Annotated in this window: 162 protein-coding genes and 1 tRNA gene (1 of these 163 running past the window's edge); 75 read left to right on the forward strand and 88 right to left on the reverse strand. The window is 42.9% G+C overall.

Features of this window, described 5'->3' with window-relative positions:
• From NTX44_05535 to NTX44_05570, 8 genes are all read left to right on the forward strand, one after another.
• Positions 1 to 766, forward strand: partial view of a DUF362 domain-containing protein gene (locus NTX44_05535; GenBank protein ID MCX6121061.1) — the 3' portion only. Its footprint begins 158 nt before the window's first position; only the last 766 of its 924 coding nucleotides appear in the window; its start codon lies beyond the left edge, outside the window; the stop codon is at positions 764 to 766.
• 3 nt (positions 767 to 769) lie between these two features.
• Entirely contained in the window at positions 770 to 1,684 is a 915-nt protein-coding gene (locus NTX44_05540) for a hypothetical protein (GenBank protein MCX6121062.1), read from the forward strand.
• Positions 1,685 to 1,834: 150 nt separating this feature from the next.
• On the forward strand, positions 1,835 to 3,352 hold the full coding sequence (locus NTX44_05545; GenBank protein ID MCX6121063.1) for a DUF1846 domain-containing protein: 1,518 nt from the start codon (positions 1,835 to 1,837) through the stop codon (positions 3,350 to 3,352).
• A 2-nt stretch (positions 3,353 to 3,354) separates the two neighbouring features.
• Entirely contained in the window at positions 3,355 to 3,918 is a 564-nt protein-coding gene (locus NTX44_05550; protein MCX6121064.1) for a thioredoxin family protein, read from the forward strand.
• Between the two features lie 21 nt (positions 3,919 to 3,939).
• The gene (gene ygiD, locus NTX44_05555) at positions 3,940 to 4,719 is read left to right on the forward strand and encodes a 4,5-DOPA dioxygenase extradiol (protein MCX6121065.1); all 780 of its coding nucleotides are present in this window, start codon (positions 3,940 to 3,942) and stop codon (positions 4,717 to 4,719) included.
• Between the two features lie 64 nt (positions 4,720 to 4,783).
• Entirely contained in the window at positions 4,784 to 5,113 is a 330-nt protein-coding gene (locus tag NTX44_05560) for a DHCW motif cupin fold protein (protein MCX6121066.1), read from the forward strand.
• A 170-nt stretch (positions 5,114 to 5,283) separates the two neighbouring features.
• Positions 5,284 to 5,706 carry a hypothetical protein gene (locus tag NTX44_05565; GenBank protein ID MCX6121067.1) on the forward strand — a complete coding sequence of 141 codons (423 nt, stop codon included), beginning with the start codon at positions 5,284 to 5,286 and terminating at the stop codon, positions 5,704 to 5,706.
• An 80-nt stretch (positions 5,707 to 5,786) separates the two neighbouring features.
• Positions 5,787 to 8,606 carry an insulinase family protein gene (locus NTX44_05570; protein ID MCX6121068.1) on the forward strand — a complete coding sequence of 940 codons (2,820 nt, stop codon included), beginning with the start codon at positions 5,787 to 5,789 and terminating at the stop codon, positions 8,604 to 8,606.
• A gap of 66 nt (positions 8,607 to 8,672) precedes the next feature.
• Here the strand turns inward: NTX44_05570 and NTX44_05575 are convergent, their stop codons facing one another.
• The 20 genes from NTX44_05575 to NTX44_05670 all read right to left on the reverse strand — a co-directional run bounded on the left by NTX44_05575 (position 8,673) and on the right by NTX44_05670 (position 29,351).
• Positions 8,673 to 9,926: a glutamate-5-semialdehyde dehydrogenase gene (locus NTX44_05575; GenBank protein ID MCX6121069.1), complete on the reverse strand. Its 1,254-nt coding sequence runs from the start codon at positions 9,924 to 9,926 to the stop codon at positions 8,673 to 8,675.
• Positions 9,920 to 11,062, reverse strand: a complete 1,143-nt coding sequence (gene proB, locus NTX44_05580; protein ID MCX6121070.1) for a glutamate 5-kinase — start codon at positions 11,060 to 11,062, stop codon at positions 9,920 to 9,922. Before proB ends, NTX44_05575 begins: the two co-directional genes overlap by 7 nt.
• 262 nt (positions 11,063 to 11,324) lie before the next feature.
• On the reverse strand, positions 11,325 to 11,483 hold the full coding sequence (locus NTX44_05585) for a hypothetical protein (protein MCX6121071.1): 159 nt from the start codon (positions 11,481 to 11,483) through the stop codon (positions 11,325 to 11,327).
• 112 nt (positions 11,484 to 11,595) lie between these two features.
• On the reverse strand, positions 11,596 to 12,372 hold the full coding sequence (locus NTX44_05590; GenBank protein MCX6121072.1) for a phosphatase PAP2 family protein: 777 nt from the start codon (positions 12,370 to 12,372) through the stop codon (positions 11,596 to 11,598).
• Positions 12,373 to 12,452: 80 nt separating this feature from the next.
• The gene (locus NTX44_05595) at positions 12,453 to 13,280 is read right to left on the reverse strand and encodes a phosphatase PAP2 family protein (GenBank protein ID MCX6121073.1); all 828 of its coding nucleotides are present in this window, start codon (positions 13,278 to 13,280) and stop codon (positions 12,453 to 12,455) included.
• An 89-nt stretch (positions 13,281 to 13,369) separates the two neighbouring features.
• A complete protein-coding gene (locus NTX44_05600; GenBank protein ID MCX6121074.1) occupies positions 13,370 to 14,251 on the reverse strand; it encodes a phosphatase PAP2 family protein in 882 nt (293 codons plus the stop codon).
• 122 nt (positions 14,252 to 14,373) lie between these two features.
• Positions 14,374 to 14,961, reverse strand: coding sequence for a CDP-alcohol phosphatidyltransferase family protein (locus tag NTX44_05605; protein ID MCX6121075.1), 588 nt, complete (start codon positions 14,959 to 14,961; stop codon positions 14,374 to 14,376).
• A gap of 57 nt (positions 14,962 to 15,018) precedes the next feature.
• Positions 15,019 to 15,525, reverse strand: a complete 507-nt coding sequence (locus NTX44_05610; GenBank protein ID MCX6121076.1) for a hypothetical protein — start codon at positions 15,523 to 15,525, stop codon at positions 15,019 to 15,021.
• A 204-nt stretch (positions 15,526 to 15,729) separates the two neighbouring features.
• Complete coding sequence (locus tag NTX44_05615; GenBank protein ID MCX6121077.1) at positions 15,730 to 16,614, reverse strand: phosphatase PAP2 family protein; 885 nt, start codon at positions 16,612 to 16,614, stop codon at positions 15,730 to 15,732.
• Between the two features lie 55 nt (positions 16,615 to 16,669).
• Positions 16,670 to 18,265: a DUF3943 domain-containing protein gene (locus tag NTX44_05620; protein MCX6121078.1), complete on the reverse strand. Its 1,596-nt coding sequence runs from the start codon at positions 18,263 to 18,265 to the stop codon at positions 16,670 to 16,672.
• Between the two features lie 183 nt (positions 18,266 to 18,448).
• Positions 18,449 to 20,215 carry a DUF3943 domain-containing protein gene (locus NTX44_05625; GenBank protein ID MCX6121079.1) on the reverse strand — a complete coding sequence of 589 codons (1,767 nt, stop codon included), beginning with the start codon at positions 20,213 to 20,215 and terminating at the stop codon, positions 18,449 to 18,451.
• Positions 20,216 to 20,403: 188 nt separating this feature from the next.
• The gene (locus NTX44_05630; GenBank protein MCX6121080.1) at positions 20,404 to 20,823 is read right to left on the reverse strand and encodes a hypothetical protein; all 420 of its coding nucleotides are present in this window, start codon (positions 20,821 to 20,823) and stop codon (positions 20,404 to 20,406) included.
• A gap of 375 nt (positions 20,824 to 21,198) precedes the next feature.
• A complete protein-coding gene (locus NTX44_05635; protein ID MCX6121081.1) occupies positions 21,199 to 21,420 on the reverse strand; it encodes a hypothetical protein in 222 nt (73 codons plus the stop codon).
• Positions 21,421 to 22,156: 736 nt separating this feature from the next.
• Entirely contained in the window at positions 22,157 to 23,434 is a 1,278-nt protein-coding gene (locus NTX44_05640) for an MFS transporter (protein ID MCX6121082.1), read from the reverse strand.
• Positions 23,435 to 23,451: 17 nt separating this feature from the next.
• Complete coding sequence (locus NTX44_05645) at positions 23,452 to 23,829, reverse strand: GxxExxY protein (protein MCX6121083.1); 378 nt, start codon at positions 23,827 to 23,829, stop codon at positions 23,452 to 23,454.
• 99 nt (positions 23,830 to 23,928) lie between these two features.
• Positions 23,929 to 25,263, reverse strand: a complete 1,335-nt coding sequence (locus tag NTX44_05650) for a SpoIID/LytB domain-containing protein (GenBank protein ID MCX6121084.1) — start codon at positions 25,261 to 25,263, stop codon at positions 23,929 to 23,931.
• Entirely contained in the window at positions 25,260 to 26,261 is a 1,002-nt protein-coding gene (locus tag NTX44_05655; protein ID MCX6121085.1) for a DUF4922 domain-containing protein, read from the reverse strand. The genes NTX44_05650 and NTX44_05655 overlap by 4 nt, the downstream gene beginning before the upstream one ends.
• 15 nt (positions 26,262 to 26,276) lie before the next feature.
• Positions 26,277 to 26,801: a GNAT family N-acetyltransferase gene (locus NTX44_05660; protein MCX6121086.1), complete on the reverse strand. Its 525-nt coding sequence runs from the start codon at positions 26,799 to 26,801 to the stop codon at positions 26,277 to 26,279.
• Positions 26,798 to 28,267, reverse strand: a complete 1,470-nt coding sequence (locus tag NTX44_05665) for a glycosyltransferase family 2 protein (GenBank protein MCX6121087.1) — start codon at positions 28,265 to 28,267, stop codon at positions 26,798 to 26,800. Before NTX44_05665 ends, NTX44_05660 begins: the two co-directional genes overlap by 4 nt.
• An 88-nt stretch (positions 28,268 to 28,355) precedes the next feature.
• Complete coding sequence (locus NTX44_05670; protein ID MCX6121088.1) at positions 28,356 to 29,351, reverse strand: hypothetical protein; 996 nt, start codon at positions 29,349 to 29,351, stop codon at positions 28,356 to 28,358.
• Between the two features lie 234 nt (positions 29,352 to 29,585).
• Between NTX44_05670 and NTX44_05675 the strand changes: the two genes are divergently transcribed.
• The 13 genes from NTX44_05675 to NTX44_05735 all read left to right on the forward strand — a co-directional run bounded on the left by NTX44_05675 (position 29,586) and on the right by NTX44_05735 (position 42,791).
• The gene (locus tag NTX44_05675; protein MCX6121089.1) at positions 29,586 to 30,074 is read left to right on the forward strand and encodes a TlpA disulfide reductase family protein; all 489 of its coding nucleotides are present in this window, start codon (positions 29,586 to 29,588) and stop codon (positions 30,072 to 30,074) included.
• Positions 30,075 to 30,155: 81 nt separating this feature from the next.
• Complete coding sequence (locus NTX44_05680) at positions 30,156 to 31,925, forward strand: thioredoxin family protein (protein ID MCX6121090.1); 1,770 nt, start codon at positions 30,156 to 30,158, stop codon at positions 31,923 to 31,925.
• 34 nt (positions 31,926 to 31,959) lie between these two features.
• Entirely contained in the window at positions 31,960 to 32,379 is a 420-nt protein-coding gene (locus NTX44_05685) for a hypothetical protein (GenBank protein MCX6121091.1), read from the forward strand.
• A 285-nt stretch (positions 32,380 to 32,664) separates the two neighbouring features.
• Positions 32,665 to 32,883 carry a hypothetical protein gene (locus NTX44_05690; GenBank protein ID MCX6121092.1) on the forward strand — a complete coding sequence of 73 codons (219 nt, stop codon included), beginning with the start codon at positions 32,665 to 32,667 and terminating at the stop codon, positions 32,881 to 32,883.
• Between the two features lie 765 nt (positions 32,884 to 33,648).
• Positions 33,649 to 34,263, forward strand: coding sequence for a porin family protein (locus tag NTX44_05695; GenBank protein MCX6121093.1), 615 nt, complete (start codon positions 33,649 to 33,651; stop codon positions 34,261 to 34,263).
• Between the two features lie 56 nt (positions 34,264 to 34,319).
• Positions 34,320 to 37,769: a T9SS type A sorting domain-containing protein gene (locus NTX44_05700; protein ID MCX6121094.1), complete on the forward strand. Its 3,450-nt coding sequence runs from the start codon at positions 34,320 to 34,322 to the stop codon at positions 37,767 to 37,769.
• Between the two features lie 251 nt (positions 37,770 to 38,020).
• Complete coding sequence (locus NTX44_05705) at positions 38,021 to 38,635, forward strand: hypothetical protein (GenBank protein ID MCX6121095.1); 615 nt, start codon at positions 38,021 to 38,023, stop codon at positions 38,633 to 38,635.
• A gap of 17 nt (positions 38,636 to 38,652) precedes the next feature.
• Positions 38,653 to 39,132: a putative metal-dependent hydrolase gene (locus NTX44_05710; protein ID MCX6121096.1), complete on the forward strand. Its 480-nt coding sequence runs from the start codon at positions 38,653 to 38,655 to the stop codon at positions 39,130 to 39,132.
• Between the two features lie 10 nt (positions 39,133 to 39,142).
• Positions 39,143 to 39,493: a PAS domain-containing protein gene (locus tag NTX44_05715; GenBank protein ID MCX6121097.1), complete on the forward strand. Its 351-nt coding sequence runs from the start codon at positions 39,143 to 39,145 to the stop codon at positions 39,491 to 39,493.
• 5 nt (positions 39,494 to 39,498) lie between these two features.
• Positions 39,499 to 39,906 carry a bacteriohemerythrin gene (locus NTX44_05720; GenBank protein ID MCX6121098.1) on the forward strand — a complete coding sequence of 136 codons (408 nt, stop codon included), beginning with the start codon at positions 39,499 to 39,501 and terminating at the stop codon, positions 39,904 to 39,906.
• A 15-nt stretch (positions 39,907 to 39,921) separates the two neighbouring features.
• On the forward strand, positions 39,922 to 40,332 hold the full coding sequence (locus NTX44_05725; GenBank protein ID MCX6121099.1) for a hemerythrin family protein: 411 nt from the start codon (positions 39,922 to 39,924) through the stop codon (positions 40,330 to 40,332).
• Between the two features lie 49 nt (positions 40,333 to 40,381).
• Positions 40,382 to 40,744 (forward strand): carboxymuconolactone decarboxylase family protein, encoded by a 363-nt coding sequence (locus NTX44_05730; protein ID MCX6121100.1) that lies wholly within the window; start codon positions 40,382 to 40,384, stop codon positions 40,742 to 40,744.
• Positions 40,745 to 40,781: 37 nt separating this feature from the next.
• Positions 40,782 to 42,791: a hypothetical protein gene (locus NTX44_05735; GenBank protein ID MCX6121101.1), complete on the forward strand. Its 2,010-nt coding sequence runs from the start codon at positions 40,782 to 40,784 to the stop codon at positions 42,789 to 42,791.
• A 113-nt stretch (positions 42,792 to 42,904) separates the two neighbouring features.
• Here the strand turns inward: NTX44_05735 and NTX44_05740 are convergent, their stop codons facing one another.
• From NTX44_05740 to NTX44_05770, 7 genes are all read right to left on the reverse strand, one after another.
• Positions 42,905 to 45,553 carry a DUF5916 domain-containing protein gene (locus NTX44_05740; GenBank protein ID MCX6121102.1) on the reverse strand — a complete coding sequence of 883 codons (2,649 nt, stop codon included), beginning with the start codon at positions 45,551 to 45,553 and terminating at the stop codon, positions 42,905 to 42,907.
• A gap of 240 nt (positions 45,554 to 45,793) precedes the next feature.
• Positions 45,794 to 47,032 (reverse strand): ATP-binding protein, encoded by a 1,239-nt coding sequence (locus NTX44_05745; GenBank protein MCX6121103.1) that lies wholly within the window; start codon positions 47,030 to 47,032, stop codon positions 45,794 to 45,796.
• Positions 47,033 to 47,044: 12 nt separating this feature from the next.
• Entirely contained in the window at positions 47,045 to 47,545 is a 501-nt protein-coding gene (locus NTX44_05750) for a hypothetical protein (protein ID MCX6121104.1), read from the reverse strand.
• Positions 47,546 to 48,011: 466 nt separating this feature from the next.
• A complete protein-coding gene (locus tag NTX44_05755; protein MCX6121105.1) occupies positions 48,012 to 48,695 on the reverse strand; it encodes a hypothetical protein in 684 nt (227 codons plus the stop codon).
• Between the two features lie 143 nt (positions 48,696 to 48,838).
• On the reverse strand, positions 48,839 to 49,519 hold the full coding sequence (locus NTX44_05760; GenBank protein ID MCX6121106.1) for a hypothetical protein: 681 nt from the start codon (positions 49,517 to 49,519) through the stop codon (positions 48,839 to 48,841).
• Between the two features lie 7 nt (positions 49,520 to 49,526).
• Positions 49,527 to 49,859: a hypothetical protein gene (locus NTX44_05765; GenBank protein ID MCX6121107.1), complete on the reverse strand. Its 333-nt coding sequence runs from the start codon at positions 49,857 to 49,859 to the stop codon at positions 49,527 to 49,529.
• 346 nt (positions 49,860 to 50,205) lie between these two features.
• Positions 50,206 to 50,391, reverse strand: coding sequence for a hypothetical protein (locus NTX44_05770; protein MCX6121108.1), 186 nt, complete (start codon positions 50,389 to 50,391; stop codon positions 50,206 to 50,208).
• A 30-nt stretch (positions 50,392 to 50,421) separates the two neighbouring features.
• Here NTX44_05770 and NTX44_05775 point away from each other — a divergent pair, with 30 nt between their 5' ends.
• Complete coding sequence (locus NTX44_05775; protein ID MCX6121109.1) at positions 50,422 to 50,676, forward strand: hypothetical protein; 255 nt, start codon at positions 50,422 to 50,424, stop codon at positions 50,674 to 50,676.
• A gap of 110 nt (positions 50,677 to 50,786) precedes the next feature.
• Here NTX44_05775 and NTX44_05780 read toward each other — a convergent pair whose 3' ends face one another.
• Positions 50,787 to 51,572: a DUF3800 domain-containing protein gene (locus NTX44_05780; GenBank protein MCX6121110.1), complete on the reverse strand. Its 786-nt coding sequence runs from the start codon at positions 51,570 to 51,572 to the stop codon at positions 50,787 to 50,789.
• Between the two features lie 6 nt (positions 51,573 to 51,578).
• Complete coding sequence (locus NTX44_05785; protein ID MCX6121111.1) at positions 51,579 to 52,088, reverse strand: hypothetical protein; 510 nt, start codon at positions 52,086 to 52,088, stop codon at positions 51,579 to 51,581.
• 584 nt (positions 52,089 to 52,672) lie between these two features.
• Between NTX44_05785 and NTX44_05790 the strand changes: the two genes are divergently transcribed.
• From NTX44_05790 to NTX44_05800, 3 genes are all read left to right on the forward strand, one after another.
• Positions 52,673 to 53,506, forward strand: a complete 834-nt coding sequence (locus NTX44_05790) for an IS1 family transposase (GenBank protein ID MCX6121112.1) — start codon at positions 52,673 to 52,675, stop codon at positions 53,504 to 53,506.
• Between the two features lie 365 nt (positions 53,507 to 53,871).
• The gene (locus NTX44_05795; protein MCX6121113.1) at positions 53,872 to 54,102 is read left to right on the forward strand and encodes a hypothetical protein; all 231 of its coding nucleotides are present in this window, start codon (positions 53,872 to 53,874) and stop codon (positions 54,100 to 54,102) included.
• 414 nt (positions 54,103 to 54,516) lie between these two features.
• Positions 54,517 to 54,600: transfer RNA gene (locus NTX44_05800), tRNA-Leu, on the forward strand.
• A gap of 560 nt (positions 54,601 to 55,160) precedes the next feature.
• Here NTX44_05800 and NTX44_05805 read toward each other — a convergent pair.
• From NTX44_05805 to NTX44_05815, 3 genes are all read right to left on the reverse strand, one after another.
• Positions 55,161 to 57,692: a SpoIIE family protein phosphatase gene (locus NTX44_05805; protein MCX6121114.1), complete on the reverse strand. Its 2,532-nt coding sequence runs from the start codon at positions 57,690 to 57,692 to the stop codon at positions 55,161 to 55,163.
• A 104-nt stretch (positions 57,693 to 57,796) separates the two neighbouring features.
• Positions 57,797 to 60,589, reverse strand: coding sequence for a BamA/TamA family outer membrane protein (locus tag NTX44_05810; GenBank protein MCX6121115.1), 2,793 nt, complete (start codon positions 60,587 to 60,589; stop codon positions 57,797 to 57,799).
• A 322-nt stretch (positions 60,590 to 60,911) separates the two neighbouring features.
• Positions 60,912 to 61,112 (reverse strand): hypothetical protein, encoded by a 201-nt coding sequence (locus tag NTX44_05815; GenBank protein ID MCX6121116.1) that lies wholly within the window; start codon positions 61,110 to 61,112, stop codon positions 60,912 to 60,914.
• 208 nt (positions 61,113 to 61,320) lie between these two features.
• Here NTX44_05815 and NTX44_05820 point away from each other — a divergent pair, with 208 nt between their 5' ends.
• The 5 genes from NTX44_05820 to NTX44_05840 all read left to right on the forward strand — a co-directional run bounded on the left by NTX44_05820 (position 61,321) and on the right by NTX44_05840 (position 64,680).
• Positions 61,321 to 61,779, forward strand: a complete 459-nt coding sequence (locus tag NTX44_05820; protein ID MCX6121117.1) for a thioesterase family protein — start codon at positions 61,321 to 61,323, stop codon at positions 61,777 to 61,779.
• Positions 61,780 to 61,859: 80 nt separating this feature from the next.
• Positions 61,860 to 62,669 carry an AAA family ATPase gene (locus tag NTX44_05825; protein ID MCX6121118.1) on the forward strand — a complete coding sequence of 270 codons (810 nt, stop codon included), beginning with the start codon at positions 61,860 to 61,862 and terminating at the stop codon, positions 62,667 to 62,669.
• 4 nt (positions 62,670 to 62,673) lie between these two features.
• A complete protein-coding gene (locus NTX44_05830) occupies positions 62,674 to 63,582 on the forward strand; it encodes a ParB/RepB/Spo0J family partition protein (protein MCX6121119.1) in 909 nt (302 codons plus the stop codon).
• Between the two features lie 85 nt (positions 63,583 to 63,667).
• Positions 63,668 to 64,057, forward strand: a complete 390-nt coding sequence (locus NTX44_05835; protein ID MCX6121120.1) for a Rid family detoxifying hydrolase — start codon at positions 63,668 to 63,670, stop codon at positions 64,055 to 64,057.
• A gap of 23 nt (positions 64,058 to 64,080) precedes the next feature.
• Positions 64,081 to 64,680, forward strand: coding sequence for a DUF5683 domain-containing protein (locus NTX44_05840; protein MCX6121121.1), 600 nt, complete (start codon positions 64,081 to 64,083; stop codon positions 64,678 to 64,680).
• Here the strand turns inward: NTX44_05840 and NTX44_05845 are convergent.
• On the reverse strand, positions 64,677 to 65,588 hold the full coding sequence (locus NTX44_05845) for a TIGR01777 family oxidoreductase (GenBank protein ID MCX6121122.1): 912 nt from the start codon (positions 65,586 to 65,588) through the stop codon (positions 64,677 to 64,679). The genes NTX44_05840 and NTX44_05845 overlap by 4 nt on opposite strands.
• A 545-nt stretch (positions 65,589 to 66,133) precedes the next feature.
• Here NTX44_05845 and NTX44_05850 point away from each other — a divergent pair.
• From NTX44_05850 to lepB (NTX44_05890), 9 genes are all read left to right on the forward strand, one after another.
• Entirely contained in the window at positions 66,134 to 67,015 is an 882-nt protein-coding gene (locus NTX44_05850; GenBank protein ID MCX6121123.1) for an SRPBCC domain-containing protein, read from the forward strand.
• A gap of 15 nt (positions 67,016 to 67,030) precedes the next feature.
• Positions 67,031 to 67,594: a dihydrofolate reductase family protein gene (locus NTX44_05855; protein MCX6121124.1), complete on the forward strand. Its 564-nt coding sequence runs from the start codon at positions 67,031 to 67,033 to the stop codon at positions 67,592 to 67,594.
• A gap of 84 nt (positions 67,595 to 67,678) precedes the next feature.
• Positions 67,679 to 68,275, forward strand: coding sequence for a GNAT family protein (locus tag NTX44_05860; protein ID MCX6121125.1), 597 nt, complete (start codon positions 67,679 to 67,681; stop codon positions 68,273 to 68,275).
• A 338-nt stretch (positions 68,276 to 68,613) separates the two neighbouring features.
• Positions 68,614 to 70,197: a T9SS type A sorting domain-containing protein gene (locus tag NTX44_05865; protein ID MCX6121126.1), complete on the forward strand. Its 1,584-nt coding sequence runs from the start codon at positions 68,614 to 68,616 to the stop codon at positions 70,195 to 70,197.
• 235 nt (positions 70,198 to 70,432) lie between these two features.
• A complete protein-coding gene (locus NTX44_05870) occupies positions 70,433 to 71,629 on the forward strand; it encodes an SMP-30/gluconolactonase/LRE family protein (GenBank protein MCX6121127.1) in 1,197 nt (398 codons plus the stop codon).
• Positions 71,630 to 71,955: 326 nt separating this feature from the next.
• Positions 71,956 to 73,755: a translation elongation factor 4 gene (lepA, locus tag NTX44_05875; GenBank protein MCX6121128.1), complete on the forward strand. Its 1,800-nt coding sequence runs from the start codon at positions 71,956 to 71,958 to the stop codon at positions 73,753 to 73,755.
• Between the two features lie 130 nt (positions 73,756 to 73,885).
• Entirely contained in the window at positions 73,886 to 74,791 is a 906-nt protein-coding gene (lepB, locus tag NTX44_05880) for a signal peptidase I (protein MCX6121129.1), read from the forward strand.
• A gap of 108 nt (positions 74,792 to 74,899) precedes the next feature.
• Entirely contained in the window at positions 74,900 to 75,730 is an 831-nt protein-coding gene (gene lepB / locus NTX44_05885; protein ID MCX6121130.1) for a signal peptidase I, read from the forward strand.
• Positions 75,727 to 76,653, forward strand: coding sequence for a signal peptidase I (lepB, locus tag NTX44_05890; protein ID MCX6121131.1), 927 nt, complete (start codon positions 75,727 to 75,729; stop codon positions 76,651 to 76,653). The genes lepB (NTX44_05885) and lepB (NTX44_05890) overlap by 4 nt, the downstream gene beginning before the upstream one ends.
• A gap of 138 nt (positions 76,654 to 76,791) precedes the next feature.
• Here lepB (NTX44_05890) and NTX44_05895 read toward each other — a convergent pair whose 3' ends face one another.
• The 16 genes from NTX44_05895 to NTX44_05970 form a co-directional block, all read right to left on the reverse strand.
• On the reverse strand, positions 76,792 to 77,628 hold the full coding sequence (locus NTX44_05895) for a DUF3078 domain-containing protein (protein ID MCX6121132.1): 837 nt from the start codon (positions 77,626 to 77,628) through the stop codon (positions 76,792 to 76,794).
• Between the two features lie 19 nt (positions 77,629 to 77,647).
• Positions 77,648 to 78,070, reverse strand: coding sequence for a large-conductance mechanosensitive channel protein MscL (mscL, locus tag NTX44_05900; GenBank protein ID MCX6121133.1), 423 nt, complete (start codon positions 78,068 to 78,070; stop codon positions 77,648 to 77,650).
• Between the two features lie 159 nt (positions 78,071 to 78,229).
• The gene (locus NTX44_05905; protein MCX6121134.1) at positions 78,230 to 79,492 is read right to left on the reverse strand and encodes an OmpA family protein; all 1,263 of its coding nucleotides are present in this window, start codon (positions 79,490 to 79,492) and stop codon (positions 78,230 to 78,232) included.
• Positions 79,493 to 79,773: 281 nt separating this feature from the next.
• Positions 79,774 to 80,577 carry a rhamnulose-1-phosphate aldolase gene (gene rhaD / locus NTX44_05910; protein MCX6121135.1) on the reverse strand — a complete coding sequence of 268 codons (804 nt, stop codon included), beginning with the start codon at positions 80,575 to 80,577 and terminating at the stop codon, positions 79,774 to 79,776.
• 137 nt (positions 80,578 to 80,714) lie between these two features.
• Positions 80,715 to 81,095: a holo-ACP synthase gene (gene acpS, locus NTX44_05915; GenBank protein ID MCX6121136.1), complete on the reverse strand. Its 381-nt coding sequence runs from the start codon at positions 81,093 to 81,095 to the stop codon at positions 80,715 to 80,717.
• A 2-nt stretch (positions 81,096 to 81,097) separates the two neighbouring features.
• Entirely contained in the window at positions 81,098 to 81,784 is a 687-nt protein-coding gene (locus tag NTX44_05920) for a TIGR02253 family HAD-type hydrolase (protein ID MCX6121137.1), read from the reverse strand.
• A gap of 112 nt (positions 81,785 to 81,896) precedes the next feature.
• On the reverse strand, positions 81,897 to 82,322 hold the full coding sequence (gene aroQ / locus NTX44_05925) for a type II 3-dehydroquinate dehydratase (protein ID MCX6121138.1): 426 nt from the start codon (positions 82,320 to 82,322) through the stop codon (positions 81,897 to 81,899).
• Positions 82,323 to 82,417: 95 nt separating this feature from the next.
• Entirely contained in the window at positions 82,418 to 84,859 is a 2,442-nt protein-coding gene (locus NTX44_05930) for a SpoIIE family protein phosphatase (GenBank protein ID MCX6121139.1), read from the reverse strand.
• A gap of 51 nt (positions 84,860 to 84,910) precedes the next feature.
• The gene (locus NTX44_05935) at positions 84,911 to 85,177 is read right to left on the reverse strand and encodes a hypothetical protein (GenBank protein ID MCX6121140.1); all 267 of its coding nucleotides are present in this window, start codon (positions 85,175 to 85,177) and stop codon (positions 84,911 to 84,913) included.
• 114 nt (positions 85,178 to 85,291) lie between these two features.
• The gene (locus NTX44_05940; GenBank protein MCX6121141.1) at positions 85,292 to 86,221 is read right to left on the reverse strand and encodes a phosphatase PAP2 family protein; all 930 of its coding nucleotides are present in this window, start codon (positions 86,219 to 86,221) and stop codon (positions 85,292 to 85,294) included.
• A gap of 100 nt (positions 86,222 to 86,321) precedes the next feature.
• Positions 86,322 to 88,820, reverse strand: a complete 2,499-nt coding sequence (locus NTX44_05945; protein ID MCX6121142.1) for a hypothetical protein — start codon at positions 88,818 to 88,820, stop codon at positions 86,322 to 86,324.
• Between the two features lie 155 nt (positions 88,821 to 88,975).
• A complete protein-coding gene (locus tag NTX44_05950) occupies positions 88,976 to 89,941 on the reverse strand; it encodes an ROK family protein (protein ID MCX6121143.1) in 966 nt (321 codons plus the stop codon).
• A gap of 49 nt (positions 89,942 to 89,990) precedes the next feature.
• Positions 89,991 to 90,332, reverse strand: a complete 342-nt coding sequence (locus tag NTX44_05955; protein ID MCX6121144.1) for a hypothetical protein — start codon at positions 90,330 to 90,332, stop codon at positions 89,991 to 89,993.
• A 40-nt stretch (positions 90,333 to 90,372) separates the two neighbouring features.
• Entirely contained in the window at positions 90,373 to 91,164 is a 792-nt protein-coding gene (rsmA, locus tag NTX44_05960; GenBank protein MCX6121145.1) for a 16S rRNA (adenine(1518)-N(6)/adenine(1519)-N(6))-dimethyltransferase RsmA, read from the reverse strand.
• Between the two features lie 103 nt (positions 91,165 to 91,267).
• The gene (locus tag NTX44_05965; GenBank protein MCX6121146.1) at positions 91,268 to 91,747 is read right to left on the reverse strand and encodes a hypothetical protein; all 480 of its coding nucleotides are present in this window, start codon (positions 91,745 to 91,747) and stop codon (positions 91,268 to 91,270) included.
• Between the two features lie 101 nt (positions 91,748 to 91,848).
• Positions 91,849 to 93,075 (reverse strand): glycoside hydrolase family 88 protein, encoded by a 1,227-nt coding sequence (locus NTX44_05970; GenBank protein ID MCX6121147.1) that lies wholly within the window; start codon positions 93,073 to 93,075, stop codon positions 91,849 to 91,851.
• Positions 93,076 to 93,604: 529 nt separating this feature from the next.
• Here NTX44_05970 and NTX44_05975 point away from each other — a divergent pair.
• Entirely contained in the window at positions 93,605 to 94,327 is a 723-nt protein-coding gene (locus NTX44_05975) for a DNA alkylation repair protein (protein ID MCX6121148.1), read from the forward strand.
• Positions 94,328 to 94,373: 46 nt separating this feature from the next.
• On the opposite strand, the gene NTX44_05980 is transcribed toward NTX44_05975, so the two are convergent.
• The 9 genes from NTX44_05980 to NTX44_06020 form a co-directional block, all read right to left on the reverse strand.
• A complete protein-coding gene (locus NTX44_05980) occupies positions 94,374 to 95,180 on the reverse strand; it encodes a class I SAM-dependent methyltransferase (GenBank protein MCX6121149.1) in 807 nt (268 codons plus the stop codon).
• A gap of 25 nt (positions 95,181 to 95,205) precedes the next feature.
• Complete coding sequence (gene trpA / locus NTX44_05985; protein ID MCX6121150.1) at positions 95,206 to 95,982, reverse strand: tryptophan synthase subunit alpha; 777 nt, start codon at positions 95,980 to 95,982, stop codon at positions 95,206 to 95,208.
• Positions 95,979 to 97,196 (reverse strand): tryptophan synthase subunit beta, encoded by a 1,218-nt coding sequence (gene trpB / locus NTX44_05990; GenBank protein ID MCX6121151.1) that lies wholly within the window; start codon positions 97,194 to 97,196, stop codon positions 95,979 to 95,981. Before trpB ends, trpA begins: the two co-directional genes overlap by 4 nt.
• Before the next feature lie 281 nt (positions 97,197 to 97,477).
• Positions 97,478 to 98,095: a phosphoribosylanthranilate isomerase gene (locus NTX44_05995; protein ID MCX6121152.1), complete on the reverse strand. Its 618-nt coding sequence runs from the start codon at positions 98,093 to 98,095 to the stop codon at positions 97,478 to 97,480.
• Positions 98,092 to 98,886, reverse strand: a complete 795-nt coding sequence (trpC, locus tag NTX44_06000) for an indole-3-glycerol phosphate synthase TrpC (GenBank protein ID MCX6121153.1) — start codon at positions 98,884 to 98,886, stop codon at positions 98,092 to 98,094. Before trpC ends, NTX44_05995 begins: the two co-directional genes overlap by 4 nt.
• Positions 98,883 to 99,896, reverse strand: coding sequence for an anthranilate phosphoribosyltransferase (trpD, locus tag NTX44_06005; protein ID MCX6121154.1), 1,014 nt, complete (start codon positions 99,894 to 99,896; stop codon positions 98,883 to 98,885). Before trpD ends, trpC begins: the two co-directional genes overlap by 4 nt.
• Complete coding sequence (locus NTX44_06010) at positions 99,893 to 100,468, reverse strand: aminodeoxychorismate/anthranilate synthase component II (GenBank protein ID MCX6121155.1); 576 nt, start codon at positions 100,466 to 100,468, stop codon at positions 99,893 to 99,895. The genes trpD and NTX44_06010 overlap by 4 nt, the downstream gene beginning before the upstream one ends.
• Positions 100,465 to 101,970 (reverse strand): anthranilate synthase component I, encoded by a 1,506-nt coding sequence (trpE, locus tag NTX44_06015; protein MCX6121156.1) that lies wholly within the window; start codon positions 101,968 to 101,970, stop codon positions 100,465 to 100,467. Before trpE ends, NTX44_06010 begins: the two co-directional genes overlap by 4 nt.
• A gap of 254 nt (positions 101,971 to 102,224) precedes the next feature.
• Positions 102,225 to 102,764, reverse strand: coding sequence for a hypothetical protein (locus NTX44_06020; GenBank protein MCX6121157.1), 540 nt, complete (start codon positions 102,762 to 102,764; stop codon positions 102,225 to 102,227).
• A 165-nt stretch (positions 102,765 to 102,929) separates the two neighbouring features.
• On the opposite strand from NTX44_06020, the gene rsgA reads away from it, so the two are divergent.
• The 8 genes from rsgA (at position 102,930) to NTX44_06060 (ending at position 112,576) form a co-directional block, all read left to right on the forward strand.
• Positions 102,930 to 103,997, forward strand: coding sequence for a ribosome small subunit-dependent GTPase A (gene rsgA / locus NTX44_06025; GenBank protein MCX6121158.1), 1,068 nt, complete (start codon positions 102,930 to 102,932; stop codon positions 103,995 to 103,997).
• 14 nt (positions 103,998 to 104,011) lie between these two features.
• Complete coding sequence (locus NTX44_06030) at positions 104,012 to 104,686, forward strand: oxidoreductase (GenBank protein MCX6121159.1); 675 nt, start codon at positions 104,012 to 104,014, stop codon at positions 104,684 to 104,686.
• A gap of 419 nt (positions 104,687 to 105,105) precedes the next feature.
• Positions 105,106 to 105,417 (forward strand): hypothetical protein, encoded by a 312-nt coding sequence (locus tag NTX44_06035; GenBank protein ID MCX6121160.1) that lies wholly within the window; start codon positions 105,106 to 105,108, stop codon positions 105,415 to 105,417.
• 90 nt (positions 105,418 to 105,507) lie between these two features.
• Complete coding sequence (locus NTX44_06040; GenBank protein MCX6121161.1) at positions 105,508 to 108,867, forward strand: CusA/CzcA family heavy metal efflux RND transporter; 3,360 nt, start codon at positions 105,508 to 105,510, stop codon at positions 108,865 to 108,867.
• Between the two features lie 2 nt (positions 108,868 to 108,869).
• Positions 108,870 to 110,180 carry a TolC family protein gene (locus NTX44_06045; GenBank protein MCX6121162.1) on the forward strand — a complete coding sequence of 437 codons (1,311 nt, stop codon included), beginning with the start codon at positions 108,870 to 108,872 and terminating at the stop codon, positions 110,178 to 110,180.
• Positions 110,181 to 110,209: 29 nt separating this feature from the next.
• A complete protein-coding gene (locus NTX44_06050) occupies positions 110,210 to 110,605 on the forward strand; it encodes a hypothetical protein (protein MCX6121163.1) in 396 nt (131 codons plus the stop codon).
• 56 nt (positions 110,606 to 110,661) lie between these two features.
• On the forward strand, positions 110,662 to 111,933 hold the full coding sequence (locus tag NTX44_06055) for an efflux RND transporter periplasmic adaptor subunit (protein MCX6121164.1): 1,272 nt from the start codon (positions 110,662 to 110,664) through the stop codon (positions 111,931 to 111,933).
• 73 nt (positions 111,934 to 112,006) lie between these two features.
• The gene (locus tag NTX44_06060) at positions 112,007 to 112,576 is read left to right on the forward strand and encodes a cytochrome c (protein MCX6121165.1); all 570 of its coding nucleotides are present in this window, start codon (positions 112,007 to 112,009) and stop codon (positions 112,574 to 112,576) included.
• Positions 112,577 to 112,610: 34 nt separating this feature from the next.
• On the opposite strand, the gene NTX44_06065 is transcribed toward NTX44_06060, so the two are convergent.
• Genes NTX44_06065 through NTX44_06075 form a run of 3 tightly spaced genes read right to left on the reverse strand, consistent with a single transcriptional unit; the run spans position 112,611 to position 114,895 of the window.
• Positions 112,611 to 113,279: a PaaI family thioesterase gene (locus NTX44_06065; GenBank protein ID MCX6121166.1), complete on the reverse strand. Its 669-nt coding sequence runs from the start codon at positions 113,277 to 113,279 to the stop codon at positions 112,611 to 112,613.
• A 56-nt stretch (positions 113,280 to 113,335) separates the two neighbouring features.
• Positions 113,336 to 114,247: a dienelactone hydrolase family protein gene (locus tag NTX44_06070; protein ID MCX6121167.1), complete on the reverse strand. Its 912-nt coding sequence runs from the start codon at positions 114,245 to 114,247 to the stop codon at positions 113,336 to 113,338.
• A gap of 48 nt (positions 114,248 to 114,295) precedes the next feature.
• Positions 114,296 to 114,895 (reverse strand): PAS domain-containing protein, encoded by a 600-nt coding sequence (locus tag NTX44_06075; GenBank protein ID MCX6121168.1) that lies wholly within the window; start codon positions 114,893 to 114,895, stop codon positions 114,296 to 114,298.
• Between the two features lie 126 nt (positions 114,896 to 115,021).
• On the opposite strand from NTX44_06075, the gene NTX44_06080 reads away from it, so the two are divergent.
• The 6 genes from NTX44_06080 to NTX44_06105 all read left to right on the forward strand — a co-directional run bounded on the left by NTX44_06080 (position 115,022) and on the right by NTX44_06105 (position 119,672).
• A complete protein-coding gene (locus tag NTX44_06080) occupies positions 115,022 to 116,113 on the forward strand; it encodes a prolyl oligopeptidase family serine peptidase (GenBank protein MCX6121169.1) in 1,092 nt (363 codons plus the stop codon).
• 132 nt (positions 116,114 to 116,245) lie between these two features.
• Positions 116,246 to 116,935: an FKBP-type peptidyl-prolyl cis-trans isomerase gene (locus NTX44_06085; protein MCX6121170.1), complete on the forward strand. Its 690-nt coding sequence runs from the start codon at positions 116,246 to 116,248 to the stop codon at positions 116,933 to 116,935.
• Between the two features lie 41 nt (positions 116,936 to 116,976).
• Positions 116,977 to 117,663, forward strand: a complete 687-nt coding sequence (locus tag NTX44_06090; GenBank protein ID MCX6121171.1) for a DedA family protein — start codon at positions 116,977 to 116,979, stop codon at positions 117,661 to 117,663.
• 459 nt (positions 117,664 to 118,122) lie between these two features.
• A complete protein-coding gene (locus tag NTX44_06095) occupies positions 118,123 to 118,350 on the forward strand; it encodes a hypothetical protein (GenBank protein MCX6121172.1) in 228 nt (75 codons plus the stop codon).
• Between the two features lie 33 nt (positions 118,351 to 118,383).
• Complete coding sequence (locus NTX44_06100; GenBank protein ID MCX6121173.1) at positions 118,384 to 118,845, forward strand: GNAT family N-acetyltransferase; 462 nt, start codon at positions 118,384 to 118,386, stop codon at positions 118,843 to 118,845.
• 176 nt (positions 118,846 to 119,021) lie between these two features.
• The gene (locus NTX44_06105; protein MCX6121174.1) at positions 119,022 to 119,672 is read left to right on the forward strand and encodes an NAD(P)-binding domain-containing protein; all 651 of its coding nucleotides are present in this window, start codon (positions 119,022 to 119,024) and stop codon (positions 119,670 to 119,672) included.
• Here the strand turns inward: NTX44_06105 and NTX44_06110 are convergent.
• Complete coding sequence (locus NTX44_06110) at positions 119,665 to 120,663, reverse strand: Gfo/Idh/MocA family oxidoreductase (GenBank protein MCX6121175.1); 999 nt, start codon at positions 120,661 to 120,663, stop codon at positions 119,665 to 119,667. The genes NTX44_06105 and NTX44_06110 overlap by 8 nt on opposite strands.
• A 284-nt stretch (positions 120,664 to 120,947) precedes the next feature.
• Between NTX44_06110 and NTX44_06115 the strand changes: the two genes are divergently transcribed.
• Both NTX44_06115 and NTX44_06120 read left to right on the forward strand, forming a co-directional pair.
• Positions 120,948 to 122,072, forward strand: coding sequence for a hypothetical protein (locus NTX44_06115; protein ID MCX6121176.1), 1,125 nt, complete (start codon positions 120,948 to 120,950; stop codon positions 122,070 to 122,072).
• A gap of 354 nt (positions 122,073 to 122,426) precedes the next feature.
• Positions 122,427 to 123,584: an ATP-binding protein gene (locus NTX44_06120; protein MCX6121177.1), complete on the forward strand. Its 1,158-nt coding sequence runs from the start codon at positions 122,427 to 122,429 to the stop codon at positions 123,582 to 123,584.
• A 28-nt stretch (positions 123,585 to 123,612) separates the two neighbouring features.
• Here the strand turns inward: NTX44_06120 and NTX44_06125 are convergent, their stop codons facing one another.
• The 6 genes from NTX44_06125 to NTX44_06150 form a co-directional block, all read right to left on the reverse strand.
• The gene (locus NTX44_06125) at positions 123,613 to 125,910 is read right to left on the reverse strand and encodes a fused MFS/spermidine synthase (protein MCX6121178.1); all 2,298 of its coding nucleotides are present in this window, start codon (positions 125,908 to 125,910) and stop codon (positions 123,613 to 123,615) included.
• A 20-nt stretch (positions 125,911 to 125,930) separates the two neighbouring features.
• Entirely contained in the window at positions 125,931 to 126,857 is a 927-nt protein-coding gene (locus NTX44_06130) for a branched-chain amino acid transaminase (protein MCX6121179.1), read from the reverse strand.
• A gap of 124 nt (positions 126,858 to 126,981) precedes the next feature.
• Positions 126,982 to 128,145, reverse strand: a complete 1,164-nt coding sequence (gene amrS, locus NTX44_06135; protein MCX6121180.1) for an AmmeMemoRadiSam system radical SAM enzyme — start codon at positions 128,143 to 128,145, stop codon at positions 126,982 to 126,984.
• 47 nt (positions 128,146 to 128,192) lie between these two features.
• Complete coding sequence (gene tnpA / locus NTX44_06140; GenBank protein ID MCX6121181.1) at positions 128,193 to 128,648, reverse strand: IS200/IS605 family transposase; 456 nt, start codon at positions 128,646 to 128,648, stop codon at positions 128,193 to 128,195.
• Between the two features lie 179 nt (positions 128,649 to 128,827).
• Positions 128,828 to 130,327 (reverse strand): AmmeMemoRadiSam system protein B, encoded by a 1,500-nt coding sequence (gene amrB, locus NTX44_06145; GenBank protein MCX6121182.1) that lies wholly within the window; start codon positions 130,325 to 130,327, stop codon positions 128,828 to 128,830.
• A gap of 128 nt (positions 130,328 to 130,455) precedes the next feature.
• Positions 130,456 to 131,319: a hypothetical protein gene (locus NTX44_06150; protein ID MCX6121183.1), complete on the reverse strand. Its 864-nt coding sequence runs from the start codon at positions 131,317 to 131,319 to the stop codon at positions 130,456 to 130,458.
• A gap of 355 nt (positions 131,320 to 131,674) precedes the next feature.
• On the opposite strand from NTX44_06150, the gene NTX44_06155 reads away from it, so the two are divergent.
• Positions 131,675 to 132,814, forward strand: a complete 1,140-nt coding sequence (locus NTX44_06155) for an alanine racemase (GenBank protein MCX6121184.1) — start codon at positions 131,675 to 131,677, stop codon at positions 132,812 to 132,814.
• A gap of 44 nt (positions 132,815 to 132,858) precedes the next feature.
• Positions 132,859 to 133,632, forward strand: coding sequence for an SDR family oxidoreductase (locus tag NTX44_06160; GenBank protein ID MCX6121185.1), 774 nt, complete (start codon positions 132,859 to 132,861; stop codon positions 133,630 to 133,632).
• Positions 133,633 to 133,735: 103 nt separating this feature from the next.
• Here the strand turns inward: NTX44_06160 and NTX44_06165 are convergent, their stop codons facing one another.
• From NTX44_06165 to NTX44_06180, 4 genes are all read right to left on the reverse strand, one after another.
• Positions 133,736 to 134,365 carry a response regulator transcription factor gene (locus NTX44_06165; GenBank protein MCX6121186.1) on the reverse strand — a complete coding sequence of 210 codons (630 nt, stop codon included), beginning with the start codon at positions 134,363 to 134,365 and terminating at the stop codon, positions 133,736 to 133,738.
• The gene (locus NTX44_06170; GenBank protein ID MCX6121187.1) at positions 134,362 to 135,195 is read right to left on the reverse strand and encodes a sensor histidine kinase; all 834 of its coding nucleotides are present in this window, start codon (positions 135,193 to 135,195) and stop codon (positions 134,362 to 134,364) included. The genes NTX44_06165 and NTX44_06170 overlap by 4 nt, the downstream gene beginning before the upstream one ends.
• Positions 135,174 to 135,719 carry a hypothetical protein gene (locus tag NTX44_06175; protein MCX6121188.1) on the reverse strand — a complete coding sequence of 182 codons (546 nt, stop codon included), beginning with the start codon at positions 135,717 to 135,719 and terminating at the stop codon, positions 135,174 to 135,176. The genes NTX44_06170 and NTX44_06175 overlap by 22 nt, the downstream gene beginning before the upstream one ends.
• Positions 135,720 to 136,719: 1,000 nt before the next feature.
• Positions 136,720 to 137,091 (reverse strand): hypothetical protein, encoded by a 372-nt coding sequence (locus NTX44_06180; protein ID MCX6121189.1) that lies wholly within the window; start codon positions 137,089 to 137,091, stop codon positions 136,720 to 136,722.
• A gap of 865 nt (positions 137,092 to 137,956) precedes the next feature.
• On the opposite strand from NTX44_06180, the gene NTX44_06185 reads away from it, so the two are divergent.
• From NTX44_06185 to NTX44_06225, 9 genes are all read left to right on the forward strand, one after another.
• Positions 137,957 to 138,364 (forward strand): hypothetical protein, encoded by a 408-nt coding sequence (locus tag NTX44_06185; GenBank protein ID MCX6121190.1) that lies wholly within the window; start codon positions 137,957 to 137,959, stop codon positions 138,362 to 138,364.
• 178 nt (positions 138,365 to 138,542) lie between these two features.
• Complete coding sequence (locus tag NTX44_06190; GenBank protein MCX6121191.1) at positions 138,543 to 139,340, forward strand: C1 family peptidase; 798 nt, start codon at positions 138,543 to 138,545, stop codon at positions 139,338 to 139,340.
• Positions 139,341 to 140,001: 661 nt separating this feature from the next.
• Positions 140,002 to 140,865, forward strand: a complete 864-nt coding sequence (locus tag NTX44_06195) for a sugar phosphate nucleotidyltransferase (protein MCX6121192.1) — start codon at positions 140,002 to 140,004, stop codon at positions 140,863 to 140,865.
• 3 nt (positions 140,866 to 140,868) lie between these two features.
• Positions 140,869 to 144,207, forward strand: coding sequence for a UTP--glucose-1-phosphate uridylyltransferase (locus NTX44_06200; GenBank protein ID MCX6121193.1), 3,339 nt, complete (start codon positions 140,869 to 140,871; stop codon positions 144,205 to 144,207).
• A gap of 226 nt (positions 144,208 to 144,433) precedes the next feature.
• A complete protein-coding gene (locus tag NTX44_06205; GenBank protein ID MCX6121194.1) occupies positions 144,434 to 144,898 on the forward strand; it encodes a hypothetical protein in 465 nt (154 codons plus the stop codon).
• Between the two features lie 194 nt (positions 144,899 to 145,092).
• Positions 145,093 to 145,512 (forward strand): hypothetical protein, encoded by a 420-nt coding sequence (locus tag NTX44_06210; GenBank protein ID MCX6121195.1) that lies wholly within the window; start codon positions 145,093 to 145,095, stop codon positions 145,510 to 145,512.
• A gap of 189 nt (positions 145,513 to 145,701) precedes the next feature.
• Complete coding sequence (locus NTX44_06215; protein ID MCX6121196.1) at positions 145,702 to 146,691, forward strand: EamA family transporter; 990 nt, start codon at positions 145,702 to 145,704, stop codon at positions 146,689 to 146,691.
• Between the two features lie 39 nt (positions 146,692 to 146,730).
• Complete coding sequence (locus tag NTX44_06220; GenBank protein ID MCX6121197.1) at positions 146,731 to 147,000, forward strand: hypothetical protein; 270 nt, start codon at positions 146,731 to 146,733, stop codon at positions 146,998 to 147,000.
• 85 nt (positions 147,001 to 147,085) lie between these two features.
• Entirely contained in the window at positions 147,086 to 147,574 is a 489-nt protein-coding gene (locus NTX44_06225; GenBank protein ID MCX6121198.1) for a GNAT family N-acetyltransferase, read from the forward strand.
• A gap of 108 nt (positions 147,575 to 147,682) precedes the next feature.
• On the opposite strand, the gene NTX44_06230 is transcribed toward NTX44_06225, so the two are convergent.
• From NTX44_06230 to NTX44_06270, 9 genes are all read right to left on the reverse strand, one after another.
• Positions 147,683 to 148,513 carry a DUF4249 domain-containing protein gene (locus tag NTX44_06230; protein MCX6121199.1) on the reverse strand — a complete coding sequence of 277 codons (831 nt, stop codon included), beginning with the start codon at positions 148,511 to 148,513 and terminating at the stop codon, positions 147,683 to 147,685.
• Between the two features lie 23 nt (positions 148,514 to 148,536).
• On the reverse strand, positions 148,537 to 150,858 hold the full coding sequence (locus NTX44_06235; protein MCX6121200.1) for a TonB-dependent receptor: 2,322 nt from the start codon (positions 150,856 to 150,858) through the stop codon (positions 148,537 to 148,539).
• 211 nt (positions 150,859 to 151,069) lie between these two features.
• Positions 151,070 to 151,534, reverse strand: a complete 465-nt coding sequence (locus tag NTX44_06240) for a hypothetical protein (GenBank protein ID MCX6121201.1) — start codon at positions 151,532 to 151,534, stop codon at positions 151,070 to 151,072.
• 285 nt (positions 151,535 to 151,819) lie between these two features.
• On the reverse strand, positions 151,820 to 154,612 hold the full coding sequence (locus NTX44_06245; protein MCX6121202.1) for a PD-(D/E)XK nuclease family protein: 2,793 nt from the start codon (positions 154,610 to 154,612) through the stop codon (positions 151,820 to 151,822).
• On the reverse strand, positions 154,609 to 157,830 hold the full coding sequence (locus NTX44_06250; protein ID MCX6121203.1) for a UvrD-helicase domain-containing protein: 3,222 nt from the start codon (positions 157,828 to 157,830) through the stop codon (positions 154,609 to 154,611). Before NTX44_06250 ends, NTX44_06245 begins: the two co-directional genes overlap by 4 nt.
• A gap of 162 nt (positions 157,831 to 157,992) precedes the next feature.
• Positions 157,993 to 160,863 carry a site-specific DNA-methyltransferase gene (locus NTX44_06255; GenBank protein MCX6121204.1) on the reverse strand — a complete coding sequence of 957 codons (2,871 nt, stop codon included), beginning with the start codon at positions 160,861 to 160,863 and terminating at the stop codon, positions 157,993 to 157,995.
• Between the two features lie 107 nt (positions 160,864 to 160,970).
• Positions 160,971 to 161,756 (reverse strand): DUF3800 domain-containing protein, encoded by a 786-nt coding sequence (locus NTX44_06260; GenBank protein MCX6121205.1) that lies wholly within the window; start codon positions 161,754 to 161,756, stop codon positions 160,971 to 160,973.
• Between the two features lie 85 nt (positions 161,757 to 161,841).
• Positions 161,842 to 164,808, reverse strand: coding sequence for a DEAD/DEAH box helicase family protein (locus tag NTX44_06265; protein MCX6121206.1), 2,967 nt, complete (start codon positions 164,806 to 164,808; stop codon positions 161,842 to 161,844).
• Positions 164,809 to 165,107: 299 nt separating this feature from the next.
• Positions 165,108 to 167,135 (reverse strand): M3 family metallopeptidase, encoded by a 2,028-nt coding sequence (locus tag NTX44_06270; GenBank protein ID MCX6121207.1) that lies wholly within the window; start codon positions 167,133 to 167,135, stop codon positions 165,108 to 165,110.
• 271 nt (positions 167,136 to 167,406) lie between these two features.
• On the opposite strand from NTX44_06270, the gene NTX44_06275 reads away from it, so the two are divergent.
• The 3 genes from NTX44_06275 (at position 167,407) to NTX44_06285 (ending at position 169,357) form a co-directional block, all read left to right on the forward strand.
• On the forward strand, positions 167,407 to 167,937 hold the full coding sequence (locus NTX44_06275; GenBank protein ID MCX6121208.1) for an RNA polymerase sigma factor: 531 nt from the start codon (positions 167,407 to 167,409) through the stop codon (positions 167,935 to 167,937).
• A gap of 143 nt (positions 167,938 to 168,080) precedes the next feature.
• On the forward strand, positions 168,081 to 168,536 hold the full coding sequence (locus tag NTX44_06280) for a zf-HC2 domain-containing protein (protein ID MCX6121209.1): 456 nt from the start codon (positions 168,081 to 168,083) through the stop codon (positions 168,534 to 168,536).
• On the forward strand, positions 168,533 to 169,357 hold the full coding sequence (locus tag NTX44_06285) for an energy transducer TonB (protein ID MCX6121210.1): 825 nt from the start codon (positions 168,533 to 168,535) through the stop codon (positions 169,355 to 169,357). Before NTX44_06280 ends, NTX44_06285 begins: the two co-directional genes overlap by 4 nt.
• A 99-nt stretch (positions 169,358 to 169,456) precedes the next feature.
• On the opposite strand, the gene NTX44_06290 is transcribed toward NTX44_06285, so the two are convergent.
• The 5 genes from NTX44_06290 to NTX44_06310 form a co-directional block, all read right to left on the reverse strand.
• The gene (locus NTX44_06290) at positions 169,457 to 170,023 is read right to left on the reverse strand and encodes a hypothetical protein (GenBank protein MCX6121211.1); all 567 of its coding nucleotides are present in this window, start codon (positions 170,021 to 170,023) and stop codon (positions 169,457 to 169,459) included.
• 54 nt (positions 170,024 to 170,077) lie between these two features.
• Positions 170,078 to 173,479 carry a hypothetical protein gene (locus tag NTX44_06295; protein ID MCX6121212.1) on the reverse strand — a complete coding sequence of 1,134 codons (3,402 nt, stop codon included), beginning with the start codon at positions 173,477 to 173,479 and terminating at the stop codon, positions 170,078 to 170,080.
• Positions 173,480 to 173,684: 205 nt separating this feature from the next.
• Complete coding sequence (locus NTX44_06300) at positions 173,685 to 174,467, reverse strand: DUF4159 domain-containing protein (protein ID MCX6121213.1); 783 nt, start codon at positions 174,465 to 174,467, stop codon at positions 173,685 to 173,687.
• 248 nt (positions 174,468 to 174,715) lie between these two features.
• The gene (locus tag NTX44_06305; GenBank protein MCX6121214.1) at positions 174,716 to 175,957 is read right to left on the reverse strand and encodes a DUF1015 family protein; all 1,242 of its coding nucleotides are present in this window, start codon (positions 175,955 to 175,957) and stop codon (positions 174,716 to 174,718) included.
• Between the two features lie 102 nt (positions 175,958 to 176,059).
• Positions 176,060 to 176,983, reverse strand: a complete 924-nt coding sequence (locus NTX44_06310) for a D-2-hydroxyacid dehydrogenase (protein ID MCX6121215.1) — start codon at positions 176,981 to 176,983, stop codon at positions 176,060 to 176,062.
• A gap of 405 nt (positions 176,984 to 177,388) precedes the next feature.
• Here NTX44_06310 and serC point away from each other — a divergent pair, with 405 nt between their 5' ends.
• Positions 177,389 to 178,474 carry a 3-phosphoserine/phosphohydroxythreonine transaminase gene (gene serC / locus NTX44_06315; protein MCX6121216.1) on the forward strand — a complete coding sequence of 362 codons (1,086 nt, stop codon included), beginning with the start codon at positions 177,389 to 177,391 and terminating at the stop codon, positions 178,472 to 178,474.
• A 134-nt stretch (positions 178,475 to 178,608) separates the two neighbouring features.
• Here the strand turns inward: serC and NTX44_06320 are convergent, their stop codons facing one another.
• Both NTX44_06320 and NTX44_06325 read right to left on the reverse strand, forming a co-directional pair.
• Positions 178,609 to 181,905 (reverse strand): T9SS type A sorting domain-containing protein, encoded by a 3,297-nt coding sequence (locus NTX44_06320; protein MCX6121217.1) that lies wholly within the window; start codon positions 181,903 to 181,905, stop codon positions 178,609 to 178,611.
• A 31-nt stretch (positions 181,906 to 181,936) separates the two neighbouring features.
• The gene (locus NTX44_06325) at positions 181,937 to 182,806 is read right to left on the reverse strand and encodes a T9SS type A sorting domain-containing protein (GenBank protein ID MCX6121218.1); all 870 of its coding nucleotides are present in this window, start codon (positions 182,804 to 182,806) and stop codon (positions 181,937 to 181,939) included.
• A gap of 529 nt (positions 182,807 to 183,335) precedes the next feature.
• Between NTX44_06325 and NTX44_06330 the strand changes: the two genes are divergently transcribed.
• From NTX44_06330 to NTX44_06345, 4 genes are all read left to right on the forward strand, one after another.
• A complete protein-coding gene (locus tag NTX44_06330) occupies positions 183,336 to 184,607 on the forward strand; it encodes a cystathionine gamma-synthase family protein (GenBank protein MCX6121219.1) in 1,272 nt (423 codons plus the stop codon).
• A 126-nt stretch (positions 184,608 to 184,733) separates the two neighbouring features.
• Complete coding sequence (locus NTX44_06335; protein MCX6121220.1) at positions 184,734 to 186,230, forward strand: aminotransferase class V-fold PLP-dependent enzyme; 1,497 nt, start codon at positions 184,734 to 184,736, stop codon at positions 186,228 to 186,230.
• A 180-nt stretch (positions 186,231 to 186,410) separates the two neighbouring features.
• Positions 186,411 to 186,566, forward strand: coding sequence for a GIY-YIG nuclease family protein (locus NTX44_06340; protein ID MCX6121221.1), 156 nt, complete (start codon positions 186,411 to 186,413; stop codon positions 186,564 to 186,566).
• A gap of 15 nt (positions 186,567 to 186,581) precedes the next feature.
• Positions 186,582 to 186,728 carry a hypothetical protein gene (locus NTX44_06345; GenBank protein MCX6121222.1) on the forward strand — a complete coding sequence of 49 codons (147 nt, stop codon included), beginning with the start codon at positions 186,582 to 186,584 and terminating at the stop codon, positions 186,726 to 186,728.
• Positions 186,729 to 186,984: the final 256 nt, after the last annotated feature.

Raw genomic sequence — 186,984 nt, forward strand, 5'->3', positions numbered from 1 at the left:
CAGTACTATGAAAGCAGTAGAAATGCTTGGTGGAATGAGCAAGTTCGTTACAAAAGGAAGCAGTGTCGGCCTTCTCATTAATTCTCCCTGGAATAAACCGGGAACATACACGAATCCGGTTATCTCTCTCGCTGTGCTGAAAATGTGCATTGATGCAGGGGCTGGAAAGGTTTACTCAATCGAGAATGCATCCTTGGGATATTGGAAAAGAAGCAGTAATTACGATAAATACAAAAACGAAATAAAATTTGTGCAGTCGAACAGCGAAAAGAAAACAGTACCGATTAAAAATGGAAAATTACTCAAAGAAGCAGAAATTTCTAAAATATTCCTGGACTGTGACGTTTTAGTAAATATCCCCATCGTTAAAAATCATCAGGGAACAAATTTTACCTGCAGCTTAAAGAATGTCATGGGTGCATGTTCGCATCAAACCAATGGATATTTTCATCAAGGCGGAGGCGGAACAGGGTATTACGACACCCCTGATTTCCTTTCGCAGTGCATCGCGGATCTCCAATTAGTACGAACACCCAATCTTTGTATCGTCGATGCATCGGAGTTTGTCCTTACCAACGGGCCGGCAGGTCCGGGTGAATTGAGAAAATCAAATAAAGTCGTTGCAGGCACCAATTGCGTTTCTGTGGATGCCTATTGCTCAACATTACTCGATTTCAAACCCGCTGATATCTCGATGATTCGCTTCGCAAACCAACACGGGTTGGGTGAAATGAATTTAGCAAAGATCTCCATAAAGGAAGTTTAAGGAATGAATAGTGTTAGAAATACCCTGCACATTCTCGCCTTAAGTACGCTCTTTCTTTATACTGGATCTCTTCAAAGCTTGAGCCAGGACATCCATTCTTATCTTCCCAATCCGAATGAACTTGGAATATGGCATGCGGTGGATTCTGTCCGTGTCTTTACCGGAGAAGAGCTTTATACTCTCATTGATGGCGGGGCAGATATGTATCTGGAGTATGGTTTTCAACGGGTCATGACAGCTGAATATGAGAATCCGCAGGAACGATCGATCAAACTCGAGATTTATGAAATGACCGATGCCGCCGCTGCTGCTGGTTTATTTTCATTGAACATAGGTACTCAAGGAAAACCAGTTGCAATTGGCAATGAGGGCAGGCAATACGATTATCACATCATGTTCTGGAAAAATCGATTTCTTGTATTTGTATCTGGTAATGATACACTCAAAGAAACGTCAGTAGGTATCAGAACCATAGCTTCAACAGTGAACGATAAATTAGGTCCGCTGGGGAAAATGCCGGCAATTCTGGAATATCTTCCATCAAAAGATTTAAAAAAGTCGACCTATCTGAGGGGAATACTCAGTCTCTCTTCTCTCTATACATTTGATACTAAAAATATATTTGGAATGAAGGAAGGTGTTCTCGGGAAGTATCCTACACATAGTTGCTTTATCTTTCGCTATTCTTCCGAAAAAGAAGCTGAGGAAGGATACAACAATGCACTTGGAGCATTGAGATCCGGCAGCCGATTCACGGGATGCAACGAGTCTTCAGGACACCTGACGATGATCGATCTGAAGAACTCTCACCTTTGTGTAACGCATGTTCATGACCTGATCGTGATCATCCTGTGCGAACCAAAGAATGACGCAGTTGCCATTTCCGAAGATGTGCTTTCTTATATTCACCAACATTAATGTCTGAAATCTTTTTCTTTACCCCCCTGCTCTTGCAGATAAAGTGAAATCTCTCTACTATTTTAATCAAGATTCTCACTCTTTAAATGCGTCAAAGAATTATCAGTCCTAAATACGAAAACATACTGTTCACTTCCCTGAAAGGAATGCATGTCTCAGGCCATAGGTTTTGATAATGAGAAATATCTTGCTCAACAAAGTCAAGCGATCTTAGAACGCGTCCATAGGTTCGATAACAAGCTGTATCTGGAATTTGGCGGTAAGTTGATGTACGATTACCATGCCTCGCGTGTTTTGCCCGGATATGACCCGAATGTAAAGATGCGCCTTCTCCAAAAGTTAGGCGACCAGTCTGAAGTGATCCTGTGTATTTATGCCGGAGATATTGAACGAAAAAAGATTCGCGCCGATTTCGGAATAACTTATGATGTTGATGCGATGAAACTAATTGATGATTTGCGTGAATGGGACGTGAACGTCACTGCTGTTGTCATTACGAGGTACGACAACCAACCATCGGCAACATTATTCAAAAACAAACTAGAACGCCGCGGCATCCGAATCTATACTCATAAAGCTACAAAAGGATATCCCATAGATGTCGATACAATAGTCAGCGATGAGGGATATGGTGCTAATCCCTACATAGAAACGACAAAACCAATTGTCATTGTGAGCGGACCAGGACCGGGAAGCGGCAAGTTAGCGACCTGCCTTTCGCAATTTTACCATGAATACCGCCGTGGTGTACACGCAGGATATGCAAAGTTTGAAACTTTTCCAATATGGAATCTTCCATTAAAGCATCCGGTGAACGCCGCGTATGAAGCCGCTACCGCTGACCTTCGAGATTTCAACATGATCGATTCTTTTCATCTTGAAGCATACAACAAGAAATCGATCAACTATAATCGTGATATGGAGGCATTTCCGCTGTTGAAACGCATTATCGAAAAGATTACAAATGCGCCTTCGTTCTATAAATCGCCAACCGATATGGGAGTAAATTGTGCAGGATTTGGTATTGTGAATGACAGCGTTGTTCAATCAGCGGCAATACAGGAAGTCATTCGCCGTTACTTTAGGTATGCGTGTGAGTATGCAATCGGTTTTACAGATAAAGAAACAGTTCAGCGTGTCGAACTTTTATTAGATGAATTGAATGTGAAACCCGAAAATCGAAATGTCGTCAATGATGCCCGGCAAGTTGCCGCTACTGCAGAACAGCGCGGCAAAGGTAATAACGGTATGTTCTGCGGTGCTGCAATAGAAATGCCGGACGGTTCTATTGTTACCGGCACAAATTCGACTCTTATGCATGCAGCCTCCGCTCTCGTGCTGAATGCAGTAAAACAGCTTGCTGTATTTCCAGATTCTATTCACCTGCTTCCACCGGACATCATTCAATCACTAACACATTTTAAAAAGGATGTGCTACGAGGAAAAATGGTGAGTTTAGATTTGGAAGAAACGCTCATCGCGCTCAGCATTAGCTCCACGGTCAATCCAGCCGCTAAAACTGCAATTGAAAAACTGAAGGAACTCCGGGGCTGCGAAGTTCACATGACACATATACCAACTCCCGGTGACGAAGCAGGATTTCGAAAGCTTGGCGTGAATCTGACAAGCGACGCGGATTTTTCAACGAAAAGATTATTTGTGAGTTAATCATGAAACGAAAATATATTATACGAAAAACTGTTTTCTTTCTCATCATGCCCATGCTTGTTATGGATTATTCCATGCTTGGGCAAACCATCAAACCGGATTCGGCGCAAATCATTCTTAAAGCCGCTGTGACCGATGCACAATCATCCAACAGGAACGTGTTTCTCATCTTCCACGCTACATGGTGCAAGTGGTGTAAACGATTAGAGGCAGCATTAAATGATCCGGAAATCAAGACACTGATCGACAAAAATTATGTCGTCGTCATGCTGGACGTGCAGGAACGTGGCGATAAGATTCAAACTCATGAGAACCCAGGCGGTCAGAAGTTATTATCCGATTTCGGAGGAAACAATGCCGGACTTCCTTTTGTTGTATTTCTCAATAGAAAAGGTAAGATGATCGCCAACTCCAATGTCATGCCCAAAAAACAGAATATTGGATATCCTGGATCAAAAGAAGAAATTGCTACGTTTACGAAACTTCTTAAGAAGACAGCGCCGCATTTGATAGGCAAACAAGGCGATGTCATACAAAAATATTTCGAGTTACATGCACCGAAATAACGAATGATTGAAGGTAGGAAGATGTCTGATTACAAAACTCCTGTTCTCTTCATTGGTCATGGTTCACCAATGAACATTATCTATAAAAACGAATATACGAAATCTCTCACGAAATTGGGGATTTCTCTTATAAAGCCTGATGCTATACTTGTCATATCTGCACATTGGCTTACCAAAGGAACATTCGTCTGTTCTGCAGATACACCGAAACAAATCTATGATTTTTACGGCTTCCCTGATGAACTCTACGGTGTCAAGTACCATCCTCCCGGAGCGCGAGCAGTTGCCGAGTCCATCACTCAAAAATTAAAGTCCGACAACATCCAATTGGATGCAGAATGGGGAATCGACCATGCCTCATGGGCTGTGCTTACGCATATGTATCCCAAGGCAGACATTCCAATCTTTGAAATGAGTTTAGATGTAACGAAGAATGAAAGAGAACATTACGCTTTGGGTAAAAAGCTTTCATTTCTTCGGAGAAAGAATGTTCTCATTTTGGGCAGCGGAAATATCGTCCATAATCTTCGTCAGATCGATTTCGATGAGAATGCCAAGCCATTCCCGTGGGCAATCGAGTTCGATGAATATATCAAAGACGCACTTGTTCGAAAAGACCATGAGCAATTGGTTCGCTACAAAGAATTGAGTCCTGTCAGCCGACTTGCCGTGCCGACGAACGATCATTATCTGCCGCTCCTCTACAGTGCTGCTCTGCAAGAAGAGGATGAACAGGTTGAATTTGTTCACGAAGGCATCCAAAACGGATCGATGTCGATGAGATGCTTTAAGATTCAATAATTTTTAGGAAGCTTGTTCCGATTCACCGTACTTTCTGTTGTGTGTAAAATGAAGGGAGCACATCGTGATCATCAAAAACATTCCATTTGAAACAACCGATTGGTCAGGAGTAAAATCCGAGCGGCACGAAGGCAAAACAGGGTATGCACTTTGGAAGGTGCGCCAGTGCGGTGATATCCGCGTGCGCGTTGTGGAATACTCCGCGAACTACAAAGCCGATCATTGGTGCGCAAAAGGACACATTTTGTACTGTCTTGAAGGTGAAATGACTACGAACTTGAAAGACGGTCGAGTAGTCGAATTACGTAAAGGCATGTCGTATCAAGTTGAAGATGAAAATTATCCGCATAGCTCATACACAAAGAACGGTGCGGTGTTATTCATTGTAGATTGATATTTATTCCAGCAACCTTGTTCCGATGGTCACCCGTCGGAACAAAACCATTCAGCAGTATGGCAAGAAGTAGATATAACATATTTGACACATCACAACCATATTTTTTAACCTGCACCGTTGTGCAATGGCTAAAGTTATTTGACAATAAAGATTTACGGAAAGTGATCGTGGATTCGCTTAACTTCATTACAAAACATCATCGCTTTCAAATTTATGCCTATGTCATCATGCCAAATCACCTTCACCTTATTGCATTATCCGAGCAGCTTTCAAAAGAAATAGCTTCATTTAAATCTTTTACAGCGCGAAATATAATCGACACACTCAAATCACAGAATGAGAATCGTATCTTACAAATACTTGCAGAATGCAAACTGAAGTTTAAACATGATCGCACATATCAAATATGGCAAGAAGGCAGTCATCCACAGGAAATACAGAACGAGATGATGATGCATCAGAAGATCGAATATATCCATTATAATCCTGTACGTGCCGGGTATATTGAAGAGCCAATGGAATGGACGTACTCGAGCGCGAGAGATTACAATGGCATTAAAGGACCGATCGAAGTGATTACCGATTGGTAATACATAGTTTGTTCCGACGCAGAGCATCGGAACAAGTAACGACATAAACAAAGTTGTACATATATTTTGAAAGGGCTCATATGAAAATAATCATAAAGGTTTTATTTATCATAATCGGAATGTCAATCGTTTTCGTCTTCCTATTTCAAGCACAGCAAACGTTCAAACTGGAGCAAGTTCTTACACCTGATCCGAAAATTCTCGTCGGGAAATTGGATAATGGACTTACGTATTACATCCGTGAGAACCACAAACCAGAGAAACGCGCAGAGCTTCGACTCGCCGTCAAAGCCGGTTCGATTCTCGAAGACGACGACCAGCAAGGACTGGCGCACTTTGATGAACATATGGCATTCAACGGCACAAAGAATTTTCCAAAACAAGACTTGATCAACTTCCTGGAAAAATCCGGTGTTCGATTCGGTCCGGAGTTAAATGCCTATACCAGCTTCGACGAAACGGTCTACATGCTGCAAGTCCCAACCGACTCGCCTGAAGTTATGAAGAAAGGATTTCAGATCCTTGAAGAATGGGGACATGATGTCTCGTATGATGACACTGAAATTGATAAAGAACGTGGCGTTGTGATTGAGGAATGGCGATTGCGCCGGGGTGCGGAAGAACGTGTATCGATGAAGCATCTTCCTACAGAGCTTTACAAATCGCATTACGCCGACCGCATTACTATTGGGAAAAAGGAGATTCTCGAATCTTGTCCGCACGATGCCCTCCGTAAGTTTTATCGGGATTGGTACCGACCCGATCTGATGGCAGTCCTTGCTGTCGGTGATTTCAACAAAGTAGAAATCGAAAAACTCATCAAGGAACATTTTTCACATTTAAAAAATCCCGAGAAAGAACGAGAGCGCATTCAATATCCTGTGCCGGATAATAAAGAAACATTAGTATCTATCGCTACTGATGCGGAACTTACCAGAGCTTCCGTTGATGTGCTATTTAAACGCGATACAAGCAGCCAAAGCACAGCCGCGGACTACAGAAAGGAAATAATCAGCAACCTTTCCAGCTCAATGTTAAATGCACGATATCGGGAACTGCTCCAGAAACCGAATCCGCCATTCATCTATGCCTACAACTACGATGGAAGGTTTATCGGTCCAAAACAAGCATTCTACTTCGCTGCAGGTGTCAAAGAGAACTCCATCCTTGATGGACTTGAAGCGATGCTCACTGAAGCTTTTCGTGTGAAGCAGCACGGGTTCACTGCAACTGAACTTGAGCGGCAGAAGACACAATCGTTACGCGGCATAGAAAAGGCTTATAAAGAACGGGATAAAACCGAATCTCGGCCGTTCATTGATGAATATATTAGAAACTTCCTCCAGCATGAACCAATCCCAGGCATCGAAGTTGAGCTTGCCTTATACAAACAATTTCTTCCCGGCATAACCCTTGAGGAAGTCAATAAACAAACACAGGAGAGGATGACTGAGAGTAACCGCGTTATCACTGTTTCTGCACCTCAAAAGGACAGTGTAAAAATTCCCACGGAAGCCGAAGTGTTATCTCTCATGAACGAAGTAAGTGCAGAGCAACTCACTCCATACGTTGATAAGGTCAACACGGAACCGTTGGTCGACCATCTTCCCACACCGGGAAAAGTCGTGGAAGAAAAAAATATTTCTTCGCTCGGTGTCATAGAATGGAAACTCTCAAACGGTGCGCGCGTCGTCCTTAAACCCACCGATTTCAAGAATGATGAGATTCTGTTTTCCGCGTACAGTAATGGCGGTACATCGTTAGTAGATGATAAGAACTCCCTCTCCGCTGAATTTACATCGGTCATTGTCGGACGATCCTCAGGTGTTGGTACGTTCGATCCTATCGCGTTGCAAAAAAAACTTTCAGGTAAAATAGTGTCCGTTTATCCCACCATCTCCACACTCGCTGAAGGATTCGGCGGCAGTGCATCACCTCAAGATATCGAAACACTTTTTCAACTCGTGTACCTCTATGGAACTTCTCCGCGCAAAGACTCGACTGCATTTTTATCCTTGATTACGCGATATAAGGCATCGCTGCAAAATCGCAGCGTGAGTCCTGAAGCGGCATTTGCAGATACATTGCAAGTCACATTAACCAATTATCATCCACGCATGCGCCCATTGACAACTCCATTATTGGAGGAAGTGAATCTGGACAGGGCTTTTTCCTTTTACAAAGACAGGTTTGCTGATTTCAGCGATTTCATCTTCTTCTTTGTCGGTAGCTTTAAGGTTGATTCTATAAAACCGCTTGTTGAGCAATATCTTGCCGCACTGCCTTCTCTTAACCGAAAAGAAATGTGGAAAGATCTTAACATCGAACCGCCAAGAGGAGTCATCAGTAAACAGGTAAAGAAGGGTATTGAACCGAAAAGCTCTGTCAATCTTACATTCACCGGGCCATTTGAATGGTCTCAGCAAAACAGATATGATTTCAATTCAATGCTCGAAGCGCTCAATATAAAATTGCGGGAGGTACTTCGAGAAGACAAAGGCGGAACCTACGGTGTTGGCGCAGGCGGTTCTCCTTCGCTCTACCCACGACAGGAATACAACATTTCTGTGCGATGGGGCTGCAATCCCGAACGCGTTGACGAATTAGTGAAGGTCGCTTTGCAGCAAATCGACAGCGCAAAACTTAAACCGTTTGATCCATTGTATATAGAAAAAGTGCGCGAAACCCAGCGGCGCGGGTATGAAGTAAATCTGAAACAAAACGGATTCTGGCTGAACAATCTCTACTCGTATTATGCGAACAACGAAAATCCGGAGATGATCCTGAATTATCCAAAGCTTGTGGAGAATTTAAATGCTGCCGCAATTCAGAATGCTGCGAAGAAATATTTTGATATGAATAATTATGTGAAGGTAGTGCTGTATCCGGAAAAGAAGTAAGAAAAAGCGGTCAGTTATCAGAATCAGTTTCGTACCAATCCGACCGCTTAAAGCGATCGGATTGGTTTATTTTCTAATCTGTCCTTTTCCATGAACGACGAACTTAGTACTTGTCAGTTCCACAAGTCCCATCGGTCCTCGTGCGTGAAGTTTTTGAGTGCTGATGCCGATTTCAGCGCCAAGACCAAATTCATAACCATCAGTAAACCGCGTTGAGGCGTTTACATATACTGCGGCTGAATCTATTTCCCGCAGAAATCTTTCGCCGTTTGTCTTCTTGCTGGTAACAATCGCATCGGAATGGTGGGAACCGAAATGATTGATATGACAAATGGCTTCATCTAAACTCTTCACTACTTTAATAGCGATAATGAGATCTAAATACTCTCTGTACCATTCAGCATCCCGAGCGAGTACCGTATTGTTGATAATCGATAACGTTTTTTTATCACCGCGAATTTCAACTCCGGCTTGCCTCAGCCTGTTCACAACGCGCGGTAAGAATTTTTCCGCTATTTTCTCATGCACGAGCAGCTTCTCCGCCGCATTACAGACCGATGGTCTTTGTACTTTTGCGTTAAAAACAATCGCCTCTGCTTTTGCAAGGTCAGCAAAACTGTCAACATAGATATGGCAGTTGCCTTCTCCGTGTGCGATGACAGGCACAACGGAATTCTCCTGAATAAAGCTGATCAGCTTTTGACTCCCGCGCGGAATGATCACATCAAGATATTCCTCCTGCTTCAACATAGTCATCACTGCTTTTCTGTCTGTCGTATCGATAAACTCTACACACCCGGTGGGCAGGTGTACATCGTGCAATGCCTTTTTAATGATATCTACGAGTTTCTTGTTCGTATGTATCGCTTCCGATCCACCCCGCAGCAGCACAGCGTTCCCGGATTTCAAACACAGGACAGAAGCATCGATTGTCACATTCGGCCTCGCTTCATAAATAATACCAATAGCGCCGAGTGGCACTCTCATCTTTTCAATAAGAAGACCGTTTGGCCGTTTTGTCTTCTCAAGAACTCTCCCAACAGGATCAGGAAGTTTGATAACATCCTTCACACCGTCCATCATGTGTTTGATACGCTGTTCAGTGAGAGTCAATCTGTCAAGTAATACTTTTGGCAATCCGGTTTGTTTCGCATTCTTCAAATCTTTTTTGTTGGCATTAAGAATTACCGAGGCTTCACTAAGAAGACGATGGTTGATCGCGTTGAGCAAAGAATTTTTTTTCGCGGTCGTGCAGTTATAAAGAATTCCGCTTGCTTCTTTGACAGACCGCGCCTTCTTGATAATATTGACTTCTAACACGATGATTCTCCGATAAGCACTAAATTGTCACGATGAATCACTTCGTCATGTGATTTGCGGTTGAGAATTTTCTCGATCTCGCCTGTCTTCTTTCCTTTAATTTTACCAAGATCAGTAGAAGAAAATCCAGTGACACCTTTCGCAATCACTTTGCTATTTATATCTAATATAGAAATTGTCTCGTTCGCTTTGAATTCTCCATGCACTTCAACAATTCCGGACGGCAGCAGACTCTTCTGCTTTTTCAATAGTGCAAGTTTGGCCCCGTCATCCACGCGCACATATCCTTTTGCTGAGGACACAAAACCAATCCACTTTTTTCGCATGTTCAATTTGTTTTCTGCCGGCAAAAAGAGCGTGCCCTTAAAAATGCCGGAGAAGATTTCTTCTAATACGCCTGGATTCTTTCCGTTGGCAATGATCATCGCAATCCCTGCAGAGACACATCGCTTTGCTGCCTGAATTTTTGTAATCATTCCGCCGGTACTTAATTCGGTTTTGCTGCTCTTTGCAAGTTTTTCAATTTGCGGCGTAATTTTTTCTACGACAGGAATCAGTTCGGCTTCGCGGTTCTTCGTTGGGTCATCCGAGAAAAGTCCGTCAATGTCACTCAGAATGATAAGCAGGTCCGCCTCAATAAGATTTGCGACCATTGCAGAAAGATTATCGTTATCGCCGAGCTTAATTTCTTCTACAGCAACCGTATCATTTTCGTTGATAATCGGAACAACGCCTTGCTCAAACAGTATAGGAAAAGTGTTCTTTGCATTGAGATACCGTGCCCGATTCACAAAGTCATCTTTGGTGAGCAGGATTTGAGCAATTGTGCAATCCTGTTTTCTGAAGGCATTTTCGTACGCCTCCATCAACAGCGGCTGACCAATAGCTGCCGTTGCTTGTTTTTCTGGAATCGTTTTGGGACGTTCTTTTAACTTGAGTGCGGCTACGCCTGCACCGATTGCTCCAGAGCTGACGATTGCAATATGGTTTCCCATGGCATTCAAACGGGCAACGCTTTGAGCAATCCCGTTAATCCGATCGAGATTGATCCCCTTCACTTTGTCAGCAAGCAGGTTTGTGCCAATCTTGATCACAACCGTGTTTTGTGTACGAAGTATGGATTTAAGGCGATGCATAATGCTTTATTATACTAAATAGTAAGAAGAATTCAAAAAGGGAAACTGCCTGTAGACCAAGGAAGAGGTATGATTACAGAAACGAAAATTTTATCAGGTTGAATTTGATACGCGACTCATTTGATTGAAGCACATCAATTCAAGAACAATAGAACACACAATCACAATGATGTATCTTTAAACATTTGGATAGTATGATGCAGCTACAGAGTTAACCAAAGCATCCGTACGGCAGCTTCCACAATTGAACAACAACGTTGATTTATTTACGCAGCAAGATGAATATTCCAGCGAGTACGGCGAGTATTGCTATGATCACCCTCAGACCATCGAAATACACAGCCGGGACAAGTGCTACCACACCCGAGACTATGAGCCAGATACCCAGTAGTAACATCCCTATATTCTTCGAGAAGTTCATGGAAATATTCCTTTCATTGTGTATAAGTTGTGGATTCGATGGAAGTATAAGTAATGTTGACTCTTACTTTCTGTTTAGTGTTTTTAGCTTAACCATTACTCTATAAGAAACCTTAGTTTACAACAATACTAATATTGATGAGAGGGGTGATTGAAGTACTTTGAAACTCTTTATCCTTTTTCTCATGAGTATCGACAACCCATGTGGCCACAAAATAGCCGAGCGCGCCGCCGAAAACATTATCAGACATCCAGTGCTGGTCCTGGTATACTCGAGAAATTGGTGTGAGTACCGCCGGTAAGTATGCGAGAATTTTCAACCAAGTTGGTCCGGCATTTCTGGAAAGGATGGTTGAGATGACAAATGCAGTGGCTGAATGTCCTCCGGAAAACGAATGGTAATCGTCGCGAAATGAGAATGGGTGATAACTGGATGTACCTTCGTTCATAAACGGTCTTGCTCTACCGAACGCAGTTTTTATTATCAAGGTAATTGCACCCGTATACAATGAAGCCTGTCCGATTTCATAAGCGATCTTCCTTGTCGACATATTATTCGTTATCAAAGAATGTACAGCAAAACCGGCAAAGAACACCACCGGGGAATAGAGTTCCCCATATATTCTGCCCGCCTCAATCGGTACGCTATAAAAATAACTTCTGTCTTTAAGAACTGCATCGCGGATGGGTTGATCAACTTGCATTGTTAAAAATGTTGTTCCACCTATCATCCCGAGTCTGAGCCAATCGTTGCCGTCCCAATTCGACGGTTGTTTGATAAAATCACCAGTCTCGTGTCCGAACTGAGGGAAATCGTATTTGTTTTGTGCGAAGAGAGAAGACTCGCAGATGATCAAAACGATGAGTGATAAGAAAATTTTATGGCTCATAGTGCACTCGTATGCTCTGCGAAAGAGGAAAGTATGTTTTGAATCTTTATGCAATGAAGACCATAGAGTGATCAACCCGCCTAATTGAGAGTAATACTGACGGTGAGTGGAAAGATCGAAGACACGTGCACTCTCGAATCATTCTGTTCATGGATATCGACGACCCAGGTTGCGATAAAGTAGCCAATTGCGCCGCCGAGAATATTATCTGATGTCCAATGCATATCTTGATATACTCGAGAGATGGGAGTGATTATAGCCGGTAAGTACACGAGTACTTTCAACCATGTTGGATGAACATTTCTGGAAAGCACAGTTGAGATGACAAATGCAGTGGCTGTATGTCCTCCAGGAAGTGAATGATAATCATCGCCCATAATTGTGAAAGGGTGATATGTCGCTCTCCCGAGATCGTCATGAGGTCTTGCTCTGCCAATGATAGATTTCAATGTCAGAACAACTGCACCCGTATAGAGTGAAGCCTGTCCGATTTCATAAGCGATTTTCCTTGTCGACATATCGTCCGCTATCAAAGAATGCGCAGCAAAGCCAATAAAGAACACAAATGGAGAATACAGTTCTCCATACATTCTGGCTCCCTCAATTGGTACGCTGTAGAAATATCGTTTGTTGTCTCTCATAACCGCATCGCGGATTGGCTGATCAACTTGCATTGTGAGAAATGTCGCGCCGCCCATCACACCAAGTCTGAGCCAATCGCCGCCGTCCCATTTCGTTGGTTGTTTAATAAAACTCCAAGTCTCGTGTCCGAATTGGGACAAATTGTATTTGTTCCCCAGTACGGTATCCCGTGAAGCGATATCTTGTGCGAAGAGATCTGCGGCTCTGTAGGGAGAGAATCCGCAAATGACAATAAGGAAAAGTGATATAAGAATCCTATGCCGCATGAGGATATCCTTTCTTTTTTTTCGTTGTGTGCTTCATGATTGTTCTTTATGAGAAACATAAAGAAATTCATTTTCAAAAGTAAACATGTCTATTTTAAAAAATCCGGCTGCCATTTTATGGCTATCCCTGTTGCTATGGATGAAGAATACAATCCTAATGAGATGTTTTTGTCCCTGAAACGATGAAGTTCGGGAATAAGGATGCCGCACAATGCCCCTACTCCTATGCCAACTATTATATCGGAAGGAAAATGCCTGAGCGCTTTCACTCTATAATATCCCTCAAGGAGAGGAAGAATTGTCGCTGCACCGTATAAAAGATATTTATTGTCTCCCATTCCAGGATTGTAATCAATGTAGACTTTTGCCATAAAGAAAGTGGATGCCGCGACAACGGCAGTATGGCCGCTGTAGAATGAATTCCGGTTATCGCCTGATTTTCTCTCCCCATAAGTAAGTTGATCATAGTAAGCAAGAGGTCGAACTCTATTTTGAAAATTAACCCCGAGAGGAGTCCATTCATAAATATTAGGTGTGATAGACATTGTTTCCACATACATGAGTAGCACGTCAAGCCAATCCTGCCTGATCTGTTTATCAAACATAAGGAAAACCGGAAGAACAACGGTAGACGCAAGGAGAAAATTTGAATAGTTAGTGAAGGCGTCCCTACTATATGGATCTTGCTTTAAAGCCCAGCTATCGATACTGTTTATAGCACCTTTGTTCAATGCCTGTAGTTCTAATAGAGACATCTCTGGTTTCTGAAATACCCATGCTCCTCCCAGGTAATTTGCCGACAATCCAACACCGATGACAGCCCCTGTTACCCAATAATTTACATGGTACGGATGAAATGTAGTCTCCTTTTCCGGAGACTGCGAATACATCGGTTTCACATTGCAGATAACAGCCAACGAAAAGATTATGACCTTAATAAGAATAAACCGATTCTTTAACTTTTTTATCATGAAAGAAATTCCTATCAAAAGATCAGCCAACCGATGAAGACAACAAGACCAAATGTGAATAATGCGGGAATCCATTCGAACATTTAATAGCATGAAAAAATAGTTCATTTTTGGAGATACGATTATATTTTCTTAAGTCTCAAATCAGAAATCATTGCAATTGCCGAGATGAAATAAAAAATCACAAACCAAACGAGATATTCTTGGACAAAGAAATATCCAAGGAAAGCAATCGTCGAGACTGCTGAAGCGGCTAGAACAGTCGGAATACCTGTGAACCCCTTTTGTTTATATGACGTGAAATACGCCAATCGTATTGATGCTGCGCCGTCATTTAAGAATCCGGCGATGAGCATAGCAGTACCGGTTATCCCTACAAACCAACCAAAAACTACCGAGGCAGCCACTGCCATAAAATCCGTAAAACTATCCAGGTAAACACCCAGCACTCCTCCGCCAATCGCTCTTGCTAACTTTCCATCAAAATAATCTAAGAGGAATTGCAATAGGATAAGAACGTATGCAATTCCTAAAAATCCTTTGAAAGAAAAATAGACTGAAAAAGAAACACACAGAAGACCAAGAAGAGTAAGCATATCCGGCCAACGCAATGCACGAAGCTGTTTAAAAATCACGGTTCTTTTGTGATTGATCCCCCTATCCGCAGGTTGTTCAAAAACATGTATGTTCTTGCTTACCTGCGGATTCAATCTATTTTCCACCATTCCCATGCCAGTACTTGTTTGTCTTGTCTGTTATTTTTGTCATTATTTGTTGCCGCGACCATTCCCTTTATCTTTATTATTACCTTTACCTTTGCCATTACCATTATCATGCTTTTGTTGCTTTACCCAGTTATTGTGCTCGGGGTGGTTTGGATTTACATAATATTTTGGATCACGGGCATCGCGGATTGGCTGCTGATCATGCTGACCTTTATACGAGGCATATTTTCCCTGATACGATGCGTGATTGCGCCACGGTGTTCGCTCATTGATCACTACTTTGTGAGAATTATACAAATCAAAGCCACGATACCGGGAAGGCAAAGATGACCTGCTAACCCAGCGTCCTCTTTCCTGATAGTAATACATATGCTGAGGAACATTGTAGTAAACTTCAATGTCCGGCAGGTAATAATTTTCAGCATGATCGTAACCAGCCGGACCCCAAACTGGTTGACTTCCTATATTGAAGCCGAGATTAATACGTAACTGTGCATCTACAGTGCTCGACAATAACACTGCTGCAATTAATACAAGTACGTAGCGCATAATGCTTCTCCTTCTATTAAATGTGATTGAAATGAACCAGAACCCGATTTGTTGGGAATCCGTTCGTTTGTGAACTATGATTTCTTTATGATGATTGCAGGTTTTTCCTTCAATAAAATTATTCATTATACTAGTACAGACCCAACAGCACGATTACTACTATATTCAAAACACAACAAAATTTATTTTCAAAAGTACAAATGCCTATTTTCCAAAATCAGGCTGCCATTTCAAACTTATTCCAGTTCCTTCATAAGAAGAATATAATCCCACTGAAACGTTCTCAAATTTGATACGATGAATTTCTGGGATTACTATGCCGCATAATGCTCCTACTCCAAGCCCCACTAATATATCGGATGGAAAATGATCAAGTGCTTTCATTCTTAGATATCCCTCGATAAGAGGCGGTATTGCCGCCGCGCCATAGAGAAGATATTTCTTCCATCCTAATTCCGGATAGTAATCACAAACTATCTTTGCGGTAAAGAAAGATGCCGCTGCGGCAGATGCAACATGGCCGCTGTAAAATGAACTCCGGTTCCAGCTTGTCATTCTCGTGCCACTGGTACCGAGCTCATCGTAGTACACAGCAGGACGATATTTATTTTGAAAAAGCGGCCCGAAAGGACTATAAAGATATATGTTGTTGACAATTATTTGGGTCTCCGCATACATCATCGCTATGTCCAACCAATCCTGCCTGATGTTGTGATCGAACAGTGTGAGCGCCGGAAGCATGATTATACCAGCAAGCACATTATCAGAAAAATTTGCATAGTAACTCATTTTCGATGGATCGAGTCTCAAAGCCCAACGGTCAATTGCGGTAAAATTATTTCTGTCTAATGCATCTATTTCTGCATTTGTCAAGGGCGATTTATTCGCTACCAAGGGTGCCCCAATCATTATTAACGGAACTCCCACGATGAAGATACCACCTGTTACCCAGTAATTAACATGGTACGGATGAAATGTAGTATCCCTTACCGGAGACTGCGAATACAGTGGCTTTACCATACCGATAACAGCCAACGAAAAGATGATGACCTTTATAAGAATAAACCGGCTCTTTGACATTTTTATCATAATGATACTTCCTATCGAAAGAGCAGCCAATCAATGATGACAACAAAAAGGGAGTTCATTTTTTCTCTTGTTTAAAATTTTCGAAGTAGTATGTTAATTGGATTCTCTGTTCGGTTCTTACATCGTGAAAATTGCCATAATCACGTGTGTATCGATCACTATAGTACACCAAATGTTCAACTCCAATGCTGAGCTTGTCGAAAAGTCTTACTCCAATGCTGGGTTTGAGAATTCCGATATAATGATCCCCTGCATATCCTACATATGTGCGAATCCAGTAATAAGAACCTAACAATTTAAAGCTTACCCACGACCCAAGCTGAAGAGTACATTCAAGCTTTGATTCAGCCCCTCCTCCAAAGTTATAATCCCTCGCCTGAGAGGTGTCAGAAATTGGAAAGTGTGTACTGTTTCCAGCGAGCGGCACTATGGCGACATGGAAGTTCGTGTAAAGATTGGAATTCGGGCTTACCTTCAACTTCGTTATTATTCCGGGACCGAATGCTATGGTGGCTAATTCGAAGGTCAGATTATCGTAGTAGTCAAAATGTTGAAATCCACCGAGGAGCATATCCAACCAACCATAAGAATGGGAATTACTGCCAAAGAGGAATCCATATCCGATGACATTATCCAATATTTTTCTTCCCGGTCCTTTAGTAATATCCACTCTCACTTTGAAATAATCAAAAGGTTTCCGTGACCTTACTTCAAACGGATTCCCATAATCAAGCATAATATCAAGGAGCCAGTTTGTTGGTCCCGTCAAAAAGTTTGATCCTTCATTGACCTGGCGCCTCCCGAACGTTAACGTAACATTCAGCGGTTCTGTCTGATAGACCTCTTCCGAAGTCACTCTGAACATTTTCCCCTGTGTGAACCTGCTGAAAGCTCTCGTGGGAGAAAGAACGGCAACAGAAAATTCCCGGAAAAATCTATCAAATCCCGTTGTTCGATCATCGAGTATGTCTGAACCTATTCTATACATCACTTCGCCAATGAATACACCGTCGATCGTCGTGTTGACAATATCGTTATATGCCGGCAGGGTGTTTTCCCCAAAGTACTCCCACTCCAAGCTGCCGAGCGCTGCAAATGGTATTGATTCCCAGTAATTGTACCCGCTTGAGCGCGCAGCATTGAAAAAAGTGCTTCCGGAGTACGGATGAACAATAAAGTTCATGCCAAATCTGTCTTGATCCCATTCCCAGCCGGTCTTTATGTTATGGTTCCAGGAATTGAATCCTACACGCGAAAAATCATAGTTGAAGAAATACCTATCAACGAGAAATGTAACAACATTAGCTCCGGTAACCTTCAGAGCAACCGACCACAAGGGATATTGTTTGTTAAATTCTACTTTGTCATTCCGTAAATCACCATACTTATTTTTTACAGTGTCAATGTAAACACTGTCTTTGTATGCAGTGGTTTTGTTTACAGTGTCTTTGTCGGTGTTTTCCAACGAATGTTTCTCGAGATTCAATCCCAGGTAGGAATAAAATCTGGAATCTACTCTGTAGAGTTGATCTTGTTTTCTGATCTTAAGATTTGATTTGGATTGTGCATCAAGCTTTTCACGATACTGTGCTTGAAGTAATCCTGAACAACATAACGAGACAATAAAAATGCATAGTATAATGTTTTTCATTGAATTCCTCATTCGATCGTCTATACTTTGTCGGCGTATTGCATTTGTTGGTCCATTTTCAGTCCCCATATCTTTATTACGTGCATATCGATCACTACAAAATGTTCAATTCCAATACTGAGATTTATGAATTGCCAGGGAGATATGTTTAAAGAACAACACCGGTCCCTGGTAAAAATGAGTTTACTTATTGTGCGCGAAGTCCGCAAAATAAAATGTCAGAAAAAGTCTCTGTTGCGTGTACACCTTGTTCACCGCTGGGAAATCGCGTAAATATAAGTTTTCGTAAATAATCTCATCTTCAAATCCAATCCCAACATTACTGAAGAGGTGGAATTCAATTCTCGGTTTAATAATACCCATATAATTGTTACCTGAAGGACCGACGTACGTACTGATCCAATAATAATAACTCAACAAGGTTGCGCTGAAAATATCGCCGACCTTCAACGTGATATCGCATTTTGTTTGGGCTCCGCCGCTAAAATTATAATCTCTTCCCTCCGATGTATCCGTTATTATCTGAGTAGAGTTGCCTGCAAAAGGTATGACAGCCAAATGAAAATCTATAAACAGAGTCGTCCCCTTCCCGAGCGGCACCATCGTAATGACAGCGCCCCCGAACGACATCGTGCTCAGTTCGAAAGCTTTATTATCCCAATACTCAAAACCTTGAGTTAGTCCAAAGAGCATATTGGCATTCCCCACTTTAGTATTTGTGCCCGCGAGAATACCGTACCCAACGATATTATCGACCCATTTTCTGCCGAGTCCGAAATTCATATCAGCCCGAAGTCGAAAGTAGTCATATGGCTTACGGTGTCTTTCCTCGAACGGTTTTCCATAATCAAAATCAGCATTCAAATAAAATCCGAGTGGCCCTGTGCCAAAGGATTTTACATCATTAACCACGATGCCGCCGGCCGATAGAACAATATCAGTCGGTTCTTTTTGATATACCTCTTCCGTATTATGCGCGAACATTTTCCCGTTCATGAATCTAGTGAATGCCCTGCCAGGACTAATAAGAAGGGCCAGGAACTCCCTGCCGTACCTTTCTGCTCCGACGGTTCTCTCATCAAGAGCAATTGATGAGAGTCTGTACAAAACTTCACCGGCGAACATACCGCCGAGAGTTGTAGCAATCAGATCATTCCTCTCCGGTTGACGTGAAGGCCCGCCATTCTCTCCGAACAGTTTGTACTCATACGCCCCGCCGAATACAAATATCGACGACTCCCAAAAGTTATATCCGGTCGCGCGTGCCGAATTGAAGTAGCCCCCGCCCGTATAAGGGTGCAGGAAGAAGTTATTGCCGAATCTATCGTTATCCCATTTCCATCCATTACCCCAGGGGAAACCGGATTTTAATGCAGTTCGGTTCCAGGAATTGAAACCTACTACCGCCCAATCATAACCGATAAGATAATGATCGACCAAGTTGACGAGCGCGTTTTGCATCGTTATCTTCAAGATCGGCTGCCACAACGGAGCCTTTTTGTTATAGAGTGGGTCATCGCTGAGCAAACCCCGGTACTCGTTGTAAATGTGCGCGGTCGAATCCTGGACTAGAATTTTCTTGTAGCTCGTATCCGTAGGGACAACATTTGTCTTTACATCGGTTTCCTTAGTACGCTGCTTGTTCGCATCCGGAATCGGAGTTTCTTTCTTAATCTCGTTCGAGTCCTTGAGAGCTTCCTTTAGCTTGGCCAGCGTATCCAGCTGGGATGGACTACCACGCTTTAAAGAACTGATCATAGAGTTCGGCAATGATGTTTCATTAGATCGGGTAACTAAATCAGAAATACGATTGATCTCATTTTCCGATATCTGCCGGCTTGACCAGGTATTTTGATTTAGTGATATCTTCTTTTCAAAAGCAGGTTTATTATACGCTTGAACTAGTGCTGAACACAACAGTGACACAATTAATATGCATAGTGTTTTCATTGTATTCCTTTCTCCATTGCCCGTACTTCGTCGATGTATTACCATGTACCGTTCCACTTTCAGCCCCGCGAACATCCTTATCATAAACAAATGGACGTATCCCCGTTGTCTGTTGTCCAACATATTAACAAGAGAACAACCCGGCTTCGGGTCATTCTCCTGTCAATCGAAAAATATTGCCTTTGCTGCTAATCTTTATCTTTAAACAAATCCGATATTGTTTCTCCAACTGTATTCAAATCATGATTGAAGTTCGTCTTGAACTCCTGCCACTTGCTTTCTCCCTGGTCTTCATATTTATCTAACTTCTCTTTGAGGGCGTGATTTTTTTCCTTTAACTCCGCCACTGCTTTTTTGTAATTTGCTTTAGCCTTGTGACCGGCCTTCTCCATCTTTTCTTTGTATGCATCAATCTTGTCTTCATTGACCTTGATTTGTGCTTCAGACTCGGCCTTAAAATTTTGCCACTCTGCGGCGTAATCGGCTTTCGCCTGCTTCAGCTCTTGCTTGGCTTCCTCAGCTTTCTGTTCTGATTTTTTTTCACAGCCTGCTATAAAAATTCCTGCCATACATCCTATGACAGTGAAGGCGAATATTTTGTTTTTCATACTAATCCTCTCATTGATGGGTTTATGTAATTTATGGTTTACGTTTCTTTCTTCTCAAACGAGGTCGGAAGGTTGTCCTACCCCGCCATTTATAGATCATTAATTCTCTCTTAAAATCTTATGAATAAGTTCATTAACCGGGAATAGTCCTAAAGGATGAAAAAGTAGTTAATCCTTTTTGGGAGAAAGAAATATACTTCATAGAACGTAGAAACGCGGTGAATCGTAGACTTTTAACGTTTTCGCTGTCATGAAGGAATCGTGTCTGGGAAAAGGATGAGCAAGAATTACAAGATCTCTTCGTTAAGGGCGAATATCACTCCCAGGAGGCGAGTTTGCGTAGAGACCATCTCGCAGATGGACAACCATTGGGTTTTATCCAATATAGTGGCGGACTCCACTGATCTGTGCAACTCCCAAAAAAGTATACACGTGAAGTTTCAAATGTAACGATGGTAAGTCCCCACCTGCGTCGGACAGGCAGTTCGTAACCGGGCTTCTATATTGTCCGACTGCAAGTCGGACTCTACCATTTTTTACGGTATTGATCAGGACAGCCGGAGGCCTGAGAATGTTATCGTGTATTGCACGATTCAAATTCTTAATCCTTCCCGCTTGACCGCACTAAACTGAGACACTGCCAAATATATTCTTGCGTTTCGAGCATCTCGTTCATAGATTTAATACGGTTTTACAAATTAAATGTAATGATTCGGAATAACCTTAAAACAAAGCAGATAAATTGAATTCCAACAAAAGTCAATTCCGTGGATGCATTGTGTGGTAAAAGAGAACATATCTATTACTCCCGGTGTGCAAGGTGCTGACTATGGTTTTTCGGTACAATTGAAATTTTAATTTCCACGTAGAGACGTTCAATTGAACGTCTCTATAAAAATTTTTTGCCGTTGATATAAAGAGTAGAGTCCAGTCCCCTGACTGGACTATTTTTGTATTGTCACCTCAACGTTGTCCGACTACGAATCGGACTCTACCATCTTCTTTCGGTTTCTTTGGCTCTAGGAGTTATCGAGACAACGTGTAAAGTCCAGTCACCTGACTGGACTATTTTGTATTGTCACTTCAACGTTGTCCGACTACGAGTCGGACTCTACCATCTTCTTTCGGCTTCTTTGATCTCAGGGAGTTATCGAGAACACGTGTAAAGTCCAGTCACCGACTGCCTGCTCGCCGACGCACTTCGTGCTTAGGCGAGCCTGCCGGCAGGGACATTATCTATTGCCTATAAGTTGTCCGATCTGGTGATCGCCTGCCTGCCGCAGGCAGGGACTCTACAGATGGATTTTTCTGTTGTCCCACTACGAGTTGAGTTCTACTCCGATATTTTCCTTCCAAATCCCGGATCGATTTTCACCAATGCAGCGACAATAAATCCCGGAATCGTTGATAGCATTACCCATATAAAGAAATGCTGATATCCGATGAGTTCTTGAATTTTTCCGCTTATCATTCCCGGCAGCATCATTCCAAGTGCCATAATACCGGTGCAGATTGCAAAATGCGCCGTCTTATGTTCGCCTTGCGAAATGTAAATCATATACATTGCATAAGCAGTGAATCCGAACCCATATCCAAATTGTTCCATTGCCACTGCGATATTGATGATCAACAAATTTGTCGGCTGGAAATGCGAGAGATAGACGAACATCAAATCTGGTGTGTGCATGATAATCACCATCGGCCAAAGCCACCATCGAAGGCCTTTTTTTGAAATTGCATATCCGCCGAGTAATCCTCCGACAGTCAGCGCAATAATGCCGACGGTGCCGTACACAATTCCGACTTCACTCGTTGTCAATCCGAGTCCGCCCTTATCATGCGGATCAAGTAAAAACGGCGAAACAAGTTTCATCAGTTGTGCTTCTGCAAAACGAAAAAAGAGCAAGAACAAAAGGATTACCCAAATATCTTTTCGTCTGAAGAAAATAAAGAAAGTGTGAATAAATTCATGTAACATTCCTTTCGATTGATCTTCCAAAGTTGATCTGTCTGATGCAGGATATGGAAGAATAAATCGGTGATACAAACAGAGCACTGCGAACAGAGCAGCAATCACCAAAAAGGTAACCGACCACGCCTGTGAAATTCCAATGCGCGGTTCCAATGTTCCTGCCAATACAACTAAGGCACCTTGTCCGGCAATCATTGCAATACGGTAAAACGTGCTGCGAATACCGACAAATGCCGCTTGCTGCGGCTCGTTCAATCCCAGCATATAAAATCCATCAGCGGCAATATCATGCGTAGCAGAACTGAACGCCATCAGTGCAAAGAGAGTAAGTGTCAGGACGAGGAATGAAGACATTGAAATAGTGAACGCAACACCGACGAGTACAATGGAAATGAGCAGCTGTGTCGTAACAACCCAAAGTCGTTTCGTCAAAAACATATCAACGAACGGACTCCACAACGGTTTAATCGCCCAGGGTAAATAAAGCCAGCTTGTGTAAAGTGCGATGTCAGCGTTAGAGATACCAAGCTTCTTATACATGATCACCGATACCGTCATCACAACGACATATGGAATTCCTTCCGCGAAGTAAAGCGATGGAACCCATGCCCAGGGATTTCTATGTTTTTCATTGATCATCTTTAATGTTCGATAATTTAATTACTGTTGATTACTCTTCGAAGCCCATCTTTTAATTTTACAACGTTAAAATTGATCAGCAATCCTAATTCACAACCTGACAGTTTGAGATAAGTCAATATTTGAGCAAGATGAATATCATTCAACATGTCTACTGCTTTAAGTTCAAGCACTAATTTACTCTCCACAAGAATATCCATTCTATATCCGCAATCAAGCTTGACTCCATCATACACAAGCGGCATCGGTTTCTGTCGCTCGAGCACTATTCCGGATTTCGATAATTCGTATGCAAGACACTCTTCATATGCAGATTCCAATAATCCCGGACCAAGTGTGGAATGCACCTTCATTGCACATCCAATTACTTTATGCGTTAGTTCATTATAGACCATATTCCCTCCCTTGATTTTTAACCACAAAGAACGCAGAGTAACACAGAGTATATTCTCTGCGAATCTCTGTGTCTTCTGTGGTTTATTTTTTTCAGCTAATCAATAGAGTTTCTTTAAACTTACTCCAACAAAATAATGTTTCACTATTTCTTCTGCAGTGAATCCTTTCGATGCCATCACCGCTGCACCGATTTGACAGAGACCGACACCGTGACCCCATCCGGCTCCAGAAAATACGTATTTGATCGGCAGTCCATTCGCATCTCGTTCAATTTGCACAATGAATGCGCTCGAATACAAATGCGACTTCGACAACCAGCGACGAATTTCCAATTCCTTCCCCACGATCATTGTTCGATTCGATCCGACAATCTTTAATTGAACGATGCGCCCGGACGGGCCGCGTTTTATAGGAATGAAGTCCATGACTGTCCCAAAGTCGATTCCTGATTTTGTGGATAGAATTTCTTCAATTTGTTCACGCGAATATTCAACTTTCCATCGAAAGAAATCTGTCGTCTCTTGATCAAATGACGGCAGTACGTGCTGTAACATCTTTCCATTTGTCGTATTGCAATAGACATCGGGTGAAGAGGTGAACCAGCGTTCAGCATGAGCTTCATCCAACAGTGGCGGATAATCCATAGAAGAATCGGAAACAGATTGGAGATATGAAATCGGCGTCTCTTCCCAACAATTTTCAAATAACTCTGTTCTTCCGCCGCAAGCTTTCGAAAAACGAGAATCACAGACTTCATGACCGGCAACAAGGAATGTACCTCGCGTTGCTTCAATCGCCTCTGTCACAGATTTCGAAATAATTTTTGTTATTCCCTGATAACGCTGGCAGTGATCATCGGCGCAGACATCGAAGAATACGTGATCTTCGCGGTCGTACCAGCGGATAATTTCATCTGCCGTCTCAAACGATTGCTGCTTATCAACGCTGACTCCCCTAAACTTTTGCTGACGCTCTAGCATCGCTACAAGCCAACTTCGCGACGTAATTGCATGTGCCTTCAGCAATTCGAATGGCGCATCGGCGCTCATTTCTGATGCAATGACACTCTTGAGGTAAATTTCGACTTCAATGATATTGATGACAGAAAATGTACCATCGGCATTCAATCGAATCTTAAGGTCGCCTTCAAAGGTTTGTTTTTCTATTCGTTCCCAGTGAAAATTGAGGCCGATAGTGACGTCGTTTAACGTGAACGTTGCACCACTCAACGAACGGCAGGTAAGTTCTTCAGAGCGAAGAACTTCTACATCTTCATTGTCATACAGCACCAGACGTCTACTTTCATTCGTAATCCGAAATGAACCTTGCAATTTTATGGAGGTGGGTAATTCATAGTATCCATGGAAGCTGCCGCGCACTTCCTTCGCGTTCTCGATGAGGCCGACGGAGATAATCGGTTCGGAGGAAATCAAATCATTCTCTCCAGGATGTTATCGACAATTTCCTGTTTCTCGCTTACCTCGGCAAAAATATCTTCTATCAATTTTGCATCTATATGCAAGAAATCCTTTTCCAACGGTGTGACGATCAATCCACCCATATCAACAGCAGCTGGACTGATGAGCACACGATCAACGGTTTCTTTGAAATATATGTCCGGCCGATGCTTTTGGCGCGGGAAGATGATGAATCGCCAAATATTTTCTTGATACGAACAAAAAATATTCACCATCGGCTCTTTGGTAATGTGAAGAAGGTTCTTCCATTCGACAAACAATGTGTGGATAAAAGCGAGGAGTTGATTCTTGTCAGTCGATTCTATAATCAGAACCATTCTGCCGTAATGCATTAAAGTGGATCCTGCAACATGATCTTTATAATAAAACCTTTTACGCCTTTGAACATTCACTGCGTCGCGCTCAACAGGAATGGCAAGACGCGGACTTGCTTGAAAATGCAAATGATCCGGGGCTGACGCGCCGCATTCTGGTCCATTATAAAATATCGTAAAGTGAGGACTAAGATCCCTTGCAAGATCGAGCATCGCATCAACAGAAGATTTGAAGTCTTGCGGTGTGTGACGCATGCTTGAGATGGTAAAATGTCTAGGAAAAATTGGAACAGGGTTACACAGAATAAGGTAATCGTTGCGATAGAGAATTCCTTGTTGTTCCTCTGGAAGATTCTCACGACAGAGGAAGCATTTGCGTTTATTAATAGATGCCGGATCAATATTCGCTCCTGTGCTTACGATACGTTTCGGATTGAATTGCACAAGTACTGCAAACCTGGTGCAGATAATCTCGCGAACACGAACAAACTCCAGTGAGGCATACCCTTCTGCCATCTGTTGCCAGGCCGATTGCTGCTGCGTAAAGAGTTCCGAACACAAGTTTGGTAACGTGGCGTTCGCGTTTGCAGAATGAAAACTGGAGAGAATTTTCGAGGCGCCGCCATCTGCCTTTGCCAAGGAAGAATTTCCCTTCTATCGATTATCTCCGGTCAGAATTCTTCCGACCGGAACGAATCCGATGAAATGGTCAACTGTGGTTTTACCCATCGTAAATGGCTCATTCTCCACAATTTCATATCCCATTTTTTTATACCACTCAATCGCCGATTCATTTTTGGCCATCACACCAACCCAAACTTTATCAAGTCCTAATGATTGAGCGCGTTTTGCCGCCGATCTCATTAACTTCCTGCCAAGTCCGAGATTTTGATATACGGAAAGAACATACAACTGGTGTACATAGAGCCGATTTTCTTTCTCATTGTAATATGTCTTTTCATAACCGGCAATAACATCATCATATTCAGCAACAAAGCTGTTTACTTTAGCGTCGTTATACTGCTCTGCGAGTTTTTTTGATGTGTAATTCTCATTGAAATACACCAATAAATCATCAACGGGAATAAAACTCGAATATGATTCCTTCCACGTTTCCCAGAGAAGGTACCGCACGACTTCAAGATCGTCTTGATGCCAAGGACGAATTTTTGTGCTCACTTCATCTTCCCATTGTAGTGTTGGCGAGAAAGAATTTCGATCGTGCGAAGCTTATCTTTAAAATGATCATTCCGGTTTGCTGTCTCAACAGAAAGTGCAGCATCTGTGTTGCCTTCCCAGCGCCGGCAGAGATACAGCGGCTCATAGATTCTTCCGATTTGATAGTGATGCGATAGTCGAAGCGCGATTGCATAATCTTCGCCATAACTCACATTGGGCATTCCACCAATCTCCCGCAACAACGCCGTGTTAAAAGCACGCGGTGCACCAAGCCCGTTGACGCGGAGCGCATTATTCCTTCCGTTTGCCGGCGTCCATTCTTTATGATCGATGATACCTGGCGGAAGTTCCTCTAATTTTATGTTCACTAATTTGTACGAACCAATCACCATCGCATAGTTACTGTGATGGAACTCATCGACAATTTTCTGAAGCGTATCCGGTCTGGAATAGATATCATCGGAATCAAGTTGAATGACATACCGCCCGCAGCTGGCGGAGTAAATGGCTTCATTCCAGCAACCGCCAATACCCAGGTCTGTCCGGGGGGGAATTTGATGTCTCACCAGCGGATTTTTTTCTGCAATATGTTGAAGCAGCTGTGTCGTGCCGTCGGTAGAATAATTGTCAACGACAATGCAGTTAAATGAAAATTTTGTCTTCTGCTCCAGAACGCTTTTCACAGCTTCGGCAATTGTATTTAAGCGATTCCGGACCGGAATGACAACGCTTGCCTCTACTGGAAAACGAATATCGTACTTTGGTACCTTCTCAAATTTAGGTTTGAGAAATGCGTCGATGCGTTTTAGATGCTTGGTGGCAACCAATTCCATTTCTTTTTGGATTTGATATCCGGAAGGATTGACGTAATCAAATAATTTTTCGCCTGTTCTGCGTAGATCAGATTTTGTTTTCGAGTAAAGATATTCCTGTATATGGAAAAGTTGATGATCGATGGATACCTTCAAGCGAAGATCATAGAGTCCAGCATTCTCGACATCTTCGAGTTTTCCATAACGCTTCAGTGCTTTCTTGACGGCATTGGTGGAGAAAACGAGAACATGCCCGAAATCAAAAGTATCGCGAATACTGCCGAGTTGATATTCGTTTAATGGATGCTCGAAGCGATTCCCGTTCTTCTCGTCGTAATAGTCTGCGTACGTCATGCCGGCACCGGTGTGTTCGGTAATGTCAATCATTCGTTCCAAATCGAATTGATGTATCTTGACATTTTGGACGTTCAAAATAAAAAGAAAATATTTCGTTTTGATTTTTGTAAGAACCTGGTTGAGCATCTTGCCTGATGTAAACGAATCCGTCTTTACGGCTTCGCATTTCAGATGCATGCCGGCATAATCGCCGCTATGGATAATGAAGATCTTTTCAATAAGCGTTGAATCGATGAAACGGTTGATTGCTGTCTCGAAGTGTGGAGATGGAGAATATTGGAGAATAATAGTGAGCATCTTATATTCCGATTTTATCGATTATTTTTAACGCTTATTAATAACGCGGTGAACAAGAGTGATACAGAGGTTCTTCACATTATGGATTTCAGTGGTTCGTTAAGTCCTCTATTGTTGAATTGTTTTCACTATTGAGCGATTCATGATACAGACGAATCGCCATGAGAGCAGCGCCAACGACCGGAGATGATTCGGCGTTATGAAGAGAAACAAGCGGTACTTCTCGCTTGATTGCTGAACGGATTTTACGTGAGTAAAAATTATCATTCATCAGCAAACTGCCGACAAATGCCAGCGGGCGTTTTGGTACACCCTTCCTCCCTTTATTCATCTTCATCAGAACTGCATCAATCACTTCAATCAGATCAGAACAAGCACGAATAAGAATTTTCTTTGCAGCCGGATCACCTTTCGATACCGCTTCCATCACGAGCGGCACAACAGAAGCGAAATCATATTTCTCTTCATAGATAGCGTCGATAATAGCCTCTTGAGTCCCAAGTCCGAATTTCTCATCAAATAATTTCACGAGTTTTGTTTTTTCACCGTAGCCATCGAGCAGTTTTGCTACAGCGCGAAATGCTTCTCGTCCAATCGCATAGCCGCTTCCTTCATCGCCAATGAATCTTCCCCATCCGCCGGCGCGATACACTTTATCACGTTCATCTTTTCCAAACACTATTGAACCGGTTCCGGCAATGACAACAATACCGGGCTTTCCACTGAATGCACCTTCCAGTGCGATCCGAGCGTCGCTTTCAATTGAGACTTTTTCGAGATGACAACTCCTCATGCGCGCAACTTCCAATACTTTATCCATGATGCGCTGCTGATCAGGAACGCGGCCAGCTCCCGCTAGTCCCGCTACTATTGCACCGATTTGCGCTTCGCTGCATCCAACAGAATGACAGCATGTTTGAATAAGATCGAGAAGTGTGCTGGCGGTTTTCTCAATGCCAACGATGTGGAAGTTTGTCGGACCGCCCTGTGCTTCAGAAAGCATAATCCCGTCTAATGCACAAAGCACAGCGGTGGTTTTTGTTCCGCCGCCCTCGATACCGATAACATAAAGAGATTTATTCATACGTGAGAAAAATATTGGCGATAATTAGCATAAAAGCAACTATGGGAATGAAAAGTGACAAGTGATCATGGAACAATATTGAAGTACTTGCCATTCTTGAATGATTCCGTATTATCAATTCAATCGAAATATTCCTATTTTCAATAAGAAGGTATGAGAAATGAAACGATTTTCTTCGTTCATTGGTTCAAAAGTAAACAGAACAGATAGATCGAAAACTCAAGAAAGGTATTTATGAAACGCAGCATAATTTTCACGTTACTTCTCATATTGTTCTTAGTTCCTGTCAACAATGCGCAATCCATCCGACCACAGAAAGCTCCAAATTTTTCACTCAAGTCCTATGATGGTAAAATTGTCGAACTTGCCAAAATGAAAGGGAAAGTTGTAATTGTGAATTTCTGGGCAACGTGGTGTCCGCCATGCCGGGCCGAGATTCCAGATTTTATAAAAGTATATGATGCATATAAATCAAAGGGATTAGAAATTATCGGCATTGCACTCGATGAAGATGGCTGGTCAGTAGTACAACCATTTATAGAGAAAAATAAAATAAATTATTCTATTGTGCTGGGGAACGCCCAGGTTGTGCAGGAGTACGGCGGCATTGAAGGAATTCCGACAACGTTCATTGTAGATAAGAAAGGAAATATTGTTGATCATCAAGTAGGTATGCTGACAAAAACCATGCTGGAGCAGAAAATGAAAGTGTTGCTGAAATAACATTATCTTGGCGGATTCGCATTGTTACCTGAAATGCAGAACTGTCAATTCCATACATCCGGACGACAGGCAAAAACAGTTATGAAACATTTTCTTTACATACTTATTGCAATTCTCTCTCTTGCCCCGGCACTCGTCGCTCAACCATTGTCAACAGCACAGCAAGTACATGAAAGTGTGATCCTCTCAGCAGACAAAATGCAAGCTGGCGGTACTCTGCAGATTGCTCTGCAATTGAACATCAATAATGAGTGGCATATCAATTCACACACCCCGACGTTTGACTATCTGATTGGTACAACCTTCGAGCTTCAATCGAAGGAAGGCATCATACTTGCTGACGTGCAGTATCCAAAAGGCAAACTTGTTTCACTCTCTTTCGCCGAGCAGCCGATCGACGTCTACGAAGGAACGACCACGATCTTTGCCTCTCTAAGAATTTCCGATAAACTGCAACCTGGTACCGATACAGTAAGAGGAAGTGTCATTGCTCAAGCGTGTAATAATCAAATATGTTTAGCTCCTTCGACCATCGATGTCATAATCCCCGTACAGATTGTTGGAGCCGATGAAACGGTAGCACTTCTGCATCAAGACATCTTTGCCAATTACAAACCGTCAGAATCTGTTTATGCTGAAACAAAAAATGATATCGCAGCAATGTTCGAAGCAAAAGGCTCGTTGTTGACTTTCTTCGCTATTTTTCTCATAGGTCTTGCACTGAATCTTACGCCGTGTGTCTATCCGATGCTGTCTGTCACCGTCTCTCTCTTTGGTTCACAAACAGAAACAAAACTATTGCGCGTTTTCATCAAAGCTCTTATTTATGTTCTCGGTATCGCCACAATGTACAGCGTACTTGGAGTTATGGCGGCGCTTGGCGGCGGATTATTTGGAAGCTGGCTCCAAAGTCCGTGGGTGCTTGGCGGTATCTCGGCATTATTGTTTGCTCTTGCACTCAGTTCGTTCGGTTTGTATCAAATACAAATGCCGTTTTGGCTGACAAGCAAATTGGGCGGAACAACAGGCAGCGGATTCATTGCAATTTATTTATCGGGACTCGTCGTAGGCGTCTTTGCCGCGCCGTGTGTTGGTCCGCCGGTGATTGCATTGCTCACATTCGTCGCAGCGAAAAGAAGCGTGTCGTTTGGTTTCTGGTCGTTCTTCACATTGGCGCTCGGACTTGGATTCCCCTATTTAATTCTCGGCACATTCTCCGGCCTTCTTAAAAAGATTCCGCGCTCAGGTTCGTGGTTAGTGTGGGTGGAGCACATTTTCGGTGTTATTCTCATTGGGGCGTCATTATTTTATCTCTCACTCGCGATCGCACCGAAGGAAGCACTCTACGTCGTCCCGCTGGTTCTCGTTATTGGAGGTATCTATCTTGGATTTATCGAAGATTCGGGTAAGGAAAAACCCACACTAAGAAACATCCAATGGATATTCGGTACATTCGCCGTTCTTGCTGGACTTGTATTTGCTAACAGCATGCGGGATAAAGGTATGGTATGGGAAACTTATTCTGATGTAGATTTTTTTGAAGCGAAAGAGAACGGAATGCCCGTGGTACTCGATTTCTATGCCGATTGGTGTATTCCGTGTTTGGAACTTGACCGAAATACGTGGACAGATGAAGATGTTATTCACGCCACAAAAGACATAAAAAGGATAAAAGTGGATTTGACACATTTTGATTCACCGGAAGCAGAAGTATTGCGGAAGAAATTCAATATCTCCGGCGTTCCTACGGTCATATTCATCAAGGTTGACGGAACAGAAGCGACTGATTCACGCATTGTTGGATTCATACCTCCGAAAGAGTTCCTGATAAAGCTGAAACAAGCACTGTAGCAAATTTTAACCATTTACAATAACAGGTATTGGTATGAAGAAATTATCGATCATTGTTCTCGCCACAATCATCATCACTGTTGTTTTGTCTGCACAGGGTAAGATGGACAAGAAAGAATTGCGCAATAAATCTCATTCGATGATCGGGTATTTGGTCGATCAAAGTTGCGGCAAAAGAATGGTCATGGATGACGTAAAGAAATCCGATGCCAAAGCTGCGAGACACACAAAAGATTGTGCGCTCGATGAAGTTTGCAGTGCAAAGGGTTACGGTCTTGTAGCGGGTGGTAAATTTTATACGTTTGACGACGCTGGAAACAAGAAAGCTGCCAAATACTTAAACGCCACAAAAAAAGAAAACCACTTTAAGGTGGAAGTCGCTGGTATGATGGATGGCGATAAGATGAAAGTAGAATCGATCAAGGACTTCAAGCCCATAGGAAAGAAGAAATAACGTTCAGTAGATTATTTTGATCCCGTGGCTGACCAAAAAGTACCGAAAACATGGTAGTCGAAGACTTTAGTCTTCGTTTATTATCTGAAAACGAAACCTGAAGGTTTCGACTACCGTTAATTTTACACTTTTGGTCAACCTCGGGATTTTTATACCGCTCAGCTTACCTGTTCCTTTTTTGCATTCACAGTCTGCTTTTGGTATATTGATTTTATCATGCCTCCTGTAAACATCATTCCGACAATTTGAAACTCCTGAAGGCTATCATCGTATTTTATAACCACTATGCCTGATAACATTCTATTATTGATCTTCGGAATTCTCTCTACACTTGCTCTGCTTATCGGCTGTTTCGCAATCTATTTTGCAGTAAAGAATGCCAGGAAAAAAGACGGCGAGCTGATGATGGTATTTTGGGCGGTCATTGCTCTTGCCGGCCTCACGTTTGCCGGAATGAGCTGGGCATATTTCCTCATTCCAATTCTGGTCAATAGGTTATTTTAACTTATTTTTATTCTCCTTACCTCAATGTTGAGCTCCTGACGGAGTTCTCTCACTTTTATCGGTTCGTGTTACAAACATGTGGCTCCTACGGAGTCGTTCATTCAAATCTGAAATCTACAAATCCCGTAGGCTTGCCCGCCGTAGTGAAGAACTACACGTAGGCGGGGATTGCACGTTTATAATCCTCTAACAATATAGAGTAGAACTCCATGGGAGTTCCACACTGATATGAGGTTTTAAACAGAGGACGCACTAAAAGCTGTTCTTGAGCCAGGGGAAGTAATGCGTACCAAGAAACAGAAGAAATATTCGAGAACAATTACTGTATTCTCTGTAGTGATAAATGTGACAGACTACTTGTTAAAATACGACATACAAAACCTTGACAGAACGGATAACTTTCATTAACATCTCGCTGGTGGTAGTGAGGCAATGGGAGTTTACCACTTAAAACATCGATGCTTTTTAATTCAATCTAAATCTAATCTATATCTATGAAGACATGTGTGCGATTACAGGCAGAAGAAAATAAAAACAAAATATCACGCGTTTGCGTGATTGACAGGAAGAAAATACGTTCATATATTGCCCGCGCCAAACTAACCGTCACATCGAAGATCTTTGTATGAAGAAGTATTAACACATTATTCTCTCTGTTGTGTTCTTAGTTGCATTGCTTTTTAATCTCCCCCGCTTACGTTTCACGTCGGCGGACAGGTAACCCCTCCCAGCTTGGGAGTGCCACAGTGATAAATTGGAGTTTATATGAAAAATATTTTTAAGATCCTCGTTATTCTTACAGTTTTTAGTACAATAGGATATGCACAGTTAAACATTAATTATGGTATTAAAGGAGGTTTGAATTACTCTTCTTGGTGGAGTGGAAATTCAATTTGGATAACCCAGTATGCCATAGGAGGATCTTTCGAGTTCCAATTTAAAGCTGTCTCAATCCAACCAGAGATTTTCTACAGTAAAAAAGGGGCTAAAATCGATGACATTATTTACGTAGCGGGCATAGCGCACAATGTTGTTCATACAAAAACACTTGCATACCTTGACATTCCGTTGCTCGTAAAGATTCATCTACCTCAGCCGATAAACGGAATTTCCCTGTTGATTGGCCCGTCGCTTGGAATTCTATTAAGTGCAAACGATAACATTGAGGGTGAAGGAATTTCAAGCAGTATAGATAATAAAAATGATTATTCAAATAAAGATCTTGGTTTAGTGATTGGAACAGGTATAGATATTCCTCTTGAAATAATCTGTTTAACAATTGATGCACGGTACGAATTTGGAATATGGACACTGGATCCCAGCGAACGAAAAGGTGTGTATAATCGAACTGTATCAATTTACATTGGAATTGTTTTTTAGCAAAGTTTCGTATTAAAATATTAAACACAATCTTACACTATCAAGAGGGGGTATCCATGGGAAAAACAAATATTCACTTACTTTGTCTTGTAACCATATTGATTTTGTTATTCGAATCGAATACACTCATGGGCCAATTTATAGTTCCAAGTAATAGATTAGGAAATTGGACTTCAGTAGGATATAGCTCGGCTCAGCGAACGATTCCCCGGCATTTCGATAACAACTTCGATATGAAAACTATGTTTGGTGCTAATGGAAATGGTGTAGCCGATAACACTCAACCGTTGAGTGATGCATTAACACACTGTAGAAATAGTAATCTTTCGTCAGCGGTATTGATATTTCCTCCTGGCACTTATAGATTCAATTCGCAAATTCTCCTTAATGGTTTGACTAATATTAGAAGGACAGATGGCAGCACAATTAGAATCGTATTACATGGTTATGGATCAAACCTTACAACGTTTAAATTCGATAGTTATAATATTGCAGGGTCAATGATTCAGATAAATAGTGCAAACGGAGTAGGTATAGAAAATTTAAGTTTAATCCGTGACAATAATTACGTACATAATCCAGCCGGAATGGATCAACACTATATTGCATTCTCTAGTTCAACGAGTTGTTGGGTTTATGGTGTTGAGGCTGTAAAAGCAGTAACACATCATGTGAATATTTCAGGTGGAAATAATATCGTCATAAAAGGATGCTATTTCCATGAAGCTGATGATTATGGTGTAGGGGGACGCGGATATGGAGTAAATATTAGCTATGATGCGAACAATTGTCTTGTGGAAGATAACATATTTAGATACTTGAGACATAGTATTGCATTTCAATTTGGTGCATACAACAATGTTGCAGGATATAATTTTATTCGTGACGGACATGCAACAGATGGTGATGGCGATTACATTGAAACAGGAATTACTTGCCACGGATCTGGAAACGGGGGCAATTTAATCGAGGGAAATATTGTTGATCTATTGGGAGCAGATAATGTAAATGGACTAGGTGGTAACGATAATACCTTTTTTAGAAATAGAGTCGATAAGTATTTCCGACTAGGGAATCATAGAACAACAAATAAATTCGAAAGCAATTATGTAAATATTATTGGAAATCACCTTGAAGAAAATTATGCCCATTTCACACCAGAATATGGGGATGGTGTACTATGTCATGCTACCGCTCTTGAAATATATGCAGAGATTCGTGAACGTAGTCCTGTAAACCATGCGACCTATATAAACTGGGTTGAAGGTCTTTTTGGAGGTCCTCCATCTGCTTCGGAAGAGGAATTTTTCCTACCGGATATTTCATATTATTATCCAAACGATGTGAACTCACGCCCTAGCTTTTTAAATGTGTCGGGTGTTTCGTGGCCGCCAATTGGACCACATTTAGTAGGTCAAACCAACGTACCACTTCTCAGTCAATCAAATGCAGCTGAAAAACGTTGGCTTGGCAGTAGCATCCTGACTGTGGCTGCTGATCCACTAATATATAACATTACATTAAGCCCAGCTCAATTAGAAGGTGGGGGATCGGTAAATCGCTCATATAAAATAGATGGAATTAATGTTCTCTACACATCTTATAATGGGCAGGGCTACACAACTGTTGAAGCTGTTTCCTCTTATAATGATTTTAAGAAATGGAGTGACGAATCCACAGAAAATCCGCGGACACTTGTAGCAGATTTGAATTCCTACGCAATCTTTGAATCGCCCGTTGCCTCGGGTATTCTTCAACAAAATACAAGATGGAATATCGCAAAAACATTAACAGGTGATGTATATGTACCTTGGCCTATTACATTAACAATAGCATCGAACGTGACTATCGATTTCGGAACTCATATCATTGTTTCAACAGGTGGAACAATAGTCGATCAAAGTGGAACGGTTATTTGTGCTTATTTAACGCAAAGCAATGTATTAATAGGACTTTTCCCAACAATACAATCTGCTGTAAATTACTCTTCTTCCGGTCAAACGGTGGAACTGCAGGCTAGAACACACAATGAGAGTTTTTCTCTTAATTCAAAATCCGGGATAACTATTTCGGGAGCAGGGATAAATAATACGACAATAAATGGCCCGGTTACTTTTAACAGTTCTCAAAATTGCACAATGACAGATCTGACGGTAGCAAACAATATTTCTTTAAATTATGGCAACAATTATAATTATTTAAATAATTTAAAAATTCTGGGAAATATACAACCTAATATGGGTTCATATTCAAATATGACAAATGTAGATTTGACAGCGCCAAATTCTGTGGGGATAATGCCAGGGTATTCTCATGTTGAAGTGCATTACTCTCCAATACAAAACAGATCTGTGGCAGGAATATACGCAACCTGGGTGAATATGTCGGTCTTTAATTCCATGCTATGTACTAATGGACCATTATTTAATCGGTTAGATGTAGTAAGTAATAACAGTCCTGACATTAATTTACATTGCTGCTGGTTTAGTAATCCTGATCCAGGATCGACTGTCAGCGGAAGTTATATCCATTGGGATTGGTGGAGTGGCTGCGGTCTGTACAAAGAAGCAGCCGCATCGGACAACGCATTGTCATATAAAATTAAAGAATTACCCTCCGCTCTGGAAGGATTAAGTGAAGAGAAAAAAAATGCAGGGAAAGATGATTATAAAAAGGTCATGGAGAGCCATAGGGCATTATTTGATAAAATAAGGGGAGAGAATAATGGTAAGCTGATTGAATTCAAACAATATGAAAAAGAACTTACCGGCATTATCTCTCAATTTAAGGATATCATGAAAAAATATCCGGGCTCAGTTTCATCAGTTCAATCATTGCAAGAAGTTATTAGTTACTGCCGTCTGCTTCAGGATAAGCAATCGGCAAAACAAGTATTAAGCAATCTTCTTGCAGATAAAAAATATGAAAAAGTATATTCTCATATTAAGTTGTTATCTATTCCGCTTTACATAGATGATCAAAATTATGATGGCGCACTCAGTCTGTGTGATACGGTGATGGATGAAATACCAAATACCATAGAAGCAGCATGTTTATTGTATAACAAAGGTAAAATACTTGAAACACTTAAAAATGATAGTACGAACGCTGAGAAAATATATAACAAATTAATAGAACAATATCCGAATTCTATGTACGCATTTTTGATTAATGAATCATTAGGAAAAGAAACAAATCCACAAAAGTCCGAGGATGTTCAAAAAATAGACAAATATGAATTAAACAATTATCCCAATCCTTTTAACCCATCGACTGTCATTAGCTATCAATTACCGGAACCAGGCCGAGTCAGTTTAATGGTCTTTGATCTACTTGGCCGGGAAGTTGCGACATTAGCGGATGAAATGAAGGGAATGGGCTCTTACTCGGCAACTTTTGACGGCTCAAAACTTTCCAGCGGTTTGTACTTCGTCCGGCTTACAGTGCAACCTGCAGACGGTTCGACGCCATTTACAAAGACAATGAAGATGCTGATGACGAAATAACGCCAGTTGTTTCGTCAGAAATCTCGTGCTTTAAGCGTGGTTGATGACAAAGTAATACTTCGTGTTTAGATGGAGTCCACAGAGAAAGTGGACTCCATCTGATTCATAGTTTCTCATTCCCATTCTTGTAAATAGATTGTTTTAACGTTTATTTTAACTTTCCCTCTTGCCTTTGATTCAAGTCTGAATTACTTTATTCTGAAGAGGCAATACACCAGACAACGAATGGACAATCAACAGTTCGCATACAAATGAATCTCACAAAAACTGAGTTACAGGTTTTTACCAGACTGAAGACACCGTTCAAGATTCAGGAGTTTCTCGATTCTCTTCCTTACAGCGACGAGCAACGGTACCGGTGTACGCGAAGCGTCTTGCAGGATCGCAAAGCGCATTGTTACGATGGCGCAGTCTTTGCCGCCGCTGCGTTGCGCATGATCGGTTATCCGCCATTGCTTGTCAATATGCTGTCGAATGAGCGGGATGACGACCACATTCTTGCTATATTCCGCCGGAAGGATCGTTGGGGTGCTGTCGCAAAATCCAATTTTTCAGGACTGCGATTCCGTGAACCGGTGTACCGCGGATTGCGTGAATTGATTATGTCGTATTTTGAATTTTATTATAATATCGCCGGGCAGAAAACACTTGTCGGCTATACAGCTCCTCTCAATCTCAATCGCTTTGATAAACTCGGCTGGCTTGTGAACGACAAAGCAATGGATGCGATAGGATTAGAACTGGACAATCATCGTAAATATACTATTATTACTGCAGCAATGGCGCGGCAACTTTCTGTTGTTGATAAACGTTCTTATGAAGCCGGGTTGCTTGGCGCAAATCATAAAGGACTCTTTCAACCATAAACCATAAGAGGTACATTATGCTTACACCATCCGAACGAAATGAATGGATTCAGAAAATTCAACAGCTTCCACTGAAGTTAGAAACCGCTGTTCAGGGATTGAGTGATACGCAATTGAACACATCAACAGGAGAAGGTAAATGGACCAGCCGGCAAATTGCGCATCATATTGCAGATGCAAACATCAATGCCTACTCGCGGATGAAACTCATTGTTACTGAAGAAAAACCAATACTGAAACCATACAATCAAGATCAATGGGCGTCGCTTGCTGATTGTAAGAACGGACCGATTGAGCCGACGTTGACACTCGTGAAAGGATTGCATGAGCGATGGCTAATATTTTTGCGCTCGCTGCCAGAGCCTAGCTGGGCACGCGAAGGTATTCATCTTGAAAACGGCAAGGTCACGCTTGACGATGTTCTGAGAATTTATTCCAAGCATGGCGAAACGCACGTACAGCAAATAATTTCATTCCGCGAAAAGATGAAATGGTAGAGGAATAGCAATGAATCATGCTTGGATTAAATCATTCCCTGCCGCTATCACCGTGTGCGACATCAATGGAATCATTCTCGAAATGAACGACAAGGCAATCGATTCGTTTCAAGAGGATGGCGGCGAGAAACTCATCGGCACAAATTTGTTGAATTGCCATCCCGAACCGGCGCGTTCACAATTAGAAGAAATGCTCAGGACACAACGACAAAATTCCTATACGATTGAAAAATGCGGCGTGAAGAAACTTATATTTCAAACGCCATGGTACGACAATGAAAAATATTCCGGGTTTGTTGAAATAAGCCTGCCTATTCCATTTATTATGCCGCATTTTATTCGAATGGAAGAGAAGGGATAACAACTATGCCGTTCTTAGAATGGAAAGATACATACAACATCGGCGTGAAAGAAATCGATAATCAGCACCGCGGGTTATTTGATATCATCAGCAAATTGTATAATGCAGGATTGTATGAACCTGACGGAAAATATTTCTTTTTAACGCTGAGTAAATTTGTGGAATACGCACAGGTACACTTTTCCACCGAGGAACGGTATATGCGAGAAGCGCAGTACCCGAAGTTTGCTGAGCATCAGCGTGAACATGAACTCTTTATTGCACACGTATCTCAGTTACTGCAGAATATTGAGAAAAAGGAACCCGCTATCGAGAACAAGACACTTGATTTTTTAAAGGATTGGTACCTCGCACATATTTTGGGTACCGATCGCGAGCTCGAAAAACCGTTTCAGGCAAAGGGATTCAAATAATAGAACAAGCTGAACATGTATACACCAATAAAATGGCAGGACGAATACAGTGTCGGAGTGAAAGAACTTGATGCTCAGCATCAAAACTTGTTAAACATCATAAATACGTTACTCATAGGACAACAGGACGAATACAACGCCATCAAGATGTCCGAAATGATTTCATCATTGATTCATCACGCCTATGTGCACTTCGCAACTGAAGAACGATATCTTGCGCAGTCGAATTTTCCTGATATCAAAACACATGTACTTGAGCATGTCGGTTTCATCATGAAGACATTAGAGCTGTCACTCAAGGTAAAAGAAGGAACAAATGATAATAGACTGGAACTTCTCCGATATTTAAAAGGATGGTATTCTTCCCATGTTCTGGGCAGTGACCGGCTCCTGATCCCATACATTACAACAGAGAGGATCAAATAGCGGATCTCGCATGAATTATTAAATTTTCATAACTTACGAAGGAAGCATAATGGCGACGAAGCTAGATGATTTCCGTACATACCGTACAAACATGAACGACCGTATCGCTCACATTGATCATATTGGAATTAAAAGGTTTTTTAATCTGGATAGTGCCGCATATAAAGGTGCTGCATTAGATGCCAAAACGAAAGAACTGCTTGGTTTGGTTGCATCCGCTGTTCTTCGATGCAACGATTGCATCGATTATCATCTCATTCAATGTATTGATGCCGGATGGAACGATGAGGAATTATACGACGCATTGAATGTTGCGCTTATCGTGGGCGGAAGTATTTTTATTCCGCACCTGCGCCACGCAGTGGAGACCATCGACACCTTGCGCGCAGAACAAAGACCCATTGAAGTTTGACGTCCCTTCACATATATATATTGTATCGGAGGTCTCTATGTCCACCATTCAACGATCCATTTCTATTGTGTTCTTGGTCTGTCTGATGAATTCTGCACTTCCCGCACAAACCGCTTCACCAGCCCAGCTCAAAGGAATAAAGCAGGTAGCTGGATTTTGGCATAAAGAAGATGGAAGTAACGAAATCTTTCAGAACTTTATTGGGTCAAATTTCGCCGGCGACTCCACAACCCACATGGCAATGTTCAACCGGTTTGAGAGCCTGATGGAGCAACTCTATGGACATATGAATGAGATCGGGCTGGCATTCCGACAGCAATCGGATCTCGATCTCGGGACAATTTATCACTTTGATGAGATATTCGGTGCCTATGCACCCGGGGCACATATCATCGACGATTTTTTCAATAACAAATTGGCATTCGTGGTCTTGCTGAACTTCCCGCTCACAACACTCGAAGAGCGCCTGGCGTACGGTGAACAATGGTCGCGCCAGCAATGGGCAGAAGTACGGCTTGCGCAATATTTCTCCAAACGCATTCCAGCCGAAGTTAACCAATCGGTTTCTGAGGCATCTGCGAGAGCGGAACAATATATTGCCGATTACAACATCTATATGCACCATCTGATCGATGAAAATGGAAACCGACTTTTTCCCCCTAAGATGCGACTGCTGTCACATTGGAACTTGCGCGATGAACTCAAGTCCGATTATTCAGATGAGAAGACCGGCCTCCAGAAACAAAATATGATCCAGCAGGTCATGGAACGGATCGTGACACAAACCATTCCGGAAGTAGTAGTGAACAATCCCAATGTCGATTGGAATCCCTTTACCAATGAAGTAAAACCTGCCACAATAAAAGATGTAGACGCGCTGGAAAAAGCTGGCGGTACGATTTCCAATACCCCCGAGCCCGATACACGCTATGCTACGCTCCTGCAGACGTTTCAGGCATCCGTAAAAGTCGATCCCTATTCTCCAAGCGCACCGACGTTAATCGCACGACGTTTTGATGAGAACCGCGAAATCCCGGAGACACGCGTGCAGGCCATGTTGGAATCAGTGTTAAGTTCACCTATGGTATCGAAGATTGCCAAGATCATTGAACAACGTCTGGGCCGTCCGCTCGAACCCTACGACATTTGGTATAATGGTTTTCGTGCACATGGACAATACTCGGAAGCGCAATTGGATGAGATCGTGAAGAGACGATATCCGACTGTTGATGCTTACAAAGCCGACATCCCGAACATGTTGATAAAGCTCGGCTTCAGTAAAGAACGGGCTATATATCTCGCCAATAATATCGTGGTTGATCCGGCCCGCGGTTCAGGACATGCGGCTGGAGCGGCTATGAAATCCGCGAAGGCACATTTGCGCACCCGAGTTGGCAAAGACGGAATGGATTATAAGGGATTCAATATTGCAATTCATGAAATGGGGCATAATGTTGAACAAACACTTTCCCTAAACGATATCGATCATTATTTCCTGAATGGCGTCCCAAATACTGCATTTACTGAGGCAATCGCGTTTATTTTTCAACGGCGTGATCTTGAATTACTAGGCCTCTCATCTCCCACAGCAGAAGATGAAGCACTTGAAGTCCTCAATGTTTTTTGGCAAATGTATGAAATATCCGGTGTCTCGTTGGTAGACATGGGAATTTGGCATTGGATGTATGCTCATCCTAAAGCAACACCTGCCGAAGTCAAGGGCGCAATAATACAGATCGCAAAGGATGTTTGGAATAAGTATTATGAACCGATCTTCAAGAAGAAAGATGTCGTGTTGCTGGCAGTCTATTCACATATCATCCATTCGTTTCTCTACACCCCAGACTATGCCATTGGTCATTTGATTTCCCATCAGCTTGAGGTATTTCTGAAAGGAAAACCTAAAATCGGTCCAGAGATCGAACGGATAGTCAAAGCAGGATGTATTTCTCCGGATCTTTGGATGAAGAACGCGACAGGTTCACCGATAAGTTCCGAAGCGTTGCTCGAAGCGACTTTCAAAGCACTAAAAGATTACAGGAAGTAATATCCATATTGTTCCGATATTTCGCTGACGAAGAGAGATCAGGTTTGTATTTACTCTTCGCTTAATCGCCATATTTCTTATGAGACCTTGCGAAGACAGCAGATGGTAACTGCTCAGCTCCCCAGCCAATAGGTAAGCTTTATCATAAAAATATTATCTGCAATAGAACTACCAAGACGATCAAACGAATTACGCATGTTGAATCCGCCATCGAGCATATTATCGTATCGGCTTTGCGTCCACACAAAAAACAAAGTTGAACCGGGCATATACTCCCACCGCAACACTGCATTCCCACGCAATGAAACTCTATTAAAATTTGGATGATCCAAGGACATCGTCAATGGGGAACCGGCCGCGCTAAGATATATTTTGCGGCTTCCATCGCTGAAGGAGGAATCAGCAAACAATGACCCGTTCTGTCCAAAGACATTAAAATCAAACGACCGGGGACGCGCGAGTTCTTTGAAGTTTGTATAATCTCCACTTGCGAAGAGGGGCTGAACAAACATCTGGAAGCTTAAGGTTGGACTTAATGTCCAATTGACGCGAATTTGTGCAGACAATTCTTTGTAATGCAAATCAGCAAATATATATCTCTTCCCATAGGTTGCCGTAGCATAGGAATCTGAAAAAACATCAACCCATTGCGCTTTATTCGAATGCAATGTATATCCCGGTCCAATGGTAATTGACACATTCGAAGAGGGACGCATCGTAAGATACAAACTGAGGTTATGATAAAATCCATCAAAGCCTTCATACGCATACCAGTATGCTTCTTCAATATAATCGTTGCGATTGTCTGTGTAATAATTCACACCATATTCGTATGCCGGAAGATTTAACATCAACGGGCCGCCGCGTGTTCGCCGGTTGTCAACACTTTCAAATCCATAGTCATAATACCATTCAAAAGAATGATAGTTTGGAAATTGATAATATATTTTTCCCCAAAGTCCCCGCCAGGTAAGATTTCCGCCAAAATCACTGCTGGCAAAATATGAGCCAAGTACTTCAATATCCCGATAATACGGCGTTGGGTCGTTCCATTTATACCCTGTCCCAACATGGTAATTTATAGCATCAGTCCTTGAGAGATACCCGAGATCGCCGGATTCAAAACCGGGACTCACAAAACCCAATGCCGCATTCAACATCCATCTCCCTTTCTGCTTATTCAATGTGTAGCGGCCGGCAAAGCCGCTCATCGAGGTTGCAGAACTATCTATCGAGAGATGGCTTGCATCCGGTCGTTCAAAATAGTGGGGCCATCCCTGCTGGAGATCGAGTATCCGTTCTTTTGTTCCTGCGACTCGCGAGAATACAGTCCACCCAGAAATCATATATACTTTTCCAGAATCAAAGGCAGTCCATCCATCAAACCCACCTATGAACGCATCAGAGTTCACAGCAGATCTCACACCATCATCTTTAAAAAATCTATGCACGGATGTTGCAAGCAAGCCAATTCCCTGTTTTCCATCATTAAAATCTCTCTGCACACGTGCTACTGTGTAGGAAGACAATGGCTCTACTTCCCAATCTCTTTGAATACCCGATGTAACCACTTGCGCATATTCCCGGTTTGTGACCGCTTCAATAATTCCTACATTCCATCCGTTGAACGCTTTTCCGGTCAGCTTCGCTGCACCTAATATCCGGGTACCGAGCGGAACATCAGCATAGTCATTTTCCGGAAGTCCCCGTTCTGGAGCGCGGCCAATCCGGCGGCTATAAAAGAGACTGGGATTAGACCAGTTGAAAGACCAATAGTTGCTGACTCCGCCCTGACCGAAAGAAAAAATATTCATGCCTTCAAGAAAAAATGGACGCTTCTCATCATAATATGTTTCCGCATCGCCTAAGTTCACAACTGCCGGATCAACTTCGACCTGGCCAAAATCTGGATTGACCGCTCCATCGAGTGTCAGATTGCTCCCCAGACCAAGTTTGAAGTCAGCACCAAAATCAGGTTTGTATTTTGAACCTGAATTGAATGGATCTCCCGATTTGTGCTGCAAGTATTCAGCGCGCCCTGTCATATACGGAGTGGCTTCAAAGCGGGAAGGAGGAGTAATATGTTCAATGCCGACAAGTTCTGCCATTCGCGACACGAATCCACTTTCGTTGCGCGGAGTATAGACAGTGTATGACTCTTCTTTCTTTCTTCCTATCTCCCGTACAAAAGCGATTCCCCATATATACTTCTCCTGTTCTTCGAAACGAAGTTGGGAAAAAGGAATTCGCATTTCAACCGACCAACCATCCGGTAGTAAAACCGGTTTTGCTTCCCACACTCCATTCCATGAGTCATCACTCCAGTCATCATTATAAAGAGTTCCGTCTATGAGTGTGCCAGATGCAGAAACGATAAATTTATATCCATTTCGTTTATCGTGATAAGAATCGATTCCAACACCAAATCGATCGCCGCCCACATTATTATCGCGGCGTGAAAGGCGGGCAATGATAGAATCCGGATGCGAATCTTTCAGCATAGCGCCGATATACAACGCTTCGTCATCGTATGCGACCCACACTTCTGTCGGTTCGCTCACTGGTTCTCCTTGATTTGGATCTTTTTGGTAAAATTCTTTTATTCCTGGTTGTCGATAGATCGACTCAGAAAGCACTCCATCAATCTTTATGGGTTCCTTTACACGAACAGCGGTGATTTGTTTTATAAAATCAGGCGGGTTGCCATACCCAACCACAACTCCAAGAAGGAGTGTCAGAAGAGAATATCCTAAAAGGCGCATCGTATACCTACATTTTTTTTTATGATAATATATCAGACTCGTCTTTAGTCGAAAAGGTTGGGGGGGAGAATAATCGCTCGTACCTTTTCTCAACGATACAAGGGCATACGAAACAAGGAGCATTCTTGTTGCACGCAGAGCTTCTCCCTGTCATTTTTTTTAAAGTTTCAGATTTCACTGGAAAAAGGATCAATCACATCGTTGGTCAGACTTCCTTATATCCATTTAAAGGCGGTGGGGCTACGTCGTGGAGAGAGATTGACTGTCTTGTAATTCAGGAAGATACACATGAAACGTTGTTCCTTTGTCTATAACACTTTCGACGGTTATGAATCCTTTATGTCCTTTTACAATTCCAGCAACGATCGATAATCCCAGTCCTGTTCCCTTGCTTATTTCTTTGGTCGTATAAAATGGTTCAAATATTTTTTCGATATGTTCTGAAGAAATACCAACGCCCGTATCAGCAATGGACCAAACCACAAAAGTTCCCTCGACAGCATTCGGAATCGCCTCAGCCATCGTTTTATTCACTTGTTCACAAGTGTATGCCACTGTGAGACGGCCGCCCTCCGGCATGGCGTCCTTTGCATTATTGATCAGATTCACCAACACTTGTCGAAGCTGCGTTTCATCGCCAAGTACAATGGCCGAATTATTTTGGAGATTACATTCAACTTCTATATTGGATGGCAGATTTTCCTGAATCACAGACAGCACTCGACGCAAGAGATCAGCTGCTTGCAGCGGCACATGCTGCCCCTCCACACCGCGAACAAAGGAAAGTACTTGCTGAACAAGAGTGATGCTTTGTTCAGCACTATGCCCGATAGATGTCAACATGGATTGGCTGTTTTTATCGTCATTCTTCCGCTTCAACAATTCTGCAGCCATCTTCACGGGAACCAACAAATTCTTCAAATCATGCGCCATACCGCTTGCCAGCACACCGATACTTTCAATCCTATGGGCACGCAGTTGTTTCGCTTCCAGGCGTTTTCGTTCCGTCACGTCGATAAGAACGCCCTCGACATATCCTTCATCAGAGAACAAAGTGCCGGAAAAAGAAATGCATGCTTCCGTATTATCAAAACGCCGGACCGTAATTTCAAGATTCCTTATTGTTCCTTGATTTTTAAGGGTGGTAAGAATTTGATCTCGATCTGCTATTGGGATTGCACCAAATATTTGTTTTACTTCCTCCGGCGTTTTCACTCCAAGCATTTCTAATAATGCATGATTTGCTTCCAGCACATCCCACGAATCTGCAGAAAGGCGCACCATGCCGGCAAGTGAGTTCTCAAAGAGATTGCGGTACTTGAGCTCGCGTTTGGCAAGTTCTTCTAACTCCCGCTGTTTGGCAATCATTTCCCTGCGCTTACTTTGAACAATTGCCATAATGAATCCCACGGCAAGCAGGAGCAGCACAAAAGTCCCTACACCAATCGTCCATAATATATTTATTGCGGTATCGGGCATGGATGTAATCTTTTAATCATTTATAGATGCTGATTTTGACTGACATAAGAACGCTTGAAGAAAGATGACGTATTGAACAATACCAAATAAGAAATTTGACAGTAAGATGACTTGCATCGTTCGGCGCGGCAGATTGATCAACATAACATTGTACATTGTATCAAGAAATAACGCTGCTGATGCATACAGTATAATTCCTGAGACCACTAGAAATCGAGGATCTATCTCCCACTCGAATTTATGTTCCTTAGAAATGGAAAAAAGTATCCAGCTACCAAAACCTATTTGAATAATCTGTGATACTGCTCCCGAATATACATCCTTGAAATAGAACGGTTCAAATGAAAATTTCCCAATAATCCATACCGCGACATAAATACCATATGCCGCCCAGAGCAGATCGCCATATCGTTTACTTGGCTTCCAAAGAAAATATATACATGAGTAAAGGGATATTTCGACAAGGCTGGACCAATGAATCATCCATAGATTTCGGATGTTAGAAACGACCATTACAATATCCACAATACCATTTGCGAGACAAAACAGTATATAAATATCAAGCAACCGGAGGGGTTTGGAGAGATATCTCCACTTCCACAGACCGATTATTCCTACAATACACATGAAGATCAGAGTAATACTAAATATGGTAACTCCGATTTGAGATAGTGTCATTTAAGGCAATTGAGAGAATCTAACATTACTTGTTTTGTAACTCTAATAATAATTTGTTTTAATAAATATTTTTACCTTTCCGATTGCTTTAAGCAATCGGAAAGGTTTTCAAACGATCTCCAAAGCTAAAAAATAGTAACCTTATCATTCCTGCGGATTTTAAGTCCGTTTCGATTAATAAATCGAAACGAGATCTCGACAAAGTCGGACGGGAATCTTGTGTAAGATACCCTATAATCCCGATTGATATAATCAATCGGGACGGGTATGACATTTTCTTCCTTTTACGCAACAACCGTTGCTACTTTGCCATTACTTCTGTTTCCGAAATTACCCCAGAAGATATAGCTGTTTTACATAAGAATCCACGCAGGAAGAAGACATGTTCTATTACAATAAAGACTGAATTTAGCTTCCATATCAATCGCATAATTGGACGAGGTAAGGTCAGCATCAAATTGAACGAAGTATACAGAAAAAAAGTCGCTGCTGCATAAATTGCAATTCCTGAAACGACTAGAAAACGATAATCCTTAATCCAATCAAAATTGGATCCTTTTGATATTTCGTACAACAACCACCCGCCGAACACCATCTGAATTATTTGCGAGACAGCGCCGGAATAAACGTCAGCATAATAGAACGGTTCAAATGTAAATTTCCCAATAATCCAGATTAGCAGATATACAGGAAACGCTAACCAAAGAAGCTGGCCATATCGTTTACTCGGCCTCCAGGAATAATAGATGCAGGAATAAAGAAATAATCCAATGATGGTGAACCAATGATTCACCCACAAATTTCGAATATTATTAAACCCCAGCACACCATCCACGACAGTTATTACGAAGCTAAATAGTATATAAAAATCAAGTAAGCGGAGCGATTTAGTTAATTGTTTCCATTTCATTAAACCGACAAGTCCTACTACAAGTACAAATACTTGTATGATATAATCAAGGATTATTGCTTGATATACTGTCATGGATGAGCGAACCAACACATCATTTGATATTATCTGTGTGGATTACTTCTTCTTTTATCCATTGTATCTAATCTTGTAACAATCAAGACACATATTCCTTATGAGTTGTTGGTGATTGGTAGATTATATGGGCGTTAGCCGGTCTATTGAACTAGTAAATCGTCTGTAGCACCCACTACCAAATCCTGAGAAGTCCTCTCTGGCTTGCAGAAAAAACTTCTCAGGAAAAAACCGAATGTAAGAATAATTGCATACCAATTTATATGCCAAATAACTTTAAGCATTTGTGGAGACCACGTAAGTAGAACATTAAAGAATCCAAACAATAGAAAAGTACTAGTTACATAGATTATGACTCCAGAAGCAACCCAAAAACGCGAATCATTTTTCCATACGATCCGAGTATCTTTTAATACGGTCATCATCAGCCAGACACTAAATATAATCTGAATAAGCTGTGCAAAAGTATTAGAGTATACATCCAAACCGGACAATGGCTCAAACGAAAATTTCCCAACAATCCATATTACTATATATGAGTACAGGGACCAACGAAGAAGTATTCCATTCCATTTACTAAATCGCCAACAATACAATGCCGCCAATAAAAGAGTTAGGTTTATAAGTGTATTAAAATGAATAAGCCATAGATTGTTGACATGATAATAACTACCTAACACATGTTCAGTCCATCCTGATACAACCGAATAAATAATGTGTCCTTCAATATATCGTAATGGAGTGCTTAATTGTTTGAACCTTAATATTCCAATAACTCCAACAAGACTCATGAAATCAAGACAAATAAAAAATGAAATTGGCATAAATATTTTATGCCAACAGCTCGCTCGATTTGTCGCAAAATGGCGGACACGGTTGAATACCTTCCATGATCACCGCTTTTGTCATATCTTTTCCTGCTGCATCAATACCCACAAGAACTAAAGAAGGTGTCCCGTCTTCATTTTTTCCATGATAAATGCGTAAAGCCTTACAACCGGTCTGGGCGAGTATTTTATCTATTGCAGCGCGATCGAACGAGCCACCGTGGTGCTTGGGATGGATCGGATTTTTTTTGTGGCGCTGGATATGCTTCTTTGCCTCGTCCAAAGAAATTTCGTGTTTTTCCGCACCCGGAAATTTCGCATCTACTTCTTTTGCCATGGTTAATCTCCTTATATGGTTAAAATTATAATACCGTTATTTAGTAAAGCACATAAAAGTGCAAAATAAAGACTCTTACGAGTCGCTCACGACATTATCAAGAAGGAGGTTTATTGCGTTAAAGTTTGCTTACAAGTTAAGGATTATTTGGAATTAAGCAATCATTCAAAAACGATGGTAGTGGGGTCTTTTCACTTTAAGGAACAAATATGAAGAAATGTACAGAGAATCACGACTATAAGCCCGTAGGGAATATTATAGAAAACAAGAAGGGCGACATGGTACAAGTTGTATATTGTCCCCGATGCGCTGATCGTAAAGAAATTTTAATTAAATCTAAAAAGGATTAAGCGTTCAACGCACCGCTTTCTAAGTCTAAAAGCTTTTTGTAGAGCGCGCTTATTCCGTCGAGAAACTCTTTTCTATACGGTACGGTGGTTAATAGGGTTGCATTACTCGTCGCTGTGCTTGCGCCCCCAGCTGAACCGATAGCGGCTTTTGTGATTTCAACGGTTGCTTCAAGAATGGTCATGGATAGCTCCTTTAATTAAGTGTGGTAGAAATGAAGAACGATAACAATAAAACATTAATGTTTGCAATTAGCAATAGCTTATCAAAGCCGGAAGCAATCAGTTTTGCTAAAACAATGGACGGCGGCGATAAGTGGTATATTGCTAAGGTTTACGAGAATCCAGCCGCCCGCCATATTGAAGATCGAGAGCGATGGGTTGTTGTGCGGGATTTACGAAAAGGCGAAATTGTGCCGAACGGGTACGCGTTGTTTGCGAATAAAATAGAATTGGCGGGCGTAAATTAATTAATTATTAATTTGACAAAACAAAGAAAAAATACATAATTATATGGCATTTGTTGTACAAGGGTAACTCGTATGGGATACCGTGAAGAACCCGCTGAAAGGCGGGTTTTTCATTTTATACAAGAAAGATATACCATTCCATATCCCTCTATCCGTGAATCGGTATATCTTTTATTGAATTTTTTCTTTGTTGCTTCAACAGGCTTTTCTGTGAATCCACATATGTTTTGTTTTTCCAGTCCTTTTGTATGTAACGCATATCGCTTTATCGGATTTGCCAACATATCAGATAGTTCTAGTCCTGCGATGTTGGCTATTTTTGGATAGAAAGCGATTTCTTGTGAAAGCAGATGTTTCTGTATCATTTCGGGTGTAAAATAAATATTTCCGTAGCGATAGAATCTATTAAAAGAATCTTGTAACATTGCGTCCTCATTCTCGCCTCGCGATTCAGCAAAAACAACGCCCGTGTCCTGTAAAAATCTTAATAAGCCCACGTATCTGCCCATTAACGCCTCAGTACAATAATGGTATGGATGGTTAGGCGTTTTATATTGTTCCAAATGATTTTTCTTGTCAATTGTTACGCTAACCATTTTAAAGTTTGTTGTTGAAAACGAATCCAATAACAGATTGTCAAACTTAGATTGAAGTTGTTTATCAAGAAGGACAGAAAACAGTTTTTTCTTGTATATTATATCGTCTCTGTGAAACGTAATTAAATGAGATTTTCCAGCCCATATCTCTTTTTTTATTGCGTTAAATCTTTGCACTAAACATTGGTGCTCTGTGTCTTTAATTATTACTCCGAGCAACGATAAGTAGCGTTTACTAACGCATTCAACGTCGGAATAAGTATGATCTCCAGATTCATCTATGTATATTTTATAGGGCAATGCGGTCTATTTATTTTCCTCTTTCTCTTCGGTTGTTTCTCTAATTAATTTTTTCAATGGCGACTCATTAGGGTCGTCCTTTCGGTCAGCATTCTTTGTTTTTTTGGAATCTGGATATTTTTCTTTTAAGCCAAAATAATTATCGCCAATTAAAACAAAGTTTGCTGTATTCCTTAAAATAGTAAGCCTTGCCTCGTCTTCTGCTTGTTTGGTTTTTCCCAAAGTAAATCCGCCATCCCTAAGGGCTTTAACAATTTCATTCCAATGAGTAGCCTCGTTTTTGAATTCAAGGAATTCTCTCACGGCTGTTGCAAGTGGACGATTGTAGAATTGGTCTGGCTTGATCTTTACTTTTCCGGTTAATGATTCGGTAGATACATCAGGATATGGGATTTCGTTATTTCCCATATCTTTCGCCAAAGCATTAAGCATCTTTTTTGCGTCACTCACTTGGTTAAAAAGGTCTTGCAATTTGTTTTCATATAATTCATACGTAGCCTTTAATACGTCTTTCATATATATCTCCTTTCATGTGGGCGTTGTTTTCATTGCTTAAATATACATTTTGCAATTATAATATGCAAGCACTTTCTGTAATTATTTTAATTCATTGCTATACATATTTTACATTGCCTTGTATAGCAAGACACGTAATATGTGCCGTTATAATTGCCGTTTATGCCGATATATGTTTTGCTATACCAATAAATAGAAAATAGTACTTGACACGTTATGCATATTTGGTTATATTAGGTCAGTGAAAATGGACAGCAAACATACTGAAAAATGCTACTCAGATAGAAATAAAAAACCCGCTACCGATTGCAGTCGATATGCGGGATTAATAAACAAAACGCGAGAACCCTTAAACAGGAAAGGAGGCTATATGAAGATTTATTGGGGCAGGTTAATAAATCCCTTTGAAGGATTTATTAATTGTGCCCGTGATATATCGTAGCACAGCCCGCTGTAAGGCGGGCTTACCGAGTGCGCTAACACTCAATAAGCCCTTAATCAAACGCCTGCGTGAACAAGCGAATGACCCGATTCAATATACGTTCATTGCAGGAAAAAATCAACAATAAACATGGAGCACTGCAATGAACACATTATCCCTCGAAAAGAAAACCTTAATCCTTAATTCCCTTGTTGAAGGAAATTCAATCCGTTCTACGGAACGCCTTACAGGTGTAACCAAAAAAGCTATTACTAAATTGCTTGTTGAAGCCGGAGAGCAAGCAAAAGAAATCCTTGATACTCAATTAGTGAATATTAAATCTAACTTTGTGCAGGTAGATGAAATCTGGACGTATGTAGGGAAAAAACAAAAGCAACTTAGAGAAGGCGATTCAAAAGAATTAGGCGATCAATATGTATTTGTAGCAATGGACGCGGAAACGAAACTTGTTCCGGCTTTCAGGGTAGGAAAAAGAACAATGGACACAACGCGCACATTCATAAGGGATTTGCAGTACAGAATAATCACACGATTTCAACTCTCTACCGATTCATTTAAGCCGTACTTCAATGTTGTAGATGAAATCTTTGGCGAAGATATTGACTATGGGCAGATTCACAAAGAGTATAGAGAAGATAGCAAAGGCGAGAAGCGGTATAGTCCCGCACAGATTGTGAGGGTAATAATAACCCCGTTAATTGGTCAACCTGTGAAAAGGAATATTTCTACCAGTTACATTGAGAGACAAAATTTAACAATGAGAATGCAAATGAGAAGATTCACAAGATTAACAAACGCATTCAGTAAGAAGTTATGGAACTTGGAATGTGCCGTTGCATTACATTTCTATCATTACAACTTTATGAGAATCCATAGCTCATTGAGAGTAACACCAGCAATGCAAGCGAACATCACGCATAGATTATGGACATGGAATGATTTATTGATTAGTGCACAAATGAAAAAAGCCGCATAAAAAACAAAGCCTCGAAGAAGTTTTCGAGGCTTTTGGGAATCGCGCCTACGGGGTGTTGTAGGGTGCGATGATTTTATTTGTGTTTTCTTGATTGTGGTGCAGAACGAGTATGAGCCTTGACTTGCGTTCCGTTCTTTTTTGTATATGCCTTAACGTGAACGGTCTTTCTTGTTGTGCTTGTGGTAGAAGTTTTCGCTGTGCTCTTGCGTCTACCTGCATCAAGCGGAAGCGTGACAATAAATAAACACAGCAACAGAATTACAATCCTTTTCATGTTTCCTCTTTTTTATTGAAGTAGTTGAACCGCGCATTAAGTGCTCTCACCTTGCTATTGCAATCATGTACACACATCGTTAACTTGCAGTGTGAAGAAACAAAATCAAAATAATAAAACATACGTGTACGATGCACGGTATAATTTTGTGATGGATGATGATGCAAAAGCCGTATTATCTTTTATGCAAAGGAATATTGCGGCGGAAAAGCTTGTTGCTGTCTCAAGGTTTGTTTCCCAAATAGCACCTTGCTTATGGTCGCATTATCCGGCTACAGATGTTATTCCGATGAATTTACAATTACCGCCTATTGGTTCATAGTGTATACTATTAACCGCCAACGAATTTTTCCCTGTGCGGTTGTGTGCGTATGATGATTCTGTGGTGGTAGGGGCTTATCTTTGACATGTGTTATTTCGTGCCCACAGCCCTCGCAATAATAAATACCAGAGTGTACGTTTGCTTGTCCGGGTTCGTAAATCGAGTCGAAGCCGCTGCCAGTGTCTTGAGTGAGGTATTTTGAATATTTGTATTTCGCCATGATAGTCCCTTATATGTGTAGTTTTGATTTGGTAAGTTAGTAGACCACATGAAACTTATACAATCACATAATCAATGTCAATTAGTTCCTGAAAAGTGATGAATGAGAATCATTTGTGTGGGCAAAAGACCCCACTACCAAAACGATTGAAACTGCTCTAGGAAGTTTGTATATTTATAATGAAGTAGAAATTTGCCCGGATGGCGAAATTGGCAGACGCGCTAGCTTCAGGAGCTAGTGATCGCAAGGTCATGGGGGTTCAAGTCCCCCTTCGGGCACAAGTAACGTTAAAATTTCAGTCCTGATACTTCGTTACACACAAGATAATGCTGCACGCGATGCGTGCAGCATTATTAGGCTTCCAGCGCTTCGGGCACAAAAAGGAAAAGCCACTCCTTGTGGGTGGTTTTTCCTTTTTATATCTCTCAAACGGATTTGATATTCAAGTTGAGTGAAGCCGTTATGAAACGGCTGAACGAAATCCCGTTGCTTTATAGCGGGATCCCCCTTCGGGCACAAGTAATGTTAAAATTTTAGTCCTGATACTTCGTTACACGGAAGGTAGAGATGCACGCGATGCGTGCAACATTATCAGGCTTCCAGCGCTTCGGGCACAAGTAATATTAAGATTTCTGACCTGATACTTCGTTACACACAAGATAAAGATGCACGCGATGCGTGCAACATTATCAGGCTTCCAGCGCTTCGGGCACAAAAAAACCTCGCATTGCGAGGTTTTTCTTTTCCTCTTGTGTTTTAATCCCATTCGATAAAATTCTTGTAAGAAATCAACAGAAATCAATCAAGATGCAAGCATATTGATTTGCAATAGGAATAATTATTTTCTAGAGTTATTTTTTTCATTTTTACTTTTCACCACAACCATTGTCACATCGTCATGTTGTTCTGCGGAACCGCGAAACTTTCCTACTCTTGTTAGAATCGCATGCTGGATACTTTCTGCGGAAAGATGCCGCTTTGCCTTCAACACATCAACGATGGCTGTTTCACCTAACTGTTGTTTTTTCTCATTCATTGCCTCGGTAATGCCATCCGTATAGAAGAGAAAGAGGCTCTCCGGCTTGATGGGAATCCGTACTTCTTCAATCGCATCCTCGAATACCGGGCCGCGCTCTAATCCCAACCCAATGCCGCCGCCTTCAAGGAATCGAAATTTTCCATTCACTCCCAAAAGGGCTTTGTTATGTCCGGCGCGGCAAATGCGCACTTCTTTCTTCTTCATATCGAACAGCGCAAGAATCATCGTGATAAATGATCTGCGATCCATACCATCGAAGATACGCCGGTTAATATTTGTAAGCATTTCTTTCGGCGTTTTGTAAATGTGCGCCGCAAGCTGGACCATCCCTTGAACCTTCGACATATAGAGCGCGGCGGACATTCCTTTGCCGGAGACGTCTGCAACGACAGCAAGAATTTTATTTGGACTCAATTGAATGAAGTCATAGTAGTCGCCGCCAACACTCAATGCAGGCACCGATACACCGGAAATATCGAGACCGGAAATAACTGGATTTGTTTTTGGAAACAAGCCCTGCTGAATTTTCCGCGCGAGATCCAACTCCTCTTTAACACGCTGCTGATCGATTTCCGATTTATGCAATCGCGAGTTTTCGATAGCAATAGCGGCTTGTCCTGCAACAGTTGCCAGCAGGTTGATATCTTCCTGCGAATAGACTTTGCCGGACATTTTTGGTCCGACATTAATGAACCCTACCAATCTATCCTGAAGAAACATCGGCACGGCAAGCACGATACCTGAGCGCAGAAGCTTTTCCTTTTCTTCACTCTTCAAATCTGTGAGGTCGTATTCATCGCCAAGCAAATGGAGATCTGCCGGCTTGCGTGTCTTCTGCAAGAGCGCCATCAGTGTATGTTCGCCGTCGCTAAACATACAATCTGTTTGATCTAAATTCTGTGCAGCCGAATTGCACCCTTCTTTCTCCCCGCATATAAACACAGATATTTTTTCAATGTGCATCGTTGAAGAGAGACGTGAAACGATAGAATGAAGGATGTGCTCCATCTCCATTAAGCGCGGAAGCTCCTGCGTAAATTCCAACAATGCCTGCTGGTAATCATATCGTTCATGGAAAAAAACTCGATCGATCCCATTCTGAAAACGCTGCTTGACGGGGTCAAACACAAAAGCAACTACAACAAGCGAAACAACAACGAGCAGCTGATTATCCTGCACTCCAAAGAAGTAATTTACAAGTGTGCCAATTCCATAGACAGAGACCAGATAAATAGCTGCGAGTGCTGCTGTCACAGTTCCGTAAATCAAACTGCGGCGAATAACAACATCCACATCCATCAATCGATGACGGAATATGGCATAGCCAAAGAACATCGGCACGACAACCAGGAGCATCATCGGCAGAAGAATCGTAGGGTTAAGAAATGCTGCGAACGGAATAAGCGTTTGCACAGCAAATGCGTAAGTAAATAAGATCAAGCCGATTGCAACTCCTATGAGCACCGGACGAAGCTGCACACGCTGTTCTTTCGGGACGAAGGCAAAGTAACTGCGGACAAAGATAGCAAACCCAGTAAAGAAAAATGCATAGCGGGTAAAGAGGAAGGTAAGAGTCAGCCATTGGGGTCCGCGTACTAATATGCCGTTTACAATTATTCCGACAACCAACAGAAAACTAATACTGTATAAAATAATGGTGAACACGCGACTCGAATGCCATTTTCGTTTCACAGGGAAAAAGAGAAAAAAGCGAACAAGCGGTGGAGGTGCAAAGATAGAAGTAAAAATTGACATGAACCCGAATAGCACAACTCGCCAGTACGGATCGGTTTGAGGATTGATATTAAATACTGAGAATCCGAAAAAAAGCATAGAATAGATACTATACCGGGCAAACATACGCTGAATTTTTCCCAACGGTTTGACGATTACCACAACATAGCCAACAAGCAAAAATCCCAGGCCAAAGAGAAACTGGCCAAAATATCCAAGATTAATGTATTTGAGAATCAGAACACGCGTATCGAACTGAACGCCATTTCGCTCAATCGAATATATTGCATACGACCCGGCAAGCTTATTGATCCTCAGTTGTGCTTCTTGCGAAGTTTTAAAGCTCTCACCATTAATTTTCACAAGGAAATCGCCATCCTTGATCCCAGCATGTTCGGCCACACCGCCGCTGACAATTTCTCTAATAAGAAGTTTTGAAGTGTCTGTATCGATCCAACGGCATTGGTCATTACCGGTAACTCGCTCAAACATCTGGACGGAAAAATTGAGAAGACAGAGGCCCAACACGATCAAGGTTAAGAGAGTATAGATAACCCTGATGGAACGAGGTGATAATTTGGAGAATGGATTTGTCATCGTTGCTCTCACATAAAGTCTATCAATACCTGTTATATTTAGATACGGTTCAACAGAGTCACAAGTTACTCATGACCTTACACAAAGAACACATCCAATACAGTTTAGTTCCGCACAACACCGGCAATAGGGTATCCTACACTGAAGTACAGGACAAAAGGCCCAAAACTCACCGGATGATGCAACAAATCAGTTCGGAGATAAAAACTTCGGCCCAAAGAAAAATCCGCGGGGCCAATCGGTGTATCTAAACCGAGGGTAATACCAATGCCATGTTTAAAATCCTCTAAGCGCATTTCTTGCGTCTTTGACCACACCGCTCCCAAATCGTAACGCGTTTTAAAGTATGTATCGAAGAATATTGAGAATGGAAGCTTGTACTGGTATTCCAGGCTCGCTACCATCAACTGTTTACCGCGCGCATTGTCTTCACGAAATCCAAAGAAATTTTCCTGCCCGCCAAGCGAAAACTCCTCGCTTATAGGCAGTGTCTCATCCGCTACACCGATCATAATCCGTGGATGAAGAGTATGATTCTTGATGATAGTTTGATATTTTTCGTATGAGAAAAACATTTTTGTAAACCCTACGGCATTTACCACCTTTATTAATGCCGATTCATAGGAAAAATTAATAACGATGCCATCGGTAGGGTACGGCAGTTTATCTTGTGTATCTATATTTGTTCCAAATCGGATAGATGAAATGTTGTACTCTTGATTTACAAAAGGTTGATTGTTGATGTTAAACGTCTGGTTGTAGATGTTATACACATTGTGCCGTTCCAATCTTCCCTCAACTGTAACGGTTCCTAACCGTTCGAGCTGTGTCCCAAAACTTACTAAGCCGCCTTTCCGTACTTCCCGATATTCTCCGATTTTGTCTCGTTCGAACAAATACGGGTCGCTCGATAGCACATCATCATAGACGTTTACATCACGAATAAGAATATACCCTTTGAAACCAAACGTCAAGTAGGAGTTGAAGAGTCGGATCGCCTTCAATTCTCCAAGGTACGTCTGATTACGAGTACCACCGCCTATCAGCAAACCGGTTTCCGCGCCAGTTCCAAATAAATTTTCATCTCGAATATCGATTGACGGCTGGATATTGCGTTCATTGTCCACACGCAAACCGAAACGAATCAATTCCGTGCTTCGCTCTCTTGCCTTGATTGTAATGATGTTAAGTTTTCCAGTACTGTCCTCATGATGCGTTGTCACAAGTATCTGCTCAAAAAGACTGGTGCCATAGAGATTCGAGATTCCTTTGCTTACCTGAGAAATATTAAAAAGACTCTGCTCTTTAAATGGCAGCTCGCGCCAAATAATCCAATCGCGTGACTTTTTTGTGCCATAAATATCAATGCGATATATTGTGCCTTCATCAAGCATCACAGTTGCTGTGGCCGATGAAGAATCGAGTTGAATGTTGGTCACACGGGCGAGTGAATAGCCAGCAGCGCGGTAAATTGCAAGCAGCCGCTCAACAGCTTGCTCCATAGAATGCGCGTTGAGATACGTACCGAGCATTGGCTGGAATACCGTAAGCAGTGTATCGGAATGAATAATCTGATTGCCTAAAATTTTTACATGACGAAGAATGGGATTATGAGTGCTGCGAATTTCAATGATCGTAGAATCAGCATGGCGTTCTACTATTCCGTTTACGGAAACGTAGTCACCTTCATCATATAAGCCGTTCACGAAGCGCTGCAGATCTATTTCCGTTATCCAACCGCGTTTTTCGTACATCTGAAGAGTATCTTGAAATACTGGCGAAAATGAGCCTGACCAAGAGAACCGAGGCGACTCGTACCGTATGGTGCTATCCGCGTGATACAAACGGTGCGTGCGGTCGTCAATGAGTCTTTTTAAAGTGGGAATTAATTCTTCAGCAGAAAATTCTCCGGCAGTAATCAATGAATCAATGTCGCTAAAATCAGAAGCCTGATGATCACCCAAATTCGGTGTAATAACAATATCTGCTTTTGCCCGCGAAAGCTTATTTGCTTCCTGCATCATAATAGTGGTAATCTGATCTGCAATTTCCCAAGGCGCGTTGAGTTTGCTCTTTGGCCTTAATGGACTTACCATATCGACAGCAATTACAATATCTGCTTTTTCCGCAATGGCGACATCCACAGGAAGATTATCTACTAAGCCGCCGTCAAGTAGCTGCATCGAATCGCGCGGCATACTGCTAAAGAGCAATGGTATCGCCATGCTTGCACGTAATGCTTCCGTCATATCACCGCTATCTAACACGATTCTTTTTCCTGTGACAAGGTCTGTGGTAACCGCACGGAATGGAATACGAAGATCGTTAAAACTAGGATCGGGATGGTAGAGTCCCTGCAATGTAAGGAAGTTGAGATAATTTGATAATCGCTGGCCTGAAGAAAACGCCTCGGGAATAACCGGCTCCAGGCCTTCAAAACGCAACACAAGAATACTTTTATCACGCGCAATTTTTTGATCAAGAAAGAGATCACGGCGTTTCGACTCGTCGCTGTAACTGAGAAGATCATCCCAATTCGTCGTATCTGCCAAACGTTGAAGTTGCTTAGTTGAATATCCCATTGCGTACAAACCGCCTATAACGCTTCCCATGCTTGTGCCGACAATCAAATCAATAGGTACATTGTTATGTTCTAAAACCCGCAGTACACCAATAGCCGCAATACCGCGTGCGCCGCCGCCGCTGAGCACGAGTGCAACACGCGGCCTCTGCACTGAATGGAAAGGATTCAAGTGCGGATATCGGGCCTTTACTTCATGGAAGTCAGGTTTGATGACGGTTATGCGAGTCTTTAGCGTGTCAATGCCTTGTGCGCGCGCCAACAACGGCATGACTGCAGATAAAATTAGGACTATACGAAATATTTGATGATGCACAGGGATAGGTACCAATTGATTTTGTATGAAAGATTACAAAAAATACGTCGAATTGCAACGAAAGATCGAGTGAAAAGTGATAAGAAGGAGGGAAAAGTTCTGCAAACGCACCGATCAGACTAGTATTTTTTTATTCGTAATTATTCAGCTATTGTGTTTTTATACAACCCCTCTATCCCGATGAATGATATTCATCGGGACATCTCCCCTTTTAAAGGGGAGAAAATTTCCCCTCCTTAACAAGGAGGGGTGTCCCGCTACCGTTTTACGGTGGCGGGTCGAATATTTTCTATTTTCTTTGCTAAGTAGTTACTTTTATTCTTTACTTTACCACCGGTCCCCGCAGAATTCTCGCAGGCAGCATAATCAACGCAGAGAGAAAAGCAAAAAGTCCATTCATTGTTAGGCCAATGATGCGGAACGGAAGCGTCAGAATCCAAACGATTGGATATAACACGAGCGCCAGCAGCGCCAACGGCCAGCATAAAAAAAGAAGAATGATCCATAGAATAAAGGTGAACATATGCAACCTCCGTTTGATATTCTTTCATACTCTACGGCAAACATGCCAATCTTGTTACAGACGATGAACCGGCTTTGGCCCATGTACCATATACCCCTTCTCTTTTTCATTCGCTCTTTCTGCATGTAATAAATTTCCGTTTTTCATTCCAAACAATTCAGTATTATTCAATGAGAATAAATATTGTATATTTATCAGCAGGTTACGTATGGCACGAGTCAAGCTTCAACTCCCAGCGAATTTTCATTTCAAGACTGAAATTCCTATCCGCATCAGCGACATAAACTACGGCGGACACCTCGGCAACGATGCTGTGCTTTCCATTGTTCACGAAGCGCGCATCCAATTTCTTAAGAATCTCGGTTATTCAGAATTCGATATCGAAGGAACAGGAATTATGATGACGGACGCGATCATCGTCTATGCTTCAGAAGGATTTTACGGAGATGTGTTGATGGTAGAAGTTGGAACGACAGATTTCCAATCAACGCATTGCGATGTTGTTTTCCGCCTGACCAATATGGCAACACATAAAGAAGTCGCTCGTGGAAAGACCGGCATTGCATTCTTCAACAAGCTGACACGGAAGATTTCTGCTGTGCCGGATACCTTCCGTAGGAAGTGCGAAACCGCAGACGTTGTATCTTCTAACCATATTTCCACCTAAGAGAGTGGTTTGCTTGGACAGGCAAAAAACACTATATTTTTTGCAATCAACCATTCACCATAAAAGACAGCTGAGCCAACGTGGCAAAAATAATTGTCGTAGCTAATCAAAAAGGAGGCGTTGGTAAAACAACGACCGCTATTAATTTGGCAGCATCATTAGCTGCTGCAGAGAAGCGAGTTCTGTTGGTTGATAATGATCCTCAGGCAAACGCCACAAGCGGTGTCGGCTCAGCCGGCATCGATGGAAAAACAATTTATGAAGTGCTTGTGGGAGAATTAGACGCTGCGTCAGCAATTCAACCGACGCAAATGCCTTACTTATCTGTTCTTCCATCGCATATCAATCTCGTCGGTGCTGAAATTGAAATGGTAGAGATGCAAAATCGAGAACGCCTGCTCACGAATGCACTTTTACCGGTTCGCGAACGCTTCGACTTTATCGTTGTAGATTGTCCGCCTTCACTTGGCTTATTGACTCTCAATGCATTGACGGCAGCAGATTCTGTTCTCATTCCCGTTCAATGCGAATATTTTGCACTCGAAGGACTCGGTCAGCTTTTCAACACCATCAACATGGTCAAAAAGACGCTGAATCCCAATCTTGACATTGAAGGTGTATTGCTGACTATGTTCGATTCGCGCCTACGGCTCTCCAACCAAATTGTTGAAGAAGTGAAACGTTACTTCGGCGATAAAGTTTTCGGCACGATTGTTTCACGCAATATCCGATTAAGCGAAGCGCCAAGTTTCGGCAAACCGATTATTCTTTATGATGCAATCTGTATTGGCACACGGAATTACATGGAACTGGCAAAAGAAGTATTAAAGAACAATAAGTTCTTCGCCATTGAACCTCTGTACCATGAAAAGACTTTCATCGGACCATAAGCTTATGAGTGATCAGAAAAAATCAGTTCTCGGACGCGGACTCAATGCACTCATTCCGAAGAATCCTCGGATGGAAGTGAATGTGCGAGACGGTTCTGTAGGACGCGACACAGGCGAGATAGGAATTATTGCCAGTATCGATATCGCAAAGATTCAGCCGAATCCATTCCAGCCGCGTACGGATTTCGATCAAGAATCGCTTTCAGAACTTACACGATCGATACAAGAAAAAGGCGTCATTCAGCCGATTACCGTGCGGCGGGTCGATGCGGGGTATCAAATTGTTTCCGGCGAAAGGCGTCTCCGCGCAACTCAAGCGGCACGTCTGCGGCAAATTCCCGCATACATCATTGCCGTCGAAACTGACGAAGAGATGCTGGAACTTGCGCTCATCGAAAACATTCAGCGCGAATATCTGAATTCGATGGAAATTGCTAATGCGTACCAGCGCCTCATGGATGAATGCCATATGTCGCAAGATGACATTGCGAAACGTGTCGGCAAAGACCGAAGCACCGTTACGAATTTCATACGCCTGTTGAAACTGCCGGTGAAAATACAGGATGGATTACGCAAAGATAAAATTTCTATGGGACATGCGCGCGCACTCATCGCGCTTCCGAATGAACGAATACAACTGCGGCTTTACGAAAAAATCGTCGATGGCGGATTATCCGTGCGAAAAGTCGAAGATATCGTCCGCGCCGCTCAACAACCTAAGAAAAAGTCGGGGCCGCACAAAGAAGGCAGCAGCGCATCGGCAAGCATTCAAAATCTGGAAGAACGGTTGCGTCAGGCGCTTGGTACAAAAGTCAAAGTAAAAACCAAAGGATCGGGACGCGGCGAGATTATAGTGGAATATTATTCACTCGATGATTTTGACCGGTTGATGGATTTATTCACTGGAAAGTAAGAATGAGGAATTGGGCAAATAGATCAATAATTTTATTATAAACTTTTTTTTTTTTTCTTCACACAAAAATAATACAGGATTAATCATGTCTATCAAAAAAATTCTAACCAAAAAAGCTCCACTACCAATTGGCCCTTACAGTCAAGCAATTCTCGTGGATGAAAAAACTCTTTATATTGCCGGTCAAGGACCAATGGATTCTATAACAGGCAGGATCGTGGAAGGCGGTATCAAGGAGCAAACTCGGCAGGTCATGAAGAACATCGAAGCTATTCTTATTGCCAGCGGTGCTTCTCTCGCTTCAGTAGTTAAAACTACGGTTTTCCTAAAAGATATGAACGAGTTTACCACAATGAATGGAGTGTATGCCGAATTTCTTGGCGCCGCAGCTCCGGCACGCAGTACAATAGAAGCGGCACGGCTTCCTCGCGATATTCTTGTCGAAATTGAAGCTATCGCCGTTATTGAAAAATGACCGCTGGCTTGAATAATTTCTCAATGAAAAATCCATGTGTAATACCGCTGATCGCAGCAATATTCTTTTTGTTTGTTTCACACATTAATGTCGACGCACAAATCAAAGTCACTTCGGCTTTGATCAAACCGGATACAACAGAAGCACAATATTCTCCAAACGACTCACTCCGTATTCAAGGCGGTAAAATAAAACTCATCTCTGACGTAAACGCCAAATCAGGGTCATTAGCGATGCTCTTCTCCGCCTTGCTGCCAGGAGCCGGACAAGTATATGCTCATCGGTACTACACAATTCCAATCATTTGGGGCTTTGGAGCCTACTTCACTTCTATTGCAATTAATGCGAATAAGCAATATGAAGATTATCGTGGAAAATTTTCGGAGTCGATCAGGTTGGATACTGCAATAGCTCGGACTGGAAAACTGAACCAGAATGAGACGATCCTAAAAGATGCACGCGACTTCTATCGCGATCAACGGGACGAATTTATTCTTTACCTTGGTTTAACCTATTTCCTCAATATCATTGACGCGTACGTCGGCGCTACGTTATACGATTTTGATGTTTCAGATGAACTGGGCAGCGGCGCGAAAATTCAATTTCGTATACCTCTTCGCTAAGCAAGCAGGTCTTTTAAAGCATCTTCAAGTTTTGGAAATTGGAATTTGAATCCGGTATCAATCAATTTTTTAGGTATCACCTGCTGACCGTGAAGCAATAACGGTTCAGCCATCTCGCCTAGAGCAAGTTTTAACGTATATGCAGGTATAGGCATCCACGATGGTCTGTGAAGAATATTCCCAAGCACTTTGCAAAATTCCAACATTCGTACAGACTCTGGCGCAGAAAGATTCAATGGACCGGTAAGATGTTCATTCTCCATCGCAAAGAGAATTGCGTTAACTTCATCCCGCAGATGAATCCACGGAAACCATTGCCTACCGGATCCAAGCGGCCCGCCAATAAACAATCGAAACGGTAAAAGGAGTTTTTGCAGTGCACCGGCATTTTTGTCTAACACGATTCCCGTACGCAGTAAAACAACACGCACTCCAAACTCTTCTGCCTTCAGAGCTTCCACCTCCCACTGATCGCATACATCAGCAAGAAATCCTGCGCCTCTTGCACTGTCTTCCGTCACTTCGCCTTCAGGCACATTGCCGTAGTAACCGACTGCGGATGCATTCAGCAATACCATGGGTTTGCGTTTAGTCTTTCTGATTGCATCGATAATAGCGCGTGTTGATTCAATGCGGCTGGAAAGGATTCGCCCCTTTTGAAGTTGTGTCCATCGTTTTGCAGCAATCGATTCTCCGGTAAGATTAATAACTGCATCGGCTCCTTCAAGAACACTTGTTAATCCAACGCTTGTTTTCGCATCCCAGAATTCTATGCGCATAGCAGGAGAATTTATTTTGGCACTTTCCGGCCTCCTCGAGAGCAATGTTACTTCATAGTGCATCTGAAGAAGTCTGTCAATCAATTTTCTTCCTATGAAACCGCTTCCACCTGCTATGACGACTCGCATTGATTTTTCCTTTGAAGATCGTATTATGGATTTGTTTATCGGAATATCAGTCCAAGTCCGAATATAATTGAAACCGGTGCTGTGCTGCAGCAAGAAAACTTCCGAGCAGCGTGCTTGCAAGAGCCAGCGGTAATGTTTTTGGCCGTGCAGTTTCAATCCATGGTTATAAAACATTCATCGTGCATAATGTATAAATTTCCAAACAGAGAAACCATTTTTCACAACGGCAGCGATGTATGTGCAGCAAATTACTTCATATGAAATGAGAGCGGGACAAATAAAAGGAAATGAGAAGTTTCATATCACATTGGTATCAATGAGTTCCACAAAATAGAGTTACTCAGCCATAGGAGATCGCGCTTCCGAGTCACGTGCCGAGTGTCCGCCAGATCGAGTAAGGTCGTCTTTTCCTTCTAGAACTATCCTATCCTGATTTTATATTCTTTTCTTGAAACTTCAAATGGTTTTCAGGTGTTGAAGTATTTGATACATTTCCTATAGGGGTTTAACGAATATTAAATAGACGCAATGAAAGGAAAAAACAAATGACAGCAACAGAGAATGAACTTACCCTCACACGAACAATCAATGCACCGCGGGCACTCGTATGGAAAGTATGGACTGATCCCAATTACCTGTCACAATGGTGGGGACCAAAAGGATTTTCTAATCCGGTATGCGAGATAGAAGTGCATCCCGGCGGCTCTATTCGTATAGATATGCGCAGTTCCGATGGAACCATATATCCCATGACAGGCAAATATCTCGAGATTGTCGAGCCCAAGTTGCTCGTCTTTACAAGTTCTGCATTGGATAAGACCGGTAATCCTCTGTTTGTTGTGTTCAATAGCGTTACATTTGCCAAACAGGATGGTAAAACAAAACTTATCATGCATGCAAGCGTCTCCGAAATAACGCCGGAAGCAGCGCCCCATCTTGCAGGGATGGAATCTGGCTGGACTCAAAGTTTGGTGCGTCTTGAAGAGTTCATTATAAAAGAAGCAAAGAATATTCCGATCGCATCGAATCTTGCATCGCGGTGGGCGGCGTGGCAGCCATGTTTACATAGTGTACTTCGAATGGTAGCGGCGTTTATGTTCATATTGGCAGGCACGGTGAAGCTCTTCGCCTTCCCTGCCGGAATGCCACCGCATGGTGGCACTGTTCCGCTCATATCTCAGTTGGGACTGGGAGCGGTCCTCGAAACCTTCGGCGGCACGTTGCTCTTCCTCGGCCTCTTTACACGCCCCGTCGCATTTATTTTAGCAGGTGAGATGGCTGTTGCATATTTCCAGTTCCACTTCCCAGGCGGCATCTGGCCAATTTTGAACGGAGGCGTTGCGGCGGTGCTTTACTGCTTCATATGGCTCTATTTCTCAGCCGCTGGTGCAGGACCCTGGAGCTTTGATGCAAAGCTGGGAAAGTGATTGCAGGATAATCAAATGAGAAAAGTATTTTTATTCAATATGATATCGCTCGACGGCTTCTTTGAAGGGCCCAACCAAGAAATCGATTGGCATAACGTAGATGGAGAATTCAATGCATTCGCCGAGCAGCAATTAAAGGAAGCGGATATACTACTCTTTGGACGCGTGACATATGAGCTTATGGCAAGTTACTGGCCAACCGAATCCGCGAGAACAAACGATCCGATTATTGCGAATAAAATGAATGCGATATCCAAAATCGTATTTTCAAAAACACTGGAAACCGTTACATGGAACAATACGAGACTGTTAAAAGAGAATATTACCGAAGAAGTTACGAAACTCAAACATCAGCCGGGTAAAGATATAGCAGTATTCGGCAGTTCCAACCTGGCAGTCACTTTTATGCAGCATGGATTCATTGATGAATACCGGATTATGGTAAATCCTGTTATCTTAGGTAAAGGCAATACATTATTCAACGGGATAAATGATAGATTCAATCTTTCACTTCTAAAGACAAAGACGTTTCGTTCAGGAAATGTTTTGCTTTATTATCAACCTGTAAGAAAAGAATAACTACAACCAGTACAGGTTTATCAAAATATCCGCTGGCCGGGAGAATAATCTCCCTCCCAGCTTGTACAAAAGAAATCTTAGTACATGTCAGACAACATAGAAATTAATACAGAGAGATTAATTTTGCGTTCAATAAGAGTGGATGATGCAGAAACAATATTTAAGTATCGCTCGGATTCAACTATAAATAAATATCAAGGATGGATTCCAAATACAATCGATGACGTTTATGACTTTATTAAAAACAGAGTTGCACAAAATATAGATCTTGTTGACACTTGGCATCAATTTGTTATAATCAAAAAAGAAAAGAACGAATTGATTGGAGACATAGGAATTCATTTTCTAGATTCGGACAAGAAACAAGTTGAAATAGGCTGCACATTAGACAAGAATCACCAGGGGAAAGGATATGCAACCGAGGCTCTGAAAGAACTGATCAATTACCTTTTCCATGAGTTACATAAGCACCGAATCATAACCTCAATCGACCCAAATAATATAAAATCAATAGAGTTGGTTGAGCGATTAGGTTTTAGGAAAGAGGCTCATTTTAAAGAGAGTATTCTGATTCGTGGAGAATGGGTTGATGATTTAGTGTATGCAATTCTCAAACATGAGTGGCTGAAAAGAAGAGTCCCTGCCTGCGCAGGCAGGCGATCACCAGATCGGACAATATGAAAGTCCAGTCGGTGACTGGACTCTACACTGGTTTTGCCTACCTCCTGAACTTGCTTTTTCTCATACTCTCTCATCTCAATTTCTCACCGTCTCAACTATTTTTCCCTTCCTTGCTCTTCTGCGTGTTTTCCGCTATCTTTTTATCAGTCAAAGAAGAAATGAGAAAGAGAAATCTGAAAAACAATCGTGAAACGAAAAATGAATGTTTCAAACAATCTAACAGGGTACAAATAGTGAATATCAAGATCGAAGTAACAAAAATGATTTCCCATCCCACTTCTATTAATTAACTTGTTTCATGTTCCCTGCGTGCATTTCTAAACTTTAGGAAAGATTATATGCGAAAAATAGTTTTCCTTGCTTCTTGTTTCGTTTCAACACTTCTGTATGGTCAGCCGTCTGTTCTTACCATAGATTCCATTTCTAATTATAAACAAATGGGATGGAAAGCAGTGGTCATGCAGAACGACCTCATCACGATAGCCACAATGCCGGCTATCGGAGCGCGCATAATGCAATATGACTTAGGAAGCCAATCATCAATTTTCACAAATCCAGCTGAGTATTCTAAAACCTACACACCATCCCCAACTGTGGCATGGCACAACTTCGGAGGTTACAAAACCTGGCCAGCTCCCGAAAGCGGATGGCACAATACAAGTGGCTGGAACCCTCCTCCAACACTTGACTGTGGTAGTTATACGTATCAAATCGATTTTCAGACAAACGATTCAATTGCTGTATTAGTTACGAGTCCAATTGAAAAATGGTTTGCACCCAATATCCAATTCGAACGCAGAGCGACAATTTATCCTGGTACGAGTCGTGTGAAGATGGATCAGACCATGATCAATCAAGGTTCTTCTCCCGCGAGTTGGAGTATGTGGAGTGTAACGCAACAGATCGTAAATCATCCATCAAAAAAAGATTACACAAATTTTTGGGCATACTTCCCAATCAATCCTAACAGTGTATTCGGCAGCAGCGGTGTGAACCCGCAACCTTCCAGCACTGCATGGAAAGGAGAGATTGAACCAGGAATATATGGTGTTCAGTTTAGTCCGACAAATTCAAAACTATTTGCCGATCCTGACAAAGGTTGGATCGCTTACGCTAATGTTCTGGATTCGGTTGTCTATGCCAAGACATTCGATATTTTTGAGGATCAAACTTATCCAAACAGCAACGCCCGCATCGCAGTATGGGTAAATGGATCTCCGGCGTACATGGAAGTTGAAATAACAAGTCCGATGGTCAGCCTTACTGCTGGCGGAGGAAGATATACATTTACAGAAAATTGGTGGGCAGCCAAAGTCCTTGCACCAGTTCTGGACGTGAATTCAGTCGGCGCTATTGCAGACAAACTTTACTATGATCCAACCATACACACTCTATCCGCAAGATACGGTGTGTTCTATGCAGGAACAGCTTTGGTTGCGTTTCTCGATGCACAGCATAAGATTGTATCCGAAGGATTGTCGCATACAGTCTCCCCGCTTGCGGAATTTCAGCTTCAGGAATCGATCGCTATTCCAACTGGAGCAAGAACAGCCGAACTACGAATACGTAATACAAAGGGAGAATTAGTAGGTGTTTTGGACAGTCTGGATGTATCGCAGTATGTATCCGGTGTTGAATCGAACTCATCGTCTATAGCTTCAGAATTTCGTTTAGCACAGAATTATCCGAATCCTTTCAATGGAATGACGAGACTAACGGTATTCATTTCAAAGCCGACAATTGGTTCATTGAAAATTTATGATGTGATGGGCAGAGAAGTAGCATTACTGCATAGTGGAAGTTTCAGTGCAGGTGAACACCACTTTATTTGGAATGCAGAAAATATTGCAAGCGGTGTGTATCTTGCTACGCTGCAAGTAGACAAAGAACGACAGATTCAGAAAATGTTGTACATACGTTGAGTTAAATTGGAGCTTAGTTAGTATTAATAACTCATGTTACGTAAAGTAAGTTGATTTATAGCCACGACGTTTACGTCGTGGACAAATTTTTAAAAGCACCATCGGCTTTAGCCACATTTTGAAACGTTTTGGCTAAAGCCGGTTTATTGGGAGATATTAAAACCACGACCTGAAGGTCGTGGCAATATTTTTTGTATTCTGCGTAACATCAATTAATAAAAAAAAGGAGAATCAGATGTGTAATAAGATAATATGCATGTTATTTTTACTTATACCTTTTTTTGTGAACGCTCAATCGCCAGTACCGTCTGGGGCTGTACTCGAGACACTTATTCCTGATAATCAGCAAAATATTGCCTGGTCAGAAGGGCCGGTATGGAAAAATGGCGTTCTCTTATTTAGCGACGTTCAGAATAATAAAATAAATCAATGGAATGAGACATCAAGAACCGTAAGTGTTTATTTGACCCCTACAAATAAATCGAACGGATTAACGGTTGATGCACAGGGAAGATTGCTCCTTGCTCAAGGACAAACGCGTACGGTTTCCCGTCAGGAAATAAATGGAACAATGACACTAATTGCGACCAAGTTCAGAGGTAAAACCTTCAATTCTCCGAACGACCTCGTTGTCCGGAACGCCGACGGATCAATATTTTTCACAGATCCGGATTATGATAATTCACTGGTGCAGAAATTCCGCGGAATATACAGGGTAAGTCCTTCAGGCGCCGTCCAATTAATCGATAGCTTATTTCAAAAACCAAATGGAATTTGTTTTTCTCCGGACGAAAAGAAATTATACGTGGACGATTCACCATTGCGTCAAATATATGTATGGGATGTTGTAAATGATTCAACCTTCACAAATAAGCAGCTATTATTTACAACCGGCGGACCGTCTAACGTTGACGGAATGAAAACAGATGCGGAAGGAAATATCTACTGTACTGGAGATAAAGGAATCTGGATTATTTCACCAAATGGAGAATATTTAGATAAGATATTAACACCGTCGGGAACCACTCCCACAAATTGCAACTGGGGAGATTCGGACATGAAAACTCTTTACATCACAACCCAGCACGGGCTCCATCGAATTCGTTTGGCATCTACTAACGCTGTCAAAGGACAGGGTTCTTTGATTCCGCCTGCATTCGAATTATTTACGAATTATCCAAATCCGTTCAATCCGAGCACGACAATCAAATATAATTTGCCTAAAAATGCCAAAGTAAGAATTACTATCTTTGACCTGTTAGGGCGTGAAGTAGAAAAACTAATGGATCAGGAACAAGACGCAGGTTACAGAACGATAACTTGGAATACGCAAATGTCGAGTGGAATGTATTTCTATCGTCTTGAGGCAATATCGACCAACAATCCAAATACTCGGTTTGTCCAGGTCAAAAAGTTAATGCTGCTCAAATAGTATCACCTGATACTAAGGTAGGCGATGAAAAATAAGATAAACACTCCTATGTGTCAAAATAGTGAAGGGTAACTGCACATAACAAGCAAAAAAGTTGGCGGTAAAAGCATCCGTTGAGAACTTCAATAAATCAGATAGGCACAACCTGGCCAATGACTCCTGCTTCACATCCCTTCCTTGCTCTTCTGTGCATTTTCCGCTATCTTTTGAATAGTTCGAGGAGTAAAGAGTGGCTCTTCATCAAGCATACCACTTTTTACTCTTTGTTATTTATGTGATTTCCTATTTAGTGCCGTCCACACGACGGCAGATTTGACACGTACTTGATGGAACATCTTCGTAATTTTTGCATTATTGCACACATCGATCATGGTAAGTCAACACTTGCCGACCGTCTATTAGAATACACCGGCACCGTTGCCGCTCGTGACATGTCGAAGCAAATGCTCGACGATATGGACCTCGAGCAAGAACGCGGCATCACTATCAAACTGCACGCTATTCAAATCAAATATCAATCCCGCGATAAGAAAAACTATACTCTTAATCTTATTGACACACCGGGCCATGTAGATTTCACGTATGAAGTCTCGCGTTCGCTTGCTGCATGCGAAGGGGCCATTCTTGTTGTGGATGCAACACAGGGCGTGGAAGCACAGACAATTTCCAATCTTTATCTCGCTATCGACGCAGGACTTGAAATAATTCCGTTCATCAACAAAATTGATTTGCCAAGCGCCAAAACGATGATAGATGTGGTGAAGAAACAGGTGATGGATCTCATTGGATGCAAGGCAGAAGAAATTTTAATGGGGAGCGCGAAATCCGGCATAGGAACAGAAGACGTTTTAGAAGCAATCGTCTCGCGCATCCCTGCACCGAAAGGTGATCCTGACGCACCGCTCAAAGCGTTGATCTTCGATTCTGTGTTTGATGAATACCGCGGAGCAGTTGCATACATTCGTGTGATGGAAGGAACTGTACGCGAAAAAGATAGAATTCGATTTTTTTCAAAGGGGCAGGAATTTCAAGCGGAAGATGTCGGCATTCTTGAAATGCAGCGCAAACGAGTCGGCTCACTTTCTGCAGGTGATGTTGGTTACATCATTGCAAATGTGAAAGACGTGCATGACACAAAAGTCGGCGATACGATTACACTTGTGGACAATCCCGCATCCGAACCATTGCCCGGGTACAAAGAAGCCAAGCCGATGGTCTTCAGCGGACTCTATCCATCCAACAGCGACAACTTTGGCGAATTACGCGATGCACTTGATAAACTGAAGTTGAATGATGCCTCGCTCATCTTTGAACCTGAGAGCTCAGTTGCGCTCGGTTTCGGGTTTCGAGCCGGATTTCTCGGACTTCTTCACATGGAGATAATCCGTGAACGATTAGAGCGCGAATATGACCAGCAGCTCATCAACACGGTGCCGAACGTTGAGTACCGCGTCACAAAAACAGACAAAGAGGTTCTCTTCATCGACAATCCTGCATTCATGCCTGATGCAGGTAAGATTGAAAAAGTAGAAGAACCGTTCGTCAAGGCACAAATTATCGCGCCGACCGAATACATCGGCAACATCATGAAGCTGTGCATGGACCGTCGCGGCATCCACCGCAATACTACATATCTCAGCCCGGAACGTGCCGACATTCATTTTGAACTACCCTTATCGGAAATTATCTTCGATTTCTATGATAAACTTAAGTCGCTTTCGCGCGGGTATGCCTCATTTGATTATGATTTCCTTGAATATCGCGAATCTGACCTTGTAAAATTGGACATTTTACTGAATGGCGAGCCGGTGGACGCACTGTCCACTATAGTCCACCGCGTGAAGTCGTATGACTGGGGCCGTAAACTTTGCACGAAACTTCGGGGGCTGATTCCACGTCAAATGTTTGAGGTGGCAATACAAGCTGCTATCGGAAGTAAGATCATTGCACGCGAGACGATAAGCGCCATTCGGAAAAATGTGATCGCGAAGTGTTATGGCGGCGATATTTCGCGAAAACGAAAACTTCTGGAAAAACAAAAAGAAGGCAAAAAGCGGATGAAACGGGTAGGAAGTGTAGAAGTGCCGCAAGAAGCATTCCTTGCCATTTTATCAATGGATGAATAACGAGTAAATTCCAATATTCATTAGTTCAAATAACAAACAAATTCCAATGATTCAAATCTGTAAAAAGCATTTTGAATATTGAGATTTGATATTCAATAAATTCTTATAGAATAATTGCACAAGGACGAATATGAACGACGACAAGAGACAGAAGAAAGAAGAGCTGCCAATTGCAGTAACATTCAAAGAAAAAACATTGGCGTTCCTCAAAGAAACCGGCATTGTCCTGGGTCTATTTCTTCTCATCAACAATTTTGTGATTGCATCTTTCCTCGTCCCGACCGGGTCAATGGAAAACGAAGTGCTCACCGGTGAATTGCTCTTCGTCAATAAATTTATCTACGGTGGAACATCGCCCCGGAATATTCCATTCACCAATGTGCGTTTGCCATGGTTTCGTATTCCATCCTTCAGAGATGTCAAACGCGGAGATGTGATTGTGTTCGTTTTCCCAGGGATGCGCGATGAAGTAGAATCACCGGACTTTACTTTCTATCTGAAACGATGTGTTGGAGTTTCGGGCGACACAATTCAGATCCGCGACCGCGTCCTGTTTGTCAACGGGCAAATGCTTCCTTTGCCGCGCAATGTAAGATTTGATCGTGGGTGGTCGGTTTCGGCAGCTGAACCGGACGACCGCATTTTCCCAGCCGGCTCGGGCTGGAATGAAGATAACTTCGGTCCGCTTGTTGTGCCCACACAAGGAATGGTCATTCCATTGAGTGCACAAAACTATGCCGAGTGGCAAATCTTTATCAAACGGGAAGGACACGCTGTGGAATCTGTCGCAGGAACCGTGTTGGTGGACGGCAAGCCGGCTACATCGTACACAGTCCAGCGTGATTACCTTTTTGGAATGGGTGATCACCGCGACAATAGTCTTGACGGCCGGTACTGGGGTTTTATTCCAAAAGAAAATATTGTCGGTACACCGATGATCGTGTACTGGTCTTGGAACACCGATCTTCCACTCTACGATATTTTCGGAAGACTGGCTTCCGTGCGCTGGGGCCGCATTGGCTCCCTCATTAAATGATCTACAAGTATTCAACTCCTGACCTGAGGAGGAAAAACGACGAATTCTCAAAAGAATAAAATCGAAGAACCAAGACCGCTGACAGTAAAAGAGAAAGCACTTGCGCTTCTGAAAGAGTTTGGAATTGTATTTGGTCTCTTTCTTCTCATCAACAATTTTGTCGTAGCGTCGTTTCTTGTTCCTACCGGGTCAATGGAAAACGAAGTGTTGACAGGTGAGAGGTTGTTCGTAAACAAGTTTATATATGGCGGAACATCACCTCGCAATATTCCATTTACCAATATTCGTTTGCCATGGTTTCGTCTGCCGGTAATACAAGATGTGAAGCGCGGTGATGTGATCGTGTTCGTCTTCCCTGGCATGCGTGATGAAGTACAACCCGAAGATTTTACATTCTACTTAAAACGATGTATTGGATTGCCGGGTGACACAATTCAAATTCGAAATCGTGTTGTATCCGTTAATAGACAAATGCTCCCTTTGCCGCGCAATGTAAAATTTGATCGCGGTTGGTCGACTCCTTCACATGAACCGGATGAACATATTTTTTCTCTAGGTTCTGGATGGAACGAAGACAACTTTGGTCCGCTCGTAATACCTCAACATGGAATGACAATACCGTTGAATATGCAAAATATTTCTGCATGGCAAATCTTTATAAAGCGGGAAGGACATACAGTCGAGTCTATAGATGGAACCATTCTGGTTGACGGAAAACCCGTCACTTCATACACCGTCCAACGCGATTATCTTTTTGGAATGGGTGATCACCGTGATAACAGTCTGGATGGCCGTTACTGGGGATTCATTCCTAAAGAAAATCTAGTTGGTGCACCGATAATTGTTTATTGGTCTTGGGACTGTAACCTTCCGCTCTATGATATAATTGGAAGACTCGCTTCCGTACGCTGGGGCCGCATCGGTTCCCTCATTAAATGATGCCGGAACAATTACAGCACAACGAGGGTACGGAAAACACTGATTCTTCTCTGCACAAAGAGAAAAACCTTGCCTCAACGCTGAACGAGTACGGTAAAACTATTCTCATCACTCTGCTTGCGGCGCTGATTTTGAAATTATTTGTAGTAGAGGCGTACCGCATTCCTTCTACATCGATGGAACATACGCTGCAAATTGGCGATTTTTTATTGGTAAACAAACTCGCATACGGTCTGCGCACACCGCGCCATATACCATTTACAGCGACCTCGCTCTCTCCTTTCACACTTCCCTTATTTCGGAGTGTACATCGCGGCGACGTAGTAGTGTTTGAATTTCCCGGCACTCAATACGAAGTGAAACCCATCGAAACGGTGAACTACATCAAACGATGTATTGGACTACCGGGCGATACTGTAGAAATTCGATTTGGCAACGTGTTTGTTAATGGAATCGAGTCGAGCTTTCCTTCACATGGCAGAAGAACGATTCATCCAACCGATAATGCATTTCGACACAACGCAGAAATGTTTCCGGATGGTTCGGCGTTTAGCGACGTTAATTATGGACCGGTTATCGTACCGAAACGAAATGATATTTTAACCATCGATCCTGCCACGTTTTCTCAATGGCATATCTTGATAGAACGTGAAGGACATACTGTTCAATTCAGTGCCGATACAATTCTCATCGATGGCGCGGTCGCTTCCAGCTATCGCGTACAGAAGAACTACTACTTCACTCTTGGCGACAATCGCGATAACAGTATGGACAGCCGCTACTGGGGATTTGTGCCTGACGATCACTTAATTGGTGAAGCATTGTTTATTTACTGGTCGTGGGATCCAGAGGTTCCGGTGTACAGTATCTCTGATAAATGTTCAACTATCCGGTGGGATAGGATTGGAACACTGATACGATAATAAGTTAATTGTACGCAGTACGCATTCGATTAATCACTCGTTCTTGTTTTTTTAAAAGCGATACTAAAAGTACAGCAGCAATTATAGAAACACGTTCAATGAATCCACAAGCATAATTTTAAGACGATTGTATTCTCTTTATATCAACGTAAAATTAACGCCCAATGCAAGGGTTTGTTTCACCTGAGTACGCGCTTGGATCTTTGGATCGTTAATCAAAAAAACATTGATATTCATGGAGAGGTACTTGTTCACTTTTGCTGAAATCGTGTTGTCGCTGATGATCGTTGTTTGATTGAATTGTTTTACAGGAACGTACACCTCCAACTTCGAATTCAAGATTACATTTTCCATGACTGTCCATCCTACCTCAGTGACCGATTCTAGTCCTGCATCGACCTGCACTTTCTTTCCGTCCGTATAAAATGTGGTATAGGTATTCGTTACGATCTCACGAAGACCAAGACCGAGCCGCGTTTTCACTTCCTTGACAGGCTGATACCCGAATCCCGCCGTTTGGATGAGATATGCCGGATCGAAGAAATTCGAAACGGGTGTTGCCGTGCCGAGCGCATCGTACATAACACCTTCTGTAAACTGGGTCTTCAAGGAGGCGGATGCAAATGGATTTACATAGGTTCCTATTTTATACGTCAACACACTTTCCAGAACAATCTTATCATCCGTTTTGCGGATTCCCAGCGATCCGAGCCTTGCCTGTCCGTAACCGAATTTATACATATTCACCCATTCGACAACATCCTTCGTGTATGCCGATTTACCTTCGAGGAATAATGCATATGCAAGCGCGTTCTCTCCACCTTGCACCCAATTGGTGAAGGCTATCTGTGTGATATTTGCGCTGACAATCATCGTGTGTTTCCACGACGTGTCGGTAGATGCCGGTGAGATGAGCTTCGGGTCTTGTGCGCATGCGACACTTCCAGCAAACAATATAAATAACAGGGTTCTCATAACATTCCTTCGATAATGATTATTTTAAAACTGATGTGCAATGTCCACAACGTTTTGCATTGATGGGGATGACCATCAAACATTCCGGACATTCTTTTGTTGTCGGGATTGCCGGCGCGATTTCCGGTTTCTTCACTAGCCGATTCATCGCCTGAATAATCATGAACATTGCGAAGGCAACAATTAGAAAGTCGATAAAAATATTGATAAACATTCCATATTTGATCACAACAGCTGCATGGTCTGCGGCGGCTTCTTTGATCGTAATACCAAGACTGCTGAAATCCATGCCACCGACGAGCACACCAATCGGTGGCATCAAAACATCACTGACGAGCGAACTAATGATCTTGCCAAATGCTGCACCGATGATAATACCGACTGCCATATCGACCACGTTGCCGCGCATTGCAAATGATTTAAATTCTTTGATGAGAGACATAAAAAATCTCCTTATGTGGTTATTCCATGACCTATTCTTTTTTTCCTATGATCATCATTGAAATAATGATAGTTCGATAAAAATAGATTCGCGACAAAACAAAAGATGCCCTCCACCTCTCTTAGAGGTAAAGAGCATCTCTTTTTTTAACGTTACTTATTACTTTGTTCTAAAGAATTCGATACGTCGATTCTTCATTCGACCTTCTGCAGTTTTATTGCTCGCGACAGGATTTCTATCGCCGTATCCTTTTGCAGTGATACGTTTAGACGAAACCCCATTCTTCACCAACCATGCCTTTACCGCTTCGGCCCTTGATTGAGATAATTGAAGATTCTTTTTTGCACTTCCAACGTTATCGGTAAACCCACGAATTTCTACTGCCAATCCTGGATTGTCAGTTAGCGTTATCAGTGCACTAGAAAGAATCTGTTCCGACTCCGGCGAAATCACCGCTTTGCCTGATTGGAATACAACACCTTCCAATATAATGGCCTTGCCAACTTCAGCTTTCAATGCTGCCGGCTTGGGCGGCTCAGGTTTCGGAACTACAACTTCTTTCTTTGGTACCGCTGCTAATCGCTCTGCTGCTGCTTTTGCTGCATTGACCGAATCCTGTATACGTTGTGCCTCGGCAGCTTCCCGCACACGCCGTGCCTCGGCAGCGGCAGCTTCCTGCACACGTTTTGCCTCAGCAGCGTTCGCTTCCTGTACTCGTTTTGCCTCGGCAGCGTTCGCTTCCTGAACACGTCGTGCCTCAGCAGCGGCTAACTCTTCGGCTCTTATACGGCTTGCTTCCTTCTCTGCTGCCTTGTTATCAGGGCCAAAAATAGTATAACTTACTCCTGCAAAGAGTCCCCACCATGCATCATTTCCAGTCCCAATTTCAGAATTTGGCACCCATGTTGAAACAATTGTATTGGAGAATGCATAATTGAAACTTGTACTGACATCAAACATAAGCCAATCATTCACTGCATATTCTGCTCCAAGAGTAAACGGCATATATCCAACATAACCATTCTTTTCAACATTGGGATTTCGAAGTTTCACGTTTGCAAAGTAATATGAGACACCCAATCCAGCTCCGATATAGGGGTGCAATTGGTCTTCATAAAACGAGTACGGTGAATAGAGAGCTTTATATTCAACACCCCATAAATCAGATTGATAATACTGTCCTTTAATACCTGCATACATACCGGAAAGATCCCCATCAAAGTCACCTGAGATATTGTGCCGAAGGTAAAGTTTTCCCGAGGGTACTAGCGAATTGTCAGTCATCTTTGTTAATCCCTGCAAAGATCCAGCAGCAACACCAAGCCGAATCCCCCTATCCTTAAATTGCCCAAATCCCTGGGTTGATAATAGTGTTACCATAATCAATACGACAACACCAATGAAGTAAATGTTTTTTTTCATTTATACAACCTCCTTTAATTAGTATGGTTCAATTGATAAATTGGTTGTTTTAATACATCGAATCTTCAATATTGACTGCTACAAATGGTGACAATAAATAACGTCTATTGAATTTCAACAATCAAAATTTTAAAGTTTGGAGGGGAACCATAATCGTTCAAATATGAATAAATAATAAATGATAAATCATGATGAGGAAATGTAAATAAAAGTAAATCTTGATGCAACAAAATAGATATCTTATTCGTGAGTTTTATTCTTCATTTTACCCTAAATTTAGACTAAACCATTTTTTTAAGTGCCTCAATCTCTTGCTCTGTTAATCCTTGCGGTGTATAGCCGGCCTCGCGGCAAAGGAAAAAGAGCTGGGCTGACTTATTCATCACATCTATCAAATCAAACGCCTCCTGCACATTTTTAGCGGTCGCGATACAGCCATGTTTTCCCCACAAAATAATCGAATGATGTTGAAGTGATGCAACGGTTTTTTCTGCAAGTTGTTCTGTGCCCGGCAGAATGTACTGAACAAGTCCGATACCTTTGGAATTGGCAATCACAGCTTCCGGTTGTACACTATAAAGAATTTTGTTGAGACGCGATTCTTCGCAGAAGCCAGGAATCAATGTCAGAGCAATCAGTTCAGTGGGGTGCGTGTGAAGAACAGCTTTCTGTGTTCCTCCCTGCTTCTTCAGTAATTGATGAATTGCGAGATGAGTCGGCAATTCTGAAGTCGGAACAAGATGAGAATTGAAGACATCATCATGAATAATGTGATAACCAGATCCTTCATTTGAGAATCGAATGATGCACACATTGTTGATTGGTTGATTTGCAACATCGCGCATGCGTGTGCCGGCACCGGTCACCAGTAGAAACACCTGAGAAAGATCTGGATACGTATGCTCAAGGCGTTTGTATGGAAACTGATCCAGTTCACTCGTGCGGAGGTCAACTTCTCCCGTAATATCGACAGAAATGTTGCCGCCGTTCTTTACCGCCCACCCGCGTTCCCAGAGAATACCGGAAACGAAAGCCGCGTCAGCAAGATGGTGTTGAGCGGTTGAAGTTAATTCAAGTGATTTCATAGTGTAAGTAATGACGAATGATCAATGAACTATGTGTGCCAAGAATGAGAGATGAATATTAATCATGTAAACCGACTATCGATCGTTAACTATACACAAATTGAGTCTTCCTCTATGACACGTTACAATTACCAGATCTATTTTTTACTTTCCAGTACAACCAGCGCAACCACAGTGGTGTCGGTGTGGGAAAGCGAGAGATGAACGGTGCATTGCTCCAGTGCTTTAGCAACTTCTCGCGACAGCAGAATGTGCGGTGCGCCGGACTGATCGTTGACGACTTCAATATCCCGCCAATGAAACGCTCCGCTCCAGCCGGTGCGCATCGCTTTTGCCACTGCTTCCTTGGCGGCAAAACGTGCAGCAAAATGAATGTACGGTTTTTTGCGAGTCTTACAGTATGTCACTTCCATATCACTGTACACTTTATCAAGAAACGCTTTGCCCTGATTTTCGAGAACATCTCTCATCCGCTGTACGTCCACAACATCTACGCCGATGCCTTGAATTTTTCCCATGGCTACACTTTCTGATTTTGTTCTTTGACGATGTCTATCACTTGCGAAATATCGTCAATATCATAGTTGGCATTCGAGACTTCCGTACCGAAGGTGTTGCCGTACCGCGCAAAGATCGTTTTCATTCCCACTTGAGCCGCACCCACCACATCACGCTCTGCCCAATCGCCCACCATCACTGCTTCGGAGGGCTGAATGTGAAGCATGTCTAAAATTTTCCTGAATGGCTCAGGATTCGGTTTACGCATGCCCGTATCTTCAAATGTCACAACTGCATCAAAAAGATGATGGAAGTTGAGATAACAGAGCCGGAGCCATGCTTCTTTTGCCGGTGCATCGGAGACAACGCCAAGTTTGATATGCATCTTGGAAAGTTCAATAAGTGTCATTGTGACATGCGGATACGGAACGAGTGCCGCTTCTCTTGCGCGCCGATAGGCAATAACGCCTGCGGAAAGAATTTTGTAATCGATTTTGCTGAATTCGCGATACATCAATTCATCAAAAACTTTCTGGAACTCCATTCCGCGTTCTTCGTAAATCTCATCTATTCCTTTGCGGATTTCCTCATTAGAAAGCTTCAGCCCTGCATCGCGCATAGCATTGATGGCGGCGTCGATCGCCTGCCGCTTCATCAGCATAAAATCTACGAGAGTATTATCTAAATCGAAAATAACGGCTTTGATCATAGAGTTATCAGTTATCAGCGATCAGTTGTCAGTATTGAGGGAACCAAGATTTACGATTATCAGTTAAAATTTACAACACATATTAACTGATCACTGACGGCTGAATACTTTCTTATTTCTGTTCTAAAATAAATTCCACCGCTAGTTCATAACCCCGAGCACCAAAACCGGCAATGACGCCCTTGCACGCAGGTGCAATAACCGATTCGCGGCGGAATCCCTCCCGCCCATGGACGTTGCTCAAGTGTACTTCAATTACAGGTACTTTCAACGCTGCGACGGCATCGCGGATTGCATAAGAGTAATGCGTGAATGCTCCGGGATTGAGAACGACGCCGTCCGTAACGCCATCCAGTGCTTTATGGAGTGCATCAATGAGAGGCCCTTCGCTGTTCGATTGGTAGAACTCCAATTTGACGTTAGGAAATTTTCCTTTCAGCCGGTTCTCGATATCCCACAGCGACATAGTACCATAAATTTCAGGTTCACGTTTGCCAAGAATATCAAGATTGGGTCCATTAATAATGAGAATACGCATTATAATCTCCTTGTCTAAATAGTTGGAGCGAAGTAAGCATCTGGAATTCAATAAATAGAATAAGGTATTGCAAGCAAAAAGTCAAAAGTTAAATATCATGAAATAACACTTTTTACTTTGATAACGACAATCGTCATATCGTCGTGCTGTTTGGTTTTACCAACAAATGACTTTATTTCAGCAAAAACACCCTCCATAATCTCAGATGCGGTACCTGATGCAAGTTGTTCTACCATTGTTGAGAGCCGTTCTTCTCCAAACTGTGCTTTCTGAGCATTCATAGCTTCTGTAAGGCCATCAGTATAGAAGATGAAAAGGTCGCCGTGCTGATATTCGATCGTCACCTCTTCGATCGATTGAGAGAATTTTAATCCTACATCAAGTCCAAGTGCGAGACCGGTAGGATTCACGATCTGTACATACGCGGCATGTGATTTTCGCATAATGACCGGATTGTGCCCTGCACGAGCAAGACTCAGCGTTTTCTTCATTGTATCAAACACACCATAAATCATACTGATAAAGATTCCGCGTTCAACATTTTCATAAAAAAGATGATTCACCTGAGTGAGAACTTTTGCCGGCGATTCTGACACATGCGCCAACGCACGCAGAAATCCTTTTGTTAATGTCATGAAAAATGCGGCCTGTGTTCCTTTTCCCGAGACATCCCCTATTGCAACGGCATGTTTGTTTTCCCCTATTTCTATGAAATCATAATAATCACCACCGACCTCCAGCGCCGGCACACAGCGTGAACAAATATCGAATTGCGGAATTGACGGATCGCATTTGGGCAGGAAACTCATTTGAACGTTTCGTGCAATTTCCAGTTCTTGTTGAAGCCGCTGCCGCTCAGTGATGTGTTTTGCAAATACCGGTGCAATCTCATCGAAATCATGGATAGTACTTTTTCGGAAACAGAGAATAAGAGATGCAGCATACATGAGAGCACTGATAAGAACAATAAATAATCCACTCTCTGTGAATGAAGGATTACCGGCACAGAAAAGACCAGCTGTTTCCGGTATCACTGCAGAGACGATCAATGCAAGAAGAGCTGTCAATCCGTCATATTGATAGAATATCCACACGATGAATAATGCAACGATCGACTGGATCACCAGCGCAGCTGCAATCGGTTCCATGTGTTCAAGGCTGACCACCGTTAATGCAATGGTTGAAAGTGCCAAGAGAAGTGCTCTTGAAGGAATATATTTTCGCAGGAAAGAAATCAAGAAGAGCAATATGAATGCAAACATAAAGAATGAAATAAAAATTGCATGCGAGAGAATCAGCAACCATGGGGCACCTGCATCGAATGTGTGTATGGACGAATCATCCATGAGAGCGATTGAAACTGGAATTACTCTGTTTCCTGCCCACGTCAATAGTAAGAACAGAGCATAGAGACTTAGGCCAAATGATATTCCCCGCACAAAACTCCAGCCAATATTCGGGTGCAGCACGTGCCCTCGAGAGATCAGGTCGAACGGAATCATCTTTTCTCGCCATACTTCACGTGTCAGAGACTCGGCAATCGTCCATATCAATACAAGAGTACCACCGATGAATATCGGTACCAGCAACATCGGAATAATAATTTCCCACCAACTTTTGTTGTTTTGGACATTGATGTACAATTGAATCCCAAAAGCGACAGCAACAATACTTCCCATCAAAAGCGCTTGCCGAAAACCTATTTCAAATGAACGAATCCGTTTTACTGCAATGACCGCTATAAGAATTCCTCCGCCAATTATCAGGATGATAAAGATAATCCCATAAATTGAATCGGAATTTGACCACTTATATTTCTCCGGCACAGCAATATCCGGTTCGTATGATGTTATAATATTTCCCGAGACCTTCACTTTCACAGTTACGGGATCACCCAAAATCATCGATGGTGAACGCCACGTGTATTCATAATCAGTACGGTGCAACTGCTGAGTTACTTTTTCAGACACGGCCTGTGAAGTATCTACCATCAAAATTGGAGACGAATAGGTATGAAGAAATGCCACTGCGAATCGCTTCGCTTCCGGAGGTGAGAGACTGGGAAGCTGGAGTGTATCTAAAATATTTCTCGTGTACTCAAGCAATCTTCCCTTTGTATCAAATGTTAACGTAATATCTCCACGAATAAGATTTTCTATTTTCTCCGCTTGTTCTTTTTTTGTTTTGTTTTCATTCCCAAGACTAAACTGAAAACTATTATCCTTGCGCCAGAGAATTTTCCATTTATAGACCGGAAGACTATCCCTGATGAGAGAATTTGCTTCCGAAATCCCAACCATTTTTTGTGCTTGTCCCAACAACGGACGATTTGCTATGAAAGAGACCTCAGGCCAAAAGCCATCATCCGCCAGCTTTAGGCTGTCCATCACGCTGCGCGTTCTTTCTAAAAGCGCGGAACGATCCAACGGAAGAGAAATACCGCCATAAGGATGCGACAGGGGAAAGAGCGTGATGATAATGAATAACGCAAGAGGGATTAAAAGCAAGAACGGTAAAAGCTGTTTTGATTTTTCCATTGGGCAAATTTCTTTAATAACTTAAACACATCGTTGAACAACAGATCGTAATCAAGACTTCGCAGCACGTGCGAGTTCGTCTTCGATATATTCCCGAATGGCCGGCTTTAAATACATTTCATCGATGCCAACTTCCGCTAATCCCTGTGCTAACACGGGTGCACGCCGCGCCGGCGCTAACCGCTTATTAATAACGATAAGCCGTTCTGTTTTGAGGACGCAATATCCGCCATCGAAGTCGCCTTTTTCATATCGAATGGCAATGCCGCAATTGGATGCGAGCTGTTCAAGTTCATGTAAAATTTGTTCGTGTGTCATACTTTGTTATCTACGGTGATTGAGTTCGATTTGTTACTTGTTCAGTTGTCAGTATACAGTGGTCAGCACCCAGTTTTCAGTAATCAGGAATCAGTTACATCCATTTTTTCATTTTCAATTTAATCTTTTTAATTGATATTCCCACCAGGCTTGAATCTTCTTGCCGCTCCATATCGTGAACAAGAAAAACATTGCGCCACCTATAAGATCAACGACATAATGATAACGCAAATAAATTGTTCCAACAATAAGCAATCCGGCAAGGACCGTCATAATCCATCTCGTCCTGAGGCGGTAGTGATGGCCAAGATAGACGACAATCAGCGTAAGTTGTGTATGCCCGCTTGGAAATACATCACGCTGAACAAATTGTATCACGTTGGGAAGTGTTGAGGAAATCGATTCGCCTGCATTGATGAAATTGCGTATCGGTGTCGTAAGAAATAAACCCGGTAATTCCTGGTCAAGCAAATAATAATTATGCAATGTAAAGCGTGGACCGACAGCCGGTAACAGAAAATATCCCAAATAAGAAAGATAAAATCCATACACGACGAGAAACGCGGCATGATCAAATTCATCAATCGTGGAACGACGATAGAGTTCTATGCCAAGCATGAGAAACAGTATGTAATAGGAAAAATATGCAACTTGAAATATCTCTGTTAACACCGGATGCGCGAACTGTGCCGCCCACTGAGTAGGATTGACTCCGAAGAACCAGTGATCGATTGAAATAAAGAGCCAATCATAATCCACGGGATGAATTGGCTGTACCATTAAATAAATTTCTTTGAAAACAAATAAGACAAACGCATAACTGTAAAAACGATGGAGGCCGATCAGGAGTTTCGTTTTATTTGTCTCTGCTAAATATGCCAACAAAAAGATGACAGCAATAACGACAAGGTCGATGACTATGATCTCCAGCCATGCTGACACGCGACCAAGGAAGATCAGATTCAATCCAATCAGAAAAAGCATGAAGACGATGGAGACAAAATCAACCGGGGCAAGATAGGATAGTAACTTCTTCATAGTCATAATGAAATTCAAATTTCCAATATCTCGATCCTCACTAAGAGAAACGGATATTCACATTTCCTACGGACGTTCACTTTCATCTTCTTTTATTAGTACGATTTCATTTACTATAACTATCTATTAAACTCATAACTTTCAACGATCGTGCAAATTCGTCATATTGTAGCTTTGTTTTTACTGTTATCGTCCGCGGGACTGCTGGGATCAAATCAAAATAGTTGTCACTAAAGAATCCGTTACTGTCACTGCAGGAAAGATAAACATTTTTAGCTAATGTCTTCGTGGTCAATTCTATCAAAAATCCAGAATTTATCTTTCTGATATTCTTCACAAATTTTGGATGTTTGAGAGCCAGATTTTTTGGAGATGTAAAATAAGAAGTATTTTCTGCAAGCAGTGAATCTCCCTTTTTCAGACGACAAACAAATATTAGCCTCGATGTATCGAGATTGGATACAAGCTGTGACCTAGAAAGAACCGCAGCTCGTACTGCCTGGTTTGGTTTCACAAGCAATGGTATGGATTGTTGAGACACAACATTGCCGTCAAAATTCATAACAGTCATATCGAGAACGGCATCAACAGTATCTATTTTGTCCGACACAATATGAACTTGGACGTCTTTTTCAGAGAGGACCAGTGAAAGAAGAATAGGGGCATAGGAATTCTTCGCAGTGTAATGCAGTGCTTTCCATCGGCCGTAATAATCGATGCTCGACCAAGAAGCCACCGGCCAGCAATCGTCTAATTGCCAATAGAGACTTCCCATGCAATACGGCATCGCACGGCGGTGTGCTTCCATTGCTACCTTGACACCTTCTGCCTGTAAAACTTGACTCACATACACAAAGGATTTAAAATCTTTTGGTGTGTGGTACCATCTGTCCATATACACTTGAATCAACCGATTCCCGTATTCTTTATCGCGCCGTTCATCAGCCATGCAGCGTTGATGAGACAGTATGACCCTCGAATGGAGTTTTCTCTCTCCTGGTTTTGCATAGTGAGCAATCGTGGATAATTCCGGATACGATTGAAATCCATATTCACTTACGAATCGGGCGAGTGTCGAGGCATACATTTCGAAAGGCTCCTTTCCATGCCATACTCCCCAATAATGAATATCTCCTTCATTTGCCGCTATGTCTTTAAATCCTGCAGCTGGACTGGTAGGATGATAGTATCGGGTTGAATCTGCTTCATGTATTGCAGAGGGAATCACTTCATAATATAATTTCTTTTCTTGTTGCTCGTAGGTGTGTTGTATCGCAGTATCATATTTCTCCTTCCAGCCCCATTGCCTCCATGCAATTATGTTTTCATTGTTGCCGCAGTACATTGCCAAACATGCATGGTTGCGGATTCGAATTATGTTGTCGATAACTTCCTGCCGAACATTCTCGAAAAACTCATGGTCACCAGGGTACATAGCACATGCAAAAATCATTTCTTGCCAAATAAGAATTCCGTACCGATCGCACAACTCATAGAACTGATCATCTTCATAAATTCCGCCCCCCCAGACGCGAAGCATGTTCATGTTCGCTTCCGCTGCTGAGCTGACGATATGTTCACATCGTTCTTTTGTGATCCTGTTTTGAAAATTATCCTGGGGAATATAGTTCGCTCCCTTCATAAACACAGGAATACCATTGAGACGAACCATCATACTTGTCCCTATCGAATCTTTTTCACGGACAACTTCGAGAGATCTAATACCAATTTTTGTCGAATAATTATCCTGAATGCCAGAATCATTCTTTACACTGAGTTGATAGCCATAAAGCTTATGTGCGCCTAATCCATTTGTCCACCAGAGCTGCGGATTAGGATAATGGCTGTTAAGCGTTACCTTATTGATCCCTGGCTTGAGATTGAGCAACTCCGTTGCCATATTCAGGCTGTCAAGAAAAATAGAAGCGGATACCGCTTGTTCCTTTGTAGAAACAATATTGATTGTAGAAATAATATCGGCACCGGTTGATGAGACATTCTGTTGTTGGACATGAACATCCTGTATCTTGAACTTACTCCATGCTTCTACATACACCGGACGCCAAATACCGCAGGTGATCAAACGCGGGCCCCAATCCCATCCGTAATGGAATTGAGCTTTCCGGGAATACATAGCAATCTTGACATCTGCCTGATCATTATTATCACAAGCCTGCAGTTCAAAAGGAGCTACTTTGTATTTCGGCAGGTTTTCATCAAAAACATTCTTAAATTGAACAACTATATGATTTCCATGTTCGTTGAATAATTTTCGGCAGTCGATCCGCCATGTTCGGAACATATTGTTCGCTTTCAGAATTAGCGAATCATTCAGTGTTACATCCGCGTAAGTGTCCAATCCTTCGAAAACAAGCTCAATGAATTCTTTTTTTAAAATCTCTGCCGGTACATCGAATGATGTTTCATAGATCCAATTCTTCTCACCAATCCATTGCAACGACTGCTCGTTTGTTCCAACAAATGGATCTGGTATCAAATTATTCCTCATAAGATCTGTATGAACACAACCCGGGACTTCTGCAGGATACCATTGTCCGGTATTCTCCTGCTTAAATTTCCAATGATCCTGAATTTCAAATTTCATTTTCTGATCAACGTTCGCAGAAAACAAATTTTGAAAAGTAAGTATAGACGCAAAGCAAGCACAAACCATGGAGTATTTCATCGTATGCGACTTTCTTTCATGCGTTCCTGGATATTTCATATAAAACTTTTTCTAATTCACAGATTAAAGTTGAATTATACTTTCAGTAATTCTTTCCATATAAGTGCAGCAGCTCCTAGAATCGCAGAATTTCCTTTCGGCAAACCCGATCGCAATAATCGTACTTTATTCTTAAAAATGCCGAGAAGATATTCTTCCATATATTTCTTTGTCGGCACAAAAATAAAATCCCCCGCTGCAGCCAATCCTCCGAAAAGAATAATTGCTTCCGGACTTGTATAGGCAACCGAATCTGCAAGTTTCAATCCAAGATATCGACCTGTCATTTCAAATGCTTCCAAAGCGAGTTTATCTCCATGCTGTGCTGCTTCATAAATGCGTTTTGAAGTGAGCTTGTCGAGACTGATTTCTCGAAGTTCACTTGGGGATGATGACTCATGAAGAAGTTCCTCAACCGTCCGGCAAATTCCGCTTGCCGATGCGTACGTCTCCAAGCATCCGCGCCGTCCGCAGCCGCACAAACGTCCATTCGGATCGACAATTGTATGACCGATCTCTCCTGCAAAGCCATCATGTCCGTAAATGAGTTCTCCATTTGCTACAATACCGCTGCCAAGTCCGGTTCCCAGCGTAATCACAATGAAATCTTTCATTCCTTTTGCCGCTCCGAACAATTGTTCTCCCAGAGCAGCGGCATTCGCATCATTCGTCAACACAACGGGGATGGAATACCAGCGCTTCAGTGTCGCGACAACATCGACATACTTCCAGCTTAAATTCGGCGGCTGTTCAATAGTACCCTTATAATAATTACCATTAGGAGCACCCAAGCCGATGCCAACAAGTTTCAGTTGATCTTTTTTTGGCGCAAAGAGTTTCTCTGCTTCGTTATGAAGCCGTTCAAAGAATTCGTCTGACGGCCGAAGTGCTTCTGTCGACATCTCCCCTTCAGCGAGAAGATTTCCGGTCTTATCGACATAACCAAATTTCGTGTTGGTGCCTCCGATATCAACGCCAAGTACTACTTCTTTTTGATTCATGCCTCTCCTTTTTTATATGCGGGAATATGTCCCTTCATTCCATAGAACGTCAGGTAGAGATAACAAATAATCGGTATAAAGATGCATGATAAAATCCGGCACAAGCAGCGGCAGAGATCAGAAGACCAAGGATAATACCGTTCTTATATCCCATTTTGCTCATGGGATCTCCCCAGAGTACCGAAATTATGAAATAAACGACCGAACCGATAAAATATGCGCCGAAAAATGTGAACTGGACATACATCGACTGGTAGCGGTTAAGCTCGAACATTTTTTTAAGGAACGGAATCAGAATATCGTTGAGTACCATGATAAATCCCCACATAAAAAAAAGGGATGTAAGAACTACTAACGCAGTTGTATATTTTGGATTTTTTTCGTCCATCATTCACCTTTCGAACTTCTTCACCGCTTAAATCGGATAGGGATCATTGTTCACTGTGATGGTTGATTGCAGAAAGATTTCGTGATAGGAAAATGAATTCTTCCACGCTCAAATCTTCCGGTCTCCTCGTCAAATCAACTTGAATTTGTTTTAACACTGCATCATCGTATCCCATCGACTTCAATCCGTTCCGCAGCGTCTTTCGTCGCTGACCAAATGTAGAACGCACGATCGATCGAAAAAGCATTTCATCACAATCCGGTAATTGTTCCTTGAATTTAAAACAGACGACGGCAGAATCCACTTCCGGCTTTGGGAAAAAACAATTCCGCGAAACCTTGAAGAGCATTTCACATTCGGTGTAGAATTGGGTGAAGATTGAAAGTATTCCATATTCCTTGTTCTTCGGCGGAGCAATAAGGCGCCTCGCCACTTCAAATTGCACCATCAATGTCGCATCGGCAACTGCCATCCGTGCATCGAACAGCCAGAAGAGAATTTCACTCGTAAGATAATATGGAATATTGCCAACAACACGCACTTTTTTCCCGTTGTGTTGTGCCAGTTCGGCAAGATTGAGTTCGAGAACATCGCGGTGTATCAGTTCCAATTTCTCGCCAAATCGTTCCTGAAGAAGCCGAACTGCCCTCTCGTCCACTTCGATACCGACAAGTTTCACCGGCTTTTCACACAAATGCTTTGTCAGCGCACCTTGACCGGAACCGATTTCTACAACAACATCGCCGGTCCGAAGGTCAAGGCTTTCTACAATTTTGTGCAGGATGTTTTCATCCCGCAGAAAGTTTTGACCCAGAGCTTTGAGTGGTTTCAGCACAATAATTTCCGAATGAATGACCGTGTTAATATAACGAATGCGATGAGGGAAATCCAGAAGATATAGTTATTCGTATGACTCTGTGAATAGTACGAATATTGTATCAATCAAAAAATTCTTTTCGGTCTGCAGAAATTGCTTTTGCATACAATTGCAGTGAACGGTGATCAATAATTCGTGTTTCTAACTCGTATCCATTCACCTTGTTATATACCAATGCTTCTGAAAGCAGGCTCTCCTTAAAGAATCTTGATCGCGTTTTCCAAATCTTCCCTGCGACATACAATATAGTCCCTGTTTGACGCCGCTCATATTTTTTAATCAAACCACGCCGCATCAGTCCGGGTAATGTATCTACAGAAAAATGCTGCGCAATTCTGTCCTCGTCCCTGCTAAAGTCTTTCGTCCATTGTGCCGGAAGCACGAGGGCAGAATGGCGATGATTGGTAGTTCTTTGTATGTTGGAGTCGGGTTGATTTGTCCAAATAAAGACAATATAGATCAATCCCAAACCGATTATCAGTTTTATGAGGTTTCCACAAAAACGCGGATAGAAGAAACTCTTTTTATTTTCTGGATTCATAATTTTGAACAGTCAACATGCGAAGCGCGTTCATTGTTGAGGTCCATTAGGTATATTGGACGTTCAAACTGTAAAAAGGTTCGCACAGCAGGAGCCGATTTTTACAAACCTTTTAACTTCTTCATTCTCATAAGAGCTTCGACATAATAATAATCGGCGTATATCAGCGGCACGTCCACTTCAGTCTTATTAGGCATATGCCCAACATTATGTCGAAGAATAAAATTTCCTTGAGTACCTATTGCATTACGATATTCAGATGAGCTCAGGGTTCGAATTTGAGTTTCAGCGACCGAAAGATATTCTCCAGATAATTTCGTTTCAACATACCGGCTCAGATCTATAAGTGCAGAACAAATAATGGATCCTGCCGAAGCATCGCGAAGGCAATCAGGAATATTGGGTGCATCGAAATCCCAATACGGAATTTTATCTTCGGGTAATCGCGGATGGTGAATAATAAAATCAGCAATGTGCTTTGCTTGTTCAAGGTATGCCGTGTCTTTCGTAAAACGATACATCATGGTAAAACCGTATAATCCCCATGCCTGACCGCGGGCCCAGGCAGAATAATTACTATATCCTTGTGCAGTTTCTTTAAGTTCAGGAAATCCTGTAATAGTATCATAGCTTACGACGTGGTAACAGCTATAGTCGGAGCGGTAATGATTTTTCATAGTAACATTGGCATGCGATATTGCCGCATCTGAGAACGCCGGATATTGAAATTCTTGTGCAGCCCACATAAGCATTTCCAGGTTCATCATATTATCTATAATAACAGGATATTGCCATTGCTTATTCCATTCGGCATAATCCCATGAACGTATGCATCCAATAGATGGATGAAAGCGAGTGATGAGCGAATGTGACGCTGTCTGAATAATTTTTCTATAGGTTGAATCATGCGTGATCCTAAAGCCATTGCCAAAACTGCAAAATATTATAAAACCCACGTCGTGATTATTCGTGGTGAATTGCTGATCTTCCTCCCGACGAGTGTATTCCTGCGCCCATTTCTTTATTTCTTCTCTGCCGGAATATTCATACAAGTACCATAATACACCTGGGAAGAAGCCGCTTGTCCACCAGTCTGAACGACAGGTCTGTAAATTTTCGGATTTATCCGCCGTCTTGGGTAATAAGCCTGGTTGGTTTTGAAGGGAATGCGCCATACGCGAACTCTGTTGCACAGAAAAATCAAGGGCTTCTTGTACTACCTGCTTCAGAGGTTTTTGTATATCACGTTGAGCAATGAGTCCTGCTGGAAACAGAATAACAACAACACTCAAGATTGGAAATAATAAATGTCTTCTATATTCATTCATCTTATTATGCTTAATATTCAACAAGTTCAAGCAATGTATTGGGTGGTTTTATATTCTGTTCTTGATCTCGATTGGGTGCGAGTGTTTCCCACCGGAGCAAATATCGGCCACACTTCGGATCTTTGCAGGAATCAAAAATTTATGCACTGCCATTCCGGGACAATGAGAATTGCTGCTGTCCAATTTCACCGGATAAACTTACGCTCAAGGTAAGAAGGCAAATAAAAAGTGTGGTGATTCGTCCGCCAAGTTTCAAAAAATGAGATACTTTATTCATCAGTACATGCATCATAGTTGAGCGAGAAAAGCTCGTAAGATCTTAGGTGTTGATCGTTTCTTCACCCGCTAATGTACAAACGAAGTGAACGAAAAGCTATATCAAGAATAAAAGAGTTGAAAAATGCAAAATTGCTCAAAGAATATACTTTACGTTGATTGGTACAACGAAGACCTTTTGTATAATTGAAATTCAAACAAGAAGTTTTTATTATATCAGTAATAAATTCATTTTACTAAATATGAGAATACTTTGAACTCCCAAACCAATTCAATCCTTACCACACTTTACTCCAACGCCAATCCCAAGAATGTCGAAGGTATGGCAAGATATGGCATTAAAAGTTCCCGTAATGTACTTGGTGTTTCCTCAAAACTTCTTTTCTCACTTGCTAACACCATTGGTACCAATCAAGAGCTTGCACTCGAGCTCTGGCAAACCGGAATCTATGATGCACGAATTCTTGGCGCCCTCATTGCTGATCCAAAGCAGATAAAGAGAAGCACAATGAATGCATGGGTGAAAGATTTTGACAACTGGGCAATTTGCGACGGTGTCTGCATGCATTGTTTCCGCGACACACCGTATGCGCAAGAACTTGCTTTGAAATGGGTAAAACAAAAACAGGAGTTTGTCCGGCGCGCCGGATTTACATTGATAGCGACGCTGTGCGTCAACGACAAAAAAGCGGATGATGCGGTATTTCTTCAATATCTTCCGCTTATTAAAAAATACGCTACAGACGAACGTACCTATGTGAAGAAAGCTGTCAACTGGGCGCTTCGTCAGATTGGAAAACGCAGTCTGAACCTCAATCCACATGCTATCAAGACTGCAGAAGAAATTCATAGGATGAATTCTTCTTCTGCGAAGTGGATCGCATCGGATGCACTGCGTGAATTACGCAGTCCCGCCGTACAGAAACGGTTGAAGAAATGGGCGGAACGATCAAAGAAAAATCAAAGGACGACCTGAATCTGCTAAACCATATGAATTCAAGTCTTGAGATCGCCATTTATTTTTAAATATTATAGCCGATACCTTTAAAAAACGTGTAACAAAAAACACCATCTGATTGAGTTGTCCTATATAAATCTTGAACTCCCTTATCAAATGATGGCGCATCCATTATTGAATTCTTAACAGCTTTCTCTTTCACCCCTTCAATCATAGAAGTAAAAGTATTCTTTGTGAATCCTTCCACAAAATCAGGTTTGCTTGAGTCTACATAGACCATTCTTGGAGATACTTTGCATTTCTTAAACCCTGAACTGACGAGCAAAGGATACAGCTGTCTGCCGATGAGTGCATTACCGCCATTCTCTGACTGCAATGTCACCTGAGCATTAATCGCGGCTTGTGCGTATTGGCTGTAAGGATAAAAGAAAGTCGAACCATGATCTCCTTCAATAAGAGTAATAGTTCCTCCCTTTTTTAAAACCTTTTTGAGAATGACTAATGCATCCTGAGGATTCGGAAGATGTTCAAGAACAAAACAAACAAAAATATGGTCAAACGATTCTTCTTGAAATTTCAAATCAAAAATATTTGCGATCTGAAACTCTACATTACGGATATTAAGCGATTTGATAAGAGAATCTGCCTTCTGTAGCGACTCGTCTGAAATATCAATGGATATAAATTTTGAATCCGGATTCTTTGGAGCAATGATCTTGGTTTGCGCTCCAACTCCACAGCCAGCTTCAAGAATCGTTGAACCTTTTGGAAATATTGAATCGTAATGAAGAAGTTCACTTAAACAATTAGCTTGATCTTCTAATCTCACAGATTCTCGTTCGTTATACCCATGCACATAATGATGTTTCATATTCAACGATCTTCTTCAATTTAAATTATAATGCCTTTTTGAGTTGTCGCACCCAATGACCGATTTTCCGTGGTGAATCTCCCCGTGCAATCCTTTGAACAAGCGCACTCCCAATAATGACACCGTCTGCATATTGAGCTATGCGATGTGCATCTGCTGGAGTTTTGATACCAAACCCAACCAGCACTGGATTTTTCTTTGCTGATTTTTTTACATTACCGATATACCTGCTGCTTATCGAGTTTCCGGCAGAGCCAGTGACACCGGTTGTTGACACGCAGTAAAGGAATCCTTCTGACGCGCGGTCGATCATCGCAATTCTCTCGGGTGGCGTTGTCGGGGTCACAAGAATAATATTTGCAAGACCTGAACTCACACAAATTGATTTGTATCTTTTTGATTCTTCAAGAGGCAATTCTGGAAGAATCACGCCATCTACCCCGGCTTTGGCCGCTGCACGAAAAAACCTCTCTGCACCGTACGTAAGAATTGGATTCAGATAACCCATCAACACCAAAGGAATTTCCGAAGACCGACGGATTGTTTTTACATACGAAAGAATTTTATCCAATGTCGTTCCTTGTTGCAAAGCAACATGGGAACTGTGTTGAATTACCGGTCCCTCTGCAAGAGGATCTGAAAACGGCATCCCCAGCTCGATGATGTCGGCTCCGCCTTTTTCAATTTCTGATACTAAGGGAAGAGTAGCATCAAGAGTCGGAAATCCCGCTGTCAAAAAGCATACGAGCGCTTTTTCTTTTCGTGCTGAGAGTGCTTGGAGCTTTGTTGTGATACGATTCATTTTATTTTACCTCCGATCGACAGCGCAGTCGAGTACATTGCCATATCCTTGTCGCCGCGGCCTGAAAGATTGACCACAACAATATCCTTTTTTGATGTTGCAGGCATAAGTTTATTCAGATAGGCGAATGCATGCGCCGATTCGAGCGCGGGAATAATTCCCTCCAATCGCGTCAGAAGATGCGCGGCACTCAGTGCTTGTTTATCGGTAATGGATACATATGTAACTCTGCCAAGGTCTTTCAGCGCGCTATGCTCCGGGCCAACGCCGGGATAATCAAGTCCGGCAGAAATGGAGTGCGCTAATTCTACTTGTCCATTCTTATCCTGCAGTAAATAACTGAACGAACCGTGCAATACGCCTGGTGTTCCTTTTGTCAGTGTTGCTGCATGTTTTTTCGTATGCAATCCGCATCCGGCAGCCTCCACGCCAATCATGCGAACATGATCCTGAATAAACGGAAAAAACAAACCCATAGCATTACTGCCGCCTCCAACACAGGCAAGAAGAATGGAAGGAACCCTGCCCTCGCGACCAAGAATTTGTTTCCGCGTTTCTTCACCAATGATCGATTGAAAATCACGTACCATCATTGGATACGGATGCGGGCCTACGACCGAGCCGATAATATAAAACGTACTGTCAACATTGGTTACCCAATCACGGATGGCTTCGCTTGTTGCATCCTTTAATGTGCGACTTCCTGTTGTAACCGAAACAACTTTCGCGCCCAACATTTTCATCCGATGCACATTTAATTCCTGCCTCTGAATATCTTCTTCACCCATATATACAACACACGGCAATCCCATTTTTGCCGCAACTGTTGCTGTTGCAACGCCGTGCTGCCCCGCGCCCGTTTCTGCAATGATACGTTTCTTGCCTGCGCGTTTCGCCAATAAAATCTGACCTATCGTGTTATTGATTTTATGTGCACCTGTATGGCAGAGATCTTCGCGCTTTAAATAGATTTTCCCGCGCCTATAATGTTCTGTCAATCGATTTGCAAACGTCAATGGTGTTGGACGCCCTGCGTACGTGTGCAGCATCGTCGTAAATTCTTTTTTAAATTTCGGGTCGCGTTTTGCTTCTCGATAAAGTTCTTCAAGTTCGAACAATGCGTGCATGAGTGTCTCTGGTACAAATCTGCCGCCGTAGCTGCCAAAATATCCGCGCTTATCTGGATAGTCGTATAAGTGTTTTGTTGATTTCATTTTTCCGATTCCTTGTTTTGTATCATTCTTCATCACCGCCAGTTACTTTCGGACAGTATAATATCCTTTTTTATTGTGGAACTCCTAACGGAATTCTCTGTCGCGTGTTACTGTTTTCCACAAACCTTGAATCCCTCGCGGGATTCTTTTCTCGTTTTGCTCGTTCGACAATTGTTCAACTCCATTAGGAATTGTTTGTTTTTACATATTTGTCGGTAATCTGAAATGAACTCCATAGGAGTTCAACCGATATTCTGGTAAAAAATAAATAGTCACAGATATCAAACACTTTCTATTTGATTGAGTTTTTCAAACAGCAACTTCAGTTTAGATCTACTTTTTTTTTCTGGACTTTCTTCAACTCCACTGTTCACATCCACAGCATACGGCCGCACTTTCTGTGCTGCTTCAATTATATTTTCCGGTGTCAAACCACCGGCAAGAATAATGCGCCCATACTCCTTTGCTTTTATGGCTATTTCCCAATCAAAAGTCTGACCTGTACCGCCGAGCTTGCCGGATATCTTCGTATCTAAAAGGTACGCTGATCCTTTATATCGGCGAAGGATTTCCGGATTAAAGCTGGAATCAACACGAAATGATTTATACACAGGTACCGGAAAATTGGCAAGCTGTTTTGGCGATTCATTTCCATGAAGTTGAACGCAATTGATTCCTGTTTGTTCAATTACTCCAATAATTTCTTCTTGTGGTACATCAACAAAAACTCCAATCGGCACAACAAATGGCGGCAGTGCCCGAATGATTTTTCGAGCGGCACTCGGAGCAATATAGCGCGGACTTGATTTAACGAAAATGAATCCCAGTGCGTCAGCGCCAAGTTCTGCCGCATAGAGCGCATCATCAATATTCGTAATACCGCAAATTTTTACTTTCACTTGCTTATATCCTTTGAGGTTATCAGCAGTGCACGCAATGCCTCCCCAGGATTGTGTGCACGCATGAAGCTTTCGCCAACAAGGACCGCGCGAATGCCGTGCGCGGCCAGCTGCTCGATCTCTTTTCTATTTGTAATTCCGCTTTCGCTGACGATAATGATTTCTTTGGGAATTCGAGAAGCTACCCGAATGGTTGTCGATATATCTACTGCGAAGTTTGATAGGTTTCGATTATTGACCCCAATCATTCTTGCCGGAATAAAATTAAGAATATTGAGTTCGCGTATCGTATGTACTTCTACGAGACATTCAAGTCCAAGTGATGCCGCTTCATGAAACAAATCGCGCATTCGCTCTGGTTTCAACGCTGCCGCTATCAAGAGTACGGCATCAGCGCCAAACGCTTTTGCTTCTGCAAGCTGGTACGAATCTATAATAAAATCTTTTCGCAGAATCGGTATTGGCACAGATGAACGCATGTCTGCGATAAAACGGATGTCTCCTTGAAAATATTTTTTATCCGTTAACACCGAAAGCGCACTGGCACCGCCGTCAACATATGCACGTGCTATCTCCAACGGATGAAAATCTTCCCGGATGACTTGCTTTGACGGTGATGCTTTCTTAATCTCCGCTATGACAACAGTATCTTTTCCACTTAAGGCTTTTTGCAATGAGTAACAATTCCGTGCAAAACCCGACATGTCTTTCAGCTGCTCGAGCGGCATTGCTTTTTTCGCAAGCGCAACTTCCTGCCGCTTATGTTCAAGAATTTCTTCGAGGATGTTCATGGCTGGTCGGTATATTGAATAAGTTTTTTCAATTTCTCCAATGCTTTGCCGGAATTAATTGACTCTTCGGCTTTCTGCTTTCCTTCAAGGATGGTATTCGCTTTTCCTGAAACATAAATTCCAAGCGCCGCATTCGCAACAACTACATCACGCGCAGAACTCTTCCCGCCTTGCAACACCTTCATCGCGATGGCCGCATTCGCATTCTTGTCACCGCCGTGTAGACCATCAAGTGTCAGCTTTGAAAAACCAAAATCCTCCGGCTGTAAATGATATTCACGCAATTGTTCATTCTTATTTACTTCATAGACTTTTGTTCCACTGGAGAGCGTTACTTCATCCATGCCGTCATTGCTGTGGACAACGCATGCTTTTTCAGCACCAAGCTTTTGGAGCGCACCAGCAAGTATAGGAGCAACTTGCGGATTGTAGACTCCTACGAGCTGACGTTTTACACCGGCCGGATTTGTCAACGGACCGATAATATTGAAAAAACTCCGCACTCCTAATTCTGAACGCGGCTTTGCAGCGTATTTCATCGCCGGATGATGCAGCGGTGCAAATAAGAATCCGATGCCGATGCGGTTAATGCATGCCTGCACCGTTTCAGCCGAGCTCTGGACATTCACACCCAGCGCCGTGAGCACATCCGCACTGCCGCATTGACTTGAGACAGAGCGATTGCCATGCTTTGCAACCGTGACGCCGGCCCCCGCCGCAACAAACGATGCAACAGTCGAAATGTTAAATGTGCCCAAACCATCGCCGCCGGTGCCGCACATATCAATTGCATCCGGATCTTCTATGGAAATCTTGACAGCATGTTCGCGCATCGTACGGGCAAAGCCTACAAGCTCATCCACCGTTTCGCCTTTTGCACGCAGAGCAATCATGAGGCCGGCAATTTGGGAATCGGTTGCCTGCCCGGTCATGATAGTATCCAGCGCGTTTGACGCTTCTGTTACTGTCAGGTGTTCGCCCGACAAACATTTTTCAATGTGTGTTTTCATAGGATTTTATAAACCTCCAGCCAGTTATTAAGAATAATTTCACCATCCTGCGTAAGAACTGATTCAGGATGAAATTGAATTCCTTCGATAGGATACTTCCGGTGTGTCACACCCATAATTATACCGTCGTATGTGCGGGCGGATATTTTGAGGTCATCAGGAAATTGTTGCGGTGAAATGATAAGCGAGTGGTAACGCCCTACAAGTAATGGATTTGCCACCGATTTGAGAATGGTCTCACCGGAATGCGTTACCGTTGAAGTTCTTCCGTGCATAAGCGAAGGTGCGTGCGTAATTTGCGCACCAAAAGCAAGACCAATTGCCTGGTGCCCGAGACACACGCCAAGGATTGGAATTGTTGACCCGAAACGTTGAATCACTTCTACTGTTATGCCGGCATTTTCCGGCTTACCGGGACCCGGCGACAGGATGATACCGCGCGGCGCAAGACGTGCTATCTCATCGGCAGCAAGCTCATTGTTACGCTTCACAAGAATATCCTTCGTCTTCTTGCCGATTGCCTGCACAAGATTGTACGTGAACGAATCATAATTATCGATCACCAGAATCATTGCTGTTCTCCAGAATATCCATTACCACTGTGAATTTTCATGAGACCGTTCGATGCAACGGCGAGCGCATCGAGTAACGCTTGCGCTTTATTCACAGTTTCTTTGTACTCAAGTTCCGGAACTGAATCCGCAACGATGCCCGCGCCTGCTTGAATGGTCAGCATGCCGTTCGCCGCAACAATTGTTCTGATCGCAATGCACGTATCGAGTGCACCGTCAAAACCAAGGTAGCCGACCGCGCCAGCGTAAATCCCGCGCCGCACCGGTTCTAATTCATTGATAATTTCCATTGCGCGGACTTTCGGAGCGCCAGAGACAGTACCGGCAGGAAAACAAGCCCGCAGTGCATCGATACTATTTGCATCCGCTTTGAGTTTTCCCTGCACTTCAGAAACCAGATGCATTACATGCGAAAACCGTTTCAGGCGTTTGAAGAAGGGAACGTGCACTGTGCCGTATTCACTCACACGTCCGATATCGTTGCGTCCCAAATCAACCAGCATCACATGTTCCGCCGCTTCCTTTTCATCGCGCAGCAATTCTTCCTCTAAAAGCTTGTCTTCTTGCACAGTTTTGCCGCGCTTGCGCGTACCTGCAATCGGCATTACAGAAACAGTGCAATCCTGCACACGTACTAAAACTTCCGGCGAGGATCCGATAAGCTTTACAGATCCGTAATCGAGGTAAAAAAGATATGGGGATGGATTGATAATGCGCAGGGCACGATAAACAGGAAATGGATCGCCCGTGAACGGAACTTGCACTCGGCGCGAGAGAACAACTTGAAAGATGTCGCCTTCGTGGATATAGTCCTTTGCGCGCCTGACCGACGAACAATACGCCTCGCGATCGGTGCCCTGTTGAACAGAAGCCAAATCACACTGAAAATTATTCTCCAGTTCAGGCGGTTTGCCGAGCTGTGTAAGAATAGCCGTCAGCGTTTTTGCTCCATCATTGTACTGATCGTTCAGTGGGAGATTCTTTTCTACAAGAATATTATGTGTCACTGTTAAAAGCTGCTGGAGGTGATCAAACTTTACAACAGATTGAAACAGGCCAAACATTGCATCCGGTACATCATCCTTTGCGGTTGGATGCAAAGGAATATTTTCGATTTCCTGAACGCGGTCATAGCCGAAGTAACCAAGAAATCCGCCGGTAAATCCTTGCTGTTCATGCGCTACTGTACTTTGGTATCGGCGAGAAAACTCGTCCAGCACATCCAGGATTTTTCCACGGCGCTGTTCTTTTTTCACGCCGGATTCAATTTCAACGATATCACCTTTTGCTTTAATAATCAGAATCGGATCTGTTCCGACAAACGAAAACCGTCCGATTCGTTCGTCAGGTTCGACGCTCTCAAGAAGAAATGAATTTGAAGTCTTCGATCGAAGCGTCAGATAAATCGACACCGGTGTATGTAAATCGGCAAGCATCGTTTCCACAAGAGGAACGACCGAATGCGTTTGTGCAAGCTCTTTAAATTCTTCTTTTGTCATCATGGTGAACGTCCATATAATAAAAAACCCTTCCAGGGTGATCCGGGAAGGGTTAAGAATACAATCTGCGTATGCTTATAAATTAACTATCCGTTTTCATACCTGTTCGTTTGGATACACTGCTGCGCCACCACCAACGGTTATTTGAAGAGACGATATGATTAACGGATTGTGACATACTTTACACAAGTAATATACATGATCGGTGGAAATAAGTCAAGAGGCCTATAAGAAAATATTTGAAATAATAGCATCCATTACCACTGTGGAATATTATCCGGATCATCTCTCTTGATTGCCCATTGGAGAACGTTATTGTGGATGTAATCCCTGATCTTGTTTAATTCCTTGTCGTTGCGGATAACGCGGTCGTAAAACCGCTTCTGCCAAACGGGGAAAGATGATGTATGTCGCATTTCATTAATTCTTTTTGTCGCCGACGATTTGAATCCAGCAATGATAGAACCCAAGGATCGAGGTTTCCTCTGTAGGGACGCACAGCTGTGCGTCCCTACGTTTGGAATTGGCAATTCATTTTTAATCACGATGATACCGTGTATATGATTGGGCATTATTACAAAGACATCCAATTCAATTCCGGGGCGTATGAATGGCGTTCTTAACCATTCTTCTTGCACAATTTTCCCAATCTCATTTAATCGCATTTTTCCATCCACAATTTCACCCAATACACATTCGTGGTCATGTGTACAGATGGTGATAAAATATTCTCCTGGTTGGGAATAATCGTATTCCTTCAAACGAATAGATTTTCGGTGATAGTGGTTTGTAGTCATAGGGGGTAGTTGATACTGAACTCTAAGAAAAATGTATTGGTTTTATAGTGGGAAAGCAACCTCCCCCATTTATTCCATCTTTGTCTTTCAGCGAAACAGTAGTACATTGATAGTGCTACTCAATATTATAACGAAATATCATTATTTGAAATTTTTGACTCTCGCATGAAGCTTGAACTATTTGGCTGGAATGATTTTTTTGAGACGCGGTTTGCTCAGTACTCTTCTCAAGGTCTGCTGCCCGGCCGCGTTACGATTCAACACAAAGACCGCTATATACTGTTCACCGAACAAGGTGAAGTAAGCGGAAAAGTGAGTGGCAAGTTTCGTTTTGAAGTCTCCGGTCTCCAGGATTTTCCTGCTGTCGGTGATTGGGTGGTCTTTGAAATCGATTCCGGCGATCAATCTGCCGTTATTCACCATGTGCTGGAACGCAGAAACAAGTTTTCGCGCAAGGTCTCCGGCGATCGTCCTGACGAACAGGTCATTGCTGCCAATATCGACATCGCATTTCTTGTCATGGGTTTAGACGGAGATTACAATATACGCCGGATGGAACGTTATCTTACCGTGGCATGGGAAAGCGGTGTCCGACCAATAATTGTATTGAACAAATCCGATGTGTGTCCGGTTCTAGAAGAGTGTACACAAGAAGTACTCTCAATTGCTCATGGCATTGATATTATCGTTATGACCGCGCGCCAATCAGAACAACTTGCACCACTCCGTTCATTGTTAACACCAGGAACAACAGGTGTTTTACTCGGTTCTTCCGGAGTAGGAAAATCTACTATTACAAACGCACTTCTTGGTAAAGAATATCTGAAAGTGAATGAAGTTCGAGAGAATGACAGCCGCGGACGCCACACAACGCCGCATCGCGAATTACTCATTCTTTCCAATGGTGGAATTATTATCGATACTCCCGGACTTCGAGAACTTCAGCTTTGGAGAGGCGACGAGGGAATGCAAGAGAGTTTCGATGACATTGAAGAACTTGCATTAAACTGCCGGTTCCGCGATTGTCGACATGAAGCTGAACCACACTGCGCAGTGAAAAAAGCGATGGAAGACGGCGTACTTGATTCGGGTCGTTTTGAAAATTATCTCAAACTGCAGCGAGAGATTCAATATCTCGCATTAAAACAAGAGATGGGCGCTCAACGGCTTGAAAAAGAGCGCTGGAAGAATATTTCAAAACTAGCAAAAAAGCTGTCTTCGAAACCACGATAAAGGATTGAGAGAATATGGAACCGAAATCGGCATTACTCTTAGGTGCAAGTGGACTCGTTGGCGAACATTGCTTGCTGTATTTATTAGAAGAGCCGTCGTACACAAAAGTGACGGTACTCGTTCGGAAACCGCTCGCCATCGTCCACGAAAAGCTTGTTCAGCATGTAGTTGACTTCAGCGCATTGGAGATTCTAGGCGAATGCCTTTCCGTAGACGATGTGTATTGTTGCTTGGGTACGACAATCAAGAAAGCAGGGACGCAGGATGCATTCCGAAAGGTCGATTTCGATTATCCGGTCAAGATTGCAGCACTCTCACAGCATTGCGGTGCGAACCAATTCCTCCTTGTCTCGTCTCTCGGAGCGGATCCGCATTCCCGCATTTTCTACAATCGTGTTAAAGGAGAAGTGGAAGAAGCGATTCAGAAAATTTCTTTCACAGCTTTCCATGTGTTTCGTCCATCGCTCTTGTTGGGAGAACGAAAAGAACATCGAGCCGGTGAAAAAGTTGGCGCTGCCGGAATGACGGCGCTCAAGCACGTGATGATAGGACCTTTGAGGAAATATCGAGCCATACAAGCAAGCGATGTCGCAAAGGCAATGGTGCGTGTAGCACAAATGAATCTGACCGGTGTGAATATTTTTGAATCCCAGCGCATTCAGGAAATTGCAGATGAAAAAGTTGGGTAGAGTCCAGCTCGTAGCTGGACGAAAAGAAAAATGGTAACACTCTGCGAGTGTTACATTCTTAGACCTCCGGCTGACTGTGAGTCGGACTCTACGATACTGCCGCAATCAATACATCGGAAGAAAATTCATTTCGCTGTTAATTCCATTCGATCCGAGTGGAAAGGAATGATTGAGGTATATCAAAAATAGGGACGTTCCCCGCCAAACAAACGGCGGGTAAAAATTGAACATCCCTGCAAAACTGATTAAAATCGGTAAACTTAAGCATGTCTTGTCTTGGTTGGAACGGAATCGTATCTTTATTCGTTTATATAATGGCGATGATAAATTCAAAACTCCATATAACCGTACGGATTATCCTTCTGGTTGCAGTTGTCTTGTTTTCCTCAGGGTTTACGACCATTGTCAAATATTGCTCAATGAGTCAATCTTCTGAGTGCTGCTGCGAATCGGATCATTCCGATAATAGTGCGACACAGAAAAATGAACCTTCTGTCAGTGTCCAGAACTCTTCGTGCCTAACGGTAAAAGTGATTGGTGGTTTGAATGACATCAAAGCAACAGCCGCTTCTGAAACTTCAGCAAAATTACTGATAGTTGAAGCTATTCCTTCAAGTTTTGAAACAATCCCTTTACTACTTCCGACTCAGTCTCTTTCTCTTATTTATACAGATGATATCGCTCCACCTAATGAAGACATCTGCATTCGTATAAGTTCTCTATTGATCTAAACCATTCCTTAGCAAGTGTGTTGTTTAGTTTTTAAACAATGATACAGTGCTGTTGTGTGCTGTTGAAAACATTTATGCTTTGGAGAATTTATGATCGAGAGAATTATTGACTGGAGCGCGAAAAACCGCTTCATCGTTATCCTACTCTACATCCTTATCACCGGTTTCGGTATTTATTGCGTCATCAATCTGCCGGTTGATGCAATTCCTGATTTATCGGAAAATCAGGTTATTGTTTTCACCGAATGGATGGGGCGTTCCCCGGAAATTGTCGAACAACAAGTTACCTATCCCATATCATCTGCATTGCAGGGATTACCTGAAGTAAAAGCAGTCCGTGCATCCTCGATGTTTGGAATGTCATTCGTCTTTGTGATCTTCAACGACAATACCGACCTCTATTTTGCACGCAATCGAGTTATCGAAAAACTCGCTTTGGTTCGTTCGGAACTTCCGCCGAATGTCACACCTATCCTTGGTCCTGATGGGACAGGAGTAGGGCATGTCTTCTGGTATACTGTTGAGGGAAAGAACTATGACCTTGCCACACTTCGCTCTATTCAAGATTGGTATCTGCGAAACAAACTCGTTTCCATTGAAGGTGTTGCAGAGATTGCAAGCATCGGCGGTTTTGTCAAACAGTATCAGGTCGATATAGATCCAAATAAATTACGCGCATATAACGTAACCATCGGAGAACTTGCCGGTGCAATTCAGCGCAACAACAATGAAGTGGGCGGGAAACTTCTTGAAATCAGCAACGCGGAATATTTTGTTCGCGGTCAGGGATATATTACCTCCACCGAAGATGTGGAAAACGTTTTTGTCAAGCAAGGTCCGAATGGTATTCCCATCCTGGTGAAACATGTAGCCACCGTGCAGTTTGGCGGGGATATACGCCGTGGATTATTAGAAAAGAACGGCGAAGGAGAAGTGGTTGGTGGCATCGTCGTCATGCGAAGCGGTGCCAATGCGCGTGATGTGATAGAAAGAGTTAAGCAGCGCATTGAAGAAATCAAACCGGGACTTCCTCCGGGTGTTGAAGTTGTGCCATCCTATGATCGTTCTCTATTGATAGATGCGGCGATCGGTACGTTGAGCCGCGCTCTTATCGAGGCAAGCATTATCGTTGCGATTGTCGTGACGATCTTTCTTCTCCACTTCCGGTCTATCGTTCGCATTCTGATCGAGCTGCCGATTTCTGTTTTGCTTGCATTCATTTTGATGTATGTCTTTGGTATCACCTCAAACATCATGTCCTTAGGAGGTATTGTCCTGGCGATTGGAGTGATAGTTGATTCTTCCATTGTGCTGGTGGAAAATGCCTACCGCAATATAGCCAATGCACTGGCAAAGAAAGGGCATCTCACCAATGAAGAATATCGTGACATCTCCATCATATCTGCAAAACAAGTTGGCAGGGCAATCTTCTTCTCGGAACTGATCATTCTTGTCGGATTCCTTCCTGTGTTTTTGCTGACAGGTCAGGAAGGGAAACTTTTTCACCCACTTGCATATACAAAATCATTTGTGATGATCTCATCGGCGATGGTGGTCATCACACTTATCCCTGTGCTTATGACAATGTTGATGAGAGGAAATTTCCGCCCGGAATCGGCAAATCCTGTCACAGGATTCTTCATTCGATTGTATCGGCCTGTCATACATTGGGTCTTAAAACATCGTAAGGCAACAATCGCCATCAACGTTCTTGCACTTCTTATCACTGTTCCTATGATGATGCATATCGGTTCTGAATTCATGCCTCCGTTGGATGAAGGATCCATCCTCTATATGCCTGTGACATTACCAAATGCGTCGGTTACAGAAGTTGCCCGAATTATGGCTTTACAGGATAAAATAATTCGCAGTGTGCCCGAAGTGCATCACGTCCTTGGGAAAGCTGGACGAGCTGAAACCGCAACGGACAATGCACCAATCAGTATGGTCGAAACAATCATTATGCTCAAGCCGAAAGATCAATGGCGTCCTGGGATAACAAAGAGGGATATTGTTCAGGAATTGGACGCAAAGCTCCAAATTCCCGGCGTCCGTAATGGATGGACACAGCCCATCATCAACCGTATCAATATGCTTTCAACAGGCGTTCGCACAGATATTGGTTTTAAAATATTTGGCGACAATCTCGACACGCTTGAACATTATGCCATCAAAGCGGAACAAATTCTAAAGGGCGTGCCAGGTGCTGCCGACATCGTTGCCGAGAGAATCGGAAACGGTTACTATGTTGATATCGTGCCCAAGAAAGCGATGCTCTCCCGCTACGGATTAAACATCGGCGACCTGCAGGATATTATTGAAGTGGCTATTGGCGGACAAAACCTGGGTGTTGTTCTCGAAGGCAGAATGCGGTTCCCGATTCGTTTACGGTTTGAACGTGAATATCGTGACAACGTCGAAGAATTAAACCGTCTCTTTATTCCTGTTAGAACAGGCGGTGCGGTGTCAACTGCAATAAGCGCTTCGCCCACAATTGGACAGAGTGGAGCATCACCAACATCATCGGGCATGTCTGGAATGGGTTCAGCACAATCTCCACAATCCCAGGTTTCAGTTCAACAGTCTTCATTTGCTTCATCGTCTTTATTGAATTTGCAGTCTGCAGATGAGCTCACTTATGTCCCGCTGTCGGAATTAGCAGATTTAAAAATCATTACCGGTCCGCCTATGATCAGCAGCGAGAACGGGCAGCTTCGCGCCATTGTGTATATGAATGTACGCGGCAGGGATATGGGCGGAACAATGGAAGATGCAAAGAAAGTAATCAGTGAAAATCTAAAACTTCCTTCCGGCTATTCTTACACGTGGAGCGGGCAATACGAGCACAAAGTCCGTGCTCAAAAGACGCTTGAATACATTATGCCGATTGTCTTTCTCATTATTTTTGTTTTGCTCTATTTTACCTTCAAAGATTATGTGGAAGCGTTTGTTGTTATGCTCTCGGTTCCTTTTGCACTCATCGGCGGCGTTTATATGATCTTCATTCTTGATTATAATTTTTCTGTTGCCGTATGGGTAGGATTCATTGCACTCTATGGTATAGCGGTAGAGACAGGTGTTGTCATGGTTGTATATTTGCACGAAGCACTGGATAAAAAGATACGAGCTCATAAAAATGGTGAGCGCGGCCCATTAACATCGCAGGATATTTATGAAGCTACAGTTGAAGGTGCGGTTTTACGATTGCGGCCAAAGATCATGACTGTCGTGACGAGTATGATGGGATTGATTCCAGTGATGTGGGCAACCGGTGCCGGTGCAGATATGATGAAACCTCTTACTGCGCCTATGATCGGCGGGCTCTTTACTTCTGCGGTCCACGTTCTTGTTGTCACGCCAGTGTTGTTTGTGATTATGAAAGAACATGCTTTAAAAAAAGGAACACTTGAAATGTCCAAGATGGCAGAGTTTATAAAGGAAGGAGAATAATTATGAAAAAAACAGCAGTGCTGCTCACATTCTCTTTTCTTCTATCACAAGCAATCGCGCAACCGGTTGATTCTCTCATACAGGAAGCATATAAGAATAATCCACAGCTCAAGTCGTTTGAATACAAGATTCAGGCGACTGGATTCCGCGCTTCTTCAGCCAGCGCTTGGCCGGCACCGACACTCGGGATAGAGTTTAGTCAAATTCCTTCCAACAGTACGAATATCCTCAACGATGCCATATCCAACAATTTATCCATTTCACAAATGTTTATGCTGGGTGGAAAACTTTCGGCAATGTCTGAAATGGAAAAAAGAAAAGGCAGGGTGTTGGAACAAAACCTTGGCTCATTTCAAGTGCAGCTGCGTGCGAAAATAAAAATGAATTATTACCAGCTATGGCTTCTCGACAGGCAAATCGAGGTTCAGCAACGGACATTATCATTGTTAAACGAACTTGTTCAGAATATGCAATCACACGTGATGATAAATCGCATGCGTCAGGCTGATCTCTTTACGATACAGGCAGAAGTTGCCTCCGAGAAATCGAATTTAAGCGAGATGAAGTCAAAGCGTGCAAACGTGCAAAATGTAGTTAATTCTCTGTTGGGTCGAAATGATTTTACCCAGGCGATAAGAACGGACAGCATCCTTGCACATAGCTCGGTCGTGTTGTCAGAGTTTCATCTGTCTGAACAAGTAAAACAAGCTAATCCTTCCCTCATTGCGATGGATCGAATGAAGGAAATGAATGAAGCTGAAATTACTTCTGCGAACAGAGAACTTTTCCCTGATGTTATGCTGCAGGCGATGGTCATGCGAATGCCCAATGGTATGATTCTCACCGGCGGCCCGCGTTCGATGGAAATGATCCAGCAAAGCGTAGCCGGCATGGCAATGCAAAAAACCGATTGGATGTACAGTGTTATGGCATCGATAACACTTCCATTCGCTCCCTGGGCGTCGGAGCGCTCGACAGCGAAAGCAGACGAAATGCGCTCTACAAACCTGAGCATTGAGGCAGAGAAGAACGCCATGCAGCGGGAAATGATAGCATCACTCCGTTCAGCGTTGAACAGGTACACTACAGCTGATTCGCTTGCGCGTCAGTATCAGAGTGAAATTCTTCCACTCACACATCAGTCGGCAGAGGCACAGACAGTTGCATATCAAACGGGGCAGGTGCCAATTACTACTGTTCTCGATTCGCGCCGCTTGGAGCTGATGAAACAAGACGATTACATTATGGTATTAATGGATCGCCAGATGGCACTCGTTGAAATAGAAATGATGGTCGGAGCACCACTTCAATAAATTCACAATTATTATTAAGGAATAGAAATATGAAAACGTTCATTGCAATTATCACAGCGCTTATTATTCTGAGTTTTTCAGCATTGAGTCAGGAAATGAAATCCCACAAACTCCCTATGGATTCAACGAAGGTAGAAAAGCTGAAATCACATAAGATACAGCAACAAAAGGATGTGGCAAAGGTTGACACATACACATGTCCGATGCATCCTGAAGTTATTGCTCATAAACCGGGAAAATGTCCAAAATGCGGAATGACGCTTGTTAAAGTAGACGCTAAAAAAGTGAAAGAAAAGGTAAAGAAAGCCATTGATATAAAAGCGGAAGTTTATACATGCCCCATGCACTCAGAAGTGAAGTCCGATACGCCGGGCAAATGTCCAAAGTGCAAAATGAATTTAGTCAAAGAAAAAGAAGATAAATAAGAATTGTAGTGGTGCAATTCAACCGAACTTTGTAAATATAAATTAAGGTATGAGAAATGAAAACACTATTGATATCCCTCTTAGTGATAACTGCAATGATGCTGTCATCGTGCAGTAAATCATCTTCATCACACAACGGACAGGCCGACTCTACAACGGCACAAACCGGAGATTATTACACCTGCACGATGCATCCACAAGTGCATCTGGACAAACCCGGTGTCTGTCCTATTTGCGGAATGGAACTTGTGAAAGCGAGCAACAGCAGAAAGATGGAAAGCGATGGAGCAGTAGCAATGGTTCCTCTGAATGATCGGGATCAACTTCTCGCAAATGTTTCAACGGTAAAAGTCGGATATGAAGATGTTGAACATTCCGTCCGTGCCTTCGGCACTCTTGAAATTGCTGAGCCTAATAAAACAGTTATCAGCGCCCGCTTTAATGGACGCATCGAAAAACTGCATGTCGATGCAGTTGGCGTCAAGGTCAGACAAGGCGATCCGTTATTCGAGATTTACAGTCCCGACATTATCCAGGCAGAAAATGAATACCTGCAAGCAATCAAAACCGGTTCTTCTGAACAACAGAGTATTGTGTCGGATCCAAAATCTAAATTACTGTTATTGGGCTTGACTGGGCAGCAGATTCATGAACTTGAATCCGCCAATACTGTACCACTTGTCACGATGTATTATTCTCCTGCAAACGGCATAGTCATCGATAAAAAAATCGTCACAGGAGTTTATGTGTCGGAAGGATCAACTCTCTACGAAATATCCGACATTTCGACATTATGGAATATTGCCGAAGTGTATGAATCGGATGCTGGATACATTCGCGTCGGTGAAAAGGCAAACCTTTCAATTGCGACATACCCAAATGAAATGTTTACCGGTACAGTATCGTTGATCTATCCGGTCGTAAATCCTCAAACACGGACAGTAAAAGTTCGAGTGCTGGTGAACAACTCAAACGGGAAACTGAAGCCGAATATGTATACCGAAACATTGTTTACTCGAAAGAAAGGAAAGTCACTTACTGTCCCCGTTGGAGCGGTGCTCGTTACAGGAAAACGCAATCTTGTTTATGTCAAGACCGAACACGAAAACCATTTCGAAGCCAGGGAGGTTGGAATTGGATCACGGTTCAATGATAAATATGAAATCACTTGGGGACTTACAGAAGGAGAAGTTGTCGTAAGCGAGGGTGGTTATTTAATCGATTCTGAAAGCCAACTGAAGTCAGGAACTGGCGCCACTCATCAACACGGAGGTACAGCTGCTCCTGAGACGAAAACAAAAGAAATGCCAGCAAATATGCCAATGTAGCACAAACATTCGACCAACGCAGGAACGTCAACATAAGAACAGATGTTCATATGAATAGTACAGAGAGGAAATAATGAGTAAAAATATTAAAACAATTCTCTTTTCGATCCTTGGTGTTCTTCTCATTGAGATCATCGCAGTGATAGTAGGTGCCTACTCCGGTATTCCCGATGTAGCTGCAACGAAGCCCGAAGGAAAAATCATGGGCTGGTTCATGAACACAACCAAGGATCATTCCATCGGTGCGCGCGCTCAACATATTTCAGTTCCTCCTCTCGATAGCTCCGCACTTGTTGCGAAAGGATTTGAACATTACAATGAAATGTGCGTTACCTGCCATGGCGCGCCGGGCATAAGATCGGATGAACTTGCAAAAGGACTTAATCCCCCTCCTCCCAATCTCGCGTTTTCAACAAGGGATATGGAACCTTCCGAGATGTTTTTGGTCGTCAAAGATGGGATTACGATGACTGGCATGCCCGGATTTGGATCTACTCACAGCGATTCGGAAGTATGGGCAATAGTGGCATTTCTCAAACGTCTTCAGACAATGCAACCAGAAGAATATACTGCATTCCAAAAATCGCAACACCATGGAACGATGGAAGAGACTAAAGAACATAACCACCCAAAAGAACACTAAGAGAATCATACTCATTTAAGAGATGCCTCTTGCGTTAAAGTTCGATTGTCTCGGGATCTTTTTCTGAATGCACCACTTTCCACTCTTGTTCCAATGGATCGAAATCTGAAATTTTGTTGAGCGGCATACGCAAGTACTTGCCGAAACCGGTTGCAGCAACTTCGCCGTTCGGCAAAAGTAGTTCGCCGGTACCTTCAAATGTGCGGCTCGTCTCAATGGTAATGCGGCCGACAACGCGGAGTTCTTCGTTCAACGGAATTTGTTTTTTGAATCTCGTGGTGAACTCAACTGTGACTCCCCAAACCTCTTCTTTTGACTTTATCATTATCGCGCGGCCAATAGTTTCGTCAAGGACTGCTGTGGTGATTCCGCCGTGCAGCCTGCCCGGATAACTCTGGTGCTCATTTGAAGGTTTAAAAATGCATACCAGTTCGTTGTTCTCTAATTCAAAAAATTCTCCCTTGAGCCCGAATGAATTTTTCAAGCCGCAGAGAAAGCACATTTTGCTGTTTTGCTGTTTTCCTGTAACGCGATGTTTCATATGAATTTTATTTTCTGCGCCGGAGGCGCAATAGCCCGCTATGCAGTCTGGCGGATCCGCCGTTGGCGGAGATTTAGTGATTTGATAATTTGGTGATTGAGTGATCTCATAAAGAAGAAATTTATTTCCCGCAGATGTGATCCAGCCATTGGAAGACTTCATCCTGCATCTCTCGATTGAAGGTATGCCCGGTGTTCCAAAATTTTGTCACAAGCTTATCACCAGCATTTTGTGAATCCCATATTGTATGTAGCTTCGCATATCCTTCCTTCACACTTGCCTCCGGGGACTACTAATCCCATACGGGTAGCGAACCAGCAAATCGATACACTTCCTGCAATCCGTTCCGAGAGCGCCGTAACCTGCCATGCACGGAATGAGCCCATAGAAAATCCTAACGCGATTACTTTTGTGGAATCCACTTGAGGTCGCGTTGAAAGGAAGTCGGCTGCATTCATATCTTCCCATGTAATCAAACCGGCGTATGACATTCCCATGTTCAATAAATTGGATGCAATCGCTTGCTGGCCTTCGTATCCGCTGCCGCCGCGATCCGACCAATTAAGTGCATCAGTAGCAAAACAAACATATCCTCGCTTTGCAAGTTCATCGCCGACAAATCTGCCGCCATAGTTTTTATCCACCCACTCGCGCGCTGATTGCATGCGTCTCAAACTATCCGCAAATGGTTCAACCATCTTTTCTTTACCGATGTCGAACTTTGCACCATGATCATGCAAAAGCAGGACGGCGGGGAACGGCCCCTTCCCTTTTGGTACAAGAAGATATCCGAGCACACGGCTATCAGCAGTGATATTGAGAACTATTTTACGTGCGATATAACTACACCGGTCTTGTTCTGCAATCACGATCGGGTAATATGGAATGGACGGCGGCCGATTGAATAAGCATTCCCTCACCTTGGAACGCGCAGTTGTGCGCAATGAATTAAAATCACTGAAATTTCCCGATAACCACGAGAGCGGATAATTCAATCGTTCTTGAACAATATTGTAGAAAGAAGGAAGATTATCATGAATGACATTGGTTTGATATGTTGAGTTTTCTCCATCTTGGGAATATGTATACCGTAAAAAAAGAACAAGCATTAATATGAGTAACTTTTTCATTCTGGATAAACTCGATATTGCTTAATGGAATGTTGACCTGTTTGAAAATTATTTTAATTGACGTTTCGCAAATTCAGGAAAATATTTACTCTCGCAATCCGGACACAATCCATGTGTGAAATTTACATCAACAATATGTTTATGAATATATCCTTCTATTTGGTGCCACCGGTTATCATCGGAACGAATTTTCTTGCAGTTTGCACAAATAGGGAGAAGGCTTCCAATTTCCATCAACTCGCGGATATCTTCTAAGATGAGCAATGTCAACGATCTATTGTCATATATGAAAGGCGATGTTGTTACGAGAAACGGCGTTTCAATAACGTTCTCGCCTATTTTGCGTTCCATGATGGTTTTCTTACGATAGACCTTATTCCCTCTACTCGCTTCGCTGACGGAATTCCGCACCACACACGTTTTGCAATGCGGACCATATCCGCATCCTTCCTCAACGTCTTTGGAATGAATACAATGAAGCACTTCGCCACCTCGCTGTTGTAACATTTCTTCGTTTCCCATCAGACGAAGGGCAGCAGAATTCCAGAACAAAATACGAACATCATCATCCACTACCATTGTCGGGAACGGAATAGCGTTGAATGTGTTCATGAGAAAAACGTCGTTTTCAAGCAAGTGCTGGGGCATAGTATTTCTATTTTTTATATAAGGTAGCAGGAGCATTTTCTAAACGCAAGTTGGTTTTTGCATCTTTTTTTTCTACACTTCTTAAACAACATTGTATCGATTTTACTTCCTGGAGGGTCGAATTCCATGAATAACTCCACTCTATTGCGATTTTTCTTTAAGACGTTTGTTCTTCTTTTTTTGGTTTCTCTTCAGCTATGGGCTCAAGAAGGACGATCCGTCGATTCTATCACGAAACAGATAGAGAAGAAGTTTGAAGCACTCGATCATCGTCTCGATCAATTAGAAAAAGCTGTAGACGATGTGCAATGGTATAACAAAGTCGGCGATGTTGCCAGCATCGATAAAGTCTTCATCGTTGGGCCGCCTCCGGCAAAAGCAAAAGACTCGACTGCAAGAGGGGCATGGAACCCGGTTAAGTTTTGGGCATATGTTTTCATTCCACAAAAATTAGACCGGAATAAAAAATATCCCATGCTGGTTTTACCGCACGGCGGTGTGCATGCCGATTTTACAACGTACCATACCCACATCATCCGCGAGATGATGGCGCAGGGTTATATAGTCGTAGCACCGGAATACCGCGGCAGTACAGGGTACGGGAAGGATTTCTACGAACGGATCGACTACGGCGGACGCGAAGTCGAAGATAATCATGCGGCGCGTGATTGGATGGTAGAGAACTACAGATGTGTCGACAGCACTCGTATTGGCGCCATCGGATGGAGCCATGGAGGCTTTATTACATTACTGGATATCTTTGAACATCCGAATGATTATCGGGTCGCGTTTGCCGGTGTACCGGTCAGTGACCTTGTCATGCGGCTGGGATACTATGACGACGATTATCGGAAAGAGTTTTATGCCAAATACCATATTGGAAAAACCGTGAGCGAAGATTCTGCAGAATACCTGAGACGCTCCCCGGTGACCCACGTGAGCAAGTTAAAAACACCATTGTTAATCCACACGAACACCAACGATGACGATGTGCACGTTGAAGAAGTAAAGCATCTCATCGAGGAACTGAAAACGGCAGGAAAGAAGTTTGACTTTGAGATTTTCCAGGAAGCCCCCGGCGGACACAGCTTTGACCGCATCGACACGAAACTGGCAAAGCAGACACGGATGAAGATTTATAAGTTTCTCGCTCACTATCTGAATCCACCGCACCAATTTAAGACGTTGGCGGACTTAGAAAAGGCCGGGTATAAATAGAGCACGAGTTAAATAATTTTGGGAGATGTACAATTCTACTTTTGTTATCCCTAAAAAATCAGTACTTTAGATATGGTCAAACGCAGGTTCGTCCTGCGTTTTTGTTTATCACTTAACTTAAAAGGACAATTCATGAAAAAACTTATCGCAGTCGTTCTTATGCTGTCATTATTCGGGGGGGTAGTTCTTACGCAGAATAAAACAACACCCAAAACGCAGAAAGAGAAAGTGAGTTACAGCATTGGTATCAATATTGGCAAAAACATGAAAGCGCAGGGAATAGAGGTCGATCAGGGATTGCTCATACAAGGAATAAAGGATGGACTTAATAACGCAAAAACGGCAATGAGTGATAAAGATATGGAAACGACAATGAACGCATTCCAGAAAGAAATGATGACCAAGATGCAAGCCAAGCAAAAATCAGATGGTGATAAAAATAAAAAAGAAGGCGAAGCATTTCTTGCGGCAAACAAGAAAAAAGACGGCGTGATAACATTGCCCAGCGGATTACAATACAAGATTTTAAAAACAGGCAATGGTGCAAAACCTACTGCAAGCCAGACGGTAAAATGTCATTACCGAGGAACCCTTATAGATGGAACAGAGTTCGACAGTTCGTATAAACGCGGTGAACCGGCAGAATTTCCAGTCGGACAAGTTATTAAAGGATGGGTAGAAGCTTTACAACTGATGCCCGTGGGATCAAAATGGCAGCTATTCATTCCCTCTGACCTCGGATACGGCGCAAATGGACAGGGACAAATAATCGGCCCCTATGCTGTGCTCATTTTTGATATCGAACTACTCTCTATTAAATAATAGATGACCTCTCTGCGACGCGCTTTCGAAGTGCGTCGCAGATGATTACCGAAATCATGGAACTCCTTCAACAACTTATTCAATTTGTTCTGCACATTGACACGCATTTGCAAGGTCTTTGCACCATGTATGGCGTATGGATTTATGGAATTCTCTTCCTCGTCATTTTTTGCGAGACTGGTCTCGTCGTGACTCCTTTTTTGCCGGGTGATTCACTCTTGTTTGCCATCGGTTCATTGGCAGCAATCGGCGCAATGCGCGTGGAACTTATCATTCCCTTGCTCATGGCAGCTGCACTCACGGGAGATAATACAAATTACTGGATTGGACGAAAAGTTGGACCAAAAGTATTCAGCCAGGAAACGTCGCGCTTTTTTAACAAAGAGTATTTGGACCGCACGAACCGTTTCTATGACAACCACGGGAAAATAACAGTGGTACTAGCACGATTTCTTCCAATCATTCGAACATTTGCACCCTTTGTTGCTGGCATCGGGCGGATGACATACCGTACATTTCTCCTTTTCAGTATCATAGGCGCATTGTTGTGGGTAACCCTTTTTGTGCTGATGGGATATTTCTTTGGGACCATTCCGTTTATTAAACAACATTTCTCTCTCGTTATTCTTGCACTTGTGTTAATTCCCGGAATGCCGGCGCTCATAGAATTCATCCGTCATATTATAGAGCGAAGGAAACAACGTTCGACTGCAGATATTGACAAGTGAGGTTCAAATAACGGATATTTTGAAAGGAATCGCCTTGCTCATTGCAAGGCGATTCCTTTTTCTATGATGTTAGAACTTGATTCATACATGCATTTGCGGCATCTTTGTTCCAGATTTTCTTATTCTGTACATTCTTGTTGGTGAGATTTATGAGAGATGTTATGCACAGAACGGATTTTTACGGACTTGGAAGTTTAACCGATATGGGGTACACTTGCGCGGAACATTGTTCTCTGATGGTTCAGTCGGATACTCACTGATGGTAGGAAACGGCAACGCTCAGATACCAGAAAATAACAAGTATAAAAATTCTATGCTGTGGTGAACGGCAGTCCAATCATAATATTCATATAGAAATTTATGTTAACTATGAACCAGCGGTACAGGATAAAGATCACACCGCATGGAAAGCATTTCTTTCCTATCAAAAACCATCACGTATAAATGGTGCAGAAATTCTTGAACAGCTGCAAAAGAAACAAGACACGCTTGTTACCGATCATGCTCCATGTGGCATCTCTCTGTTCTCCTGGTACCGCTTATCCGATTATGGGAAAGTGTACGGGCGGATTGACTATTAAGATGCCGAACATTTGGATCAACACCTTCATGAATATTAACTCTGTCGGAAAGACAAAGAAGGCAGACGTCGTTCCACGCATCACGTTCTTTTTTCCATTCAATTAAAATTCTTCGAAAGAGTTAAGACGGAATATTTCTATGAACATCATTACCCGACATGCTGCAGCTTCTGATGCCGTTGCCATTGCTGACTTCAATGCGTTCATGGCGAAGGAAACCGAGAATCTTGAGTTGGATCGCGAACGTCTGCGAAAAGGCACGGAAGCTTTGATTGCAGATTCATCGAAAGGCATGTATTATCTCGCGGAAGTCGACGACAAGGTTGTTGGGCAGTTGATGATTACATACGAGTGGAGTGACTGGCGCAACGCTACGTTTTGGTGGATTCAAAGTGTGTATGTTCATCCGGAATATCGTAACCTGGGAATTTTCCGGTCCCTCTACCGATGCGTTGAATCAATTGCTCGAAAACGCGGCGATATCTGCGGTCTGCGTCTTTACGTTGACCAATCGAACAAACGCGCTCAACAAACGTACGAGGCGCTCGGCATGAAACGCTCGCATTACCACATGATGGAGGTGGATATCGCATTGAAATAGGTACCAGTCAAAATTCCTTGTTGACAATTCATCGGTTTTTCAAAATTCCGCGTTATTTCTGCTTGCCTGAATAATCCATCCATCATCATAAATCTGTGGAACCTTACTTATAGAAACAGGTGTTAGACTTTCAAAGGTTTACCAAATATTAGAAATATACTACAAGGAGAATCAACATGAAGATTGGCATTCTGGGAACTGGAATGGTCGGCAGTACCATTGGAACAAAGCTTATTCAACTCGGACATGATGTAAAAATGGGATCGCGTATAGCGACGAATGAGAAGGCCGCTGCTTGGGTACAAAACAATGGAAATCATGCATCCCAAGGAGCCTTCGCCGATGCCGCCGCGTTTGGTGAGATGGTGTTTAATTGTACGCACGGTGTTGCTTCTCTCAAGGCGTTGAATCTTGCTAGTGCACATAATCTCAAAAATAAAATTCTCGTGGATATTGCCAACGCTCTTGATTTCTCCAACGGCATGCCGCCATCGCTCGCCATTTGTAATACCGATTCACTCGGCGAGCAAATACAACGTGCATTTCCCGATGTAAAAGTCGTAAAGACCCTAAACACGATGAATTGCAGTCTCATGGTAAATCCTAAGAGTATAGCCAATGGAGATCATGATATTTTCATCAGTGGAAACGATGCCGGCGCAAAAACAAAAGTCATAGAGATTCTCAGAGATTGGTTTGGCTGGAAATCTGTTATTGATCTTGGCGATATTACCACAGCACGGGCAACAGAGATGCTGCTTCCAATTTGGGTAACGTTGATGGGGAAATATCAAAGTCCTAACTTTAACTTCAAGATTATCAAGTAAAGAAGATTGCATTAAGAGAAGTATACAAGGGAAATTCTTTATGCCACCACGATAGTCTTGTGTTGAGTGCTGCTTTTTTGGCGGCATTAATAATTCGAATGACATGTAAAGCTTCTTCGGGTTTCACTCCCAATTCTTTTCTATGAGCAATGCTTTCAAAGATGTTGTCATAGAACGCACTGTAATTCCCAGGTACTGTTTTGTACTTCTCTCTGAACTGGTTTTTATCTTTTTCTAGATGTAACAATCCCCACTGCTCTTTTGGTTCTTCTCCCCAATGAGGATCGTTCGGATTCTTCCCTTGTTTTAATGCTTCTTCCTGCGGATCAAGTCCCCATTTTAAAAATGAACCGTGTGTTCCATGGAGAATGTACCGCGGTCCTGGTTCTCGCACTAAAAGGCTTGCTTTCAAATTGACATTCACTTCTGGATAATGTAACCGGATATCGTACCAATCATTAACCTCTCCGCCTGTCCTCATAATCTTAAGGTGTGCCGTCACCGATTCAGGCATTCCGAAGATTACGATTGCCTGATCGATCATGTGCGTACCAAGATTGAAGATGACACCTGTCCCCGCCGCAGATTGTTCTTTCCATGAATCCGATTGAATAAAATTCCTGTAACGATCAAAGTGCGCCTCATATTCGATAAGTCTCCCAAGCATCTGGCCCTTTTCAATGCGTTGAACGGTTTGCGTGAATGGTTTTTCGACTATAACATGTTTGCCGGCCTCGAGGCATTTTTGAGCGTACTCAAAATGCGTTTGGTCTGGAGTATTCACAATTATCAATTCAACTTCGTTGTCTTGCAGTAATTCTTCAAAGGAACGTGAGGCGATGACATCGGGATAGTACTTTTGCGCTTCGTTCTTGGATCGTTCTATAATTCGTTTGATTCTAAAATTCTTGTGATGGGTGAGCAATGGTGCATGAAATATTTTTCCAGACATTCCAAAAGATGTGATTCCAACAATGATCGAGCGTTCCAAGGTGTACAACTTGCGCTTAGAAATAGATTGATTAATATTTACACAGTAGCAACATAGCCATATTTAATAAAAATGAAATATACCCTCGTCAAAATATTCAAGATTGATAATGTGAATATATTATTTTGGTGAAGAAGAATATCAAACAAAGGCTGTTCCATGAATTCTCAACTGACGATGAATACAACCATAGATTGGGTATTCTAGAACGACCATAGGTTTGACATGCTTCCCCTTTCCCCGTATCTTTATATATACAAGTCGATTATTATGGATCTCATGATATGCACTATGCAAAGCGCAGCGTCTTCTTTATTACATATTTTGGACTGATATTCATTCTACCATTCACCCTATGTTCACAGACAAATCCAAACTTCGATTTCTCGCTCGGTGTTGATTACAGCGCCGCCGAGCAAATGTTAGATTATTTCGACCACCTTACTGGAAACACAAAGCATGTTGCAGAGCTTCGCGGCAATCAGCTCGCCGCAGCAACAAGCGTTATGCTCGCGCGCACAGAAAAAGCCGACGATGATTTCCGCCAGCAGCTTGAACTGGCACGGAATAATGCAAGATTTGAAAGTGATGTGTATGGTTTTTTACCTGCGAAGAATCATATCCAGGAACTTCGAAAACTTCTTCTCGAAGTCAAGCACAGGCAGCTAGATCGCCGTATTGTCGCCACGATCGCCGCGTTCTTTCCTGAACAAGCAAAAATCTCTACTCGATTTTCCGTGTATTTCGTTGTGATAGGAAACGAACGTGCCGCCGCGTTTATGAGGCACGTCGTTTGGAATTATGATGTTCCGACTTTTGTTGGTGAAGATGAAGGTGAACCTATCATCGTCGTCAATCTGGCCCGTATCATTGAAGGGCCGACCAACGTTGAAGCTCAATTTATTGAAGTATTGAGCACGACAGCGCATGAATGTTTTCATGCCGCATTCTCAGTTTTAAAAAAATCTTTGCCCGAATCTGTCAAAGCACGTAACGTCGCTGAACTATTATTGGAGGTCGTGCAAAACGAAGGCGTTGCGTACTATCTTTCCCAGCAAACTCATATTGGAGATGGAACTCTCTCCCGGCGATGGTTTGACGGCACCGCACAAGCCGTAGAAGCGCTGAACAGCGTCCTCTTGGAAATGTCTTCGCCGAATTTAACTCGCTCCCGGGCACAGGAATTGATGATGAATGCCAATCTCTCCGGTTCCTTCGAAAGCAATTACGGTGCCACTGCCGGTATGCGCATGGCGTACGAAATCGACAAACGCTTCGGCAGGCCGGCTCTGACAGCAACTTTAATGGGTGGAAGCCGCTCATTTATTTCAACATATATGCAAGCATGTCTTCGCGATGGAACTCTCCCGAAGATCGATAAACAAGTATTGTTTTTATTACGCCAATAAAAAACGCCAGGTTTCGATAATTTCATAAAGTGTCTTCCATTAAGCATGTCCATCAGGAAACAGCTATTTACTGTTCTTCCTCTCTCCTGCAGTTTATGCGCGAAAATAGTTATCATGGTTTTTTAAAAAATGATGTTCTAAAATATATATTTGTGTTCATGTAATTGCACTCCTACGGTAGGTTAAATCCTATAGAAGAATCAGAGATATACTGATTTCGTTGTGTATCACTATTATGCAAATTGTTCATGCATGAAGGTCGCTGGCAATTGTTACTCGATATTTTAGTGTTTTAGATAAAAAAGAGATAAGAAATAGCTTATACATGATGAGTATGGTCAAGGGAAAATAATTATGAGTACCACTTCATTACCGACTCAATATGCCCCTGCAGAACGAGCAGCCGATGATGTTCTCGACCGACAAATTGATTATTTCAAAAGCATTCCGTTGCAATGCGAAGTGCTGAATGCTGTACCGGGCATTGTCGTTATGCTGAATGGAAATCGGCAGATTGTCTTTGCAAATTTCGCGCTGAACAATTTAGTAGAGTCGCACAATGATAATTCTCCTCTGGGGAAACGACCAGGCGAGGTATTGCATTGTATGCATGCCTTAGAGAGTGAAGGCGGCTGCGGCACAACGGAATTCTGTCGTACGTGCGGTGCAGTACGGGCCATTCTGACAAGTCAGAAAGGTAATGCGAACGTGCAGGAATGTTTGATTACACGAATCGGCGATTTAAATCCGCTGGAACTAAGCATCTCGGCAACACCTTTTTCATTCCATGAGGAGCTGTTTACTATTTTTACTGTCACAGATATCAGCCACGAAAAACGTCGTCGTGCACTTGAACGTATTTTCTTCCATGATGTTTTAAATACCGCAAGCGGATTGAGCGTGAACTTGGAAATGTTTGAAGAGGCAAGCCCGGAAGAAGAGGAAGAGTTTAAAAGCACAATGGGAATTCTCACACGCAAGCTTATCGATGAGATTAAGGCACAACGCGAACTTGCCGCTGCGGAAATTAATGAAATAATCGTGACACCGACAACAATTGATTCGCTCAATTTTATACAAGAGTATTGTGAGATTTACCGACATCTCACCGTTTCAGAAAACCTGAAAATTCAAATCGATTCAAATGCTGCGCGAGTTTTATTCACATCCGATGCAACATTACTGGGACGTGTATTGGGAAACATGATTAAAAACGCGCTGGAAGCATCTCAACAAGAGAAGACTGTTAGTGTCGGATGTATTCAACAAACCGGGCACGTAGAGTTTTGGGTACATAATTCAACATTTATGCCGCGGAATGTACAATTACAAATATTCCAGCGTTCTTTTTCCACGAAAGGCTCGAACCGCGGACTCGGCACCTACAGCATGAAATTATTAGGCGAGCGATTTCTTCATGGCAAAGTTGACTTCTCGACATCACCGGAAGAAGGAACGACATTCCGATTGATAGTACCGTTCGAGCTTCATGCTGATAAGATTGCTGCATAGAGAATCTCTACAACGTGACTTACTTCTCTCATACTTGTTTGCGAAGCAACAACACCGTTAGCACAGCAGAGAGCAGCAAGAGAGATAGAAAGACGGCTACCTCTTCAATTCCTAACACAGGCAGCAGCACGGAACATGTCGTTAATGCGCCGATGGACGAGCCGAACACATCAAACGCGTACATACTTCCTACATTTGACGAACGGTGAAGATATAATCGATTCGCAATCCCAAAAAGCATTCCGATCAATCCTCCGCTCACTATCGTAACGAAGAGTGTGATAGGAATGAGTTGTACAAGCAATAAGAAGTCCAATAGTTTTGGCAAGAAAAGTACAACACTCATGAGTGTTATCAGCACCGCGAGCAAGAGGGCCTTCTGGTTATATTGCCTGCTCGCCCGCGAAGCAATCTGTGTACCTAATGCCAAACCAAGCATGTTTGCAGCGATCATAGCACCAACCATCTCATAGATTGAGCCGAATGCTTCCTGAAAGTTTAACAAGAAAAGAAGATTCAGTGCCATACCGGTCATTCCACAGATCGTCGTGATTGCAGCAAGTGCGGTTTGTTTTTGTTTCTCCGGTTGTCTCCATCGTAAAAGAAAGAGCAGCAGCAAGAGTCCAGAACCAGCACCGCCGGCAGCATAAATCCAATAACGCGTCATGGATGTAAGGAACCGGTTGCTTCCATGCAGAAATTTATTCCAAAGTAAGAGATCATAATAATATGTCACAGGATTGTCGTCGGTGTTCATTCGTACATTCTTTGCGGATTCCAAGGTGTTTGTAATAAAATTTATTCTGTCCGGCGGCATCAATTCAGCAAACATATATTTGGAAAAGTATTCGGCAGAAATTCCAGCGGCGGTATAACGGTGCGCAAGAGAATCCGGCTGCGAAATTAACGGCGTACTGCTGGTCGTTCCCATGAGCACTGCATGTGTTCCAGGAACAATCAATGAGTTCGTGAACACATGGTTAAATGTTTGGTAAAGAGAAGCGTTCAAGTTTTTTAATTCATCCGCAAGATATTCAGTTGATGATGGAAATGAAAAAGCGAAAATACCGTTCCCATTGAGTGATTGATAACAGAGCTGAAAGAATTCCACTGTATAGAATCGATTTAAGCTTGCCGTCGATGGTTCACCAACATTCATTAAAATAACATCGAAGGAATGCTGTTTGCGGCGCAGCAGTTCTCGTCCATCCACATTCATGAAGTGCACTCGCGAATCGTGCAGTGCTTGTTGATCTTGAATATTCATGACCGGTTCGACGAACGGAAGAAGAGCGGGATCGATCTCAACATATTGCACCTCATGAACCGAATAGCGTAAGACTTCCTTCAACACTCCATTGAATCCTCCGCCCAGAACAAGCACACGCTTTGCATCGGAATGATGAATCATGACTGGATGGGTAAAGAGTTCGGCATCGTACGCATTAGGAATGTTATATGCGGGTCTACCGTCGGCAAAGACGGTAGACTGGTTATCCAGGTACAATAGAGAGAGATTTTGATATTTCGTGTCAATAGAACGGACAAATGTTAGCTTACTGTTTATGAACGACCACTGATATGAATTAATTGTATTTTCCAGCGAACGAATAGGCCGGGCTACAACAACGAATACGATGATGATGACGGCTAAGGAAAGCATTATGAACCATTTTTTTGGAGAGACCATAATCCAAAACACTTCGCCCCAGGCAATGACAACAATAAGAAAGACAATTTGCAGCGTCGAAAACAGTACCGCAAAAACGAAAGAAAACAATAATCCGCCAACAACACTTCCGAATGATTCAAGCACATACGCTTTGTTCACACCAAGCCAGAGTTCATCGTTTTCTGAAGTCAATGACTTTGCGCCAAGCGTGAAAAGCATTCCCCATAAAAAACATCCGATACTAAGAACAACAAATGAAAATCCAAACAGATCAAGCATTGAAAGAAATTCACCGGTAGTTGTGGGGAGAAATACACGAACAAATTTTACCGCGAGAATTTGCACAAACGTTACGAGCGGCGTTACAGCAATACCAACGAGAAAGAGGCGGGAGACATTTCGGTTGTGATTGACTACAAAATTTCCGAATGCACTCCCGAGACCGATCCACACCAACCAGCACGCGAAGATGATTCCGATGCTTAATTCGTTGCCATAGAAGCTGACAAGGAATTCCCGGACGAGAAGAATCTGCGAGAGGATAGAACTGAAGCCTATATAAAAAAGGGATAGTTGTTTTGAGCGTGAAAAATTTGAATCTGTTTTAGAGAACAAAAGCCCGCTGAGTAATTTACTCCCGGGCTTTCGATTCATTTCGCGAAACAATGTCATTGCTACTTTTTATATACAGGCAAGCACCAATTGCGGTACTTTGCCGTTCTGCCAAACACAACATCAAAAAATAGATCGCGTAATTTAAGCGTAAGTGGTCCCATCTTTCCATCAGCAATGAGACGATGATCGATTTTTGTGATAGAAACTAATTGAACGCCGGTCCCGCCAAAAAAGAGTTCATCCGCAAGAAACAATTCCGTCCGGTCGATGGAACGTTCCTGCACCTGCATTCCCAATTCGTCTTGTATCAACTGAATGAACGTCCGGCGCACAATACCTTCTAAAATATTTTCCGTCACCGGCGGTGTTATGAAAACGCCGTTCTTCACCATGAAAATGTTTTCTGCAGAACCTTCGGACACGTGGCCATTCTGGCTCAGCACAATCGCTTCGTCAAATCCGGAAAGCTGTGCATCGGTTTTGGAGAGTGCGGAATTAACGTACGCACCAACTATTTTACCCCGCGCAGGAATCATATTATCCTCCACACGCCACCAGGAAGAAATCGTCACGTGCGCGCCCTCTTCTTGCTCTATATATTTCCCGAAGGGAACCGCCGCAATTGCCATGCGTGGTGTTAAGTTGTGCAAACGAACGCCGATAAGCTCATCGCCATAGAATGCCAGTGGGCGAATATAAACATTCTCACGGAAATTTTGTTTTCGGATTAATTCAAGCGTTGCTTCTGTCAAACTTTCTTTTGTGTACGGAAGCTCCATACGCAGCAGTTTGCTGGAATCGAGAAACCGCTTGTAATGATCGAGCGGCCGGAACACAAACATCTGTTTCTCCTCTTCATTCCAGTAGCCGCGGATGCCGCCGAATATTCCAGTACCGTAATTCAATCCATGCGTTAATACTCCAACTTTCGCATCTTTGTATGGAACTATCTTGCCGTCAAAATAAACTAATTCGGGTGTTGCCATTTACAAATCCTTTCTTCAAAGTAATATGAACCGCTAAGAACGCCAAGGTAGCCAAGAGAATAACCTGTTTATTCCTTTGCAACTTTGGGATTTTGACATACATAAAAGATAGAAAAAAACTTGATTAACGCCAGACGCCGGGGATTTTTTCTCCGCAGAACCCGCACTTCCCTTTTACTACATGATTTGCAAGAATGGTGTATGCGCTTCGTTCGACAATGATCTTCTTGCACCTGTAACAGCAGGTGTTTTCTGCCCAATGGCCGGCAACGTTCCCTAAATAAATATATTGTATCCCAGATTTTGATGCAACAGTGTACGCTTTTTCGAGCGTTGTGGTAGGCGTGGATGGCAGTTGACTAAGTTTGTAAAGCGGCGTGAATCGGCTGAAGTGCAGCGGCGCATCAGATAAACCGTTGGTACACAGCCACTCGCACATTCGTTTGATGGTATCGAAATTATCTGTCCATGTTGGAATAACAAGATTCGTAATCTCTAACCAAACGCCTTCTTCGCGCAGTACTTTTAACGTTCTGAGCACCGGTGCAAGTTTACCAGAGCTGAGTTTTTTATAAATTTCCTCATCGAATATTTTCAGATCGATATTTGCCGCATCAAGCACATTGCACAGTTGCCGCAAAGGTTTTTCGTTGATGTACCCATTCGACTTTAACAGGTTGCAAATCTTTTTACTGCGTGCCAGCTTTGCTGTATCGTATGCGTATTCGTAGAATGTTGTCGGTTCGGAATAGGTGTATGCGATAGATTCAGAACCGGAATTCATGCACGCTTTGATAACTTCTTCTGGCATCAAGTCAATATTGTCGGATTCTTTCGGACTCACTTGCGAGATTTGCCAGTTCTGACAATTGAGACATCGGAAGTTGCATCCTGCGGCGGCGATGGAGAAGGCGCGTGTCGCTGGCAGAAAATGGAAGAATGGTTTTTTCTCGATTGGATCGATATGGACAGCGCATGGATTACCATAAGCAATGGTATACATTTTCCCGTTGCTCGCAACACGACTTCTGCAAAAACCAACATCGCCGTCGTTCAGCAACAAACAGCCTTGGGGACATTTTTCGCACTGCAATCCATCGGCTGTCTTTCTATAAAAGAACGCCTCCTTACTCCACTTTCCTAAATCGATGCTCGATGGAAGCGAAAACCAATTTGTATTGTATGCACCGAGAGCAAGTCCACCGGTACAGAAAGCGCACCGGCGGAGAAACTCGCGCTTGGTAATACTATTTTGTTTTGTTGATTCCACCAATACTACTCGGTTCAAAATGTGCTCTCTACCTAACAAAGAATCATTTTCTAAAGAATACGGAATTACTCGTGTTGTTTTTTCATCTCATCCTTATTGTATCCATATTTCATCAACAAATCTGCAACTTCTTCGATATATGATTTCTTCCGATGATGTTCATCTTGATTGTTAATATAGGATCTCACGGCTTCTACATGAGATGGGCTTATAGAGAAAGCTCCGAATCCACGCTGCCAACTAAACTTCGGTTTAATGAAGTTTTCTGAGTTTATCCAATGCGACGATTCTCCCTTGAGAAGTTTTGCAACATCGTCAATGTTCTGATCGCTCCTCATGGAAATAAAAACATGTATATGTTCTTTCTGAACTCCTATTGTGTCGATGGATATTCTTTTTGTCTGTGCATACTCAAGGATATGCCGATGAACATTGGGACGTACTTGATTGTCAAGAAAGGGATCGCGATTTTTCGTTGACCACACAAAATGCACATAGACTTTGACATAGGAATGGAGCATGATCCCCCCTGAAATCATTGAAATGGTTTTCTTATTGTTCATTGATGCCATAGCACCACGATTAATCGTGGTGCTATGAATATTTGACATTTGCTAATAAACCGATTTATCGGTTTTTCCCTCCACATATTTTATTTTTCTTCCATTAACTCATACAATTAATTATTCGCAATTTGCTACTACTTCTCCTCTCCAAACACTAATGCTTCGTACACGAATAACTCAGCATCCTTCCAGCCATTCCAGCCGATACCTGCTTTGTCCTGAGCACAGTGACCCAGGAATTCTTCTTTTGTCCAGCCGGTTTCTGCTGCCACCTGCGGCAGGAATGTTCCGGAGCGGTAGCCTTTTCGAATATAAATACCGTGTTTGCCAAGTTCAAATTCATCGATAGAATCGATGCGCCGCATCGGTGTGAGCACGGAAATTTCTATTTCAAGTTCAGGAATTTCGTTTAATTCAACAGGCGAAAATCGAGAATCTTGTGTTGACGATGCGATTGCCATCTCCTGCACAACTTGATAAAGCGGCTCGCTTGCATCGAAGCGTCCAATGCATCCGCGCAAATTGCCATACTTTTTCAAGGTTACAAACGCTCCGCAGTTTGTTTTTAATATTGGTGAAAGATTCTTCTCGTCCATTTCAGGTTTCGTGTTATTCTTCACATATTGCGTAACTGTGCTACGTGCAATCGTCAGCAGATCTTTCTTGTCTTTATCAGTAAGTTTAAATTCCGATCGTCCCTTCTTCTCTTTTATCGAAATAGCAATTGCATTGTAGCCAACGACACGATTCTTTTCGCCGTATTCCGCATCACCGGAGTTTTTATATTGGACATGAGTAAAGGCAACATCCGCATTTCCTTCCGTCATGTAAAGCAATGTCAACACACTCGTCCAACCGCAAAGGCAGGTTGCGAGATTGGAAATACCTTTCTGTTCGTAACTCGCCATTGAGCGAACGAGGTTTTCTGGTGAATTTGCGAGAATTGCATCGGCTGTTGCTTTATCGATCTTCTTTGCATCACTGTATGATGGATAGTGCGAGAAGTCGGTGCTGATGACAAAAAGGTTCTTCGCATTCAAGTATGGCCGCAATGCATCGGCAATATGACGGCAGGTTTCCGGCGATTGCGTTCCAAGAACAATTGGAACGATCTTAAATTCCTTCTTCAATCGATATTGAAGAAAAGGAAGCTGTACTTCCAAACTGTGCTCGCGGGCATGTGCATCCGTTCGATTGGAGAAAATACTGTAGTTCTTGATAAGCTGATCGGCAAGTTCGGTGTTCACTTTCACCGTGCCAAGCGGCGTTATAAAATCGCCCTGCGAGTAAATCGACGCACCTTCAAAAGCGATGTGGTGGCTCGAACCGAGGACGAAGATATTTTCGTATTTTTTCGCCGTATCAATCTGGTTAAACGCCGATGCTGCAATTTCTCCGGAGAAAACATATCCCGCGTGGGGAGAAATAATGGCAATAACATTGTGAATATCTTTTGATGGGACAGCATTGGTAAAGAGCTGCTTCAGTGCTGCAGTGAGTTCTTCCTGCTTGGCTGGGTAGAACGATCCTGCAACAGCGGGCTGTCGGTCGAATTTATTTTCTTGCGATTGGCAATCGGCGCATAAAAACAGGAGGCAAAAAGCAAGGATTGTAATAGTCTTTGTCTTAAGCATAAGGCGAGCCGTACATTGTTCGGTAGAAACTTAACGAGAAGAAGGAAGAGTTGCAAGTTGAGTCTGCTGATCGACAGAAGTTGCCCCGTACATAAGAAATTATGCTGTGATCTATTTCCGCCTCTCTCTTAGTAAGATGAAGATGTCAATTTAGCTAATTGAACGGAGAGCCATAATTCCATCTGTTTCGTTTTTTCACTGTTACCGAACCGACCGCCTTGATTTCCACCACCCCGAGGTCTTCTACCACCAAGACTGCTTTCTTCTCCAGAATTTTCTTCGCCCATTTGTTCACCGCGTTCATGTCCGCCTCCCATGCGCATGCCGCCTTTACTTTGCTCTGCTTTGAAATCACCTGTTTCGAATTCAATTCCAATACGGCGACCCGAAATTGGCTCGATTGCAAACGGATGTTCAGAAGTTTTCGTTAATGGGACACGCAATTCATATACTAATGTCTCTCGTGTGCGGCCGAGTTTTACACGAATACCCGGTGCTTCCAGCGGTGAGAACCGTTGAATATCTTCCTTCCGTGGACCAATAATTTCCAATTCAGGAAATGCTTGGTCAAGAAACGAGGGAAATCTTTCTTCATTGGTGTCCGGAGAAAATCCGGCATGTGCTTCGTGCTGGCTCATCGGATATTTAATGCCAAACGTCTGATTCTTTCCATCTTCCCTATCAAACCAAACCGTCAAGCCCTGTCTCATAATTTGCATTTGCGTGGACCGATTTTGGGTTTTCAGAAAAATGTAGACGTGTTTATCATCGTTACGCACACCATAGACCATGTCGGATTCCTTGTCGTAATATAATCCGCGCTGCCACTCGGAATCACTGCCGTCAAAATTCATCTCGCCCTGCTGCCAATCACTGGTAAGTTTAAGACCGCCGCTGCATCCAGTCAGCAGCATCAACAGCATCGGCATCGTCGATAGTAATAATGATGATAAATATTGGCACATCCGTCGTTTCGATATTAGTATTTCCATCATTCTTCCATTTGTTCGGATAGTTATTATTTATCGATAAATTATATACATTTGACGAAAGAATAATACATTAGTTTCATAAATGAAATAATCCACTCAAAGACGTCAGTATGAAATATTTTTTAGAAGATCTCTTTCTCCCTCATTCATTTCTCATCAATCAAAGGGAATAGAACATACCGGATTTTGACATATTATTCTTCCTTTGTTGAAGAATTTTCATTGCGATGTAAGTAACAAAAACCAAGCAATGAGTGTCATGCGAATTGAGATATCGGAAAAAATTGTTACCTTAGACTAATAAAACGGAGATGAATGAAGCAGACTTAACAATAGTTTTCTTCAGCATACATACATGACCATCAATGAATTACCAACGCCGGCATTACTGCTCGATTATGATATTCTCGATCAGAACCTCAAGCGCATGCAAAACCGTGCAAGTGAAATGAAAGTTGCATTGCGCCCCCACATGAAAACGCACAAATGCATTAAAATTGCCAAACAGCAATTGGCCCTCGGTGCCCAAGGAATCACTGTTTCAACATTTTACGAAGCAGAACAATTTGCCGCAAACGGATTCTCTGACATCACGTGGGCACTCCCGTTTCCTTTTTCGTATACCGAAAAAGCCATCGAACTTTCATCCAAAATTACATTGCGCGTCGTTGTCGACAGTCTCGATGCAATCTCACACCTGGAGCATGTCTTTGCACAGCATAGCGGCAGACTGCATGTCTGGTTGAAAGTCGATTGCGGCGGCCATCGGGTTGGTGTCAATCCGTACTCGCAAACAGCAGAACAACTCGCTCAGGCGCTTGCGGATTCCCGCTCAATGTTCTTCGACGGTATACTTGCGCACGCGGGACATTCGTATCAGGCGAATTCAAAAGATGAAATCATAAAGATTGCTGAAGAAGAGCGGTCGGTGATGGTGCGTTTTGCCGAGCGTTTGCAAAAGAACGGCATCAAGGTTCCATGCATCAGCGTTGGATCAACGCCGACGATGACACTTGCAAAATCGCTGGAAGGTGTAAACGAAATACGACCCGGCAACTATGTTTTCAATGATTATACGCAGGCACAGCTCGGGGTTTGTACGGTCGGCGAGTGTGCACTCTCCGTGCTGGCGAGTGTCATATCGCATCAACCATCTGCGCAATTCTTTGTTACTGATGCCGGAGCGCTTGCGCTGTCAAAGGACCTTGGTGCGACCCATCTTCGAAACGACATGGGGATGGGTGCAATTTTTGAAGATTATGACCGCAAGCGATTATTTGCACATATCGATTTACAATTACAGACTCTCTCTCAGGAACATGGAAAAATTGTCGCCGAACAGATAGACCACATCAAAGGACGATTCAACGTCGGTGATAAAATCAGAATCCTGGAACACCATGCATGTCTCACTGCAGCAAACTTTGACTACTACTATGTCACCAGGGGTAACGAAGTCGTCGATCGATGGAAAATCTTACGTGGAAGAACCTAATTGCCCAATATCACCTAACATCTAAAATCTAACATTCTCCCAGCATGAAAAACCTTACAGATTCTATTGTTTTCATCACCGGCGCCAGCAGCGGCATCGGACGTTCCTGTGCGCGTGCATTTGCCGAAGCCGGTGCAAAACTTATTCTCGCCGCCCGCCGAAAAAATCGACTGGAAAAACTTGCGACAGAGTTAAATAAACAATTTAGTACTGAAACATTTATTGATGAATTAGATGTGCGTAACAAACGCGCTGTAACAAAGTTTTATAAAAAACTTCCTGTCGAGTGGCAGAATATAGATATTCTTGTCAACAATGCCGGACTAAGCCGCGGACTGAATAAACTATATGAAGGAAATTTTGAAGACTGGGAGGAAATGATCGACACGAATGTGAAGGGACTGCTCTATGTGAGCCGCACAGTACTCCCAGGAATGGTAGAGCGCAAGAAAGGTACAGTCATTAATATCGGTTCCATTGCTGGTCATGATGTTTATCCCGGCGGAAATGTGTACTGCGCCTCCAAGCATGCCGTTGATGCACTGACAAAAGGGATGCGGATGGATTTAGTTGATACACAAATTCGCGTTTGCACTATTGATCCGGGATTGGTAGAAACAGAATTCAGTGAAGTGCGCTTCCATGGCGACAAGGAACGCGCAAAAAAAACATACCAGAATATGACGCCGCTGACGCCCGACGATATTGCAGACGCGGTGTTGTACGCTGCGACACGCCCACCGCATGTGCAAATTGCCGAGGTGATTATTATGCCGACCGCGCAAGCTTCGACAACGCTTGTGCACCGCACGCAGTAATATTCTTGGAATCTGGATACATAGAATAGCCGCTCAGTTCGCGTAACTGTAACATCCCTGCCTGCGGCAGGCAGGCGATCGGTGATCGGATTTTACAATGTGCCTATTCTACAATTTTATGTTTATAAGCATATTTCACAAGATCGATATTTGATCTTGCATGAAGTTTCAGCAGTACACGCTTACGGTACGAGTTGATTGTATTAATAGAAACCTTATACTCTCCGGCAATTTCTTTGGAACTTTTTCCTTCTGCCAGGCCTCGTAAAACTTCGAACTCTCTATCGGATAAATTATGATGTTTTGCCTTATCTATGCTTTCATCGATAATATCGGGAAGTTCCTGTTGGACTTCCGGGCTGAAATATTTCATACCCCGTGCGACCATTCGTACCGCTTTGATTAACTCTTCACCCGGCTCGGATTTTGTTAAGTATCCTGATGCTCCCGCTTGTACTATCCTGCGCGCATACTGCGACACAGGAACCATGCTCAAGACCAATACCGGCACTTTCGATTCAATGATTCTAATCGTTCTAAGAATTTCAAGACCGCCTTTTCCTGGAAGATTGACATCGAGAATAATTATATCCCATTTATTGTTTTTTATTTGCTCCATGGCTTCATCGTAGTTCCCAGCTCGTGCAAGTTTTGTAATATCAAAATTGTCGGTCAAAATGTGAACAATCCCTTCGCGTGTAAATTCATGATCATCGACAATAAGCGCTCTCATAGAGAATGACCCCCCTCCTTTTCCACCATTGCCGCCTTTGATTGACTTCCATCGTGAATCTGAACGCTCAACACAACGCATGTACCTTTCCCGGGATTGCTTGTGAATGCAATTTTACCTCCCAACATCCGGGCGCGTTCCTGCATGCTCAAAATTCCCAATGACTCAGGATGAACAATCATCGCCTGGTCAATGCCCTTACCGTTGTCTGTAATTGCCACTCGAAGTTCACCGTTATTCAAGTGCATTGCAACTTCAGCGCGTGTTGCTTCTGAATGACGGGCTATATTGGTCAATGCTTCTTGAATGATCCTATACACACCGGTCGTCTTCGCATCATCCAAGGACGGGAGGTTATCTGGTTGTTGAAGCTTGACCTCGATTGAAGTTCGCTTTGTGAATTCACGTATATGCCATTCCACTGCCGCCGCTAATCCGACAGTGTCCAAAATTTTAGGCCGCAATCCGGAAGAGATTCTCTGAACAGTTTTCGTTGTTGTATCGACCATAGTCCGTATAGCTTGGTACCGCTCTTTTACGCTGGATTTCATGACAGTATGTTTTCCCAACCAGAGCAGATCGTACTTAATACCTGTAAGAGCGCCGCCGAGTTCATCGTGCAATTCGCGGGCAATCTGTTTTTGTTCTTCCTCCCGCGCCGCTTGAAGTTTTTCTGAAAATAATTGCATTTGGCGCAGTCGTTCACGCTGGGCGGCTTCAATTTTACGATGACTGCGCACCATCATCACCACAAAAAAAAGAAACAGCCCAAGCACTACTGCAGTGACACTGAATATTGCAGTAAGTATTATGCTTTGGTCTGAGGACACAAAAACCCTACTGTGAAAAGTATATTGAAAAGAATCTTGAGGCTCCAATCTATAGAAGTAACAAGGAAGAATGCTTCTGTCGAATAATGAAGAAGCATTCCTCGTGAAGTAATAATCAAGAGTGTGCCTGCATAATAGATAACAAAGGAAAGAAGTACCCAGAAGCGATAATGGTTTATTACTGGATGAATTCTATCCCTGATAAAAACAAATAGCGTGAATTCTGCGCTAATAACGAGTAGACCCTGTGAAGTACCTGCTATAACAGAATATAATCCGGTAAGAGGTTCAAAGGTAAACTTTGCAATAATCCAAAACAGTATGTAAAGCAACATTAGAGCTTGAAATAATCTCTTTATCCGAAGCGTTTCCTGCCAAACAGTTATAATAGACATAATAAATATATATTCTATGAGATAATAAACATGATTAAGCCCAAGAGTTAATTGATATCCCTTTGCGAAGTACCTAAGATACATGTCTGCTGCAAATGCAAATATCAGATAATAAAGAAGGATATTCATCCCTCGTCCCAAGATCCTCATTCTTGAAATTCCCACACACAGCGGTAAAGCAACGCTGAAGATCGATATATACATTAAAATCGGATATTGTATCATCATCTATGCATACTGACATTGTTATTACTAAACATCCTAACTATAAAAAACCAAAATATACGTTGAAGCGACGTAAGTAGTAGTTTGCTGTGACATTGAATTACATTTTTGCAGAGATAGTAAAGATTGATATAATCATAATTTTTGGGTCTGAGGACACAAGAACCCAATTGTGAAAAGTATATTGATTAGAATTCTAAGATTCCAATCTATAGATGTAACAAGGAATAGATTCTCTTTTGAATAATGAATGAGAATTCCGCGTAAGGCAATAGTTATAAGTGTACCTGCGTAATAGACCACGAACGAAAGGAGTATCCAAAAACGATGATAGTTCATTAGGGGTTGCAATCGATTCCCGATAACCACAAACAACGTATATCCTGCACTGAGAGTGAGAAGAACTTGTGACGCACTTGCTGTAACTGAATATAATCCATCCAGGGGTTCAAAAGTTAACTTTGCAATAATCCAAAATAGTATGTATAGAAACATTACTGTTTGGAATATTCTTTTCATTCTCTGTGACTCTTGCCAAACAGTAACAATAGAAATGATAAATAATAATTCTACGAGATAATACACATGGTGAAGTCCAAGAGTAAATTGATACCCCTTGACGAACCGTAAAAAATAAACGTCTGCAACAAAAGTAAAAACTAGAAAAAAGAACAGAATTTTCAACCCATGTTGTAGGACATTAATCTTTAAAATACCTACACCGATCGGTAAAACTGAACTAAAGAGAGCTATATACACTAATAAAGGATATTGATTCATCTGCTCTGCATATTAAAATCATTACAACAATCGAATTAAAATGCAACTGGGTAGCATAGTTGCAATTCCACCGCATTTTATTATAAAGATAGCAAATGAATCACGCTCTTGCAATTTTACTTTGTTAATTACCGCAATAGGGCGGACATACATCTAATGGACCAGCAATTACGACTGGCACCATATCTTTACCGTTCTTATCAATTCCAACAATCACGAACCCGGATTTACCGTTTACATTTTTGCCATAATACATGCGAACTCCAGCACAGCCGGGTTGTTTCATGGTTTTATCAACAACATCTTTTCCAAAATAATGTACAAGCACATCGTTCGACGAAACGGTTATGCGGTGTAAGTTTGCCAGAGAAGGTACATCTTTTATCGATTTCGATGGTCCTGCATTCACAGATTTATCGGTTGATGGATAGATGATGAGCAAGACAATACTTAGTGCTAGAATCGAGATAACTGTAACAAATTTTTTTATAGACATTTGAAATCTCCTTAAGAAAATGGTTTATTTTTTGTTAGTTATTAATAGACAAGAAATTTTCTCATGTGAACAATAGATACTCATGCGGCGGGGATCGGCTTGGCTGCGACTTACAATTCTCAAACATCGTAGACCTTTCTGAGATTTAAGTCCAATATATTTCAATCAATTGGACGTGATGAATCACGTCCCTACAAAATTTCACCATAAAACGTGAACAATTTGATACGTCTTCCTGCCGTTATTTACATATTAAGCTACACCATTATAGACAATTTGTCTGTCGTATTTTAACAAGTTCTTTGTAGCGATTTTGGTGCATGCGTCTGTCGTAAAAACACAGGTATTTTGACAAGATTAATACAACCTTATAAAGTAAAATTCTTATCGAAATATTCGGCCGAGTGATTTCTTCCAGACTCATCCAAGTTATACACAGCGTATTATTAATATGAGATTATTGATGTTATTCAACCTTTTTCGCCGATTCCGATATGTCGAACAGTGGATAATTTGTTCACAATATGGCTTAGAATCGTAAAATTATGCTGTACGTTTCTGTCTATGCGATATGTGATGTTGCGCACTCTATGTAATTTAATAAAGCAATATAGTTATTAGTATGATTCCATATTCCTTTCTCTACGGCTTGATGCAAGCGGGCAATGATGCAGGCAACAGGTGACGAACTTTTTATTCCGGCCATTCAATAATATGCATAATATAATTACGACAACGTGCTTGTTAAAATACGACATGGGGAATAATTGCTTTTCAATACGTCTCCGACGTATATTGGGTTGCAAGGTTTTATAACTCTGAACAAGAACCATGAAGTTTATAGAAAGCGTTTTTTCATAATACTATGACAATGCACATACAAGAATCCAAACCCGCCTTCGGCGCTCAATATCCATACGCACGGATATCGGGACTGATGCTGAAAAATATGAAAGAGGAAAACAATCAAATGTCTGTTGATATGATTCTTCACGAAGCATCTACAGTACTACAAGCCACACGTCAGCATGCCGCAGAACTTTCGGAAGTTGGCGTGAGCGATGAGGAGATTCATCTCATGCGCGTTCTCATTACGCGCGTTGCCGCGCATAACTATACTTCGCTGGGAAATAAAGTTGATTTCCTTGACGAAGTACGTGAACTTAAAATTGTAAAAGAAGTCATCGTTAGAATGGCAGAAATGCGGTTTGGCCATACAAGCAACGTGCTCAGTGAATTCAAATATAACGGACAACGTAAATCGATAGTTTAAGATTGTAACGCGTGTAATCGATTCTTCCAACACTCATAGACAGCCGCAGACCTCCCTTGCCTACCATGAATGAAACTCGTGGAAAAATAAACTGCCTCGCAGACCCAGTTGCTTTTATCAAGGGAGACGGGAATTACTTCACTTCTCCTTCTTACCACCACCATCAAAAGAGGATACCATGGCACAACGCAAATCTGAGAGACACACAAAATCCAAGGCAGTGAAGAAACTCCGATATGGCTGGATTCCTGATGTGCCCGATCAGCGGGATTTTCTTTACAGTGCAGTGCGTCCTACCATAGCGATTCCACCACATATAGACTTGCGCCCCACATGTCCGACGATTGAAGACCAGGGCAATCTTGGAAGCTGCACGGGCAACGCTCTTGCCGGTGCAATAGAATTTCTCGAACGAAAGAACGGTGTTCCATTTGTAGATGCGAGCAGATTATTTATCTATTATAATGAACGGGCTCTGGAAGGAACTATCAAATCGGATGCAGGGGCAATGATACGCGATGGAATAAAAACGTTGAAGAACCAGGGAGTGTGTTCGGAAACACGCTGGCCGTACATCATTTCAAAATTCGCAGCGAAGCCGGGCGCGGCGTGTTACAAAGAGGCGCTGAAGCGCCAAATCACTTCGTACCATCGCATTCTTACGCTCGATGACATGAGGACATGCCTTGCTGATGGTTTTCCGTTTGTATTCGGTTTCACTGTGTATGAAAGTTTCGAGTCGCAGGAAGTTGCCCGCAACGGTATTGTGCAAATGCCCCAGCCGAGCGAACGCTCACTCGGCGGTCATGCGGTGCTCGCCGTTGGATATAATGACGAGGAAAGACGATTCATTGTCCGGAACTCGTGGGGAACCGATTGGGGACAGAAAGGATATTTTACAATCCCGTATGAGTATCTTGCAAGCCGCAATCTTGCCGACGATCTCTGGACGATACGGAGAGGGGAAATGATGTAAAAAAGATGTCATGAGCGTCATTTCCATCTGACGTGTTCACCCGGTGAACACGTAATCAAATCATCGTTCAATGCAGTTATTCTTTTCGGCGGACACATTTAGGTACGACAAGGATCGTACAGCCGCAGGCTTCAGGGAGAAACCTGCGGCTGTCCGCCGATTTCTTTGATTACGAAACGTGATCCCTCTTTCTTGATGAATTATTCTTAGTTCCCATCCATCAAGGCCGTATGATGCCTTCCAACTCTTCAAGTGAGAATCTCTCCTGACGAAATATCAACACCGGCAAAATGCTCTGTTTTGAGAGTAGTTTCTCAATTTAACATAGTCGGTTAGTGATGTCAGGAATTTCTTCCTGACATTCAATAGAATCGGTCAGGACGTAAGTCCTGACCGCACTAAATTGAGACACTAGCGTTTTACGTGGCATTCATAAAAATATTTCTTATGTTTATGATATTCTCTCTCATAACATCATCGACATGACTTCTGATTCCAAAACAAAGTATGGGAGGCGAGCGGGAATGAGTTCAACGGAATATGGGATACTAAATTTCTCTGTGAAGGCGTTTTATAATTTTGTACTTTGAACAATATTTTGAATATCAAAACCGGGATGGAAATTCCCTGTTTTCTCGTATTTGATACAAAGGAATACTCCATGAAAATTACTAAGGCAGTGATCACGGCAGCAGGCAAAGGACAGAGAAACCTGCCTCTCCAGACACTCATCGATCGTGATGGTCAGCAAAAATCCGTTCTCAGCGTGATTATCGAGGAGGTCGTGCGGGCGGGAATTAAAGATATTTGTCTCATCATTCATCCCGACGACGAGACTGCGTTTCGTTCTGTTGCGGGCGACCATGCCAACCATCTGTCTTTCGTGTACCAGAAAGAACCCCGCGGATATGGTCATGCCGTTTGGTGTGCAAAAGATTTTACAAAAGGGGAATCGTTTCTCCATCTTATCGGCGATCATTTATATGTGAGCAGAATGGAAAAAGGATGCGCGCAGCGTGTCGTGGAAACCGCAGAAGCAGAATCATGTGCCGTTTCTGCAGTTCAAGCCACACGTGAAGGGCTTCTTCCGAATTTTGGAGCAATCAGCGGCAAACGTATTCAAGGCAGAAATGATCTCTACGTCATTGAGCATGTCATCGAGAAACCTACGCCCACCGAAGCAGAACAGCGATTGATTGTACCGGGACTTCGCACAGGGTACTATCTCTGCTTCTTCGGCATTCATGTCTTAACGCCGGCAGTGATGGAAATTCTGAATGATGAATTCAAGAAAAATAATAATTCGAATCTTCCTACAATTTCAAATGCCCTGCACGAATTAGCACAAAAAGAAAAATACCTCGCACTCGAGATGAATGATTATCGGTACAATGTTGGTGTCAAATACGGACTCTTGAATGCACAACTTGCCCTTGCGCTCAACGGAGAGGATCGCGATGAAGTTATTGCGATACTGATGGAAATGCTGTTGCTCCGTGAACACCATGCAGGCGAAAGGAGTTAAAGAATGAGCAAGCTGACTGCCCTTATCACGGCAGAGGACAGCGAAGTCCGCAACCAGGCACTCGATACTTTTTGTCATGCGGCATCGCTTGAGCAATTGCTTGATGAATGCAGATCTCTTGAAGACTTTCGCCGCACAAGCTCAAATCTCTACGAACAAGTACGGGCATTGTTCTTCCTGTATGCGATTCACCGTTTCCATATTCCGACCAAAAAAGGATTGCCATTACGGGGACTTATTCCATTCGATGGGTATGAGGATCTTTTACATCGTCGTTTCGAGGAGGCCATTCAGAGATTTCTTTCTGAACAGCAAAACAGCGGGCCTCACGACGGTATTTCCAGTGCATTAGCCGCCGCATACCGGAGTCTTGGTTTTCAGACACTGGCAAATCAAGTGCGGGCAAGCGTTCGCTCGGTTCGCGGAAATCAATGGATGTTCAGAGCAGGACATCCTTCGGACCATCCGCTGCGTATCGCTTCTTCCCTGCTCCAAAAAACCAATGCGCTTTTTCCGATCCTTCATGAACAAACTCCTGTGCGCATGGATTTATCGCACAGCGGCTGGAGCGATATTTTCTTTTTGGGAATGGATTATCCCGAAGGTGCCCGTGTTCTCAACATATCTATCGACCTCTCTGTGAAGGATCGCGATTCTCAAACTGTTCCCCGCCCTCCGGTGGAAGTTTATTTTAGAATTATTGATACACCGGTCATCCGTCTTGTCAGCACAGATCTTGGAGCAGTCACTGAAATCACTTCGTTTTCTCAAGTATTTGATTATGCAGCAGACTATCTCGGGTTGCTCAAGGCGGCAGTGATTGCTTCGGGCATTGTGCCCCCCAGTATGGAAGGTGCACATCAATGTCTTTCCGATTTGTTGTCACGATTAGCGGGTCCGGGTTTAGGAATAGAAATTGTTAGCCAGGTCAATGAAATTCCCAAGGGATCACGTCTTGCCGTTTCGACTACACTGCTCAGTTCTATCATAGCCGTTTGCATGCGCGCCACGGGGCAAACTTCTTCGCTCACCGGTTCATTGACTGAAAGCGAACGCCGCATTGTTGCAGCGCGAGCCATCCTTGGTGAATGGCTTGGCGGATCAGGCGGCGGCTGGCAGGATTCCGGAGGTGTCTGGCCAGGCATCAAACTGATTCAAGGAGTAACCAGTGCAGAAGGCGATATCGAATATGGCATCAGCCGCGGATGCTTGCTCCCCCGGCATACAATTCTTACGAATGATGATGTCTCCGCACTGACGCGCCGACAGCTTCAGGAAAGTCTTGTTCTTGTTCATGGCGGTATGGCACAAGACGTGGGACCGATTTTAGAAATGGTCACCGAGCGTTATTTGCTCCGTTCAGAAATTGAATGGAAGGGACGTCAGCAGGCTCTTTCGTTGTTCGACCAGATTGTTACACAACTGAAGAGCGGAGATATACAGGCGTTAGGCACATCCACGCATGAGAATTTTCTCGGCCCGATACAGACCATCATTCCCTGGGCGACAAACCTGTATACGGAATCCATCATCGCACGCGTTGAAGCGGAATTCGGAAAAGATTTCTGGGGATTCTGGATGCTTGGCGGAATGTCCGGCGGAGGTATGGGATTCCTTTTCCAACCATCCCGTACACGCGAAGCTCAGAGCCGGTTGCAGGATATTATGAGATCTGAAAAAAAACGGCGTGAACATGGCATACCATTCGCTATGGATCCAGTCGTTTATGATTTTACCATCAACGAAAAAGGTTCATGGGCAGAACTTCTTTTCGGTGAAGAAACATTGATGCCCCGGCTCTATTACTCTCTCACCGTCCCGTTATTGCTTCGTCGGGACCCGCGGACAATTACACTCACGCAACGGAATGAACTGGAACATTTTTCTTTCGTGAGCAGGACACATCCTGCACTTGAAGGAATGCTGCAGCAAATTTTTGACCGTATTTTGCCGGAGGGCGGCACACAGACAACGTACCTCCATGCGCTGGAGGAATTGCTTGAGCGGTATGGATTCGACAGGATTCAGCATGAAAGAATAAAAACAGATTTGCGCAGCGGCCGTATCGGACTTTCACAAAACCGTCTGCCTGTAAATACGACGATTGCCGATGTGAACGAAAATGATGTCTTCGATATGTCGCAGCAATCCTCGTCGCACTATACTTCCATCGGATCTCAGGCGCTTGCATCCGGAACAGTGGCAGTATTCACTCCCGCCGCCGGTGCCGGGAGCAGATGGACAAAAGGCGCAGGGACAGTCAAGGCGCTCAATCCGTTCTGCCGGATAGGCGGAGCGCACCGGACGTTTATCGAAACACATCTGGCAAAAAGCCGCCGCACGATGCAGAAGTTTGGTACCGCTATTCCTCATATTATTTCAACGGGATATCTCACGCACGATGCCATCAGGCAGTCCATGGAAGATGAGGACCAGTACGGTTATGAAGGTGAAGTTCTTCTCTCGCACGGAAGCAGTATCGGATTACGTTTGATTCCCACAATTCGGGACCTGAGATTCGCTTGGCAGGAAATGCCGCAGCAGCTTCTCGATGAACAAGCACAGAAGGTGCTTGAAAGCCTCCATACGTCATTGATGGATTGGGCGCAACGGAGCGGCGAGGCAAACGATTACACCGATAATCTTCCACTTCAATGCCTCAATCCTGTAGGGCATTGGTACGAAATTCCCAACCTCTTTCGCAACGGCACTCTTTCGCGGCTGCTGAAAACACATCCCCGGCTCAAACATATCCTTATGCACAACATAGACACCATGGGTGCAAATCTTGATCCCGGTATTCTTGGACGGCACATCGAAAGTAAAGCCGGAATGACTGTGGAAGTTATTACGCGCCGATTGGAAGATCGCGGCGGCGGATTGGCAAACGTCGATGGAAGACTCCGGCTGATCGAGGGACTCGCACTTCCCCGTGAAGAGTATGAATTCATTCTCTCCTACTACAATTCAGCTACATACTGGATCGATCTCGATCAGATGCTCAATGTGTTTGGACTTTCTCGGTCCGACCTGGATGATCAAAGGAAAGTAACAGAAGCGATGCGTTCGGTTGCATCACGTATGCCTACATATATCACGCTCAAGAACGTTAAGAAGCGCTGGGGTATGGGACAGGAAGATATTTATCCTACCCTTCAATACGAAAAACTTTGGGGAGATATGACAACCTTGCCGGAATTCCGATGTTCCTACATTGCAGTTCCACGAGCACGCGGCCAGCAATTAAAAGAACCGGCACAGATGGATGGATGGCTGAGAGATGGATCAGCAGATTATGTGGAATCTCTGTGCGAGTGGGAGAAAGAGAAAAAGAAACTTTGAATCCATGTCATTTCCGCATACCAAATGCATTCCTTCGGAAAAAGCGGGAACCCAGAACATAGGACTTCTGCAAATATATGAATGATCATAAAATACCTCTAATAGATGTATACACATTTTCTTTTGCTCGTCTCCCATCCGTTAGGCGGCGTGAACAATAATATTTATGCGATATCTTTTCATTATCTATTGTCTTACAATCCTTTCCTGCAGTACGGATAATTCTGTGCCGCATGTTACTAGGCAAGTGCTGTTCTCATCCCACGATGAAGATGATACATTTATTTTAGAAGGACAGGGTGTAGATCTTCTAAATACACAAATGATTTTCATTATCCTAAACCATCAAGGTGACACTCTCTGGCAGGACGCGTTTTCGTCCAAAGAATTGATCTACTATGATGTAGATGAAGATTCGGATTCCAGCACATTGTCCGAAGTTCATCGCACACTAATCAAAGGACACATTTCACATTTTTTTGATGATGAGCACTTCCGGCCATTATCTACTTTCCCTATCGGAACTATAGACACACACATTCAGTTCTCTCCTGAATGGAATAATGTGTCCGGTGATTCGACACTAATCGGTTTTCACTATGTGCTTGGTGAGGGAATCAACCGGATCATTGCGTATTCTAAATTCAAGAAGCAAGCATTTATTTGTGTAACATATTATTCTGATTTATAAGCGTACGCCGCCTAACCGAGGCGCTTCCCGAAAGCCTGCCCCTTTGGGGGATCCCTTTGGGACAAGCTGACCGGATGAGCCCCGCATACATTCGAAAGCAACTTCGTCGGGGTCTCGTCTCGACAGAGTCGAGACGGACATAGCGGGATTACATTATGAGGCTGCTGGCCGTTGGGCGGCCTAGGAGGAAATTTATGATAAACTTTAAACGCTTCTTTCTTGCTGCAATCACTATCATTGTGTTTGCCTTAATGTGGAATGGAATCGTTCACCTTGTTATCCTCCATGAAGCAGATTCAATACTCAATACCATCGGTCGGCCAGAATCTCAACGAAGTCTCTCTTTATCGTTACTTGTCACGGTGGTTTTATCGGTGCTGTTTGTATGGAGCTACGCATATACCGCAAAACGCGGGAATCTCTATGATGGCCTGAGACATGGATTGTTTTTTGGCCTTCTTGCGGGAACGTTGGTTGATCTTAATCAATATATTTTATACCCGATTCCAGCATCTCTTGCGTTCACCTGGTTTGTTTTCGGTTTATTTGAGTTTTGTATATATGGTGTACTAGTAAGCAAACTTTATCCTATAAAAGATAAGACAACCGTCTAACCTGCAACCCAAGCAGATTTGACTGCGTATTGAGAAACAGACTTCATTGAGGCAGACAGAATGAATCCGGTGAAAGAACACGGGGCAGGCTCACCACGTAAAATATGCTGCGTAAAGGTTAAGTGCAAAATTGTAAGCCAGAGGCTTATGAGCCATCGGCTCAAAAGTTACAAAAATGAATTATAGCAAATGGAAAAAATGACAAGGAGCCAAGAAGGCGGCTTTGCTTCCAGAACCACCGGAATTCTTGCCTGGGAAGGGCTGCTGAATCTTTTTGTAGTTTATCTTGTTTGGGGAAGCACGTACTTAGCTATCCGCATTGCGGTACGTGAAGGATCCGGCTTTCCCCCGTTTCTCATGGCTGCAGGGCGCACAGTCATTGGCGGATTGCTCCTATTGGTCTGGGCAAAAAGCAAAGGGGAACAACTGAAGCTTGATCGTAAAGACGCTCTCCTTCTGGCTGTTACGGGCGCAATGCTTTGGATCGGCGGCAACGGATTGGTGAACTGGGCAGAACAGCGAATTCATTCAGCCCTGGCAGCATTGCTCGTTGCCTCTACCCCGCTTTGGGTAGCAGCGCTGGAATCGGTGATTGAGCGGCGAGCCCCTTCCCTCTTATTAGCTTGCTCATTATTGTTGGGTTTTTGCGGTACAGGCTTTCTTAGTTATCCCGTGCTCGCCGGCGGTGTTCATGCCGATATTCTCTCTATTGCAGCGCTGTTTTTTGCTTCCCTGTGCTGGGGAAGCGGCTCGCTCCTGCAGCGGCGTCATGGCATACACCTCAGTGCTCGTGTGACTGCCGGCTATCAGCAAATTTTTGCACTGCCGGGTTTTCTGGTCCTGAGTTATTTAACCGGCGAACCCCGACCAGCGCCTCTTCCTTCTGCATGGATGGCTTTTGCATATTTGGTAGTTTTTGGTTCGGTGATCGCTATTGCCTCTTTTACGCGCGCGCTGCAAATCCTTCCTACGAAAGTCCTGTTTACTTATAGCTATGTGAATCCCATGATTGCACTTTTTCTGGGGTGGCTCATACTCAGCGAACCGATCACGCTTTGGACTTTGTTAGGAGCTGTTATGATTATATCAGGAGTGGTTGGTGTGTTTAAGGAAAGTCAAAATACACATCATTCTCACAAGAACGACGAGCATAAGGAATTCGTCACTAAAAACAATTAATCAAGTTCTGTTAAATCGCCATCAGCAGGAGTTCATGCTATGAAAAAAGTACTGACGATTGCGTTGTGTTTATGTTTTCTTTACTCATTTTCAGGATATGTTTCAGCCCAACAGAGAACACAAAATAGTATTCAGATTGATTCTGCTGGCACGAAACAGCAAGCGCCTTTAAAACAGACTCGTAGACAAAAAGCTCGGGTGAAGAAAACAGAGAATAAGAAAACGAAATTGGACGACCTGAAATTATGGCAAGATGATAGACCTTTATTGATGAAAGAGAAAGACACATTACAGAAGAAAACTCAGTAATCCTTTTTCGGTGGCCACAATACAATCAGCAACTCTCATGTCCGGTCTGTGAGGTTGTATCTATATTATGATGAAGGGATGTAAGATGGAATATGTTCGTATTCACGCGAATCATGATTTATCAAAAGCAGTAAAAGTTTTAAATAAAGCTCATGGTACCGTAGCAGCGGAGTTTGGATTTACGAAAGCAAACAATCCTACAAACAGTGCATTCATTGATGAACAAGCTTTAAAGACACAATTAGACAAAGGAATAGAATTGTACCAATTGACAATAAATGATAAAGGAATAGGGTGTATAGCAATTGAAAAATCAAAAAAGGAAGTTGATACATTTTACATTGAAAAAGTCTCTGTCATTCCAGAATATAGAAATCAGGGCTATGGCATAAAAATGATGGAGTTTGCAACTAACATGATTAGAGGGAATGGCGGCAAATGGATTTCAATTGCATTGATAGATTCAAACACGAGACTAAAATATTGGTACTTAAAGCAAGGATTTAAAGAAACGGGAATAAAAGTATTTCCTCATTTACCGTTCAGAGTTTGTTTCATGAATAAACAGATATGAAAAGCTGATAAATGGTTCAGAAAGAGTCAGGCAAGATTTTGAGAAAAAGATCTAAATTACCGACGAGAAAAGCAGTGTAAATGAAGTACAGCCCCTAATAACATTATCTTAAGGAATAATAATCTTCTTTGTATCCATAGCGAACGCAGCAAAATATCCTAATGAGCCATTCGTTAGATTCGTATTAGGATTAGCCGGAGACAGAGATGTCGGACTTCGGTCTGATGAGAGAATATCTCTCAGAGTACTAAAGTAATCGTACGCTGCCTTATCAATAGAAAGCAACTCCAATGTAATCGTATCCCCGCTCTGCACTTTTCCACCCGCCCGGATTCTCTCTGTCATTTCATTCCCGTTTGTCAGTTTATCGGTATAAAGTCGATAGCGACGGCCGTCAATCGAATCTGCAGGGATCAATGTGCTCGACCTCGCATTCAAACGGTAATAGTTGCCGGGTTCGGGTGGATCTTTGAACATCACATAAATATCGTATCCTGGCTCTGAGCGAAATCCGGTTCTCTTTACTGCATATACTGAATCAAGTAATATTTTCACCGGCATATAGGATGAGGCGGTGTATGTCTTCCCTTCGCTTATCACAGACATGGAATAGGTCCTACCTGTGAGTCCCTTCAGGGTTGTGGAGACATAGGTTCCTTGGTTACCTTCTTTCAGTGTATCCCGCTGTCCAGCATCATCCGTTATAACAATCTGAGCCCCGACCACCGGTGGAAAATAAAGCGATGATTCGAAGTAATTACCTGTCTTACTTACTGTAACAGCATACGGACCTGGTTGATCCGAAATGATGCCTTCAATGACAATGTGCGGATCAGCTTTGTTGAGATCGACTGACACGACCTCCTGGCATGAATTCAAAGCAATACCTAACAGAATAAATAGTGCCGGCGGTATCCATGTACTATTTTCCATTTTCATAGAGATTCAATCCTTCGCGGCTCTTAAAAATTGAAATTATATGTGACCGATGGTATGATCGGGAAGAATGTAGTCTGCACTGCCTGTGTCTTGTTCGGATCATTAGGATCTTGTTGAAAATTGATAGCATAGGGGTTCATCCGATTATAAGCATTATAGAGAGAGAAATTCAGATTGGAATGCGGTCCCAATGTCCATGTAGCGGAAAGATCTAATCGATGATACGCCGGCATACGATAGCCATTCCGCTCGGTATAATACGGAACCAGCCTGCCGTCCAGCCAGTAATTTCCGCTCGGGAACGTTACAGCATTGCCTGTATTATAGACCCAGGTTGCTGAAAAATTCCAATCGCTGTTATAATTATACATCGCCACAATTGATATGTCATGTGTTCTGTCCTGCCGGGCCGGGAATGGATTACCATCGTTGATCTGATCAAATTGTTCTTCTGTTTTTGAAAGTGTATATGCAATCCAGCCGCTCAGCCGGCCTGCGCGTTTTCGAACAAGCAATTCGGCGCCGTAACTTCTGGCGGTGCCGTATAAGAGGAGGGCTTCCACCGTCGGATTGATTTGCAGGTCGGCACCATTTTTATAATCGATCACATTCTGCATGCGTTTATAATACAACTCAAAAGATGCTTCATATTCATTATCAAGAAAATTTCTAAAGTACCCGGCATCGACCTGATCGGCAAATTGCGGCTTTACATTATTCGTGCTTGGCACCCACACATCGCTTGGGTTTGTTGTTGTGGAATTCGAAAGAAGGTGAAGATATTGCGTTGTACGGGTATAGGAAGTTTTCAGAGAACTTTCGTCGTTCAACAGAAGGTTTATTGCAAATCTCGGTTCCAGAGAATTGTACGTTTTTACGACACTGCCTGAACCGTATGTCAATGTATCGGCAACATTTCCATACTCGTCATAATTATACAGATGAGCCGGACCAAGCAGGCTAAAGACCGAGAACCTCAATCCGTAGTTTACTTTCACCCCGGGTATCATTTCAATTTCGTGCGAAATGTATGCGGCGTTCTCCAGCGCGAATTTATTTTCAAGCGCCGTATTGTTGATGATACTTCCCGCCGTCGCGGTCACCTTTCCCGGAAGAAAGGTGTGGTAAATAGAGTTGAGACCGAACTTTACCGTTCCCGAAACATCGGTAAAATATTGAAAATCAGTTTTGAAGTTCAGGTCTTGAATTCCGGAAGTAATCTGGAATTGACTTGTCCCGACTCCAATGGTGTTGCTGTATTCATAATCGCTATAGATAAGCGAGGTGTTGGAAAACAAATGATCGGCAAAAATATGATTCCACCGAAGTGTCGCTGTCGTATTCCCCCAATTGAATCCAAACGTATTGGAATAGGCGAAATTATCGCGTCCGAAATAACCGGAAAGGAACAATCGATCTTTGTCGCCAAGCGTATAGTTTGCTTTCATATTCAGATCATAGAAATATAAACTCGCACGGTTGATCGTAGTGTCGCTTGAGAGTTTGAGGAAAAGATCTGCATATGTTCGCCTGCCAGAAATAATAAAAGATCCTTCATCCTTGACAAGAGGTCCTTCCACAGTGAGGCGTGATGCCAGCAATCCAATACCGCCTGAACCTCCAAATTCTTTATTGTTACCATCGTTTGTGCGAATATCTAATACCGAAGAGAGCCTGCCGCCATATTCTGCCGGAATGCCGCCTGTCATGACTTTCACATCTTTGATCGCGTCGGAGTTAAAAACTGAAAGAAATCCAAGAAGGTGAGAAGAATTGTAGATCGGTGCTTCATCCAGAACAATGAGATTCTGATCTGTTCCTCCGCCTCGCGCATAGAACCCCGTGCTTCCTTCTCCAGCAGATTTTATCCCTGGGAGCAATTGAATTGTTTTTAAAATATCTTTTTCACCCAGGAGCACCGGGATCGATTCAATTTCTTTTACTTCCAATTTATTGACTCCAATTTCTGTGGAGGTAACGTTTGCGTTCGATCGCTCACCGGATACAACGACTTCTCCCAGCGTGATGGGTTCAGGTGTCAGATCATAATTCATCAATCTATTATGAGAGAAATGTAATGTGTCCTTTCGAGTTTTGAATCCAAGATATTGGACGAAAATGGTGTAGGAACCTTCTGGAAAAGTCAACGAATAAAATCCGTAGGCATTTGAAGTTACACCAACACCGGGGAGTTCCTTTACGAGAAGCGTTGCACTAATGAGTGCCTCGCCGGTTTCTCCACTCCTGATGGTTCCACTCAATGTGTATCTATTTTGTGAAACGACAGAAAGTGTGTAAATGCATGTGAGAAGAATGAGCCAGCCCGTTAATGATTGTTGTTTCATGGTAGTACTAACGATCTTCGCGGATTTTTTGTTCCCGCTTCAAGATATCTTGTCTGTGTAATGTCGTACTACGATGATGTGTTTGGAAGATGGACAATCGATCCCAGTGAATGTCACCGGAGTGAAGCCGGGGGTCACAACTCTTAGCTTCACTCCAGCTCATATGCATCAAATAACGGTGTCGAGTATTCTCACATATCTGGGTTATGGTTTAGCGAAACCTTCCATGATGGGAAAATCCAAAATGATATGGATGATATCCCATGCGTACAGAGAAGGTAGGATAATACCAATATGGAGAATATCCATCATACCAGAAGTACGAAGGATATCCATAATATCGTATCACATTCGAATCACTTGTCTTGCCAGATGGCTGGGGTGGCGGCTGCATCATAGCGACAACCACTTTCTCGCTCACACCTGCGTTTCTGAGATCAAGGACATCCTGAGTCTTCAATTGGAACCACGAATCTGTTGCATCCATCATTCCAATAATGAGACTGTCGCTCACACCGGCTTTTGATAGAGCGATCACATCCTCCATTTTCATCATCCGGAGCGAATCTACTTTCATCAAATGATCCTTCCGCGTTTGTGAATATTGCTCTGCTGCACATCCAGCGAAGCCGAAGCTCATCACAACGAAGGCGAGTATAATGAATTTGTGCGTCATATGACCTCCAAGTTTATTGTCTACTTATTAGATGTATGGTTGCTTTCTTAGGTTTAATGGGATTTTCTGGAACAAAATTTATGAATGCGGGAAATAACATCCTGCATATTATTGATTGCTGCTTCATAATAGTACTAACGATTGAGGCAGGTCTTTTGTTCCTGTCTCGAGAGATGGTATGTGTGCAGGAGTGTAAAGCGACGATGAGTTGTAATGATGGAAGTGCGGTAAGTATCTATGATAGTAGAATGAGGAATTTTAAAGAGCAGCGATATTTATTCTCTGTTATACTCTCCAACCTTGTACCCACGCAGTGCCGCAGAGTCCGATGTATGGGCAACGCGGACAACTCTTGCTAAGATCAACAGGCGGCGTAAAAGGAATCGCAGCGTTGTTTATCTCTTTGAGTAAAAGCTCAATGAACTGTTTAATTTGCTCAAAGTAGATCACACGTTCCTCCGCGTCTTCCATAAAAGCTACTTCGCAATCCTTGCTGAGCCGGTTTTTTCCGAGATACAGATACGCGGGAACGATTTCTTCTACCGCAGTTTTCGTGTGAACACTGTACAACAACAGATACATAGGCAGCTGCAGAGATGTCACTGCTTCGTTCCAGTTTTCCCGTTTATCAATAGTAAGAGCAAGCTTTCCGATATGAATCGGCGGTTTGGTTGGTTTCGGTCCAGTCTTATAATCGAGAATGATAATCTTATTACCGCGTTGCTCAATGCGGTCAAGACGCCCTTCAAACTTTGTTCCTAAAGCATGAATGGAAATTCTTTCCTCAAGTCCCTGAAGAATTATTTCGCTCTCCTCTGCCATCGGCTGCTGGTATTCTTTTAGCAATGTTTCCAATTGCCGCTGAATCTGCCGCTTCAATAAATATGCCGCTCCCGCCGGCTCTGCTCCGAATTTCTGCGCGAATAATTCATCTATCAATTGCTTCATACGCCCGGGGAGCAGATCGCGTGTTTCTAATTTCCTTCCGATGCATGGCGCAAAGAATGTATTCAGCACCTCATGGACAAACTTGCCGATTTCCTGACCATCAATATCCTCCGAAGCTTCCTCTTTTTCCTGCAAGCGCATAATGTGCTGGTAGTAAAACTTTATCGGACATTGCAGATACGTATCTAACGAGCTCGCACTGTACGTAAACCCATGTATCAGTGCGAGTACATCAGCCGATTTTGGAATTGACGGAACGGCTTCATTGGCAAGTTGCACTTGATACCGCACGGTCTGAACGTAATCATCATAGGAATATGAACCATCGCGCTTTTGACGCTCCCACAGCAATTGCTCAACGAATCGGCTCTTATCGCTCTCACCGGATTCCGAATAAAAGAGATGCACGCGTTTTGCTCCGCGTACAAGCAGGTGAAAATAATACTCGCTTAATTTATCCCGATCATGCCGTGTTTCCAATCCTAATTTTTCTCGTAACTGCTGCGGTAACAGCATATCGCTGCCGATGCCGCCTGGCAGAACGTCATCGTTTACATTTAAAAAATATACATCATCAAAGTGCAGACTGCGCGTTTCTAATAAACCGAGCACCTGCAAACCCCGAAGCGGTGTACCGGAGAACGGAACATTTTGAAGAGCTACATAATGCTGAAGGAAGTTGAAATACCCTGAGGCGTCGCGCAACGACGCATTGCCGATAAACGATTGTTCCAGGTGCAGTAATACTTTCAAGAGTGCTTCTGCATAAGGGCGGAACAACGGATGCATGCGTGCAGTGCTTTGCTCGTAGATGTACGTGAGGACTTCAATAACATTGCGCGCGAACTCTTTGACGGATGTGAAATGTTCAAGTGCGTGGATGGTGCAAGAATGTATCGTGTGAAGATGTTCTTTCAATTGCTCAGGTGTAATTTTGTCGCTGGATTCTGAAATTGCAAAAGCAACATTCGTAAAGATTTCATCCGATTGCTCTATCTCTTCCAGCGTCAGCAGAATTTTAGATTGATCTTTCGTCAGCATTGATTCAATTGCATGGAAAAGCATACGCGTGACATCTGTGCGCTGCTCCAAGCGGATGTTTTTCGTGTACGGATGCAGAATATATTTTATATACTGTACTGCCGAGTATCGTTCGCCTTGTTTCGTGCACACTAATTCCATGAGGTTGTTCAGAAAACCATAGATCGGTGTACGTGCCATTGGATATTCAAGCGCAATATTGTATTGTTCTTGCGGCATCAGCGAAAGCGTTTGATGGACAACAGGAAAGAGCGCATCTGCAGTAGGCAGAACAATCACCGAATGTTCATCCAGCGCCCCAGATTTCGCTAACTGTTCTTTGATGATCGCTGAAAGTGCAAAGACCTGTCCGTGTATGTCGGACGATTTGTAAAAATGAATTTCCGGTTCTGGTGTCCCTTCCTCAATCTTATCCGTTTGATACACGAACAGTGTGTTCGAACGCTTTTCTAAATTATCAAAAATGATCTGCTCGGCATGGGTCAGCTTGAATAATCCAGCTACAACAATCTGTGTGTAACCATTGAGATCCAATTCGCTGATATGCCCGGCAACTTCCACGTAACGAACCGCACGCGTTGTAAAACCTTTTTCTGCAGCAAGTGTGTAAAACTTTGTATAGTACTCTGCAAGTGAGAAGAGCCGGTTGTACGTGAACGCCGACAATACATCTTTCATTTTTCGTTCGGGAACCTGTGCTAGCCGGAGTTCCTCCAATTCACCAAACAATTTCAATCCAATCGGAATAAATGCATCGAGCGATGTAAAGTAATCGCCGCCCAATCGTTCCCTCAAGTCAGTATGCACAAGGTGAAGCAAAGCGACCGCGTCGATCGGCTCTAAATCATGCACAGGCTCCGGATTGAGATGCTGATACAGCGAAAGAATAAACTCATCCACGGAAAATATTTTGGGGGGAATGATGCTGCCTCCAACACGATGAGCAAGCTCTTTACGCAAGAAATGCGCGGGACGTTTTCCGGGGAAAACAACTGCGACATTTGAGAAGTCTCTTCCATACGCTTCCAGATGGGAGGCAACGGTTTTAATAAGATGCTCGGTTGGACCAAGGACAATGCGTTCGCTCATACAACCACCCGCAATTTCTTTCTGTCCACAAAAGCCAGGATGCCATGAATGGTGTAACGAGTGCCAGGAAACAACTTCGCATGTTTTGAACCCCCTGTTTCATCTCCCCCTAAGAGGGGGAGAGATAATATTCCTTCCCCTTTTAGGGGAAGGTTAGGATGGGGTTCCGTGCTAATATTAGAATCTTCAGAAGTAACACCATTAAAATAATTATCGAGGATATCCACATATCCCATCACTTGATCGGTATATCCTTCTTTATCATCTCCCGTTTTAAAATCGAGAACTGTCACCGTGTCCTTATCGACGATAATCCGATCCATGCGGAAGAGCCGTCCATCCGGATGAACAAATTCTTGCTCATTCATTATTCTTCTGCCTTCAACGTGAACAAAGAACGGCGCAATTTCCGGCGAACGCAGAAATTCAAGTATTGACGATTTGATGCGCTCCTCATCGGCGGGCTGCATCCAGCTTCCCGCAGTATTCTTTATCGATGATGAGATGATCATCTCAACGTCCACACCTGCGTACTCTACATGCGACAATACATCGTGAATAGCGTCACCGCGGCGGCGTTCATAGAGCGCCAGTTTCTCCGATGAAATATTGCTTACAGATACTCGCACCGACGAATGATGGAGCGGCACAACCAGCTCGATTGCTTGCTTCTGTTTTTCTACTTCCGGCTTTGTCGATGATTCGTAGCCAGAAAATGGCAGAAATTTTGATGGTTCATCGGCGTATTCTGTTTTTACGCTGATCACGTACATTTCTTCTTTTGCCCGCGTAAAAGCAACATACAATTTATTAAGATCATCGACCGCTCGTTCGAAACGGTGTTGATTGTATAATTCCTGAAGTGTGTCATCAAACGCGGCGTTCTTTTGAGTAATATGCACTAACCGGACACCGTCTGTATCTTCTTCGACAAATAAATTTTCGGATCGCAGTTTGGAATCTACCAGTAAAACGACGACAACGCGATTGTCCAATCCTTTCGCTTTGTGGATTGTCATCACCGAAACGGCATCTTCGCCGCGGGGCACTGCGATATTCCAATCCGTATCATCCGATTCATCATCGGCAAAGGCGAGGAAATCTTTGAGATTATTCTGTCCCGTCTCTTCAAAATTTCTCATCACATCCAAGAGCTTTGCAAGTGCGCCTTCTTCTTCGGGCGCAATCTCGAACAAACGGAATTGTTTATAGATTTCTGACAGAAGATCGTACATCGGCAAGTAACCAACGACTGTGAAGAGTTCATCAAAGTACCGTCTCCAGACATCGGCATAACGCAGGCGGAACGATGCATACAGCGGCGCTGGATGTTCCGCTCTACGCGCCTGAAGAAGGAACGAATGAAGTTCCCCTTGAGTCAACTTCACATTATCAGCAGCAAGTGCGCGATGAAAAGTACCGCTCAGTAAGACGGTTGCAAATGAAAGATCATCAATTGGTGAATCGAGGAAGCGAAGAAGCGCAATGATATCACCGGTGATTGCACGCCCGCGAATGTCGAGACTGCTGTGCGAAATAAACGGAATATGTGCTCCATTAAGCCATCCGCTGATCGCAATGACATGTTCGTTTTTCGGAGTCAGGATTGTGATATCGCCATGCCGGTAACCACGCGTGTGACAATCGTGAATAATTTCTAATATTTTCGCGTGCTCCTGTTCTTGATCTTCGTCTTTTTCAAACGAAACAACCTCAACGTATCCCTTCTTCTTATTCTTTTCTTCTACCTCTTGTTTGAACGTTGACAACCCGCTGGCATGCGGTGCGTCGCCTTCTATTGTAGAAGGTACGATGGAATGAAAAACTGTTTTGTTGAAATCGAGAATTCGTTCGAAGCTGCGGTAATTTGTTTCTAATTCCCGTACTTCCGGCGGCGCTGAGGGAAAGACGTTGTTTGTCATAACGTTTTTCATAATGCGCCAATCGGCATGACGGAATGCGTAAATGGATTGTTTGGTATCTCCAACGACAAACAGACTTCCCTGCTTTGACAGCGCTTCGGCAAACAACGGCTTTATTGCTTCCCACTGCACCGGCGCAGTGTCCTGAAATTCATCGATGAGATAATGGAAAATGGCATCGCCCAAATAAAAATATATTTGCGGCACAATTTCTTCCGAGATATAATGCAGAAGCGTACGATTGATATCGGAAAGATTCACCTGACCGTTGCGCCGCATAATCTGTTCGATAGTACCCCGAAACAACTTATGTGCTTCGACGTACGGAAGATAATAGTGATATGCCTGCTGCACAACATACTCTGCAGCAAGCGAGCTGAACTTCTCATGCAGCGGCGCAAAACGCGTATTCCACTTTTCCGTTTTTTCTTTTTCAATCTTCGATTTGCCGGCTTTCACCGGTTTATGAATGCTTTTCAATTCTATCAGCTTGTCCACTTCTCCGGCTTGAGCGACAGCAGCGGCATTTTCATAATTCTTCGTTATCTCCAAACCGGAGTCTCGTACAAGTGTATGGAGTTGATGAAACGTATCAAGAATTTCCTTGCGCAGTATAGTCACCTGTCTGCTGTTTTCAGAAGATGGTAAAACCTCTTTCGATTGTGCGCTGAGCGTATTATACAGATTGCGGACTTCATCGGAGAGTTTTTGAAATGGATTCCAAATATATCGTGAGGAAGTATTCTGGCTATCAAGAAGAATATCTGTCAACCTTTCGAGTAATTGCTGCTTTGACGGATCAGTTGCGAGTTCGCGGGCAAATTGTTCAAAAGCCGCATCAAGTATTGTGCGGCTATTAAGGACAATTTCAAGAGTCGGCGAAAAACCAAATTCCAATGCCGAAGCGCGAAACACTCGCGCCATAAAGCTGTCGATCGTTTGCACCTGAAACGCAGAATAGTCCTGCAATATCGTTTCAATCAATTCACCGCACCGAGTGCGAAGGTTCGCTTCATCCATTGAAACAAGAGGGCATAATTGATCAAGAATATTTTTATTACCGTGGTATGCTTTCTTTAGATATTCCAGAACGCGCTGGCGCATTTCAGCAGCGGCATTTTTGGTAAACGTCATTGCCAGCACATTGTTCAACCGATTGTGAGGCACCTTCGGAGATAACAAAAGCTGCAGAATTTTCAATGTGAGCGTGTGCGTTTTACCCGATCCTGCAGACGCAGAAACGATAGTAAAATTAGGAAATTGAAGTTCGGTATCGTTTAAAAGAATGGAAGCCACTGTTTAATTTATTTCTTCTTCATTCGCTGTTTCTAATCGTTCAGGCTGGATGCCGAAGGGACACCATCTTGTTGATTTCAACAAAATGGTCTACAACTTTTGTTATTAACCATTTTCCCGATATCGGCAAAATGGTCTGCAACTGTTCACCGGCATCCTCTTTTACTTCTTCACCTCATACACTCTCAGCACTTCATCGCCGTAATGGTTAATCACCTTCACGGCAATCTTGCCGGTCTTTGGCGGATCAAAAGGACGACTTGTTGTCGAGTACAGCGCTGACCATACTGACTCGTCAATTTCTGCACGGAGAGCGCGTTTCAATTTATCGTACGGCTCTTCGGCACCGGTAAAATACGCGTGTCTTACAAAAAAGCTTTCGCCATTGTAGTTTGTATCTATAAACCAGCAAGCAATATCGTCTGTGCTGCTTGAACGTATTTCTCCTGTGGTGGGATCGTACACATCAAGCCCTCTGATGGTAACGGTGATCTTTCCATCTTTCTGTTTCTTCACATCCAAATCCGGCTCGCCGAAGACCATAAAGAGATTTCCCGCTCCAGTTTTTTTGAGCAGTTCATCGCCCATTGCAAGATCGGGATTCATACGCGCTGTCAGCACATTGAGTTTACCGTAGCGTTTAGCTTCTTCGCTCACGTGCGGATCAAATGCAAACCCGCAAACGATAAGCAGGTCGTTGCCCGCTCCTTCCACCGCTTCTTTTGCTGCTTCCTTAACCATATCAGGACCGACGGTGCCATGTTCCGGACCAATCGATACAGCGACACGTTTGCTTTTTCCATTCTCCGTGTATTCACCTTTGGCATGCACCCAAACTCCTGCAAACGATTCAAGCCGGTCAAACTTCAGCCGCTCATTCTTAAATGTATTTTGTACGCCGGATTTTCTGAGGTTATCAAGTATCATAGTTGTGAAGTCTTGCTGATGCTTCGCTTCCTTCTTAGTTACCGTGCCATCAAGATTTTCATCTGCAGGAGAGAGAACGCGATGTGGCGAGAGACTTTCTACGGTGAACGGGCCGGCAACGCGGATGCGCTTGTTGTCTTCATAGGGCTGATCGTATAGCAACTCGGTATCGGCGCGTTTGGCAATAGACTCATCGATTTCTTTTTGACGAGCACGACGGAAATTCCACCGTTGCTCCAGTAAGGACACAGCATGCTGTGTCCTTACGAGGTTGGCTGGAAGCTCCCTTGGGATTTCCCACTCCTCCCATTTCTGTTTGAGCGCTTTGTTCAACTCTGTGCGTATTGGCTCCATTTTTTCCTGCCACTTGGAATGAATCGTATCGATCTCTTCGTTGTTGGCAATGGATTTGAGCGTAATATGTGGAACGCGTTTGTAAACGAACCCCTTTTTAATGTCATTCTGAAGGAGCGTAGCGACTGAAGAATCCTTCTTTTCGGTATCTGGATTCTTCGCTTCGCTCAGAATGACACGACCAACAATTTCCATTTCTTTTCGTTTTCCCTCGGAAGAATCGCCGAGCAAATAATACGGATACTTTGCCGACATAATACGCGTGCGTGCAAGAGCAAGAGCGACGCGCGATGTATCGATGGTGATCCAGCGCCTGCCCCATTGCTCGGCAACATATGCCGTTGTACCGCTGCCGCACGTAGGATCCAGCACAAGATCACCAGGGTCGGTCGTCATGAGGAGACAACGTTGAATAACCTTTGGTGCTGTTTGAACCACATATTTCTTAGGATCTTTTGTGAGTTCAAACGTTCCTTGCATAGTATCGTCCCATATCGAATTGAATTTAACATGCCGATTATCTGTTTCATACCGTTTTCCGCAGAGACGTTCATTAACGACGATAACCCTATTGCTTGCTATTAGCCTTTCAATACCATCAATGTATTTAAGATTACCCGGCAGAGAATATTTACCATTTCTAAAAGATGGAGTGTTTTGTGTTTCTTCGGCTTTTCTAACATTTGTAATATCAGCATCTTTGAAAAGAATGGCTCCTTCTGGGATTGGTGATTCTCCTCTCTTTTCGCTTGCTCTAATAGATCGTTCTTCGAGTTCGCGTAGTTCGAGCCATCCAAACGTTCCAATTCGTTCAAAATAATCTCTCTCCCTTTGAAGGGATCGGTATTTACATTGCTTCTTGTCTTTCGCGTACCAAATAGCATAATCATAAACACACGCGATCAAATTAGTTGGTTGACTTGTAGCTGTCCTAAAAGCAATTTGACTACAATAATTCTCGCTACCAAAAACCTCGTCTAATACCGATCTAACTAAATGAACATTCTCCTCTCCAATTTGGATAAAGAGACTGCCACTCTCAGTCAACAAGTCACGACATACAGTAAACCGATCTCGCAAATAAGCAAGGTATGAATGAATCCCCAGTTGCCATGTATCTCGAAATGCCTTCACCTGTTCAGGTTGCCGAGTTAGGTCTTCTGCTCGATCACTGAGCTTGTTCTTTCGCGTGGAGACTTGCCAGTTGGAGCCGAACTTAATGCCGTACGGCGGGTCGAAGTAAATGCTTTGCACTTTCCCTTTGAGCCGTTCTTTTTCCGCCAGCGAGGTCATCACCAACAGCGAATCGCCGAGTATGGCGCGGTTGGTCCAGTTCTGTTCATGCTGGTAGAAGTCGATCATCTCCTCGAACTTGATCCCGTTAAAATCTCCAAAGAGTCCGATCTGGTCTTCGGGAATATCTTTTTGCGATTGAGCTCTTAAATCTTCGATAATCGCCTGAGGGTGTATTTTTTCCTGTATGTAAATCGGCACAACGGGCACTTCGAGCGGTTTGGAGTCCTGTTCGTCTTTTCCTTTCCACACAAGCTGCGGATCGAGCGAAGGATCGCGCGGGTAAAGAACTTTCTTCGGCGTTATCTCATCCTCAGCAACAAATCCCCGCAATTCTTCCGTGGGGATATTCACGCGCTTGTCATTATGCTTTACGTGTGCAACGGGAATTGTCGCACGGTCTTTGAGCTTCGGATATTTCACCGTCGGTTTTTTGGTCGGTTTAGTTTTTTTTGCCATAACACTTGACTCTTTCAAACAGAACTGTATATTACAACTAATCCAATTTGCTTGGAGGTGGATAGCGTAAGCTATCGAGGCGATGCGAAAGCGTCGCCTTTTTTGTTTTATGGAAGAACTTTAATTCCATACCCTTCGATACTACCCGCTTTACTTCTGTAGTATTTTGAGTGAACGAGGATTTCTGCAATCTTATCCCCAAATATTTCACGGTCATCGACTATTTTTTTATGCTGCAATAACGCGTACCTCTGGCTTGGGTGCGCTATAAGGTCTGCAACTTGTAATCCTGCTATATTATTCGCTTTTGGTTTTACTTTAAGTTGTCTGCTTGTCAAACTATTTGCAAAACGATCTGCGCCAACAAAATCTGTTCCTTCAATATAGAGTTTCTCAAATGATCGTTTCAGACGCATGTCTTCTTTACCGCCTCTTGATTCCGCCATCGCATCCCCTTTTGCGTTTTCACCTTCTAAGAAGTGGATATACCGTTCAAGTGTTACTGCGAGACAGTAATGATACGGATCATATCGCCATACTTTATAGAGATCCCGTTGCATTTTTTTATCGATGACAACTGTCAACGTAACAAATTCCAGTGTATTGAAAAATGCCAGGAGTTGCTCATTGAATTGCTTTTCGGTTTCTTTATTTCGCAGCGCTTCAAACGGAGGGGCTTTATTAACGAGTTCTTTTCTGTGAAAAACAACTGGTTCATCCGGATGATATGAAAAATAAGTTTTCTTTATTTTCTCAAGTTCCGGAACCGCAACTGAGGCAGCATATTCAAGTCTCATAATGATTCCAGTAAGTCCAAGAAAACGATACCGAGGATCGTCGGCGTGTTCAAGATCTGGATTGCCGGATTCATCAATGTAAAGACGGTATTTCATTGTTTATTAATCATCGCATTTCTTTTTGAGGTTCCATATTGGAACCTCAAAGAATTCCACTTATTTGAAGTCACAAATTGTGACTTCAAATCTTACAAATTACGCGCAACTCTTTTTGCGCATCCCATGGGTCCAGAATTTCCACAAACGCCCATCTTCCAAACTCTCCGTAATTATTCACTGCTGGAATCCAGAGCGATCTTGCTGTTGAGACTTTCGTTTCTTTGTCTGTGTCTTTCTCTCCGGTTACTTCGATGATCAGGTTTAATACATCATCGCTTCCTTTACCGTCATCAATATGCACAATAAAATCAGGGATATAGTTATGTTCCTGTCCGCCGGAAGTATAAGGAATGGTGAAACCGAGATTATGGTTTTTCACATAGCACACAACTTCTTCCATATCTTCAAGAGTCTGCGCCATTTTTGCTTCCCATCCGCTGTGGAGAACAACATCGCTGATGTGACATTTGTTTTCATGAGTCCGGTACGTTGAGCGCGTTGTGTCGAAATCTACATAGCGTGTCGAGCCAATCGTGTCGTACGGTTGAAGAATCGGCATGAGCCGCTTGGACCCTTGATCGCCGTTCACAATAGCGTGATATATTTTTTGCGCGGCCTGATTTTCATTTTCAATGAAAATCAACAACTGCGGGAAGGCATTGTCCTTGCAGACAACATATTTTGTAAGCCACTCTTTTGTAATGACAAGCAGTTGAGGAAACAACCATGGTTTACTATTGTTCTCAGCATCTTTGAAAAATCGCTCCAAAACAAGCTTTGATAGACGAAACACAACTTCTTGCTCGCGATGTTGTTTTAATTCGTCGAGTGTATGAATACTTTTTTCGCCGACAATAGGCGCATTCTCCGTCGAGGTCGGAATATCAGCCGTGGAAAGTATCATTGTTGAATCATCGGTAAAGTGTGCCTGAAGCTTTTCTGCCGGAAGCTCGTACCTGTAACCCGTTAATCGAGGAAAAGTAATTTCACAAACGAGGCGATCTTCGAGAGCATGAACTCGCGTTGGTGTTGGTCCGGGTTTCGGATCTACTGCCGAGCCGGCAGAGGGTATGAAAGAAAATGGCACTCCATAGACTTCTGCATATTCCGGCTGGAACATTCCTTGGTCATCGGGCGTATAACTTTTTCGGCGTAATCCGCGCCCTACAACCTGCTCGCATAAGAGTTGCGTACCAAAAGCACGAACGCCTAAAATATGTGTGACTGTATTTGCGTCCCAACCTTCCGTAAGCATAGAAACACTAATAACGCACTTGATCTGTTCGCCTAACTTACCGGACTTACCGACCGTGTTCATCACTTCACGCAGGATATCTTCGTCTGTGAGATTCTCTGCATCACGTCCGGGGAAACGAGTGTGATATTCTGCCTTGAATTCTTCGATTTCGTTGGCTGCAATTTTCTTGAATTCATCACTCATTGCTTCACCCGATTCAAGTTGTGCGCTGTCAACAAGAATCGTGTTGGGACGCGCACTCCACCTGCCATGGTCTTCGTTGCTGAAAAGCGTAAGTTTACCGGGCACTGCTATCTTTGATCCATCTTTCAGTTCTTTCTCCCATCCTGCAACGTAATCATACACTAACTTTGAGACGTTGGTATTATTGCAGACCACGATAAACACGGGCGGAGTTGATCCTTGCGCACGAGCTTCCATGTTCTGTTCCCACTTTCTATAATATTTTTCATAATTCAAATAAAGACTTTGGAGTGCTCCTTCCAATTCGGCAGGAAGATTTGGTTCTCCGGTGAGCGTATCTGTTCCTCGTCCTTTTTTCGGAAGGTTTTCGCGAATACGCAGCCATAAATCTCGATACATCGGCTGATCTCCGACCATTGCATTATCTGAAATGGGTACTCGCGGTACTTTTACGATCCCTGATTCAATCGCATCGATCAATGAGAAATCGGAAATAACCCAAGGGAATAGTGTTCCTTCAGAGTAACCTGAACCACGGAGAAAGAACGGCGTTGCAGAAAGATCATAGACGACCTTCACCCCGAGCTTTGCCTTGACCGCTTCGATACCCGAAATCCAAATGCGAGCTTCCTCTTCGCGCTTTTCTGCCTCTTTCCGTTCATCACCTTTGAGCGCTTCCTCTTCTCCGTCTGTTTTGCGGCGATAACAATGGTGCGCTTCATCATTAATGACAATGATATTCTTTTTACTTCCAAGCTCACGACACACTCTCCGCACCATCTGGTCAGGAGTTTCAGTAAATGCACTTGTATCTCCCTTATTCAAAATATCTTTTGTAAGTTTTCCTGCTGCAATTTTCTCACGGAACTTGAATGCATGAAAGTTTGTGACAATGATCTTTGCTTTGCCAAGCTCGTCAAGCATATCGGACGGAATGATGTCCATTGTTCGATAATAATTCAGCGGATCGCTTGGAAGGAGAACGCGAAGCCGATCTTTGATAGTAATGCCGGGAGTAATAATCAAAAATGTATCTGTGAAGAGCGGATCTTGAGAATTCGCAATTTTGTTCAAGGTTTGCCATGCAATCAACATCGCCATGACAACGGTTTTTCCGGATCCGGTTGCCATCTTGACAGCCATGCGATAAAGAAGCGGATTTGCTTCGGCATTCGTCGTCCGCAAAAGATTTTCTATCCACGTGTCGCCGTACTTGTTTGCGACTTCTGTGATATAGATTGCAGTTTCAACAGCTTCAATCTGACAGAAAAAAAGTTTTTTACTTCTATCTTCTCTTTGCCAATATTCTAGCAACCGGCGTGATACTTTTGTTATTCCTTGATATCCACCGTTCCTCCATTTACCAACTTTCTCTCGAATTCGATTGATCTCATCATTAGCTTTAATACGATCTTGCGTCCATTCCGTATCGAAGGCAAGCTGGTTTTTCCCCTTCTTGCGTGGCTGGGCTATAGGAATGAAATAGGAACTCTTGCGGCGCTCTTCAATAATTTCGTTTGTGATACCTTCGTCAGTGAATCGAAAGTGTCGTTTTGGTTCGGAGTAAGGTGAATTTATTATGGGGTTTTCGATTACGACGCTAGGCATATCGTTTAGGCTTATTCGTTAAGAAAGTTTCCAAGTAGGTTTGGCACTAATTCCCTATCAGCATACTCACAAAATGTAGCCAATAAGTTCGTGTGTTGCAACGATAATAGAAATTGAAGGAAAAAGAAGAAATGAGAAATTCATTGTCTTTGCAGACCAAGTATTTCCAACATAATACAGAATAACAAAAAAGCCAGACTCATAATAAATCTGGCTTTTCGCATTCTGTTTAGAATTTTATTTTATACTCAGTAGAGACGTTCAATTTTTACCCGCCGGTTGTGTGGCGGGGAACGTCTCTACATTAATCCTCGTTTTTTCAACAACGGCTCGATGGTGGGCTGTTTGCCGCGGAATTTTACATAGAGCGTCATCGGATCGTCAGAACCACCGCGCTCAAGAATATTTTTCATAAACGATTGCGCAGTAGCCTGATCGAATATCCCCTTTTCCTTGAACGCTTCGAAGGCATCTGAATCCAGTACCTCTGCCCAGATATAACTATAATAGCCGGCTGCATAACCGCCAATGATATGAGAAAAATATGTACTGCGGTACCGAGATACGATCTCCGGCATCAATCCAATCTTTCCCAGCGATTGATTTTCAAATGTAATGGCATCCACAGTCTCGGTACTCGTTAACGTATGCCAGTCCATGTCGAGGAATGAAGCCGCGAGATACTCTACTGTAGCGAAACCCTGATTGAACTTTGAGCTCTTGGTGATTTTGTCAACCAATGCTTGCGGAATGACTTCACCGGTTTTATAATGGAACGCGTACGTGTGAAGTACTTCCGGTTCAAATGCCCAATGTTCCATAATTTGAGATGGGAGTTCCTCGAAATCCCGAGCAATAGGAAGCTCCGGATATGTCACATTTGAAAGCAGGCTCTGCAGCGCATGACCGAATTCATGGAACATAGTTTCAACTTCATCCACGCTTAAGAGCGCGGGCTGATCGCTTGTGGGCCGAGTGAAATTCCCAACATTAAAGACCAGCGGTGTGATTTTCTTTCCGTCAACATATTTTTGACTACGGAATTCACCGCACCATGCGCCCGCTCGTTTGCCGGAACGTGGGAAATAATCCGTATACAGAATACCGACATGCGATCCGTCGTTTCGTTTCACTTCAAAGACTGTTACCTCATCAAGGTACTTCGGAATATCTTTCCGTTCACTGAATTGCACTCCATAGAGTTTGCTTGCGACATCAAATACACCTTTTCGAACATTTTCCATTTGGAAATAGGGGCGCAGTTCATTCTCATCAAGATCATATCGTTCCTTCCGAACCTTTTCAGCATAATACCACCAATCCCATGATGCCAGTTTGAAATTGCCGCCTTCTTTATCGATGACTGCCTGCATATCGTCCCGTTCTCTTTTGGCAACCTTCACAGCAGGATCCCACAACTTGTTAAGCAGCTCATAGACCGCCTGTGGTGTTTTTGCCATATTGATTTCCAACCGGAAATCGGCAAAGGTTTTGTACCCGAGCAGATTCGCACGCTCGACACGCAGAGATGCAATACGAGAGATGATTTTTTTATTGTCATACTCGTTGTTATTATCTCCCCGATTGATATATCCTTTGTAGAGCTTTTCACGCAGACTCCGATTCTTTGCATAGGTGAGGAATGGCAGCATACTTGGTTTCTGTGTCGTAAAAATCCATGTGCCTTCCAACTTCGATTCTTTACCAAGAGCTGCGGCTGCATCGATTGAACTTTGCGGCAAGCCATCCAAATCCTCTTTCCTCTCAAGAACCATTTTGAAGTTGTTGGTTTCTTTGAGAACATTGTCGTTGAACTTCAGCGACAGCATGGAAAGTTCTTCATTGATTTTCCTAAAACGTTCCTTTTGTTCTGGTGAAAGATTCGCACCGCCGCGGACAAATCCCTTATACGTGTTTTCCAGTAACCGCATCTGTTCCGTGTTCAATCTGAATTTCTCTTTCTGATCGTACACTGCTTTTATACGTAGAAAGAGTTTCTGGTTCATGTTAATATCATCACTGTGTTTCGATTCCAATGGAGTTACTTCGACAGCAATCTTTTGAAGATCGTCATTATTATTAGCACCACGGATTGCAAAGAAAACATTGTCGACTTTTTCCAGTAATGCTCCTGTCCGTGCAAATGCCTCGATGGTATTCTCAAAGTTCGGTATCTGTGGATTATTCACAATTGCATCGATCTCCTTCAACTCCTGTTCCATACCTGCACGAAAAGCGGGCATATAATGCTCGATCTTGATGAGATCGAATGGGGGAGTTTGAAATGGTGTTATATATTCCACAAAGAACGGATTAATACTAGTCATTTCTTTTTCCTGCGACTGTAATAGAGCAAAGAGGAAAAAACAGTAGGTGAGTGAGATGATCAATATTTTCATAGCTAATAATCCTTTTGAAAATGAGAAATTTCAATATTCTTCAATTCTAATATCGGCATTCATTCTGAAGAATGCACCTTCCTTATAAAAATTTGTCTTTCCTCCAGCAACTTTCTTTCTCTTTGTGCATCTTCTATATAGAGCGATGAAAATCGACTTCTAGGAACATCAACTTTTGCGGTACGGAAAGAATTGCGTGGTGAGAACAGAGACCGAACTGATTCAACTATTGCGCCAAGATGACAGGCAGGCATTTACTGTTTTGTATGAACACCATAAAGCTGCTATTTATCGCTATTGTCTTCGCATGCTTATTGATTCCGACGCGGCAGATGATGCGACACAGGAAACGTTTATCAAGATGCTTGCTGGGATAAAAGGGCTGCAAAATGTGGAATCGTTTCTGTCTTGGCTTTTCAGTATCGCTCGCAACGAAGTGATGATGCAATTACGGCGAAATCGCCGCAATGGTATTCATAGCGATGAGGATGTCTGGGATAAACAAACTCCCTACGAAATAACGGTCGCCGCTGAAACCACGGAAATTGTTCAGCGCCTTCTTCAGAATTTGAAAAGTGAATACCGTGAAGTAATTTTACTGAGGGAATATGAACAACTTACGTATACGCAAATTGCAGAGATTACCGATGATACAGAAAGTTCTGTGAAGTCGCGATTGTTCAAAGCGCGCAAAGCGTTAACAAAGAGGTTGAAAGAATATTATCAATGAATAATATTGTCATTCCCGAATGTTGTAATCGGCCTGCCTGCGTGCCGAAGGCACTTCGGCAGGCAGGGAATCTTGATCAAAGCAAAGACAGATTCCTATGAAAGACATGTGGGAATGACATGAAGAATTTAACGAGGTGCAATATGAATTGCGAACAGTATCAGGAACAAATCAGTCAATTTATAGACGGCGAGTTATTGCCGACAGCAGAGACTGAACTTTTTGTGCATTTTGGCGTGTGCGAGCAGTGCCGCACATTTCTTAAGAATGCTCTCTCACTGAGGAATATATTAACGCTGACACGACAGATTGATGTGCCGGCTTCGTTAGATCAGCGAGTACTTGCGCAGCATGCTTCAAGTACGAAGAAAACGGTACATCAAAACTTTGTATGGCGTTTTACAGAAGCTAAGTATTCCTTCCGTACCATCGGATTGGCAATTATTTTTTCTGCCTTAACAAGTGTTTTATTTTCTTTATTCTGGCATACATCGTACCAACCGCAGCAAACCATCGTCTGTCTTACTCCTCTTCCGGAAGTGGAAGTAACCGGCTACGTGGTTGTTGCAACATCACCCACGAAAGGAATCAAACAATGAAAAAGCATTCATACTTACTCGCATGCCTGATAGCAATTTCAGGGCTCATGTATCCTGCACACGCACAAGATAAAAAGCTCCCATCGCCCGACAAGGAAATTCCGTATGATAAAGAACCAGCTTTGGTAAACAAGGTGAACCCTGTCTATCCGGCAAGCATGCTGCGCGGCGGCTGGGAAGCAACCGTGTACATGAAAGCATTTATAGATGTTGACGGCAGTGTTCTCGACGCGAAAAGTGAAAAGATACTGGTGACCGCCACAAAGTCAGATGATAAAGATGACGAGTCCGCCGGACAAAAAACAGATGGAAAAGCATTTGTAGAAGCAGCATACAATGCGCTTAAGCAATGGAAATTTTCACCGGCACAAATGCAGGGGAAACCGGTCGCTGTCTGGGTAACGATCCCTATTCGATTCAGGTTGAGTACAAAAGAAATAAAACCGGGAGAAGAAGCTGATCACGCGAAAATGGAAAAGAGCATCGAATCGATTAAGACGACTATTGAAAACATTCTCAAGGGAACGGAAATTGAAAAAGCCAGGAAGCGCGTAGGAAAGGAAGCATTGCTGATCTATAACACTAAAACGGAGAACCTTTATAGCGTATTGAACGGAGAACATAACGATATTCACTTCACCGAGGGGAAAGAAGCGAAATGCGTAAATTTCAATATCAAAATCACCGATGGAGGTAACTCGGCGTTGATTGTGTGGACGTCGGAACTTCCAAAAGGGAAAAACAAGAGAATCCATTCCATCGTACTCTCAAAAAACGCCGCGAAGGACTGGCAGATCATCCATTGGCATGTTAGCTGGTAGGGGCAAGTACAAACAATGCAGTCAGTCCCGTCGCAATATAGTTGCGACGGGATTCCTGACAGCATTAAGTTATGTTTGGAAATTTTATTTATGTACTTCTCATTTCACCTGCCGGTGAAGATCGACGGAGTGTACAATCGATTCCGCAATTTCGATGCCAATACCAAGGCTCAAGCCTAACCACAATCCATCGAGAAAATTTTTCTGGAAAGTTGCGGAAGGCATGGTGGCTACCTTCATCAGCAGGTCCACAACCAATGTCAGGAGCACAAAAATAGCACCATAGACAATACCGACGACAATAAATTTCCATTGTCTGAAATATGCAAGCTTCCGTTCAAATAGAAAAGCTAGTACCACAACAGAAAGATTGACGCCAAAGGACCAGATAGCGGCATCCAATACAGGAAACCAGAATGATGCGATAACAAAAATCACTGCTCCGGTTGATACCGCAGCAGTGATGGTATTGGAAAGTCCGCGCACATGGTAGAAGGCAAAAATAAACGACGCGCTGAAGCCATAGATAATATAGTACGCAAATCCGGGGGATGCTGGAACAAAAATATCTCCACCGTAAATCATAAGCCCAGCAATCATACTTCCGGCAAAACCAAGAAACGTAATTAAAAGTAACCTCCACATTTCCCCAAGCCATTGTTTCATAGGATTCTCCTTCTCTTGAAATATGAATAGCCGCCGTGCTCTTGCGAACCTGTCCTAATGTACTAACTTTTCTGTCTTTTCCAATTCCTCAAAATATTTTCGTATAAGTTCCTGGTAATCTTTTGAATATCCCTGCTCCAATGCCTTCAGTAATTCTTCCTGCAATGGACTTTTACCTTCCAATGAATTCGGATCAATGTCGCTCGGACTGCGGCGACTCATGGAGGTGCCGGTTTCCGCCTTGCGCTTTTTCTCATAATCGCGCTCGTGCATGGATTTAGATGCATCGAGCAGGCGGGAGAGAATGCGTTCCTGCTTTTTCATCGTTTCAGGGTTCACATCGTTTTGTTCAAGATTTCTTACAACCTCGTTCATCTCTTCTGCAATTTTCTGAAGATCGCCTAACAATTTTTTCTGTTCGCCGCTCTGTTGGGCTTCGCGATTTAATTCTTCCAGAGATTTTTGAACCATCCCTTGTTCTCTCGCCAGACGCGCTGCCTCCGCAGCTTGCTGTTGAGACATCCCGCCCAATTGCTGCGTCTGCATGTTGATGGACATCTGCTGACCCGCCATTTTTTGTAGTTGCTGCATCAAACTTCCTGCGCCGCCGCCACCACCGCCCTGCATCATAGCCTGGAGTGCATTTTGTACCTGCATGGCAGCACGATTGAGAGCCGCCATGGATTGTCCTTGCTCCTGCGATGCCTGAGCGCCATTGCGCACATCGAGAGAGCGCATCGCATTGTTCATTTGTGCGAGCGCTTCACCAATTGCTTTTCCCATCTCCGGCGTTACCGCGAAGGATTTTTGCGACAGTTCACTCAGTCCTTTGATAACATTGTTCAGATCCTGCATTGCCTGCAGCTGATCTTGTGCATTCTGGCGAAGTTGAGGTGAATTCTGCGGTGCGTTTTGCGATTGTTGCTTCAGCGCTTCCTCGTCCTTCGAAAGCTCAAGCATGTTGCTGCTTGCTTTGCGCAGTTCATTCATCACATATTGCGATTGCTGTTGAAGCATTTGCTGCTGCATTTCATCCATCTGCTTGCTGAACTGCTGTAGCTGCTGACTGATCTCACTCTGCATTTGTTGTGCGGATTGCATGTTTCCTTTTTGCATCTGCTGGGATGCTTGCTGCATCTTCTGATCGAGCTGTTGTTTCTGCATCTGCTCTAACAGTTTCTGTAATTTATCCGCGGGCATTTCGGTAAAAAATTCCTCCATGCGCCGCTGCAGATCGGCTGCCTCGTGTTCCATCTCCTGTTCTTTTGTTGCAAGATCAGCTTGCTTTTTCGAGAGCTCCTGTTGTTTCTGCGGAGTGTTGGATGATTTTGAACTTTCTTCCTGCAATTCTTTCTCGGCCTGTTCCAACTCTTCCGCACGTTTCTTTACTTCATCCACCTTCTGTTCAATCTGAATGCGCTTGAGCAGATTCATCGTACGTTCAATGCTTTGGCGGAACCGTTCTTCAGAAAATGTCATATTCTGCATCGCCTGCTGAAGTTGTTCTTTGCTGATGTTCGGCATTTGCTGCTGCAACTGTTTGAACGCTTTCTGCAGTTCAGCTGCGTCGAGCTGTTGGAATAACTGCTGAAGCTCAAGATATTTTTCCATCGTTTCTTTGGAAAGTACGTTCTGCTGCTGCATCTGCTGTGTCATTTGTTCAAGCCGTGAATGCACATCATCCAATTTCTTCTGCACTTGCTGATACTGCTTTGCCATCTCCTCCATTTTCTTCTGTGTCTGCCAATCGGGATCTTTGTTCTTCTTTAAATCGCGATTGATAGATTCGATGTCGTCCTTCAATTTCTTTGCCTCTTCAAGCGACTGTTTCAAATCGTCCATCGAACGTTCGTGCTCTTTATCGACATCTGCAAAGACCTCGTCCAATGATGGAAGACGAAGAAGATAGAGATTACTCCGTCCGCTTTTCGGTCCTTTTACACCGTCGTTATCGAACACTTCCGCAAAATACTCGACGACATCCTCCGGGACAAGGGTAAGATTCGTAAGGTTCCATGTGAACGATAAATCGATCTGCCCCGATGTACCAGCGGAAAATGGAATGGGAGTAAACGTGTATTCCGTTCGCGCTTGTTCATATCGTGATTTTAATAAGCGATACCCAAGACGCATGCTTGAAAATCCATAATCATCTTTTGCCTGCAGATAAAGGTTCAACGACTGATCGCCCGCGATATCGATGTTGCGGCCCGGTTCGATGATAGCGACAGTGGGATTTTCATCCGGCACGGCTTTGATTTGGTACTGAACCGGTTCACTATTCAGCAATCCCTCTACGTTAACAACGGAAATATGGTAAGAGTTGTCAGCAAAGAGTAAAAATGATGCTGAGAACTTTTCTTCATGGATTATCGATGAAAGTTTTGTGTTATTTCCAAATTGAATAAACGCCTCCTTCAACGATGTGCTTGCCGTCCCGGAAATCGTAATGCGCGTTCCTGCAAGCGCCGTCACATCGCCGACAAATTCATCCATGGTCCTTGGTGAAATCTTGGTGTACGCCGGATAATCGAGCCTCACGTGGAATGACCGAATCAATGGCCGATCCAGCACTGTCAGTGTATAATGTTCGCTCTCGGCATCTGCAACTCGCACAAAATATTCTGTTGACGCGCGCACCGTTTGAAATGTCGTGTGGTATGTTCCGCTCGAATCCGGCTTCACTTTAATTTCATCATAATTGTCCTGTCCTTCCTGCTGCCGATAAATCGTGATATCGCTCAATCGCAGTGCAAAAGCCGGAAGAAGAGAGGTCACATTTACTCGAATAGCAAGATTCTCACCTTTAACGATTTCTTTATTACCGGGAGTAACTTCGAATGAATATTTTGGTGGAGGTGTAAACTCGCGCATAAAATGGATCAATCGATACGCTGCACCAGAGAAAGATGTCGGGAATAAGCACGCAGCCAGAAGTGAAACAACGGCACTCATCATCAGCCAGCGGCGATGCAGAGGAAGACGAGATGTGTCTACCGATTGTGTAAAATCGAGCGGCTGGATCTCTGCGGCAAAATCTTTCAGCGATTCATCAATCAACTCGGCTGAGTAAATCGTAGAATCGGATTCAGCATTTTTCGCGAGTTGCAGTGCATTGAGAAGCCGATCACGAATGGAAGGGAAAAATGCGCCAATGCGGGACGCTGTCGAATCTTCCGGAATTGATGGTAGCAAACCGATGAGCCGAAGAAATGGACGACCCATCATCCAACTGCTAGCGCCAAGGAACAAGAATACACACAGCACCGAAATAATCGTCCGTTCAACGCGGGAAAATTCAAAAAGTGTTTCAGTAACAATGACAATCGTTGCTGTTATGATAACACCGGTAAGGAACACAAGAGCATTCGACAAAAGATCAACACGGTTCTGTCTCCTGCTCACTCCTTGAAGTCGATGTTCAATGTCTGCTAATATAGAAGAAGAGTTTTTCAATGATCAATGAACAGTGATAAGTGATGAATGACAATTTACAGTGACAAGTGACTAGTGAACAATGAGCAACCTGCAATAATTAAAGAATATACAACTATCTTCAAGCTCAGAATTTCTAAATTATCCAATCATCAATCCCAAATCGGATGAATCTGTGTAATCTGTTATCTGTGGTAAATCTGCAGAATCTGCGTAATCATTGTAATCAATGGGTTAATACCCAGACAACGATATTCGTTCCGAAGCGCAATGCTTCTTGTCGTACTGGTTCAGGGTCTCCATGGATTTCCGGATCAGCCCAAGCATCACTGGGATTTGATTCATACGTATAATAGACGATCAAACGATCTTTGTAGAACAATCCAAATCCTTGGGGTGGTTTGCCATCGTGCTTATGCGTCTTTGGTACACCATTCGGGAAATTGAAATGGCAATTGTACAGGCCATAGCTGAAAGGCAGCTCAACTAATTCTTGATCTGGAAAGACCTTTCTCATTTCACGCCGAAAAGCTTTATCCATTCCATAATCATCATCTGCATAAAGAAATCCGCCCTGCATCAGATATGTGCGGAGACGCTGCACTTCATAATCAGAAAAGTTGATGTTGCCATGTCCGGTGATGTACAGGAATGGATAGGAAAAAAGTTTGTCACTGGAAAGATCGACAAATTCATACCGCGGATCGCAATCAATATTGGTGTTTTGCTGAACAAATTTTAAAAGATTCACTTCTTCCGATGGATCGTTGTACCAATCGCCGCCCCCGCTGTATTTCAGGCGCGCAATCCGGAATTGGCTTTCAATGCGAGGTTGTGCCTCGGCAGGAAAAACTGCGCACAAGAGCACTAAGCCCACGAGCCAATAAGTCACTGAACCATTCCATAATACTATTCTCAATTTTACCATCTGTGCAATCAACATAATCTCTAATCTGTGATAAATCAGTCTAATCTGTGTAATCATCACAATCTGTCCGTCTCGATTCATCGAGACGAGACCTCGTCCCAACAAAGTTGGGACGGGTAATCTGCGATAAATCAGTGTAATCTGTATAATCTACATAAGCATTAAATTCAATTTAGATAACAAGGGCAAGAGAAGCAATGAACGGTTTGAGATAAGGTATTTCTGTGGTTATATAGTCTCAAAAAACGCGTATCACTGTCCCTAGAAAGGAACAAAGAGAGAAGCAAAGTATTAAACCCAAGAAGCAAGAGTATCGATGGACAATTTGTTTAGTCCAAAAAGTGTACGAACAATCCATCGCGGAGTTTCGGTTCGAACCATGTCGATTTTGGTGGCATGAGTTCATCATCGTCGGCAATCGCCATCAATTCAGCTACAGAGGTTGGAAACATGCTGAAGGCAATTTTCATTTCTCCGGAATTGACACGCCGCTCCAATTCACCCAAGCCGCGGATACCGCCGACAAAATCGACTCGTTTATCAACACGCGGGTCTTTGATACCGAGGATCGGGTCGAGCACATGGTTCTGAAGGATTGAAACATCAAGCCGCAGAACTGGATCGTGTATGCTTTGCAGGGCGCTGGCGGCGGAAAGAGTATACCATCTGCCTTCAAAATACATACCGAAGTCGCCTTTCTTCGCCGGTTTCACCTGTGCAGATGCTTCAGCGACAGCGAAGTTTGGTCTCAACATTGCAAAGAATTCCTCTTGCGTCATACCGCATACATCTTTTACCAGCCGATTGTAATCCATAATGCGGAGCTGACTTGCAGGAAAATATACCGCCAGATAGAAATTATATTCCTCATCGCCGCGGTGATTGGGATTCGTCATTGCACGTTCTCTGCCAACTCTTGCCGCCGCTGCTGAACGATGATGCCCATCTGCAATATAGAGATTGGGAATTGTATTGAAGATGGAAGTAATTTTTGTAATGATTTTTTTGTCTTTTATTACCCAGCTTTGATGCCGGATACCGTCAAGAGCTGTATGATCATTCTCCGGCGGTTGATGAGTGACGCCCGCAACGATTTTGTTCACTTCGTCGTTGTCACGGTAGGTAAGAAATATCGGGCCAGAATGGGAATTAGTAACGCGAACATGATTGCAGCGGTCTTCTTCTTTGTCTTTTCGCGTCAACTCGTGCTTCTTAATCGTGTTGTTCCAATATTCATCCACCGACGCACAGCCAACAAGACCGTACTGAGTATGCTTGCCCATCGTTTGTGCATACACATACAGGCATGGTTCAGAATCTTGAACCAGAACCTTTTGGGAAATCAGTTTTTGGAGGTTCTCTTTTCCTTTTTCGTACACTTGCTCGTCATGAAGGTCGATACCCGGATCAAGATCGACCTCCGGCTTGCCGATGTGCAAAAACGATAATGGATGTCCCTTCACCTCTTCACGTGCTTCATCAGAGTTCAGTACGTCGTACGGTCTTGCTGCGACTTCGCCTGCGAATTCCGCTTTCGGCCGAAACGCTTTGAATGGTCGGATGGTTGCCATTATGTTCTGAATACTTAACCGATAGAATGCGATGGAAGAAATAAATGCCACGATCTATTATTGGTCGTGGCAGTATTTATAATTCATTAGAAAATCAGTTGCTTACGAATGTTGTTCCTGTGCGCTGAAAGCCTGCACGACCTTTTGTGCAATCTCGGCTCCTACGCGCGTCTGTGCTTCAACAGTCGAACCGCCGATGTGCGGAGATACGCTTACGCGCGGATGATTGATAAGAGCTTTCTGTGCATCCGTTGGTGGTTCGTTCATAAACACATCAAGGCCTGCACCTGCGACTTTACCGGAATTCAATGCTTCCAGCAAAGCGGCTTCGTCTACCACACCGCCGCGCGCGCAATTGATAATAACCACACCATTCTTCATCATCTCAAATTCCTTTTTCCCGATGATAGGTCCTTGCTTTTTGTCGTACGGCAAGTGAAGCGTGATGAAGTCAGCGTTGGCTAGTACCTTCTCTTTTGTTGTTATTTCAACAAAGAAATCCATTGGTGTGAAAGGCGGATCGTACGCCAGTACGTGCATGCCGAACGCCAATCCTCGCCGCGCAACTTCCTTGCCGATATTGCCGAGACCGAGGATACCGAGGTTCTTCTTGAAAAGTTCTATGCCTTCTCCGTATTCTTTCTTCGGCCATTTGCCTTGCCGCATTTCCATCGAACTGACATGCAGGAAACGCGATACGGCAAGCATATGTGCTAAGGCGAGTTCAGCAACGGAAATCGTTGATGCTGCAGGTGTGTTCAAAACTTTTATGCCTTTGCTCTCGGCAAAGGGCACATCGATATTGTCGAGACCGACACCGCCGCGCGCGATAACTTTAAGTTTTTTTCCTTCCGTAATAACTTCCTTTGTTACTTTTGTTGCGGATCGAACAATGATGCAGTCATAGTCGCCGACCTTTTTAAGCAATTCCTCTGGTGTCAGCTTGAGTTTATCTACCTTGTGACCAGCATCAGTAAGAATTTTTGCACCTTCTGGTGTGATTCCATCGGATACGAGAATGTTCATAGCACACTCCATAGGATTGTTATAGTTGTATTCCTAAGGCAATCATTCTGTCTGATTACCAAGAGTCGCGAATGCCAAAGGAGAGTTAACTTGGTGAACTATTTGCTTAGATAATACCAAAATTTTTTCTAACCAGCAACCATTCATGCTCATCGATTTTTATATATACTGCAGTAGTTGATTCTTCTATACCGTTGTAATTGATTACTGTCGTTCTGCAATAATGTTTAGGATTTCAACGGCGCATTTAAAAATATATCCCTTTTCCATTCTATGAATAATATTAAACGCGAGCCATGAATCTTTCTCAAGAAGCATATAGACAGTTAAAAGATTTTTTAGTATGTTAAAGCAAGTGTTCAACCTCCCAGATGTTTTTCGAAAAAATCAGAAAGGATTATACCTATGGCACGAGCTCATAATTTCTTTGCTGGACCGGCTGTTCTTCCTCTTTCCGTTATTGAAGAGACACGTGACGCTGTTATGGATTTTGCCAACATAGGCGTTTCGATAATGGAAATTAGTCACCGCGACAAAGCGTTTGAAAAAGTAGTCACCGAAGCCCAGGCAGATGCATTGAATATCATGGGGTTATCGGCAGATGAATATGCGGTAGTTTTTTTAGGGGGCGGTGCGAGCTTACAATTTGCTATGGTACCGGTGAACTTCCTCCAGAAGAAAGCCGACTATGTCAATACCGGCGAATGGGCGTCGAAAGCATTGAAGGAAGCGAAGATCCTTGGTGAAGCAGTAGAAGTAGCTTCTTCGAAAGCGACAAACTTTAATCAGATCCCGAAGGATATAAAATTCTCAGGCGATGCGGATTATGTTCACATCACAACGAATAATACTATATTTGGTTCTCAATGGAAAACAGATCCGGATGTCGGCAATGTCCCGTTGGTCTCGGATATGTCGTCCGATATGCTCGGCATTAAACGCAATTTTAAGAAATATAGCCTGATTTATGCCGGTGCTCAAAAAAATCTTGGACCATCCGGCGTTGCAATGGTGGTCATTAAAAAAGCATGGATGGAAGCAAAAGCAAAACAAAATTTACCATCGATGTTGAAATATAAAACACATGTTGATGCAGGCTCCCTCTATAATACTCCGCCGTGCCTGCCGATATTTGTTATCGGAAGAACGTTAAAATGGATTATAAAAGAAGGGGGATTGGAAGCTATCCAAGCCAGGAACGAAAAGAAAGCAAAACTGATTTATGATCTCTTCGATGCCTATCCTGCTTTTTACAAAGGCAATGTTGTGAACAAAGAAGATCGTTCGTTGATGAACGTAACGTTCAACTTACCAACGCCTGAATTAGAAGAGAAATTCATTGCAGAAGCCAAGCCGAAGAAGATGCTCGGTCTGAAAGGACATCGCTCAGTTGGCGGTATGCGCGCTTCTATTTACAACGCCTGCCCAATGGAATCTGTAGAATTGCTTGCAAAGTTTATGGAAGAATTCTACAAGGCGAATAAAGAATAAAACAACATCCTGAATTTGTCTCAGAATTCATATTAATAATACAAATGCCGTTGATCAGATATACGACCAACGGCATTTTGTTTTTATCAGAATATCCTTTTTACAACATTATAAAATGAACACACAAAACGTGTTCACTTTGTCATCAACATCTTCATTGTCTGGTTAAACGGCTTCGATCCATTTTGCGGAGTTGCTGTAAAACGCGCGAAATATATTCCGCTTGCCAGATGAGATCCATCAAAGCTCGCAGTGTACGTTCCCGCTTCTCTTGTACCATCAACCAAGGTTGCTGCTACCCGGCCTAACATATCATACACTCGTAGAGATACAACATATTGCATCCCTACGTCGGGTAATTGATAATTAATCACTGTTGTAGGATTAAAAGGATTGGGATAGCTACGAACAAGAATGGTCTCATTGTTCGTTTGTGTCAGAGTCTTTTCAGACAACCCCGGCTGTAGTGGATTTATCAAATGAGATTCTACTTTTGGAGCGTAAGTCCATAGTGCCTGTTGCACAGATGGATCATCATTGTACTTGTTTTTCAAGACCTCAGTAATTGTACCTAAGTCCTTTGCAGAACCGGATGAAGAAAATGCATTATAGAATTGATCAAGCAAAGCATATTTTTCATACTCTGTATTTGGATTTGATGAAACAACTTGAGATAAGAGACTCATTGCATCTGAGTGCCGAGAATTCTGAATGTATATCTGAGCTAACGCTAATTGGAGCAACGGATCCTTGCCGCCAAGTTTCTCGAGAAATTGCGTACAAGCATTAAGCAATTGTTTGTCCTGTCGTTCTCGGCAAAGAGCAATCATTGCAGGGCTTATGCATTTTGCATCCTCAATATTGTCTGTATTGGTTAACAATTTGCAAAGATTGTTTTTTGCTCCGTCATAATCTTGCTTTGCTCTCAAATCCATAATTGAACGTATCTGCGCTTTCAGGGTTCCATCTGCAGGAGTTCCTGAAGCTATCTTGGCTAAGGATAGTGTTTGTATCCCTTCTTCCGTTAATGCCGATGGCACAATCTTTGGCGCACCTCCCCCGGGATTATAAGTGAGAGCAGGATACCATTCAATGTAGGAGTTATTATATGTTTGGAACCAGTTAGGATCAGGAGTTGCCGATCCCCACCAATTGTTCTCAGCCATAACATCACTATATCCGCTGGCATATATACGGGCAGATGATGAGCCTGTGATATTATTATATCCATAATATGAATTATACTGTGATCCCACATAAGGATAAGAATAGCTGCCGGTATAAATTCCATACAATCCGCCCGTAATCAGATTATTTCCATAATAGGCAGCGAATCCAATTTTCCCAAAGCTCGGAGAGGCACAATAACTGCACGAGATGCCACCGAAGGAATTACTTGATAATGTGTTTCCATAGATGTTGCCGTTCGTATTGAAGAAAACTACCCCAAAGCCGCCGTTCGAGCTAACTGTGTCAGCATAAATCTCCGGAGAATCGGCATTTGAAAAATATATTCCATTTGTGTTATAGTTAACATTGTTAGTGATATTGCAATGGCGTATTGCAAAGCCAGTTGCCTCTATGACACTTACGGCTGATCCTCCGTAAGAGAGCACATTGCTCACATTGCAATATTCCATTACAGAGTTGTTTGCACCCGATCCATTCATGAAGATCCCGCTCCAAGTGGATGAAGGTGAAGTGCCGGTGAATGTAATACGTTGGGAAGAGGTGCCAACAGCGTGTAACACTCCATTTATTGTTAGGTTCGTTCCGCTTGCAAAACGCAATGTAGTTCCTGGTTGAATTGTAAGTGTTACACCGCTATTTACAGTGACGTTACTTGAAATATTCCAATCACCATAAGATAGTACTGTATTCTGATTAATAACATATTCGTTCAATCCTCTGTGGATATCAATTGAATAAACTCCGTTGTTGCAACTATTTATTTTGAAGCCAAAACCGGTAGTGGAACGATTCTTGCCTTGGTTGTTAGGGTTAGTCCACGGAGAAAACTTATCATTATACCCCAACCTGAAAGCATCCTTTCCATCTCCCTGATATCGTACATCCATTACTGGTAGCCCATTGATATTTTCTGTAAAATGGATTGAAGCCGGTGTTTTTGGTACTCCACCCCATATCCATGGAATAAATTCCAGATCATGATAACCCGTTTGTCTGTCTGAGCCTAGGTTTTTATATACAGGTAGATTCCCGGATCCCCAAGGATTTGGGACTTGTTGATTTACTATCCAATCGTATCTACCATCTGCAGGAATCATTCTAAAATTTGCTGAAGATGGATTATCATTAGATGATGATGGTGTAGTAGCATCTTTCCGTAATACATATAAACCCGGTTCTATATTGCCAAACGCACGCGTAGTTTCCCAATATGATGTTGCCTGATGGTTCTCAATATAGAAGTATTGTCCTGTAGAAGGATCTACTTCCAATGCATAAGCGTCGCCGGTCGACACATAATCTCTCAACGTCATATTGGGATAAGTTTGCAACGAGCCAGCTTGAATTATTTGCAGGGTTATCCAACCCAATCTACTACGCTCAAAAGAATTTGCCACCATGCTTTTGATACCGAATGAAGAAAGCATTCCCCAAAAACCAAAACCGCAATGATAATCATTATGCCCTAAAAGATAATGAGCCACTTCATGAACTACTATACGGAATCTCGACTGATATCCATAAAAAGCAAGATCTCTTATAGTAACACCAGATCCATAATCATTAGCGTATATTTTCCTTGAACCACCATCAACTTCGAAATAATTATAATCGAAATTAGAAGTGAAACCTAAACTTCCATAATCATTGTCAAAGTTCAACGATATTTTTATATCAGACTCATTAGGGAGTTCTTTTGCAATATTTCTCCAGACAAAGATTATCATATCAACTTTTCCGTCAGGTATATTATTTTTATCCGAATTCCAGTTGTCAAATTCGGCAAAATCCCAAGATGCATCAAGTTGTTGCAGTATTTCCTTTTGGATATCCCATCTTTTCTTTATTGGACTTTGGCTTAAGTACCATTGCCTCGAATGCGGAGCAGTTGCAGAAACTGTTTTTCCAATTAATTTAAAATTATTAAACGACATATCATTGAAATAATGAGTAAGAGATCCTTGCGTCGGACTGCTTGTCCAAGTTTGGTTTATCCAATTTCCCATACTTGCAGGAGCTTGACCCTTTACCCAAGTGGCGTTGTTTATATCGTATGTATCATCTGGGAATTGAGCAAAAACAATTAACACATTAACTGTTCCTATAGAAGGAAGGATATTGCCATAAGGTGGTGGAATTGATGGTGGCGAAATAAGACAATGCATTGATTCCTCTTGTGCAAAAACAACAATGCAGTATACAACTGAAACAAAGAATGTTTGAAATAAGATTTTTTTCATGGTAGTGCCTTTTCATACTAGTTTTGAAAAATTATTTGATATACAGCATTTTCTTCGAAAACATTGTATTTCCAGTTGTCAACTTATAAATGTAGACACCACTTGCCAAATCGCGGGCATCGAATGTAATTTTATAGCTGCCTTTTTGCTGGCGTTCTTTTACTAATGTTTTCACCTCCTCTCCTAACAAATTGTAAACTATTAATATTATGTTGCTACTAGTTCTCAAATCGTATTCTATTGTAGTGATTGGATTAAATGGATTTGGATAATTCTGATGGAGTTCAAAATCTGCTATTACTATTTTCGGTTGATCATTTACTGAAGTTATGGTACCTAAAGTATCCCCATTAATAATGCAGCCCAAAAGAATTCTTTCAGGTCCACTTTCAACATCATACTCGTAATATTCACCAATGCCACTTACAAGCAGAACATATCTTTCGAATACTGCACTTTCTGTAATAACAGTATCCCCTGGTTGCGGCCGGTAATAGCCTACTTCTTTAACGTACCTATCTTTCCCAAAAATAAAGGATTGATAAACATTATCTACTCGCGCTATTGTTCTTGGCGCATCAGGAATAAATGTCCATGTTTCTCCTGAATCAGCAGCCAGCTTGTAAAAACAATATAGCACGGTATCAAGTACTGGATGCATCAAATACACATTGTAAGATGTATCTATCATACGATCTGCTTTATTTAAGGAATAGTAATACAGATATTTATTACCTTTGCTATCGATCGAATCACGAATAATTTTAGTTTTTTGAAGACCGGACTGTGTGTCATATTCCCATGCATTCCCAACAGAAGAAGGAAAGTAACTTGCAGGGTCAGGCTCTTGTGCATTGAGATTCGCAGTTATAAATACAAATAATGCAATGAACTTTTTCATTGTTTTTCCGTTTTCTTATTTGCAATAAATCATTTTCTTTGAATTAACTTTATCTCCGACAATAAAGGTATGAATGTTCATTACACCGTTGAAAATGTGTAAATATTTGACACTGGAAATAGTATTCAGCAATAATAAACCCATCATCAAACGATTGTTTTTATCCTTTATAGGATTATTTTTCCTGATCTTTTGAGAACTTTCTGAAGGGTTCTGATATCCCTGTGTGTTCATTAAGCCCGATCCCTTCTTCTATCCACGTAAGAATAGAATTCAAAAAACATCAGCCTCTCATGTGGTAAACTCCCATTGCCTCACTACCGCAACTACCGAGAGATTAATGAAAGTTGTTCGTTCTGTCAAGATTTATTTTGCCATTATTTGTGTCGTATTTTAACAAGTGATCTGTCACAGATTTGGCTACAGGGATTAGCGTTGTTTTTCCTTTTTGTTTCTCTTAATTGACTTTCAAGAATTTTCCCGTACCTTCTTCCACAACAAATTTCCCACCACATTCACGGGGTGCTTTATGGATAAAGAACTTATTTCCAACGGAAAGAAGAAATTATTAAAGCCCGAGACTCTGATGATGGGCTACGGCTACAAACCGGAATGGTCGGAAGGAGCAGTGAAATGCCCGATTTTTCAGACCTCCACCTTTGTATTTGAAAACGCAAAAGATGGAAAAGAATTTTTCGAGATGGCTCATGGCGTGCGTGAACCAGGCAAACACGGCGCTGGACTCATCTACAGTCGAATCAACAATCCCGATCTGGAAATTCTCGAAGACCGACTCACAGTATGGGATGAAGCTGAAGCATGTGCTGTGTTTGACAGCGGAATGGCTGCAATCAGCACGGCAGTGCTTGAGCTGCTGAAGCCGGGAGACGTCCTCTTGAGCAGCAAACCGATCTATGGCGGCACTGAACACCTTTTTGAAACCGTACTGACAAAATTCGGTATCAAGACATTAGAATTTGGCGTTCATCATACAAAGCAGCAGATCATTGAGATGGTGAAACAGGCAGGTGCCGCAGATAAGCTTCGGATGATCTTCTTTGAAACACCTGCAAATCCAACAAACTGCCTGATTGATATTGATATGTGTGTTGATATTGCAAAGCATTTTTCAACAACGGAACGCAAAGTTTTTACCGCGCTGGATAATACATTTCTCGGGCCTGTCTTCCAACATCCCATCAAGCATGGCATTGACCTTGTTCTCTATTCGGCAACAAAGTATATCGGCGGCCATAGTGATGTCGTAGCCGGTGCCTGCCTCGGCTCCAAAGAGCTCATCAACCGCATTAAATCGCTGCGCGTTGCTCTCGGTTCCATGGCAAGTCCATTGACAGGCTGGCTGCTCATGCGCAGTCTCGAGACCCTCAAAATGCGCATGACCACCGCCGCACTGAGCGCAGAAGAAATTGCCGAATGGTTGACGAAACATCCCAAAGTGGAGAAAGTGTTGTATCTTGGTCTCTTGAAAGAGGGCGATCCGCAATATGCCATCTATAAAAAACAATGCCTCTCTCCTGGAGCAATGATCAGTTTTATTATCAAGGGCGATGAACAAGCGTCGTTCCGATTTCTTGATTCGCTCAAGATGATAAAGCTTGCAGTCAGTCTTGGCGGGACGGAATCGCTTGCCGAACATCCGGCTGCAATGACACATTCAGCAGTGGAACCGCAAAAACGCAAAGAGTTTGGAATAACAGATAACCTCGTTCGTCTTTCGGTAGGTGTCGAAGCAGTGGAAGATATTATATGGGATTTGGATCAGGCATTGGCACAAATATAATTAGATATCAAAACCTTACATTTCAGGGGCGTCACGGCCATACCGTGAAGCATACCTTCATGTATAACTTTGTTTCAGTCACGAAATCCTGCCCGACTGCTGACGCAGTCACGCAGGCGGGAATTCGTGACTGCCAAGATAAATGGTACAATTGCTATGAACTTCGAAAAATATTTTTCCCCTTTTCGCAGGAACATTGTCGGGCTTCGGCAGACATTTAAGTCACCTTACGGCAGAAAACAAATTGTCTATGCAGACTGGACTGCCAGTGGAAGACTGTATGCTCCCATCGAAGAGAAAATACAAAATACATTCGGCCCGTTTGTCGGCAACACTCATACAGAAACAAACATCACAGGAACAATGATGACACAGGCGTATCATCAAGCGCATGAAATCATCAAAAGGCATGTCAATGCAGGTCCGAAAGATGCCCTGTTGAATGTCGGATTCGGCATGACCGCCGCGTTGGTTAAGTTTCAAAGGATGTTAGGTTTGAAATATCCGGATCAGCTTGAACAGTTTGTTTCCATCCCTTCCGAGAAAAAACCGGTCGTCTTCGTGACGCACATGGAACATCATTCCAATCATACGTCGTGGTATGAAACCATTGCGGATGTTTGTGTCATTCCACCGACAAAAGAAGGGCTCGTCGATGTTGAACGTTTACAGGAATTACTTCGCGAGTATAAAAATCGTCCATTAAAAATTGGCTCGTTTACCGCTTGTTCCAACGTTACCGGTATCCAAACGCCGTATCATCAGCTTGCAAAAATTATGCACGAACACGCCGGCGTTTGTTTTATAGATTTTGCTGCATCTGCACCGTATGTAAATATCAACATGCATCCTGCCGACCCAATGGAACGGTTGGATGCGATTTTCTTCTCACCGCATAAATTTTTAGGAGGCCCTGGTTCGTCCGGCGTGATGGTATTCGATTCAGAGCTCTATCATCTAAAATCCCCCGATCAACCCGGCGGCGGTACTATTCTTTGGACAAATCCATGGGGAAAATACCGCTATAAACCTGATATCGAAGAACGCGAAGACGGCGGCACACCGGGATTCTTACAGGCAATTCGGTCCGCGCTTGCCGTAGAATTAAAGGAACACATGGTTGTGAAACATATGCTCAAACGTGAGGAAGAAATTGTTCCTGCGCTTCTCAATGAAATGCGTACAATCCCGGATCTTAAAATTCTTGCGGACAACATCGATCATCGGCTTGGGATTATTTCTTTCTACTTTAATGATATTCACTATAATCTTGTTGTAAAAATTTTAAACGACCGATTCGGTATACAAATGCGCGGGGGGTGTCTGTGTGCCGGCACCTACGGACATTATTTACTTCATGTCGATCAACCGCATTCCAATGCCATTACGAAGCGAATTGATCATGGCGATCTTTCAACGAAACCGGGATGGGTACGATTGTCTCTTCATCCAACAACAACAAATGATGAAGTGGCTTACATCATTGATGCATTACGATCGTTGCAAAAAAATATCGGGAAGTGGGAAAAAGATTACAAATACAATGTACACAACAATGAATTCTCGCATAAGAGATTTAAGGAGTCCAATCTGAAAACTGTTCGGCAGTGGTTCGAATTATAGTATCCTGATGCAATCACGAATTCTTGCACGTCCGGCAGGCGCGTTTTTAGATTCTCTACTTTAGATTCCGAAACAAGTTCGAATGACATACTCTTTATGTCACCCTGAACTTGTTTCAGGGTCTAAAGAATGGATGATGATCGCGACAGAATCGGGACGGCTTGACTTTGGAATGAAGATATGAAAACCGGTTATGTGTACTTTATGAGCAACTTCAAGCGGACAACATTCTATATCGGAGTCACAAGTGATCTTGCATGCAGAGTCTATCAACATCGAGTAGGAGAAGTAGAAGGATTTACTAAAAGATATCGTTTGAAATATCTTGTTTACTAAGAAGACGCTGGAACAATGAGTGATGCTATTGCTCGTGAAAAACAATTGAAGAATTGGCATCGAGAATGGAAAATCAATTTGATAAAATCAATGAACCCAGAAATGAAGGATTTAAGTAACGAGGTTCTTGGAGAAGGAGAAACAGATGCTGAACCGACTTAGACGGGACAGAATATCAAATCCATTGTCACCCCGAGAACCTGCCCTGGAAGAGAAAAAACCTCATGATAGAAGTACCAGAACTTGTAGGGTAACCACTCATTGAATTATACCCGTCATTTACTATTAGGACATTTGTCCGGTTACTTTATTTTGATGTTTTTTATCTTTTTTCATTTTAACGGACGGTGTTTTCTCCGGGACATAAACCTTTAACTCCGGATGAAAGTCTTTCACGAGACGTAAGTATTGACGATTG

Source organism: Ignavibacteriales bacterium, from assembly GCA_026390575.1.
Lineage (GTDB): Bacteria > Bacteroidota > Ignavibacteria > UBA10030 > UBA10030 > Fen-1298.

Excerpts from the sequence above, each read along its gene's own strand:
- NTX44_05540 (MCX6121062.1), top strand. The coding sequence starts at position 770 with ATGAATAGTGTTAGAAATACCCTGCACATTCTCGCCTTAAGTACGCTC.
- NTX44_05545 (MCX6121063.1), top strand. The coding sequence starts at position 1,835 with ATGTCTCAGGCCATAGGTTTTGATAATGAGAAATATCTTGCTCAACAA.
- NTX44_05550 (MCX6121064.1), top strand. The coding sequence starts at position 3,355 with ATGAAACGAAAATATATTATACGAAAAACTGTTTTCTTTCTCATCATG.
- ygiD (MCX6121065.1), top strand. The coding sequence starts at position 3,940 with ATGTCTGATTACAAAACTCCTGTTCTCTTCATTGGTCATGGTTCACCA.
- NTX44_05570 (MCX6121068.1), top strand. The coding sequence starts at position 5,787 with ATGAAAATAATCATAAAGGTTTTATTTATCATAATCGGAATGTCAATC.
- proB (MCX6121070.1), bottom strand. The coding sequence starts at position 11,062 with ATGCATCGCCTTAAATCCATACTTCGTACACAAAACACGGTTGTGATC.
- NTX44_05585 (MCX6121071.1), bottom strand. The coding sequence starts at position 11,483 with ATGAACTTCTCGAAGAATATAGGGATGTTACTACTGGGTATCTGGCTC.
- NTX44_05590 (MCX6121072.1), bottom strand. The coding sequence starts at position 12,372 with ATGAGCCATAAAATTTTCTTATCACTCATCGTTTTGATCATCTGCGAG.
- NTX44_05595 (MCX6121073.1), bottom strand. The coding sequence starts at position 13,280 with ATGCGGCATAGGATTCTTATATCACTTTTCCTTATTGTCATTTGCGGA.
- NTX44_05600 (MCX6121074.1), bottom strand. The coding sequence starts at position 14,251 with ATGATAAAAAAGTTAAAGAATCGGTTTATTCTTATTAAGGTCATAATC.
- NTX44_05610 (MCX6121076.1), bottom strand. The coding sequence starts at position 15,525 with ATGCGCTACGTACTTGTATTAATTGCAGCAGTGTTATTGTCGAGCACT.
- NTX44_05615 (MCX6121077.1), bottom strand. The coding sequence starts at position 16,614 with ATGATAAAAATGTCAAAGAGCCGGTTTATTCTTATAAAGGTCATCATC.
- NTX44_05620 (MCX6121078.1), bottom strand. The coding sequence starts at position 18,265 with ATGAAAAACATTATACTATGCATTTTTATTGTCTCGTTATGTTGTTCA.
- NTX44_05625 (MCX6121079.1), bottom strand. The coding sequence starts at position 20,215 with ATGAAAACACTATGCATATTAATTGTGTCACTGTTGTGTTCAGCACTA.
- NTX44_05630 (MCX6121080.1), bottom strand. The coding sequence starts at position 20,823 with ATGAAAAACAAAATATTCGCCTTCACTGTCATAGGATGTATGGCAGGA.
- NTX44_05640 (MCX6121082.1), bottom strand. The coding sequence starts at position 23,434 with ATGATCAATGAAAAACATAGAAATCCCTGGGCATGGGTTCCATCGCTT.
- NTX44_05645 (MCX6121083.1), bottom strand. The coding sequence starts at position 23,829 with ATGGTCTATAATGAACTAACGCATAAAGTAATTGGATGTGCAATGAAG.
- NTX44_05665 (MCX6121087.1), bottom strand. The coding sequence starts at position 28,267 with ATGCTCACTATTATTCTCCAATATTCTCCATCTCCACACTTCGAGACA.
- NTX44_05670 (MCX6121088.1), bottom strand. The coding sequence starts at position 29,351 with ATGAATAAATCTCTTTATGTTATCGGTATCGAGGGCGGCGGAACAAAA.
- NTX44_05675 (MCX6121089.1), top strand. The coding sequence starts at position 29,586 with ATGAAACGCAGCATAATTTTCACGTTACTTCTCATATTGTTCTTAGTT.
- NTX44_05680 (MCX6121090.1), top strand. The coding sequence starts at position 30,156 with ATGAAACATTTTCTTTACATACTTATTGCAATTCTCTCTCTTGCCCCG.
- NTX44_05685 (MCX6121091.1), top strand. The coding sequence starts at position 31,960 with ATGAAGAAATTATCGATCATTGTTCTCGCCACAATCATCATCACTGTT.
- NTX44_05690 (MCX6121092.1), top strand. The coding sequence starts at position 32,665 with ATGCCTGATAACATTCTATTATTGATCTTCGGAATTCTCTCTACACTT.
- NTX44_05695 (MCX6121093.1), top strand. The coding sequence starts at position 33,649 with ATGAAAAATATTTTTAAGATCCTCGTTATTCTTACAGTTTTTAGTACA.
- NTX44_05700 (MCX6121094.1), top strand. The coding sequence starts at position 34,320 with ATGGGAAAAACAAATATTCACTTACTTTGTCTTGTAACCATATTGATT.
- NTX44_05705 (MCX6121095.1), top strand. The coding sequence starts at position 38,021 with ATGAATCTCACAAAAACTGAGTTACAGGTTTTTACCAGACTGAAGACA.
- NTX44_05710 (MCX6121096.1), top strand. The coding sequence starts at position 38,653 with ATGCTTACACCATCCGAACGAAATGAATGGATTCAGAAAATTCAACAG.
- NTX44_05715 (MCX6121097.1), top strand. The coding sequence starts at position 39,143 with ATGAATCATGCTTGGATTAAATCATTCCCTGCCGCTATCACCGTGTGC.
- NTX44_05720 (MCX6121098.1), top strand. The coding sequence starts at position 39,499 with ATGCCGTTCTTAGAATGGAAAGATACATACAACATCGGCGTGAAAGAA.
- NTX44_05725 (MCX6121099.1), top strand. The coding sequence starts at position 39,922 with ATGTATACACCAATAAAATGGCAGGACGAATACAGTGTCGGAGTGAAA.
- NTX44_05730 (MCX6121100.1), top strand. The coding sequence starts at position 40,382 with ATGGCGACGAAGCTAGATGATTTCCGTACATACCGTACAAACATGAAC.
- NTX44_05735 (MCX6121101.1), top strand. The coding sequence starts at position 40,782 with ATGTCCACCATTCAACGATCCATTTCTATTGTGTTCTTGGTCTGTCTG.
- NTX44_05740 (MCX6121102.1), bottom strand. The coding sequence starts at position 45,553 with ATGCGCCTTTTAGGATATTCTCTTCTGACACTCCTTCTTGGAGTTGTG.
- NTX44_05745 (MCX6121103.1), bottom strand. The coding sequence starts at position 47,032 with ATGCCCGATACCGCAATAAATATATTATGGACGATTGGTGTAGGGACT.
- NTX44_05750 (MCX6121104.1), bottom strand. The coding sequence starts at position 47,545 with ATGGTCGTTTCTAACATCCGAAATCTATGGATGATTCATTGGTCCAGC.
- NTX44_05755 (MCX6121105.1), bottom strand. The coding sequence starts at position 48,695 with ATGACAGTATATCAAGCAATAATCCTTGATTATATCATACAAGTATTT.
- NTX44_05760 (MCX6121106.1), bottom strand. The coding sequence starts at position 49,519 with ATGCCAATTTCATTTTTTATTTGTCTTGATTTCATGAGTCTTGTTGGA.
- NTX44_05765 (MCX6121107.1), bottom strand. The coding sequence starts at position 49,859 with ATGGCAAAAGAAGTAGATGCGAAATTTCCGGGTGCGGAAAAACACGAA.
- NTX44_05770 (MCX6121108.1), bottom strand. The coding sequence starts at position 50,391 with ATGACCATTCTTGAAGCAACCGTTGAAATCACAAAAGCCGCTATCGGT.
- NTX44_05775 (MCX6121109.1), top strand. The coding sequence starts at position 50,422 with ATGAAGAACGATAACAATAAAACATTAATGTTTGCAATTAGCAATAGC.
- NTX44_05785 (MCX6121111.1), bottom strand. The coding sequence starts at position 52,088 with ATGAAAGACGTATTAAAGGCTACGTATGAATTATATGAAAACAAATTG.
- NTX44_05790 (MCX6121112.1), top strand. The coding sequence starts at position 52,673 with ATGAACACATTATCCCTCGAAAAGAAAACCTTAATCCTTAATTCCCTT.
- NTX44_05805 (MCX6121114.1), bottom strand. The coding sequence starts at position 57,692 with ATGACAAATCCATTCTCCAAATTATCACCTCGTTCCATCAGGGTTATC.
- NTX44_05815 (MCX6121116.1), bottom strand. The coding sequence starts at position 61,112 with ATGTTCACCTTTATTCTATGGATCATTCTTCTTTTTTTATGCTGGCCG.
- NTX44_05820 (MCX6121117.1), top strand. The coding sequence starts at position 61,321 with ATGGCACGAGTCAAGCTTCAACTCCCAGCGAATTTTCATTTCAAGACT.
- NTX44_05830 (MCX6121119.1), top strand. The coding sequence starts at position 62,674 with ATGAGTGATCAGAAAAAATCAGTTCTCGGACGCGGACTCAATGCACTC.
- NTX44_05835 (MCX6121120.1), top strand. The coding sequence starts at position 63,668 with ATGTCTATCAAAAAAATTCTAACCAAAAAAGCTCCACTACCAATTGGC.
- NTX44_05840 (MCX6121121.1), top strand. The coding sequence starts at position 64,081 with ATGAAAAATCCATGTGTAATACCGCTGATCGCAGCAATATTCTTTTTG.
- NTX44_05845 (MCX6121122.1), bottom strand. The coding sequence starts at position 65,588 with ATGCGAGTCGTCATAGCAGGTGGAAGCGGTTTCATAGGAAGAAAATTG.
- NTX44_05850 (MCX6121123.1), top strand. The coding sequence starts at position 66,134 with ATGACAGCAACAGAGAATGAACTTACCCTCACACGAACAATCAATGCA.
- NTX44_05855 (MCX6121124.1), top strand. The coding sequence starts at position 67,031 with ATGAGAAAAGTATTTTTATTCAATATGATATCGCTCGACGGCTTCTTT.
- NTX44_05860 (MCX6121125.1), top strand. The coding sequence starts at position 67,679 with ATGTCAGACAACATAGAAATTAATACAGAGAGATTAATTTTGCGTTCA.
- NTX44_05865 (MCX6121126.1), top strand. The coding sequence starts at position 68,614 with ATGCGAAAAATAGTTTTCCTTGCTTCTTGTTTCGTTTCAACACTTCTG.
- NTX44_05870 (MCX6121127.1), top strand. The coding sequence starts at position 70,433 with ATGTGTAATAAGATAATATGCATGTTATTTTTACTTATACCTTTTTTT.
- lepA (MCX6121128.1), top strand. The coding sequence starts at position 71,956 with ATGGAACATCTTCGTAATTTTTGCATTATTGCACACATCGATCATGGT.
- lepB (MCX6121129.1), top strand. The coding sequence starts at position 73,886 with ATGAACGACGACAAGAGACAGAAGAAAGAAGAGCTGCCAATTGCAGTA.
- lepB (MCX6121131.1), top strand. The coding sequence starts at position 75,727 with ATGATGCCGGAACAATTACAGCACAACGAGGGTACGGAAAACACTGAT.
- NTX44_05895 (MCX6121132.1), bottom strand. The coding sequence starts at position 77,628 with ATGAGAACCCTGTTATTTATATTGTTTGCTGGAAGTGTCGCATGCGCA.
- mscL (MCX6121133.1), bottom strand. The coding sequence starts at position 78,070 with ATGTCTCTCATCAAAGAATTTAAATCATTTGCAATGCGCGGCAACGTG.
- NTX44_05905 (MCX6121134.1), bottom strand. The coding sequence starts at position 79,492 with ATGAAAAAAAACATTTACTTCATTGGTGTTGTCGTATTGATTATGGTA.
- rhaD (MCX6121135.1), bottom strand. The coding sequence starts at position 80,577 with ATGAAATCACTTGAATTAACTTCAACCGCTCAACACCATCTTGCTGAC.
- acpS (MCX6121136.1), bottom strand. The coding sequence starts at position 81,095 with ATGGGAAAAATTCAAGGCATCGGCGTAGATGTTGTGGACGTACAGCGG.
- NTX44_05920 (MCX6121137.1), bottom strand. The coding sequence starts at position 81,784 with ATGATCAAAGCCGTTATTTTCGATTTAGATAATACTCTCGTAGATTTT.
- aroQ (MCX6121138.1), bottom strand. The coding sequence starts at position 82,322 with ATGCGTATTCTCATTATTAATGGACCCAATCTTGATATTCTTGGCAAA.
- NTX44_05930 (MCX6121139.1), bottom strand. The coding sequence starts at position 84,859 with ATGGAAAAATCAAAACAGCTTTTACCGTTCTTGCTTTTAATCCCTCTT.
- NTX44_05935 (MCX6121140.1), bottom strand. The coding sequence starts at position 85,177 with ATGACACACGAACAAATTTTACATGAACTTGAACAGCTCGCATCCAAT.
- NTX44_05940 (MCX6121141.1), bottom strand. The coding sequence starts at position 86,221 with ATGACTATGAAGAAGTTACTATCCTATCTTGCCCCGGTTGATTTTGTC.
- NTX44_05945 (MCX6121142.1), bottom strand. The coding sequence starts at position 88,820 with ATGAAATTTGAAATTCAGGATCATTGGAAATTTAAGCAGGAGAATACC.
- NTX44_05950 (MCX6121143.1), bottom strand. The coding sequence starts at position 89,941 with ATGAATCAAAAAGAAGTAGTACTTGGCGTTGATATCGGAGGCACCAAC.
- NTX44_05955 (MCX6121144.1), bottom strand. The coding sequence starts at position 90,332 with ATGATGGACGAAAAAAATCCAAAATATACAACTGCGTTAGTAGTTCTT.
- NTX44_05965 (MCX6121146.1), bottom strand. The coding sequence starts at position 91,747 with ATGAATCCAGAAAATAAAAAGAGTTTCTTCTATCCGCGTTTTTGTGGA.
- NTX44_05970 (MCX6121147.1), bottom strand. The coding sequence starts at position 93,075 with ATGAATGAATATAGAAGACATTTATTATTTCCAATCTTGAGTGTTGTT.
- NTX44_05980 (MCX6121149.1), bottom strand. The coding sequence starts at position 95,180 with ATGAAACATCATTATGTGCATGGGTATAACGAACGAGAATCTGTGAGA.
- trpA (MCX6121150.1), bottom strand. The coding sequence starts at position 95,982 with ATGAATCGTATCACAACAAAGCTCCAAGCACTCTCAGCACGAAAAGAA.
- trpB (MCX6121151.1), bottom strand. The coding sequence starts at position 97,196 with ATGAAATCAACAAAACACTTATACGACTATCCAGATAAGCGCGGATAT.
- trpC (MCX6121153.1), bottom strand. The coding sequence starts at position 98,886 with ATGAACATCCTCGAAGAAATTCTTGAACATAAGCGGCAGGAAGTTGCG.
- trpD (MCX6121154.1), bottom strand. The coding sequence starts at position 99,896 with ATGAAAACACACATTGAAAAATGTTTGTCGGGCGAACACCTGACAGTA.
- NTX44_06010 (MCX6121155.1), bottom strand. The coding sequence starts at position 100,468 with ATGATTCTGGTGATCGATAATTATGATTCGTTCACGTACAATCTTGTG.
- trpE (MCX6121156.1), bottom strand. The coding sequence starts at position 101,970 with ATGATGACAAAAGAAGAATTTAAAGAGCTTGCACAAACGCATTCGGTC.
- NTX44_06020 (MCX6121157.1), bottom strand. The coding sequence starts at position 102,764 with ATGACTACAAACCACTATCACCGAAAATCTATTCGTTTGAAGGAATAC.
- rsgA (MCX6121158.1), top strand. The coding sequence starts at position 102,930 with ATGAAGCTTGAACTATTTGGCTGGAATGATTTTTTTGAGACGCGGTTT.
- NTX44_06030 (MCX6121159.1), top strand. The coding sequence starts at position 104,012 with ATGGAACCGAAATCGGCATTACTCTTAGGTGCAAGTGGACTCGTTGGC.
- NTX44_06035 (MCX6121160.1), top strand. The coding sequence starts at position 105,106 with ATGAGTCAATCTTCTGAGTGCTGCTGCGAATCGGATCATTCCGATAAT.
- NTX44_06040 (MCX6121161.1), top strand. The coding sequence starts at position 105,508 with ATGATCGAGAGAATTATTGACTGGAGCGCGAAAAACCGCTTCATCGTT.
- NTX44_06045 (MCX6121162.1), top strand. The coding sequence starts at position 108,870 with ATGAAAAAAACAGCAGTGCTGCTCACATTCTCTTTTCTTCTATCACAA.
- NTX44_06050 (MCX6121163.1), top strand. The coding sequence starts at position 110,210 with ATGAAAACGTTCATTGCAATTATCACAGCGCTTATTATTCTGAGTTTT.
- NTX44_06055 (MCX6121164.1), top strand. The coding sequence starts at position 110,662 with ATGAAAACACTATTGATATCCCTCTTAGTGATAACTGCAATGATGCTG.
- NTX44_06060 (MCX6121165.1), top strand. The coding sequence starts at position 112,007 with ATGAGTAAAAATATTAAAACAATTCTCTTTTCGATCCTTGGTGTTCTT.
- NTX44_06065 (MCX6121166.1), bottom strand. The coding sequence starts at position 113,279 with ATGAAGTCTTCCAATGGCTGGATCACATCTGCGGGAAATAAATTTCTT.
- NTX44_06070 (MCX6121167.1), bottom strand. The coding sequence starts at position 114,247 with ATGAAAAAGTTACTCATATTAATGCTTGTTCTTTTTTTACGGTATACA.
- NTX44_06075 (MCX6121168.1), bottom strand. The coding sequence starts at position 114,895 with ATGCCCCAGCACTTGCTTGAAAACGACGTTTTTCTCATGAACACATTC.
- NTX44_06080 (MCX6121169.1), top strand. The coding sequence starts at position 115,022 with ATGAATAACTCCACTCTATTGCGATTTTTCTTTAAGACGTTTGTTCTT.
- NTX44_06085 (MCX6121170.1), top strand. The coding sequence starts at position 116,246 with ATGAAAAAACTTATCGCAGTCGTTCTTATGCTGTCATTATTCGGGGGG.
- NTX44_06090 (MCX6121171.1), top strand. The coding sequence starts at position 116,977 with ATGATTACCGAAATCATGGAACTCCTTCAACAACTTATTCAATTTGTT.
- NTX44_06100 (MCX6121173.1), top strand. The coding sequence starts at position 118,384 with ATGAACATCATTACCCGACATGCTGCAGCTTCTGATGCCGTTGCCATT.
- NTX44_06105 (MCX6121174.1), top strand. The coding sequence starts at position 119,022 with ATGAAGATTGGCATTCTGGGAACTGGAATGGTCGGCAGTACCATTGGA.
- NTX44_06115 (MCX6121176.1), top strand. The coding sequence starts at position 120,948 with ATGCACTATGCAAAGCGCAGCGTCTTCTTTATTACATATTTTGGACTG.
- NTX44_06120 (MCX6121177.1), top strand. The coding sequence starts at position 122,427 with ATGAGTACCACTTCATTACCGACTCAATATGCCCCTGCAGAACGAGCA.
- NTX44_06125 (MCX6121178.1), bottom strand. The coding sequence starts at position 125,910 with ATGAATCGAAAGCCCGGGAGTAAATTACTCAGCGGGCTTTTGTTCTCT.
- NTX44_06130 (MCX6121179.1), bottom strand. The coding sequence starts at position 126,857 with ATGGCAACACCCGAATTAGTTTATTTTGACGGCAAGATAGTTCCATAC.
- tnpA (MCX6121181.1), bottom strand. The coding sequence starts at position 128,648 with ATGCTCCATTCCTATGTCAAAGTCTATGTGCATTTTGTGTGGTCAACG.
- amrB (MCX6121182.1), bottom strand. The coding sequence starts at position 130,327 with ATGCTTAAGACAAAGACTATTACAATCCTTGCTTTTTGCCTCCTGTTT.
- NTX44_06150 (MCX6121183.1), bottom strand. The coding sequence starts at position 131,319 with ATGGAAATACTAATATCGAAACGACGGATGTGCCAATATTTATCATCA.
- NTX44_06155 (MCX6121184.1), top strand. The coding sequence starts at position 131,675 with ATGACCATCAATGAATTACCAACGCCGGCATTACTGCTCGATTATGAT.
- NTX44_06160 (MCX6121185.1), top strand. The coding sequence starts at position 132,859 with ATGAAAAACCTTACAGATTCTATTGTTTTCATCACCGGCGCCAGCAGC.
- NTX44_06165 (MCX6121186.1), bottom strand. The coding sequence starts at position 134,365 with ATGAGAGCGCTTATTGTCGATGATCATGAATTTACACGCGAAGGGATT.
- NTX44_06175 (MCX6121188.1), bottom strand. The coding sequence starts at position 135,719 with ATGAATATCCTTCTTTATTATCTGATATTTGCATTTGCAGCAGACATG.
- NTX44_06180 (MCX6121189.1), bottom strand. The coding sequence starts at position 137,091 with ATGTCTATAAAAAAATTTGTTACAGTTATCTCGATTCTAGCACTAAGT.
- NTX44_06185 (MCX6121190.1), top strand. The coding sequence starts at position 137,957 with ATGACAATGCACATACAAGAATCCAAACCCGCCTTCGGCGCTCAATAT.
- NTX44_06190 (MCX6121191.1), top strand. The coding sequence starts at position 138,543 with ATGGCACAACGCAAATCTGAGAGACACACAAAATCCAAGGCAGTGAAG.
- NTX44_06195 (MCX6121192.1), top strand. The coding sequence starts at position 140,002 with ATGAAAATTACTAAGGCAGTGATCACGGCAGCAGGCAAAGGACAGAGA.
- NTX44_06200 (MCX6121193.1), top strand. The coding sequence starts at position 140,869 with ATGAGCAAGCTGACTGCCCTTATCACGGCAGAGGACAGCGAAGTCCGC.
- NTX44_06210 (MCX6121195.1), top strand. The coding sequence starts at position 145,093 with ATGATAAACTTTAAACGCTTCTTTCTTGCTGCAATCACTATCATTGTG.
- NTX44_06215 (MCX6121196.1), top strand. The coding sequence starts at position 145,702 with ATGGAAAAAATGACAAGGAGCCAAGAAGGCGGCTTTGCTTCCAGAACC.
- NTX44_06220 (MCX6121197.1), top strand. The coding sequence starts at position 146,731 with ATGAAAAAAGTACTGACGATTGCGTTGTGTTTATGTTTTCTTTACTCA.
- NTX44_06225 (MCX6121198.1), top strand. The coding sequence starts at position 147,086 with ATGGAATATGTTCGTATTCACGCGAATCATGATTTATCAAAAGCAGTA.
- NTX44_06230 (MCX6121199.1), bottom strand. The coding sequence starts at position 148,513 with ATGAAAATGGAAAATAGTACATGGATACCGCCGGCACTATTTATTCTG.
- NTX44_06235 (MCX6121200.1), bottom strand. The coding sequence starts at position 150,858 with ATGAAACAACAATCATTAACGGGCTGGCTCATTCTTCTCACATGCATT.
- NTX44_06240 (MCX6121201.1), bottom strand. The coding sequence starts at position 151,534 with ATGACGCACAAATTCATTATACTCGCCTTCGTTGTGATGAGCTTCGGC.
- NTX44_06245 (MCX6121202.1), bottom strand. The coding sequence starts at position 154,612 with ATGAGCGAACGCATTGTCCTTGGTCCAACCGAGCATCTTATTAAAACC.
- NTX44_06255 (MCX6121204.1), bottom strand. The coding sequence starts at position 160,863 with ATGGCAAAAAAAACTAAACCGACCAAAAAACCGACGGTGAAATATCCG.
- NTX44_06260 (MCX6121205.1), bottom strand. The coding sequence starts at position 161,756 with ATGAAATACCGTCTTTACATTGATGAATCCGGCAATCCAGATCTTGAA.
- NTX44_06265 (MCX6121206.1), bottom strand. The coding sequence starts at position 164,808 with ATGCCTAGCGTCGTAATCGAAAACCCCATAATAAATTCACCTTACTCC.
- NTX44_06270 (MCX6121207.1), bottom strand. The coding sequence starts at position 167,135 with ATGACTAGTATTAATCCGTTCTTTGTGGAATATATAACACCATTTCAA.
- NTX44_06280 (MCX6121209.1), top strand. The coding sequence starts at position 168,081 with ATGAATTGCGAACAGTATCAGGAACAAATCAGTCAATTTATAGACGGC.
- NTX44_06285 (MCX6121210.1), top strand. The coding sequence starts at position 168,533 with ATGAAAAAGCATTCATACTTACTCGCATGCCTGATAGCAATTTCAGGG.
- NTX44_06290 (MCX6121211.1), bottom strand. The coding sequence starts at position 170,023 with ATGAAACAATGGCTTGGGGAAATGTGGAGGTTACTTTTAATTACGTTT.
- NTX44_06300 (MCX6121213.1), bottom strand. The coding sequence starts at position 174,467 with ATGAATCGAGACGGACAGATTGTGATGATTACACAGATTAGACTGATT.
- NTX44_06305 (MCX6121214.1), bottom strand. The coding sequence starts at position 175,957 with ATGGCAACCATCCGACCATTCAAAGCGTTTCGGCCGAAAGCGGAATTC.
- NTX44_06310 (MCX6121215.1), bottom strand. The coding sequence starts at position 176,983 with ATGAACATTCTCGTATCCGATGGAATCACACCAGAAGGTGCAAAAATT.
- serC (MCX6121216.1), top strand. The coding sequence starts at position 177,389 with ATGGCACGAGCTCATAATTTCTTTGCTGGACCGGCTGTTCTTCCTCTT.
- NTX44_06320 (MCX6121217.1), bottom strand. The coding sequence starts at position 181,905 with ATGAAAAAAATCTTATTTCAAACATTCTTTGTTTCAGTTGTATACTGC.
- NTX44_06325 (MCX6121218.1), bottom strand. The coding sequence starts at position 182,806 with ATGAAAAAGTTCATTGCATTATTTGTATTTATAACTGCGAATCTCAAT.
- NTX44_06330 (MCX6121219.1), top strand. The coding sequence starts at position 183,336 with ATGGATAAAGAACTTATTTCCAACGGAAAGAAGAAATTATTAAAGCCC.
- NTX44_06340 (MCX6121221.1), top strand. The coding sequence starts at position 186,411 with ATGAAAACCGGTTATGTGTACTTTATGAGCAACTTCAAGCGGACAACA.
- NTX44_06345 (MCX6121222.1), top strand. The coding sequence starts at position 186,582 with ATGAGTGATGCTATTGCTCGTGAAAAACAATTGAAGAATTGGCATCGA.